This is a genomic window from Microbacterium sp. zg.B48 (assembly GCF_024623505.1).
Taxonomy (GTDB): Bacteria; Actinomycetota; Actinomycetes; order Actinomycetales; family Microbacteriaceae; genus Microbacterium.
Genome location: NZ_JANJFE010000013.1, coordinates 112,514 through 281,066, shown reverse-complemented (window position 1 = coordinate 281,066; position 168,553 = coordinate 112,514). Strand labels below are relative to the sequence as shown.

At 70.0% G+C, this 168,553-nt stretch carries 153 protein-coding genes, 1 tRNA gene, 1 pseudogene and 1 riboswitch (1 of these 156 only partly in view); of the genes and pseudogenes, 70 read left to right on the top strand and 85 right to left on the bottom strand.

Going from position 1 to position 168,553, the window contains the following annotated elements:
- The 5 genes from NQ152_RS11350 to ligD form a co-directional block, all read left to right on the top strand.
- Positions 1-777, top strand: a 777-nt coding sequence (locus tag NQ152_RS11350) for a 3'-5' exonuclease (protein ID WP_257524037.1), incomplete at its 5' end; no start/stop codon positions are given.
- A gap of 98 nt (positions 778-875) precedes the next feature.
- Entirely contained in the window at positions 876-1,853 is a 978-nt protein-coding gene (locus tag NQ152_RS11345; RefSeq protein ID WP_257524036.1) for an SseB family protein, read from the top strand.
- Positions 1,854-1,961: 108 nt separating this feature from the next.
- Positions 1,962-2,318 (top strand): helix-turn-helix transcriptional regulator, encoded by a 357-nt coding sequence (locus tag NQ152_RS11340; protein WP_257524035.1) that lies wholly within the window; start codon positions 1,962-1,964, stop codon positions 2,316-2,318.
- Positions 2,315-2,791: an SRPBCC family protein gene (locus tag NQ152_RS11335; protein WP_257524034.1), complete on the top strand. Its 477-nt coding sequence runs from the start codon at positions 2,315-2,317 to the stop codon at positions 2,789-2,791. The genes NQ152_RS11340 and NQ152_RS11335 overlap by 4 nt, the downstream gene beginning before the upstream one ends.
- A gap of 367 nt (positions 2,792-3,158) precedes the next feature.
- On the top strand, positions 3,159-4,184 hold the full coding sequence (gene ligD, locus NQ152_RS11330) for a non-homologous end-joining DNA ligase (protein ID WP_257524033.1): 1,026 nt from the start codon (positions 3,159-3,161) through the stop codon (positions 4,182-4,184).
- A gap of 102 nt (positions 4,185-4,286) precedes the next feature.
- Here the strand turns inward: ligD and NQ152_RS11325 are convergent, their stop codons facing one another.
- From NQ152_RS11325 to NQ152_RS17265, 8 genes are all read right to left on the bottom strand, one after another.
- Complete coding sequence (locus NQ152_RS11325) at positions 4,287-5,228, bottom strand: hypothetical protein (protein ID WP_257524032.1); 942 nt, start codon at positions 5,226-5,228, stop codon at positions 4,287-4,289.
- A 182-nt stretch (positions 5,229-5,410) separates the two neighbouring features.
- On the bottom strand, positions 5,411-6,457 hold the full coding sequence (locus tag NQ152_RS11320) for an ATP-dependent DNA ligase (RefSeq protein WP_257524031.1): 1,047 nt from the start codon (positions 6,455-6,457) through the stop codon (positions 5,411-5,413).
- A 79-nt stretch (positions 6,458-6,536) separates the two neighbouring features.
- A complete protein-coding gene (locus NQ152_RS11315) occupies positions 6,537-7,691 on the bottom strand; it encodes an AI-2E family transporter (RefSeq protein WP_257501669.1) in 1,155 nt (384 codons plus the stop codon).
- Between the two features lie 137 nt (positions 7,692-7,828).
- On the bottom strand, positions 7,829-9,064 hold the full coding sequence (locus NQ152_RS11310; RefSeq protein WP_257501670.1) for a M28 family peptidase: 1,236 nt from the start codon (positions 9,062-9,064) through the stop codon (positions 7,829-7,831).
- 11 nt (positions 9,065-9,075) lie between these two features.
- The gene (locus NQ152_RS11305; protein WP_257524030.1) at positions 9,076-9,834 is read right to left on the bottom strand and encodes an amino acid ABC transporter ATP-binding protein; all 759 of its coding nucleotides are present in this window, start codon (positions 9,832-9,834) and stop codon (positions 9,076-9,078) included.
- Positions 9,831-10,706 (bottom strand): amino acid ABC transporter permease, encoded by an 876-nt coding sequence (locus NQ152_RS11300; RefSeq protein WP_257524029.1) that lies wholly within the window; start codon positions 10,704-10,706, stop codon positions 9,831-9,833. The genes NQ152_RS11305 and NQ152_RS11300 overlap by 4 nt, the downstream gene beginning before the upstream one ends.
- Before the next feature lie 90 nt (positions 10,707-10,796).
- Entirely contained in the window at positions 10,797-11,726 is a 930-nt protein-coding gene (locus NQ152_RS11295) for a transporter substrate-binding domain-containing protein (protein WP_257503176.1), read from the bottom strand.
- A gap of 34 nt (positions 11,727-11,760) precedes the next feature.
- Positions 11,761-12,447, bottom strand: coding sequence for a FadR/GntR family transcriptional regulator (locus NQ152_RS17265; protein WP_257524028.1), 687 nt, complete (start codon positions 12,445-12,447; stop codon positions 11,761-11,763).
- Positions 12,448-12,531: 84 nt separating this feature from the next.
- Here NQ152_RS17265 and NQ152_RS11285 point away from each other — a divergent pair, with 84 nt between their 5' ends.
- Together NQ152_RS11285 and NQ152_RS11280 are read left to right on the top strand one after the other, a co-directional pair.
- Positions 12,532-13,275 (top strand): sulfite exporter TauE/SafE family protein, encoded by a 744-nt coding sequence (locus NQ152_RS11285; RefSeq protein WP_257524027.1) that lies wholly within the window; start codon positions 12,532-12,534, stop codon positions 13,273-13,275.
- A gap of 141 nt (positions 13,276-13,416) precedes the next feature.
- Positions 13,417-13,845, top strand: coding sequence for a VOC family protein (locus NQ152_RS11280; RefSeq protein ID WP_257524026.1), 429 nt, complete (start codon positions 13,417-13,419; stop codon positions 13,843-13,845).
- Between the two features lie 76 nt (positions 13,846-13,921).
- Here the strand turns inward: NQ152_RS11280 and NQ152_RS11275 are convergent, their stop codons facing one another.
- Together NQ152_RS11275 and NQ152_RS11270 are read right to left on the bottom strand one after the other, a co-directional pair.
- A complete protein-coding gene (locus NQ152_RS11275; protein WP_257524025.1) occupies positions 13,922-15,154 on the bottom strand; it encodes an acyl-CoA dehydrogenase family protein in 1,233 nt (410 codons plus the stop codon).
- 142 nt (positions 15,155-15,296) lie between these two features.
- Positions 15,297-15,974 carry a TetR/AcrR family transcriptional regulator gene (locus NQ152_RS11270; protein WP_257503171.1) on the bottom strand — a complete coding sequence of 226 codons (678 nt, stop codon included), beginning with the start codon at positions 15,972-15,974 and terminating at the stop codon, positions 15,297-15,299.
- Positions 15,975-16,095: 121 nt separating this feature from the next.
- On the opposite strand from NQ152_RS11270, the gene NQ152_RS11265 reads away from it, so the two are divergent.
- The 4 genes and pseudogenes from NQ152_RS11265 to NQ152_RS11250 all read left to right on the top strand — a co-directional run bounded on the left by NQ152_RS11265 (position 16,096) and on the right by NQ152_RS11250 (position 20,343).
- Positions 16,096-17,628: an FAD-dependent oxidoreductase gene (locus NQ152_RS11265; protein ID WP_257524024.1), complete on the top strand. Its 1,533-nt coding sequence runs from the start codon at positions 16,096-16,098 to the stop codon at positions 17,626-17,628.
- An 83-nt stretch (positions 17,629-17,711) separates the two neighbouring features.
- Positions 17,712-18,875, top strand: a complete 1,164-nt coding sequence (gene sucC, locus NQ152_RS11260; RefSeq protein ID WP_257524023.1) for an ADP-forming succinate--CoA ligase subunit beta — start codon at positions 17,712-17,714, stop codon at positions 18,873-18,875.
- Between the two features lie 31 nt (positions 18,876-18,906).
- Positions 18,907-19,806, top strand: a pseudogene (gene sucD, locus NQ152_RS11255) (succinate--CoA ligase subunit alpha); the annotation flags it as partial.
- Positions 19,783-20,343, top strand: a complete 561-nt coding sequence (locus tag NQ152_RS11250; protein ID WP_306815893.1) for a nitroreductase family deazaflavin-dependent oxidoreductase — start codon at positions 19,783-19,785, stop codon at positions 20,341-20,343. The pseudogene sucD and the gene NQ152_RS11250, both read left to right, overlap by 24 nt.
- A 63-nt stretch (positions 20,344-20,406) precedes the next feature.
- Here the strand turns inward: NQ152_RS11250 and NQ152_RS11245 are convergent, their stop codons facing one another.
- Positions 20,407-21,897, bottom strand: a complete 1,491-nt coding sequence (locus NQ152_RS11245) for an NCS2 family permease (protein ID WP_257524022.1) — start codon at positions 21,895-21,897, stop codon at positions 20,407-20,409.
- A 163-nt stretch (positions 21,898-22,060) separates the two neighbouring features.
- Between NQ152_RS11245 and NQ152_RS11240 the strand changes: the two genes are divergently transcribed.
- The 3 genes from NQ152_RS11240 to purH are packed head-to-tail and all read left to right on the top strand — an operon-like array spanning position 22,061 to position 25,962.
- Entirely contained in the window at positions 22,061-23,731 is a 1,671-nt protein-coding gene (locus NQ152_RS11240; protein ID WP_257524021.1) for a DUF6350 family protein, read from the top strand.
- Between the two features lie 4 nt (positions 23,732-23,735).
- Positions 23,736-24,323, top strand: coding sequence for a phosphoribosylglycinamide formyltransferase (gene purN, locus NQ152_RS11235; RefSeq protein ID WP_257524020.1), 588 nt, complete (start codon positions 23,736-23,738; stop codon positions 24,321-24,323).
- Between the two features lie 34 nt (positions 24,324-24,357).
- Complete coding sequence (purH, locus tag NQ152_RS11230; RefSeq protein ID WP_257503163.1) at positions 24,358-25,962, top strand: bifunctional phosphoribosylaminoimidazolecarboxamide formyltransferase/IMP cyclohydrolase; 1,605 nt, start codon at positions 24,358-24,360, stop codon at positions 25,960-25,962.
- 100 nt (positions 25,963-26,062) lie between these two features.
- On the opposite strand, the gene NQ152_RS11225 is transcribed toward purH, so the two are convergent.
- On the bottom strand, positions 26,063-27,490 hold the full coding sequence (locus NQ152_RS11225) for an NAD(P)/FAD-dependent oxidoreductase (protein WP_257524019.1): 1,428 nt from the start codon (positions 27,488-27,490) through the stop codon (positions 26,063-26,065).
- Positions 27,491-27,648: 158 nt separating this feature from the next.
- Here NQ152_RS11225 and NQ152_RS11220 point away from each other — a divergent pair, with 158 nt between their 5' ends.
- The 5 genes from NQ152_RS11220 to NQ152_RS11200 all read left to right on the top strand — a co-directional run bounded on the left by NQ152_RS11220 (position 27,649) and on the right by NQ152_RS11200 (position 34,026).
- Positions 27,649-29,253 carry a DNA-3-methyladenine glycosylase 2 family protein gene (locus tag NQ152_RS11220; protein WP_374113589.1) on the top strand — a complete coding sequence of 535 codons (1,605 nt, stop codon included), beginning with the start codon at positions 27,649-27,651 and terminating at the stop codon, positions 29,251-29,253.
- The gene (locus tag NQ152_RS11215) at positions 29,250-29,744 is read left to right on the top strand and encodes a methylated-DNA--[protein]-cysteine S-methyltransferase (RefSeq protein ID WP_257524018.1); all 495 of its coding nucleotides are present in this window, start codon (positions 29,250-29,252) and stop codon (positions 29,742-29,744) included. The genes NQ152_RS11220 and NQ152_RS11215 overlap by 4 nt, the downstream gene beginning before the upstream one ends.
- A gap of 386 nt (positions 29,745-30,130) precedes the next feature.
- On the top strand, positions 30,131-31,954 hold the full coding sequence (locus NQ152_RS11210) for an ABC transporter ATP-binding protein (RefSeq protein WP_257503160.1): 1,824 nt from the start codon (positions 30,131-30,133) through the stop codon (positions 31,952-31,954).
- A complete protein-coding gene (locus NQ152_RS11205) occupies positions 31,951-33,768 on the top strand; it encodes an ABC transporter ATP-binding protein (protein ID WP_257524017.1) in 1,818 nt (605 codons plus the stop codon). The genes NQ152_RS11210 and NQ152_RS11205 overlap by 4 nt, the downstream gene beginning before the upstream one ends.
- Positions 33,769-33,900: 132 nt before the next feature.
- Positions 33,901-34,026 carry a hypothetical protein gene (locus tag NQ152_RS11200; protein WP_257524016.1) on the top strand — a complete coding sequence of 42 codons (126 nt, stop codon included), beginning with the start codon at positions 33,901-33,903 and terminating at the stop codon, positions 34,024-34,026.
- Positions 34,027-34,235: 209 nt separating this feature from the next.
- Here NQ152_RS11200 and NQ152_RS17260 read toward each other — a convergent pair whose 3' ends face one another.
- Both NQ152_RS17260 and NQ152_RS11190 read right to left on the bottom strand, forming a co-directional pair.
- A complete protein-coding gene (locus NQ152_RS17260) occupies positions 34,236-34,598 on the bottom strand; it encodes an endonuclease domain-containing protein (protein WP_257524015.1) in 363 nt (120 codons plus the stop codon).
- A 727-nt stretch (positions 34,599-35,325) separates the two neighbouring features.
- Positions 35,326-35,778, bottom strand: a complete 453-nt coding sequence (locus tag NQ152_RS11190) for an N-acetyltransferase (RefSeq protein ID WP_257503156.1) — start codon at positions 35,776-35,778, stop codon at positions 35,326-35,328.
- Between the two features lie 143 nt (positions 35,779-35,921).
- Between NQ152_RS11190 and NQ152_RS11185 the strand changes: the two genes are divergently transcribed.
- Positions 35,922-38,141, top strand: a complete 2,220-nt coding sequence (locus tag NQ152_RS11185) for an NADP-dependent isocitrate dehydrogenase (protein WP_257503155.1) — start codon at positions 35,922-35,924, stop codon at positions 38,139-38,141.
- Positions 38,142-38,377: 236 nt separating this feature from the next.
- On the opposite strand, the gene NQ152_RS11180 is transcribed toward NQ152_RS11185, so the two are convergent.
- Together NQ152_RS11180 and NQ152_RS11175 are read right to left on the bottom strand one after the other, a co-directional pair.
- On the bottom strand, positions 38,378-39,859 hold the full coding sequence (locus NQ152_RS11180) for a L,D-transpeptidase (protein ID WP_257524014.1): 1,482 nt from the start codon (positions 39,857-39,859) through the stop codon (positions 38,378-38,380).
- 111 nt (positions 39,860-39,970) lie between these two features.
- Complete coding sequence (locus tag NQ152_RS11175) at positions 39,971-40,420, bottom strand: hypothetical protein (protein ID WP_257524013.1); 450 nt, start codon at positions 40,418-40,420, stop codon at positions 39,971-39,973.
- A gap of 166 nt (positions 40,421-40,586) precedes the next feature.
- Between NQ152_RS11175 and NQ152_RS11170 the strand changes: the two genes are divergently transcribed.
- The 6 genes from NQ152_RS11170 to NQ152_RS11145 all read left to right on the top strand — a co-directional run bounded on the left by NQ152_RS11170 (position 40,587) and on the right by NQ152_RS11145 (position 46,924).
- On the top strand, positions 40,587-41,777 hold the full coding sequence (locus tag NQ152_RS11170) for an ROK family transcriptional regulator (protein ID WP_257524012.1): 1,191 nt from the start codon (positions 40,587-40,589) through the stop codon (positions 41,775-41,777).
- A gap of 94 nt (positions 41,778-41,871) precedes the next feature.
- Complete coding sequence (locus NQ152_RS11165) at positions 41,872-43,113, top strand: extracellular solute-binding protein (protein WP_257524011.1); 1,242 nt, start codon at positions 41,872-41,874, stop codon at positions 43,111-43,113.
- Between the two features lie 150 nt (positions 43,114-43,263).
- On the top strand, positions 43,264-44,256 hold the full coding sequence (locus NQ152_RS11160) for a carbohydrate ABC transporter permease (protein ID WP_257524010.1): 993 nt from the start codon (positions 43,264-43,266) through the stop codon (positions 44,254-44,256).
- Complete coding sequence (locus NQ152_RS11155; RefSeq protein ID WP_257524009.1) at positions 44,253-45,158, top strand: carbohydrate ABC transporter permease; 906 nt, start codon at positions 44,253-44,255, stop codon at positions 45,156-45,158. Before NQ152_RS11160 ends, NQ152_RS11155 begins: the two co-directional genes overlap by 4 nt.
- 43 nt (positions 45,159-45,201) lie before the next feature.
- The gene (locus NQ152_RS11150; RefSeq protein WP_257524008.1) at positions 45,202-46,152 is read left to right on the top strand and encodes an ROK family protein; all 951 of its coding nucleotides are present in this window, start codon (positions 45,202-45,204) and stop codon (positions 46,150-46,152) included.
- Positions 46,145-46,924, top strand: a complete 780-nt coding sequence (locus tag NQ152_RS11145; protein WP_257524007.1) for a glucosamine-6-phosphate deaminase — start codon at positions 46,145-46,147, stop codon at positions 46,922-46,924. The genes NQ152_RS11150 and NQ152_RS11145 overlap by 8 nt, the downstream gene beginning before the upstream one ends.
- Before the next feature lie 41 nt (positions 46,925-46,965).
- On the opposite strand, the gene NQ152_RS11140 is transcribed toward NQ152_RS11145, so the two are convergent.
- From NQ152_RS11140 to NQ152_RS11120, 5 genes are read right to left on the bottom strand one after another with little or no spacing between them, the layout of a single operon-like run.
- Positions 46,966-47,367 carry an NUDIX domain-containing protein gene (locus NQ152_RS11140; RefSeq protein ID WP_257503146.1) on the bottom strand — a complete coding sequence of 134 codons (402 nt, stop codon included), beginning with the start codon at positions 47,365-47,367 and terminating at the stop codon, positions 46,966-46,968.
- Positions 47,364-48,755: an FAD-binding oxidoreductase gene (locus NQ152_RS11135; RefSeq protein WP_257524006.1), complete on the bottom strand. Its 1,392-nt coding sequence runs from the start codon at positions 48,753-48,755 to the stop codon at positions 47,364-47,366. Before NQ152_RS11135 ends, NQ152_RS11140 begins: the two co-directional genes overlap by 4 nt.
- Positions 48,752-49,138, bottom strand: a complete 387-nt coding sequence (locus NQ152_RS11130; protein ID WP_257524005.1) for a YrdB family protein — start codon at positions 49,136-49,138, stop codon at positions 48,752-48,754. Before NQ152_RS11130 ends, NQ152_RS11135 begins: the two co-directional genes overlap by 4 nt.
- A 42-nt stretch (positions 49,139-49,180) precedes the next feature.
- Positions 49,181-50,338 (bottom strand): N-acetylglucosamine-6-phosphate deacetylase, encoded by a 1,158-nt coding sequence (locus NQ152_RS11125; protein ID WP_257524004.1) that lies wholly within the window; start codon positions 50,336-50,338, stop codon positions 49,181-49,183.
- Positions 50,335-51,984 (bottom strand): beta-N-acetylhexosaminidase, encoded by a 1,650-nt coding sequence (locus NQ152_RS11120; protein ID WP_257524003.1) that lies wholly within the window; start codon positions 51,982-51,984, stop codon positions 50,335-50,337. Before NQ152_RS11120 ends, NQ152_RS11125 begins: the two co-directional genes overlap by 4 nt.
- A 168-nt stretch (positions 51,985-52,152) precedes the next feature.
- A riboswitch (ZMP/ZTP riboswitch) is annotated at positions 52,153-52,236 on the top strand.
- An 82-nt stretch (positions 52,237-52,318) separates the two neighbouring features.
- On the opposite strand from NQ152_RS11120, the gene glyA reads away from it, so the two are divergent.
- On the top strand, positions 52,319-53,593 hold the full coding sequence (gene glyA, locus NQ152_RS11115; protein ID WP_257524002.1) for a serine hydroxymethyltransferase: 1,275 nt from the start codon (positions 52,319-52,321) through the stop codon (positions 53,591-53,593).
- 94 nt (positions 53,594-53,687) lie between these two features.
- Positions 53,688-54,569, top strand: a complete 882-nt coding sequence (locus tag NQ152_RS11110; protein WP_257503140.1) for a bifunctional methylenetetrahydrofolate dehydrogenase/methenyltetrahydrofolate cyclohydrolase — start codon at positions 53,688-53,690, stop codon at positions 54,567-54,569.
- 15 nt (positions 54,570-54,584) lie between these two features.
- Here the strand turns inward: NQ152_RS11110 and NQ152_RS11105 are convergent, their stop codons facing one another.
- The 4 genes from NQ152_RS11105 to NQ152_RS11090 form a co-directional block, all read right to left on the bottom strand.
- On the bottom strand, positions 54,585-55,652 hold the full coding sequence (locus tag NQ152_RS11105; protein WP_257503139.1) for an RNA polymerase sigma factor: 1,068 nt from the start codon (positions 55,650-55,652) through the stop codon (positions 54,585-54,587).
- A complete protein-coding gene (locus NQ152_RS11100; protein ID WP_257524001.1) occupies positions 55,649-56,029 on the bottom strand; it encodes a YciI family protein in 381 nt (126 codons plus the stop codon). The genes NQ152_RS11105 and NQ152_RS11100 overlap by 4 nt, the downstream gene beginning before the upstream one ends.
- A 99-nt stretch (positions 56,030-56,128) precedes the next feature.
- The gene (locus NQ152_RS11095; RefSeq protein ID WP_257524000.1) at positions 56,129-56,680 is read right to left on the bottom strand and encodes a hypothetical protein; all 552 of its coding nucleotides are present in this window, start codon (positions 56,678-56,680) and stop codon (positions 56,129-56,131) included.
- Between the two features lie 46 nt (positions 56,681-56,726).
- Entirely contained in the window at positions 56,727-57,524 is a 798-nt protein-coding gene (locus tag NQ152_RS11090; RefSeq protein ID WP_257523999.1) for a transglutaminase family protein, read from the bottom strand.
- A gap of 136 nt (positions 57,525-57,660) precedes the next feature.
- Here NQ152_RS11090 and NQ152_RS11085 point away from each other — a divergent pair, with 136 nt between their 5' ends.
- The 5 genes from NQ152_RS11085 (at position 57,661) to NQ152_RS11065 (ending at position 63,026) form a co-directional block, all read left to right on the top strand.
- Positions 57,661-58,722: a LacI family DNA-binding transcriptional regulator gene (locus tag NQ152_RS11085; protein ID WP_257523998.1), complete on the top strand. Its 1,062-nt coding sequence runs from the start codon at positions 57,661-57,663 to the stop codon at positions 58,720-58,722.
- Between the two features lie 52 nt (positions 58,723-58,774).
- The gene (locus NQ152_RS11080) at positions 58,775-60,061 is read left to right on the top strand and encodes an extracellular solute-binding protein (RefSeq protein ID WP_257523997.1); all 1,287 of its coding nucleotides are present in this window, start codon (positions 58,775-58,777) and stop codon (positions 60,059-60,061) included.
- A 19-nt stretch (positions 60,062-60,080) separates the two neighbouring features.
- Positions 60,081-61,037, top strand: a complete 957-nt coding sequence (locus NQ152_RS11075) for a carbohydrate ABC transporter permease (protein WP_257503133.1) — start codon at positions 60,081-60,083, stop codon at positions 61,035-61,037.
- 161 nt (positions 61,038-61,198) lie between these two features.
- Complete coding sequence (locus tag NQ152_RS11070; RefSeq protein WP_257503246.1) at positions 61,199-61,954, top strand: carbohydrate ABC transporter permease; 756 nt, start codon at positions 61,199-61,201, stop codon at positions 61,952-61,954.
- Between the two features lies 1 nt (position 61,955).
- Positions 61,956-63,026 carry a glycosidase gene (locus NQ152_RS11065; protein ID WP_257523996.1) on the top strand — a complete coding sequence of 357 codons (1,071 nt, stop codon included), beginning with the start codon at positions 61,956-61,958 and terminating at the stop codon, positions 63,024-63,026.
- Between the two features lie 15 nt (positions 63,027-63,041).
- On the opposite strand, the gene NQ152_RS11060 is transcribed toward NQ152_RS11065, so the two are convergent.
- From NQ152_RS11060 to NQ152_RS11035, 6 genes are all read right to left on the bottom strand, one after another.
- Positions 63,042-63,845: an HpcH/HpaI aldolase/citrate lyase family protein gene (locus NQ152_RS11060; RefSeq protein ID WP_257523995.1), complete on the bottom strand. Its 804-nt coding sequence runs from the start codon at positions 63,843-63,845 to the stop codon at positions 63,042-63,044.
- Positions 63,830-64,615, bottom strand: a complete 786-nt coding sequence (gene hpaH, locus NQ152_RS11055; protein ID WP_257523994.1) for a 2-oxo-hept-4-ene-1,7-dioate hydratase — start codon at positions 64,613-64,615, stop codon at positions 63,830-63,832. The genes NQ152_RS11060 and hpaH overlap by 16 nt, the downstream gene beginning before the upstream one ends.
- A gap of 137 nt (positions 64,616-64,752) precedes the next feature.
- The gene (gene hpaD, locus NQ152_RS11050; protein ID WP_257523993.1) at positions 64,753-65,913 is read right to left on the bottom strand and encodes a 3,4-dihydroxyphenylacetate 2,3-dioxygenase; all 1,161 of its coding nucleotides are present in this window, start codon (positions 65,911-65,913) and stop codon (positions 64,753-64,755) included.
- Positions 65,914-65,947: 34 nt separating this feature from the next.
- A complete protein-coding gene (gene hpaE / locus NQ152_RS11045) occupies positions 65,948-67,507 on the bottom strand; it encodes a 5-carboxymethyl-2-hydroxymuconate semialdehyde dehydrogenase (protein ID WP_257523992.1) in 1,560 nt (519 codons plus the stop codon).
- 19 nt (positions 67,508-67,526) lie between these two features.
- Complete coding sequence (locus NQ152_RS11040) at positions 67,527-68,231, bottom strand: GntR family transcriptional regulator (protein ID WP_257523991.1); 705 nt, start codon at positions 68,229-68,231, stop codon at positions 67,527-67,529.
- The gene (locus tag NQ152_RS11035; protein ID WP_257523990.1) at positions 68,210-69,760 is read right to left on the bottom strand and encodes a fumarylacetoacetate hydrolase family protein; all 1,551 of its coding nucleotides are present in this window, start codon (positions 69,758-69,760) and stop codon (positions 68,210-68,212) included. The genes NQ152_RS11040 and NQ152_RS11035 overlap by 22 nt, the downstream gene beginning before the upstream one ends.
- Before the next feature lie 113 nt (positions 69,761-69,873).
- On the opposite strand from NQ152_RS11035, the gene NQ152_RS11030 reads away from it, so the two are divergent.
- On the top strand, positions 69,874-71,253 hold the full coding sequence (locus NQ152_RS11030; protein ID WP_257523989.1) for an MFS transporter: 1,380 nt from the start codon (positions 69,874-69,876) through the stop codon (positions 71,251-71,253).
- Positions 71,254-71,325: 72 nt separating this feature from the next.
- Positions 71,326-71,472 carry a hypothetical protein gene (locus NQ152_RS11025; protein WP_257523988.1) on the top strand — a complete coding sequence of 49 codons (147 nt, stop codon included), beginning with the start codon at positions 71,326-71,328 and terminating at the stop codon, positions 71,470-71,472.
- A 77-nt stretch (positions 71,473-71,549) separates the two neighbouring features.
- Here NQ152_RS11025 and dctP read toward each other — a convergent pair whose 3' ends face one another.
- The 12 genes from dctP to NQ152_RS10965 form a co-directional block, all read right to left on the bottom strand.
- Positions 71,550-72,764 carry a TRAP transporter substrate-binding protein DctP gene (gene dctP / locus NQ152_RS11020; RefSeq protein ID WP_257503123.1) on the bottom strand — a complete coding sequence of 405 codons (1,215 nt, stop codon included), beginning with the start codon at positions 72,762-72,764 and terminating at the stop codon, positions 71,550-71,552.
- Between the two features lie 93 nt (positions 72,765-72,857).
- Complete coding sequence (locus NQ152_RS11015) at positions 72,858-74,405, bottom strand: TRAP transporter large permease (RefSeq protein WP_257503122.1); 1,548 nt, start codon at positions 74,403-74,405, stop codon at positions 72,858-72,860.
- Complete coding sequence (locus NQ152_RS11010; RefSeq protein WP_257503121.1) at positions 74,402-75,070, bottom strand: TRAP transporter small permease; 669 nt, start codon at positions 75,068-75,070, stop codon at positions 74,402-74,404. Before NQ152_RS11010 ends, NQ152_RS11015 begins: the two co-directional genes overlap by 4 nt.
- A gap of 100 nt (positions 75,071-75,170) precedes the next feature.
- Positions 75,171-75,923, bottom strand: coding sequence for an alpha/beta fold hydrolase (locus NQ152_RS11005; RefSeq protein WP_257523987.1), 753 nt, complete (start codon positions 75,921-75,923; stop codon positions 75,171-75,173).
- The gene (locus tag NQ152_RS11000) at positions 75,923-76,255 is read right to left on the bottom strand and encodes a biotin/lipoyl-containing protein (RefSeq protein WP_257503119.1); all 333 of its coding nucleotides are present in this window, start codon (positions 76,253-76,255) and stop codon (positions 75,923-75,925) included. The genes NQ152_RS11005 and NQ152_RS11000 overlap by 1 nt, the downstream gene beginning before the upstream one ends.
- Entirely contained in the window at positions 76,248-77,273 is a 1,026-nt protein-coding gene (locus NQ152_RS10995) for an alpha-ketoacid dehydrogenase subunit beta (RefSeq protein ID WP_257523986.1), read from the bottom strand. The genes NQ152_RS11000 and NQ152_RS10995 overlap by 8 nt, the downstream gene beginning before the upstream one ends.
- Positions 77,270-78,268 (bottom strand): thiamine pyrophosphate-dependent enzyme, encoded by a 999-nt coding sequence (locus NQ152_RS10990; protein ID WP_257503117.1) that lies wholly within the window; start codon positions 78,266-78,268, stop codon positions 77,270-77,272. The genes NQ152_RS10995 and NQ152_RS10990 overlap by 4 nt, the downstream gene beginning before the upstream one ends.
- A gap of 136 nt (positions 78,269-78,404) precedes the next feature.
- Positions 78,405-79,268, bottom strand: coding sequence for an NAD(P)-dependent oxidoreductase (locus tag NQ152_RS10985; RefSeq protein WP_257523985.1), 864 nt, complete (start codon positions 79,266-79,268; stop codon positions 78,405-78,407).
- Complete coding sequence (locus NQ152_RS10980) at positions 79,268-80,983, bottom strand: dihydroxy-acid dehydratase (protein WP_257523984.1); 1,716 nt, start codon at positions 80,981-80,983, stop codon at positions 79,268-79,270. Before NQ152_RS10980 ends, NQ152_RS10985 begins: the two co-directional genes overlap by 1 nt.
- Before the next feature lie 43 nt (positions 80,984-81,026).
- On the bottom strand, positions 81,027-81,782 hold the full coding sequence (locus NQ152_RS10975; protein WP_257523983.1) for an SDR family oxidoreductase: 756 nt from the start codon (positions 81,780-81,782) through the stop codon (positions 81,027-81,029).
- A gap of 13 nt (positions 81,783-81,795) precedes the next feature.
- A complete protein-coding gene (locus NQ152_RS10970; protein ID WP_257523982.1) occupies positions 81,796-83,199 on the bottom strand; it encodes an FAD-binding oxidoreductase in 1,404 nt (467 codons plus the stop codon).
- On the bottom strand, positions 83,196-83,333 hold the full coding sequence (locus tag NQ152_RS10965) for a hypothetical protein (protein ID WP_257503112.1): 138 nt from the start codon (positions 83,331-83,333) through the stop codon (positions 83,196-83,198). The genes NQ152_RS10970 and NQ152_RS10965 overlap by 4 nt, the downstream gene beginning before the upstream one ends.
- A gap of 205 nt (positions 83,334-83,538) precedes the next feature.
- On the opposite strand from NQ152_RS10965, the gene NQ152_RS10960 reads away from it, so the two are divergent.
- Both NQ152_RS10960 and NQ152_RS10955 read left to right on the top strand, forming a co-directional pair.
- Complete coding sequence (locus tag NQ152_RS10960) at positions 83,539-84,429, top strand: NAD(P)-dependent oxidoreductase (RefSeq protein ID WP_257523981.1); 891 nt, start codon at positions 83,539-83,541, stop codon at positions 84,427-84,429.
- A gap of 45 nt (positions 84,430-84,474) precedes the next feature.
- Positions 84,475-84,936 (top strand): DUF3237 domain-containing protein, encoded by a 462-nt coding sequence (locus NQ152_RS10955; protein WP_257503110.1) that lies wholly within the window; start codon positions 84,475-84,477, stop codon positions 84,934-84,936.
- Between the two features lie 39 nt (positions 84,937-84,975).
- On the opposite strand, the gene NQ152_RS10950 is transcribed toward NQ152_RS10955, so the two are convergent.
- The 8 genes from NQ152_RS10950 to NQ152_RS10915 form a co-directional block, all read right to left on the bottom strand.
- Positions 84,976-86,241, bottom strand: a complete 1,266-nt coding sequence (locus tag NQ152_RS10950) for an alpha-hydroxy acid oxidase (RefSeq protein WP_257523980.1) — start codon at positions 86,239-86,241, stop codon at positions 84,976-84,978.
- On the bottom strand, positions 86,238-87,155 hold the full coding sequence (locus NQ152_RS10945) for a 2-dehydropantoate 2-reductase (protein ID WP_257523979.1): 918 nt from the start codon (positions 87,153-87,155) through the stop codon (positions 86,238-86,240). Before NQ152_RS10945 ends, NQ152_RS10950 begins: the two co-directional genes overlap by 4 nt.
- A 36-nt stretch (positions 87,156-87,191) precedes the next feature.
- Positions 87,192-88,145, bottom strand: a complete 954-nt coding sequence (locus tag NQ152_RS10940) for a VOC family protein (protein ID WP_257523978.1) — start codon at positions 88,143-88,145, stop codon at positions 87,192-87,194.
- A 10-nt stretch (positions 88,146-88,155) separates the two neighbouring features.
- Positions 88,156-88,605, bottom strand: coding sequence for a nuclear transport factor 2 family protein (locus tag NQ152_RS10935; protein ID WP_257523977.1), 450 nt, complete (start codon positions 88,603-88,605; stop codon positions 88,156-88,158).
- The gene (locus tag NQ152_RS10930; protein ID WP_257503105.1) at positions 88,602-89,519 is read right to left on the bottom strand and encodes a fumarylacetoacetate hydrolase family protein; all 918 of its coding nucleotides are present in this window, start codon (positions 89,517-89,519) and stop codon (positions 88,602-88,604) included. The genes NQ152_RS10935 and NQ152_RS10930 overlap by 4 nt, the downstream gene beginning before the upstream one ends.
- 7 nt (positions 89,520-89,526) lie before the next feature.
- Entirely contained in the window at positions 89,527-90,936 is a 1,410-nt protein-coding gene (locus NQ152_RS10925; protein WP_257503104.1) for an aldehyde dehydrogenase family protein, read from the bottom strand.
- A gap of 96 nt (positions 90,937-91,032) precedes the next feature.
- Entirely contained in the window at positions 91,033-91,488 is a 456-nt protein-coding gene (locus tag NQ152_RS10920) for a carboxymuconolactone decarboxylase family protein (RefSeq protein ID WP_257503103.1), read from the bottom strand.
- Positions 91,489-91,622: 134 nt separating this feature from the next.
- Positions 91,623-92,600, bottom strand: coding sequence for a helix-turn-helix domain-containing protein (locus NQ152_RS10915; RefSeq protein WP_257503102.1), 978 nt, complete (start codon positions 92,598-92,600; stop codon positions 91,623-91,625).
- Between the two features lie 150 nt (positions 92,601-92,750).
- On the opposite strand from NQ152_RS10915, the gene NQ152_RS10910 reads away from it, so the two are divergent.
- Positions 92,751-94,037 (top strand): multidrug effflux MFS transporter, encoded by a 1,287-nt coding sequence (locus tag NQ152_RS10910; protein WP_257503101.1) that lies wholly within the window; start codon positions 92,751-92,753, stop codon positions 94,035-94,037.
- Here NQ152_RS10910 and NQ152_RS10905 read toward each other — a convergent pair.
- A complete protein-coding gene (locus NQ152_RS10905) occupies positions 94,021-94,926 on the bottom strand; it encodes a LysR family transcriptional regulator (RefSeq protein WP_257503245.1) in 906 nt (301 codons plus the stop codon). The genes NQ152_RS10910 and NQ152_RS10905 overlap by 17 nt on opposite strands.
- Before the next feature lie 42 nt (positions 94,927-94,968).
- Between NQ152_RS10905 and NQ152_RS10900 the strand changes: the two genes are divergently transcribed.
- Positions 94,969-96,438, top strand: a complete 1,470-nt coding sequence (locus NQ152_RS10900) for an aminomethyl transferase family protein (protein ID WP_257503100.1) — start codon at positions 94,969-94,971, stop codon at positions 96,436-96,438.
- Between the two features lie 112 nt (positions 96,439-96,550).
- Here the strand turns inward: NQ152_RS10900 and NQ152_RS10895 are convergent, their stop codons facing one another.
- Entirely contained in the window at positions 96,551-98,218 is a 1,668-nt protein-coding gene (locus tag NQ152_RS10895; RefSeq protein ID WP_257503099.1) for a thiamine pyrophosphate-binding protein, read from the bottom strand.
- A gap of 195 nt (positions 98,219-98,413) precedes the next feature.
- Here NQ152_RS10895 and NQ152_RS10890 point away from each other — a divergent pair, with 195 nt between their 5' ends.
- Positions 98,414-98,731 carry a hypothetical protein gene (locus NQ152_RS10890; protein WP_257503098.1) on the top strand — a complete coding sequence of 106 codons (318 nt, stop codon included), beginning with the start codon at positions 98,414-98,416 and terminating at the stop codon, positions 98,729-98,731.
- Positions 98,732-98,768: 37 nt separating this feature from the next.
- On the opposite strand, the gene NQ152_RS10885 is transcribed toward NQ152_RS10890, so the two are convergent.
- Positions 98,769-99,476, bottom strand: a complete 708-nt coding sequence (locus NQ152_RS10885; protein WP_257503097.1) for an IclR family transcriptional regulator — start codon at positions 99,474-99,476, stop codon at positions 98,769-98,771.
- 144 nt (positions 99,477-99,620) lie between these two features.
- Between NQ152_RS10885 and NQ152_RS10880 the strand changes: the two genes are divergently transcribed.
- The 3 genes from NQ152_RS10880 (at position 99,621) to NQ152_RS10870 (ending at position 104,285) form a co-directional block, all read left to right on the top strand.
- Complete coding sequence (locus NQ152_RS10880; protein WP_257503096.1) at positions 99,621-101,525, top strand: FAD-binding monooxygenase; 1,905 nt, start codon at positions 99,621-99,623, stop codon at positions 101,523-101,525.
- Between the two features lie 144 nt (positions 101,526-101,669).
- A complete protein-coding gene (locus NQ152_RS10875; RefSeq protein ID WP_257503095.1) occupies positions 101,670-103,139 on the top strand; it encodes an NAD-dependent succinate-semialdehyde dehydrogenase in 1,470 nt (489 codons plus the stop codon).
- A 66-nt stretch (positions 103,140-103,205) separates the two neighbouring features.
- Complete coding sequence (locus NQ152_RS10870) at positions 103,206-104,285, top strand: winged helix DNA-binding domain-containing protein (RefSeq protein WP_257503094.1); 1,080 nt, start codon at positions 103,206-103,208, stop codon at positions 104,283-104,285.
- A gap of 59 nt (positions 104,286-104,344) precedes the next feature.
- Here the strand turns inward: NQ152_RS10870 and NQ152_RS10865 are convergent, their stop codons facing one another.
- Positions 104,345-105,787 carry a helix-turn-helix transcriptional regulator gene (locus tag NQ152_RS10865; protein ID WP_257503093.1) on the bottom strand — a complete coding sequence of 481 codons (1,443 nt, stop codon included), beginning with the start codon at positions 105,785-105,787 and terminating at the stop codon, positions 104,345-104,347.
- Between the two features lie 115 nt (positions 105,788-105,902).
- Between NQ152_RS10865 and NQ152_RS10860 the strand changes: the two genes are divergently transcribed.
- Positions 105,903-107,786 (top strand): phosphoenolpyruvate carboxykinase (GTP), encoded by a 1,884-nt coding sequence (locus NQ152_RS10860; RefSeq protein WP_257523976.1) that lies wholly within the window; start codon positions 105,903-105,905, stop codon positions 107,784-107,786.
- 219 nt (positions 107,787-108,005) lie between these two features.
- Here NQ152_RS10860 and NQ152_RS10855 read toward each other — a convergent pair whose 3' ends face one another.
- From NQ152_RS10855 to NQ152_RS10835, 5 genes are all read right to left on the bottom strand, one after another.
- A complete protein-coding gene (locus NQ152_RS10855) occupies positions 108,006-109,964 on the bottom strand; it encodes an ABC transporter ATP-binding protein (RefSeq protein ID WP_257503244.1) in 1,959 nt (652 codons plus the stop codon).
- 47 nt (positions 109,965-110,011) lie between these two features.
- The gene (locus NQ152_RS10850) at positions 110,012-110,227 is read right to left on the bottom strand and encodes an AsnC family protein (protein WP_257503091.1); all 216 of its coding nucleotides are present in this window, start codon (positions 110,225-110,227) and stop codon (positions 110,012-110,014) included.
- A gap of 183 nt (positions 110,228-110,410) precedes the next feature.
- A complete protein-coding gene (locus NQ152_RS10845; protein WP_257503090.1) occupies positions 110,411-112,018 on the bottom strand; it encodes an AMP-binding protein in 1,608 nt (535 codons plus the stop codon).
- 8 nt (positions 112,019-112,026) lie between these two features.
- Positions 112,027-112,923, bottom strand: a complete 897-nt coding sequence (locus NQ152_RS10840; RefSeq protein WP_374113588.1) for an SDR family oxidoreductase — start codon at positions 112,921-112,923, stop codon at positions 112,027-112,029.
- A gap of 20 nt (positions 112,924-112,943) precedes the next feature.
- The gene (locus NQ152_RS10835) at positions 112,944-113,408 is read right to left on the bottom strand and encodes a MaoC family dehydratase (protein WP_257503088.1); all 465 of its coding nucleotides are present in this window, start codon (positions 113,406-113,408) and stop codon (positions 112,944-112,946) included.
- A 128-nt stretch (positions 113,409-113,536) separates the two neighbouring features.
- On the opposite strand from NQ152_RS10835, the gene NQ152_RS10830 reads away from it, so the two are divergent.
- The 4 genes from NQ152_RS10830 (at position 113,537) to NQ152_RS10815 (ending at position 116,735) form a co-directional block, all read left to right on the top strand.
- The gene (locus NQ152_RS10830) at positions 113,537-113,992 is read left to right on the top strand and encodes a MarR family winged helix-turn-helix transcriptional regulator (protein ID WP_257503087.1); all 456 of its coding nucleotides are present in this window, start codon (positions 113,537-113,539) and stop codon (positions 113,990-113,992) included.
- Between the two features lie 63 nt (positions 113,993-114,055).
- A complete protein-coding gene (locus NQ152_RS10825) occupies positions 114,056-114,997 on the top strand; it encodes an ABC transporter ATP-binding protein (protein ID WP_257503086.1) in 942 nt (313 codons plus the stop codon).
- Positions 114,994-115,902, top strand: a complete 909-nt coding sequence (locus NQ152_RS10820; RefSeq protein WP_374113586.1) for an ABC transporter permease — start codon at positions 114,994-114,996, stop codon at positions 115,900-115,902. The genes NQ152_RS10825 and NQ152_RS10820 overlap by 4 nt, the downstream gene beginning before the upstream one ends.
- A gap of 14 nt (positions 115,903-115,916) precedes the next feature.
- Positions 115,917-116,735 (top strand): ABC transporter permease, encoded by an 819-nt coding sequence (locus NQ152_RS10815; RefSeq protein WP_257503242.1) that lies wholly within the window; start codon positions 115,917-115,919, stop codon positions 116,733-116,735.
- Between the two features lie 24 nt (positions 116,736-116,759).
- Here the strand turns inward: NQ152_RS10815 and NQ152_RS10810 are convergent, their stop codons facing one another.
- The 5 genes from NQ152_RS10810 to ribD form a co-directional block, all read right to left on the bottom strand.
- Positions 116,760-117,122, bottom strand: coding sequence for a Fe-S protein (locus tag NQ152_RS10810; RefSeq protein ID WP_257503085.1), 363 nt, complete (start codon positions 117,120-117,122; stop codon positions 116,760-116,762).
- Positions 117,123-117,201: 79 nt separating this feature from the next.
- Positions 117,202-117,675, bottom strand: a complete 474-nt coding sequence (gene ribH, locus NQ152_RS10805) for a 6,7-dimethyl-8-ribityllumazine synthase (protein WP_257503084.1) — start codon at positions 117,673-117,675, stop codon at positions 117,202-117,204.
- Positions 117,672-118,967 (bottom strand): GTP cyclohydrolase II, encoded by a 1,296-nt coding sequence (gene ribA, locus NQ152_RS10800; protein WP_257523975.1) that lies wholly within the window; start codon positions 118,965-118,967, stop codon positions 117,672-117,674. Before ribA ends, ribH begins: the two co-directional genes overlap by 4 nt.
- Positions 118,964-119,641, bottom strand: a complete 678-nt coding sequence (locus NQ152_RS10795; protein ID WP_257523974.1) for a riboflavin synthase — start codon at positions 119,639-119,641, stop codon at positions 118,964-118,966. The genes ribA and NQ152_RS10795 overlap by 4 nt, the downstream gene beginning before the upstream one ends.
- Positions 119,641-120,684, bottom strand: a complete 1,044-nt coding sequence (gene ribD, locus NQ152_RS10790; RefSeq protein WP_257503081.1) for a bifunctional diaminohydroxyphosphoribosylaminopyrimidine deaminase/5-amino-6-(5-phosphoribosylamino)uracil reductase RibD — start codon at positions 120,682-120,684, stop codon at positions 119,641-119,643. The genes NQ152_RS10795 and ribD overlap by 1 nt, the downstream gene beginning before the upstream one ends.
- A 430-nt stretch (positions 120,685-121,114) precedes the next feature.
- On the opposite strand from ribD, the gene NQ152_RS10785 reads away from it, so the two are divergent.
- Positions 121,115-122,884, top strand: coding sequence for a glycerol-3-phosphate dehydrogenase/oxidase (locus NQ152_RS10785; RefSeq protein ID WP_257523973.1), 1,770 nt, complete (start codon positions 121,115-121,117; stop codon positions 122,882-122,884).
- Between the two features lie 68 nt (positions 122,885-122,952).
- Positions 122,953-124,476: a glycerol kinase GlpK gene (gene glpK / locus NQ152_RS10780; protein WP_257503079.1), complete on the top strand. Its 1,524-nt coding sequence runs from the start codon at positions 122,953-122,955 to the stop codon at positions 124,474-124,476.
- A 15-nt stretch (positions 124,477-124,491) separates the two neighbouring features.
- Here glpK and NQ152_RS10775 read toward each other — a convergent pair whose 3' ends face one another.
- From NQ152_RS10775 to sdhC, 10 genes are all read right to left on the bottom strand, one after another.
- A complete protein-coding gene (locus NQ152_RS10775) occupies positions 124,492-125,364 on the bottom strand; it encodes an Fpg/Nei family DNA glycosylase (RefSeq protein ID WP_257503078.1) in 873 nt (290 codons plus the stop codon).
- 39 nt (positions 125,365-125,403) lie between these two features.
- On the bottom strand, positions 125,404-125,970 hold the full coding sequence (locus NQ152_RS10770; RefSeq protein WP_257523972.1) for a GNAT family N-acetyltransferase: 567 nt from the start codon (positions 125,968-125,970) through the stop codon (positions 125,404-125,406).
- 364 nt (positions 125,971-126,334) lie between these two features.
- Complete coding sequence (gene trpS / locus NQ152_RS10765; protein ID WP_257503077.1) at positions 126,335-127,339, bottom strand: tryptophan--tRNA ligase; 1,005 nt, start codon at positions 127,337-127,339, stop codon at positions 126,335-126,337.
- A gap of 77 nt (positions 127,340-127,416) precedes the next feature.
- Positions 127,417-128,265: an exodeoxyribonuclease III gene (locus NQ152_RS10760; protein ID WP_257523971.1), complete on the bottom strand. Its 849-nt coding sequence runs from the start codon at positions 128,263-128,265 to the stop codon at positions 127,417-127,419.
- 10 nt (positions 128,266-128,275) lie between these two features.
- Positions 128,276-129,589, bottom strand: a complete 1,314-nt coding sequence (locus tag NQ152_RS10755) for a YihY/virulence factor BrkB family protein (protein ID WP_257523970.1) — start codon at positions 129,587-129,589, stop codon at positions 128,276-128,278.
- 9 nt (positions 129,590-129,598) lie between these two features.
- The gene (locus tag NQ152_RS17255; protein ID WP_257523969.1) at positions 129,599-130,834 is read right to left on the bottom strand and encodes an MFS transporter; all 1,236 of its coding nucleotides are present in this window, start codon (positions 130,832-130,834) and stop codon (positions 129,599-129,601) included.
- A gap of 19 nt (positions 130,835-130,853) precedes the next feature.
- A complete protein-coding gene (locus tag NQ152_RS10745; protein WP_257503073.1) occupies positions 130,854-131,666 on the bottom strand; it encodes a succinate dehydrogenase iron-sulfur subunit in 813 nt (270 codons plus the stop codon).
- Positions 131,667-131,668: 2 nt separating this feature from the next.
- A complete protein-coding gene (sdhA, locus tag NQ152_RS10740; RefSeq protein ID WP_257503072.1) occupies positions 131,669-133,483 on the bottom strand; it encodes a succinate dehydrogenase flavoprotein subunit in 1,815 nt (604 codons plus the stop codon).
- A 46-nt stretch (positions 133,484-133,529) separates the two neighbouring features.
- Positions 133,530-133,979 carry a succinate dehydrogenase hydrophobic membrane anchor subunit gene (locus tag NQ152_RS10735; protein ID WP_257503071.1) on the bottom strand — a complete coding sequence of 150 codons (450 nt, stop codon included), beginning with the start codon at positions 133,977-133,979 and terminating at the stop codon, positions 133,530-133,532.
- Positions 133,979-134,413 carry a succinate dehydrogenase, cytochrome b556 subunit gene (sdhC, locus tag NQ152_RS10730; RefSeq protein WP_257503070.1) on the bottom strand — a complete coding sequence of 145 codons (435 nt, stop codon included), beginning with the start codon at positions 134,411-134,413 and terminating at the stop codon, positions 133,979-133,981. The genes NQ152_RS10735 and sdhC overlap by 1 nt, the downstream gene beginning before the upstream one ends.
- 199 nt (positions 134,414-134,612) lie before the next feature.
- Here sdhC and NQ152_RS10725 point away from each other — a divergent pair, with 199 nt between their 5' ends.
- From NQ152_RS10725 to NQ152_RS10685, 9 genes are all read left to right on the top strand, one after another.
- Positions 134,613-135,728: a mannose-1-phosphate guanylyltransferase gene (locus NQ152_RS10725; RefSeq protein ID WP_257503069.1), complete on the top strand. Its 1,116-nt coding sequence runs from the start codon at positions 134,613-134,615 to the stop codon at positions 135,726-135,728.
- Positions 135,729-135,913: 185 nt separating this feature from the next.
- Positions 135,914-137,023 (top strand): BMP family protein, encoded by a 1,110-nt coding sequence (locus NQ152_RS10720; RefSeq protein WP_257523968.1) that lies wholly within the window; start codon positions 135,914-135,916, stop codon positions 137,021-137,023.
- A 94-nt stretch (positions 137,024-137,117) separates the two neighbouring features.
- Entirely contained in the window at positions 137,118-138,638 is a 1,521-nt protein-coding gene (locus NQ152_RS10715) for an ABC transporter ATP-binding protein (RefSeq protein WP_257523967.1), read from the top strand.
- Between the two features lie 41 nt (positions 138,639-138,679).
- The gene (locus NQ152_RS10710; protein ID WP_257503241.1) at positions 138,680-139,939 is read left to right on the top strand and encodes an ABC transporter permease; all 1,260 of its coding nucleotides are present in this window, start codon (positions 138,680-138,682) and stop codon (positions 139,937-139,939) included.
- Positions 139,936-141,216 (top strand): ABC transporter permease, encoded by a 1,281-nt coding sequence (locus tag NQ152_RS10705; RefSeq protein WP_257503066.1) that lies wholly within the window; start codon positions 139,936-139,938, stop codon positions 141,214-141,216. Before NQ152_RS10710 ends, NQ152_RS10705 begins: the two co-directional genes overlap by 4 nt.
- A gap of 70 nt (positions 141,217-141,286) precedes the next feature.
- Positions 141,287-141,688, top strand: coding sequence for a cytidine deaminase (locus NQ152_RS10700; protein ID WP_257503065.1), 402 nt, complete (start codon positions 141,287-141,289; stop codon positions 141,686-141,688).
- Entirely contained in the window at positions 141,685-142,995 is a 1,311-nt protein-coding gene (locus NQ152_RS10695) for a thymidine phosphorylase (protein ID WP_257523966.1), read from the top strand. The genes NQ152_RS10700 and NQ152_RS10695 overlap by 4 nt, the downstream gene beginning before the upstream one ends.
- Positions 142,996-143,092: 97 nt before the next feature.
- Positions 143,093-144,208: an adenosine deaminase gene (locus tag NQ152_RS10690; protein ID WP_257523965.1), complete on the top strand. Its 1,116-nt coding sequence runs from the start codon at positions 143,093-143,095 to the stop codon at positions 144,206-144,208.
- Positions 144,209-144,443: 235 nt separating this feature from the next.
- A complete protein-coding gene (locus NQ152_RS10685; protein WP_257523964.1) occupies positions 144,444-145,358 on the top strand; it encodes a hypothetical protein in 915 nt (304 codons plus the stop codon).
- Positions 145,359-145,562: 204 nt separating this feature from the next.
- On the opposite strand, the gene NQ152_RS10680 is transcribed toward NQ152_RS10685, so the two are convergent.
- From NQ152_RS10680 to NQ152_RS10640, 9 genes are all read right to left on the bottom strand, one after another.
- Complete coding sequence (locus NQ152_RS10680) at positions 145,563-146,519, bottom strand: SDR family oxidoreductase (protein ID WP_257523963.1); 957 nt, start codon at positions 146,517-146,519, stop codon at positions 145,563-145,565.
- Entirely contained in the window at positions 146,516-147,505 is a 990-nt protein-coding gene (locus tag NQ152_RS10675; protein ID WP_257523962.1) for a bile acid:sodium symporter family protein, read from the bottom strand. The genes NQ152_RS10680 and NQ152_RS10675 overlap by 4 nt, the downstream gene beginning before the upstream one ends.
- Positions 147,502-148,881 (bottom strand): NAD(P)/FAD-dependent oxidoreductase, encoded by a 1,380-nt coding sequence (locus tag NQ152_RS10670; protein WP_257523961.1) that lies wholly within the window; start codon positions 148,879-148,881, stop codon positions 147,502-147,504. The genes NQ152_RS10675 and NQ152_RS10670 overlap by 4 nt, the downstream gene beginning before the upstream one ends.
- 47 nt (positions 148,882-148,928) lie before the next feature.
- The gene (locus NQ152_RS10665; RefSeq protein ID WP_257523960.1) at positions 148,929-150,080 is read right to left on the bottom strand and encodes a mannitol-1-phosphate 5-dehydrogenase; all 1,152 of its coding nucleotides are present in this window, start codon (positions 150,078-150,080) and stop codon (positions 148,929-148,931) included.
- The gene (locus NQ152_RS10660; RefSeq protein WP_257503058.1) at positions 150,080-150,517 is read right to left on the bottom strand and encodes a PTS sugar transporter subunit IIA; all 438 of its coding nucleotides are present in this window, start codon (positions 150,515-150,517) and stop codon (positions 150,080-150,082) included. Before NQ152_RS10660 ends, NQ152_RS10665 begins: the two co-directional genes overlap by 1 nt.
- Before the next feature lie 88 nt (positions 150,518-150,605).
- The gene (locus tag NQ152_RS10655) at positions 150,606-152,279 is read right to left on the bottom strand and encodes a PTS mannitol transporter subunit IICB (protein ID WP_257503057.1); all 1,674 of its coding nucleotides are present in this window, start codon (positions 152,277-152,279) and stop codon (positions 150,606-150,608) included.
- Positions 152,276-153,979: a phosphoenolpyruvate--protein phosphotransferase gene (gene ptsP / locus NQ152_RS10650; protein ID WP_257523959.1), complete on the bottom strand. Its 1,704-nt coding sequence runs from the start codon at positions 153,977-153,979 to the stop codon at positions 152,276-152,278. The genes NQ152_RS10655 and ptsP overlap by 4 nt, the downstream gene beginning before the upstream one ends.
- Before the next feature lie 29 nt (positions 153,980-154,008).
- Positions 154,009-154,284 (bottom strand): HPr family phosphocarrier protein, encoded by a 276-nt coding sequence (locus NQ152_RS10645; protein ID WP_257503055.1) that lies wholly within the window; start codon positions 154,282-154,284, stop codon positions 154,009-154,011.
- A 1-nt stretch (position 154,285) separates the two neighbouring features.
- Entirely contained in the window at positions 154,286-154,681 is a 396-nt protein-coding gene (locus NQ152_RS10640) for a PTS sugar transporter subunit IIB (RefSeq protein ID WP_257503054.1), read from the bottom strand.
- A gap of 163 nt (positions 154,682-154,844) precedes the next feature.
- On the opposite strand from NQ152_RS10640, the gene NQ152_RS10635 reads away from it, so the two are divergent.
- Positions 154,845-156,773 (top strand): PTS sugar transporter subunit IIA, encoded by a 1,929-nt coding sequence (locus NQ152_RS10635; RefSeq protein ID WP_257523958.1) that lies wholly within the window; start codon positions 154,845-154,847, stop codon positions 156,771-156,773.
- Between the two features lie 337 nt (positions 156,774-157,110).
- Here NQ152_RS10635 and NQ152_RS10630 read toward each other — a convergent pair whose 3' ends face one another.
- A complete protein-coding gene (locus tag NQ152_RS10630) occupies positions 157,111-158,640 on the bottom strand; it encodes a PucR family transcriptional regulator (RefSeq protein ID WP_257523957.1) in 1,530 nt (509 codons plus the stop codon).
- Between the two features lie 97 nt (positions 158,641-158,737).
- Here NQ152_RS10630 and gabT point away from each other — a divergent pair, with 97 nt between their 5' ends.
- From gabT to rplA, 10 genes are all read left to right on the top strand, one after another.
- Positions 158,738-160,105 carry a 4-aminobutyrate--2-oxoglutarate transaminase gene (gabT, locus tag NQ152_RS10625; RefSeq protein ID WP_257523956.1) on the top strand — a complete coding sequence of 456 codons (1,368 nt, stop codon included), beginning with the start codon at positions 158,738-158,740 and terminating at the stop codon, positions 160,103-160,105.
- A 79-nt stretch (positions 160,106-160,184) separates the two neighbouring features.
- Entirely contained in the window at positions 160,185-161,561 is a 1,377-nt protein-coding gene (locus NQ152_RS10620) for an NAD(P)/FAD-dependent oxidoreductase (RefSeq protein ID WP_257523955.1), read from the top strand.
- On the top strand, positions 161,558-162,445 hold the full coding sequence (locus NQ152_RS10615) for a universal stress protein (protein WP_257523954.1): 888 nt from the start codon (positions 161,558-161,560) through the stop codon (positions 162,443-162,445). The genes NQ152_RS10620 and NQ152_RS10615 overlap by 4 nt, the downstream gene beginning before the upstream one ends.
- Complete coding sequence (locus NQ152_RS10610; protein WP_257523953.1) at positions 162,442-164,007, top strand: APC family permease; 1,566 nt, start codon at positions 162,442-162,444, stop codon at positions 164,005-164,007. The genes NQ152_RS10615 and NQ152_RS10610 overlap by 4 nt, the downstream gene beginning before the upstream one ends.
- Before the next feature lie 40 nt (positions 164,008-164,047).
- Positions 164,048-165,415, top strand: coding sequence for an NAD-dependent succinate-semialdehyde dehydrogenase (locus NQ152_RS10605; RefSeq protein ID WP_257523952.1), 1,368 nt, complete (start codon positions 164,048-164,050; stop codon positions 165,413-165,415).
- Positions 165,416-165,600: 185 nt separating this feature from the next.
- Positions 165,601-165,673: transfer RNA gene (locus NQ152_RS10600), tRNA-Trp, on the top strand.
- A 45-nt stretch (positions 165,674-165,718) separates the two neighbouring features.
- The gene (gene secE, locus NQ152_RS10595; RefSeq protein ID WP_257503046.1) at positions 165,719-165,982 is read left to right on the top strand and encodes a preprotein translocase subunit SecE; all 264 of its coding nucleotides are present in this window, start codon (positions 165,719-165,721) and stop codon (positions 165,980-165,982) included.
- Between the two features lie 65 nt (positions 165,983-166,047).
- Positions 166,048-167,241, top strand: coding sequence for a transcription termination/antitermination protein NusG (gene nusG / locus NQ152_RS10590; protein WP_257523951.1), 1,194 nt, complete (start codon positions 166,048-166,050; stop codon positions 167,239-167,241).
- A 188-nt stretch (positions 167,242-167,429) separates the two neighbouring features.
- Positions 167,430-167,861: a 50S ribosomal protein L11 gene (gene rplK / locus NQ152_RS10585; RefSeq protein WP_257503044.1), complete on the top strand. Its 432-nt coding sequence runs from the start codon at positions 167,430-167,432 to the stop codon at positions 167,859-167,861.
- A 14-nt stretch (positions 167,862-167,875) separates the two neighbouring features.
- A protein-coding gene (rplA, locus tag NQ152_RS10580; RefSeq protein WP_257503043.1) for a 50S ribosomal protein L1 crosses the window boundary here: on the top strand, positions 167,876-168,553 show its 5' portion. 12 nt of this gene lie beyond the right edge of the window; 678 of the gene's 690 nt are visible here — the first part of the coding sequence; it begins with the start codon at positions 167,876-167,878; its stop codon lies off the right edge, out of view.

Genomic DNA, 168,553 nt, shown 5'->3' with positions numbered 1-168,553 from the left:
CGCGGGCACCCCCTGGACGCGGCGGGGTACGCTACCCCCGACGAGCTGGTGGCCGTTGCGCGCGAATTCGCGCGCAACAACCCCGAGGGGACGGTGATCGACTTCCTCGCGGAGGTGCAGCTCGTCTCCGATGCGGACGACCTCGAGGATGCCTCGGGCTCGGTGTCGCTCATGACGATGCACACCGCGAAGGGGCTCGAGTACGACGCCGTGTTCGTGACCGGCGTCGAAGAGGACCTCATCCCGCACCGCATCTCGGCGGGCGAGCCGGGTGGGCCACAGGAGGAGCGTCGGCTCTTCTACGTCGGCATCACCCGTGCCCGCAAGCGCCTCTACCTCTCCCTGGCCATGACGCGGGCGCAGTTCGGCGAGATCTCGGTGGCGATGCCGAGCCGGTTCCTGCAGGAGATCCCCACCGAGCTGATCGACTGGCGCCAGTCGCCCGGCGATGTGAACTCGCGGGGCGGCATGCAGTCACGCGCCTTGAATGCGCGGCGCCCCGGTGGCTCCAGCAGCACGGGCAAGCGCTACGGCGACGATCTCGTGCCCAAGTCGACCTCGATCGAGCGCTTCGCCAACCGCATCCCGGCCAAGGTGCGCGACAACGGAGACATGCAGCTCGCCTCGGGCGACCGCATCAAGCACGACGACTTCGGCGAAGGACGCGTGGATGCCGTGACAGGTGAGGGCGCCAAGCGCGTCGCGCACGTGCGCTTCGATACCGCCGGCCCGAAGAAGCTGCTGATCAAGATCGCACCCATCGAGAAGATCCAGTAGCCGAGTCCGGCGACCGCACGAGGCTCGCGGAGGGCATTCCCCGCGCGTACCGTCGGCGATTGCCGCGTCCGCGCCGTCGGTGCGGCTACGCTCCACACATGGCTCTGTTCTCAAAGCGGACGAACTCAGACGGCAGCGACGGCGACGCGGCGGTGGCCGGCGACACGGCGGCCCAGCAGCCGTCGGACGATGCGGGGACGGATGCCGCGGCATCCGTCGGCATCTCGGTCTCCTCGTACCGAGGGATGGGCGCGACGCCCGCAACCGCACCCTCCGCGGGGACAGCTCCCGCGGCGGAGTCGGTTCCCGGCATCAAGGACAACGTGGTGCTGCGCGAAGCGCTCGCCGGGCTGCCGGAGTCGCCGTCGGTCTCGGAGATCCTCGACGTCGCCCGGCAGCTGCTGCAGGGGCACCTCTTCCTGCGGGTCAAGGGCGATGCCCGCGAGCTGCTGGCGGCCGGAAAGGACCTGCCGGTGGCGGTGGTGACCCTCAACGGCAAGCAGTTCGTGCTCGTGTACAGCAGCGGGACCGCCCTGCGCGCGAGCATTCAGGCCGACAGCGAACTGGGCACGTCCGCGATGGGCCAGCCGGTGCGCTCGGTCATCCGCTACGTGCTCGGCGGCACCTACGCCGGAATCGTCGTGGACCACGCATCCGCGCCGGCACGCGCCGTGATCCCGAGGGAACTGCTCGAGAAGCTCGTCGAGCAGGGCGATCCGACGTTCGAGCTCAAGACGTTGCTCGCCGGCGAGCGCACCTCCGCGACCGCGTCGGCGCTCGTGGACGCCCTGACGCGCGCGAAGTTCTGGGTCGCGGTGAACCAGTCCGCCGGCGGGCCGGTCGGTGTCGCGGAGGCGCGCACCGTGGACGGCGACCGGCTGGTCGAGTTGTACTCGCATCCCCTCGAGGTCGCATCGCGGCAGCGCGGCGACCGGGCTGCGCCGATGACGGCCGCTCAACTGGCGGCCGCCCTGCGGGCCGACGAGGATCTGGCGGGTGTGATCGTCGACCCGGGGGGACCGTGGATGCGTCTCTCGCGCGCCCAGCTCGCGCCGATCCTCGCCCTTCCGGCCTGACCGCCGGCACGCACCGATTTCTGCGGCCGTGCCGCGCCCTTGACGTCCGTCGTGCGCGGCGGTAGGTTACTCAACCAATCGGTTGATCAAGAGAACAGTTGAAAACAAATGCCGGATGCTTCGCTCGACAGGGCGTTCGCCGCCCTCTCCGACCCCGTGCGCCGCTCGATCGTGGCGCGACTGAGTCGCGGGCCGGCGACGCTCGGCGAGTTGGCCGAGCCGTTCGCGATCACGCCCCAGGCAGTCTCGAAGCACATCAGCGTCCTGGAGGACGCGGGACTGGTCTGGCGGACGCGGGAGGCGCAGCGTCGTCCGGTGCATCTGGATGCCGCAGCCCTCGCACGGCTGACCTCCTGGATCGACCGGTACCGGTTGGAGGCCGAGGCCGCCTACCGGCGTCTGGACGCGGTTCTGGCGGCATCCGGAAGCGACACCACCCACACGAACAAGGAGAAGGAATCATGAGCAATCCCGTCATCATCGATGCGACTCCCGGTCAGTCGTACGCCGACATCACCCGCGAGTTCGAGGCTCCGGTGGCGGCCGTGTTCCGCGCGCACGCCGACCAGGAGCTCTACAGGAACTGGGTCGGGCCGCGCGGTTACCAGACGGACATCACGGAATGGGACTTTCGCACCGGTGGCGGCTACCGCTTCCAGCAGCGCGGCGAGGACGGCACCTTCGGATTCCGCGGCGTGTTCCACACGGTGCGTGAGAACGAGCTGATCATCCAGACGTTCGAGTACGAGGGCGCACCGGACGAGGTGAGCATCGACGTGCTCCGCTTCGAGGACCTGCCCGGCGGTCGGTCGCGCATCGTCGACCACAGCGTCTTCGGCAGCGTCGAGGCGCTCGAGATGATGATGCAGCAGGGCATGGAAGTCGGCGTGCGCGAAGGCTACGAGCGACTCGACGAGCTGCTCGTCGCGGACCGATGAGCGGGCCGGGAGCGGCCGGGGTGGCGCGCAGCCCGGCGAAGGTCGTCACATCGGCGACGATGTCACTGGACGGGTTCGTCGCGAACGAGGACAACGATCCGGGTGCGCTGTTCGACTGGTACGCGGCGGGTGACGTCGAGATGATCAACGCCGGCGCGCTGCCGCCGTTCCACCTCACCCGCGAAAGAGCGGACTACTGGAGCGACCGCGTGGGCGTTCGGCGGAGCCCGGTCAAAACCCGGGGAGATATGGCCGCGACGGGGCAGGTCGGACCCGGCCTGCCGCGTTCTGCCCCGCGGTTTGACGCACGCCGGACCGCTCGCCCGGCGCCGTCGCGCCGGAGCGGACGGCCCCCTAGGGTCGGGGTATGGCCACGGAGAGAATTGTTCTGACGGTGCCGGGACCGGACGGGGATCGCGAGGTGGGGCTTTCCAGCCCCAACCGGCTGCTCTGGCCGCAGGCCGGCATCACCAAGCACGAACTCGCCGAGTACGTGATCGCCGTCGCGCAGCCGTTCCTGTCCGCGAACGGCAACCGGCCGGTCTCGCTCGAGCGCTATCCGGACTCGATCGAGGGGGAGTCGTTCTTCTCGAAGAACCCGCCCAAGGGCGCCCCGGAATTCGTGCAGTCCGTGATGGTGACCTACAACAGCGGGCGACAGCATCCGCAGCTCGTTCTGACCGAAGCCGCCGCCATCGTGTGGGCCGTCCAGATGAACACCATCGTGTTCCACCCCTGGGCGTCGCTGGCCGGGGATACCGACAACCCGGTCGAGCTGCGCATCGACCTGGATCCGCAGCCGGGGACGGACTTCTCGGATGCCGTGCCCGCCGCGCACGCGCTGCGCGAGGTGCTGCGCGAGGCCGGGCTGGAGGCGTGGGTCAAGACCAGCGGCAACCGCGGCATCCACGTGTTCTGCCCGATCGAGCCCACGCACGAGTTCCTGGACGTGCGTCATGCGGTGATCGCCGCCGCTCGCGAGCTGGAGCGACGCATGCCTGAGAAGGTCACCACCAACTGGTGGAAGGAGGAGCGCGGCGAGCGGATCTTCGTCGACTTCAACCAGGCCAACCGGGACCGCACCATGGCGGGCGCCTACAGTCCGCGCGCGCTGCCCACCGCGACCGTGGCGACCCCGGTGACGTGGGACGAATTGGACGACGTGGACCCTGCCGCGTTCACGATCCGCAGCGTGCCTGAGCGGCTGGCGACCGTCGGCGATCCCTGGGCGGGCCTGCTCGAGCGACCGGGACGCATCGAGACGCTGCTGGAGTGGTGGCAGCGCGACCTCGACGCGGGCCTGGGCGAACTGGCGTTCCCGCCCGACTTTCCGAAGATGCCCGGCGAGCCCCCGCGGGTGCAGCCCAGCCGGGCCAAGAAGCCCGAGGCCTGACGCACGTCGGTCGTGCGGTATCGGGGTCCGGCGTCGGATTCGGATGCCGCGGCCGCGTCTATCCGACTCCGGTGCGAGTGTCCGATTCCGGTGCCGCTGGGATCAGCGCGCGTCGACCTTCAGGACCCGCGCCGTCGTGGTGGCCGTCCAGATCACCCCGTCGTCCCAGACCAGCTCGAAGAACTGGTCGGTGCCCAGATCGATGTGGTCGATCACCTTGTTGGTCTCCGGATCGATCTTCGCGATGCCGTCCGCGTCCGACGCCCAGACGAAGCCCCCGCCTGCGGTGATGCCGACCCCGGTGCCGACCCCCGGGATCTCGGTGACCTCGGCCGAATCCGGGTCGATGCGCATCACGCTGCCGGCCTGCTCGTTGGTGACCCACACGTCCTCGTCGGTCGCCGCGAACGTATGCGTGCCTCCGGCGGTCGGGAGCACGCTGGAGGTGCCGGCGGCCAGGTCCATGCGCACGACCACCCCGCGGCTGCAGGCCAGCCACGCGAACCCGAAGTCGATCAGCAGGTCCTTCGGATCGGCGCACAGCTCGGGGTCGATCGCGGCGGCCTGCTGGAGCTCACCGGTTGTGGTGTCCACCTTCACCAGCGTGCCGTCCAGGCCGTACAGCCAGGCGAATCCCTCGCCGAGCGCGAGGGTGCCGGCGCGGGGGACGCGCAGCAGCTCAGCGCCCGAGAGCGGGTCGATCTTCGCCAGCCGGCCGCAGCACGACACCCAGAGCCCCTCGGCGCCGGCCTCCACCGCCGAGCCGTCCGGCACGATCGGGGTCGCCTCGCCGCTGGACTTCTCGACACGGACGATGCCGTCCACGGGGGAGCCGACTTCGACCCACAGATGATCGTCCGTCTCCGACATCTCCCAGCCCGGGCCACCCACGTCGAACACCTCCAGGATCGCGGACGACGGCGACTGCGGGCTGGGCGGGGACTCGTCCGGGAGCGCACCGGTGCAGGCCGCCGAGGCGAACGCCAACAGGACCGCGATCGGCGCCAGCAGCGCCCGCAGCCACCGCGGCCCGGCGGGGGACACGGTGCAGCCGCGGCAGGGTGGGGTTCGCCGTGCGGTCAGCACCGACACTCACCTCCTGGCACCCCATCGGCGGCGGTGCCCGCGGGTCCTGGCGAGCGTCTCCTCAGACATCACAGCGGCGTTGGCGCCTACGGTACGTCCACGGATGCCGCATCACAAGCGGTGCCCGGCGGACGGCCCGGTCACTCCAGGACGGCCCCCACGTCGTACGCCGATACCGACTCCAGCTGCTCGAACGTGCACGAGCGCGGGTCACGGTCAGGACGCCACCGGTCGAACTGCACGGTGTGCCGGAAGCGCCGCCCCTCCAGCTGGTCGTAGCGCACCTCCAGCACCCGCTCCGGCCGCAGCCGGACGAAGGACGAATCGCGGCCGGCGGCCGAGAACCGTGACTTCTCGCCTTCGCCGGTGAGCGCCTCGCCGTCCGCATCCGTCTCCACCAGCGGCGCCAGTTCGTCGATCAGCTCGAGCCGGCGCTGGTTGCTCCAGGCCGAGACCGCGCCGACGTTGTGCAGCTGCCCCTCGTCCGTGTACAGCCCGACCAGCAGCGATCCGACGCCCTCTCCGGACTTGTGGACGCGGTACCCCAGCGCGACGACATCCGCGCTCCGCGCGTGCTTGATCTTGAACATCGTCCGCTTGTTGGGCGCGTACGGCTGGGCGAGCGGCTTCGCGACCACGCCGTCGAGCCCGGCGCCCTCGAACTCGCTGAGCCAGCGACGGGCGGTCGCGGCATCCGTTGTCGTGCGCGTCACATGGATCGGGTGCGGCAGACCCGTCAGCAGCTCCACCAGCTCCGCGCGGCGGGCCTGGAACGGGGCGGACTGCAGGTCGCGGTCTCCCCGTGCCAGCAGATCGAACGCGATGAACATCGCCGGTGTGGTCTCGGCGAGCATCTGGACGCGGGATGCCGCGGGGTGGATGCGCTGGGTCAGCGACTCCCAGTCCAGCCGCTGGGCACCGGCCGGTCCCTTCGGCACCACCACCTCGCCGTCGATCAGGCAGGGCTCGGGAAGCAGGCGAGCGAACGCCTCCACCAGTTCCGGAAAGTACCGGGTCAGCGGCTTGGCGCCGCGGGAGCCGATCTCCACGGTCTCCCCGTCCCAGGAGACCAACCCGCGGAAGCCGTCCCACTTCGGCTCGTAGCTCAGGCCGCCCGCAACAGCGTCCTGATCAGGAACCTCCGGGACGGATTTGGCGAGCATCGGCGCGGGAATCTCGTACGGCATGGGTCCATCCTGGCCCTCGCGCCGGACGCGGTCGAGGAACCTGTCGCCGCGCGGCACCGATCCGGCCGGCAGGAGGCGGCTACGCCTCGATCGAATGCTTCGGGCGGGCCCAGCGCGCCGGAAGATCCGGTCCGTCCCACACCTGGATGACGCCCCAGACGGCGGCGGCGATCGGAACGGCCAGCACGGCCCCCACGATCCCACCGAGCACCGTGCCCACGGTCAACGCGACCAGGATGACGAACGCGTGCAGCTTCATGGACCGGCCCATCAGCACCGGCTGCAGGAAGTTGCCCTCGAGCTGGTTGACGAGCACCACGACGCCGAGGACGAACAGCGCGTTGACCCACCCGTTCGACACGAGTGCCACCAGGGCGGCGAGGATGCCGGCCACCGTCGCGCCGACGATCGGGATGAATGCGAGCAGGAAGACCAGGACGGCCAGCGGGATGGCCAGCGGCACCTGCAGGACCAGCAGACCGATCAGGATGCCGATGGCGTCCACGGCGGCGACGGTCGCGGTGCCGCGCACATAGGAGCCCAGCACGCCCACGGTCTTGTCGCCGATCCGGCGTGCGCGCAGGTAGTTCTCGCCGCGGAACGGCCGCAGCAGGAACTCCCACATCTGCGGGCCGTCCTTGAGGAAGAAGAACAGGATCGTCACGAGCAGGACGAACCCGGTGACGAAGTTCGCGACGGCGCCGACGCCCGCCAGGGCGCCCGACCCGAACTGCGCGCTGGTGACGAAATCGGTGAGGGCGTTGACCCACTCGTCGATCTGGTCCGGCTGCACGAAATCGAAGGGGAGGGTCTGCACCCAGGAGACCAGCTTCTGGAAGCCGTCCTCGGCCTGCGCGTACAGTTCGTCCCACTGATCGCGCACGGCCCAGACGATGAGCCAGCTCAGCAGGCCGAGGATGACGACGATCGCGAGCATCGTGATGACGGTGGCCAGCACGGAGGGGACGCCGCGCTGCCGCATCCAGTGCATCACCGGGTTGAACGCGCACGCGAGGATCAGGGCGATGACGAGCGGGATGGTCACGAGCGTGAGCTGACCGATCGCGAAGACGATCCCGCCGGCCACCGCGACCACGACGATGATCTGGATCGCCCGGATGCCGAGCTTGCCGAACCCGTCCGCCCACAGGCTCCACGGTGCTCTGGTCGCCTTCAGCTCGACGTCGCGCGACTCGAAGCGGACGGTCGTGGGGTCGTTCCGGAACAGTCCCATGATTCGAGGTTAACCCCGCGCCCGCGCGGTTCGGGGGTCTTGCGCCGGCGCGTGCGGTGTGCGATCGGCGGCGGTCAGGCGCGGTGTCGCGTTCCCGCACCCGCGCGCCGGCGTGCGACACGACGCGCGGGCGCAGGTCAGTCCTGCATCGCCGTCAGGGTCACCAGCGCCGTCACGATGGCCCCGTGCTTGAGGTCCAGCGGCTCGACCCGGTGGCGCGTGTCTGCCGCGGTGAGCAGCAGCCGGCTGTCGGCGGACTCGTCGTTGTAGCCGCCGATGAGGCGGACGGCGGGGATGCCCGCGGCGAGGAAGTTCGCGTGGTCGGAGTTGGTCGTATGGGCGTACACCGGGTGCACGGGGGTGCCGCCGATCTGGCTGGCGCGGCGCAGCAGGCCCAGGATCAGCGGATCGCCGGCGGTCAGCCCGAACAGGCGCGGGAAGCCGACGGGGGTGTCGACGTTCACGTTGCAGCGGATCCGGCGCCGACCGGCCTCGTTCAGCGATGCGACGTACTCGGCGGAGCCCGTCAGGGCCCACTCCTCGAAGGTGAACAGCGCCAGCAGCAGCCCGCGCTCGCTGTCGGCAGCTCGCGGGCCCAGTCGGCGCGCGACCTCCAGGACGGTCGCCAGCCCGGCGCCGTTGTCCATCGCGCTTTCAGCCAGTCCGTGGCCGTCGATGTGCGCGCTGAGCACCACGACCTCGTCCGTGCGGCCGGGGAAGCGCACGAAGATGTTCCGCCCGGTCCACTCTCCGGCGACCGCGTGGTTGACCAGGTGCACCTCGACCGGACCGAAGGCCAGCGAGGTGGAAAGCTCCAGGGTCGCGTCGCGGCTGAGGCCGAACGCGGGGATCTCGCCGGACTCGCCCGTGCCGCCGGACCCGCTCACCGCGCCCGCACCGGGCTGGTTGTTGCCGATGAGGAACGCCGTCGCCCCGTACTCGCGAGCCAGCGCGAGCTTCACGCTGCGGTGCACGTGGTTGGTCGAGAAGGGGAACTCGTGACGCACGAGCACCGCGTGACCGGGGATGAGCTCGCGTGCACCTTCGAAGTCGGCCGGTGTTCCGCGGCCGAGGTCGATGACGGGGACGGTGGCATCGACCGGCGCGCAGTTCAGCAGCGGGTAGCTCTCCAACTCCCGCCCGGTCGCGCTCACGCGCACCGTGTGGCCCTCGCTGCGCAGACCCGACACCGTGAAGGTCTGCTCGGCGTACTCGCCGCCCAGCTCGCGCGCGCGGCTCTCCAGGTACTGCTGCGCCGCGGCCTCGCTCGCGGTGCCGGCCACCCGGCCACCCGTGTCGCAGATGGCGGCGAGGTCGGCGGGGAGATCCCGGCTCAGCCAGATGTCTCCGATGATGTCGCGGATGTCGGTCATGTTCTCTCCTGTCACAGGACGCTGTCGAGGAAGGCCTTCGTCCGCGGGTGCTGCGGCGCTGCCATGATCTGCTTCGGATCGCCTTCTTCGACGACCACGCCGCCGTCCATGAAGACCAGGTGATCGCCGACCTCGCGCGCGAAGCCCATCTCGTGGGTGACGACGATCATCGTCGTCTCGTCGGTGGCGAGGGCACGCATCACACCCAGCACCTCGCCGACCATCTCGGGGTCCAGCGCGCTCGTGGGCTCATCGAACAGGAGGAGCTTGGGGCGCATCGCCAGGGCGCGCGCGATCGCCACGCGCTGCTGCTGGCCTCCGGACAGCTGCTTGGGATAGGCGTCGCGCTTCTCCGCGAGGCCGACGCGCTCGAGCAGCGCGCGGGCGTGGCTGACGGCTGCGGAGCGCTTCTCCTTCCGCACGCCGATGGGCGCCTCGATGATGTTCTCCAGGACGCTCATGTGCGGGAACAGGTTGAACGACTGGAACACCATGCCGATCTGCTCGCGCTGAGCGCGCACGACCCGCTCGGGCGCCTCGTGCAGGCGACCGCCGCGCACGACGGAGCCGATGGGGTCCCCGTCGATGGCGATGAGACCTTCGTCGATCGTCTCGAGGCGATTGATGCAGCGCAGGAACGTGCTCTTGCCCGATCCGCTCGGACCGATCACGCAGACGACCTGCCCACGGTCCATCTCGAGCGAGACGCCCTTGAGCACCTCGAGGCCGCCGAAGCTCTTGCGCACGTCGCGCACGCTGAGAAAGCTCATCGCTGTTCTCCCGTCTGGGTTGCCGACGTCGCACGACGGCGGAACCGGATGCCGGTGAGCCGCTGCAGCGAACCGGCGCCGGATGCGCGGCTGCTGCCGCGCGCGTAGAAGCGCTCCAGGAGCTGCTGGCCGACCATCAGGATCGAGGTGACGATCAGGTACCAGATGGTCGCGACCATCAGCAGCGGGATGGTCTCGAACGTGCGGCTGTAGACGACCTGCACGGAGTAGAGGAGCTCGGGCAGAGCGATCACCGACACGAGCGAGGTCGACTTCAGCAGGGAGAGCACTTCGTTGCCGGTGGGCGGGATGATGAAGCGCATGGCCTGCGGGATCACGATGCGCCGCATCGCCCGAGAGCCGCTCATGCCCAGGGCGCGAGATGCTTCGAGCTGGCCGTGGTCGACGGAGAGCAGGCCGCCGCGGATGATCTCCGCCATGTAGGCCGCCTCGTTCAGCGCCAGCGCGGCGACGGCGACGACGTACGGGGTGACGATCTGGTTGACGCTGCCTTCGAAGAACGTCGGTCCGAAGGGGATGCCGATCGAGATCGACGGGTAGAGCGCCGAGATGTTGTAGAGGAGGACCAGCTGCACCAGGAGAGGCGTGCCGCGGAAGAACCAGACGTAGACTCCCGCAACCGCGCTCAGGACGCGGCTGCTCGAGATGCGCATCAGCGCGATCACCAGGCCGATGACGATGCCGATGACCATGGAGACGACGGTGAGCTCGATCGTCTTCCACAATCCGTTCAGCACGGAGGTGGAGAAGAAGTAGGTTGCGACGACGTCCCATTCGAACCGGGGGTTCGTCGCGATCGAGTGGAGGACCATGGCCGCGAGGGCGATGACGACGGCGGTCGCGACCCACATCAGTGGCCGAGGGCGGCCGATGATGCGGTAGTCGGTGACGCCGTCGAGCGGGGGGGGGGGGGGGGGGCCCCCCCCCCGCGTCGAGGTGTGTCATTCCATGGCCTCGTTGTTCGTCCCGGCCATCGGGACGGCGAGCTGCTCCAGGCCGTAGCCGGCGAGGATCTCCTGGTACGTGCTGGCATCGATGAAGGACTGGAACGCCGCCTGGACCACCGGGAGCAGGTCGCTATCCTTGGGGAACGCCATGCCCGACAGGCCTCCGCGGAACGGCGCGCCGCTCAGCGTCAGGCGCTGGTCGTCCGTCTGGGCGATGTAGCCGGCCTGGGCGGCCGCAGTGCCGTAGGCAGCGATCCGGCCGCTGGTCAGCGCGAGGACGCCCTCGTTGTTGGTCTTGAACGCCATGATCTCGATGGGGTCGGCGCACTGGGCGTTCTGCTCGGTGAGCGTGATCTCCTCGACCGAGCCCGCCGCGACACCGATCGCGAGGCCGCAGGCGGTATCGGGCGTCAGATCCTGCGGGGCATCGGCGTTGTCGCGGGCGACGATGAACTGCGAACCGCCGCGCAGGAAGTCGACGAAGTCGACCTGCTCCTGTCGCTCGGCCGTGTCGAGCATGGGGGCGACCGAGAAGTCGTAACGCTCGGCGGACAGGCCCGGGATGAGGTTCGCGAACACGACCTGACGCAGTTCGACGTCGAGGCCGAGGGCGTCGCCGAAGGCGAACGCCAGTTCAGGGGCGACGCCGACCATCGTGACGCCGTCTTCGGCGTAGGAGCCGAACGGTTCGCCGATCGTGGCATCCGTCGCGATGACGAGCTTGCCTGCTTCGGTGACGGACGCAGGAAGCTGCGCGACCAGCTCCTCGACGGGCTCGCCGGAGGCGGTGTGGTAGTTCACGTCGGCGGTGTTGGCCGGGCTCGCCGGTGCGATGCCGGCGTCGGACGAGCCGCCGCACGCGGTGAGGGCGACGGTCGCCGCGGTCAGGATGCCGACGGCCAGGAGGGGACGCAGAGACTTCATTCGGGTGCTTTCTGGAGGGGATGTGCCGGCCGCGTCAGAAACGGCCGACGATGGTGACGTGCTCGCGCATGCGGCGAGCAGCTTCGTCGGAATCGCCGGCGTCGATCGCCGCAAGGATGGCGCGGTGACCGGTCAGCGAAGTAGCGCGTCCTGTGGGACTCGCATGGGAGATGCGACGGAAGTCGCTGACCCATTCCGACGTCGCACGGCTGAGCGCGACGATGAGATGGTTGTGCGTTGCCGCGGCGATGGCCTCGTGGAAGCGCTGGTCGCGCTCGAGGGACTCCTCCGTGGATACGGCTTCAGCCTCGAAGTCGCAGTGGCCGGCCAGCAGCAGCAGGTCGCTGCCGGTCCGGCGTCCCGCGGCGAGGCCGGCGATCTGGGGCTCGAAGGTCGTGCGGAAGTCGATGACCTCCGTGGCGTCCCGCTCGGATTCGGACATGTCGCGCAGCAGGGAGACGGCGGTGTCTGATGCGCTCAGGAGCACGGTGCCCGACCCCTGTCGTCTCCGGACGATCCCCTTGAGCGTCAGCTCGTGGATGGCTTCGCGGACGGTCGTGCGCGAGACGCCGAGCTGCGTCGCCAGGTCGCGCTCGGGCGGCAGGGCGGTGCCCGCGCCGACCTCGCCGCTCTCGATGAGCTCCAGGATTCGTGCGGCGATGGCGCTCGAGGTCGCGATGCGCGGCACCCCGCCGAGCGAGGCCCATCCGTTGGTTGACACGCGATGTACAGTAACAGAATTGGTCCGACCACCCCACCACTTGCTCGGCCCGCCCGAATCGAGAGTGAGCCCTGCATGGATGTGATGAGCCCTCTGGGACTCGGCATTCTCGCGATCGCCGCCGCCTGTGCAGGCATCATCAACACCGTCGTCGGGTCGGGGACCCTGATCACCTTCCCCACGCTTCTGGCGCTGGGCGTCCCGCCGGTCATCGCCAACATGACCAACACGGTGGGCCTGGCGATCGGGAACATCGGCGGCGTCATCGGCTACCGCCGCGAACTCGCCGGGCAGCTACGCACGGTGATGCCCCTGGCTGCGGTGACCGCGGTCGGCGCCATCGTCGGGGCGCTCGCGCTCCTCGCGCTGCCGGCCGGCGTGTTCTCCGTCGTCGCGCCGGTGCTGGTCCTGATCGGGTGCCTGCTCGTCGGCATCCAGCCCCTCCTGCGCCGCAGCGGCGAGCGCGACCGGGCACCGGCGCCGGGGTGGCTGCGCTTCCCGCTGACCGCGGTGACGGGTGTGTACGGCGGCTACTTCGGAGCGGCGCAGGGCGTGCTGATCGTCGGCTGCCTGGAGCTGACGATGACGGAGCACATTCAGCGCATCAACGCGATCAAGAACGTACTCCAGACTCTCGCCGGCGGTGTGGCGACGGTGGTCTTCCTCTTCACCGCCACCCTGCCGTGGGTCGCCGTGGTGACGATCGCCGTCGGCTCGCTCGGCGGCGCCTTGATCGGCGCGTCGCTCGGCCGCCGCCTGCCGGCCTGGCTGCTGCGTGTCCTCATCATCGTGATCGGCGTCGTCGCGGTGATCTTCCTCGTCTGGTGAGCGCTCGATCGGGCGCAGCGACGTCGCCCGTGCTGCACTCGCCATCACCCGTCGACCTCGCCTACCTCGAGCGACCGTGTCGGAAGCGCCTCCTATCCTGACGGGCGTGCCCCACCGACGCGGCGCAGAAGGGTGCGATCGATGGCAACGAAGCTCGGCAACATCACCTTCTACGCGGATGACCCGCCGGAACTCGCCCGGTTCTGGGCCGGAGTGTTCGGCTACCGCGCGCTCACGTGGAAGGAACCGCTCAAGAGCGAGCTGCTCGCGTCGGGGCTGACCGACGCAGATCTGGCCAGCCGCGCGGTCGTGGAGGATCCCGACGGCATCGGGCCGCGTCTGTTCTTCCACCATGCCTCCGAGCCGAAGTCCGGGCGCAACCGGCTCCACTTCGACATCAGTGCCACGCCGGGGCGCAGGCCGACCGCAGAGGAACTCGAGGCCGAGAAGGATCGTCTTCTCGGGCTCGGCGCGTCGGTCGTGCGGCTCATTGACCAGAGCTGGGGGCCGTGGCCGGAGCACTACTACCAGATGCGTGATCCGGAGGGCAACGAGTTCTGCCTGCAGTGAGCGCTCAGCCGGTGAGCTGCGCGCCGATCGCTGAGCGCACGGATGCCGGCACCGGCGTCGGCCGCCGGGTCCGCGGTCAGGCGAACGCGCCCACCCCCGTGATGTCGCGGCCGATGAGCAGGGCTTGCACCGACTCGGTGCCCTCGTACGTGTGGATCGCCTCGATATCGGCCATGTGCTGCATGACGCGGTTCTCCAGAAGGATGCCGTTGCCGCCGAGCAGGTCGCGGGCGATCGCCGCGACCCGGCGCGCGGCGCGGGTGTTGTGGTACTTCGCCAGCGACGCCTGCGTGGGCCGCAGCCGCCCGACCGTTTCCAGATCGGCCATGCGACGACAGAACAGCTGCATCGCCGTCAACTCGTCGAGCATCTGGGTGAGGCGCTCCTGGATCATCTGGAAGCGGACGAGGGGCTTGCCGAACTGGACCCGCTGCTGCGCGTACGACAGTGCGGCCTCATAGCAGGCGGTGGCATGTCCGAGGGCCGACCACGCGACACCCGAGCGGGTCGAGTACAGCACCGTCGAGGCATCCTTGAAGGAGTGCGTACCGGGCAGCACCGAATCCAGCGGGACCCGCAGGTCGGTCATCGTGATGTGCGCCTGGTGGATCGCCCGCAGGGACGCCTTGCCCAGGATCGGCCGGCCGTCGTATCCCGGCGTGTCCTGCGCGACGAGGAAGGCCCGCACCTTTCCGTCGTGGTCGGGGTCGGACGAGTCGGCCACGCGCGCCCAGACGACCGTGACCCCGCCGGAAGAGCCGTTGCCGATCCACTTCTTCGCACCGTTGAGAATCCACGAATCGCCGTCCCGCCGCGCCTCGGTCTCGAGCGAGACGGAATCGGATCCGTGGTCCGGCTCGGTCAGGGCGAATGCGGCGAGCACCTCTCCGCGGGCGATCGGCTCGAGCCAGTGCGACTTCTGCGTGTCACTGCCGAAGAGCGCGAGCGAGCGCAGCGCGAGCCCGCCCTGCACGGCGAGGATCGTGCCCAGGGAGCCGTCGCCGCGCGAGATCTCCATGTTCACCAGACCGGCCGCCAGCGGGGAGGAATGGCTGAGGCCTTCGTGCACGAGCCCGTCGGTGAACAGGTCGAGCTCGCCCATCCGCCGCGCCAGGTCGAGGTCGTACTCGCCGCGATCCCACAGCCCGTCCATTCGGGGAAGCACCTCCTCGACGAAAGCCCGGGCGCGGTCCCACACCGCACGGTCGGCGGCGGGGACGTCGTCGAAGACCGCGTAGTAGTCGGTGTCGAGCCGGTCCGAGACGTCGTAGCCGGCGATGCGCTCACCGGGGCGGGGAGTGTGGCTCATGCGAACAGGATACCGGTACTCAGTACCGCGAAGAATGGGACCCGATCCCAGGCGTGGGACGTGCACTCTCGCGAGCGGGGAGGTGCACTCTCGGGAGCGGGAGGTGCACTCTCGGGGGCGGGGGGGCGGGGGTGGGCGCGGCTCAGCGCGGGGACTCCAGGCGGCCGCGCAGCCGCCTCGTCAGCTCGGCGGGCGGCATCCGCCGGGGGAACACCGCCACCACGACGTCGTCAGGCGCAGAGCCGGATCCGTCCGGGTGCACCCCGTAGCGCCGGCGCACGTCATCCAGCGCGTTGCGCAGCACGCCGACACGCACGCGCGCGCCCCTGAGCAGCTGCCGCAGCACGTGATTGTGCACCGCCGCCACCAGAGCGGAGAAGCCCACCGCATCGAGCGGGTCCAGCCCGGGAATCGCTGCGCGCAGGTAGTCGTCGAAAAGGCGCTCGTATCGGAAGACCGTGACGATCTCGCGCTCGCGGAGCGCAGGAACCTGGCGCACCACCGTGTAGCGGCGGCGTGCCACGGCGGGCTCCGCGGCGAAATGGCGGAACACCCGCTCGGAGGCCTGGCAGACCGCGGCCCACGGGTCGTCGTGTCCTTCGCCCAGCCACTCGCGCAGTTCGTCCAGGAGGACTTCGTGATCGGCGAAGACCACGTCCTCCTTGCCGCCGAACTGCCGGAAGAACGTGCTGCGCGACACGCCTGCGGCGCGCGCGATCTGCTCGACGGAGGTCGCTTCGAATCCCTGGCGTTCGAACAGTTCCAACGCCGCCGCCACGACCGGCGTCCGCGCGGCCGACGGTGACGGAGTCTCGCTCATGTCGACCGAGCCTAGACCCCGCACTCCGCGGCGTGCGGCAGCCGCCGATCGGCTCGGGCGGCCGGGCGGCCGCGGTGTCAAGCCGGTAGACGACGACGCGGCGGGGGAGTTCACTGGGGCGATGACGTCCCTGTGGAAGGCCGACGGCGCCGTCGTCGCCGGAACACCGTTCGAGATCGGCCGGGAGCACGACGTGGTGGTCGTCGGCGCCGGGATCACCGGGCTGGCCACGGCGTTGATGCTCGCACGCGAGGGGCTGGATGTCGCGGTGCTGGAAGCGCGCGAGGTCGGCAATCTCGCGACCGGCGCCAACACCGGGAAGCTGTCGCTGCTGCAGGGGACGGTGCTCTCCACGATGCGCCGCCATCACCCGGCCGGGCTCGTCCGCGCCTACGTGGACGCCAACCGCGATGGCGCGGAGTGGCTCACCGGCTTCGCCGACGAGGCGGGCGTGTCGTACACCAGGCGCACCGCCTACTCCTACGCCCAGTCCGGTGACGGAACGGAATGCGTCGAGGCGGAGCTCGCAGCCGCGCACGAGGCGGGCCTGGACGTACGTCGCGTGCTGGCGGATCGGACCAGCCCGTTCCCGATGGTGGACGCCGTCGCGCTGGACGATCAGGTCGCGATCGACCCGCAGCAGGTCGCGCTGGCACTCGCCCGCGCGTTCGTCGGCGCCGGCGGCACCCTGCATACCGGCATCCGGGTCACACAGGTGCACGTCCTGCCGCGAGCGGTCGTGGAGACCACCGCCGGGTTCACCACCGCCGGTCAGGTCGTGCTGGCCACCGCTGCCCCGATCATGGAGCGGGGCTTCTACTTCGCCAAGACCCGCGGGCTGCGCTCTTACTGCGTCGCGTTCGACGTGGACGGTGAGATGCCCGAGGGCCTGTACCTCTCGGTGGACGGCCCGACCCGGTCGATCCGCTCCGTGACGGCGGAGGACGGTCCGGGTCAGCTCGCCCGGCTGATCGTGGGCGGCAACGGGCACCCGGTCGGCAGGGCCGAGTCCGAACGCGGTCATGTCGAGGACCTGATCCAGTGGACGCGCCGGCACTTCCCGGGTGCGCAGCCGCGGATGTCGTGGTCCGCGCAGGACTACCAGTCCCACGACCTGATGCCCTTCGTCGGAGCGATGCCCCGCGGACTCGGGCGTGTGCGGTTCGCGACCGGATTCGGCAAGTGGGGCCTGTCCAACGGGCCGGCCGCGGCGCTTCGGCTCACCGCCGAGATCACGCGCGTGCCGTGGCGCGAACGACCCGAGTGGATGACGACCATCGCCCGCAGGATGACCGTGCCCGCCGACCTCGGCCGCGGCGGCGTGGAGAACCTGCGCATCGGTTGGGAGGCCGCGTCGGGCTGGGTCGGCGCGCAGCGAACGCCCGTCCCGGTCGCCAAGCCGGCGGAGGGACAGGGCGTCGTGGCCAACCGCGGCGGCCACCCCGTGGCGGTGTCCACCGTCGACGGCACGACCCGTGCCGTCAGTGCGGTGTGCACCCACCTCGGCGGGGTGCTTTCCTGGAACGACCAGGAGTGCAGTTGGGACTGCCCCCTGCACGCATCCCGCTTCGCGCCGGACGGCACGCGGATAGAGGGCCCCGCCACCAGGGACCTTCCGCGCCTGGGCCGGTCGGGACCTTCCACCACGCGGTAGTACGCTTGTGGATTGGTCGATCTCTCTCGACATCAAGACGCTTTCGCGTCATCTCCCCTTTCATCCCAGCGGAGGCTTGCACTGTGGATCTGTACGAGTACCAGGCACGTGACCTTTTCGAGAAGTACGGCGTGCCGGTGCTCGCCGGCATCGTCGCAGACACCCCGGAGCAGGCGAAGGCGGCAGCCGAGAAGATCGGCGGCCTCGTCGTGGTCAAGGCTCAGGTGAAGACCGGCGGCCGCGGCAAGGCCGGTGGCGTGAAGGTCGCCAAGACCCCGGACGACGCGTTCGAGGCCGCCAAGGCGATCCTCGGCCTGGACATCAAGGGCCACGTCGTCAAGCGCGTCATGGTCGCGGCCGGCGCCCGGATCGACAAGGAGTACTACTTCTCGGTGCTGCTGGATCGCGCCAACCGCGCGTACCTGTCGCTGGCCAGCGTCGAGGGCGGCATGGAGATCGAGGAGCTCGCGGTCGAGCGCCCCGAAGCCCTGGCCCGCGTGGAGGTCAACCCGCTGACCGGCATCGACAAGCAGAAGGCGGTCGAGATCGCCGAGGCGGCCGGCTTCGCCCCCGAGCTGGTCGACAAGGTCAGCGACGTGTTCGTTCAGCTGTACTCGGTCTACAAGGGCGAGGACGCGACGCTGGTCGAGGTCAACCCGCTGGTGCTGACCGAGGAGGGCGACATCGTCGCCCTGGACGGCAAGGTCACCCTCGATGAGAACGCCGACTTCCGTCACGCCGGGCACGCGCTGCTCGAAGACAAGGATGCTGCCGACCCCCTCGAGGCGAAGGCCAAGGAGAACGACCTGAACTACGTCAAGCTCGACGGGCAGGTCGGCGTGATCGGCAATGGCGCGGGCCTGGTGATGTCGACGCTGGATGTCGTCGCCTATGCGGGCGAGAACCACGGCGGCGTGAAGCCGGCGAACTTCCTGGACATCGGCGGCGGCGCCTCGGCCGAGGTCATGGCCGCGGGCCTGGACGTCATCCTGGGCGACCCGCAGGTCAAGAGCGTCTTCGTGAACGTCTTCGGCGGCATCACGTCCTGCGACGCCGTCGCGAAGGGCATCGTCGGCGCGCTGGCCGAGCTGGGGGCGACGGCGACCAAGCCGCTGGTCGTCCGCCTCGACGGCAACAAGGTGGAGGAGGGCCGCGCGATCCTGCGCGATGCCAACCACCCCCTCGTCACCCTGGCGGACACCATGGACGAAGGCGCCGACAAGGCCGCCGAGCTGGCCAACGCCTGATCGCCCGCGAGAAAACAAGGATTCAAGAGATATGTCGATCTTCCTCAACAAGGACTCCAAGGTCATCGTCCAGGGCATCACCGGCGGCGAAGGCACCAAGCACACGGCACTCATGCTGAAGGCCGGCACTCAGGTCGTCGGCGGCGTGAACGCCCGCAAGGCCGGCACCACAGTGCTGCACCACGACGCGGACGGCAACCCGGTCGAGCTGCCGGTCTTCGCCACGGTGGCCGAGGCCATCGAGAAGACCGGTGCCGACGTGTCGATCGCGTTCGTGCCCCCCGCGTTCACGAAGAACGCGATGGTCGAGGCCATCGACGCCGACATCCCGCTGCTGGTCGTCATCACCGAGGGCGTCCCCGTCGGCGACACCGCCGAGGCCTGGGCGTACGCGCAGTCCAAGGGCAACACCACCCGCATCATCGGGCCGAACTGCCCCGGCATCATCACGCCGGGCGAGTCGCTGGTCGGCATCACGCCGGCCAACATCGCCGGGAAGGGCCCGATCGGACTCGTCTCGAAATCCGGCACCCTGACCTACCAGATGATGTACGAGCTGCGCGAGATCGGCTTCTCCACCGCGATCGGCATCGGTGGCGACCCGGTCATCGGCACGACGCACATCGACGCGCTCGCGGCGTTCGAAGCCGACCCCGAGACCAAGGCGATCGTCATGATCGGCGAGATCGGCGGCGACGCCGAAGAGCGGGCGGCGGACTACATCAAGGCCAACGTCACCAAGCCGGTCGTCGGCTACGTCGCCGGCTTCACCGCCCCCGAGGGCAAGACGATGGGCCACGCCGGCGCCATCGTCTCCGGCTCCGCGGGCACGGCGCAGGCCAAGAAGGAGGCCCTCGAGGCCGCCGGGGTCAAGGTCGGCAAGACGCCGTCCGAGACCGCGGACCTGATGCGGGAGACCTTGGGTGCTCTCTCGCGTCCCGCGGGGGGGGGGTCGGGTCGCGGCGGCTCCCGCCCCCCTTCCGCATTCCCGCTGCACTGCCGTGTCGCCGCCGGATACGGTGGACAGATGCCACTCACCGGACAGTACAAGCCCAGCACATCGGAATGGGCGCGCAACCAGGCCGAACGCTACGAGGCCTCCAACGGGGCCGAGGCGAACCTCCTGCGCGGGGTGCCGATCATCGTCCTGACGACCGTCGGAGCCAAGTCGGGAGGACTGCGCAAGACCGCTCTGATGCGCGTCGAGCACGACGGGCGGTACGCGGTGGTCGCCTCCAAGGGCGGCGATCCGGACGAGCCCAAATGGGCCGGCAACATGCGCGCGAACCCGCACGTGGAACTGCAGGACGGCGCGGTCAAACGCGACTACCGGGCGCGAGAGCTGTCCGGGCCCGAGCGGACCGAGTGGTGGGGGTACGCCACCGCGGTCTGGCCGGCGTACGACGACTACCAGAAGCGCACGGACCGGCAGATCGCCGTCTTCGTGCTCGAGCCGATCGCGCCCTGACGGCGATGCCCCCGGCGGGGGTCAACCCGCCCGGGGGCATCTGCACAAGTCCGTGCGAAGCGGTCAGCCCGCCAGCAGCATCTCCACCGGTCCGCGCGCGAAGTACAGCGCGAAGCCTGCGGCGACGACCCACAGCAGAGGGCTGATCTCGCGCGCCTTTCCGGCAAGGGAGCGGACCAGCACCCACGAGATGAAGCCGGCGCCGATGCCGTTGGCGATCGAGTACGTCAGCGGCATCACGGTGACGCTGAGGAACACCGGCAGCAGGATCGAGAAGTCCGAGAAGTCGATGTCCTTGATCTGCGCCATCATCATCGCCCCGACGATCACCAGTGCCGCCGCGGCGACCTCGGTGGGGACGATGGATGCCAGCGGAGTGAAGAACATGGCGACCAGGAACAGCAGGCCGGTCACCACGTTCGCGAACCCGGTGCGTGCGCCCTCGCCGATGCCGGCTCCGGACTCGATGAACACGGTGTTGGAAGAACTGGACGTCAGGCCGCCGGCGACCGCCCCGATGCCCTCCACGATCAGCGCGGACTTGATCCGCGGGAAGTCGCCCTTGGCGTCGGCCAGGCGGGCCTCCTTGGACAGGCCGGTCATCGTGCCCATCGCGTCGAAGAAGTTGGTGAAGACGAGGGTGAACACCAGCATCAGCGCGGCGAGGACCCCGATGCGCTCGAACGAGCCGAAGGACACCTGACCGAGCAGCGACAGGTCAGGGACGCTGACCAGCGACGCGGGAAGCTCGGGGACCGAAAGACCCCAGCCGCCCGGGTTCATCGTGCCGTCGTCCGCGAAGCGCGGTCCGAGGTTCCAGATGGCCTCGACGATCACCGCGACGACACTGCCGGTGACCAGTCCGATCAGGATGCCGCCCTTGACCTTGCGGGCGACCAGGATGCCGGTGAGCAGGAGGGTGAAGACGAAGATGAGCGTCGGAACCGTGCCGATCGAGCCTTCCACGCCGAGGCCGACCGGAGGGGAGGATGCACCGGTCGCGGTGACGAAGCCGGCATCGACGAATCCGATGAACGCGATGAACAGGCCGATGCCGACGGTGATCGCGATCTTCAGCTGCATGGGGACCGCGTTGAAGATCATGCGCCGCAGGCCGGTGGCGGCCAGCAGCACGATGATGAGCCCGTTGATGACGACCAGGCCCATCGCCTCGGCCCATGTCACCTGCCCGACGACCGACACGGCGAGGAAGGAGTTGATGCCCAGCCCGGCCGCGAACGCGAACGGCAGGCGGGTGACCAGCCCGAAGAGGACCGTCATGAGACCGGCGGTGAGCGCGGTCGCGGCGGCCACCTGGGTGAAGCCGAGGGTGTCGCCGGCGACGTCCGTGCCGCTGGAGAGGATGATCGGGTTCAGGATCACGATGTAGGCCATCGTCACGAACGTGACCAGGCCGCCGCGGATCTCGGCGGAGAGCGTGGAGCCGCGTTTGCTGATCTCGAAGAAGCGATCGAAGGCGTTGCGCGGCGTGCGCGTCTCGACCGCCTCGGTCGCCTCGGTGCTCTCGGGCGGGGACGTGGGTACTGTGCTCATGAATGACCTCCGACGAAGACGCTATCGGAATGGATGCCGCTCCTCTGACCGCCGGCTCAGCGCGGGGTCCGCGGGCCGGCCGGAGGTGCCGCCGATGTCGAGGTGAGCGAGGCGTGCGTGTGCGCCGGGATCGCCGCGCCTGTCGAACTAGGGTCGATGACGCATGCATCGCCTGATCGTCCTTCTTCTCGCCGCCGTCGACGCCGCCATCGCGGCGGCGGTCGGTATCGCGGCGACCCTTGCCCCGCTCACCGTGCTGTGGGTGCTGGGCATGGGCGGGACGGCGGAGTGGGGGACGCTCTGGCCGGCCGGCGCCGCCGTCTGGCAGCTGGGGCATCTCGTTCCCCTGCACGTCACGCTGCCCGGCGATTACCTGGCGGTGGCCGGAATCGATCCGACGGCAGCATCCTTCGTCCTCTCGCTGGCCCCGCTCGCGTTCGCCGTGTTCACCGCGATCTTCGCGGCACGCTCGGGCGTGCGCGCCTCCCAGGCGGACGCGTGGGTGACCGGCGTGATCACCGGCGCTGTCGTGTTCACCGCGCTGGCCGGGGTGATCGCCCTGACCTCGGGCACCGCGATCGCGGACGTCGAGCTGTGGCAGGCGATCCTGATGCCTGCCCTGGTGTACGCCGTGCCGCTGTGCGCGGGAGCCGTCGTGACCGAATGGCGCGAGGCCGGCAGCGGGGTGATCGCCCGGGTGCGCGACCGCGTCGAGGCCGCGCCGCACGGGTGGGCGGATGTCGTCGGTCTCACCGCGCGCGGCACGGCCGTGGTGCTCGCCGGGTTGATCGGGCTGGGCGCGCTCGCTTTCGCCGTCGCGTTGCTGCTGCGCGGCGGCGAGGTGATCGCGCTGTTCGAAGCGGCTCACGTGGACACGCTCGGCGCCGTGATCGTCACGCTCACGCAGCTGGCCTACCTGCCCACGCTCGCGATCTGGGGCATGTCCTTCGTCGCGGGGCCGGGTTTCGCGGTGGGCGTGGACACGGCGGTCTCGCCGGCCGGAACCCAGCTCGGCGTGATCCCCGGCATCCCCGTGCTGGGTGCGCTCCCCGAATCGACCACACCGTGGCTGCTGCTGCTCGCGCTCCTTCCGATCGGGCTCGGGGCGCTGTCCGGCTGGATCGTGCGCTCGCGCCTGGCCGCACCGACCCTGGCAGAGCCGGCCGCGGCGGGGCGGGATGCCGCATCCGACGTCACCCGCAGCCCGGCGCTGAGCGCACTGCTGGCGGGTTCGGATGCGCACCGCTCCTTCGCGGCATCCCCGTCTCCGGAGGTCAGCGGGCCGGCGGGTGGAGCCTCGGACGACGCAGCGGACGACCCGATCGGCGCGCGCCTGGTGATCGCCCTCGGCATCGCTGTGCTGTCCGGTGCTGGAGCGGCGCTGCTCTGCCTGCTGGCCTCCGGCTCGATCGGCCCGGCGCGCCTGGCCGAGGTGGGGCCGCAGCCGGGTCCGGTGGCTCTGGCCGTGGGCGCAGAGGTGCTGGTCGGAGCGGCCATCCTGCTGCTGTCGCCGCGTCGCCGCAGCAGGGCGGGCCGCAGCGACCGGGACCGGGACGGTGCAGAGCCCGCGGCGAAGCCTGCGGGGGAGCCCGCATCCGAGGCGTTCGCATGGTCGCCCTCGAGCGCACCGACCGAGCCGGTGGAGTTGCCGGGCGCCTGGACACCCGTCGCCCACGGGATACGGTCCGCCTCCGACGACGCCGCACGGGAGCCGGACGCCGCACCGGAGCCGGAGCGCGAGCCTGCACCCGCGACCGGGTCCGACGACCCGGACGATACCCCGACCGTCGATCTGGGGCCCCGCAGGCCGAAGCCACTGCCGCCGATAGACTAGGCGCGTGCTCACGGTCGCCGTCCTCATTTCGGGCGCGGGATCCAATCTTCGGGCCCTGCTCGATGAGGCGGCTGAAGCGGATTTCCCCGCGCGCGTCGTCGTCGTCGGAGCGGACCGCGAGGCAGCGGGGTTCGCGCATGCCGAGGAGTACGGCATCCCCACGATGCTCGTGCCGTGGCGCCAGTTCGACTCGCGGGAGGAGTGGGGTGCCGAGCTGGGCCGCCAGCTGGAGGTGTGGAGCCCCGACCTGGTCGTGCTGAGCGGACTGATGCGGCTGCTGCCTGCGTCTCTCGTCGAGGCGTGGAGCCCGCGGATCATCAACACGCACCCGGCCTATCTCCCCGAGTTCCCCGGTCCCCACGGTGTGCGCGACGCGCTGGCCGCCGGTGTGGCCCAGACCGGTGCGAGCGTCATCATCGTCGACAACGGTGTCGACAGCGGTCCGATCCTCGCGCAGGAGCGGGTCCCCGTCCTCCCCGGGGACGACGAGCACTCCCTGCACGAACGCATCAAGCCCGTCGAGCGCCGGCTGCTGATCGACGTCATCCGCCGCATCGCGACGGGCGACCTCGATCTGGCCGCCGCCCGTTGACCCCCATCCCCTGATCCCCACCCGAGGAGCACCCATGGCCGGCCCCAGCCACGACCCGTCCCTGTACCGCGACCGCGACCTCGTTCCGGTTCGCCGGGCGCTGGTCTCGGTCAGCGACAAGACCCACCTGCTGACGCTGGCGGAGGCGCTGGCCGGCGCCGGGATCGAGATCGTCTCGACCGGCTCCACCGCGGCCACCATCCGCGGTGCCGGCTACCCGGTGACCGACGTCGCCGCGGTCACCGGCTTTCCGGAGTCGCTGGACGGCCGCGTCAAGACCCTGCACCCGGGCGTGCACGCCGGGCTCCTGGCGGACCTGCGTCTCGAGGATCACGAGCGCCAGCTGGACGAACTCGGCATCGCGGCCTTCGAGCTGGTCGTGGTGAACCTGTACCCGTTCGTGGAGACCGTCGCCTCCGGCGCCGAAGGCGACGCGGTCGTCGAGCAGATCGACATCGGCGGACCGGCCATGGTGCGCGCCTCGGCGAAGAACTACGCCAACGTCGCCATCGTCGTCTCGCCCGAGTCCTACCCCGGCGTCATCGAGGCGATCGCCGCCGGCGGCACCAGCCTGGCCCAGCGCCGCGCCCTCGCCGCGCGCGCCTTCGCGCACACCGCCGCCTACGACCGCGCCGTCGCCCAGTGGTTCGCCGAGGAGACGCTCTCCGACGCGGACCTGCCTCAGCACCTCACGATCAAGGCCGAGCGGTTGGAGACGCTGCGGTACGGCGAGAACTCGCACCAGCGTGCCGCGATCTACTCGCGGGTCGGCGGCCATGGCATCGCCCAGGCCACCCAGCTGCAGGGCAAGGGCATGTCGTACAACAACTACATCGACGCGGATGCCGCGCTGCGGGCCGCGTTCGACATGGTGCTGCCGGCCGTGGCGATCATCAAGCACGCCAACCCCTGCGGGATCGCGGTCAGCGCGCCCAACGCGCTGGATGCCATCGCCAGCGCGCACCTGCGCGCACACGAGTGCGACCCCGTCTCCGCGTTCGGCGGGGTGATCGCGGCGAACCGGCGCGTGACGCTGAAGATGGCCGAGAACATGAGGGACATCTTCACCGAGGTCATCGTGGCCCCGGACTTCGAGCCCGAGGCGCTGGAGGTCTTCGCGCTGAAGAAGAACCTCCGCGTGCTGCGTCTTCCTGTCGACTGGCAGCAGGAGCGGATGGATGTCCGGCTCGTCTCCGGCGGTCTGCTGCTGCAGGACGCCGACCGCTTCCCCGACGACATCGAGTCGGTCGCCAAGGACTGGCAGCTCGTCTCGGGCGAGCGCCCGAGCGAGGAGGAGATGACCAACTTCATCTTCGCCTGGAAGGCCTGCCGCGCGGTCAAGTCCAACGCCATCGTGCTCGCGAAGGGCTCGGCGACGGTCGGCATCGGAATGGGCCAGGTCAACCGCGTCGACTCCTGCCGACTCGCCGTCGAGCGGGCCGGCGCACGCGCGGCCGGCTCGGTCGCGGCATCCGATGCGTTCTTCCCGTTCGCCGACGGACCTGCGGTCCTCATCGACGCCGGAATCGGCGGAATCGTCCAGCCGGGAGGATCTGTGCGCGACGACGAGGTGATCGACGCCGCCCGGGAAGCCGGCATCCCCATGTTCTTCACCGGCGAGCGCCACTTCTTCCACTGACGCCCGCAATCCCACCCGCACCGCCCGCCCGCGAGACCGGATAGGCACCGCGAGACCGAGGCGGCGCCCCCGGTCTCGTGGCATCCCTCCGCTCTCGCGGTCAATGGGGGGCGGGGCGGCCGTACTCCTCGAGCCAGCGCAGCCACACCTCGCTGAGCGTCGGATACGACGGGACCGCGTGCCAGAGCCGTTCGATCGGCACCTCGCCGACGATCGCCACGGTCGCGGAGTGCAGCAGCTCGGCGACGTTCGCGCCGGCGAAGGTGGCCCCGATCAGCACGCCGCGGTCCTCGTCGACGATGGCACGCGCCATCCCCTGGTAGGCGTCCGCATAGGTGCTCGCCCCCGCGATCCAGGACAGGTCGTAGTCGAGCACGCGGATGCGCCGTCCGGCCGCACGGGCGGCCGCCTCGGTGAGCCCGACCGAGGCGACCTCGGGGTCGGTGAAGGTGACCTGCGGGATGTGGTCGTGATCGGCGGTGGCCACGTGTGCGCCCCACGGGGCGTCGGCCACGGGGTGACCCTTCGCGCGGGCCGCGATCACGTCACCGGCGGCACGCGCCTGGTACTTGCCCTGGTGGGTCAGCAGCGCGCGATGGTTCACGTCGCCCACCGCGTACAGCCAGTCGGTGCCCTTCACCAGCAGCGTGTCATCGACGCTCAGCCACGCGCCCGGCGAGAAGCCGATGCTCTCCAGGCCGAGATCCGTGGTGCGCGGCGTGCGCCCGACGGCGACGAGCACCTGCTCGGCGACGACACGTCCGCCGTCGGACAGTGCCAGCACGGCGTTGCGGTCGGTGCGGTGCGCCGCGGTGACCTCGACGCCGGTGCGGAGGGAGACGCCCAGCCGGGCGAGCGAGGCGGCGACCAGGTCGCCGGCGAACGGCTCCATGCTCGACAGCAGCCGCGACCGGACGATCAGGGTCACCGTGGTGCCGAAGCCGGCGTACGCCGTCGCCATCTCCGCGCCCACCACCCCGCCCCCGAGGATGGCCAGCGACGCGGGGATCGTCTGTGCGCTGGTGGCATCGCGGCTGGTCCACGGTTCGATCTCGCGCAGACCCGGGATGTCCGGCAGCAGGGGTGCCGATCCGGTGGCGACGGCGACGGCGTGGCGGGCGACCAGGTCGGTCACGGTGCCGTCTGCGGCGGTCACCCGGACGCGTTTGACGCCGGTGAACTCGGCGTGACCGCGCAGGAGATCGATGCCGGCGCCGTCCAGCCAGCTCACCTGCGACGCGTCATCCCAGTCGTGGGTGATGCGGTTGCGGCGCCGCAGCACACCCGCGACGTCCACCTCGCCGGTGACCGCCTGCGTCGCCCCGTCGACATCCCGCGCGGCGCGCAGCGCCGCCGCACTGCGCAGCAGCGCCTTGGAGGGCATGCATGCCCAGTAGGAGCATTCGCCGCCGACCAGTTCCGCCTCGACGATGACGGTCGACATACCGCCCTGGACCGCGCGATCGGCGACGTTCTCGCCCACCGCGCCCGCCCCGATCACGATGACGTCGTACTCACGCGCGCTCATCTGCTCACGCTAGCGCCCCAGGCCCGGACCGGGTCGGGATCCGTTCCGAGCACAGACGTCAGGGCCGCACCGCCATGTCCGATTTCCGCCAGTCCGGGGCTGCTGAGCGTGGCATTGTGGAACACGTGACCAGTCCCATGACCACCGCCGCCGGGCGGATGAGGCCCCTGTCGTTCGACGAGCGGTACGGCGCGATCCAGTCGCGGGACCCCCGCTTCGACGGGCAGTTCGTGACGGCGGTGCGCTCGACCGGCATCTACTGCCGACCGAGCTGCCCCGCCCGCACGCCCAAGCCGGCCAACGTCTCCTTCTTCGCCACCAGCGCGGCCGCGCACGAAGCCGGCTATCGGGCGTGCAAGCGCTGCCTGCCCGAGGCGGCGCCGGGGTCCCCGGAATGGGATCTGCGCGGGGACACCACCGCCCGCGCCATGCGGCTGATCGCGGACGGCGTGATCGAGCGCGAGGGCGTCCCCGGGCTGGCCGACCGCCTCGGGTATTCGCCGCGCCACCTCACCCGCCTGCTGACCGCCGAGCTCGGTGCCGGACCGCTCGCTCTGAGTCGGGCACATCGCGCGCACACCGCGCGGATGCTGCTGGTGGGCACCGACCTGCCCGTCGCCGTTGTCGCCTTCTCCGCCGGCTTCACCAGTGTCCGGCAGTTCAACGAGACGGTGCGCGAGGTGTTCGGGATGCCGCCGCTGGAGCTGCGGGCGCGCCGCCGTCGCGACAGCGGCGCGGAATCACTCGACGGTGTCATCGACCTCGTCCTGCCGCACCGTGGCCCGTTCGACGCGGCGGGTCTGTTCGCGTGGATGAGCGCGCGAGCCGTGAGCGGAGTCGAGACGGCGACCCCCGCCTCGTTCGCGCGGACGCTGCGGCTGCCCGGGGGGCCGGCGTGGTTCGAGCTGCGCGTCGACTCCGCGGGGCGCGTGCGCCTGCGGGCACGCCTGACCCAGCCGGGTGATCTGTCGACGCTGGTCACGCGCGCCCGTCGCCTGTTCGACCTGGACGCGGACCCGATCGCGATCGACGCGGCGTTGTCGCGGCATCCCGAACTCACCCCGCTCGTCGCGCGCGTACCCGGCATCCGTGTGCCCGGCTCCGCCGACCCGCACGAGATGCTCATCCGAGCGATGGTCGGCCAGCAGATCACGGTGTCGGCGGCGCGGACCGCGCTGACCGCGCTGGCCGACGCCCTCGGGGAGCCGGTGGCCATCGGCGGCAGCGGGGGAGAGGCGCGCCTGTTCCCCACGATGGCCGCGATCGCCGAGCACGGGCACGAGGTCCTGCGCGGGCCGGCCGCACGCATCCGCGCGCTGGTCAGCGCTGCCGCCGCCCTCGCCGACGGCTCCCTCCAGCTCGGACCGGGCGATGCGGCCGCCGACCAGCGTGCGGCCCTGCTCGCCCTGCCCGGCGTGGGACCGTGGACGGCCGACTACGTCCGGATGCGCGTACTCGGCGACACCGATGTGTTCCTGCCCGGCGACGTCGCGGTGCGCACCGGCGCAGCTGCGGTCGGGCTGCCGGCCGATGCCCGCGCCCTGCAGGCGTGGGCCGCGCGGACGGCCCCGTGGCGCAGCTACTTCACCGCGCACCTGTGGCGCGCCGTCCCGCCCCGGGTGGCGCGCCGCCGCGGCGCCACCCCCGGCGCAGATCCGGCGGAGACGTCGGATGCGCGCCGCCCCGGCGCGCGGGCGCCGGATCCCGCCCACCCGCATACACCCGGACCACCGCTGCCGAGCACCGAGGAGGACGCGACATGACCGCCAGCATCCAGACCATCGACACCCCGGACGGGGCGTTCACGCTCGTCGCCGACGGAAAGGGCCGCGTCCTGGCCTCGGGCTGGACCGCCGATCCGGCCGCGACGCTCGCCCGGATCCATCCCCGCCTGCGACCGGACACCGTGCGCGAGGCGGAGACGGATGCTGCGGCATCCGCTCTGGCGTACTACGCCGGCGATCTGACGGCGATCGACGGCGTCCCGGTCGCCCAGGAGGGCACCGTGATGCAGGCCGCGGGATGGCGGGCGCTGCGGGCCATTCCACCGGGGCGCCCGCTGTCGTATGCGGAGTTCGCCGTCGCGCTCGGGCAGCCCAGCGCCGTGCGGGCCGCGGCATCCATCTGCGCCCGCAACGCGCCCGCGCTGTTCGTGCCGTGCCACCGCGTGCTGCGCTCGGACGGGTCGCTCGGCGGGTTCGCGTGGGGCCTGGATGTGAAGCGGGGGCTGCTGGCCCGCGAAGCCGCCGCCTGACCCCCGGCCGGTCGGTGGTGTCCCACTTGCGCATGCGACACGCCGGGCGGGGGATGCCGAAGCGGGACACGGATGACAGGAGCGGGGCGGTTGTGCCGGGCGAGGCGCGGGGATAGGCTGGAGGGCTGTCGCCGCGCCCTCGCGCGTCAGCCGAAGGAGGATGTCATGAACACGATCGCCATCGCCGTCACGCCGATCGCTGCCATCGTCCTCCGCGACCCGAACGGAACCGCCGGGCTCTTCGGCTGACCGCACTCGGGACTGAACCGAGCACGCACAGGCCGCGCCACCGCGCGTTCCGTTCGACAGGCGTCAGCGCTGTCGCCGCTGTTCCGGGCGCCCTCTTGCCAACCCCTTCTCCACTTCGTGCGACTCCCACAAGGATCATGACCTCCACCCCCTCACCACACGACGGCCGCCTCTCCACCCCGAGGGCGCTGCTGCGTCTGCTCCCGTTCGCCAAGCCCGTGCTGGGCAGGCTCAGCCTCGGCGCGCTCAGCGCGTTGATCGCGAGCCTGCTCGCGCTGAGCATCCCGCTCGTGCTGGAGGTGATCGTGCGCGGGCCGATCGCGTCCGGCGACGCCGGCCAGATCGCGTGGGGGGCGGCCGCGATCCTGGTGCTCGGGCTGCTCGAGGCGGTCATGGTCTGGTTGCGCCGCTGGTTCGTCCTCGGTCCGGCCACGAAAGTCGAGTACGACCTGCGCCGGGGCTTCTACGCGCGCCTGCAGCGACTCCCGGTGTCCTTCCACGATCGCTGGCAGTCGGGTCAGCTGCTCAGCCGCATGATGCAGGACATCAGCATGCTGCGCCGCTGGATGGCGTTCGGCCTGCTCCTGCTGGTGGTCAACGTGCTGACGATCCTGGTGGGCACGGTGCTGCTGTTCCGGTGGCACTGGCTGCTCGGCACGATCTTCCTGGTCTGCTCACTGCCGCTGTGGTACACCGGCTACCGCTTCGAGAAGACCTACGGCACACTCGCGCGGCAGAGTCAGGATCAGGCCGGCGACCTGGCCACCTCGGTCGAGGAGAGCGTGCACGGCATCCGCGTCCTGAAGGCCTTCGGACGCGGCAAGCACGCGCTGCAGAAGTTCGCCAAGCAGGCCGAGACCCTCCGCCAGACCGAGCTGAACAAGGCCCGTGCGGTCGGGATCATCTGGTTCTGGCTGGTCCTGCTGCCCGACCTCGCCTTCGCGCTGTGCCTCGGCGCGGGAATCTACCTGGTCCAGCTGGGCCAGTTCACCCTGCCCGAGCTGATCGCGTTCTTCGCGATGGCGACCGTGCTGCGGTGGCCCATGGAGTCCATCGGATTCCTGTTCTCGTTCACGCTGGACGCGCGCACCGCCACCGACCGGATCTTCGAGGTCCTGGACGAGCAGAACACCATCACCGACCCGGCGACGCCGCTCACGATCGCGCACCCGCGCGGGGAGCTCGCCTTCGAAGGCGTGCATTTCCGGTATCAGGATGCCGCGGCATCCGAACGGGATCTCATCGACGGCATCGACCTCGTGCTGCAGCCAGGAGAGACGATGGCACTGGTCGGGCTGACCGGTTCGGGCAAGACGACGCTGACCACCCTGCCGTCCCGCCTGTACGACGTGACCGGCGGCCGGGTCACCCTCGACGGTGTGGACGTGCGCGATCTCACTCTGCGTGAGCTGCGCCGGCATGTGGGCATGGCGTTCGAGGACGCGACGCTGTTCTCGCAGACGGTGCGGGACAACGTGCTGCTCGGCCGGGAGGATCTGACCCCCGGCAGTGCGGAGGCGGAGGCCGTGCTGCGCGAGGCGCTCGCGGTCGCCCAGGCGGGCTTCGTGGACGACCTTCCGTTCGGCGTGGACACCGTCATCGGCGAGGAGGGACTGAGCCTGTCAGGTGGTCAGCGGCAGCGCCTGGCGCTTGCGCGCGCGGTCGCCGCGCGTCCGGCCGTCCTCGTGCTCGATGACCCGCTCTCGGCCCTGGACGTGGACACCGAGGCGCTGGTCGAGGACGCGCTGCGCGAGGTGCTGCACAGCACCACGGCGCTCGTCGTCGCGCACCGTCCCTCGACGGTCATGCTCGCCGATCGCGTCGCCCTGCTGGAGTCCGGCCGCATCACCGCCGTCGGTCGCCACAGCGACCTGCTGCGCGAGAGCGAGCACTACCGGCACGTCATCTCCAGCCTGGAGAACGAACAAGCGCGTACCCGCGAAACGGAGGTGAACCTGTGAGCACGGCAACAGTCGAAGGAACCAGCGGCGAAGACCGCTCGGACTACACGCGCGAAGAGAGCCGCACGATCCGGCGCCGCTCGCTGCGCCTCCTGGGCTCGCTCGTCTCGCCGCTGAAATGGCAGCTGGTGCTGGCCGCGGCCGTGCTGATCGTCTCCACGGCGCTGCGGGTGGCCGGTCCGGCACTGATCGCATACGGCCTGAACACGGCGCTGCCGGCGGTCATCGACCGGATGGATTGGATGCCGACCATCGGCGTGGTGGTCGTGTATCTGGTCACCGCGCTGGGCGGCGCCGGCCTGATCGGATGGTACGTCGTCGTGACGGCGCGCCTGACGCAGGCGATCATGTTCGATCTGCGCAAGCGCATCTTCCTGCACACCCAGCGGCTGAGCCTGGAATTCCACGAGTCGTACACGTCGGGACGCATCATCTCGCGGCAGACCAGCGACCTGGACACCATCCGGGAATTGCTGGACGGCGGCCTGAACGAGCTGGTCTCCGGCATCCTCTACGGCGGCTTCACGCTGATCGCGCTCCTGCTGCTGGACTGGCAGTCGGGCGTGATCCTCATCGTCATGGGGCTGCCGCTGTTCCTGCTGATGCGGTGGTTCTACATGCGCTCGCAGCGGGTCTACCGGGAGTCGCGCGTGATCAGCGCCAAGGTCATCGTGAAGTTCGTCGAGACGATGACCGGCATCCGTGCGGTCAAGGCGTTCCGCAAGGAGGCGCGAAACGACGACGAGTTCGGCGAGCTGGCCAGCGACTACCGCGACGTCAACATGGCCTCGATCCGCCTCTTCGGCACCTTCGAGCCCGGGCTGATGGCGGTTGCGTCGGTGTCGCTGGCGCTCGTGGTGTTCTGGGGCGGCGTGCGCATTGAGCCGGGCGTGTACGAGATCGGCACGCTCATCGCGGCGGTGCTGTACGTGCGCAACTTCTTCGCTCCGCTGCAGGAGGTCGCCTTCTTCCTGAACTCCTACCAGTCCGCGACGGCGGCGCTGGAGAAAGTGTCGGGTGTCCTGGAGGAGGAGCCCACCGTTCCCGATCCGGTCCAGCCGGTCGATCTGTGGGAGGCGCGCGGGCACATCCACTTCGACCGCGTGCGCTTCGGCTACGGCGGCGGGAAGACGATCCTGCCGGATTTCACCCTCGACATCCCGGCGGGTCAGACCGTCGCGCTGGTCGGCACGACCGGTGCCGGCAAGTCGACCCTCGCCAAGCTCGTTTCGCGTTTCTACGACCCGACCCGGGGCCGCGTGACCCTGGACGGCATCGACCTGCGTCAGCTGCATCCCAAGGACCTGCGCCGCGCCATCGTCATGGTGACGCAGGAGGCGTACCTGTTCAGCGGGACGGTGGCCGACAACATCGCATTCGGCAAGCCCGACGCGACCATGGACGAGATCCGTGCAGCCGCGCGTGCGGTCGGAGCCGAGGCGTTCATCGAGGCTCTCCCGGACGGCTACGACACGGACGTCAACAAGCGCGGCGGACGCGTGTCGGCCGGTCAGCGTCAGCTCATCTCGTTCGCGCGGGCGTTCCTGGCCAACCCCGCCGTGCTGATCCTCGACGAAGCGACCGCGTCGCTGGACATGCCCTCGGAGCGTCAGATCCAGGACGCGTTGCAGACGCTCCTGGCCGACCGGACCGCGATCATCATCGCGCACCGTCTGTCGACCGTGGCGATCGCCGATCGCGTGCTGGTCATGGAGAACGGCGAGATCATCGAGGACGACACCCCGGCGACCCTGATCGCGGGCGCCGGCAAGTTCTCGCAGCTGCACGCCGCATGGCGGGAGTCGCTGGTCTGACCACGCCGTCGGGGTTTTCCGGGACGGAATCCGCTGGCGCGTTTTTCGCGTCTGACCAGGAAATGCTTTTCGCCGGGAAGTGGGCTATGGTCTCCGGGAACACGCCAGCTCACCGAAGGGAAGCGAGTCCAGATGGCCAACAAGCCCCCCAGCGCGACGAACAAGAAGGCTCCGCAGCAGACTCTCAAGGAGAAGCGCGCCGCCAAGCGCGAGAAGACCCAGGAGACGAACGTCTTCAAGCCCCGCAAGGGCGCGTAATCCTCGATGCCACGGGCGGCTCGCCGGACTTCGGTCCAGCGGGCCGCCCGTCCGTCTGTCCGGCGTCGGCGCCGCGCAGGTGCTGCGCGGCCGCAGCGGCGCGGCCGCAGCTGCGCGCGGAAGAGGAGATCCGCACCCGATTCGGACGCCCGCGCGTCCCCGCCCCGAATCCGCTGCCGGCATCCGAATCCGGGAAGCGGCAAAGCGGGTCACCTGCGGTGCGCGCCGGCGGCGACGGCCCGGGCGACTGCCCGCTCGACGGCCGGCCACTCGTGAATGACCTGCGCGTAGGTGAACCGCAGGACCGTATAGCCCCGCAGCACCAGCTCCCGATCATGGGCGACGTCCCTCCCGCGATCGGCGGCCGACGAGTGGAACGCGAATCCATCGATCTGCACCACCAGTCGCTCCCCGATGAGCACGTCCACCCGTCTGCCCGCCAGCACGATCTGCTGCCGGATCGGAATCCCCCACGGCCTCAGGCGCACCACGAACAGCGTCTCGAGCGCGGAACCGGAAAGCCCCGTGACCGCCGCCGCGCACTCCCGCGCGGCCCTGGCGGTCCACTGCACCCGCTGCAGGCTCTCTGCCGACAGCCGCTCGATCCTCGCCGCTGACTCCCAGACGGCGAGGGCAGGTTCCCTGGGCAGGCATCGCGCGACGTGGGTTCAGCGCATCCTCGACCGACTCGACCAGGACTCGCGGGGAGGTCGGCACGATCGGCCGGTCCCAATGCGCAGTCACATCCGCGGGCGGCGCCGCGGCATGCGCGGTCAGGCGGAGATGGATGCCGGCGTCGACGCCGTCCGGTATCCACCACCCGCGCACGCGGGCCGCGGATACGCACGCGAGCACTCCGGTGCACCGTGCGGCGACCGTCAGCGCCGTCGACGCGACGGACGTGGCGACCCAGTACCGTCGCACGCGTGTCAGCACGCCGCCGGCGATCGCGCCCCGCAGGGCCGTCGCGGTCACGCCGCGCTCGAGCAGGTCACTGCGATGAACGATGCCGCCACGGTCCGTCACCCACTGCGCGATGTCCACAGCGCCAGAATGCCCGCTGGGGGGATGCCTCGGCCGGCGGACGAGCGAGGCGTGCAGTGTCGAGCCAGAGGTGGAGCGGGGGAGGAGGCGACGCGCCGGGGGCGGCGCGGCTGCACGCGGCCGCGCGGCCGCGGCTGCGCGCGATATAGGAGATCCGCACCAGAATCGGACGCCCCGCAGGTCCCCGCCCGAATCCGCTGCCGGCATCCGAATCCGAGAACCGAGTTCGAGCCCCGCGCGGACCCGGGCAGCGTTTTAGAGGCGGACCTCGGCGATGACCTCGCCGTACTCCGTCTCGCCGACGGGCGTGAAGCCGACGCGTTCGAAGAACGCCTGCGGCCCGCCCTCGCCGGCCTCATAGATCACGTTGACGCGATCCATGCCGCGGGCTCGCGCCTCTTCGAGCAGCTTCTGCACCGCGAACCGCCCGACGCCTCGACCCTGGTCGTCGGCATCCACGTTGATCCGCCAGAGGACGGACTTGAAGTGCTCCTCGGGAGCCTCCGGGTCGAAATTGGCGCTCACGAAGCCGACGACCTCATTGGCGTCGAGCACCACTCGCTGCCACGACGTCTGCGGGTTGATCACGGTCGCGGCGATCCCGTAGCTCACCGGAGCCAGATACTGCTCCTGGCCTGGCTTGAGGGACATGTTGTTGACCGCCACGATCGTCGCGGCGGACAGTTCGACCAGTCTCAGCTCAGCCATAGCCACAGGCTAGCCGCAAGCAGGGCATCCGGGCATGTCGGGGGCGTGAGGTTAACCTGGATTTCATATCCCGAGATATCTCGATGTCGAGATACTTTGCCCTTGCGTTAGGCTGGAATGACCACCCGAACGGAGACAACCAGGTGACCGACTCGACCATCTTCTACACCCACACCGACGAGGCTCCGGCGCTTGCCACCGCCTCGTTCCTGCCGATCGTGAAGGCTGTCACCAGCCAGGCGGGGGTCGATGTCGAGACGCGGGACATCTCCCTCGCGGGGCGGGTGCTGGCCGCGTTCCCCCAGCAGCTCACGCCGGAGCAGCAGGTCGGTGACGCGCTCGCCGAATTGGGCGGCCTGGCAACGCTGCCCGAGGCCAACATCATCAAGCTCCCCAACATCTCGGCGTCGATCCCTCAGCTGAAGGCCGCGATCGCGGAGCTGCAGAGCCAGGGCTTCGACATCCCGGACTATCCGGATGAGCCGCAGACGCTCGAGGAGAAGGATGTCCGGGCGCGCTACGACCGCATCAAAGGATCGGCCGTCAACCCGGTGCTGCGCGAGGGCAACAGCGACCGGCGCGCCCCGCTGTCGGTGAAGAACTATGCGCGCAAGCACCCGCACCGCAACAAGCCGTTCGCGGCGGGCTCCAAGACGCGCGTGGTGACGATGGGCCACGACGACTTCAAGTCCAACGAGCAGTCCGTCGTGATCTCCGCCGACGATGTCCTCACGATCCAGCACGTCGCCGAAGACGGCACTGTCACCCCGCTCAAGACCGGCCTGAAGGTGCTGCCCGGCGAGATCATCGACGCGACCTTCCTGTCCGCAGCGGCGCTGGATTCCTTCCTGGCCGACACGCTGGCCGCCGCGAAGGCGGATGACGTGCTGTACTCCGTCCACCTCAAGGCCACGATGATGAAGGTCAGCGATCCGATCATCTTCGGCCACGTCGTGCGCGCCTACTTCGCGGATGTGTTCGCACGGTACGGCGATGCCATCGCCGAGGCCGGCCTGACCGCGAACGACGGCCTCGCCGCCATCCTCGCGGGACTGCCGTCCGTGGCGGGCGGCGACGAGATCGCCGCGGCCATCGCCGCCGATCTGGCACGCGGTCCTCGACTGTCGTACACCAACTCCGACAAGGGCATCACGAACCTGCACGTCCCCTCGGACGTCATCGTGGATGCCTCGATGCCTGCCCTGATCCGCAACGGCGGCAAGCTCTGGGGCGCCGACGGGGGAGAGGCGGACACCCTCGCAGTGATCCCGGATTCGTCGTACGCGAGCGTCTACCAGACCACGATCGAGGACGTCATCGCCCGGGGTCCGCTGGATCCGGCGACCATCGGCTCGGTGCCGAACGTCGGCCTCATGGCGCAGGCGGCCGAGGAATACGGCAGCCACGACAAGACGTTCGAGATCGCCGCTCCGGGCGTCGTGCAGGTGCTGGACGGCGCCGGAGACGTGCTCATCGAGCAGGCGGTGCAGCCGGGCGACATCTGGCGCGCGACGCAGACCAAGGACGTCGCGATCCGCGACTGGGTCAAACTCGCCGTCACCCGCGCCCGGGCCACCGGCGCGCCCGCCGTGTTCTGGCTGGACGAGACGCGGTCGCACGACGCCGCACTGATCGCCAAGGTGAACACGTACCTGGCCGACCACGACACCGACGGGCTGACGATCGAGATCCTCGCCCCGGCGGCCGCCACCCAGTACTCGCTGGACCGCCTGCGGGAGGGCCTGGACACGATCTCGGTCACCGGCAACGTGCTGCGCGATTACCTCACCGATCTGTTCCCGATCCTCGAGGTCGGCACCAGCGCCAAGATGCTCTCGATCGTGCCGCTGCTGGCCGGCGGTGGGCTGTTCGAGACCGGCGCGGGAGGATCCGCGCCGAAGCACGTGCAGCAGCTGCTGGAGGAGAACTACCTGCGCTGGGACTCGCTCGGCGAGTTCTTCGCGCTCGCCGCCTCGCTCGAGCACCTGGCGACGTTCACCGGGAACGTCAAAGCCCAGGTGCTGGCCGACACGCTGGATGCCGCGACGGGCGCATTCCTGGAGAACGACAAGTCTCCGGGACGCGCGCTCGGCACCATCGACAACCGGGGCAGCCACTTCTACCTCGCGCTGTACTGGGCTCAGCAGCTCGCGCAGCAGCAGGCGGATCCGGAGCTGTCAGCCCTCTTCGCACCCGTCGCCGAGGCGCTGGCCGCCAATGAGGAGCAGATCGTCGCCGAGCTCCTCGCCGTGCAGGGATCGCCCGTCGACATCGGCGGCTACTACCGGCCGGATGCGCAGCTGGTCGAAGCCGTCATGCGCCCGTCCAAGACGCTGAACACGATCGTCGACTCGATCGGCTGACGGTCGTCCTGACGAAGGGGCGGATGCCGCGCGGCATCCGCCCCTTCGTCATGCCGGGTGGTCCGCGCCGCGCACCCGGTCATCGAGTGGTGCGGACGGCGGCCCGGTCATCGAGTGGTGCGGAGCGCGTATCGAGATGCGACCTTGAAGGTCTCGATACGCCGCCTGCGGCGGCTACTCGACCTTGAGCCGACAGCGCATCAACGCGCGCTTCGCGCGCATTGATCCGCTGCGGCTCAATAGTGAACGGAGACCTCGGTGCCCATCGGCGCCCAGCCGAAGACGTACTGGGCGGCGCTGACCGGCATGTTGATGCAGCCGTGGCTCATCACGTTGCCGAAGTTGTTGTGCCAGTACGCACCGTGCAGCGCCTCATCGCCGTTGTAGTACATGACCCACGGCACGTCCCGGGTGCAATAAGCACCCGGGGTCTGCGAGTTCGGGTTGTAGCAGAGCTCGCCCATGTCCTGTGACGTGAGCTTGGAGGTGATGCGGAAGTTGCCCGTGCTCGAGCTGAACCCCTCCGCGCCGGAAGAGATCGCCCACGACTGGACGACGTTGCCGTTTTCGAACAGGTAGGTGCGCTGCTCGCTGAGATTGACCTCGATGCGCCGGGCCAGCGTGGTGATCACGGGAGCCACCTCGGTGACCGGCAGCGTGAAGGCCGCGTTGCCCGACGTCAGCTGCGTGGCGAAATCCGAGGCCACCGTCGAGGTGTCGCCGAGCTCGCGGCCCGGGATGCCCGCGGCGTCCTCGCGCAGGACTTCGCCGCGGGAGTCTGTGATCACGACGCCGTTCTGAGCGGGGCGGTTCACCAGGGGCGCAAGGCCGTCGACGACGGGCTGGATCGCGGCCGGATCGGCCGAGATCGCGAACGTTCCCCGGGTGGTCGGCTCCACGGTGATCCAGGATGCCGCGACCGCGCGATCGATCGGCACCGTGCGCTCTGCACCGACGTAGAAGCCGACGCTGTCGAGCATGGAGTTGAGCGTGTTCACGGTCGCCGCGGCGACGAACGTGGGACGCTCCGCCTCGACCGGCGCCGCCTCGGCATCGAGTTCGACGACCGTCTGACCGGCCGCGAACGCCTCGGCCAGCGTCGTGCGGACCGCGTCCACGTCGATACCGGTGCCCAGTTCGGACGGCACCGTCACATAGCTTGCCGATGCCGCGTCGAAGGCGATCATGGCATCGACCGGATCGGTGTAGAGGTCGGGCGCAGCCGCCCGGAGTGCGGCTGTCGCGGCATCCGCGTCGAGCCGGACCGGCGCGTCGACGGGCGTCGAGAACCAGGTCGTCGGATTCCACATCGGGTTCTGTGCGAAGGCGGCGTCGGCCAGAGCGCGCGCGTCCACCGATGCGCCGAGTTCGGCGCCGGTGATCTCGGCGTCTCCGCCCGCACCGGTCAGCACGATCGTTGTCTGCGCCAGACGTCCCTCGATCGCATCCGCAGCAGCGCCCGGAGTGAGCCAGCCGACGGGCACCCCGGCCACCGATGTGCCGGGCGCGATCAGAACCAGCGAGGTGGCGACCAGCCCCACCACGGCGATGCCGGCAGGGATGCCGATCCACAGGCCGCGCCGACGTTTGCGCGCCGGATCGGCCGGTGCCCACGCGTAGTTGGGTGCATCGCCGTCGCTGTCCGCGGAGATGACTTCCGTCGCGGCGCCGTCGTGCGGTGCCCCCTCGGCGCCGGGCCTGGTGGCCAGATCGGTCATGCCATCACCCCCCGGCTGCGAACACGTCATCCCATCGTACGTGACGACCGATGACCTGAGCGCAACGGATGTATCACGGATTCACTGTGGAGGCGGCGTGGATCGCCGGTGTCAGGACTGACAGATCTCCTGAAAATCGTTGCTGGTCTCCTGGAACTTCGTGCCCAGCTCGGCCAGGTCCTCGATCTTGGAGGCGTCGCCCTGGACGACGGCCTCCATGACGTCGCCGGCGTCGGCGAACATCTGCTGCAGCCTCGGCAGGAAGGCCGCGACATCGTCGTTGGTGATCTCACCGGCCGCCTCGGTGATGCGCTGGGCCGCGCCCCGCATGGACTCCACGACGCTCCCGGGATCGTTCGCCGCCGCATTCTCGAACTCGCTCGTCGCCGCCTCGATGCTCTCCTGGATGAGGGCGCAGGCGTCCGCGGTGGATTGGCCCTCGTCGCCAGGGGCGTCGGTGCTCTGAAAACCACCCGCAGACGGTCCGGCCGGGGAGCACGCGGTGATACCGAGCGCGACGACCACGGCGAGCGTTCCGGCTGCCAGTCGGTGGTGGATCATGGTGGCCTCCCGGGTTCCAGCCTAAGCGAGCGAGCCCAGCCGGCGGCGTGATCGCCCGTGCGTCGAGGCCCGCAGTCGGACCGAATGTAACGGTTTTGTAAACACGCCGTTCAAATACGTCCGCGGCTCTTGCGCCCCAGCTGGTTCGTAAGCTCTACTAACAAACATGCCACACGAAGCCCAGCCCGGCGCCCCTGCCCTCGTCTCGCCGTCCGTGACAGAGGGTGGGCGCACGTTCCGCCCCGGCCGAGCGCTGCGGCAGGGAAGGAAGGTCCTGCCTGAGCACGCCCGCGGCCACAACCGTTCCCTCCTGCTGCAGACACTCTTCCACCAGGGCGCGATGAGCCGTGCCGACCTCTCTCGCGAGACCGGCCTGACGCGCGTGACGATCTCCGACCTCATCTCCGACCTCATCTCGGACGGCTTCGTCGCCGAAATGGGCGTCCGCGAAGCATCCGGTCCGGGCAAACCGGCCATCCTGGTCGACCTCGACCGCGCCGGCCACCGCATCGTGGGCATCGACCTGTCCGGCAGCGAGGTCTTCACCGGCGCTGTCCTGACCCTCGACGGCGACATCGTGGCGCGTCGGGAAGTGCGGGCCGTGACCGACGGCGACGTGGTCGGCACGGTCGTCCGACTGGCGAAGGACCTGGTCGGCGACGCGCATGCGCCGGTCTTGGGCATCGGGGTGGGCACGCCGGGAATCGTGAACGAGGAGGGCGTCATCCTCACCGCACCCAACCTGCGCTGGGCGGGCTTCGATCTGAAGAACGCATTACAAGATGCCGTCGGACTGCCCGTACTGGTGGCCAACGATGCGAACGCGGCCGTTCTGGCGGAGTACACCTTCGGCGGAGCGGGGGACGACGTCCTGCTGGTCAAGGTGGGCCGCGGCGTGGGCTCCGGGCTGCTGGCCTCGGGTCAGCCGATGCGCGGTGCGCACTCCGCTGCCGGTGAGATCGGACACGTGACCATCGGCACTGATGGGGGACCGGTGTGCGCGTGCGGCAAGGTGGGGTGCCTCGAGGCCTGGCTCGCCGTCCCCGCGCTGTCCGCGCGACTGGCCGAGGCGGAGGATGACCTCGCCCGAGTCGGCGTCCTGCGCGATGCCGGCGAGCGGCTCGGAATCGCGCTGGCACCGATCGTCGGTGTGCTGGACGTGTCCGAGATCGTCCTGTCCGGCCCCGCTGAACTGCTCGACGGCCCACTGGCCGAAGCGACCGCCGACACGCTCCGTGCCCGCACGCTCGCCGAGTTCCACGACGGGGTGCGAGTCCGGATGACGGAGCAGGGGCAGGACATCGTCCTGCGCGGCGCCGCCGTCATGGTCCTGTCCGGGCAGCTCGGGGTGTCATAGCACCGTCCGCCCCGGTCCGAACCGCAGGCCTGCACCATCCGGATGGGTCACCCGGCCCACCCAACATCGAGAGAAGAAGACGAAGGAACACACCATGAACAAGAAGCTCGGAGCCCTCGGGCTCCTCGGCGCGGCCGCCGTCGTGCTCGCGGGCTGCGCGGGAGGTTCGGGCACGGCGCCGTCGGATTCGGCGGATGCCGAAATCCGGGTCTGGCTCGTCGGCGCGGACACGCCGCAGGTAGCGCGGGACTACCTCACCGAGACGTTCGAGGAGGAGAACCCCGGATCGACCCTGGTCATCGAAGAGCAGACGTGGGAGGGACTCGTCGACCGCCTCACCACGAGCGTGTCCAGCTCGGACAGCCCCGACCTCGTCGAATTCGGCAACACGCAGGCGCCGGCCTTCACCTCGGTCGGCGCGCTGCTGGACATCTCTGACGAATTCGACGCGCTGGGAGGCGACGACCTGCTTCCCGGCTTCGTGGAAGCCGGTTCCTTCGACGGCAAGTTCTACGCCCCGCCGCTGTACTCGGGCGCACGGGTCGTCTTCGCCGATCCTGCCTTCGTCGCCGCGGCCCCGGCGAACCTCGAGGATTTCGTGGCGCAGGCCAAGGACCTCGCCGCGACGAACCCGGGCAAGTCGGGCTTCGCCTTCGCCGGGCAGGACTGGTACAACGCGCTCCCGTTCATCTGGGAGAACGGAGGCGAGATCGCCGTCGCGGACGGCGACACCTGGGACGCGCAGCTGAGCTCCGACGAGTCCGTCGCCGGGCTGCTGCAGGTGCAGGACCTCATGACCACTGCCTCGCTGGCGCCCAAGGACGGCGACAACGCCGAGCCGTGGACCCCCTACTGCGAAGGCCAGTCGATCCAGTTCTCCGCGCCCAACTGGGCGCTCGGTCTGGCCAGCGAGTGCGAGACGGCAACCCCGCCCGCAGCGCCCATGGTCTATGCACTGCCCGGCATGGACGGGGGCGCCGCCCAGGTGTTCGCCGGCGGTTCCAACATCGGCATCTCGGCGAAATCCGCTCACCCGGACCTGGCCAAGAAGGCACTGGCGATCATCCTCAGCGAGGAGTTCCAGACGATCTACGGCGAGAACGGGCTGATTCCGGCCAGGAAGTCGCTGGCCTCCACTCTGGGGGACACCCCGCAGGCGCAGGCCTTCACGGAAGCCGCCGGGAATGCCAAGCTGACCCCGGCATCGCCGAACTGGGCGGAGGTCGAGGCCTCGCGCGTCCTGGAGGACTTCTTCGTGAAGATCGCGCAGGGCGGTGACGTCCCGGCGTTGGCCGCCGACGTGGACACGAAGATCGAAGACATCCTCAACGGCTGACCGACTCAGGAGCGCCCGCACCGCAACCGGGCGGGCGCTCCGCCAGCCGGCGGCGGTGCAGGTCGACCGCCGGGCCGCCGACGGCCGGTCCGACCCGGGATCGCCACCGCCGGCCACCCGGACCCGCCCTCCTCACAAGAAAGAGCTGACATGTCCAGCGTCCGCGACGATCTCGGCCCGGCGGTGAGCGCGGTCGAGGGTGAGCGGATCCTGGCGCCCCAGCCTGCCCCGGCACCCGGAGCCAAGCGAGCCCGCCGGGCGGGCGGATTCACCCCGTACGCGCTGCTGGTGCCCTCCCTGGTCGTCCTGGCTGCGATCACCGGCTGGCCGCTGATCCAGCTGCTCATCATGTCGTTCCAGGAATTCGGCCGCGCGCAGATCTTCGGGGCGGCGCCGGAGTTCGTCGGTCTGGGCAACTACGCCGACGTGCTGACCGATCCGGAGTTCTGGCAGGTCCTGGCCCGGTCGGTCCTCCTCGCGGCCGTATGCGTGATCGTGACGATGATCCTCGGAATCCTGGTCGCACTGCTCATGAAGCGACTCGGCGCGGCGCTGCGCACGATGGTCTCGGTCGGGCTGTTGCTGGCCTGGGCGATGCCGCCGCTGTCGGCGACGATCGTGTGGGGCTGGATCTTCGACACGCAGTACGGCGTCCTCAACAACGTCCTGAGCCAATGGTTCGGACTGCCGTTCGCAGGACACTCGTGGCTCATCGAACCGCTCAGCTTCTTCTTCGTCGCGACGATCATCATCGTCTGGGGCGCGGTGCCGTTCGTCGCCTTCACCGTCTACGCCGGGCTGACGCAGGTCCCCGACGAGGTGCTCGAGGCCGCGCAGCTGGACGGCACCGGGGCGTTCACACGCTTCCGATTCGTCGTCGTCCCGTTCATCCGCCCGATTCTCGCAATCGTCACGATCCTTCAGGTGATCTGGGACCTGCGCGTGTTCACCCAGATCTATGCGCTGCAGTCGATCGGCGGCCTCGCCGAGCAGACGAACACGCTGGGCGTGTACATCTACCGGGTCTCGCTCGGATCCGGCGATTTCGGGGCCGGTGGCGCGATCTCGGTCATCGTCGTCCTGATGCTCGCTGTCGTGTCCGTCTTCTACGTCCGCCGAACCGTCAAGGAGGACGCACTGTGACCGCCCTCGCCCGCACCCGGCCGGCCGCGCCCGCGGCATCCACGACCCGTCGGGGCGGCCGCTCGCGGCGCCGGATCGGTTCGGTGCTGGCCGGAGCAGCCGGCATCGTGGTCTTCTTCGCCTCGGTGTTCCCGGTGTACTGGATGGTCAACACGTCCTTCCAGCCCAACGCGCAGGTGCGGGGCACGCAGCTGCACTTCTGGCCAGACAACGGCACAGTCGAGAACTACGTGGGCGTCATCTTCCACAACGAACGGGCACCGTTCCTGCCGGCGCTGCTGAACTCGCTGCAGGTCACGCTGCTCACGGTCGCCGTCGCGCTGGTCTTCGCCTTCCTCGCCGCCCTGGCCGTCACGCGATTCCGGTTCCGGTCCCGCGCCGCGTTCATCATCACGATCCTGCTCGTGCAGATGATCCCCGCCGAGGCCATGATCATCTCCACCTTCCGGCTGATCGACGGCTGGGCGCTGCTGAACACCGTGGTGGGTCTGTCCGCGGTGTACATCGCCACCGTCCTGCCGTTCACGATCTGGACGCTGCGCGGCTTCGTCAACGGCGTCCCGGTCGAACTGGAGGAGGCCGCGATGATCGACGGACTCAGCCGTGCGCAGGCGTTCTGGCGCATCACCTTCCCGCTGCTGGCGCCGGGGCTGGTCGCGACGGGCGTGTTCGGCTTCATCCAGGCGTGGAACGAATTCGTGTTCGCCCTGGTGCTGAACCCCCGGCCGGAATCCATGACACTGCCGGTGTGGCTGCGCACCTTCCTGGACCCGAACGGGGGGACGAACTGGGCCGAGCTGATGGCCGGGTCCACGCTGGTCGCGATCCCGGTCGTGATCTTCTTCCTGATCGTGCAAGGCCGGATGACCAGCGGGCTGGTCGCGGGGGCGGTCAAGGGCTGATGAGCGTGTCGCAGAGCGCCGGCCCCGGAACGGGGGCCGGCCGATGAGGATCGGGCTGGACATCGGCGGGACCAAGACCGATGCCGTCGCCGTCGATGCGACGGGCGCGATCGTCAGCCGCCTGCGGCTGCCGACGGGATGGGGACCGGATGCCGTGATCCGGACTCTGCTGCACGCCGTGCGCACCCTCGCCGCGGAAACCGCCGCGAGCGGGCCGATCGAGTCGGTCGGAATCGGCATCCCGGGGCAGGTCGAGCCGGGAACCACGCGGGTGGTCCACGCCGTCAACCTGGGCGTCCAGGAGCTGGACCTGGTCGGGGCCGTCGGGCGGCAGCTCGGGGTGCCGGTGCGCGTCGAGAACGACGTGAAGGCGGCCGCGTTCGGCGCGCACGCCCTGCACACGAGCCGGAGGGGGTCCGCGGCCGGCTCGCCGGGGTCGATGGCGTACCTCAATCTGGGCACCGGGGTCGCCGCAGGCATCGTCGCCGACGGGGAACTGTGGCGGGGAGGACGGGGAACGGCCGGAGAGGTCGGGCACATCTCGATAGACCCGCGCGGGCCGCTGTGCCGCTGCGGCCAGCGCGGCTGCATCGAGGCGCTGGCCGGCGGCGGTGCCATCGCAAAGCGGTGGGGACGACCGGCGGTGCTTCCGGTCCGCGACGTCTTCGACGCCGCCGAGGCCGGCGAGCCCGTCGCGCAGCAGTTGCGGGCGGGACTCGCGTGCGGTGTCGCTGCGGCCGTTCGGGTCCTGGTCCTCACTGCGGATGTGGACCTGGTCGTGATCGGCGGAGGCGTCTCGGGGCTGGGTGGGCGGCTTCTCGCGGATGTGGCGGGGGAACTGGCGGCCAGCGCCGAGGCGTCGCCGTTCATGCGCTCGCTGCGGCTCGAGCAGCGGATCGAGCTGCTGCCCACCGGCTCGCCGGCTGCGGCTCTGGGCGCCGCCCTGGTCGGGGCGCCGCGCGGCTCGCGGGAGGGGAGACCGGCGTATGGCTGAGGTCGTGATCGTTCCGGATGCCGCCACCGCGGGCGGCATCGTCGCCGAGGAGATCGCCCGGCTGATCCGGCGGGACCCGCACACCGTGCTCGGGCTCGCGACCGGGTCGACGCCGCTCGTGGTCTACGAGGCGCTGCCCTCCCGGCTCGCCGGGGTGGACGTGTCCCGGGTCCGCGGGTTCGCCCTGGACGAATACGTCGGACTGGCCCCGGATCACCCGCAGAGCTACCGGTCGGTCCTGCTTCGGGAGGTGGTCCGGCCGCTGGGGCTGGACGCTGCGCACGTGCGGGTGCCGGACGGCGCGGGCGAGGGCATCGCGCACGCCGGAGAGGATTACGAGCGTGCGCTCGTGGACGCCGGGGGTGTCGACCTGCAACTGCTCGGAATCGGCACGGACGGCCATATCGGCTTCAACGAACCCGGTTCCTCGTTCGCCTCGCTCACCCGGGTCAAGACCCTCACCCGACAGACGCGGGAAGACAACGCGCGCTTCTTCGACTCGATCCACGACGTTCCGCGCCACTGCATCACGCAGGGTCTCGGCACGATCCTGCGCGCCCGGCATCTGGTGCTGCTGGCGTTCGGTGAAGGCAAGGCCGCCGCCGTCGCGGGCGCCGTCGAGGGTCCGATCACGGCGTCGCTGCCCGGTTCGGCGATCCAGCTGCACCCGCACGCCACCGTCGTGGTGGACGATGCGGCGGCATCGCACCTGCGCTTCGCGGACTACTACCGGTATGCCTTCGCGAACAAGCCCGCCTGGCAGGGGCTCTAGGGCAGGAGAAGGTCACCGGCAGCGACCGCCGGCCGAGGCCGTCAGCCCCAGGCGAGGGCGAGCAGGTGATCCAGACTCAGCGGGGCCAGTTCCATCGCGGCGACGTCGCCCGGTGTGATCCACCGCAGTTCGGCGATCTCAGCCCGCGCCGACAGCTCGGCCGGCTCGGCCGTCGTGCGGAATGCCGCGGCGACGACCCGGTGTCCGGGCTCGTTGGCGGCGTCGGCCTCGAACGTCCCGAGCGGTTCCAGGTCGTCGGGGGCCACCACCAGCCCGACCTCCTCGTGCAGCTCCCGCGAGAGCGCCTCGGCGGCACTCTCGCCGTGTTCGGGCTTGCCGCCGGGCTGCATGAAGACCGAGGTCCCCTGCTTGCGCACGACCAGCACCCGCCCGGCGGCATCCGTGATCACGGCGGCGCTGACGAAGATGAGCGGAGCCGTCACGGCGCGAACACCTTTCCGGGATTCAAAATGCCGAGCGGGTCGAATGCGCGTGTGATCCGACGCTGCAAATCCCACTGGTCCGCGCCCAGCTCATCGGCCAGCCATCGGCTCTTGAGCACACCCACGCCGTGCTCGCCGGTCAGCGTGCCGCCCAGGCGGAGAGCGGCGCGGAACAGGTCGTCCGCGGCATCCCAGATGAACGCCGGCACCTCGACGATGCCGGCGGCATCGGGCTGCGCCGCGAACACGAAGTTCGGGTGCAGGTTTCCGTCCCCCGCGTGCGCGACGGTCGGGATGGCGACGCCGTGCTCCCGCTCCACGCGGGCGATCTCGTCGAACATCGCCGGCAGCGCGCTGCGGGGGACCGAGATGTCCTCGATCAGGGCGGTGCCGAGCGTCTCCATGGCGGGGTGCATCGAGCGACGGATCGTGAGCAGACGCTCGCCCTCCTCCCGGTCGCGCGAGACGATCACCGTTCCGCCGGCCGCCCGCAGCACCGCGGCGATCGCGTCGCACTCGGCGACGGCCGCAGGCCCATCGGTCTGGATGGTCAGCTGAGCGGCGCCGGGCGTCGGCCGATCCAACCGGAGCAGGGCGTGGACCGCCGCGAGGGACGCGGCATCCATCAGTTCCATGATCGCCGGCTGAACACCGGAGGCGGTCACCGCGGCAGACGCTTCGGCCGCTGCCCGGACACTCCCGAAGGTCGCGGCGAGGGTGCACACCTCACCGGGAACGAGCCGGCGCAGCTTCAGCGTCGCGCCGACGACGACCCCGAGGGTGCCTTCGGATCCGATGACGAGCGAGGTCAGATCCAGGCCGGTCACACCCTTGACGGTGCGATGGCCGAGCTTCAGCAGCCGCCCGTCGGCCAGCACCAGATCCACGCCGAGCACGGCATCGCGGACCACGCCGTATTTCGCGCACAGCAGCCCGCCCGCGCCGGTGGCGATGTTCCCGCCGACGGTCGAGATCGCGCGGCTGGCCGGGTCCGGCGCCCACCACAGGCCGTGCTCGGCGAGGACGGCGCTCAGGTCGGCGTTCAGGATGCCCGGCTCGACGACCGCGAGCAGGTCGTCCGGGCGTACCTCGAGGATGCGGTCCATGCCGCGCAGGGACAGTGCGATCTCACCGGCACCCGCATTCGCGGCGCCGGCCAGCCCGGTTCCGGCGCCGCGCGGGACGACCGGCGTGCGGGTCGCGGTCGCGATCCGCAGGGTCGCCTGTACGTCGGCGACCGAGTGCGCGTGCACGACCGCGAGCGGGGCTCCGGATGCCGCGTGGCCGGACTTGTCGGCGCGTGCCCCTTCCCGTGCCGCCTCCGACGTGTCGACCCGGTCACCGAGAGCGGCGCGCAGCAGACCGACGACGTCGGGCTCGGCGCTCACGCGAGTCGTCGCCGCCCGGCCAGGACGCCGGCGGTCACCGCGACCACGCCGGAGACCAGCCCGACCCACGTCAGGCCCAGACTCCACCAGGCCAGCGTCGCGGACACGTAGACCAGGAGCTCGACCACGGCGCGGACGAACGGGTGCACCTCGAACACCGCGCGGGGGGAGACGAACAGCGCCCAGGTCAGGATGGCCAGCACGGGCGCGCCGATTCCGATGACGATGTTCCACGGGAACTGCCATGCGGCGAAGCCCCAGATCGCGAGGCTGATGAAGGCGAACAGCTCGCAGAGGAGCGCCAGCACGTCGATCGCGGAGAGGGGGGCGCGAGTGCCTGGCTCGCGGGGAGCGGCCGGCCGCACGCGGGGACTGTCGGACATGCGTCCATTCTACGGCGGGCCGTGCACCGCCCCGCGGGCTCCTCAGTCCCGGATGCCGCCCGTCCACACCGCGACCGTCTCGAGCGCGCGCGAGAGCAGGACCGCATCGGCCGTCATGCCGGCGCGCAGCGATCCGAGGTGGTGGGCGCGACCGACGGCCCGCGCGGGCACTGCGGTGAGGGCCGCCACCGCCTCGGCCAGCGGAACCCCGGCGGCCACGGCGCAGCGCAGCGCGGCATCCTGCGTCAACGTCGAACCGGCGATCGCTCCGCCGCCGGAGAGCCGGGCGATGCCGCCCGCGACGTCGACTCCGAGCGATCCGAGCGTGTAGCGTCCATCGCCGCTGCCCGCGGCCGCCATCGCATCGGTGACCAGCGCGACCCGCCCGGGGGCGAGGGCGAAGGCGATGCGCACCAGCGCGGGGTGCAGATGCACACCGTCTGCGATCACCTCGAGCGTCACCCTGGGGTCGGACGCCGCGGCGGCGACTGGACCCGGATCACGGTGATGCAGGGGCGGCATCGCGTTGAAAGCGTGGGTGAGGATCGTCGCACCGGCGTCGAACGCCGCGCGCGCCAGATCGAAATCCGCGCCGGTGTGTCCGACGGCCGCTACCGCGCCCGCGTCGACCACCATCCGGATCGCATCGAGTGCGCCGGGCAGGTCGGGGGCGATGGTCACCTGCCGGATCGTGCCCCGGCCCGCCGACAGCAGGCCCGTCACGGTGTCCGCATCCGGCGGGCGCAGCAGCGTGCCCTCGTGGGCGCCCCGGTATCCGGCGGACAGGAAGGGGCCCTCGAGGTGCGAGCCGAGGATGTCCGCATCCGTCTGCATCAGGTCCGCGACCATCGCCGCCCGCCGCTGCAGCGTCTCGGGCGGGGCGGTCACCAGCGAGATCACCGCGCGGGTGGTGCCGTGCGCGCGGTGCAGCGCTCGCGCGGCCCGGATGCCGTCCGGCCCGTCGTCGTAGGACTCGCCGGCGCCGCCGTGGCCGTGGATGTCGATGAAACCCGGGGTCAGCGTCGCGCCGGCTCCCGCGGCGCGCTCCCCGTCGCAGACGACATCGCCCGGCTCGGCGAAGCTGCGCCATTCGTCGCCGGCGCCGCGGGCGATCACCCGGTCCGCCTCGAAGCGCACCCATCCGGACTCCACGATGCGCCCGGCATCCACCAGCCGGACGGAGTGGATGAGCGTGCTCACTCGGTGCTCCACGGGATCTCGCCGGAGGGATGGAAGCGGATGCCCAGGCTCTTCCACAGCGGTCCGAGCGTGCCCACGCGCGATCGGAACGACTCCCACGTGCGAAGCTCGCCGTTCTGTGCGGACCAGGCCACCTCGGCCGCAGCGGCGATCCGCGGGAAGGCCATCCGATCGATGTCCTCCAGCGTCCGGATCGTCTCGGTCCACATCGGCGCCTCAACGCCGACGATGTCGTCCTCGCCCACGCCGGCGAGGATCGAGGTCGGCTCCCACGAATAGGCGCGCTCGACGCTGGTCGGGCCGTTCGCCCAGATGAGCCCCAGCGGGCTGGCCGGGTCGTCCTTCATGTCCAGGTACACGGCATCGGCGGGGGAGAGGATCACGCCGGCGGCATCGCGGGCGAAGGCGCGCGCCGCGTCGTCCATCCCGTCGGCGGGGGTCGTGAACCCCCAGTACTGGCCGACGGTGCTCGGGTCGATGCCGCCCGCCGCACCGGCCTCGTGCCAGGTCACCGGGATCTTGCCCAGATCCGCGACGATGCCGGTGGCGCGTGCCATGAACAGCGCGAAGTCACCCGGATCGGTGCGCAGTGCCTCGTCTCCGCCGATGTGCAGATACGGCCCGGGGGTCATCGCGGCCAGCTCTCCCACCACGTCGGCGACGAAGTCGTAGGTGGCCTCGTCGCGGATCTTCAGCGATGAGAATCCGACGTCCGTGCCGGTGTAGGGGACCGCTGCCGGCGGCGGCGCGTCCTCGTGGCCGGGGGGATGGTCCGGGTCGGGCGGCTCGACCAGGTCCGGGTAGGCCAGCCCGACGGCGTGCGTGTGACCGGGCAGGTCGACCTCAGGGACCACGATCATGTGCCGGGATGCCGCGTACCGAACGATCTCGCGGTAGTCCGCCGTCGAATAGAAGCCGCCGACGTCGCCGCCCACCGCGGTCCCGGCGGCGAACTCGGTCAGCCTCGGCCGCGAGTCCAAGTGGATGCGCCAGCCCTGATCGTCGGTGAGATGCAGGTGCAGCGCGTTGAATTTCAGCGCGGCGGCCCGATCGATGTACGCCTTGACGGTCTCGACGCCGAAGAAGTGCCGCGCCACATCGAGCATGACTCCGCGATACCCGAAGCGGGGCCGGTCGGCGATCCGCACGGCCGGCACGGCGAAGCCGGAGCGGTCCCGGACGATCAGCTGCCCCAGCGTCTGCACGCCGTAGAACAGTCCGGCCGCGTCCGTGCCGGTGACCATGACGGATGCCGCCTCCGCGGTGAGCCGATACGACTCGGCGGGCGCGCCGGGCTCGATGCGCAGCTCGACGGCGGGGCCGCTCGCGCGGGGCGTGGAGGCACTGTCGGGAGCCCGGGGTGCACTCTCCGGAGCGGAGGAGGCACTCTCGGGAGCGGGGGGTGCACTCTCGGCAGCGGAGGCTGCACTCTCGGGACCGGAGGAGGCACTGTCGGGAGCGGAGGGGGTGGGCGCGTCCACGGTGACGCCGGTGCGGGCCGTGAGGATCGCGGTGAGAGCGGCGGCGGCATCCGCGTCTCCCAGGATCCGGACCCGGCCGTCGATGCGGAACGGCGCAGCGGTGGCATCCGCCGCGATCGAGAGCGGTGCGGGGACGACGCCGAACGAGGGGGCGGGTGCTGACACGGTGGCTCCATTCTGGGCGGCGGCCGGGCACCCCGCCACCGGCGCACGCACCGGTGTGACCGGCACCGCGCACTCGGTCCGACGGGCGGGCTGTAAAGACTCCTAACAAACCGGGTCTCCAGCGTACCGGCCACGCCCCGCAACCGCACGGACCGGCATCCGTTATGCTCGAAATGTCGCGACTGGCGTTGAGGTGGGTAACCACCAGGGAGCGACCGACACGGCACTCGACCGTACGCCTGGGTCGATGCGTATTTCGATACGTCCGCCTCGCGGACTACTCAATAACCGCTTTCCGAACGGAAACCGGACGCGCCGCAGTCAAGGAGACGCCATGACCGACCATTACTTCAACGCGCCGCTGGCCGAGGTCGACCCGGAGATCGCGCAGGTGCTCGAGCGCGAGCTGGAGCGGCAGCGCGGGTACCTGGAGATGATCGCCTCCGAGAACTTCGTGCCGGTCTCGGTGCTGCAGTCCCAGGGGTCGGTGCTGACCAACAAGTACGCCGAGGGCTACCCCGGCCGCCGCTATTACGGCGGCTGTGAAGAGGTCGACGTTGCGGAGGAGCTCGCCATCGAGCGCGCGAAGTCCCTCTTCGGAGCGGCATTCGCCAACGTCCAGCCGCACTCCGGTGCCACCGCGAACGCGGCCGTGCTGCATGCGATCGCCCGCCCCGGCGATACTCTGCTCGGGCTGTCCCTGGACCAGGGCGGCCACCTCACCCACGGCATGAAGATCAACTTCTCCGGCCGCCTGTTCAACATCGTCGCGTACGGCGTGGACCCGGAGACGTCGCTCGTCGACATGGACGAGGTGCGCCGCCTGGCGATCGAGTTCCGTCCGAAGGTCATCATCGCGGGCTGGTCGGCGTACCCCCGACAGCTGGACTTCGCCCGTTTCCGCGAGATCGCCGACGAGGTCGGCGCGCTGCTGTGGGTGGACATGGCGCACTTCGCCGGTCTGGTCGCCGCCGGGCTGCACCCCAGCCCGGTGCCGCACGCTCACGTGGTCTCCTCGACCGTGCACAAGACGATCGGCGGCCCGCGGTCCGGCTTCATCCTGACCAATGACGCCGAGATCGCCAAGAAGATCAACACGGCCGTGTTCCCTGGCCAGCAGGGCGGGCCGCTGATGCACGTCATCGCGGCCAAGGCGACGGCGTTCAAGCTCGCCGCCACCCCCGAGTTCAAAGAGCGCCAGGAGCGGGTCCTGCGGGGAGCCCGGATGCTCGCCGAGCGGCTGTCCCAACAGGACGTGAAGGATGCCGGCATCGCCGTCCGCTCGGGCGGCACCGACGTGCACCTCGTGCTGGTGGACCTGCGCGACGCCCAGATCGACGGCAAGCAGGCCGAAGACCTGCTGCACGAGATCCACATCACGGTCAACCGGAACGCCGTGCCCAACGACCCGCGCCCGCCGATGATCACTTCGGGCCTGCGCATCGGCACGCCGGCCCTGGCCACGCGCGCATTCGGGGACGCGGAGTTCGCCGAGGTGGCGGACATCATCGCCTCCGCGCTGCTGCCCGACGCCGACGTGTCGGCGCTGCGTGCGCGCGTCGCGAGGCTGACCGCGCAGTTCCCGCTGTACCCGGGACTCGTCCAGTAGATCGCCTGCGCGTTTGCCCCGGGCGCATACCTACGGGCATAGTGATACGACAAGCTTTGCGAGCCCCGCTCGCGCAACTCCGGAGGCGACAACGATGACCGCACAGAAACTGGACGGGGTCGCCACTGCGGCGGCCATCAAGGATGAGCTGCGCGCACGCGTGGCGGCCCTGGCCGAACGGGGGATCGTCCCCGGCATCGCCACGGTGCTGGTCGGAGCGGATCCCGGCTCGCAGCTGTACGTGGGCATGAAGCACCGCCAGTCCGAGGCGATCGGCATGAACTCGATCCAGGTCGAGCTGCCCGCGGATGCCACGCAGGAGCAGGTCGAAGCGGCCATCGACGCGCTGAACGCCGACCCCGCCTGCCACGGCTTCATCGTGCAGCTCCCGCTGCCCAAGCACATCGACACCGACGCGATCCTGGAGCGGATCGACCCGGACAAGGACGCCGACGGACTGCACCCGACGAACCTGGGGCGGCTCGTGCTCAATGTCAACAGCCCGATCACCTCGCCGCTGCCGTGCACGCCGCGCGGTGTCATCGAACTCCTGGTGCGCAACGGGTACGACCTGACGGGCAAGCACGTGGTCGTCGTGGGCCGCGGCGTCACCATCGGGCGCTCGATCGGCCTGCTGCTGACCCGCCGCGAGTTCAATGCCACCGTCACGCTGACCCACACCGGCACCGTCGATGCCGGCCAGTACCTGCGCCAGGCCGACGTGATCGTCGCCGCGGCAGGAGTCAAGCACCTCATCACCGCGGCCGATGTCAAGCCCGGCGCAGCCGTGCTGGATGTCGGTGTCACGCGCGAGCAGGACCCCGAGACGGGCAAGGCCAAGGTGCACGGCGACGTGCACCCCGACGTCGCAGAGGTCGCGGGCTTCCTCTCGCCGAACCCCGGCGGAGTCGGTCCGATGACCGTCGCGCTCCTGCTGATGAACGTGGTCGAGGCTGCGGAGCGCAGCGCCGCCTGACCCGGCGGCTCGCGGTCACCGACGCGCTTGGGCAGCGGCCAGGGCAGCGCGCGCGCCGCTGGTCGGGGCGATGGCGACCAGCCCGCGGTACAGCTTCACGAGCGTTTCGGCATCCAGAACGCCGGTGCGCGCCCGGTCGCAGTGCACCGCCTGGATCGCCGCCTCCAGCTGGAAGCGACCGAGTGGGTCGCCCAGCGCCGTCGCCCGGCGCAGCAGCGATCTGCCCTCCGCGATCAGCTCCGCGTCCCACTCGCCGGGGTCCTGCTCGTCCAGCGGCGGCCAGGGCCGGGCCGCGCGTGCCGGGGCGCGCGACTGGGCGAAGGTCAGCAGCGCGGCCAGACCCCACGCCTCGGGCTCGGTCTGCAGCAGGCTCGCCAGCAGGACCGCGAGCCAGCGTGCCTCGTCGGCGATCGAGTCCCGTATGTCTCGCGCGTCCGTCACCGGTGGCTCGAGCCAGTCGATCGCGTAGGCGCCGTACACGGCCTCCAGCACTGCGCTGAGGCGATCGGGCATGTCGCCGCGGGACGGGACGACGAACGGGATGCCGGCGTCCCGGATCCGCCGCTTGGCCCGCACCAGCCGCTGCGCCATGGTGGCCGGCTCGACGGCGAAGGCGCGCCCGATCTGCGCGGCGTCGAACCCCAGGGCCGCCTGCAGCATGAGCGGCGTGCGGATGCCGGGATCCACCGCCGGATGGGCGCACGCGAAGAGCAGCTCGAGCCTCTTGTCGGGAATGCGCTCGCGGTCCGCGAGCACCGCGCCGGCATCCCGATCGTCCGTGCCGAGCATGCCCTCCAGCAGCGGCGCGCTGGTGCGCGCAGCGGATGAGCGCAGCAGATCACGCAGACGGTTGCGGGCCACGATGACCAGCCACCCTTCGGGGTTGTCCGGGATGCCGCGGTCCGGCCACGAGCGGAGGGCCTTCTCGAACGCGTCCGACAGGGCGTCCTCCGCGAGCGCGACATCGCGGGTGGCGACAGCGATCACCGCCAGGATGCGGCCGTACGAATCGCGTGCGATGCGCTCCGCGGCAGCGCCGGCGGCACCCGCGCCGCCCTCCTCCGCGGGGTGGCCGGCGGTCATCGGTAGTCGAACGGCGTCCAGGCTCCGTCCACGAACCGGGTGCCCGAGGGGCGGATCTCCACGGCGCCCCAGTTCACCGACGGAGCCTTGCCGGCCCATCCGATCGCCTGGTCGAGGTCGTCCACCTCGATCACGAACGTCCCGCCGAGCTGCTCCTTCGTGTCGGCGTACGGGCCGTCCTGCACGCGCAGCGGCTCGCCGCCGCGCACCGTGGTGGTCGCCGACGACGGCTGCAGGACCTCCGCCGAGCGCAGCACGCCGGCTGCATCCAACGCCTTCGCGTAGTCGTCGAACTCGCGCATCCCCTCGGCCAGAGCGTCGGGTCCGAGATCCGCCGCGCTCATCTCGGGGTAGTGCAGCAGGAGTGTGTACCGCATGCGTTCGGTCCTTCCTCTATCGGGCTGTCGTGCATCGACCGTCTGATCGGCCGTGACACCCCTATGACGATCCAGGGGAGCCGCGATCGACAGCGCCGATCAGTCCGTGCCCAGTTCGTCCAGCATCCGGCGCTGCTCCTCGGTCAATCCGTCCTGCAGCTCGCGTCGGGCCGCGGCGGTGTCGCGCGACGGGATCGCGGCGGGGGACGGGGGGATGCCGGCGTCCCGCCCTCCGGTGGCCCGGTCGTAGAGCGCACCGGCGGAGCTTTCCACCCGGTCATCGATGGTGTCGTAGATCGCCCAGCCGACCAGGAGGATCACCGGCGGCAGGATGTACCCCCACAGCCATCCGCCGACGCTCACTGCGGAGAGCACGACGGTGAGGATCCACACGATGAGCGCCACGACGAAGACCACTGCGCCCTGCACGAGCTTCTCGCCCACGCGCGTGCGCCGACCCGCGGACCTTGCGACCATGCCCCGGAACGCCCGATGGATCAGCGGTTTGACCCAGATGGTCAGCGCCGTGAGGATGACGCCGGCCCACAGGGCGGACCAGCCCACGCGCGCCGGGGTGAGCCAGCCGATCACGAGCAGGACGACCACGTTGAACACCAGGAGGGAGAGGAAGCGCACGACCCATTTCTTCATGCCTGATACGTTGCCACGCGCCACCGAGGCGCGCCACCGCGGCGCCTCAGCGCATGCGGACGAGTTGGGTGAGGTCGTCGTTGGGCAGTTCGTCCACGATCGCCATCACCTCCAGGTCCACCAGGTCGGCTCGCCCGGACACGACTGTCAGGAACGCAGAGTCCGCGGCGTCACGGCCGGTGGCGATGCGCACCAGAGTCGAGCGCGGTGCGAGGGTGGTCGCATCCACCACGTGCCAGCCGTCGTTGACCCACGCTTCGGCCACCGCGTGGAAGTCCATGGGGAACAGTCCGGGCGCGTACACCGACACCACGCGCGCGGGCACGTTCAGGGCGCGCAGCAGGGCCACGGTGAGGTGGGCGTAGTCCCGGCACACCCCCTGCCGCGCCAGCAGCGTCTGCGTCGCGCCATCGGTGGGCAGACTCGAACCGGTCACGTAGACCAGGTGCGTGCCCACCCAGGACGAGACAGACGAGAGCAGCTCGGCCGGATCGGTGATGCCGCCGAACTCGGCGTACGCGGTCGGCCCCAGGGTGTCCGATTCGGCGTACCGGCTGGGTCGGCGATAGGTGATCAGGTCGGTCGGGCTCGCCACCGTCGAGGACGCGTCACCCTGGATGGAGGCGTCGTACGAGGCCACCAGGCGGCCGACGGGGCTGTTCACCCTGTGCAGGCGGGTGCCGTGCGCATCCGCGAGGGACTCGTACGTCAGCGGGACGCCGTCGACGCTGAACGCGATGTGCTCGGTGACGGGGGTGTGGTGTCCGCTCACGGCCATCGAGAAGACCAGCTCGGCCGGCTCGGTCACGTCCAGTTCGATGCGGCTGGCGACGTCTCTCTTCATCGGTCCAGAGTGCCATGTCCGCGTGTCGCCGGGGTTACGCGGGCAGTGCCTGTCGACATTCCGGGGAGGATGCGGTACTTTGCTCTCTAAACCGATCAACTAAACCGGTTTAGATCATCGAAGGCAGCGTAGCCGCATGGGTGAACCGCAGGGGGACCGGGCACGACGCCCGACCATCGCCGACGTCGCGCAGCGCGCGGGCGTCAGCAAGGGGCTCGTCTCGTTCGCCCTCAACGATCGCCCGGGGGTGAACGTCGCCACGCGTGAGCGGATCCTCGCGATCGCCGCGGAGCTGGGCTGGGCGCCCGATCTGCGCGCGCGCTCCCTGAGCACGAACCGCTCGTTCGCCCTCGGACTCGTCCTGCAGCGCGACACCGCCATCGTCGCGGGGGATCCCTTCTTCCCCGCCTTCATCGCGGGCGTGGAGCGCGAGCTCTCGACGGCGGGGCAGGCACTGGTCCTGGCGTCGGTGCCCTCGCCCCGTCGCGAAGCGGACACCTACCGCAAGCTCGCATCCGAACGGCGCGTCGACGGCGTCTTCCTCGCCGACCTGCGCGGTGGCGACGAGCGGCTGGAGCTCGTGCAGTCCCTGGGACTGGCGGCTGTCACGCTGGGGCATCCCGATGTCCCATCGCCGTTCCCCGCCGTGTCGGTGGACGACATCGACGGGGTGGTCGCCACCGTGGCGCACCTCGTCGAGCTCGGCCACCGGTCGATCGCGCACGTTGCCGGCTCCCCCGAGATGCTGCACGCGCGCCGCAGGCGCACGGCATTCGAGCGCGCCTGCGAGGACCGTGGCGTGGCGCACCGGGTCGTGGACACCGACTTCAGTGCGCGGCAGGGGGGTGAGGCCACCCGTGCTCTGCTCGCGGACGCCGCGCGCCGCCCCACCGCGATCTGCTATTCGAACGACGTGATGGCAATGGCGGGGATCGCCGTCGCGCAGCGCGCGGGCCTGTCCGTCCCGGGCGACCTGTCCATCGCCGGCTTCGACGACAGCGAGCTCGCCCGGCACGTGTACCCCTCGCTCACCTCCGTCGCGACGGACGCCGTCGAGTGGGGGGCGGCCGCGGCGCGCACGCTCCTGGCCGCGATCGCCGGCGACGCGATCGACGACTCCGAACTCGCCCCCGCGCGTCTCGTCGTGCGCGAGTCCACCGGTGCGGCACCCGCACCACCGCGCGACATGCCCAGGTGACCGGGCGGCTCAGGACGCGACGGACGTCGCGTCTGGATGGAAAGGAAGAACGATGCGAAGAAGCATGACGATCGCGGCATTCGCCGCCGCCGGGGCTCTCACCCTCACCGCGTGCGGCGGTGGCGGCGGGGGAGGCGGCGACGCCCTGGACGCCCGGGGCGACATCACCATCTGGTACTCGAACAACGAAGCCGAGATCCAGTGGGGCAAGCAGATGGTCGAGGCGTGGAACGCCGAGCACCCGGATGAGCAGATCAAGGCGCAGGAGATTCCGGCGGGCGACAGCAGCGAGGCCGTCATCAGTGCCGCGATCACGGCCGGGAACGCGCCCTGCCTGATCTTCAACACCTCGCCGGCCGCCGTCCCCCAGTTCGAGAAGGCCGGCGGGCTGGTATCGCTGTCCAGCTTCGAGGACGGCGACGACTACATCAACGCGCGCAGCGGCGACAACGCGGCGCAGTACGCCTCCGCGGACGGCGAGTTCTATCAGATGCCGTGGAAGTCGAACCCGGTCGTGATCTTCTACAACAAGGCCATGTTCACCGCGGCGGGTCTGGACCCCGAGGCGCCCGCCCTGGCCACGTACGACGAGTTCCTCGACGCCGCGCGCACGCTGACCGCGTCCGGGGCGGCTCCGTACGCGATCTACCCCTCACCGGCGAGCCAGTTCTTCCAGTCCTGGTTCGACTTCTACCCCCTGTACGGGGCGGAGACGGGGGGAACGCTTCTGGTCGAGGACGGCGAAGCGACCTTCGACTCCGACGCCGGCCAGGCCGTTTCGGAATTCTGGGCGACCATGTACGAGGAAGGGCTCGCCGGGCAGGAGGAGTTCAACGGCGACTCGTTCGTCGCCGGCAACTCCGCCATGACGATCGCCGGTCCCTGGGCGATCGACTACTTCGGCGACGACGTCGACTGGGGAACCGTGCCCGTGCCGACGTCCTCCGGAACGCCGGCCGAGGAGACCTACACGTTCAGCGATGCCAAGAACGTCGGCCTGTTCTCGGCCTGCGAGGCCAAGGGCACCGCGTGGGACGTGCTCAAGTTCGCCACGAGCGAGGAACAGGATGGACAGCTCCTCGAGCTGACCGGTCAGATGCCGCTTCGTGAGGACCTCACCGGCGCCTATCCCGACTTCTTCGCCGCCAACCCCGCCTACGAGGTGTTCGGCGACCAGGCCGGCCGCGTCGTCGAGGTGCCGAACGTCGCCAACTCGATCGAGGTGTGGCAGACCTTCCGGGACGCGTACTCCCAGGCGGTCATCTTCGGTGAGGGAGAGATCCCGTCGTTCCTCACCGACACGGCGGCCGAGGTCGACGCCCTGGTCGCCCAGGGCTGACGGTCGGACGGGCTCGATCATGTCCTCCGCCGTCGCGGAGCCGAAGACGGAGTCGGCCGGGTCCGGCGCGCAGCATGCGCGTTCGGCCCGGCGCCGGCGCCGCATCCTCGGCCAGAATCCGCTCGGGATCCTGCTCAGCGCTCCCTACCTGGTCTTCATCGGCGTCGTCTTCGCCTTCCCGCTGATCTTCGCGGTATGGATGTCGTTCCACGACTATTTCTTCGCTGCGCCGGGCGCCGATGTCGAACGCGAGTTCGTCGGCTTCGACAACTTCATCGCCGTGGCCACCGATCCGGCCGTGTGGCGCTCCTTCCTGAACGTCGGGGTCTTCCTGATCATCAACGTGCCGCTGACCGTCGTGCTCTCGCTGCTGCTGGCCACCGCGCTGAACCGGGTGGTGCGTGCGCGCCTGTTCCTGCGCGTCAGCTTCTACGTGCCCTATGTGACGGCATCCGTCGCGGTCGTCGGGGTGTGGCTGTTCATGTTCAGCGGCGGCGGGCTGGTCAACCAGGTGCTCGGGCCGCTGGCTCCCGATCCGTCCTGGCTGATCAACCCGTTCCTGGCCATGCCGACCATCGCCTTCTTCGTCACCTGGAAGCAGCTGGGATTCTTCATCCTGCTGTACCTGGCGGCCCTCCAGGCGGTGCCGAAGGAGCTGTACGAGTCGGCCGCCACTGACGGTGCGGGAGCGGTGCGCACGTTCTTCTCCGTCACAGTGCCGGGGGTCCGGTCGGCGACGCTGCTGGTGCTGCTGCTGGCGACGATCACCGGCGCCAACCTGTTCACCGAGCCGTACCTGCTCACCAACGGCGGCGGACCGAACGGCGCATCCACGTCCCCGGTGCTGCTGATGTACCAGAAGGGTCTGGAGCAGGGCAATCCGGATGTGGCGGCCGCCATCGGCGTGATCCTCGTCGTGCTGGTGCTCGCCCTGGCCCTGATCGAGCGCAAGCTCGTCGGAGATGAGGAGTCATGACCACCGGCACACGCGCAGACGCGCGCACCCAGGGCACACGCGCAGATCCGGGAGCCCACGTCGCGCCGAGCCGCGGCGGTCATCCCGGTCGCGGCGGGGCGATCGCACGCTGGGTCGTGCTGGCCCTCGGGGCGCTGCTGTTCCTGTTCCCCTTCTACTACATGATCATCGGCTCGCTGCAGACCAAGCCCGACCCGACTCCGGCGGGCGCCTTCCCGAATCCGGCGAACATCACACTGCAGAACTACGTCGAGATCAACGAGCGCATCAGTCTGCTGTCCGGCCTGGTCAACTCCGGCATCTTCACCGGCGGAGTGATCCTGTGCACGGTCGTGTTCGGGGTCCTGGTCGGCTATGCCCTCTCCGTGCTGCACTGGCGCGGCCGCGGGGTGACCTTCTCGATAGCGCTGCTGGTCCAGATCGTCCCCTTCCAGCTGCTGATGATCCCGCTCTACGTGCTGATCGCTCGGGATTACGGACTGGCCGACACGCACCTGGGCATGATCCTGCCGTTCGCCATCAACTCCGCGGCGGTGCTGATCTTCCGGCAGTACTTCATGCAGGTGCCGCGCGCGCTGTTCGATGCTGCCCGCATCGACGGGGCGAGCGAGATGCGCGTGCTGTGGAGCGTCGCCCTGCCACTGGTGCGACCGGCGCTGCTGACCGTGGTGCTGCTCACGTTCATCGGGCCGTGGAACGAGTTCCTCTGGCCGTTCCTGATCACGAAGGACCCGTCGCTGCAACCGTTGGCCGTTTCGCTGGCGAACTACATCACCACGGTGGCCGCCTCGGCATCCAACCCGTTCGGTGCGATCCTGGCCGGCGCTGTGGTGCTGGCCATCCCCGCGGTCGTGCTGTTCGTGATCTTCCAACGTCAATTCCAGAGCTCGGACATCGGGTCGGGCGTGAAGGGCTGACATGACCACCGCAGACCTGCCCACCGTGCCCTACCGGCTGACGCGGATCGGCGTGATCATGAGCCCGCGGGGGGACGATCCCCTCGAGCAGGAGGGGATCCTCAACCCCGCGTCCGGGCGCGGTGCGGACGGGGAGCTCTACCTTCTGCCCCGGATGGTCGCGGCGGGCAACGTGTCCCGCGTCGGGCTGGCCCGCGTCCTCGTCGAAGACGGGGTGCCGGTCGGCGTCGAGCGCGAGGGCGTGGTGCTGGAGCCGGACCGCTCCTGGGAACGGGGCGTCGGCAATGCCGGCGTCGAGGATCCGCGGGTCACGTGGATCGACGAGCTGCGTCTGCACGTGATGACCTACGTCGCGTACGGACCGCTGGGTCCGCGCACCGCGCTGGCCGTCTCCGAGGACCTGCGCGAGTGGCGTCGGCTGGGCCCGGTGCTGTTCGCGTACGACGATGCCCTCGACATCGATCTGAACCTGTTCCACAACAAGGACACCGTGTTCTTCCCGGAAGCTGTGACCGCGCCGGACGGGACGCGCAGCTTCGCGGTGCTGCACCGGCCGATGTGGGATCTGGGTGAGACCAGGCCAGGGCAGGGTGTGGTGGTGCCGGCCGGCGTGACCGATGAGCGACAGTCGATCTGGATCAGCTACGTTCCGGTCGAGGCGGTGCGCGCGGACCTGGCCGCGCTCACCGTGTGGGGGCAGCACCGGTTCCTGGCCGGACCCGTGTTCGACTTCGAAGCCACCAAGATCGGGGGAGGTCCGCCGCCGCTGCGGGTCCCGGAGGGCTGGCTGCTGCTGCACCATGGAGTGACGGGGCGGATCGAGAACGCGTTCGCGCAGCAGCAGAATGTGCACTACGCGGCCGGGGCGATGCTGCTGGACGCGGATGACCCGTCCGTCGTGATCGCCCGGACGCCGGAGCCGCTGCTGTCCGCCGAAACCGACGACGAACGCGGAGGAACCGTCCCGAACGTGGTCTTCCCGACCGCGGTCGAGGAGATCGAGGGGGTCCGCTACGTCTTCTACGGCATGGCGGATTCGAAGATCGGCGTCGCGCGACTGGACCACACCTGACGGCCGGCCCCCGGGTCAGTACGACGTGCGCTCGCCGGTGCCGTCGTCGGAGATGAACCGGGCCGCCAGGCCCTCGGAACCACGGGCGAGCAGCGACACATCGGCACCGACCAGGACGAACGACGCGCCCGCGGAGAGGTAGCGGTCGGCCACCATCGGGTCGAACGCGTTCACCCCGACCGGCTTGCCCGCACCGCGGACGACCTCGAACGTGCGCAGAACGGCCGCCTCCACGTCCGGATGGCTCTGCTGGCCGAGCGCGCCCATCGACGCGGCGAGGTCGGACGGTCCCACGAAGACACCGTCCACGCCCTCCACCGCGGCGATCTGAGCCGCGGCATCCACACCTGCGGAATTCTCGATCTGCACGAACAGGGACACGTGCTCGTGGGCGTTCTGCAGGTAGGCGTCCACGCGGTTCCATCGGGCGGACCGGGCCAGCGCGGATCCGACGCCGCGCGAGCCGAGCGGCGGGTAGCGCACCGCCTCGACGGCGGCCCGTGCCTCAGCCGCGGAGGACACCATCGGCACGAGGATGTTCTGCGCGCCCAGATCCAGCACCTGTTTGATGGTGACGAGATCGTTCGTGGGCACCCGGACCAGCGGTGTCGACGGATACGCCGACACCGCGTACAGCTGGGCGAGCGTGGATTCCAGGCCGTTGGGGGAGTGCTCCATGTCGATCAGCAGCCAGTCCAGACCCGCGTCGGCGCAGATCTCGGCGACCAGGGGCGATCCGGAGCAGACCCACATTCCGGCGAGCGGGCGGGATGCCGCGGCCAGGCGCTCGCGGAAGGTGGCGGCTAGCTGAAGCGGCATGTGATGGTTCCCATCGGTCCGTAGTCGCACAGCACCGTGTCGCCCCGCGAGACCCACAGGGGCCGGGTGAACGATCCGGCGAGGATGATCTCGCCGGCCTCCAGGCGGGTGCCGTGCTGGTGGAGCTTGTTCGCGAGCCAGGCCACACCCGTGGCGGGGTGGTTGAGCACCCCTGCGGCGACGCCGGTCTCTTCGATCGTCTCGTTGCGGTACAGCAGGGCGGACACCCAGCGCAGGTCGATCTGATCGGGGCGCATCGGGATGCCGCCGAGGACCATGCCGCCGTACGCGGCGTTGTCGGAGATCGTGTCCACGATGGTGCGCCCCTCCAGCTCGATGTGCGAATTGAGCACCTCGAGGGCGGGGGTGACGTACTCGGTGGCGCGCAGGACGTCGATCAGCGTGCAGCGCGGTCCCTCCAGCGGTTCGCGCAGCACGAACGCGAGCTCCACTTCGATCCGCACGTTCGAGAAGTCATCGAACGGGATCGTCGCCCCGTTGTCCCACACCGTGTCGTCGAACATCACCCCGTAGTCGGGCTCGCTGATGCCGGTCGCCTGCTGCATCGCCTTCGAGGTCAGGCCGATCTTGCGGCCGACCAGCCGCCGGCCCGCGGCGAGGTTCGTGTCGCGCCAGACGCCCTGGATCGCGTAGGAGTCCTCGATCGTCGCGTCCGGGTAGCGGGCGGTGATCCGCGGGATCACGCTGCGGGTGCGGCCCGCCTCGGCCAGCTCCTCGGCGATCGCCGCGATCGTCGTGTCATCCAGCATCCGTCATCCTCCGTCGCGCTGTGGGTGTGGCAGTCGGTGCCCCCGCGCCCGCCCATGTCCCACTATTCACTGTCTGGGGGCTCCAGAAGCTGTCTAATCGGGACACGGGCTGGCTGGGGCGGGGCGGGGCGGGCCGGTCAGAGCTGATTGCCCAGCTTGTACTCGCCCTGCTTCCAGCTCGGCAGCTCCTCCGGCGCGTCGGACGGACGCGTGTACGAGAAGCCGTCCGCGCCGATCGTGACGGCCATCTCGCTGGCGTCGGTGCGCGCGAGGACCGGCTGCGGATTGCCGTCCAGGTCCAGCACGAGCGAGGCCTCGGTGTACCAGGACGGCACCACCGGGGTGCCCCACCAGTCGCGGCGCTGGTTGTCGTGGACGTCCCACGTGACGACCGGATTGTCCGGGTCGCCGGTGTAGTAGTCCTGGGTGTAGATCTCCACGCGGTGCCCGTCCGGGTCGCGCAGGTACAGGTAGAACGCGTTGGAGACCCCGTGACGGCCGGGTCCCCGCTCGATCCGATCGGACATGCGCAGCGCGCCGAGCGTGTCGCAGATCGCCAGGATGTTGTGCTTCTCGTGCGTCGCGAAGGCGACGTGGTGCATGCGGGGCCCGTCGCCGCCGGTCATGGCCGTGTCGTGCACGGTCGGCTTGCGGCGCATCCACGCGGCATAGACGATGCCCGCGTCGTCCTGGATGTCCTCGGTCACGCGGAACCCGAGGCTCTGCATGAAGTTCACGGCGCGAGGCACGTCCGGGGTCACCTGGTTGAAGTGGTCCAGGCGCACCAGCTCCCCGGGGGTGTGCAGGTCGTAGCGCCAGGACAGGCGTTCGACGTGCTGGGTGTCGTAGAAGAACTCGTACGGGAAGCCCAGCGGGTCCTCGACGCGCACCGAGTCGCCGATGCCCTTCGTGAAGCCGTCGGCGCGACGCTCGACTCGGCAGCCGAGCTCCTCGTAGAACGCCACCGCCCGATCGAGATCCGCCGGGGTGCGAACGCGGTACGAGAAGGCGGCGACGGCCGCGACCGGTCCCTGGCGCAGGACCAGGTTGTGGTGGATGAACTCCTCCGTGGAGCGCAGGTAGACCGACTCGGAGTCCTCCTCCGTCACGTGCAGCCCGAGCACATCGACGTAGAACGCGCGAGAGAGCCCGAGGTCGGTGACGACGAGCTCCATGTATGCGCAGCGCAGGATGTCCGGCGCGGGCGACGCCGGCGTCGGGATGGGGTCGTCGGTGTGGATCGGGGCTTCCTGCGAGACGAAGAAGCCGGAGGAGGTGAGGGTCTTGTCAGTGGTCATCAGAGCGTCCTTGCCTGGGTGTCGGTCGACGCGATCAGCGCGGGTCGGGATCGTCGAGGTCGTTCGCGTCGTGGTGCTCCGCCTTGCCGAAGGTCGGGTTGTGCGCCGCGCCGAGGGTGATGTGCACGGCCTGCTGGTCGGTGTAGAAGTCGATCGAGCGGTAACCGCCCTCATGCCCCAGACCGGACGCCTTGACCCCGCCGAACGGGGTGCGCAGGTCGCGCACGTTGTTCGAGTTCAGCCACACCATTCCCGCTTCCACCGACTGTGCGAAGGTGTGCGCGCGCTTCAGGTCGCTGGTCCAGACGTAGGCGGCCAGGCCGTACTTGGTGCTGTTGGCCAGCGCGAGCGCTTCCTCGTCGGTGTCGAAGGGGGTGATCGCCACGACCGGTCCGAAGATCTCCTCCTGGAAGATGCGCGCATCCGCCGGGACGTCCGCGAACACGGTGGGTGCGACGAAGTTGCCGGTCTCGAAGCCCTCCGGCCGGCCGCCGCCCGCGACCAGGCGTCCCTCGGACTTGCCCAGCTCGACGTAGCCCATCACCTTGTCGTAGTGCTCCGGGTGCACGAGCGCGCCGACTTCGGTCTTCGGATCGTGCGGGTACCCGACGATCACTCGGGACGCCTGAGCCGCGTAACGCTCGACGAACTCGTCGTAGACCTCGCGCTGGACCAGGATGCGGCTGCCGGCGGTGCAGCGCTCGCCGTTGAGCGAGAAGACTCCGAAGATCGTGGCGTCCACGGCGGCTTCGAGGTCGGCGTCGGCGAACACGATCGCCGGCGACTTGCCGCCGAGCTCCATCGACAGTCCCTTCAGGAACGGTGCGGCGTTGCCGAAGATCAGCTGGCCGGTGCTGCTCTCTCCGGTGAACGAGATGAGCGGGACATCGGGATGCTTGACCAGTGCGTCTCCGGCATCCTCGCCGAGGCCGTTCACCAGGTTGAACACGCCCTGGGGCAGTCCCGCCTCTTCGAAGATGCCGGCCCACAGCGAAGCGGACAGCGGGGTGAACTCGGCCGGCTTCAGCACGACCGTGTTGCCGGTGGCCAGCGCCGGGCCGAGCTTCCAGGACTCGAGCATGAAGGGCGTGTTCCAGGGCGTGATCAGGCCGGCCACGCCGATCGGCTTGCGGTTGACGTAGTTGAGCTGACGGCCGGGGACTTTGAAGGCGTCATCGGTCTGGGCCACGATCAGGTCAGCGAAGAAGCGGAAGTTCTCCGCCGCGCGGCGGGCCTGGCCGAGTGCCTGCGTGATCGGCAGCCCAGAGTCGAACGACTCCAGCTCTGCCAGGCGGGCGTCGCGGGATTCGACGATGTCCGCGACCCGGTGCAGGACGCGCGAACGGTCGCGGGGCAGCATCCGGGGCCAGGGACCCTCGGTGAACGCGCGCCGGGCGGCGGCGACGGCGCGGTCGATGTCCGCCTTCTTGCCCGCGGCCGCCTGCAGGTAGGTCTGGTTGGTGACCGGGTCGAGGACGTCGAAGGTGTCCCCGTCGGCACTGTCGACGAACTGCCCGTCGATGTAGTGCTGGATGCGGGTGGGCAGGTCGGCCGGGACGCGGTGGGCCTGCACGCTGGTGGCGGTGTCGGTCATGGATTACCTCGCAGTGGTCTCAGAAAGCGGGGAGGCCGAGGGCCTCATCGGGATGTTCGTGGATCAGGTACGCGTCGAGGGTGGCGGAGCGGTGACGCCGAGCCACCATCTCGATGTCGCCCAGCGGGGCGTCGGACTCGATGAGCTGCAGGATCTTCTCGTGCTCGCGCACCGACTCGGCGGCCCGGCCGGGCACGAAGCTGAACGTGGAATCGCGCAGGTGCCCGAGCCGAGCCCATTCCGCGTTGACCAGCTCGAGGATCCTCGGGTTCGCGCACTGCGCGAACAGGATGGAGTGGAACTCCTGGTTCAGCGCCGTGAACGATCGCGGGTCGAAGTGGTCCAGCACCTCGACCATGAGTTCGTTGACCGCGCGGGCGCGGCTGATCTCGTCGGCGGTCAGGCTGCGCGCCGCCAGCGCGGTGGCGGTGCCCTCCAGAATGCTCAGCGCCTGCATGCTGTAGCGATACGCGGTGTCATCGACCATCGACACGTGCGCGCCGACGTTGCGCTCGAACGTGACCAGCCCCTCCGCCTCCAGTTGGCGGATCGCCTCGCGGACGGGCACGACGCTCATGCCGAGTTCGCCCGCGATCGAGCCCAGCACGAGCCGGTACCCCGGGGTGAAGTCCTGGTTCGCGATGCGGCCCTTGATCCAGTGGTACGCCCGCTGGGACTTGCTCTGGTCGCTCGGTGCCACCGTCATGATCTCGTCTGACGCCATGCGTCGTACCTCCCTCGCCACTCGGGGTTCATCGGGAACAGGCCGTCCACCGGATGCCCGGCCGCGACCTGGTCGGCCACCCACGCGTCTTCGTCCTCCTGGGCGAGCGCGGCATCGGCGATTTCTGCGGCGATCTCGGGCGGCAGGACGATCACACCGTCCGTGTCGCCGACCAGGATGTCGCCGGGCTGCACCGTGGTGCCACCGCACGCGATGGTCACGTCGTAGTCCCACGGCACGTGCTTGCGCCCGAGCACGGCCGGGTGCGCGCCGGAGCTGAACACCGGGATGCCGATCGCCGCGACCGCGTCGAAGTCGCGGATGCCGCCGTCGGTGACGATGCCCGCGGCGCCGCGAGCCTTCGCGCGCAGCGCCAGGATGTCGCCGAGGGTGCCCGATCCGGTCTCGCCGCGCGCTTCGATCACGATGATCTCGCCTTCGTCGACCGCGTCGAACACGCGCTTCTGCGCGTTGTACCCGCCCCCGTGCGAGACGAACAGGTCTTCGCGTCCCGGCACGAACCGCAGGGTCTTGGCGGTGCCGACGATCTTGGTGCCGGGGTGTATCGGGCGGACCCCGTCGATCGTGACGTTGTTCAGGCCGCGCTTGCGCAGCTGACCGGACAAGCCCGCCACCGGCACGCGCAGCAGCTTCTCGCGCAGCTCGGGCGACAGCGGCGCGCGCGCTGCAGGGACGGCGGCGGAGTCCCCGCCCGCGGGCGCGGGCGGTGCGAACTCCGCCGTCTCGTCCGCGTCGGGCAGCCCGGCCGCCGCACGGGATCCCCACGCCTCGGCGCGCTGCGTGTCATCCACTGCGGGGAGCGAGCCCAGCGTCTGGTCGAAGGGGATCGCGCCCTGCGTGACCGCCGTGACCAGCCGGCCCGAGGTCAGACCGGTGGCAGGGGCGTCCACCTCGACCTCGACCACGTCGCCGGGAACGACGACCGATGAGCCGGCCGGCGTCCCGGTGAGGATCACGTCGCCGGTCTCGAGGGTGAAGTGCTGGGACAGGTCGGCGACCAGCTGCGCGAGCGGGAACAGCAGGCCCGCGGTGGTGTCCTCCTGCGCCAGCACGCCGTTGACCCACGTCCGCAGCCGCAGCGCGGCAGGGTCGACGGCGCGGGCATCGATCAGGACCGGTCCGATCGGGGTGTAGCCGTCACCGCCCTTGGAGCGCACGTTCGATCCCTTGTCGTTCGCGCGCAGGTCGTACAGGCCGAAGTCGTCCGCGGCGGTCACCGCGTCGACGTGGTTCCAGGCGTCTGCCAGGGGCACCCGGCGGGCCGGAGCGCCGATCACCAGGGCGATCTCCCCCTCGAATGCCAGCAGCTCGGTGCCGGCGGGGCGCTCGATGGTGTCACCGGATGCCGCGACCGAACTGGACGGCTTGAAGAAGTACGAGGGTGCCGCAGGGCGGCGGCCGCGCTGGTCGGCGCGTGAGGCATAGCTGAGGTGGATCGCGATGATCTTCCCCGGGCGATCCGGCAACGGCCCGAAGCGGCCGGTGCCGGCATCCGTCGAATTGCTCATGAGCTCCCTCGCCCTTGCGTTGTATCTGAAATCGTATATTATCTGGAGGAGCCCGGCAAGCGCCACCCCCGCCTTGCCGAACGTACAGGGCTGGAATTGACATTGGAGTCACAATGAGCGCAGCATCGTCGCCCGGGTTCACCCCCACCGGCACCATCGCCAGCACCGTCGACCGGCGGCGCGTCGTCTTCGCGACCGTCGTGGGCACCACGGTGGAGTGGTACGACTTCTTCATCTACGCCACGGCCGTCGGGCTGGTCTTCGGACAGCTGTTCTTCGCGCCGCTCGGCGCCAACAGCGCGATCATCGCCTTCGCCACCGTGGGTGTGAGCTTCCTGTTCCGCCCGCTCGGCGCCTTCCTCGCCGGTCATTTCGGCGACAAGTACGGTCGCAAGGTCGTGCTGATGTGGACGCTCATCCTGATGGGTGCCGCCACCGCCCTGATCGGCGTCCTGCCCACCTACGAGGCCATCGGCGTCGCCGCGCCGATCCTGCTGGTCCTGCTGCGCATCCTGCAGGGGATCTCCGCCGGCGGCGAATGGGGCGGCGCCGTGCTGATGGCCGTGGAGCACGCTCCCAAGCAGCGCCGCGGGCTGTTCGGCGCATCGCCGCAGATCGGCGTGCCGCTCGGGCTGCTGCTCGCGTCCGGTGTGATGGCGCTGATGACGATCATCGCCCCGGGCGACGCGTTCCTGCAGTGGGGGTGGCGCATCCCGTTCCTGCTGAGCGTCGTGCTCATCCTCGTCGGATACTACGTGCGTCGCCGTGTCGAAGAGAGCCCGGTGTTCACCGAGCTCGCCGAGCGCAAAGAGAAGGCGCGGATGCCGATCGTGCAGCTCTTCCGAAAGCACACGCTCCTGGTCGTCATCGCCGCGCTCGTCTTCGCGGGCAACAACGCGGTGGGCTACATGACCACGGGCGGCTACATCCAGGGCTATGCCACCAACCCCGACGGTCCGATCGGGCTCGAGCGCGGTCCGGTGCTGTGGGCGGTCACCGGCTCTGCGGTGACCTGGCTGCTGTCGACCTTCTTCGCCGGATGGGTCTCGGACCGCATCGGCCGGCGGACCACCTACCTCATCGGCTGGATCCTGCAGGGGATCGGTGTGTTCACCCTGTTCCCGCTGGTGAACACCGGCAACGTCGGCCTGCTGTTCCTGGGCCTTGCCATCCTCACGATCGGGCTGGGCTTCACGTACGGCCCGCAGGCGGCGCTGTACGCGGAGCTGTTCCCCGCATCCATCCGCTTCTCGGGCGTATCGATCTCTTACGCGATCGGGGCCATCCTCGGCGGGGCATTCGCCCCGACCATCGCGCAGGCGCTGGTGCAGGCGACCGGCTCGACGATGGCCGTCACCTGGTACCTCGCCGGGATGACGGTGATCGGGCTGCTCGCGACGCTGCTGCTGCGCGACCGTTCCGGCATCCCGCTCGGCCCCGATCACGAGGACCAGCAGTCCGTGAGCCCGATCTACGGGCTCGCGAAGGCCTGACCGGGACCGGCCCGCGACACTCACCGGCGTCGCGCCGTATGCTCGGATCGCGGATCCCGGTCGCATCCGGCGGTGCGAACCGGAAGGGGTGAGGTGGACGAGGATCCCGGCAGGCGGCGTGGACGATTCGCCGGGCACCCGCTGTGGTGGTGGACGACCGCCGCCCTGACCGCCGTCGCGGTCGTCGGGGCCGTCGTCCTGCTGAGCCTTCCGGTCTGACGCGCGGTCCACGAGTCCGGGGCGGACGACAGGAGGCCGCCACCCGTGCGGATGGCGGCCTCCTGCGGGAACGTCCGCTAGCCGTTGAAGCTCTCGATGCACGAGGTCACCGGGTCGACGGACAGCGCCGGGTCGTCGTACTCGGCCTCGTACTTCTTGATCAGCGCCTTGTAGTCGTCCAGGACACCCTCCGCGTTGCTGAGCCCCGCAGCGGTCGCGTTGCGGACCCAGAGCTCGTCGTTGGTGTAGGTCTGGCCGTCCACCAGCGCTCCGAGCTCCTTGAAGTCGGCGACGGCGTCCTCGTCCCACGCGGTCAGGCTCTGCACGTTCGGGATGCTCGAGATCATCTCGCACTGCTCATCGGTGCCGACGAAGTGCGTTCCGTCCGCGCTGTCGTAGCCGTTCTTCCAGACCTCGATCTCGGCGCCGGAGTTCAGCTCGTCGGCGACCTCTTCGAGCGTCGCCTTGATGTCGTCCGGGAACTCGTCGTAGTAGTCCTTCGCCCAGTACATCGCGAACTCGGAGTACACGCCCAGCCCCGGGTCGACCCAGTACTTCAGCACCTCGCCGAGCTTCCAGGCCACGACGAAGTCCATCGCGCCCGCCGCCGCGCTGACCAGACCTGTCGAGAACGAGTTGTACGCTTCGTCGGCGGTCACCTGCGTGGGAATGACGCCGGCGGCGGCGAGGTTCGGAGCCGCGATGGTGCCGGCGGTGCGCATCGTGAGTCCCTTCAGATCGTCCGGACCTTCCAGCGGCACATTCGATCCGACCAGCAGGTTGCCCACCGACCACGTCGAGACCGAGTACAGGTTCTTGGCATCCAGGAACGCCTTCACGTCCTCGTTCGTCGCGGTCAGCTCCGCCATCGCCGCGGTGATCGCGGCCGAGTTCGTCGGACCGAAGGTGATCTCCGGGAGCGAGTTGGTCACGAAGATGGACGGCTGGTAGTTGGGCACTGTGACCAGCAGCTGGGCGCTGCCGTCCTCGAGGCAGGCGTACTGGTCGGCCTGCGCGCAGATCTCGTTCGCGGTGGTGCGGTTGAACGTGATCGCACCGTCGGTGCGTTCCTCGACCTGGTCCATGTACCACTCCTGCCCGGGTCGCAGAACCGACTGATCGGCGGCGACGGAGGTGATGGTGACCTCCCATTGACCCTCCGAATAGCCGCCGCCGGTCTCCTCCCCGGAGCCGCCCGACGGCGTGCCGCTGCTGCAGCCCGCGAGAACGGCCGCCGCCGTCACTGCGACCGCGACGCCGGTCAGCAGTCGTCGTTGATTTGGTGAAAACATCGGTGTTCTCCTTGGTGTGTTGTGTAGGTGTGATCGGGACGGTGAGCCGGTATCAGCTCCTTGGAGCGCTCGTGGCGCGACGTGCGGGCGCGGTCATGGTGCAGGGATCGTGGGGATCTCGGCCGGTATGCCGTTGAGTGCCGCATTCACGGCGTCGGATACGAATGAGGGCAGCCACAGGCTCAGCTCCGGCCACAGGTAGAGGATCACCAGGACGACGAGATCGACCACGATGAACGGCAGGATGCCGACGAAGACGGTGCCGCTGCGGACTCTGGCCACCCCCGCGGCGACGAACGAGTTGATCCCGACGGGCGGCATGACCATGCCGATCTCCATCAGCTTGATGATGAGGATGCCCAGCCAGATGCTCATCAGAAGCTCGGCAGCGGCCTGCGTGGGCGCGTTGGGGAAGAAGCTCGTCGCCAGAGCCATGCCGATCGGATGGATGATCGGAACGCTCAGCAGCAGCAGCGACATCTCCTCCAGGAACATCCCGAGCGGGATGAGGCAGATCAGGAGGATGGCCATCAGGATGTGCGGGTCCAGGTCCCACTCGCCGACGGCCTGCTTGATCCCGTTGGTGACGCCCGCGTGGACGAAGAACCGCGAGAAGATCACCGACCCGAAGATGATGAAGAAGACCATCGACGTGGTCGCGGCGGTATCCAGCAGGGAATCGCGGATCTGGATGCTCAAGCCCTTCGGCCCGAGCTTGCGCCGTTCGATGATGAGGATGATCACCGACACGACCGCACCGAACGCGGCCGACTCGGTCGGTGTGAACAGGCCGGAGAAGATGCCGCCGATGATCACGGTCGCCAGCACCACCACGTAGACGACGCCGCGCCACGGGAGGTTGCGCCAGTTCTTCGTCTTCGCGCTCAGCCCGATGCTCATCGTGAGCGTTCCGGTGTCCGTGCGTCGGGTGTTGCCCTCGACGGCGGCCCGTGCCCTGGTCTCCTGCTGCAGCGATTCGAAGGAGGCGATGAAGTTGAGATCCTCGGGCTTGCGGAGCTTCTCCACGCCGACCCGGCGAGACCCGATCGCCATGATGTAGACCACGTAGCCCAGGAAGGAGATGGCGACCGGGATGAGACCGGCCACCAGCATGGGGGCCACGGAGGTGTTCGTGATCACCGCGTAGATGACGATGAAGGTGCTCGGGGGGATGAGGATGCCCACCGTCCCGGCGACCGCCACCATGCCGGTGGCCAGCCCGGCGGGATAGCCGTGTCGGCGCATCTCGGGGACCGCGAGCTTCGACATGGTCGCGACCTTCGCGATCGACGATCCGGACACCGCCGAGAACCCGGCCGCGGCGATCACCGTCGCCACGCCGAGGCCGCCCGGCAGGTTGCGGGTGAAGTAGGCGGCGATCTCGAGGGCGTACTCCGCGATCCGCGCCCGGACGGCGAACAGGCCGACCAGCATGAACATCGGGATGATCGTCAGCGTGAAGCTGTAGGAGTTCTGGAACGTCTCGTTGACCATCACCGAGACCGCCACGGTGGGCGTCTTGACCATCATCAGGCCGAGCGCCCCGGAGATTCCGAGTGCGAAGCCGATGGGCACCCGGATCGCCAAGAGCAGGAACATCAAGGCGAGGGTGATCCAGATCGCCAAAGTCGAGTCGATCATCGGCGCTCGTCCCCTTCCGCTTCAGGTGACCGGGCGCCGTCGAACGAGAGCTCGTGCTCGGCGAGACTCGCTGCTCGCAGCGCCTCTCGGTCGGTGAGCACACCCGGGGCGCTCACCGGCGCGTCATCGAACTGCATGACATCGTCGTAGGGCCGTCGACCTCGGAGCGCCCGCAGCAGGTTCAGGAGCACGACCAGCAGGAACGGCACCAGCGCGGCCGCGAACACCCAGCGCCAAGGCCACAGGGGAGTCAGACCGACGCCGTTGATGACCGTCTCGGGCACCGGCCAGGTCCGCCCGATGGCCCGCTCCACGGATGCCCACAGCAGCCACACGAGGTAGCCGCTGGCCAGCGCCCAGATCACGATGTCGAGGATGTGGTTCGCCTTCGGGCCGAGTCGCTCCGTGACGACCTGGACGGAGACCTGCTCGCCGCGGACCGTCGTCCATGCCATCCCCGCGAAGGTGGCCGTCACCAGCAGACCGCTGACCGTGTTCGTCACGTCGAACGGCTGACCGAACCACCTGGCGACCACCGACGAGACGAACGCGGCGACGATTCCCAGCGTCGCGAGCGTCGCGATGATGGCCGATACCGCAGCGGTCCACACCACCACGTTCTCCACGACGGGGATGGGGTCGTCCTTCAGTCCTGGTGCACTCATCGTCGAGCCCTCCTAGTCGCTCGGTGTCGACCCGAAGCTTCAAGGAGCATGACGCTACCGCACCGGCGCAGCGGTCGCGACGGATTCCTCGGGACACGAATCAACGTTTCAGCCACGCCGTCGCGGCCTCCTTGAACCGGCGGGACGAGACGGCGCTGGTGTGCGAGCGGGCCGGCAGCGAGACGTACTCCGCGCCGATGGCGCGGGCGAGCGCATCGCCGCCGGCGGCGATCGTGTCGCGTTCGCCGTTGACGATGCACGTCGGCGTGGCGGGTGCCGCTCCGTGCCGGAGCGGCGGCAGCGCGTCCGCGCGGATGCCTTCGACGACGTCCATCAGGCGGGACAGATCGTTGCCGGGGACCAGCGCGGCCATCCGCATCAGCGCCGCGGTCGGCGGGTGGGTGATCGCCGTGCCCCGGAAAGTGGCGGTTCGCGCGGCATCCAGGTCGAAATCGGTCAAGGGCGAATCGGATGCGAAGCCGCCGAGCACGAGGGGCCCGATCCGCCGCGGGTGGGCGATGGCGAGGTCCCAGCCGAGCCGTGCCCCGAACGAGTAGCCGAGGTATCCGACCCGATCCAGGTGCAGTGCCTCCAGCACGGCGACGAGGTCGGCGAGGAAGAGCTCGTGGCGGTAGTGCTCCGCGCCCGGCGGCCGACCGCTGTTGCCGTGACCGCGCAGATCGACGACGATCCCGCGCAGTCCGGCCTCGTGCAGGGCGGTGTCCCACCCGGTTCGTCGCCAATTCTGTGCACCATTCGACGCGAATCCATGCACCAGAAGAACAGGCCGGCCGTCCGCGGAGCCCACGTCATCCCACGAGATGGGCACCCCGCCGGACTGGACCGTCGGCATCAGTCCTCGTCATCGGGTGGACGCAGCGCCACCCGCCGGACCGGTGTCTCGTCCGCGGCCGGGATCGTGCCCACGATGCCGGCCGTCTCGTCGGCGACCTCGAAGGTGATGAGGGGGTCGCCGACCCGAACAGACTCGCCCTCCTGCGAGCCCAGTCGCGCGACCACACCCGAGACGGGTGAGGGGAGTTCGACCGCGGATTTGGTGGTCTCCACCTCGACCAGCACGTCGTTGCGCTCGACCAGGTCCCCGACCCGCACATGCCACTCCAGGATGACAGCATCCTCGAGCCCCTCACCGAGGTCGGGCAGGGGGAAGGACAGTTCAGCCACGGCGGTACTCCAGCACTCGTTGCATCCCGAGCAGGATGCGATGGACACTCGGAATCTGCTCGTCCTCGAGGGCGCCGGAGGGGGTCGGGACGTCGTAACCGGTCACGCGCTGCACCGGCGCGCGAAGCCTGTCGAAGAGCCGCTCGGTGATCCGCGCCGAGACCTCGGCTCCGAGGCCCGCGGTCCGCGCCGCTTCGTGTACGACCACCGCGCGCCGGGTGCGGCCGACCGACTCGGCGATCGTGGCGGTGTCGATGGGGGAGAGCCACCGCAGGTCGACCACTTCGGTCTCGACGCCGTCCTCGGCCGCGATGTCGGCCGCGCGCAGTGCCCGATCGACCATCGCCCCCCAGCTCAGGATGCTCAGGTGCGTGCCCGGACGGACGATCCTCGCCCCCCGGACGCCCCCGGATCTCGCCAGGTCCACCTCGCTCTTCTGCCAGTAGCGCGACTTCGGCTCGAGGAAGATCACCGGGTCGGGATCCTGGATCGACGCGCGCAGCAGGTGATAGGCGTCGTGCGCGTTCGAGGGGCTGACCACCTTCAGGCCGGCCACGTGCGCCCAGAAGGCCTCCGTGCTCTCCCCGTGCAGCTCCGGAGCGCGGATGCCGCCGTAGCTGGGAACGCGCAGGGTGATCGGCATCGGAAGCCGGCCGCGACTGCGATACCGGTATCGCGCGACCTGGGAGACGATCTGGTCGAACGCGGGGTATGCGAATCCGTCGAACTGGACCTCCGGAACAGGGCGGAATCCAGCGATCGCCAGGCCGACGGCGGTGCCCAGAATCGCCGACTCCGCCAGCGGCGTGTCGAAGACCCGTACCGGTCCGAATCGCGCCTGCAATCCGTCGGTGACGCGGAAGACTCCACCCAGAACGCCCACATCCTCGCCGAAGACGAGCATCCGGGGGTCGGCTTCCAGCTCGTCGGCCAGAGCGCGATTCAGCGCCTGCTGCACGGAGAGGGTCTGCGTGGTCCTGCTCGTCCCGTCCGAGTCGGCACGCATCGTGGCGGTCATGCGCGAGCGTCCTGGGCCCAGGCGTCGCGCTGCTCGACCAGGTCGTCGGTGAGCTCCGCGTACACGTTCTCGAACAGCGTCTCGCCCCCACGGGGTGGAAGGGTGGTCAGGTAGCTGCGGATGCCCTCCAGCCAGACGGCGGCTTCGGAGTCCACCTCGGCGACGAACGACTCGTCGATGATGTCCCGCTCCAGCGCGCTGCGCCGGTAGCGGATGACCGGGTCCTCACCGGCGTCCCGGCGTTCGTCCTCGAGGGTGCGGTACCGCCCGGGATCATCCGATGTCGCGTGCGGTCCGCGTCGGTAGATGCGGGATTCGATCAGCGTCGGCCCCTCACCGCGTCGCGCGCGCTCCACCGCGTCCATCACCGCGGCGCGGACCGCCAGCAGGTCGTTGCCGTCGATGGCCACGCCCGGGAAGCCGTACCCGGCGGCGCGGGCCGCGATGGAGCCCCCGGCCACCTGCTCGGCCAGCGGCACCGAAATCGCCCACTGGTTGTTGCTGACCAGGAACACCACGGGAAGCTTCCACACCCCCGCGAAATTCATCGCCTCGTGCGTGTCGCCCTGGCTGGTGCCGCCGTCGCCGATGCAGGCGAGGGCGACTCCGTCGCGCCCGTCGATCTTCTGCCCGAGCGCCCAACCGACCGCGTGCGGTCCGTTCGAGCCGACGACGGACTGGATGGGGGTGAAGCGCGACGCGACGGGATCGAAGGATCCGCCGTTCCAGTCGCCGTTGTGGTTTCCGAGGTAGCCGAGGATGTCGACCCCCATCGCGAGGGCGAGCCCCAGTTCCCGGTACATCGGAAAGACGAAGTCCCGGGTTCGATCCAGCGCTGCGGCAGCTCCGACCTGCGTCGCTTCGTGGCCGATCGACGGCGGGAAGCCGGGAATGATCCCCTGCCGATGCCAGCGGACGAGCTCGACGTCCAGTGCACGGGCGCGTATCACGCAGGTGTACAGCTCGCGTTCTTGCTCGCGGGTCGGTTCAGGCACGGCGGCACCTCATTCTGTGGACGATAAGCCGATCGAAGGACCGATATCTGTCGCACCGGAGAGCCGGATTCCGTGCCTCTTTTTCAGGCACAGGCGGCGCCGATGCCGCCTGACAACGGTCAGCATAGCGTGCGGTTCAGTCCGGTGCGCCGGGGATCCACCTCGTCAGCGCCGACGGGTGCTGGGCGAACTCGCTCTCGGACGCGGTGGTGAACACCTCCCGCGTGTAGGGGAACAGGCCGGAGCGGAAGTCCACGCTCTCCAGGAGCTCGGCGATGTTGCGCTGCACCTCGACCAGGCCGCCGAGCGGCATCCCGCCCGCCTCGTAGTCGTGCGCGAGCGCCTTGGTCAGGCCCTGCCGCAGTGTGGCGCCGTCGGCGAGACCGCCGTACAGGATGGCCTGTGCGGATGCCGGATCCAGCCCCAGTCGTTCGATGAGCCAGGCGGTCTCGGCAGCGGCGACGAAGTTGATCGAGACGAGGAAGTTGTTGATGAGCTTCAGGGCGAGCCCGCGACCGGGGCCGCCGAGATGGGCCACGCGCTGCGTGTAGGCCTCGGCGATCGGGCGCAGCTGGTCGACGCCCGCGGCTTCGCCGCCAACCGCGCAGACCAGGGTGCCCGCCTCGGCGCCCATCGGCCCACCCGAGACGGGCGCGTCCAGGTAGTACGCGCCGCGCTCCGCGAATGCCGCGGCGACCCGCTCGGCCAGCAGCGGTGAATACGTGCCGTGATCGGCGAAGAGCTGTCCCGGTCGCGCGTGGCGGAGCAGCCCGGCGAGATAAACCTCCTCGATGGCCGTGCCGTCCAGCAGACACCCGAGGACCACATCCTGGTCGGCCACGTCTGCGAGCTCGTCAGCACGCGTGGCCCCCGCCCCGAGCAGCGGCTCCAGCGCCGCCGGGGAGCGCCCCCAGATCTTCACGTCATGGCCGGCGGAGAGCAGATTGCGCACGATCGGCGCACCCATCGCTCCGACACCGGTGAAGCCGATCCTCGTCATCACCGGGCCTCCCGCTCGCGGAGATCCTCGTCCACGAGGAAGTCGAAGTCGCAGCCCTCGTCGGGCTGGAGCGCATGCTCGGCGTACAAACGGCCCCAGCCACGCCGCGGCGGTGCGATGCCCACCGTCACCGGCCGGCGCGCGGCCAGTTCGCCGGGCGGCACCAGCAGGTCCAGCCGGCCGGCGTGCGTGTCCAGTTCGATCTCATCGCCATCGCGCACGTACGCCAACGGGCCGCCGACCGCGGCTTCGGGAGAGACGTGCAGGACGACGCTGCCGCTGGAGGTGCCGCTCATCCGGGCGTCCGTCACGCGCAGCATGTCGGCGACGCCGAGCCGGACGAGTTTGGCGGGGATGGGCACGTGCCCCACCTCCGGCATGCCGGGGCCGCCCTGGACGCCCACGCCGCGGAGCACGAGCACGGAGTCCGCGTCCACGTCCAGGTCTTCGCGGTCGATCTTGGACCACATGTCCGCGACACCGTCGAACACGATCGCCCTTCCGCGGTGGCGACGTTTGCCGGTAGCGGCGCCGGCCAGCTTCATGACAGCGCCGTTCGGCGCGAGTGACCCGCGCAACACGCATATTCCGCCGTCCGGAGTGAGGGGTTCAGCCGGATCGGCGATCGGGCCGTCGCCGATCCGGGGCGCGACCCCGTCGAACACGTCACCCCAGCTGCGCCCGTCCGCGGTGAGCTCCTGCTCGTGCAGCAGGTGGCGTATGCCCGCAGCGACAGCCGGGACCCCGCCCGCGGCGTCCAGGTCGCTGAGCAGCGCGCGTCCGTTCGGCTTGACGTCCGTGATGAAGGGCGTCGAGCTGGACCATTCCCGGAGCCGTTCCTGTCCGATCCGCAGGCCTGCCCGACCGGCGATCGCTTCGAGGTGGATGAGCGCGTTCGTCGAGCCGCCGAGGGCGCAGGTCACCCGCACCGCGTTCTCGAGGGACGCCATGGTGATCCGCGCGCGAGGTGCGATGCCCCCCGAGACGACCTGCACGATCAGCCGGCCGCTGGCCTCGGCGATCGACTGACGCTCGGGTGCCGCGGCGGGCGCGAGGGCGGAACCGGGCAGTGCGAAGCCGAGCAGCTCGCCGATCGCGGCCATGGTCGTCGCGGTGCCCATGACGTTGCAGGTGCCGGGACCGGCGTGGATGACGCCCTCGAATTCCGCCCAGTCCGCGTCGCTGATCTCGCCCACCCGACGTCGGTCGATGATGTCCCATTGCGCCTCGACGGTCGTCGGTGCGCCCTTCCAGCAGGCGACCGGTCGTGGCCCGCCCGTGACCAGCACCGCCGGCGTGCCCGCGCTGATCGCGCCCATCAGCACCGCCGGAACCGTCTTGTCGCACCCGCCCAGAAGCACGACGCCGTCGATCGGCGACGCCAGGATCGTCTCTTCGACATCGATCGCGAGGAGGTTGCGCAGGTACATCGAGGAGGGCCGGCTGAACGGCTCGCTCACCGAGATCGTCGGGAATTCCAGTGCTAGCCCCCCGGCGGCCTCGACGCCGCGCTTGACAGCGGCGGCGAGCTCCCGGAAACCCGAATTGCACGGATTCAGCTCGCTCCAGCTCGTGCAGATCCCGATGATGGGATGCCGGCGCACCTGCTCGGCGCTGTACCCCTCGGCGCGCAGGAACGCGCGATGCACCATGCCGTCCGCGCCCGGATCCCCGAAGATCCGCCCATCGAGCCGATGTATGTGTTCCTGGGACATCCTTGTTCCCTTCGCGCCGCCGGCAGAGCCCCGCTCCGTCGGATCAGGCTCCTTTGGAATCGCCGTCGATGGACAATGCCTGGCCGCTGATCGACCGCCCCGCATCGGAGGTCAGGAATGCGATCAGGCCCGCGATCTCGTCTGCGGTGACGAAACGCTTCAGGGACTGGTTCGCCAGCGCGGCATCCCGCTCCTGCGCGAGCGACCGCCCGCTGCGCTCGGCCCGTCCGGCCAGCACCTGCTGCATGCGCTCGCCGGCGACCGCACCGGGGAGCACGGCGTTGACCGTGACATCGAACTCACCCAGCTCCAGTGCGAGCGTCTTGGCGAAACCGATCAGGCCCCACTTGCTCGTCGCGTACGCGAGCCGCTGCGGGTACCCGACCCGCCCGGCCAGCGATGACATCACCACGATCGCGCCGCAGCGGGATTCGATGAGGGCGGGCACGGCGGCCTGGGTGACCCAGAACGTGCCGTCCAGATTCACCTGCATGACGCGACGCCAGTCGGATTCGGAGATGTCCTGGATCGGCGCCGTGGGACCGCCGATGCCGACGTTGTCGACCAGGACGTCCAGTCCTCCCATCTCCGCGACCGCTTCTGCCACGAACGCGCGCGCCGCCGTGCGGTCCGCGATGTCGCACCGCCGCATGGTCACGCCGGGAAGGTCGCGGTCGGCGGCTTCGCCGACATCGCACCCCCAGACGATGTCCCCTCGACGCACGAGTGCGTCCACGACGGAACGGCCGATGCCGCTTCCGGCACCGGTCACGATCGCGCGCCGCGGCGTTTCCTGCATGAGATCTCCCACGTTATAGTCCGCGACCCGGGGTCAGAATCGCCCGGGGATCCAGGGCGGCTTTGATCCTGCGCTGCGTGTCCAATGCGACCGGGTCCAGCTGCCAGGTCATCTCCTCATACTTCACCGATCCGACACCGTGCTCTCCGGTCACCACGCCCCCCACCGACAGGGCCAGCCGGGTGATCGCGTGCACCACCGCCTTCGCGGCGGCGTATCCGTCCGGGGTGTCCTCCGCCTCGACCGTCGGGTGGAGGTTTCCGTCGCCCGCATGCGCGACGGTCGCGATTGCGCGGTCATGGCGGCGCGCGATCTCCTGGATGCCGGCGAGGACCGCGGCCAACGCTCCCAGGGGGATCGCGACGTCGCATCCCATCCGCAGCCCGTGCGCGGTCAGGGCGGGATGGGCGAGCCGCCGTGCGTCGAGGAGCTCGTCGCCCTCTGCGATCGAGGCGTCCGTCGCTCCCTCACTCAGGCACAGCGCCACCATGCTCTCGGCGGCCGCGCGGGCGGACGGGCCGACGGTCTGCCCCACCAGGAGGGCGGAGACGCCGTCGGTGCGCAGGTCGCCCGCGCGGTACGCCTCGATCATCCGGACGCTGCTCGCGTCCAGCAGTTCCAGCACCTCGGGCACCAGCGGCCCGCGGGAGATCGCGCCGACGGCGTCGGCGGCTGCGGTGAGCGTGGCGAAGGACGCGCGGAACGAACAGGACGTGCCCCGCGGCACGGGGGCGAGGAAGACGGTGGCCTCGGTGATCACGCCGAGCGTTCCCTCCGAGCCGACGAACAGGCTCGTCAGATCCAGCCCGGTGACGTTCTTGCGGGTGCGGGAACCCGTCCGCAGCACTCTGCCGTCGGCGAGCACGACCTGCAGAGCAGCGACCGACTCGCGGGTGACCCCGTGGGCCAGCGCACGCAGCCCCCCGGCGTTGGTGGCGATGTTCCCCCCCACGGTGCAGTGCCGGGAGCTGGCCGGATCGGGGGCGAAGAACAGTCCGTGGGCGCGAGCCGCCGCGTCGAGGTCGGCGGTGATCACTCCCGGTTCGACGACGGCGATACGGTCGACCGGATCGATGGAGAGGATGCGGTTCATCGCCGCGGTCGACACGACGATCCCGCCCGGGTAGGCGACGGCGCCGCCGGCCGTTCCCGTCCCGCTCCCGCGGACGGACACGGGCACCCGCGCGTGATGCGCCCAGCGCAGTGTGGTCACGATGTCGGCGGTGTCGGCCGCCTCCACCACGGCCGCCGCCGGTCCTTCGGGCCGCGCGACCGACGCGTCCCGGGCGTACGGCGCGATCTGGTCCGGGTGCAGCAGGAGACGGCCGTGCAGCATCCGCCCCAGTTCGGCGCGCACGCGGGTGCGCCGGTCCGAGAGGTCGTCGGGAATCGGCGGCCCGTCCACACCGGATGTCATCGGTGCGGCGGCGTCTCGGTCTCGTAGTCCAGGACGAGGGTGCCCTGAGTCGCCCGGTAGTAGCGCTCGAACGCACCCGTATCGGCGGGGTGCGGGTACAGGACGACCAGCTTGTGCATCTCGGGCCTTTCCACAGGTGACATCTCCATGGTGGCCCGGCCGGACCGGAAAGCCGCGGACCCGCGGGCCGGCCTGCGCAGGGGAGGCACAGCTGTGCGCCGATGGACAAGTCCGGAGCGGGACCGGTGGCACACACTGAGCGGAGGAGGTCGGTGCCTGCGCGGCGGTGTCGCGCCGTCGCGGCCCGCAGCACGCACGAATCGGGAGTACGCAGCGATGGTGGATGACAAGACTCTTCAGGTGGGCTTCGTGGGTCTCGGGATGATGGGCACACCCATGTCACGCAATCTCGCGCGCGCCGGGGTCGGCCTCCGCGTCTACGACGCGGACGCCGACCGCACCCGGACCGTGGCATCCGAGCTCGGCGTCGCCGGGGTCGTGGACCCGGCGGAGCTGGCCGCGTGCGACGTGATCGTCACCATGCTGCCCACCAGCGCGATCGTGCGGTCCGTGTTCCTGAACGGCGACGGTGCACTGCGGATCCCGCTGCGCCAGGGGACCGTGGTGGTCGACATGAGCTCATCCGACCCCACCGAGACCGTGGCGACCGGGCGTGCGCTTGCCGCCTTCGGTGTCCGCCTGGTCGATGCCCCGGTCTCCGGAGGTGTGCCTCGGGCGGCCGACGGGACGTTGGCGATCATGATGGGCGCCGACGACGAGGATGCCGCGGCCCTGGCCGAACGGGTGGTGGAGCCGATGAGCCGGTCTGTGTACCGCACCGGCGGGCTGGGCACGGGCGACGCGATGAAGGCGCTGAACAACTTCGTGGCCGGCGCCGCGTTCGCCGCCACGTCGGAGGCTCTGATCGCGGGACGGCAGTTCGGCCTGGACCCGCAGCTGATGATCGACATCCTCAACGATTCGACGGGCCAGAGCTTCTCATCGACGCACGTCTTCGGGCCGCACGTCGTCGCTGAGAAGTACGCCAGCGGCTTCTCCCTGCCCCTGATCACGAAGGACATCCGCATCGCGCGCGACCTGCAGCGCGGCATGGGGCGCGATGCGCCGGTGTGCGAGGCGGTAGCGTCGAGCTTCGAGGACGCGCTGGACGCCCTCGGGGGCGTGGACCACACCGCGGCACACCGCTTCTGGAGCGGCGAGACGCGCTGACCCTGCGCGTTCGCACCCTCGGACGCACGCAGATCGGAGGGGACGATGGATGCACCGACGCCCGGACTGGAACCGGCATTCGACGTGGACGCGACATTGGGTCCGCTGCAGGATCACGGCATGACCCGTGCCGGGCACCGCCGGGTCATCCCGATCGCCGGCGGTACCGTGCGCGGACTCTTCGACGCCGAGATACTTCCTGGCGGCGCCGACTGGCAGGTCGTGCGGCCGGACGGATCCGTCGACATCGACACCCGCTACACCGCCCGGACTCCGCAGGGCGAGTTCGTGCATCTGCGCACGTCGGGGGTGCGCAGCGGCGACCCGGCCGTCCTGGAGGCGCTCCTGCGGGGGGATGCCGTCGACCCGAGTCGCTACTACTTCCGGGTGGCGGTGTACCTGGAGACCTCGGCGCCGCGCCTGCTCCATCTGCAGAGCGCGATCTTCGTCGCCTCGGCGATCCGCGCAGCCGATGCGGTCCGGTACCGCGCCTACCGCGTCACGTAGCGCGTGCGGGCGGAGAGCGCCAGGTCAGCGCACGCTCCGTCATCCTGAGCTGCGCACTGCGAATCGACTCTGATGCCCCTCCGCGGGAGTGCGGAGACGGGAATCCACCCGGGCCATCCCGCCGGTCACCTCACCCGTCGAGGCGGCACCCAGCAACGCGAGGGTCCGGCGCAGCCCGGACTCGAGGATCCTCAGCGCCTGGTCGACGCCCGCTTCGCCGCCGGCGGCCAGTCCGTACAGATACGCCCGGCCGATCAGGGCGGCATCCGCGCCGAGGGCGAGCGCTGCGGCGACGTGCGCGCCGGAACGGATGCCGCCGTCCACCGCGACGAACATGTCCGGTCCGACGGCCGCACGGATCGCCGGCAGCGCTTCAGCCGGTGCGATCGCGCCTTCCAGCTGACGCCCGCCGTGGTTGGAGACCACCAGTCCGTCCATCCCGTGCTCGCGCAGCGCCACGGCGTCGGCGGGGGACAGCACCCCCTTCACCACGATGGGGCCCTCCCACAGGCTCCGCAGCCATTCCAGGTCGCGGAAGGTCACGGCCGGATCCAGCAGCGCGTTGGTCTGGGCGACGAAATCCCCGCGCGGTCCACCGCCGGTCGCGAAGCCGATCGGCTCCGAGGTGAGGACCCGCCATACCCAGCGCGGGTGGCGCGCGAACCCGATCGCGGTGCGCAGGGGCACGCTCGGCGGGAACTGCAATCCGGCGCGGACGTCCCGCAGCCGCTCTCCCGCGACCGGCACATCGACGGTGAGCATGAGCACCCGGAAGCCCGCCCGGCGGGCCCGCTCGATGATCGTCCGTGCGGCGTCCCGGTCGCGCCAGAGGTACAGCTGGAACCAGCGGTCCAGCGCGGGCGCCGCCTGCGCGAACGCCTCGGGCGAGGTCGAGGCCATGGTGGACAGCGCCGCCGGGATGCCGTGGGCCGCGGCGACCCGCGCGACCGCCGCCTCGCCTTCCGGGTGGAACACGCGAGTCAGACCGATGGGTCCGAGGATGACGGGTGCGGCGGCGGGACGTCCGAGCATGTCCGTCGTGGTGTCCACGACGCTGACGTCGCGGAGGACGCGCGAGACCAGTCGCACCCGGTCGAAGGCGTCGCGGTTGCGAACGGAGGCGACCTCGTTGCCGGCGGCGCCGTCCAGATAGTCGAAGACCGGTCCGGGCAGCCGCCGGCGCGCCCGCTCGCGCAGGTCGGCGATGTCCGCCGCCGATCGGACGGACCGGCGCGGGGGACCCTCGCCCAGCCGCACCATCCGCGCCGCTTCGCGGATCGACGGCACCGCACGGTGTGGGCTCATCGCCGCCCTCCCGCGGCCATGCGCAGCGCATCGGTGAAGGACTCCAGCACGGGCACGGGCAGCTTCGCACGCCGGGCTCGTTCCAGCACGGCGCCGGGGATGGACTCGATCTCGGCGGGACGGCCCGCGATGACGTCCTGCAGCATGGAGGCGCGGTGGTCTGCGTGCGCGACGAGTGCATGATCGATCGCTGCGTGGATCCTCGCACCGTCGGCGGAGACGCCCTGCGCGTGGGCCACGGCGAGCACCTCGTCCACGAGGCGGGTGATCACTCGGCGGCCGGGCGGGTTGTCCATCCCGGCGTTGCTCAGGCCGGTCAGGGCGGCCGGTACGTTCAGGGCGGTGTTGAACGCCAGCTTCTCCCAGATCGCCGCGTCGATGTCGGCGGGGAGCCGGACATCGAAGCCGGCGGATGCCAGGACCTCGGCGACCTCCCCGGCCCACGCCTCCCCGCCGGCGGCGAACGCGCCCACGTCGAGATGGCCCTTCCCGAGCGAGCGGACACCTGTCGTGCCCTCGGCATCCGCAGGCAGGGAAGCCACCCCCTTGATGATCCGATCGGCGGGAAAGGCCTCGGCGATGATCTCCGGGTTGCCCAGCCCGTTCTGCAGAGTGAGCACGCCGGCGCCCGCGCCTGCCATGCCGGCGATCGATGCCACGGCGGAGCGGGTGTGCATGCCCTTGGTGAAGATGACGTACAGCTGCGCGGTGCCGCTCAGCTCGTGGGCAGGCGAGACCCGCACGGCGACCTCGCGCACTCCGGCGTCGTCTTCGAGGCGGACGCCTCGGTCGCCCAGATCGCGCAGCAGTCCGGCATCCACATCGACGAGCGTCACATCGATCCCCGCCTCGGCCAGCCGCGCGGCGAACAGGCGGCCCATCGCCCCGGCGCCCAGGATCGCGACGGACCTCACGCCGTCACCTGCGATGGGCTGTGCGCGCCGCCGGCGTCACTGTGCGACATCGGGCGTGCCGTAGATGTGGAACTCCGGCGGGATGGGCGCGCCCCACCCCGGCTTCGTGGCCCACTCCTCGGCCGTCCACACGTAGGGCTCACGGTCGGGGGCGAAGACGAGATACCCCCCGTTGGCGACCTCGATGCGGTTGCCCCCGGGCTCGCGCGTATAGAGGTAGAAACCCTGGATGGCGGTGTGCCGGGACGGGCCGGCCTCGATGTAGATGCGGGCGTCGGCGAAGATCTCCGCGGCGCGCAGCACCTCCTCGCGGGTGTCGACCAGGTAGGCGAAGTGATGGAGCCTCCCGGAGCCGCTGGTGCGCTCCTGCGTGTAGATCAGCTCGTGACCCTGGATCGTGGCGCTCATCCAGGCGCCCGCCTCCGCCCCGTCGGGCAGTTCGATGATCTCGAAGGTTCGCAGACCGAAGCCCCGCTCCCAGAACTCGCGGTTGGCGCGGACGTCCCGGGCCAGCAGATTGAGATGGTCGACATGCCGCACGTTCGCGCCGCGGCCGACGTACGCCTGGAAGTTCACCGGGATCACCGGACGTTTGCCCTCGGGCGCGTCGTAGCCTTCGGTGTCGAAGTACAGCCGGAATGCGTGGCCGTCCGGATCGCGGAACTCGTACTCGCGTCCTGCGTTCAGATCCTGGTCGACCCACGCGCCCGGGTGGCCGTTCGCCTCGAGCCAGGCGACGCGGCGGTCCAGCGCCGCCGCGCTCGCCGTCCGCCACGAGGCGTATTCCAGGCCGGCGTGCTCGGCGGGTGTGATCTTCAGACTCCACCGTTCATAGTCGCCGAACGAGCGCAGGTAGTGCGACCCGTTGTGGTGGGCCACCTCGTCCATGCCCAGCAGATCGACGAAGTACGCCAGTGTCTCGTCGGGTTTCGGTGTCAGCAGCGCATGGTGGCCGAGATGGGCGAGTTCGTGACGGGATGAATCGGACACGCGGGCTCCTTCAGGACGGGCTCGAAGCCGGCGCGCCGGGCGCCAGCGCGGGGTCGCGGAACACCGGGGTGATGATGCGCTCCGCAATCCGCCACCCCTGCGCAGTCCGGCGGTAGAGGTCGGCGAAATCCGCGACCATGAACAGGGCGACCCCGGGACCGGGCGGGTCGTCGTTGCTGGCGAAGGTGTGCCAGCTGGAGCGGCCGCGCACCTGGTCATCCGCCACGGATTCCAGCAGGAGGTTGCCCAGTCCGTGGCGCGTCATGCGGGTGGCCGTCCTGGCGCGGAACGAGGCGATGGTGGACTCCACGTCGTGGAATTCCCTGCCGACGCTGACGTAGTGCACGTCCGGGGTCAGGATGCTGCGCAGCGCCTCGAAATCGTGCAGATCCAGCGCCCACGCGAAGCGCGCGTTCAGATCCCCGATCGCGCCCCTCGCCTCCGCGCTGAGCGCCGTCATCGCTTGAGGACCGGGTTGGACAGGGTGCCGATCCCCTCGATCGACACCTCGATGAGTCCGCCCAGACGCGCCAGATCCACGTTCTGCACCGCGCCGCCGCGGGCGGACCGCTTCAGCGCCGTCCCCATCGCGATCACGTCGCCGACCTCCAGCGTCAGGTACTGCGAGGCGAAGGAGATCACCTCGGACACGCTGAACCGCAGATTCGCCGTGTTGTCGTCGGTGACGAGCGTGCCCTCGTGCGAGCAGGTGATCCGGAGCGCGTGCGGATCCGGGATCTCATCGCGCGTCGTGACCCACGGTCCGAGCGGACCGAAGGTATCGGACCCCTTGTAGCGGGCGGGATAACTCACCCAGCTGTCCACATAACGGATGCCGTCGGGGCTGTCCGGGTCGGGATGGATCGCCCGGTAGTGGAAGGTGTCCGCGTCCCGCATGGTCGGCGAGGTCAGGTCGTTGATGATCGTGTAGCCGAAGACGTGCGTCAGGGCGTCCCCCGCTGCGATGTCCGTCCCGCCTCGCCCGATGATCACCGCCAGCTCGGGTTCGGGATGCACCCGCCCGTAGGCGTCCTTGATCACGATGGGGCGGTTGTGCCCCACCAGCGAGGACGACGGCTTGACGAACATCGCCGGGGTGGACGGGCCGCGCATGATCCGGTCCGGGTTGGCGCTGTTGTTGAGGGCGACGCACAGCACCTTTCCCGGTCGCCGCACCGGGGGCAGCCACGTCAGGGATGCCGCCGACCGGCGCTCACCGGATTCCAACGCCGCCGCCGCGCCGGCCCGCCACTCCGATTCCGGTGCCCCCAGCATCGTGTCCAGGTCTGGATACGGCATCGCCACCGCCTCGTCCGGCGCGGATTGCACGACGACTGCTGATCCCTCGCCGTCCTCGATCGTCCCGAATCTCATCGCGCGGTCAGACGGTGATGACCTTGGTGCCGGCCACGGCCTTCAGCCCGTGCACGCCGAACTCCAGACCGTACCCGGAGCCCTTGGTGCCGCCGAAGGGCACCAGGGGGTTGATCGTGCCGTGCTGGTTGATCCAGACGGTGCCGCTCTCGATGCGCTCCGCGATGGCCCGGGCCTGCTCCGGATCGCCCCACACGGACGCGCCCAGGGCCTGGTCGGATGCGTTCGCCAGCGCGATCACCGCGTCGAGGTCGGTGTAGCGCACGATCGGCAGAACCGGTCCGAACTGCTCCTCCGCGACCAGCCGCGCCCCGTCGTCGATGTCCGCCACGACCGTCGCCCGGTAGAAGTGCGCGCCGAGCTCGGGTGCGGCCTCCCCGCCGGTGACGATGCGCGCCCCGCGATCGCGCGCGTCGGCGACGAGTTCGGAGACGATGTCGAACTGCTGGCGGGTGGACAGCGGTCCCAACGCGCTGCCCTCGTCCATGCCGTGGCCCAGCGGTGTCGCCTCGGCCAGGCGCGCCAGCTCGGTGACGACCTCCTCGTAGAGCGAGTCGTGCACGTAGAGCCGCTTGAGAGCGGCACAGGTCTGACCGGAGTTGATGAACGCCCCCCAGAACAGCTTCTCGCCGAGCGCTTTGACATCGGCTCCGGGCAGCACGATGCCGGCATCGTTGCCGCCGAGCTCCAGAGTCAGACGGGCGAGGTTCTGGGAGGAGCTCTTGACGATCTCCCGCCCGGTCTTGGTCGACCCGGTGAACATGATCTTGTCGATCCCGGGGTGGGCGGCGATGGCCGCGCCCACTTCGCGGTCGCCCGGGGCGACGATCAGCACGCCAGGGGGGAGATGACGGTTCATCAGCTCCGCCACCGCCATCACGCTGAGCGGGGTGTACTCGCTCGGCTTGGCGACGACGGTGTTGCCCATCCGCAGCGAGGGAGCGATCTGCCAGATCGCGATCAGGGCCGGCCAGTTCCAGGGGCTGATGGCACCGACGACGCCCAGCGGCACATAGTGCAGCTCCGATCTGGTGCCCTCGGCCTCGAAGAGGACCTCGGGTTCCAGAGACAGGTCGGCGGCGCCCCGGATCCAGGCGGAGCAGCCGGCCGCTTCGAAGCGGGCGCCGAGTCCGTTGAGAGGTTTGCCCTGCTCTTTCGCGATGATCTGGGCCAGTTCCTCGGCATGCGCGTCGATCTCATCGGCCGCCGCGTGCAGGAGCTCGCTGCGCCGGGCGTGCCCGAGTGCGGCCCACGCGGGCTGGGCCGCTCGCGCCGTCGCGACCGCGTCGTCCAGGTCGGCCGGCGTCGTTGCCGGGACGTAGCCGATCGGCTCACCGGTCGCCGCATCCGGGACGGCTCGCCCGTCCTCGGGTGCCACCGAGATGGCCTCCAGAAGATCCGATGTCTGCGTGGTCATGGTCGTCCTTTCGTGCGTGGCGGTCGGCGGGCGGGTCGTGCCGTGCCGATCGTGCGGGTGATGGGACCGGGTTCCGGCCGGCGCCGCGTCAGCGGCTCAGCTCTCCGCCCTCGTGCTGGCAGGACTGCGTGCGGCACGCGTCGCATCGGCCTCGCCGTCCAGCGCGTCCCCGATGCCGCGCGCCTCGAACACCTCGCGGAGGACGCGCACGCCGAGCACCCCGGCCGGGATGCCGCAGTACAACAGCCCCTGCAGGACGATCTCGCGGAGCTCGATCGGCGAGACGCCGTTCTCCAGGGCGCCTTCGGCGTGCACGCGCAGTTCGTGCTCTCTCCCGTTGGCCAGCAGCATCGCGAAGGTGACCTCGCTGCGGGCTGCCAGCGAGAGGCCGGGCCGCTGCCAGACGTCCCCGAACGTCGTCCGGGTCACGAAGTCCTCGAGCTTGTCGTTGAGATCCGTGGTGGTGTCCACGCGCGCCTCGGCACCCTGGGTGCCGAACATCGCGCGGCGCTGCTGCATGCCGATGTCGTACAGTTCGTCGCGGATGACCACAGTGTCGCCTCCTGGGTAGTTCAGGTCGTCGCGTCCACAGCAACGGAACCGTCGGTTCAGTCGAGTCTCGTGGGCGCCCGGCGGACCCTCTGGTCGCACGGCGCACGCGACTGCCGCATCCGCGCAGGATCGGCTCAGTCTCCGAACCGGGACGTGCGCAGGTCGCGAGGCGTGATGCCGTAGGTGGCGCGGAACACCTTGCTGAAATGGCTGGCGTCGGGGAAGCCCCACCGCTGCGCGATCTCGAGGATGGACAGCGACGCCTGGGCGGGGTCGCTCAGCGCCAGACGGCAGTTCTCGAGCCGTCGGGCGCGGATGTACCCCGAGACGGTGAGGTTCTCCGCGCGGAAGAGGTACTGCAGCTGGCGGACGGACATGAAGTGGCTCTTGGCCACCTCCACCGCGTTCAGGTCGGGCTGGTGCAGGTGCGCGTCGATGTACAGCTTCAGGCGGCGCATCTCGACCTGCCGGGTCTGACCCCAGTGGTCTTGGTCCTCCGAGAGCTGCGCGTACACCAGCGCCGTGAGCAGGTCCAGCGAACTGTGCAGGATGCGCATCCCGGCCACCCCGTCCAGGGTGTCGAGATTCGCCGACAGATGCCGCATGAACGGCGAGATCATCGCGCCCACCCCCGAGTCGCCGGACAGGCGCACTGCGGTGATGCGGCGGATCAGGCTGTCCGGCACGTCGAAGGAGTCCTGCGGGAAGGCCATCACGAGGCAGTGCACGTCCTCGCTGAACTCCAGCGTGTAGGGCCGGCTGGTGTCGTAGATCGCGAGATCGCCGGGCCGCAGCACGCTCTGGCGTCCGTCCTGTGCGACCAGACCCGATCCCTTCACCTGAAGCGTGATCTTGTAGTGATTCGGGTCGTCCGGGGAGATCAGAGCGGGGGTGCGCAGCACGCGATGCGCGCTGGCGGAGATCTCGCTCAGGCAGGTGCCGTCCACGACACGCCATCGGATGCTGCCGGTGAAGTTCGGGCCGCCGATCACGTGCAGCGGCACGAAACGGCTCCCTGCCACCTCTCGCCACTCGCCGATCGATTGGGCGGTCGCCGTCTCGACGCCGGTCTGAAAGGTCGTGGAAGCGTGGATCAAGGTGTCCTCCCGCACGGGTGAAGGCTCCCTTGACGTCCCCGGGCAGGCTCGCCGATGAGCCTTCGCGTTGGAGCATAAGCCGCGCCACCCGATCACGCCAGCCCTGAGCGAAGAACGCTCGCGGCCGATTCGCGCGAGCGAGCACCGTTCCAGTAGACAAGCGACATGGACTCCGATGAGCCACCCCGGTCGCGGTCGCTGGACGTGCGGACGTGGTCGCGCAGGCGGCGGTTCGGGCTGCTCGCTCTGCTGGGCGTGCTCGTGGCCGGTGGGCCGCTCGGCACCGATATGTACACGCCGGGGCTGCCGCAGGTCATCGACGACCTCGGCACGCAGACCGCGCTCGTCCAGCTCACGCTGATGGCGTACAACGTGGGGCTCGGAGGCGGGCAGTTCGCCTGGGGCCCGATCAGCGACCGGATCGGCCGGCGCGTACCGGTGATCCTCGGCGCCGCCGGCTTTGCCTTCACCGCGCTGCTGTGCTCCTTGGCGCCGAACATCGGCGTCCTCCTGGTCGGCCGCGTCCTGATGGGCTTCGCCGGGGCTGCCGGCATCGTCGTGGGCCGGGCGATCGCCCGCGACCTCTACAGCGGCGCCGAGCTGACCCGGGTGTTCGGGCTCCTCGCCGTCGTCTTCGGGATCGCGCCCGTGCTCGGACCTCTCGTCGGCGGGCTGGTGCTCAGCGTCGGGGACTGGCGCTCGACGTTCCTGCTCCTCATGACGATCGGCATCCTGCTCGCCATCGCGAGTGCGGTCGGAATCCCCGAGACGCTGCGCCCCGAGCTGCGGGTGCGGGGCGCGTCGGAGGAACGACGAGAGGCGTGGCTTGCCCCGCTGCGCAACCGGCAGTTCGTCACCAGCGTCCTGATCCTGGTCGGCGCGGCGACCTCGATGATCCTGTATCTCAGCGCGGTGCCCATCGTGCTCCAGCGCGAGCGCGGACTCGATGTGCTCGGCTTCTCGGTGCTGTACGCGATCAACGCTCTCGCTGTCATCATCGGCGCCCAAGTGGGGCCATGGCTGACCCGCTACCTCGGCGGCATCCGGGTTCTCGTCCTGGCCCTGGTGGTCAACCTCTGCGCGGCCGTGGGGGTGGCGCTCAGTTCGGCCATGGACAGTCCGCTCTGGCTGCTGGATGCCTGCATGTGGCTGACGGTCTTCGCCGGCGGGATCTGCATGCCGCTGGCCATCGCGCTGGCCCTGCAGCCGTTCGCGAAGGGCGCCGGCACTGCCGCCGCCATCGCCGGCGGCGCCCAGCTCGCGCTCGGCTCGGTCGTTCCGGCCATCGTGGTCAGCGTCGTGGCCACCTCAGGGGTGGTGCTCGGCATCGCTCAGGCCGCGGTGACGGTCGTGACCCTCGGCCTGGTCGCGCTCGCGGCGATCTCCGCTCCCCGAGGAGGGGGCGGGCCCGATCTCGGGGACGCCGAGCCGGACTTCACTGAGCCGGTGTAGCCGGGCCGGCAGCGAGGAATTCGCGGAGCGTCTCCAGGCGGGCGGTCCGCGGCGCACCGGGCGGCCGTGCAAGACCGACGACGGTCGGCGGGAGCGCGTCGCCCAGCTCCACGATCCTCACCCGGTGTCCGTCATAGGTCATCTCCGAAGCGGGGCGCTGGAACAGCACGGCGTAGCCCAGACCGCGTCCCACCAGGCAGCGCGCCAGCTCGAAGCTCGTCGTGGTGTGCGCGGGCCGAGGGGTCAGCGACAGCGCGGCGAAGATCTGCTCGGTGTTGTGTCGCGTGGGGTGCACGTCCAGGACGATGAGCGGATCGGCGGCCAGCTCGGCCAGCCGGATCGATGTGCGGCCGGCGAGCGGATGATCGGCGGCGATGACCACGTGCGGCCGGTACTCGTCGATGGGGTCGAAGCCCAGCTGCGGGGAGACGTCGACGCTGTACAGGAGCGCCACATCGACACGTCCCTGCAGGAGCCGTTCGTGCAGTTCGACCGCGGACGCCTCGACGAACGAGAGGTCCAGTCCGGGATGGTCGTGGCCGAACGCCTGCATCACTCCGGGCAGGTAGAACGGCGAGAGCGTCGAGAAGCATCCGATCGTGAACGAGCCGGTCAGGCTTCGACCCGCCTGCCAGGCGTCGGCTGCCAGGGCCTCGGCACCCACCAGGACGTGGCGGGCCCGGGAGAGCACCCGCGATCCGGCCGGTGTCACGAGCACCCCTCTGCCCTTGCGACGGACCAGAAGCTGCACGCCCAGTCGGCGTTCCAGATCGTCCAGCGCCAGCGCGATCGCCGACGCGCTGACTTGGCACCGCGTTGCGGCGGCAGCCAGGGAGCCCTCACTGGCGGCCGCGTCCAGGTACTCCAGTTGTCTGAGCGTGAACGGCACTGATCGCAAACGAGTTCTCCTTGGGTGTCAGGTCTCAAACTCATGTTTTACAAGGGAGAGCCGCCCGTCAAGACTTTGTTTCACCGGCGCCGCGGCGCCGAGACTTTTCATGGAGGAATCGTCATGCCCGAGAATCTCGAAGAAGCCATCGCCGAAGCCGGCGGCCCCGTCCCGCTCCTGTGGGAGTCAGAAGCCCCGCCCGCGGTCGTCCCGAGGGTCGTCCAGGAGTTCCGCAACTGGCGGGATGAGCAGCTGGCGTGGCGGCGCACCGCGGTGCTGTTCGACCAGTCGCACCACATGGCGGATCTGAACATCAAGGGTCCGGACGCGCTGAAGCTGATCCGCGACACCGCGGTCAACAGCGTGGAGAACTTCCCCGTCGACATGGCGAAGCAGTATGTCGCGGTCAGCCCGTCCGGGCACGTCATCGGCGATAACATCCTGTTCCATCTCGAGGAGGACGAGTACCAGGCCGTCGGCATCCCGCCCTCGATCAACTGGCTGCACTATCACGCGGTCACCGGCGGCTACGACGTCGAGATCTGGCGCGACGACAACTCGCTCTACCGTTCGGGCGACCCGGTGCTCTACCGCTACCAGGTGCAGGGACCGGGCGCGCTGGAGATCATCCGCGAGGCGACCGGGCAGGAGCCGCCCAAGCTGCGCTTCTTCCGGATGACGCGCTTCACGATCGGCGGCAAGGAAGTCAGGGCGCTGCGCCACGGCATGGCGGGGGAGCCCGGCTACGAGCTGTGGGGACCGTGGGCGGATTCCGAGGCGGTGCACACCGCCCTCCTCGAAGCGGGGGCCAAGCACGACATGGTGCAGGTCGGCGGGCGCGCCTATCACACCAATGCCCTGGAATCCGGCTGGCTGCCGAGGCCCCTCCCCGCGATCTACAGCGATGAGCGTCTGGCCGATTACCGTCGGTGGCTCAGCGGCACGGCGTACGAGACCACGGCGCCGCTGGGTGGCAGCTTCCACTCCGAGGACATCGAGGACTACTACTTCACCCCCTACGACCTGGACTACGGCCGGATCGTCGCGTTCGACCACGACTTCATCGGGCGCGAAGCGCTCGAGCGGATGGCGTCGGACGGAACGGCGGACAAGCGCCGCAAAGTGACACTGGTGTGGAACGGAGACGACAGCGCTGCCGCCTACGGATCCATGTTCCATCCCGGCCCGGGTGCGAAGTTCATCAACCTGCCGATGTCGCTGTACGACACGTTCCACGCCGACCGGGTCGAGACGGCCGACGGGCGGATGGTGGGCATCTCCACCTGGACGGGCTACTCGGCCAACGAGCGCGCCATCCTCTCGCTGGCGGTGGTGGATGCCGACGTCGCCGAGCCCGGCACCGAGCTGGTCGTGGTGTGGGGCGAGGACCGGCCCACCCGCAAGGTGCAGGTCGAAGAGCACGTGCAGGTGAGGATCCGCGTTACCGTCCAGCCCGCCCCGCTGACGGAGTTCGCGCGCACCGCCTACCGCTCGGACACCGTCTCGGCCTGACCCGATCCGGCTCGTGCACCGGCGCCGCCATCGGGCGTGCGCCGGTGCACTCGGGCGTGCACGGTGGCGGCGCTCGGCGATCGTCTCTCGCCGGCCATGGCGCACGACGCGATCAGGAGTTCACGCGGATGATCTCCTGCTGGTACGGAGCGATCACCGATCCGGAGATGCGCAGGTCCAGCAGCAGGAAAGGACGATCGGATGCCGGTACCCGTGCCCAGTCGGCCAGCCCCTCCAGGTCCGCCAGTGTGCGCACCACGATGCCTCGCGCGCCGAAGCCCCGGGCGACCTCGGCGAAATCGACCTGGGGGATGAGCATCGGCTCCTTCGCCAGCCCCTTCAGCCCGTACAGGTTCACTTCGGCGCCGTAGGCGGCGTCGTTCCAGACCACGGCCAGGCCCCTGCCCGCGGCGACGCGCACCGCAGACTCCAGGTCGGCGAGTGCCATCAGCCCGCCACCGTCCCCGGTGCTCAGCACGATCGTCGCGGCGGGCTGAGCCCGGGCCGCGCCGGGCACGCTGGCGAATCCCATGCCGATGGATTGGAACGCCGTGCCGACCATCATCATGCGGTCCGGCGCTGCGACCGGCCAGTACATGTTCGCCCACCCGATGAAATGACCGCCGTCGGAGACGACGACGCGGTCGCGCAGCGCCGCGGTGCTCTCCAGGATCCGGCCGATCCGTCCCGCGGCCGAGCGGGGATCCAGCGCACCGTCCGGCGCGGTGTCCTCGCCCGGTTCGTAGACCCGCAGCGCCGGGATGTCCACGCTCTCGCGCCACCCGCTGGGGGCGGCGCCCATGTCCGCGAGTTCTGCGGCGACGGCGCGGGCGACGACGGCGGCATCGCCGCGGAGATAGCCGCCCACGCGCTGGTGGGTCGCGGCCGGCGCGAGGTCGACCTGGAAGATGCGCGTCCGCGTTCCGAACAGCGAGCCGAACCGCATCGTGAACTGGTTCAGTGAGGCGCCGAAAACGACGGCGACGTCGGCGTCGGTGATGAGGTCCATCGCCGCCTCCGCGCCGAAGCCGCCGGCGACGCCGAGGTCGAACTGGGAGCTCGGGAAGATCCCCCGACCCAGCGCGGTGGAGGCGGTGACGGCTCCGGTGGCGTCCGCCAGTTCCCCCAGCGCCGGCCCGGCACCGGCGATCCAGGCCCCGCGGCCGGCGAGCAGGAACGGCCGCTGCGCTCCGGCCAACGCTGCCGCGACGTCGCGGATCGTCTGCTCGGCGAAGGGACCCGTCGGCGTCACCGGCGGGGGGAGTCTCGGCTCCGGGGCTGCCGGCACCGGTCCCGCATCGAGGGTGGCGACGTCGTAGGGGATCGCCAGCACGGTCGGCACCCGGTAAGTGAAGGCGTGCTCGATCGCGATGACGGTCGTGGCGGCGGCATCGGTTCGTCCCACCGTGTACGTGCGCGCCCCGACGGCGGAGGCCAGCGCGATCTGGTCGACGTCCCAGGGCCGAGGGCCGGAGGTCGGTTCGTCACCGACGACCAGCACGAGGGGCACGTGCGCCTGCACCGCTTCGGCCAGCGCGGTGAGGGTGTTCGTGAAGCCGGCGCCGTACGTCGCGGTCGCCGCAGCCAGCCCGCCGCCGGCGCGGTGATAGGCGTCGGCGGAGGTGACCGCGCCGGCCTCGTGCCGCACCGCCGTGTAGCCGACATCGGTGGAGCGCTGCAGCGCGTCCAGGAAATAGGCGTTGCCGTTGCCCATGACGCCGAAGACGTGGTCGATATGGCGGGCGAGGGTGGCGGCGACGTGCGCGGAGACGGTGGGCATGCGAGAGCTCCAGAGACAGGGACGGACGATGAGTTCCGTATGTGTCTCGCGGGCGGCAAGCGGTTGCCGCGGCTACGTGCCCCTTTTTCGAGCACCGGCGGGTGGGAAGGCGCCGCCGGACGGTTCGAGTATAGGCGGGAGCGTGCGGCGCGGCTCGTGGCGTGGCAGGCCGCGGCCGCGTGCCAAGCTGAAGGCATGAAGACGACCCAGCTGCGCAGGTACACGCTCGTCCCCGGGGAATACGAGGCGTTCGTCGCCTGGTGGCATGAGTGGATGCCGAAGGTGCGCGGGGGCGCGGGCTTCACGATCGAGTTCGCGTACGGTCTGCCCGAGTCAGAGGAGTTCGTCTGGGCCGTCAGCGCCGAGGGGGATCGGGCCGCGTTCCTGGCTCGCGAGAGCCGGTACATGGCCTCGGACGCGCGCGCGGAAGCCTTCGCCGGTGTGCCGCAGCGGGTCGCCGCGCAGACCGTTCAGATCGTCGAGGAGATGGCGCCGCAGCGCTCGGCTGCCTGACCCGGTTCGGCGCTCCGGGTTTCGTGAGCGCGCCGGCTCAACTGCCGAGCGCGTCCTGGATCACCCTTGCTGAGCGGCGCAGCCGCGCGGCGATCTCCGACGGCTCGTGCGCGCTGGCGACATAGACCACCGCGATGGCGGCGGGCGGCCGGCCCCGCAGCGCGAGCGGGACGGACACCGACCGCAGCGTCGGGATCACCTCGTCGTGGCTGGTCGCGTAACCGCGGCCCGCGGCATCCCGCACCTCCTGGCGGAGCCCTTCGGTCACCTCGCCGGGCCACTGCTCGGGAGGCAGTGCCGAAAGGATGGCCTTTCCGGGGGCACCGGCGGTGACCGGATGCCGCGACCCGGGCCGCTGCGCGACCGACGCCGTCGCGTGCCGAGGCTCGACGCTTGCGAGCGTGATGCACTCGTCCTGGTCGAGCACGGCGATGAAGCACGTGGTGCCCAGTTCGTTCGCCACCGCCGTCAGCTCCGGGAGCGCCTCGGCCTGCAGATCGTGGGCGACGCCCGAGGCCAGGGCGGCCATGCGTGCACCGAGCTCGATCCGGCCGGTGCCGTCGCGCGTGACGAGGCCGTGGTCCTCGAGAGTGCGCACCAGCCGATACGCGACCGAACGGTGCACCCCCAGCCGTCGTGCCGTCTCGTCGATCGACAGCGGCTGGCGCGCGCCCGCGAGGATCTCGAGGATGCGGATGCCGCGGCTCAGCGTCTGGGACGCCGGGGCGGTCGCGTTCTCCGTCATCAGGGCTCCTCTTGCGGACTCAGCGGGCGACCGTATACGATCTGTTCAGAAGTAGAACGGCGCGTTCGAATATAGAACAACCGGCCGCCTTTTCGCAACCACGTCATCACTGACCTCGACATCGCCGTCCGAGGAGGACATGTCATGCAGTTCCACCACCACGGGTACGTGTCCGGCGACCCGCGCAAGAAGCCGGCAGCCGGTACCGGAATCGACCGTCCGGACGAGCTGCCCGACGAGATCGACGTGCTCGTCGTCGGCGGCGGTCCGGCCGGCATGCTGCTGATGGCCCAGCTCGGTCAGTTCCCGACCGTCGTCACGCGCCTGATCGAGCGCCGCCCCGGCCGACTCGAGATCGGCCAGGCGGACGGCATCCAGGCGCGCAGCGTCGAGACTTTTCAGGCGTTCGGCTTCGCCGAGCAGATCATCCAGGAGGCCTACCACCTCACCGTGATGAACTTCTGGACCCCGGACAAGGCCGACCCGACCAAGATCGTCCGCACGCAGCGCACCGTCGACGATGCACAGGGGATCAGCGAGTTCCCGCACCTCATCGTCAATCAGGCCCGCGTGCTGGACTACTTCGCGGAGGTGGCTGCCGACTCGCCCGCCCGCCTCACCCCCGACTACGGCGTGGAGTTCGTCGCCCTCGAGGTCGCCGACCAGGGCGACTACCCGGTCTCGGTGACCGTGCAGTACAGCGACGGACCACGCGCCGGCCAGCAGCGGGTGGTGCACGCCAAGTACGTCGTCGGCTGCGACGGTGCGCGCAGCCGGGTGCGTGATGCGATCGGGTGCACGTATGTCGGCCAGGTGGCCAAGCACGCCTGGGGCGTGATGGACGTCCTCGCCGTCACGGACTTCCCCGATATCCGCTCCAAGTGCGCCATCCAGTCGCAGGCGGGCAGCATTCTGCACATCCCGCGCGAGGGCGGATTCCTGTTCCGCATGTACGTCGACCTCGGCGAGGTTCCGGAGGGCGACAACGGCGCGGTGCGCCGGACATCGCTGGAGACGATCATCGCGAAGGCCAACGCCATCCTGAACCCGTACACCCTGGACGTGAAGGATGTCGCCTGGCACAGCGTGTACGAGGTGGGGCACCGGGTCACCGACCGCTTCGACGACGTGGCGGCCGGCAGCGACCGTGAGCCGCACGTGTTCATCGCCGGGGACGCGTGCCACACGCACAGCGCGAAGGCGGGACAGGGCATGAACGTCTCGATGCAGGACGGTTTCAACCTCGGCTGGAAGCTGGGGCAGGTGCTGGAGGGTCGTAGCCCCGCGTCCGTGCTGAGCACCTACTCGGCCGAACGTCAGGTGATCGCCCAGAACCTCATCGACTTCGACAAGGAATGGTCGACGCTGATGGCCAAGAAGCCGGAGGAGTTCGACAGCCCCGAAGAGCTCGGAGACTTCTATGTCCGCACCGCCGAGTTCCCGGCCGGGTTCATGACCCAGTACCCGCCGTCGCTGCTGATCGGCGAGGCGACCCATCAGCACCTGGCCGAGGGCTTTCCCATCGGAAAGCGATTCCGCTCCGCGCCGGTCGTCCGTGTGGCCGATGCGGTTCCGATCCACCTCGGTCACCACGCCCGCGCCGACGGGCGGTGGCGCATCTACGCGTTCGCCCCGCGGGCGCCCAGCGGGCAGAGCTCCGCCCTGGCGGACTGGGCGACGTGGCTGGCCGACTCGCCGGAGTCGCCGCTGGCTCGGTTCACCCCGGTCGGGGCAGATCGCGACAGCGTCTTCGACGTCAAGGTCATCTACCAGCAGCCGCATGAGCAGGTCGCGCTCGAGACGGTGCCCGACGTGTTCCTGCCCCGGGTGGGTCCGTTCCAGCTCATCGACTACGAGAAGGTCTATGCCACCGACCCCGCGGAGGAGATCTTCGACCTGCGCAGCATCGACCGCAGCGAGGGCGCGGTCGTCGTGGTCCGCCCCGATCAGTACGTGGCCCACGTGCTGCCGCTGACGGCCACCGACGAGCTGACCGAGTTCTTCGCGCGCTTCCTGCTGCCGCAGACCGCTCCCGCACTCGCACTCTGACCGTCCCGGACGGACATTCGCACGTCGCTGAATGTACACCGCGTACATCGCCTCACGCCACGCAGCCCACCAGACTGGCGAGGAGCCAACGAACAGGGACGCCGACGCACGTGCTGCGGCATCCCCAGAGAACGAGGAGTCCCCGTGACCGACAACCGCGAGACCGAGCTGCTGGAGCGTGTGCCGGACGGCCTGTTCATCGCAGGCCAGTGGCGCCCGGCCACGGATGAGAAGCGCCTGCGGGTCTTCGACCCGGCCACCGGCGAGGTCGTCAAGCAGATCGCGGATGCCTCGCCGGCAGACGGCATGGCCGCCCTGGACGCCGCGGTCGAGGCGTTTCCGGCGTGGGCGGCCACGCCGCTGCGCGAGCGCGCCGAGCTGCTGCGTCGCGCGTTCGATCTGCTGCAGGAGCGCACGGAGGACTTCGCGCTGCTGATGACGATCGAGATGGGCAAGCCGCTGGCCGAGGCACGCGGAGAGGTCGCGTACGGCGGCGAGTTCCTGCGCTGGTTCAGCGAGGAGACCGCCCGGATCCAGGGTCGGTACGGCGCGAACCCCGAAGGCACCGGCCGGATGATCGTCTCGCAGCACCCGGTGGGGCCGTGCTACCTGATCACGCCGTGGAACTTCCCGCTCGCGATGGCCACCCGCAAGATCGCCCCCGCGCTGGCGGCCGGCTGCACGGTGGTGATCAAGCCCGCCGCGCTGACCCCGCTGACGACGCTGTACTTCGTGAAGACCCTCGAAGACGCCGGGCTCCCGGCCGGCGTGGTCAACGTGATCACGACCACGCAGACGGGCGCGGTGTCCGAACCGATCATCCGCGATCCGAGGCTGCGCAAACTGTCGTTCACCGGCTCCACCCCGGTGGGCCAGGAGCTGCTCAAACAGGCCGCCGACGGCATCCTGCGCACATCCATGGAGCTCGGCGGGAACGCCCCGTTCGTGGTCTTCGACGACGCCGACCTGGACAAGGCGGTCGATGGGGCCATCGCGGCGAAGTTCCGCAACATCGGGCAGGCGTGCACGGCTGCGAACCGGTTCATCGTGCACCGCTCGGTCGCGGAGGAGTTCGCCCGCCGGGTCACCGAGCGGGTGCAGGGGTTCACGATCGGCCGCGGCACCGAGGAGGGCGTCACCATCGGCCCGCTGATCGATGACCGCGCGGTCGCCAAGGCCGAGCAGCTGGTCGGCGATGCCGTCCAGCGCGGCGCGCAGATCCGCACCGGCGGCAGTGCGATCGACGGACCGGGCACCTTCTACGAACCCACCGTCGTCACCGACGTCCAGCCGGGCAGCGACATCCTCCGCGAGGAGATCTTCGGGCCGGTGCTGGCGATCGTGCCGTTCGACACCGAGGACGACGCGGTGCGGCTGGCCAACGACACCGAGTACGGGCTGGTCTCCTACGTCTTCACCGAGAACCTCGCCCGCGGGCAGCGCATGATCGATCGGCTGGAGACCGGGATGATGGGCCTGAACGTGGGCGTCGTCTCTAACGCAGCCGCACCGTTCGGGGGCTGGAAGATGTCCGGCCTCGGGCGTGAGGGCGGCGCCGAAGGCATCCACGAGTACCTGCAGACCAAGTACACGCTGACGGCCAACCCGTATTGACCGAAACCGGGCGAATCCCGCGCCCGGCGGACGCCTGCTGTCCGCCGGGCGCGGCAGAATGCAAGCGTGAACAGGTCCCGGCTCATCGAGCGGCGGCTGCGCTCGCACCGGCTCACCGCGCCCGCCCCGAGCATCGCCGCCGCCGCGGAGCACATGCTCGCCACGCAGGCCCAGGAGTTCTGGGGCGGCCGATGGGCTCTCGCGGCGCGGACGAGGGGAGCCCTCACCGTCCGTGACGCGGATGCCGCGTTCGACCGCGGTCAGATCGTGCGGTCGTGGACGATGCGCGGCACGATCCACGCCATTCCCGCACGGGATCTCGCCTGGGTGCTGTCGGTGACGGGGGAGCGCCAGCATCGCGCCGCCGCGGCCACCCATCGTGCGGAGGGGATCGACGCCGACGAGCTCGCCAAGGCCGAACGTGTCGCTCTCGACGCACTGCGCGGCGGCAACCGCCTCACCCGCAAGGAGCTCTTCGCCGTCCTGGAGGGCGCCGGCATCAGCACCGCCGCGCAGCGGGGGTACCACCTGCTCGTCGCACTCTCGCTGCGCGCCCTCATCTGCCAGGGGCCGGTCGTACCCCGCGCGGGCGGGCCGACGCGCGAGCAGTACGTGGTCCGCACCGACGAATGGGTCCGGGATGCCGCGTCCCCGGCCGATCCGCCCGCCGAACTGTTCGCCCGCTTCATCGGCTCGCACGGCCCGGCCGGTGCACGGGATTTCGCCTGGTGGTCGGGTCTGCCGCTGGGGGCGGCGCGGGCGGCGGCGGATGCGGCATCCGAGCGCCTGTCCATCGTCTCGGGCGACACCGAGCCCATGTACGTGGCCGCCGGCCCGCCGCCGCGGCGCAGCTCCGCGGTTCACGACGTGTTGGCGCTGCCGCCGTTTGAGGAGTACTACCTCTCCTACGCGGACCGGACTGTGCCGTGTGCGCCGGAGTTCCTCTCCCGGATCGGCCCCAGCATGAACGGCATCGTGCGGCCGATCCTGCTCGTGCGCGGGCGCATCGTCGGAGTGTGGACGCACTCGGTGGCCGTCGGCCGGCACGCGGACGCGCCGTTGCCCGAGCTGTTCGCGCCGGCTGCGGCATCCGAGGCCGAGGTGGCCGCCGCACTGGATCGGTACCGGGCCTTCATCACGGCCTGATCCGCTGACTGCCGCGTCGGGCCGGTGCGTGCGGCAGGCCGCCCGCACCGGGACTGATCTCAGCCCTGCGCGTGCCGGTCAAGGAACGCGTAGACCTCGTTGTCGTCCACGCCCGGAAACGCGCCCCGCGGCAGCGGCGAGAACATCTGCATGTGCACGCGAGCACTCGGCCAGGCCTTGCCCTGCCAGCGCTCGGCGACATCGGCTGCGGGCCGGCGGCAGCACGACTCGTCCGGACAGGTCGAGGTCGCCCGCTTCTGCGTCTCGCGGCCCCGGAACCACCTCGCGTCATCGAAGGGCACCCCCACCGTGATGGAGAAGTCCCCGTCGGCGGTCGAGCCGGTCTGGGACGAGCACCAGAACGTACCCGCCGGAGTGTCCGTGTACTGATAGTGCTCGGTCGTGCGATTGTGCTCGGAGAACGCCGCACGCGCCGACCACTTGCGGCAGACGATCTGCCCTTCCACCGACCCCGTCACATCGTGGGGAAGCGGCAGGCCGTCATTCTCGTAGACGCGCGAGATCGCACCCGACCCGTCGACCCGGAGGAAATGCAGCGGGATGCCGAGATGCCGGGTGAGCAGGTTGGTCAGGCGCATCCCGGCGGCTTCGTGGGTCACACCGAATGCATCGCGGAAGTCCTCGACCGCGAGATTGCGGTCCTTCTTGGCCTGGGCGAGGAAGGCGACCGAGGCCGTCTCGGGCATCAGCGCGCACGCGGCGAAATAGTTGATCTCCAGCCGCTGCTCCAGGAAATCGGCGTAGTCGGTGGGGCGCTGATGCCCCAGAAGCCGATGCGCCATGGCCTGCAGCGCCATCGAGCGCAGTCCGTGCCCGCCGGGGATGGAGGCGGGCGGCAGATAGATGCGGCCGTGCTCGAGATCGGTGACCGAGCGCGCCGAGTGCGGGAGGTCGTTGACGTAGAGCAGTTCGAAGCCGAGCTGCTCGGCCATGATGCTGACCGTGCGGTGGGTGAGGGCTCCGGACACATGCCCTGCGGCCTTGAGCTGCTTCTCGGCAAGCTGCTCGATCTCGGGCAGGTAGTTGTCTCCCTCGCGCATGCGCAGCCGCAGTTCGGTGTTCGCCCGGCGCGCCTCCTCCGGAGTGGCGATCGCCTCGCGCTCGCGACGCTGCAGCTCGCGGTGCAGACCCAGGATGGATTCGATCGTCTCATCCGGGATGCCCTTGGTCACCTTGACGGCCGGAATCCCCAGCTGCCGGAAGATCGAGCTGGACTGCGCGCGGGCCAACTCGATCTCCAGCGCTGCCCGCCGGTTCGGCGGCTCCGTGGAGAGCAGGTCAGTCACCTCGACGCCGGTCGCCGTCGCGATCGCCTGCAGAAGCGACAGCTTCGGCTCCCGCTTGCCGTTCTCGATCAGGCTCAGCTGGCTGCCGGCCACCCCGACCAGTTCGCCCAGTTCGTCCAGCGTCAAGCCGCGTGACACGCGCTGGTGGCGGATGCGGTGACCCAGCGTGGACAGTTCCAGAGAGGTCGGGGGCATTCTTTGATGATACTGAAAGAATGCGCTTTCTTGATTCCCAAAGGGGCTGAAAATCCTAGGGATCCCTTGCATAGTGGAGGAAGAACACCGATCTGACGATCGAAGAGGAGCAACCATGGCACTTGCCGACATCTTCACCCGCCCCGCACCGCGCACGACTCGCGGGTCCGCCCCGGAGCGCACGGAGTTCGGCAAGCGGCCGGCGATCGACGGCGCCGGCATGGCGGACCTCATCGCCTGGGTCGATCGGATCGCCGCGCTCACCCAGCCCGACAGCATCCACTGGGTCGACGGCTCGCGCGCCGAGAACGACGCGCTGCTGCGCGAGATGGTCGACGAGGGCAAGATCATCAAGCTGAACCCGGAATGGCGGCCGGGCTCGTACCTGGCGCGCTCGCACCCGAGCGATGTCGCCCGCACGGAGGGCCGTACGTACATCGCCTCCGAGCGCGAACAGGACGCCGGCCCCACCAACAACTGGATCCAGCCCGCCGAGATCCGCTCCACACTGCAGGACATCTTCGCCGGCAGCATGCGCGGACGCACCATGTACGTCGTGCCGTTCTCGATGGGCCCCGTCGGCGGACCGCTGTCGCACATCGGCGTGCAGGTCACCGACAGCCCCTACGCCGTGACCTCCATCGGCATCATGACCCGCGTCGGCACCGACGTCCTGCGCCAGATCGCGGACGGCGCGCACTGGGTCAAGACGGTCCACTCGGTCGGGGCGCCGCTTGCGCCCGGCGAGCAGGACGTGGCGTGGCCGTGCAACGACGAGAAGTACATCGTGCACTTCCCGGAGACGCTCGAGGTGTGGTCGTACGGGTCGGGATACGGCGGCAACGCGATCCTGGCCAAGAAGTGCTTCGCCCTGCGCATCGCGTCCGTGATCGGCCGCGACGAGGGATGGCTCGCCGAGCACATGCTCCTGATCCGGGTGATCGATCCGGCCGGGCGCGCCTACCATGTCGCGGCGGCATTCCCCTCGGCGTGCGGAAAGACCAACCTCGCGATGCTGCGCCCGACCATTCCGGGATGGCGGGTGGAGACTCTCGGCGACGACATCGCGTGGCTGCGCCCCGGCGAGGACGGACGCCTGTGGGCGATCAACCCGGAGTCCGGCTTCTTCGGTGTGGCTCCCGGCACCGGCGAGTCCACCAACGTCACCGCGGTCGAGACGCTGTGGGGCAACACGATCTTCACCAACGTCGCGCTGCGTCCCGACGGCGACGTGTGGTGGGAAGGACTCACGGACGAGCCGCCCGCACAGCTGATCGACTGGGAGGGCAACGCGTGGACCCCGGATTCGGGCCGCCCCGCCGCGCACCCGAACTCGCGGTTCACCGTGGGCGCCGGGCAGTGCCCGCAGATCGCCGAGGACTGGGAGGCGCCCGAAGGCGTTCCGCTGGATGCGATCCTGTTCGGCGGACGTCGCGCCACCAACGTTCCGCTGGTGGTCGAGGCGACCGACTGGACGCACGGTGTGTTCATGGGCTCGAACATCTCCTCGGAGCGCACCGCCGCCGCCGAGGGCACCGTCGGGGAGCTGCGCCGCGACCCGTTCGCGATGCTGCCGTTCTGCGGCTACAACATGGCCGACTACTTCGGACACTGGCTGAAGGTCGGTCAGAAGCTCCGGTTCGACCGCGCGCCGCGCATCTTCCAGGTGAACTGGTTCCGCAAGGGCTCGGACGGGCGCTTCCTGTGGCCCGGGTTCGGCGACAACGCGCGGGTGATCGACTGGATCATCCGCCGCATCGACGGTTCGGTGCCCGCCGTGGACAGTCCGATCGGGCGGCTGCCGCGCACCGAGGACCTGAATCTCGATGGCATCGACGTGCCCCGGGAGGACCTCGACGCGCTGTTCGCGATCGACCCGGCGTCGTGGTTGCGCGAGGCCGACCTGACCGAGGAGTTCTACGGCACCTTCGGCGGGCGCATCCCCGCGCCGCTGCAGGCGGAGCTGTCCGCCCTGCGGTACCGCCTCCAGCGCGCCTGATCCGCGGGTCGCCGCGCGACCCGCGCTGCCCTGCCCCATCCCGGCTGCCCGCCCCGGCTGCCCTCCCTGCTCGCCCCGGCTGCCTCTCTGCTCGCCCTGGCTGCCCTCCCTGCTCGCCCCCGCTGCCCTCCCTGCTCGCCTGGCGCGATCTGCGAGTGGCCTCGGCGTGTTGTGACAGGGGAGCGGGGGATGCCGGGGGTTCGCGCCCGCGCGGGGCGGCTAGACCAGCAGCTGGTGCTTGGCCAGGTCCCGATACAGCGGCGTCGAGACCACGAGCTCCGAGTGCGTGCCCTGCCCGATGACCTGGCCGTGGTCCAGAACCAGGATCAGGTCGCTGTCTACCACGGTGGAGAGCCGGTGCGCGATCACGATCAGCGTCCGGCCGGTCGCGACCGCGTCGATGGCGTCGCGCATCCGCTGCTCGTTGACGCCGTCGAGCGAGGACGTCGACTCATCCAGGAGCAGGATCGGCGGAGCGGCCAGGAGCGCCCGCGCGATCGCCAGACGCTGGCGCTCGCCGCCGGAGAGCATCACGCCGCCCTCGCCGACCGGCGCCTGCAGGCCCAGGGGGTTTCGTTCCAGCACCTCGGTGAGGTTCACGGCGTGCAGCACCCGCTCGCACGCGGCATCGGAGGCGTCCGGCGAGCCGAGCCGCAGGTTGTCGGCGATCGTGCCGGCGAGGGTCGGGGCATCCTGCTCGACGTATCCGAACTGCGCGCGCAGCTCGGCGCGTGCCAGGGACCGGATGTCGCGACCGTCCAACTCGATCGCGCCGCCGGTCGGGTCGTAGAACCGCTCGATCAGCGAGAGGACCGTGCTCTTGCCCGCCCCGCTCGGACCGACCAGGGCGACGCGCGCACCCCGGGGCACCTCGAAGGTCACGCCGCGCAGCACATCGCGGTCCTGCTGGTCGGTCCCATCCGAGGGGGCCCGCTCCAGATGCACCTGCTCCAGCACGGCGCGCGCCTCCGCCGTGGCCGCCTCCCGGGCGGCGACGACGGCGTCGGGATAGCGGAACCGGACATCCCGGAACGCGATGGCCGGCGATGCGGCGACCCTCGCCGTCTCGAGTGCAGGATCGGCCACGTGGGCTGACCCGAGGGTGGCGGCCAGCGCGGCATCCCCCTCTTCCTCGGTGGGCAGGTCGAGCACCTCCTGGATCCGCCCGAGCGCCCCCAGGGCCTGGTTGACCGAGGTGATCGCCCCGAACGTGGACCCCAGCGGAGCGATGAGCAGGAACAGGAAGATGATGAAGGTCACCAGGCTGGCGACGCTGATCGCGCCCGAGGCGACGCGGAAACCGCCCACCCCGAGCACGGCCAGCAGCGAGACCTGCAGCGCGATGCCGGCGACCGGCACCACCAGCGCCGAGACCTTCGCGATGCGCACCCCCACCGCGTAGGCGTCCGTTGCGAGGGCGGACACCGCCGTGACCTCGCGCTCAGTCGCGCCCGCCGCGCGCACGGTGCGGATCGAGCCGACGGCGCGCTCGACGCCGGAGGCGAGTTCGCCGACCTTGGCCTGCTGCTCGGTGGATGCCGTGCGGATCCTGCCGCTGAGCAGCACCACCACCACCACCGAGACGCCGATGACCACCACGATCAGCAGCAGCAGGATGGGGTCGATGATCGCCATCGCCACCAGTGCGCCGACGAAGATGAGCGAGTTGCCCACCGCGTCGGCCAGCCCCTGCGTCAGCACGGCGTACAGCAGCGTCGTGTCCGTGCCGACGCGCGAGACGAGGTCGCCGGTGCGGCGCGCGTCGAACTCGCTGATCGGCAGGTGCAGGATGCGCGAGATGAGCTTGCGGCGACTGGAGTACACCACGGCGGTGCCCGTCCGCTGCAGCAGGTAGTGCTGGTACCCGGAGATCACCGATGACGCGACCACGAGCGCGATCAGCGTCCACACCAGGGCGCCGAGGCTCTCCTCCTGTTGCACGCGTTCGATGACCTGCCCGACCAGCACCGGCTGGGCGAGGGTCGCGAGGGCACCCAGCACGCTGAGCACGGCGACCAGCACGAGCACGCTCTTGTGCTCGAAGATGAACGGCAGGAGCTGGCGGAAGCTCGCCCGCGGACCCGCGGGAACCTTGCGCCCGCGCCGACGTGCGGTCGCCGCCGGCTCGTGCGCAGGAGGGGCCGGGACCGGCTCGGCATCGGACGGCGTGGGGTCCACGGCCGTGCGTTCTACGGACACAGTTGCACCTCTGGTTCCTTCGGGGGTCACGTACGACCGTACTTCTTGTGGACGGCCTGGCGGCTCACGCCGAGGGCGGCCGCGATCGCCTGCCAGGAGTAGCCGAGGTTCCGCGCTCGTCGGACCTGGACCTCCTCGGCGCGAGCGATCTCGCGACGCACAGCGGCGAGCCGGTGCAACTCCGCGATGGGCGCACCCTCGGGCACCGACCCGATCAGAGTCCGGATGTCGTTGCCATTCATGCGCTTCGTCCTTCGGATTCCGGATGCCGCGGCCACGGCATCCGCGTCAACAATAGTTGACGCATGCGGACATGTCAATAGATGTTGACACCCGCCGTGGTGCGCCGCAGGGACAGACGAGCGTGCCCCGTCCGACGGATCGGACGGGGCACGCTCGGGCGCGGAAAGCGGCGTGGCAGGCGGTCAGCCGTCCTGTGCCGCGAGCTCTCCGGCGGCGTCTTGCTTCAGCCGGGCCATGTCGATCTTGCCGTGCGGGCTGCGCTCCAGGCTCGGGCGCACCAGGATCCGACGCGGCTTCTTGTAGCCGGCGAGCAGCGGTTCCACGTGTGCGCGCAGGTCCGCCTCCGTCACGACGGCTCCGTCGGTCGGCACCACGATCGCCGTCAGCGCTTCACCGAATCGTGCGTCCGGAAGTCCGAAGACGATGGCGTCGGCGACGGACGGGTGGGCCAGCAGCGCATCCTCCACCTCCACCGGATACACCTTCTCGCCGCCGGTGTTGACCACCGAGCTGCCACGTCCGAGCAGCTCCACGCAGCCGTCGTCGAGAACCTCGACCCAGTCGCCGGGCATCACATGACGAACGCCGCGGATCTCCGGGAAGGTCGCGCGGGACTTCTCCTCATCGCCGAAGTAGCCCTTGGGCAGCGTTCCCCGGAATGCCAGGACGCCGCGGGCGCCGACCGTGTCCTGCACTTCGCGCAGCTGTTCGTCGAGCACGACCGCACCCGGGAGCATCCGCAGGCGGCCCGGAAGATCCTCCGACCGTGCGGTGACGCTGACGGCGAAGGGGCCGCCCTCGGTCGAGGCGAGCAGGTCGATGATCGAGATGTCGCCGAGCCGGTGCAACCGTTCCTTCGTCGCGTCGCTGAAGCGCATCCCGGAGCTGATGACCGAATCCACATCGCCCAGTCGCGTCACACCGGCCCGCTCCGCCGCCTCCACAAGGGGGAGCGCGACCGCGTCGCCGGCGACGATCACCCGGGTGGCGCCCTTGTCCACCGCGAGGCGGACCGCCTCATCGGCGTCCAGTCGAGGCGAGGCGTGGATGATCACGGTCCCACCCAGCACCAGCGTGTTCATCGAGGTGAACAGGGCGGTGCCGTGCATGAACGGCGCCAGCGGAAGTGTCGCGACCCTGGGCGTTGTCGGATCCGCCGCCACCCGCACGACATCGGCCATCGTGTCGGGCGCCGCCAGCCCGGAGGAGGCGTAGATGGAGTACAGCTGCACCTCGAGGATGTCCTGCGTGCCCCACACCACCGCGCGCGGCCGGCCCGTCGTCCCGCCGGTGTAGAGGCGCAGCTCCCCACCCTCGGGCGGCGTCGGCGGCAGCTGCCCGGCCCCGGCGACGATCTCGGAGTACACCAGCGCGCCCTCGAGTCGAGGGCCACCGTCATCGACCTGGATCAGCAACGGCGTGCTCGCCGCATCGGCGACCGCCGCCGCGGCGACCTCGGTGAGCGAGGTCGGGAACAGCAGCGCCGCGGCCTGCGAGTCCTGCAGCAGCTCGGCGACCTCCGTGGCGCGGTAGCGGTAGTTGATCGGCACCGGAGCGATGCCGGTCGCGAAGCAGGCGAACAGCGCGACGAGGTACTCCGGACGGTTGTACATCAGGATCGCGACCGCGTCGCCGGGGCGTATCCCGGCGTCCTGGAGGCGCGTCGCGAACGCGCCGGCATCCCTGGCGAAATCGCGATACGACATGGTGGTCTCGCGGGTGGCGATCGCCGGTCGATCCGGCAGCTCGGCCGCCACGGCCTGCCACACGTCGCTGTAGTGACCTTTCATCGGCGGCCTCAGTCCCGTGACGGTGGACCGGACGGCTGCGCGAGCGCCGCCAGCTCGGAACGCCAGGCGGCGTCGATGCCGGCCGCACTCCAGCCTCCGTCGGAATCGACCGTCCGCAGCGAGCTCGGGTGCGAGTAGAGGGTGATCCGGTCGCCGCCGATGCCGATGGCCTGCCCGGTCACATCTGCGGACAGCTCGGATGCCAGCCACACGATCAGCGGCGCGACGTCCTCGGGGGAGCCCAGGGCGTGGTCGCGGCGGAACTCCGTGGGGATCGGCCGGCCGGCCACGAAGTCCTCGTACACCGCCGTGTAGGCCGGGATCGTCGCGGTCATCGGCGACAGGGCGGTGGGGATGACCGCGTTGGCCGTGATGCCGGCACGCCCGAGTTCGAGCGACCAGGTGCGTGCCATGGCGACCAGCCCTGCCTTGACGGCCGCGTAGTTGGTCTGGCCGAAGCTGCCGTACTGGCCGGCGGGCGACCCGATGAGGATGATCCGCCCGCCCTCGGCCTGTGCGCGCATCGCGATCGCGGCGGCGCGACCGCACGTGAACGTGCCGCGCAGGTGGGTGTCCACGACGGCGTCGAAGTCATCATCGCCCATCTTCCACAGCACGCGGTCGCGGAGCACCCCCGCGTTGGCGACGAGGATGTCCAGCCGCCCGAAGTTGGTCAGTGCGGCATCCACCAGGGCGTCTGCGGTCGAGGCGGGCCCGACCGGGGCGACGACCGCGACGGCACGTCCGCCCGCGTCGGTGATCGCCGTCACCGTCTCGGCGGCCGTGGTCGGGTCGACATCGTTGACCACGACGGCGGCGCCGGCCGCGGCCAGCGCTTCGGCGTAGGCGCGACCGAGGCTCCGGCCGCTTCCGGTGACGATCGCGACGCGACCGTCCAGGCGGATGTCGTCGGGAGTGTTCTGGCTCATCGGTAGTACCTCAGCACGAATTCGGCGACGCAGGCGGGTTTGACGGAATTCTCGATCTCGAAGGTGACGGGTACTTCGATCTGCCAGCCGCCGGCGACCTCGGTGACCTCGGAGACCACTCCGTGCACGCGGATGCGCGATCCGACCGGAACCGGCGCGGGGAAGCGGACCTTGTTCAGCCCGTAGTTGATGCCCATTCCGGCGCCGGTGACCTCGAACACCTCGGCCATGAGCGGCACCACGAGGCTCAAGGTGAGCAGGCCGTGTGCGATCCGGGTGCCGAACGGCGTGGATGCGGCGAACTCGGCGTCCAGGTGGATGGGGTTGTGATCCCCGGACACCCGGGCGAACAGATCGACCTCGTCCTGAGTGATCTCTCGCCACGACGACGGCCCGAAGGCCGTGCCCCGCAGAGTCGCGAGATCCTCAATGGCGGTCGAGAGTGCGACGGCCTCCTGCATGGGCATTCTCCTTCGAACACGTCGATCCACGGGCACGGCCGCGCCCCTGTTTATGTCAGTTTACCTGAAACTGCCCCACTTGTCACTTCGCCTGCGTTAGCCTGAACCGCACCTGGGAGAGGAAGAGCATGGATCGGCAGGGGAATCTCATCTACGTGATCAAGCAGCTCGACCTCGCGCTGCGGCCGCGCTTCTACGAGGCGTGTGCGAGCGCGGGGATGACGGCGGCTCAGTACACGGCGATGACCGTGCTCGCCCGGCGTCCCGGCATCACCAGCTCCGAGCTGGCGCGCCGCTCGTTCGTGCGCGCTCAGACGATGGCGGCGACGGTGGACCCCCTGCTGGAAGCGGGTCTGGTGCGCAGGGAGCACGACCCCCAGCACGGCCGGCGGATCCTGCTGTATCTCACCGAAAGCGGAGCCGATGCGGTCGCCGGGCTCGCGCCTCAGGTGGACGAGCTCGAGGAACTGCTGGTGTCGGACCTGTCCGAGCAGGAGCGCGTGCAGTTCGCCGACTACCTGCGCCGGTGCCGCAACGCGCTGGGTCAGGCCGGGCATCGCGTGCCGCCCCCTGTCACGACCTGATCGGCCGAACGTGCCACGCGGGCGGTCGCGCAGAACGTCCGACGCGGGCGTTAGGGTGGTGCGGTGCCAGCGCCCGTCATCGCCGCGTCCGAGCTCGTCAAGTCCTACAAGCTGAAGGGCAAGCCCGACTTCCTCGCGGTGGACGGGCTCTCGTTCGAGGTCGCAGCGGGGGAGTCGTTCGGGCTGCTCGGACCCAACGGAGCCGGCAAGTCCACCACGATGAAGATGATCGGGGCCGTCTCCACCCGCACCAGCGGCCGGCTGAGCATCCTCGGCCTGGACCCGGACCAGTACGGTCCCGAGATCCGCTCGCGCCTGGGGGTGGTGCCGCAGCAGGACAACCTGGACGCGGAGCTGAACGCGCGCGAGAACCTGTACATCTATGGACGCTACTTCGGCCTGCCCGGTGCCGTGTGCGCCCAGAAGGCCGATGAGCTGCTCGCCTTCGCGGCCCTGGAGGACAAGGCCAAGAGCAAGGTGGATCAGCTCTCCGGGGGGATGAAGCGGCGTCTCACGATCGCCCGCGGCCTGATCAACGACCCCCGCATCCTGCTGCTTGACGAGCCCACCACGGGCCTTGACCCGCAGGCGCGGCACGTGCTGTGGGACCGTCTGTTCCGGCTGAAGGAGCGCGGCACCACGCTCGTGCTGACCACGCACTACATGGACGAGGCGGAGCAGCTCTGCGACCGCCTGGTCGTGGTCGACAAGGGCAGGATCATGGCGGAGGGGACGCCATCCGCACTGATCCGCCGACACTCCAGCCGTGAGGTGCTGGAGGTGCGGTTCGGCTCGGAGCGCAACCAGCAGGTCGAGCCGCAGCTGCAGGGGATCGGCGAGCGGGTGGAGGTCCTGCCCGACCGCGTGCTGATCTACACCGACAACGGCGAGGCCGCCCTGGAGCGCGTCACCGAGCGCGGGCTGCAGCCGGTCACGTCGCTGGTGCGCAGGTCCAGCCTCGAGGACGTGTTCCTCCGGCTCACCGGAAGGTCGCTGATCGAATGACCCGCCCGTCCGACGAGCTGCCCGAGCCGGTCCGCTCGTCCCGAACCTCGGAGCCCGCCGTGCTGGCGCAGCCGTCGCTCGAGGAGCTGCGCGCGGAGGCCATGCAGTGGGGCCGCAAGCCGCGTGCCCTCGGCGCGTGGTACGTGACCGAGCACATGGTCCGGGCGATGCGCGCCTACGGCTGGACGATCATCGTGGGCGCGCTGGGGCAGCCGATCCTGTACCTGCTCGGACTTGCGGTGGGGCTGGCGGCGCTCATCCAGGCGAACATCCAGGACGGCGGCGTGGAGGTGTCCTACCTCGTCTTCGTCGCCCCGGCGCTGCTGATGACGGCGACCATCTCGGTGGCCACCGAGGAGTTCACCTATCCGGTGATGGCCGGGTTCAAGTGGCGTCGCTACTTCTTCGGGTTCAGCGCTTCGCCGCTGTCAGCCGCGCAGATCGCGACCGGCGTCGTGCTCGGTGCGACGGCGCGGATGGTCGTGGTCGCTGTCGCGTACACGGCTTTCCTGTATCTGTTCCAGGCGATTCCGGATGCCGCGACCGGGTGGCTGTCGGTGTTCGTCGCGATCCTGGCCGGGCTCGCCTTCGGGGTCCCGCTGATGGCCTACGCGGCATCCGTCCAGGAGGACAAGGGCCAGTTCGCGCTGGTCCAGCGGTTCCTCTTCATGCCGATGTTCCTGTTCTCGGGCACCTTCTTCCCGCTGGCCACCCTGCCGCTGTGGCTGCAGTGGATCGGCTGGATCTCCCCGCTCTGGCACGCGTCCGAACTGGGGCGCTGGCTCAGCTACGGTCGGCCCATCGCGCCGGCGATGCTGGCCGTGCACATCGGTTACCTGCTGGTGCTCACCATCGGCGGGTACCTGCTGGCCCGGCGCGTCTTCCAGCGGAGGCTGGCCGCATGAGCGCCGCGGGCACGATGACCGGCACCGGCGCACCGCAGCGGCGCGCCGGGGGAGTGCGCGCACTGTGGTCGGGCAACCCCGGCGCGGTGGTGCAGCGCGGCCTTCTGGCTGCGCGCTCCTCCAGCTGGGTCGTGGTCCTCTCCGGCTTCTTCGAGCCGGTGTTCTATCTCGCCTCGATGGGGATCGGGCTGGGCGCATTGGTCGGCACTGTCCAGACCTCCACCGGCCTGGAGGTCAGCTACGCGCAGTTCATCGCGCCCGCGCTGCTGGCGGTCTCGGCCATGAACGGCGCGATCTACGACTCCACCTGGAACGTCTTCTTCAAGCTCAACTACGGAAAGCTGTACGAGGGGATGCTGTCCACCTCGCTCGGTCCGCTGGATGTGGCGCTCGGCGAGATCCTCTACGCGCTGCTGCGCGGGCTGCTGTACGCCACCGGCTTCATGATCATCATGCAGCTGTTCTCGCTGAACCTCTCGTGGACGGCGATCCTGGCACTGCCCGCCGTCCTGCTGATCGCGTTCGGCTTCGCGAGTCTCGGCATGGCGATCACCAGCTATATGAAGGCGTTCCAGCACATGGAGTGGATCAATTTCGTGCTGCTGCCGATGTTCCTGTTCTCGGCGACGCTGTACCCGATCACGGTCTACCCGGAGTTCATCCAGGTGCTGGTGAAGATCTTCCCGCTCTGGCACGGGGTCGAGCTGGTCCGCGGGCTGACCACCGGTGCCCTGTCCTGGGGCATGCTGTGGCACGTGCTCTACTACGTCGTGATGATCGCGGTCGGCCTGGTGTTCACGACCAAGCGGCTGCGCGCACTGTTCCTGGACTGACCGCGGCCGACCTGGACGGCGCGGTCAGCGCCAGAGCAGCGCGATGCCTGCGTTGAGCAGGGTCAGGATGCCGACCAGCCAGAACGCCGCCGGAGGGATGCTCCCGCCCTTGCGCTCCCGCGCGGAGCCGATGCCCAGCAGTGCGCCGATGATGATCAGCACCACCAGCTTCACGCCGATCTTGACGTAATTCAGGTCGTAGGAGATCCCCCATGGCGCCGCCAGGATCAGCCCCGCGACGAAGGAGATGGTCAGGCCGATGCTCATCAGCGAAGTGGTCTGCACGCGACGGTTGTAGACCTCCACCGCCCAGGCGCCGAACAGGACCGCGAAGCCGCTGAGGTGGATGAGTACGACGATCTGACGAAGCACTTCGAGAGCGTCCATGGTCGGCACGCTAGTCCCGGACGCGGCGGTCCACCAGCAGGGGGCGGCGCAGACGCCCGCGCCGCGTGCCCGCTCCGGGTCAGGCGCGCAGCTGTGCGAGCACCAGGGCGGTGCGGACGGCGGCATCCGCCGCTTCGGCGCCCTTGTCCTCGTGAGAGCCCGGCAGGCCCGCCCGGTCCAGTCCCTGCTGCTCGTCGTCGAGGGTGAGCAGGCCGAAGCCGACCGGCCTGCCGGCGTCCAGCGCCACCCGGGTCAAGCCATCGGTCGCGGCCGCCGAGACGTAGTCGAAGTGCGGTGTTCCGCCCCGGATGATGACCCCGAGCGCGACGACCGCGTCGGCGCCGGCGGCGAACGCCGCCTGCGCCGCGAGCGCCAGCTCGAACGAGCCGGGGACGCGCACGAGCTGCCACGTCGCGCCCGCCGCCTCCAGGGTGCGCTCTGCGCCGGCGATCAGGCCGTCTGTGATGACCTGGTGCCAGGTCCCGGCCACGACCACCACGTTCAGGGACGACGCGTCGCTGCCGCCGACGATCGGCGCGCCCTTCCCGCTCATGCGCCGGCCCCCCGGGCGGGTGCGGTGACCTCGTGCATCCGTGCGAGGGCGTCGGTCAGGTCCTCCTCGGCGATCAGGTGGCCCATGCGGTCGCGCTTGGTGGACAGGTACTGGTGGTTGTTCGGCCCCACGCCGACCAGCAGTGGAACCTGCTCGACGATCTCGAGCCCGAGCTCGCGCAGCTGCGTCACCTTGTCGGTGTTGTTGGTCAGCAGGCGCACCTTCTCCACACCCAGGTCGGCCAGGATGCCGGCCGCCGCGGCATAGTCGCGCGCGTCGGCGGGCAGCCCGAGGGCCAGGTTCGCGTCGACGGTGTCCAGCCCGCGCTCCTGCAGGCTGTACGCGCGCAGCTTGTTGATCAGCCCGATGCCGCGACCCTCGTGACCGCGCATGTAGATGACGATGCCGCCGTCCTGCTCGATCGCGTCCAGCGCCGCGTCCAGCTGCGGACCGCATTCGCACTTCAGCGAGCCGAACGCCTCACCGGTCAGGCATTCCGAGTGCACCCGGACGAGGGGGGCATCCTCGGACAGGTCGCCCGAGACGACCGCGAGGTGGTCCGTGCCGGTGATCCGGTCCTTGTAGGCCAGGAACCGGAAGCCGCCGTGCGCGGTGGGCACATTGGCCTCGGCGCGCAGGCTCACCCGCCGGCGGTGCGGTGAGTGGGTGGTCGCCGCGATCGGCTGGTGCTCGTTCAGGTGGGCGATCAGCTGCTCGATCGTGATCACCGGCACGCCGTCGCGTTCGCCGAGCTCGAGCAGTCCCGGCAGTCGCATCATCGAGCCGTCCTCGGCCACGACCTCCGCGATCGCGCCGACCGGCTTCAGGCCGGCCAGGCGCATCAGCTCGACCGCGGCCTCGGTGTGCCCGCCGCGCTCGCGCACGCCGCCGTCGACCGCACGAAGCGGCAGCACATGGCCGGGTCGGATCACGCTGGTCGGCGTGGACTGCGGGTCGGCCAGGACGTTGAGGGTGTGGGCGCGGTCGGAGGCGGAGATGCCCGTCGAGACCCGGTCCGCGGCATCCACGCTGACCGTGTAGGCGGTGCCGCGCGCGTCCTCGTTCACCTCGACCATCGGGGGCAGGTCGAGGCGGTCGGCCCACTCGCCGGGCATCGGCGCGCAGATGAAGCCGCTGGACCAGCGGACGGTCCACGCGATCCATTCCGGGGTGGCCAGCTCGGCGGAGAGCACGACATCCCCTTCGTTCTCGCGGTTCTCGTCGTCCGCGACGATCACGGGGCGGCCCGCGCGGAGCGCGTCGAGGGCGGCGGAGATGGGGGAAAGGCTCATCGGGAGCCTCCTTCTGTCTGGGCGGCGGGGGCCGCGGGGGTATCGACCATCGCGGTGGTGACCGCGGAAGGGGTGAACGCGAGCAGGCGCTGCACGTGACGCGCCAGGATGTCGGTCTCGAGGTTGACCAGGTCGCCGACCGCGCGGGAGCCGAGCGTCGTGGCCGCGAGCGTCTCGGGGATGAGCGAGACCTCGAACCAGGGGGCGTCGGAATCGGCGGGGCTGACCGCGCTGACCGTCAGTGAGACGCCGTCGACCGAGATGGAGCCCTTGTCGACCACCAGCGGAGCGAGCGCGGCGGGCAACCCGACGCGCAGAACGCGCCACTGCGCTCCGGGGCGGACCTGCAGAAGCTCACCGGTGCCGTCGATGTGGCCCTGCACGATGTGCCCGCCGAGGCGCCCGTGTGCGGCGGTTGCCCGCTCCAGGTTGACCGGTCGACCGGCCGCGACCCCGGCCAGGGTGGACATGTCGAGGGTCTGCTTCATCACATCTGCCGTGAACCAGTCATCGCCGCGATCGACCACGGTGAGGCAGACGCCGCTGACCGAGATGGAGTCGCCGTGGGCGGCGTCCGATACCGCCTTGGGCGCATGCACTCGCAGCCGCACGCCGTCTCCGGACGGGTCGACGGCCGTGACGGCCCCGATCTCTTCGACGATTCCGGTGAACATCAGAGGTCTCCTTGCGTGGCGGGGTGTGCGGTCAGCAGCAGGTCCCGGCCGAGCATCTGCACGGATGACACGGCCAGGCGCCGCTGCTGAGAGATGGTGTCGACGCCGAGGCGGCCGAGCGCGGGGTGGTCGGTACCGTCGGCGCCGTAACCGATCAGGGTCGGGGCGACGTAGGCGAGCACCTCGTCGACGAGGTGCTCGCGCAGGAATGCGCTGGCGATGGTCGGGCCGCCTTCGACGAACACCCGCTGGGCGCCGAGCGCGCGCAGTTCGGACAGGACCGCGGGCAGGTCGCTGCCCGAGCGGTGCAGCAGCTGCCGTGGGTGCCTGCGCAGGGCGGCGTCCTCCGGCAGCCGGCGGTCGCCGAGCACGACCGGCACCGGCTGGCTGTCGTACAGCGTCCCGTCCGGACGGCGGGCGGTCAGCGCCGGGTCGTCGGCCAGGACCGTGCCGATGCCCACCACGATCGCGTCGGCCTCCGCGCGGCGACGGTGCACGTCCGCCCGCGCGTCCGCTCCGGTGATCCACTGGCTGGTGCCGTCGGATGCTGCGGCGCGTCCGTCCAGGCTCTGCGCCCACTTGACCGTGACGTGCGGCCGGCCCAGCCGTTGCACGGTGAGCCAGGAGGCCAGCAGCTCGGTGCCTTCCTCCGCCATCACGCCGGATTCGACGGAGACCCCGGCCTCGCGCAGCCGTTGCGCACCACCGGTCGATTCGGGGTTCGGGTCGTCCACCGCGAAGATCACCCGGGACACGCCCGCCTCGATCAGCGCGACGGCGCAGGGACCGGTCCGGCCGGTGTGGTTGCACGGCTCGAGGGTGACCACCGCGGTGGTGCCGCGCGCGGCGCCGTCGGCCAGCTGGGACAGCGCGTCCACCTCGGCGTGCACGGTGCCGGCACCACGGTGCCACCCCTCGGCGAGCACGTCGCCGTCGGGGGAGAGGATGACCGCGCCGACCTGCGGGTTGACGCCGCGCGGGCCGTTGCGCGCCAGCTCCAGCGCACGGATCATCGCATCCCGCTCCGCACCGTTCACCGGCATCCGAATCCTTCTTCTTCAGGCTCCGGGATTGGCGATCGGCGGCGCGCAGGCACCGCCCGTGCTGCCTCCCATCCGGACTCGCAGCATTTCTGCTGCATCACCGTCGGTCCCGGATTTCCACCGGATCAGCCTCGGCGCACCCGAATCGGATGCTGTCGCCTCGGCTCGCGGACTGTCACCGCCGGTTCGGATTCCCACCGACCCCGGAGCACGTATTGCACTTCAGTGTAGTCAACGCACCGAGGGGGAATTCATTCCGGCCGGCGTGGGCGTGCGGCGGGAACGGCGACTGAACGAACCCTGTGCGCGCTCGTGTGCGCGGCGCCCGAGCCCCTGCCGCCCCGTAGCCTGGAAGGGCCGAGCGACAGCGACGACGGGGTGCGCACCCCGGCGCTGCGCACCGAGGCGGGGCTGAGAGCACAGGGAGCGGATGACACACGCACAGACGGGCTTCGAAGCGCTCGCCGCGCGCCCGTACGCCGACGTGCTGGTGGTCGGGGGCGGCATCAACGGTCTGGCGACGTTCCGGGATCTGGCGATGCAGGGCGTGGATGTCGCGCTGGTGGAGCGCGCCGACTTCGTCAGCGGTGCTTCCGCGGGCTCCTCGCACATGATCCATGGCGGCATCCGATACCTCGAGAACGGGGAATTCCGGCTCGTGCACGAGGCGGTGACCGAACGCAACGGCCTGCTGAAGATCGCGCCGCACTACGTGCGGCCGCTGCAGACGACGATTCCCATCTTCTCCACCTTCTCCGGCGTGCTGACCGCCCCACTGCGCTTCCTGCGGCACGGGGGCGGCACGCACCGCGAACGCGGGGCCGCTCTGATCAAGATCGGCCTGGTCATCTACGACTCCTTCTCGCGCGGGGGCGGCCGGGTGCCTCGCCACGAGTTCCACGGACGGCGCAGGTCACTGCAACAGCTGCCGCACCTGAACGCGGGGGTCAAGTACACCGCGACGTACTGGGACGCGTCGCTGCACGATCCGGAGCGCTTGGCCATCGACGTGCTGTGCGACGGTCTCACGGCCGGGGGAATCTCGGCGCGTGCGGCCAACTACACCGCCGCTGTCGGGGTGGACGACGGCGGAATCGTCCTGCGCGACCAGGACAGCGGTGCGCAGGTGCGGTTCGTGGCATCCGTGATCGTCAACGCGTCCGGGCCGTGGACCGATGTCACCAACCTCGCACTCGGCGATCCGACGCAGTACATGGGCGGCACGAAGGGCTCGCACATCGTGCTGGACCACCCCGCGCTGCTGGCGGCCACGGGCGGGCGCGAGCTGTTCTTCGAGCACAGGGACGGCCGGATCGTGCTCATCTACCCGCTGAAGGGCCGCGTCCTGGTCGGCACCACCGACCTCGAGCACGACATGAGCGACCCGATCGTGTGCACCGAGGCGGAGGTCGACTACTTCCTCGATCTGGTCGGCTACGTCCTGCCCGACATCGCGGTGGATCGCAGCAGCATCGTGTATCGCTTCGCGGGCGTACGGCCGCTGCCCGGACACGGTGAGCTGGCGCCCGGCTTCGTCTCGCGGGACTACCGCATCGAGTCCGCGCCACTGGTCCGCTCGTCGGCCGGCCGGGAGGCCGGGGCTGAGCCGGGGGAGGACCAGGCCAGCGCCACGGTGCTCAGCCTGGTGGGCGGCAAGTGGACGACCTTCCGCGCGTCGGCGGAGAACCTCGCCGATCACGTCCTCGGGTTGCTCGCGCGTCCGCGGCGCAGCTCGACCAGGGGAGTGCCGATCGGCGGCGGCCGCGGCTACCCGACCACCGAGCGCGCGCGCCGACGGTGGATGGACGCGCACCGCGATGCGCTGCCCCTCGCCCGGGTCGCGACCCTGCTCGATCGCTACGGTACGACCGCCGCCGAGGTCATCGCGGCGATCACGGCGGACCCGGACGACCGGCCGCTGCGGACGCTGCCGGACTTCAGCACCGCGGAATTGCGCCACCTCGCCCGCGCGGAATGCGTCGTGCACCTCGATGACATCCTGCTGCGCCGCACCAGCCTGGCCTTCATCGGCGCCGTCACCGCGGAGTCGGCCGCCGAGGTCGCGGAGGCGATCGCACCGGTGCGGGGGTGGGACCTCGCGCAGCGACGCGCGCAGACCACCCGGGCGTTGACGCAGGTGCACGCGGCGGATCCGACCTGGTCGGACGCGGCATCCGCCGGGTCCTCCGCATCGCGATAGCCTGACCGGAGCCGGCCACGCGCGCCGGCGCGGCGACTCGAGCCGCGCAGGGACCCGAAGGAGAGCTCGTGTCGGATCATGTGCTGGCGCTGGACCAGGGGACCACCTCGACGCGCGCCATCGTGTTCGACGGCCACGGCGGAATCGTCGCCGTCGCTCAGCGCGAACACGAGCAGATCTTCCCCCGGGCGGGCTGGGTCGAACACGACCCGATCGAGATCTGGACGAACACGCAGTGGGTGATCGCCACGGTTCTGGACGATGCCGGCCTCGCGCCGCAGGATGTCGCGGGCCTGGGGATCACCAACCAGCGCGAGACCGCGATCGTCTGGGACCGCCGCACCGGCCGACCGGTGACGAACGCGATCGTCTGGCAGGACACCCGCACGCAGTCTCTCATCGATCGGCTGGCCGCGGACGGCGGCACCGACCGGTTCGCCGAGCGCACCGGCCTGCCGCTGGCGACGTACTTCTCGGCGTCGAAGATCGCATGGATCCTCGATTCTGTGCCCGGTGCGCGAGCCGATGCCGAGGCGGGGCATCTGCTGTTCGGCACACCCGACACGTGGGTGATCTGGAACCTGACCGGGGACACGCGCAGCGGGATCCACGTCACCGACGTGACCAATGCCAGCCGCACGCTGCTGATGGACCTGAGCACGCTGGACTGGTCGGACGACCTGCTCGCGGTGTTCGGCATCCCGCGTGCGATGCTGCCCGAGATCGTGCCCTCGTCGGGGGTGATCGGCGAGGTGCTCGAACCTGCCGCGGCACGGGGCATCCGGATCGCCGGGATCCTCGGCGACCAGCAGGCGGCCACCTTCGGCCAAGCGGCATTCGACCCGGGGCAGTCCAAGAACACGTACGGCACCGGCAACTTCCTGCTGGTCAACACCGGCACGGACATCGTCCGCTCCACGCACGGCCTGGTCACCACCGTGGCCTACCGCTGCGGAGACGAGCCGACCTCGTATGCGCTGGAGGGATCCATTGCCGTGACCGGATCCCTCGTGCAGTGGCTGCGGGACAACCTCGGCATCATCAGCTCGGCTCCCGAGGTGGCCCGGCTCGCCTCGACCGTGGACGACAGCGGCGGGGCGTACTTCGTACCGGCGTTCTCCGGCCTGTTCGCCCCCTACTGGCGCCCGGACGCGCGCGGCGCGCTGGTCGGGCTGACCCGGTACGTGAACAAGGCGCACATCGCCCGGGCCGCGATCGAGGCGGCCGCTTTTCAGTCGCGTGATGTCATCGACGCCATCGTGGCCGACACCGGCCGCGAGCTGACCGAGCTGCGCGTGGACGGGGGCGGGTCGCGGGATGACCTGATGATGCAGTTCCAGGCCGACATCCTCGGGATCCCCGTGGTGCGGCCGGCGATCATCGAGACGACGGCGCTCGGCGCCGCGTACGCGGCCGGGCTGGCCACCGGGGTGTGGTCGGGCCGCGACGCGCTGCGGGGCCAGTGGCGCGAGGGCAGGCGGTGGGAGCCGACGATGCCGGCGGAGGAGGCCGACCGGCGGATGCGGCTGTGGCGCAAGGCCGTGACGAAGTCGCTGGACTGGGTCGACGAGGACGTCACGGCGCTGTCCTGACGCCTGCGGCGAGGTCTACTTGAGCAGTCGCGAGAGCCGGCGATCGGCGAGGATCTTGCCGCCGGTCTGGCAGGTGGCGCAGTACTCCAGCGAGTTGTCGGCGAAGAAGACGCTGCGCACGACATCGCCGCACACCGGGCAGGTCTCGCCCCGGCGGCCGTGCACCTGCATGCCGCGACGCTTGGCATCCTTCAGCTCGGCGGGCGGCTTGCCGGATGCCGTGGCGACCGCCTCGGCCAGGGTGCGGGTCATCGCGGCGTGCAGTCCGTCGATGTCCTCGTCGGTGAGGGTCGCTGCGAGGGCATACGGCGACATCCGGGCGTCGTGCAGGATCTCATCCGAATAGGCGTTGCCCACCCCGGCCAGGATCGACTGATCGCGCAGCACGCCCTTGATCTGCGTGCGCCGACCCTGCACCAGCCCGGCGAGCGTGTCGCGCGTGAAGGCCGGATCGAGCGGATCGGGCCCCAGCCGCGCGATTCCGGGCACGTCCTGCGGATCGGTGACCACGTACACGGCGAGGGATTTCTTGGTGCCCGCTTCGGTCAGATCGAATCCGGACCCGTCCGAGAACGCCACCCGCAGGGCGATGGGGGTCTTGCCCGGGCGGATGATGGTCGCAGGAAGCTCGTCGTACCACCTCAGCCACCCGGCCTTGGCGAGATGGAAGATCAGATGGGGTGCGGCATCCGTCGTGGTGGTGGCCAGGTCGATGAACTTGCCGTGCCGCGTTGCGCCGGTGATCTCGGCGCCGACCAGGGCGTCCACCGGAGGGTCGTAGGTCTTCAGCGCCGCGAACGCCGCGACGGTGACCCGCGTGATCGTCAGGCCCGTCGTGCGTCCACCCAGGAAGTCGACGAGCCCCTGGACTTCGGGCATCTCCGGCATGGTTCCATCCTTCCACGTGGTGGTCTGGGAGGGCCCGGCTCAGTCGGGGAGCACCGGCCAGGGCTGCGGCATCCGGTCGTCCTGCGGCAGCAGCCCGGCGATCCAGCCGTCGTCCCGCCCGAACGAGTTGGCCAGGGCGCCGCGCAGGAGCCCTTCGTACCGGAACCCGAGGGCGCGCGCGGACCGCGCGGAGGCGACGTTGCCCGCCACGGCGCGCCACTGGAGCCGCTGCAGTGCCGGACCGGCGCCGCTGAAGCCCCAATCGATCACGGCGCGGGCCGCCTCGGTGAGCACGGCGCGGCGACGGGCCGTCGGCGCCACCCAGTAGCCGATCTCTCCGGTGCCGCCCGCGCTGATGCCGTTGATGCTGATCATGCCGGCCAGCCGGCCGTCCTCACGGATCGCCCACGTGGCCTCCGCGTCCTGGGCCCAGCGGGTGCGCGCGAAGGGGATGAAGCCGTTCGCGTGACGCCGTTCGTAGGGCGAGGGGAGCGTGGTGTACCGCTGGATGTCCGGGTCCTGGCACGCGGCGTAGATCGCGTCGACGTCCGCGTCGGTCGGCGCGGAGAGGGTCAGCCGTTTCGTGACCAGGGTGACAGGTTCCACCCGGCCAGGTTAGCCGCCCGCGCACACAGCCCCGCGAGAAGAACTCGCTCCCCCATTGCTCGCCTGTCACAACACGCCGGCGGGTCGCGCGCCGATCGTGACAGGCGAGCGGGGCTGACGGTGCGTGGCCCGGCGCAGGCGTCGGTCAGCCTCCGGCTCGCCTGTCACAACACGCCGGCGGGGCGCGCCGATCGTGACAGGCGAGCGGGGCTGTCGGTGCGTGGCGCGGCACAGGCGTCGGTCAGCCTCCGGCTCGCCTGTCACAACACGCCGGCGGGGCGCGCGGATCGTGACGGGGGAGCGGGGCTGCCCATCGTGACAGGCGAGCGGGGCTGCCGAGCGCGATAGGGGAGCGGGGCGGGCCTCAGGCCCGGCGCAGCAGGCCGACCTTGTCGTAGACGTCGGCGACGGTGCGGTCGGCGACCTCGGAGGCGCGCCCGGCGTTGACGGCCAGCACGCGGTCCAGCTCGGCCTTGTCGTCCAGCAGCTCGAGGGCGCGGGCGCGGACCGGACCGAACTCGCCCACCACGACCTCGGCCAGCCCCTTCTTGAAGTCGCCGTATCCGCGACCGGCGTACTCGTCCTCGATCGCGGGGATCTGCCGCCCGGTCAGGGCCGCGTAGATGACGAGCAGGTTCGACACGCCGGGCTTGGCCTCGCGGTCGTACCGCACCGAACCCTCGCTGTCGGTGACCGCGCGCATGATCTTCTTGGCGCTCAGCGACGGGTCATCCAGCAGCCACAGGGTCCCGGCGTCGGACTCCGCCGACTTGGACATCTTCGCGGTCGGGTTCTGCAGGTCGTAGATGCGCGCGGTGTCCTTCTGGATCACCGGCATCGGGACCCGAAATGTCTCGCCGTACCGGGAGTTGAACCGCTCCGCCAGATCGCGGGTCAGCTCGACGTGCTGCTTCTGATCGTCCCCGACCGGCACGATGTCGGTCTGATACAGCAGGATGTCCGCTGCCATCAGCACCGGATAGGTGAACAGGCCGACCGATGTCGCGTCGGTGCCGTAGCGCTGGGATTTGTCCTTGAACTGAGTCATCCGTCCGGCCTCGCCGAAGCCGGTGATGGTGGAGAGGATCCACGCGAGCTCGGGGTGCGCGGGGACGTGCGATTGCACGTAGAGCGTGGATTTGGACGGCTCGATGCCGGCCGCGATGTACTGCGCGGCGGTGCGACGCGTCTTCTCGCGCAGCTCGGCCGGATCGTTCGGCTGCGTCAGGGCGTGGAGGTCCACGACCGAGAAGAACGCGTCGTAGGCCTCCTGCAGGTCGCGCCACTGCAGCAGCGCTCCGATGTAGTTGCCGATCTGGAGCGAGTCGGCGGAGGGCTGCATGCCGGAGTACAAGCGAGGTTTCGTCACCTCCTGATTCTAGGGGCGACGGATGCTGCGACCTCCGGTGCGGGGATTCCCGAGCATCGCAGGCGCACGCCCGCGCGTCAGCTGCCGAGCCGGTAGTCCGCGACCACCGGCGCGTGATCGCTCCAGCGGGTGTCCCAGGACGGGGCGCGAACGACGCGGTAATCCGTGACCCGCGCGGCCAGCTGCGGGGTGGCGAGGTGGTAATCGATGCGCCAGCCGGAGTCGTTGTCGAACGCCCGCCCCCGCATCGACCACCACGTGTACGGGCCGTCGATCTCGCCGGCGTGTGCGCGCCCGACATCCACCCAGCCCAGCCCTGTGCCGGTGGACCCGTCGACCCCGGTGACCTGTGCGCCGGCGGGGCCGAGGAAGCGGTCGAAGTAGGCGCGCTCGCGGGGCAGGAAGCCGGCCTTCTTGACGTTGCCCTTCCAGTTGCGGATGTCCAGTTCGCGGTGCCCGACGTTCAGATCGCCCATGACCAGGGACAGCGGGGATGCCGCGGCCAGGAGGGGCAGGCGAGCCTCCATCGCGTCCAGGAACGCCCACTTCGCATCCTGGCGGGGCGTGTCGGCCTCGCCGGTGTGCACGTACGCGCTGACCACGGTGAGGCGTTCGCCGTCGATCTCGATGTCGGCCTCGAGCCATCTGCCCGCGCTGTCCAGGCCCTCCTGGCCGAGCACGGTGCGCACCTGCACCGGCACGATCCGACTTGCGATCGCGACGCCGGCGCGGCCCTTGGCGAGGGCCTCGTCGTTGACCAGCTCCCACCCCGGCAGCGCAAGCCTCAGCTCGTCGGCGCTGGCGCGGGCCTCCTGCAGTGCCATGATGTCCACGTCCGCGGCATCCAGCCATTCGAGCATGCCCTTGCGGGTCGCCGCCCGGATCCCGTTGACATTGATCGAGGCGATGCGGACGCGATGTGGCACGCGTCTCAGCTTAATGACCACGCCGGACATGCGGCGTGTGCACCGGCGCGGCCGGATCGGGATCGGGCGTCACGGCAGTGGCCTTGCGTGCCGCCGCGCGCGCCGCGTGCGCGGAGGCGGCCGGGCGCGGCGGGGGTGCGGACGCCTCCACCTCTCGCAGCTCGTCCTCGGCCTCCCGGACGGCGAAGTCGGCGCGCCACGCGCGATACCAGGGGGCGGTGGCGCGGGCTTCCCGCGCCGCGCGCAGGCGCACCTGCGCGGCCAGGAGGAGTGCGCGGTGCTCCGCAGCGATCTGCTCGGCCTCGCTCGGGGCGGAGATCGGGATGTGCTTGTCCTGGGACGCCACCGCGATCCAGGCGGCAGCCACCAGCATGATGATCCCGCTGATCTTGAACCACAGCAGCAGGCCGACGAAGATCGCGAACGTGGCCAGCAGCGGGTTGGACGGGGTGTAGCTGACCAGCACACCGGCGCTGAACTGGAGCACCGTCAGCGCCGCCCCGCCCAGCAGTGCGCCGGGCCAGATCATGCGCCACTGCAGCGACGTGTCGGTGAGGAATCGGAACAGGGCCGCGAGGGCGGCCGCGTTGATCGCGAACGACACGATCACCGACCCGATGCGAATGCTGACATCGACCATGCCCGGGCCCAGGTCGATCCCGAACAGCGAGAGCAGCCAGGACAGCGCCCACGAGCTGACCCAGGTCAGCGCCGCGCCGACGATCAGCGCTGCGCCGAAGATGAGAGCCGCGGCCAGGTCGCGCGCCTTCAGCAGCACGTAGCTGCGCCGGTCCGGGGGGATTCCGAACATGTCCCGCACGCCGCGCCGCGAATAGGTCACCCAGCCGATCGCGGTCCAGATCACGGCACCGAATGCGATCAGCCCGGTGATGCTCAGCGCCCCGGTCGCGTTTGAGGCGATCTCCTGCACCTCCGCTGTGGTGATGACTCCCTGCGGGCCGATCAGCCCGGGGATGTAGCTGTTGATCAGCGTGATCACCGCGTTGACGGCCTCGGTGTTGCCGCCGAGCCAGAGTCCGGTGACGGCGAAGGTGACGTAGATGGCGGCGAAGATCGCGAACAGCCCCTGGTAGCTGATGCCCGCCCCGAGCAGGAAGCCGTTGTTCTGGAGGAAGTGGCGCCACACGCGTACCGGGAACCACGCCAGCGTCCGCTGCGTGAGCCGGGTGGCGGCCTGGATGGGCTCGTCGATGCGCTCGCGGATGGAACCCTGCGTCCCCTCCCACCTCTGCCGGAGCGTCTGCTCCGTGCGGGCGGCCTCCGCTGCGGCGCTGCGCGCCTCGGATGCGCTCTTGTGGCTCACGGTGACAGGTTAGTCATCAACGGATGCCGCGGCTTCGCCGCCCGCGGAGACGGCGGTCAGCGGCGCTGAGGGGGTGAGGGCCACGGGTGCACGGAACCGCCGCGCGGTCAGCAGCACCGGCACCAGGAGGGCCGCCGGAAGCAGGAAGGCGACTCCCAGGCCGGGAGAGTCGGCGAGGAGGCCGAGCATGACCGCTCCCAGCACCGCGCCGACGTAGTTGAACAGGTTCACGCGGGCGATGATCTCGTCGCTGCGCGCCGGGGCCAGCGCACCGGCGGCGGTGAAGGTCAGCGGCACGAGCGCGCCTACGGCCACGCCGGCCAGAGCGAACCCCCCGATGGCGGCGACCGGGAACGGCAGGAGCGCGACCAGCCCGCATCCCAGGAGGGAGATGACCGCGGCGGCGAGGACGACCCGGGTGCGGCCGAACCGCCCGACGGCGGGATCGGTGAGCAGCCGCGTGACCAGGATCGCCGCCTGATAGGCGGCGTAGCCCAGCGGCGCCAGGGCGGCAGCGGTCAGCAGCTGATCCTGCAGGTACACGGTGCTCCAGGTGCTCACCGCCGAATCCACTGTGAACGCCGCGAGCAGCACGAAGCCGAAGAGCCAGATCCCGCGTCGGGGGAGCGGTGCCTTGCCGTGCCGGCCCACCGGCGCCGCAGCCCGCGCCGGGTCGAACCCGCCTGCACCGAGCAGCGCCACCGCGCTCGCCACGATCGCGGCGAGCGTGAGCGGCATGACCACGGCAAGCCCGACCGCCGTCGAGCCGGCCACGGCGAGGGCCCCGACGATGGCGGCGGCGGTGTAGGCGGCGAAGTATCCGCCCATGATGTCGCGTCCGTATCGCCGTTGCACGAGCACGCCCTGCATGGCGCCCGCGGCGTCCACGCCGCCCAGACCGATCCCGTAGATGCCGAACGCGGCCACGAAGACCCAGAGCGCAAGCCCCGGCACCAGGGCAGTCAGCACGATCGCGACGAGGGCGAGGACCTCGAACGCCAGCGCAACGCTCAGAGCGACTCGGCTGCCCCGCCACTTGGCCAGCACATCCGCGATGATCGAGCCGACCGCCGCCGTCACGCATACCAGCAGGACGATCAGCGAGACCCCGACGTCGTCGATCCCCTGACGGTCCTTGAACACCGGCAGCGAGGTCACCACCACCGCGTAGCCGAACCCTTGCGCGGCGTACGCGGCGCTGACGGCAGCTCGCGAGCGTAAGGCGGAAACCGGAGGGGTGCTCACGCTCGGAGCATACCGGCGGTCAGCGTCCGCGGAGGATGGCCTGCTTCACTTCGGCGATCGCCTTGGTCACCTCGATGCCGCGGGGGCATGCCTCAGTGCAGTTGAAGGTGGTGCGGCAGCGCCACACGCCCTCCTTGTCGTTGAGGATGTCCAGGCGGACATCGCCCGCGTCGTCGCGCGAGTCGAAGATGAACCGGTGCGCGTTGACGATCGCAGCGGGACCGAAGTACTGTCCATCGGTCCAGAAGACGGGGCACGAGGAGGTGCACGCCGCGCAGAGAATGCACTTGGTGGTGTCGTCGAAGACCTCGCGGTCCACGATCGACTGGATGCGCTCCTTGCCCGGCTCGGGCGTGGAGTTTGCGATCAGGAACGGCTGCACGTCGCGGAACGACGCGAAGAACGGCTCCATGTCGACGATGAGATCCTTCTCCAGCGGCAGGCCCTTGATCGCCTCGACGTAGATCGGCTGCGAGATGTCCAGATCCTTGATGAGGGTCTTGCAGGCGAGCCGGTTGCGGCCGTTGATGCGCATCGCGTCGGAGCCGCAGATGCCGTGGGCGCAGGAGCGCCGGAACGTCAGCGATCCATCGACCTCCCACTTGATCTTGTGGAGGGCATCCAGGACGCGGTCGGTGGAATACAGCTCGACGTCGTAGTCCACCCAGCGCGGCTCCTCATCCACCTCGGGGTTGAAGCGCCGGATGATGAACGTGACCAGGAACGACTGGATGCCGGACTCGGCCGCGGGCGAACTGCCTGCCTGGCCGGTGGCGGAGTCCACGCCGAGCGCGGTCGAGGAATCAGCGGTCTCTACGAGCGTGGACGCCATCTCTAGTACTTCCTCTCCATCGGCTGGTAGCGCGTGATCACGACGGGCTTCCAGTCCAGGCGGATGTGGTCATCGGAATGCGAGGATCCGGCATCCCCGGACAGGTAGGCCATGGTGTGCTTCATGTAGGTCTCGTCGTCGCGCTTGGGGTAGTCGTCGCGCATGTGCCCGCCGCGGCTCTCCTTGCGGTTGCGGGCGGCGACCACCACGACCTCGGCGATGTCGAGCAGGAAGCCCAGCTCGACCGCTTCGAGCAGGTCGGTGTTGTACCGCTTGCCCTTGTCGTCGACGTGGATGTTCTTGAACCGGCCGCGCAGTTCCTCGATGACGTCCAGCACGTAGGTCAGCGACTCGTCGGTCCGGAAGACCTGCGCGTTCTTGTCCATCTCTTCCTGGAGCTTCTTGCGCAGGACGGCGATGCGCTCGGTGCCGGTGCCGGCTCGCAGGCCCTCGATGAGGCCGCGCACCTCGGCGGCGGGATCCTCCGGGAGCGGCACGAACTCGGCCGTCTTGACGTACTCGACGGCGTTGCGGCCGGCGCGCTTGCCGAAGACGTTGATGTCCAGCAGCGAGTTGGTGCCCAGGCGGTTGGAGCCGTGCACCGAGACGCAGGCGCACTCACCGGCGGCGTACAAGCCGGGCACCACGTTGGTGTTGGTCGAGAGGACCTCGGCGTTGTTGTTGGTGGGGATGCCGCCCATCGCATAGTGCGCGGTGGGCATGACGGGCACAGGCTCGACCACCGGATCGACGCCGAGGTAGGTGCGGGCGAACTCGGTGATATCGGGCAGCTTGGTCTCGAGCACTTCGGCGCCGAGGTGTGTGCAGTCCAGCAGCACGTAGTCCTTGTGCGGACCGGCGCCGCGCCCCTCGGCGACCTCCTGCTGCATGCAGCGGCTCACGATGTCGCGGGGAGCGAGGTCCTTGATGGTGGGCGCGTAGCGCTCCATGAACCGCTCGCCGGATGCGTTGCGCAGGATCGCGCCCTCGCCTCGGGCGCCCTCGGTGAGCAAGATACCGAGACCGGCCAGGCCGGTCGGGTGGAACTGGAAGAACTCCATGTCCTCCAGCGGCAGGCCTTTGCGCCAGAGGATGCCGACGCCGTCGCCGGTGAGGGTGTGCGCGTTGGAGGTGGTCTTGTAGATCTTCCCGAAGCCACCCGTGGCGAAGATGACCGCCTTGGAGTGGAACACGTGCAGGTCGCCGGTCGCCAGCTCGTAAGCGACGACTCCGGCCACCTGCGTGGCCCCGTCGTCATCGATGACGGTGATCAGGTCGAGCACGTAGTACTCGTTGAAGAAGTTGATGCCCAGGCGGACGCAGTTCTGGAACAGCGTCTGCAGGATCATGTGGCCGGTGCGGTCGGCGGCGTAGCATGCCCGGCGCACGGGCGTCTTGCCGTGATCGGCGGTGTGTCCGCCGAATCGGCGCTGGTCGATCTTGCCCTCGGGGGTGCGGTTGAACGGCAGCCCCATGTTCTCCAGGTCGATGACGGCGTCGATCGCCTCCTTGGCGAGGATCTCGGCGGCATCCTGGTCGACGAGGTAGTCGCCGCCCTTGACCGTGTCGAACGTGTGCCACTCCCAGGAGTCCTCTTCGACGTTGGCGAGGGCCGCAGCCATGCCGCCCTGCGCCGCGCCGGTGTGCGAGCGCGTCGGGTACAGCTTCGAGATGACGGCGGTCCGTGCGCCCGGCCCGGCTTCGATCGCCGCGCGCATGCCGGCGCCGCCGGCTCCGACGATGACGATGTCGAACTGGTGGTAGTGGACGCCGTCTCGGACGATGCTGTCGGGACTCTGGGGGCTCTGGGTGCTCACGTGAAGGATGCCTCTATGTCTGTCTGGTGTGTCGTCGGGGCGTAGGTCAGGCCTGGCACATGTCCCACAGGGAACTGTCCGCGGTGACGCCCAGGCACGGGTCGAAGGTGAAGACGACCAGCGTGCCCAGAAGGATGAGGAATCCGGCGGCCAGCCAGATCGCCCACACCAGGACGCGGCGCACCTTGGGATGGGTGATGTAGTCGTTGGTGACAGTGCGCATGCCGTTGGCGCCGTGGATCAGCGCCAGCCACAGCATGAGGACGTCCCACCACTGCCAGAACGGGCTGGCGAACTTGCCGACGACGAACGCGAAGTCCAGACCGTGGATGCCCTCGCCGAGCATCAGGTTGACGAACAGATGGCCGAAGATGAGCACGACCAGCAGCACGCCCGAGACGCGCATGTAGATCCAGCCCCACTTCTCCAGGTTGGGTCCGGAGCGACGCGGTGCGGTGTGCGGAGTGCGCGGTGCGGCGATGGTGTCAGCAGTCATCAGTGGCCGCCTCCCATCGTGGCGAAGACGTTCATGAGATGACGGGGCGTGAATGCGAGCATCGTCACCAGCCACAGTCCGATGACTCCCCACCAGAGCTGACGCTGCAGACGGGCACCCTTCGCCCAGAAGTCCACCACGATGATGCGCAGACCGTTGTAGGCGTGGTACGCGATCGCGCCGACCAGCACGACCTCACCGAGGCCCATGATCGGGTTCTTGTACGTGCCGATGACGGCGTTGTACGCCTCGGGGGAGACGCGGATCAGCGCGGTGTCCAGGACGTGGACGAGGAGGAAGAAGAAGATCGCAACCCCCGTGATGCGGTGCAGTACCCAGGACCACATGCCCTCGCGCCCGCGGTACAGCGTTCCGCGCGGGACTTTCGAGGTGGTCTCGGATACCGACGGTGTCAAGCGTGTGCCTGCGGACACGGTCGTCCTCCCTGAAGGGTGCGGGATCGTTTCAGCCCGGTGCGGACCATGCGCCGGCTCTTCTCCATCCTAGGACCGCTCACGCAGGGGAGGCGACGGAGGCCGAGCCCCAGGTGTCTCGATGTCGAGACAAATCGCCGAACCCGGCCGGGACGGGCGCGGATCCGATGCCCTCAGGCGCCGCCACTACGCTGGCGGCATGCACCAGCCGATTCCCGACTTCTACGCCGTCATCCCCGCCGGGGGGATCGGGAGCAGGCTGTGGCCGCTCTCCCGCGCTGACGCGCCCAAGTTCCTGCACGACCTGACCGGCTCGGGCAACTCCCTGCTGCGCGACACCTGGGACCGACTGGAGCCGCTGTCCGGCCCGGACCGCATCGCGGTCGTCACCGGGCGCGCGCACCGCGCGGCGGTGGAGCGGGAGCTGCCGGCCATCCCCGACCGGAACGTCGTCCTCGAGTCGGAGCCCCGCGACTCGGCGGCCGCGATCGGTCTGGCCGCGGCGATCCTGTCGCGGCGGGAGCCCGACGTCATCATCGGCGCGTTCGCCGCCGATCACGTGATCCGCGGCACGCAGGTGTTCGAGTGGGCGGTGCAGCAGGCGGTGGCAGTCGCGCGCGAGGGCTACATCTGCACGATCGGAATCCAGCCCACGGAAGCGGCGGTCGGGTTCGGCTACATGCGCAAGGCAGGTGAACTGGTGGTGGCCGGCGCTCCCGAAGCGACGCTGGTCGAGAAGTTCGTGGAGAAGCCCGACCTGGAGACGGCCCGCGAGTATCTCGCCGACCGCTCCTACCTCTGGAACGCGGGCATGTTCATCTCGCGCGCCGACGTGCTGCTCGACGAGATCGCCGCGAACCAGCCGGAGCTGCACGCGGGGCTGATGGAGCTGGCCGCGGTGTGGGATGACCGCGATGCCCGCGGGCCGGTCGTGGACCGTGTGTGGCCGACGATCACCAAGATCGCGATCGACTACGCCGTCGCGGAGCCGGCGGCGGCCAAGGGACGGCTGGCCGTGATCCCCGGCCACTTCGACTGGGACGACGTGGGGGATTTCGCGAGCCTCGCGAAGCTCAACTCGCACGGACGCGGCAACGATCTGGCCATCCTGGGCGAGAACGCCAGGATCCTCGCGGATGCCTCCAGCGGCATCGTGGTGACGCAGACGCAGCGGATCATCAGCGTCATCGGCGTGAAGGACATCGTGATCGTCGATACCGAGGATGCGCTGCTGGTGACCACCAGCGAGCATGCGCAGCGCGTCAAGGGCGTCGTGGATGCGCTGAAGCTCACCGGTCGGGGCGACGTCCTCTGAGCGGACCAGCGACCCTCGCCGACCGGGGCCGATGTCGCCCCCGGTGCCCGCACGTGTTCAGCACATTGCGTCTTTGTAACCATTCCGTCCCGGACGGCGTTCTGATAGGTGAGCGCGTCGTCACACTGGGTAACTTGGGCTGTCGCCCGCGAAGTCCGCGGGGGCACCTTTGATGGAGGCGTGAGTTGACAATCTCTACCACCAAGAAGTTCGTCGGGGTAGTTGCCGCCGCCGGACTGCTCGTTGCCCTTGCCGGTTGCGGGTCGGCTCCCGAGCCGGCCGCCAGCGAGGATGGAGCCGCAGGCGGGGCCGTGGACGGCTTCAAGCCCTGCATGGTCTCCGACGCGGGCGGATTCGACGACAAGTCCTTCAACCAGCTCGGATTCGAGGGCCTCGAGGCCGCGTCCGATGAGCTCGGCGTCGAGTTCGTCACCGTGCAGTCCGACTCCGAGTCCGACTACGCACCCAACCTCACCAGCCTGATCGACCAGAACTGCACGCTCATCGTCACGGTGGGCTTCGCCCTCGCGTCGGCAGCAGGCGAGGCCGCCGTCGCCAACCCCGACATCGACTTCGTCTCGATCGACGACGTCGTCGACAACGACTTCGACGGTGAGACGGATGCCGAGAACATCAAGCCGATCATCTTCGACACGTCGCAGGCCGCCTTCCTGGCCGGCTACGCGGCAGCGTCGATCTCCGAGGCCAAGAAGGTCGGCACCTTCGGCGGGATGAACTTCCCCACCGTTTCGATCTTCATGGACGGCTTCGCTCAGGGCGTCGAGTACTGGAACGCCGAGAAGGGCGACAGCGTCCAGGTGCTCGGCTGGGATCGCGCCGCACAGGACGGCGTGTTCACCGGTGGCTTCACCGCCAACCAGGACGCGATCAACGCGGCCCAGGGTCTGGTCGACCAGGGCGTGGACGTGCTCCTGCCCGTCGGTGGCCCGATCTACCAGAGCGCCGCATCGGTGATCCGCGACTCCGGCCGCGACATCGCCCTGATCGGCGTGGACGCGGACGTGTTCGAGACCGACCCGACGGTGGCCGATCTGCTGCTCACCTCGATCCGCAAGACGATCGACGTCGGTGTCAACGAGGCCGTCCTCGCCGCCGGTGCCGGTGAGTTCGACGCCGAGCCGTTCATCGGAACGCTCGAGAACGAGGGCGTCAGCCTGGCGCCCTTCCACGACTTCGAGTCGAAGGTCTCGCCGGACCTGCAGGCGGAGCTGGACGCCATCGCGGCCGGCATCATCGACGGTTCGATCCCCGTCGAGTCCTACCTCGCCGGCTGATCTGCCGCACCGGAACGGGGAGGCTGGGCAACCAGCCTCCCCGTTCCCGTTCCCCCCAATGCACCTGAAGGCGCCTCTTACTAGGATCTGGAGCATGAAGCTCGAACTCCGCGGGATCACCAAGCGGTTCGGCACCCTCGTCGCGAACGACCACATCGACCTCGTTGTGGAGCCCGGAGAGATCCACTGTCTCCTGGGCGAGAACGGCGCCGGCAAGTCGACCCTGATGAACGTCCTCTACGGGCTGTACCGGGCTGACGACGGCCTCATCCTGCTGGACGATGTCGTGCAGAACTTCCAGGGCCCCGGCGACGCGATGCGCGCCGGTATCGGCATGGTCCACCAGCACTTCATGCTCATCCCGGTCTTCACCGTCGCCGAGAACGTCATGCTCGGTCATGAGGCGACCAAGGCCGGCGGCATCCTGGACCTGTCCACCGCGCGCGAACGCGTCCGGGAGATCTCCGCACGGTTCGGGTTCGACGTCGATCCCGACGCGCTCGTGGAGGATCTGCCGGTCGGCGTACAGCAGCGGGTGGAGATCATCAAGGCCCTCTCCCGGGACGCCCGGGTCCTCGTCTTCGACGAGCCGACCGCGGTCCTGACACCGCAGGAGACCGACGAGCTGATGGGCATCATGCGCCAGCTGAAGGAGTCCGGCACCTCGATCGTGTTCATCACCCACAAGCTGCGTGAGGTCCGTGAAGCCGCCGACCGGATCACCGTCATCCGCCTCGGCAAAGTCGTCGGCGAAGCGTCTCCGGGCGCGACGAACGCAGAGCTGGCCGAGCTCATGGTCGGTCGCTCCGTCGAGCTGACGGTGCGCAAGGACGTGCCCACGCTCGGCGAACGCTCGCTCATCGTGGATGGGCTGACCGTCATCGACGCCAAGGACCAGATCGTCGTCGACGATGTGAGCTTCGACGTCCGCGCCGGCGAGATCGTCGCGATCGCGGGCGTGCAGGGCAACGGGCAGACCGAGCTCACCGCGGCTCTGGTCGGCCTCGAGCACCGCGCCCGCGGATCCGTGACCCTCAACGGCGAGCAGTTGCTCGGCGCCAGCGTCCGGCGGATCCTGGACGAAGGCGTCGGCTTCGTTCCCGAGGACCGCCAGGAGCACGGTCTGGTGGCCGGCATGTCGATCGCCGAGAACCTCGTGCTCGATCGCACCACCGGGCCGCCGTTCGTCCGCGCAGGCAGCCTGCGCCTGGGCTACATCGCCGAGTTCGCCGCCGAGAAGTACCGGGAGTTCGACGTGCGCGCACCCAGCATCGAGGTTGCGGTCGGCACCCTCTCCGGTGGCAACCAGCAGAAGGTGGTGCTCGCCCGCGAGCTGAGCCGCGATCTCTCCCTCCTCGTCGCGGCCCAGCCCACGCGCGGCGTCGATGTGGGATCGATCGAATTCATCCACAAGCGCATCGTCGAAACCCGGGATGCCGGCATCCCCGTGGTGGTCGTCTCCACCGAGTTGGACGAGGTCACCGCGCTGGCGGATCGCATCATCGTGATGTATCGCGGCCGGATCATCGGCATCGTCCCGGGAGACACGCCGCGCGGTGTGCTGGGTCTGATGATGGCCGGCGAGGTCCCGACCGGCGAGGGAGTCGCCGCGTGAGCGAGGACCTGACGCACGGCGCCGTCATCGTCCCTCCGGGGATGCCGCCGCTGCAGCACACCACACCGCCCGAGGCGTCGAGGTGGCATACGACCTTCCTGCAGATCACCCAGGGGAACGCCCTGATCTCGGTGCTGGCCGTTCTGCTGGCACTGATCGTCGGCGGCATCATGATCGCCTTCACCGACGAGACCGTGCAGGAGGCGTCCGGCTACTTCTTCGCCCGTCCGCTGGATACGATCGCGGCGATCTGGCAAGCGGTCTCCGGGGCGTACATCGCCCTCTTCCAGGGCTCGATCTACAACTTCGGCGCACCCACGTTCGCCCGCGGCATCCGTCCTCTGACCGAGACGCTGACCTTCGCCACGCCCCTGATCGCGGCGGGTCTGGGCGTGGCGCTGGCCTTCCGCATCGGCATGTTCAACATCGGCGGACGCGGACAGATGCTGATGGCGTCGGCGGGCGCCGGCTGGGTCGCGTTCTCGCTCGACCTGCCCTGGGGCATCCACATGATCGTCGCGCTGATCGCCGGTCTGGCCGCCGGCGCGCTGTGGGCCGGGATCGCGGGAGCCCTCAAGGCGTGGACAGGTGCGCACGAGGTGATCGTCACGATCATGCTCAACTACGTGGCGTTCTACCTCATCTCGTGGATGCTGCGGACTCCGGGTCTGCTGCAGGCACCCGGCTCCAGCAACCCGAAGACCCCGCCGATGAAACCCACCGCGGTCTTCCCCGAGCTGTTCGGGCCGCAGTACAACCTGCACTTCGGGTTCATCCTGGTCATCCTCGCCACCGTGGTGGTGTGGTGGATCCTCAGCCGATCGAGCCTGGGCTTCAAGTTCCGTGCCGTCGGCGAGAACCCGCACGCCGCCCGGGTGGCCGGCATCAACGTCAAGAGCATGTACATCATCGGCATGCTCATCGCCGGCGCGCTGGTCGGATTGGCCGGCGTCAATCAGGTCCTCGGTACGATCACCACCGGATTCTCCGCCGACATCGACGCGGGCATCGGGTTCGACGCGATCACGGTGGCGCTGTTGGGTCGTTCCACCCCGTGGGGGACCTTCGCCGCCGGCATCCTGTTCGGTGCCTTCAAGGCAGGCGGCTTCGCGATGCAGGCCGCCGAGGGCGTCCCGATCGAGATCGTCACCGTCGTGCAGGCTCTCATCGTGCTGTTCATCGCCGCCCCGCCGCTAGTGCGCACGATCTTCTTCCTGCCCTCTCCGGAGCGCGACCAGCGCCGACGCGAGAAGGCGCGGGAGAAACAGCTCAAGGCCGAGGCCGGGGCGGTGATGAAATGACCGTCGCCGTCGATGGCGCGCTGATCGCGTCGACTCCGCCGAAGGCGGAGGTGCGCAGCTGGAAGGCGCCGATCGCGCTGGCGATCTTCACGGTCCTGTACGCGCTGCTGATCCTCGCCGCGCCGCGGGAAGGCGAGACCACGTTCCGCATCTCCACACAGGCCGATGCGCTGCAGCTGCCGGAGATCGTGCTGCCGGTGATCCTCACCACCTGGGTGGTGTTCGGACTCCTCGTCCTGCTGACGGCCGGCGCCGCCCTGCTGGTGCGCGGCTACCGGCGGGCACCGCTCTGGGTCATCGTCGCATACATCATCGTCGCGATCGTCGGATTCCTGACGTGGGCGGCCGCCGGCGAAGCGATCCCGGTCGCCGGGCTCCTGGCCGGTGCGGTCGCGCTGGCGATCCCGCTCATCTACGGAGCGCTGGCGGGCGTCATCGGCGAGCGCGCCGGTGTGGTCAACATCGCGATCGAGGGCCAGCTGCTGGCCGGAGCGTTCAGCGCCGCCGTCATCTCGACCCTCACCGGCCAGCCGCTCCTCGGTCTGGTGGCCGCCATGTTCGCCGGCGCGCTGGTCGCCGCGGTGCTGGCCGCGTTCGCGATCACGTACCTCGTCGATCAGGTGATCGTCGGCGTGGTGCTCAACGTCCTGGTGGTCGGGCTGACCAGCTTCTTCTACTCGCAAGTGCTGCAGCCGAATGCCGCGCTGCTCAACTCGCCCCCGCGATTCCCGCGGATCCCGATACCGATCCTGAGCGAGATCCCGGTGCTCGGACCCGTGCTGTTCCGTCAGACGATCATCGTGTACCTGATGTACATCGCGGTCGCGGTGGTCTGGTTCGCGATGTTCCGCACCCGTTGGGGACTGCGGCTGCGGGCGGTCGGCGAGCACCCGCAGGCTGCGGACACCGTCGGCATCAAGGTCAACGCGACGCGGTTCTGGAACGTGTTGCTGGCCGGCGCGATCGCAGGCCTCGGCGGCACCGTGTTCACGATCGGCAACGGCATCGCCTTCAACAAGGAGATGACCGCCGGCGCCGGATTCATCGCCCTGGCCGCGGTGATCTTCGGGCAGTGGGATCCGTTCAAGGCGACGTTGGCCGCGCTGCTGTTCGGGTTCGCCTCGAGCCTGCAGAACACCCTCAGCGTGATCGGCTCGCCCGTGCCCAGCGAGTTCATGCTGATGCTGCCCTACCTGGTCACGATCTTCGTCGTCGCCGGAGTCGTCGGCCGATCACGGGCACCCGCAGCCGACGGCGTCCCGTACATCAAGGGATGAGCTCCGCTCTTCCGCCTCGCTGGATGAGGCATCCGTTCCCAACCTGCACCGACCTTCCGGAGGACGCGCTGTGACCGACATCGACTGGGACGAACTGCGTGCGGCGGCGACCGCCGCCAAAGAGCTCGCCTACGTGCCCTATTCGCGGTTCAAGGTCGGCGCGGCCGCCCTGGTCTCGGACGGCCGGATCGTCTCGGGGTGCAACATCGAGAACGCCTCGTATGGCGTGACGCTGTGCGCGGAGTGCTCGCTGGTCAGCGACCTGTTCATGTCCGGCGGCGGCAAACTCGTCGCCTTCGTCTGCGTCGACGGGCAGGGGCGCACTCTGATGCCGTGCGGGCGCTGCCGTCAGCTGCTGTACGAACACGCCATCCCGGGGATGCTGCTGGAGACGGTGTCCGGCATCCGCACGATCGACGAGGTCCTGCCCGACGCGTTCGGCCCGCGGGACCTCGAAGAGGCCTCACGATGAGCAGCACCTCGCCTGCAGGCGGGGTCGAGCCGTTCGACGCGGTCGACGTCATCCGGATCAAGCGCGACGGCGGGGATGTTCCCGACGACGCGCTGCGGTGGATGGTGGACGCCTACACGCGCGGCTACGTCGCGGACGCGCAGATGGCCGCCTTCGCGATGGCCGTGCTCCTGAACGGCATGAGCCGCGGCGAGATCAGCGTGCTCACGGACGCGATGATCGCCTCGGGGGAGCGGATGAGCTTCGCCGGCCTGGGCAAGCCGACCGTCGACAAGCACTCCACCGGCGGCGTGGGCGACAAGATCACCCTGCCCCTGGCGCCGCTGGTGGCCTCGTTCGGCGTCGCAGTGCCACAGCTGTCCGGCCGCGGGCTGGGGCACACCGGCGGCACGCTGGACAAGCTCGAGTCGATCTCGGGCTGGACCGCCGCGCTCACCAACGACGAGCTGTTCGACCAGCTGCGCGAGGTGGGCGCCGTCATCTGCGCGGCGGGGTCCGGACTGGCCCCGGCGGACAAGAAGCTCTACGCGCTGCGCGATGTCACCGGGACGGTGGAGGCGATACCGCTGATCGCCTCCAGCATCATGTCCAAGAAGATCGCCGAGGGCACCGACGCGCTCGTCCTGGATGTGAAGTTCGGCTCCGGTGCGTTCATGCAGGACATCGAGAGGGCGCGCGAGCTGGCGCGCACGATGGTCGCGCTCGGGACCGACTCGGGAGTGTCGACCACCGCGCTGCTGACCGATATGAACACGCCGCTCGGCCTGGCGATCGGCAACGCGAACGAAGTGCGCGAGTCGGTCGAGGTGCTCGCCGGCGGCGGACCCGCCGATGTGGTCGAGCTCACCGTGGCACTCGCCCGTGAGATGCTCGCCCTCGCCGGGCAGCCGGACGCCGATGTCGAGGCGGCGCTGGCGGACGGGCGCGCGATGGACACGTGGCGTGCGATGATCCGCGCGCAGGACGGCGATCCGGATGCCGCGCTCCCGCGTCCGCGGGAGACCTCCACCGTCACCGCGACGCAGGCCGGATTCGTCACCCGCATGGATGCCCTGCCCTTCGGCATCGCCGCGTGGCGGCTCGGTGCCGGCCGTGCCCGGGCCGAAGACCCCGTGATGCACGCCGCGGGCATCGACCTGCACGTCAAACCCGGCGACCGGGTCGCCCCCGGCCAGCCGCTGTTCACGCTGCTGGGACACGACGCCGGGCGCTTCGAGCGTGCCCTGGCCGCCCTCGAAGGGTCGTGGGAGATCGGGGCCGACGCCCCGGACCCCCGCCCGCTCGTGCTCGAGAGGATCACCGCGTGAGGCGCGGCATCCACTCATGAGTCCGACCCAGACCACCCCCATCAGACGCCCGTCCACCACCGGAAGCGCGCCGGATCTCCGGCGCTAGGAGACTCACATGTCGATCGATCAGCACGGCGACACCAACCTGCAGGGCGCCTCGATCCGGCGCCTGCCCAAGATCTCGCTGCACGACCACCTGGACGGCGGCGTGCGCCCGCAGACCATCCTCGAGCTCGGCGACGCCATCGGCCTCGCGCTGCCCGAGACCGAGGGCGAGGCGCTCGCCGGCTGGTTCGCCGACAAGAGCGACTCTGGCTCCCTCGTGGAGTATCTGAAGACGTTCGATCTAACCACCGCGGTGATGCAGACCGCAGAGGGATTGACCCGGGTTGCGCGCGAGTTCGTCGAGGACCTCGCCGCGGACGGGGTGATCTACGGCGAGGTGCGGTGGGCTCCGGAGCAGCATCTGACCCGCGGGCTCTCGCTCGAAGAGGCCGTCGAGGCGGTGCAGACCGGCATCGAGGAGGGCGAGGAGGCCGCCGAGCAGGACGGGCACGACATCCGGGTCGGTCAGCTCATCACCGCGATGCGCCAGACCGATCGTTCGCTGGAGATCGCGGAGCTGGCCGTGTCCTGGCGCGGCCGGGGCGCCGTCGGGTTCGACATCGCCGGTCCCGAAGAGGGCTTCCTGCCCTTCCGGCACCGGGTCGCGTTCGACTACCTGGCCTCGCAGTTCTTTCCGACGACGGTGCATGCGGGCGAAGCCGCGGGGCTGGACTCGATCCGCTCCGCCATCATCGACGGCCGCGCGGTGCGCCTCGGGCACGGGGTGCGGATCGCCGAGGATCTCGATGTGGTCTCGCGCGAGGGCGACGAGGTGCTCGTGCACTTCGGCGACCTGGCGCGCTGGGTGCGGGACCGGGAGATCACGCTGGAGCTCTCGCCGACTTCGAACCTGCAGACCGGCGCGGTCGGGCAGTGGGGCGAAGAACTGGCTGACCACCCGTTCGACCTGCTGTACCAGCTCGGCTTCTCGGTGACCGTGAACGTCGACAACCGCACGATGAGCCGGACCTCGCTGACCCGCGAGCTGGCGCTGCTGGCCGAGACGTTCGATTACGACCTGGATGACCTCGAGACGTTCCAGCTGAACGCCGCGGCCGGCGCCTTCCTCCCGATCGAGGAGCGGGAGGAGCTCATCGAGCTGATCGCGGAGGGCTTCGAGCAGTAGGCCGCGCCCGGGTGCGTCCCTCTGTCCCGGCGACTCCTGTCCCCGGCATCTGTGTCCCGGCATCCCCGCCCAGGCATCCGTGTCCCACTTGTGCAGGGGATAGCCGGCGTGTCGCATGCTGAAGCGGGACATCGGTAGCCGAGGGGCGTCCTCCCCAGCGCGGCGAGGTGCCGCCGGTGTCCACAGGATGCCGGCGCGCGCCCGGTCGGGCGGCACGATCGGCTGAGATCGGGGGATGCTGCGACCGAGCCCCCTCCCCGTCGAACTGTCCGGGCAGCCGTTCACGGTGGGTGTCGCGCGTGAGCTCGGCGTCGGCCGCGGGCGACTCGCCGGTTCCGATCTGGGCCGCCCTTTCCACGGCGTGCGCACCCCGGACGCGTTCTTCGCCGACAGCGACGATCCGCTTGTGCTGATGTGCCTCCAGTACGCGCCGAGGCTGGCGCCCTGGCAGTTCTTCTGGGGCGAGACTGCGCTCGCGCTCGTCGGACTGCCCACCCCGCGGTGGCCGCACCGAGTGGGGCTGCACGTCGCGGCGCACCGGCCGGCTCGCGAACCGCGCACGCAGGGGGTGATCGGTCACCGACTCCAGGTGCGCGAGCCGGCGATCGTGGTGCATGCCGGCATGCCGTTGGAGCATCCCGTCCGGGCGTGGCGGCAGGCCGGCAGCCTCTGGCGCCACGACGACCTGGTGGTCGCTGCGGACGCCATCGTCCATCAGGGCTGGGGCACCGTCGAGGAGCTCAGGGACGAGGTCCGCATGCTCCGCGGCCGGTCCGCGACGACGATGCGTTCAGCCCTGAACCACGTCCGAGCCGGTGTCGAGTCCCCGGAGGAGACCCGCCTGCGCTTGCTGATCGTACGCGCCGGCCTGCCGGAGCCCGAGGTGAACTGGATCCTCCGCGACGCGTACGGCCGGGCGATCGCGCGCCTGGACCTGGCCTACCGGCGCTGGCGCGTCGCGGTCGAGTACGACGGGCGGGTCCACGCGGAGGATGTCCGGCAGTTCGAGCGCGACGCCGATCGGTGGAGCGCGATCCGCCGTGCGGGGTGGCGGCACGTTCGCATCCTGCGGCATCACATGCGCGGCGATCGGCCGACCGCCGTCGCGCTCGTGCGGGAGGCGCTGCACGAGGCAGGCTGGCGCCCCTGACCCGGCGGACCCGGCATCCCTCGGCCCCGCGCCCTTCGCCCCGGTGTCCCACTTGCGCATCCGACGCCCGGCGTGTCGCCTGCCGAAGTGGGACACGGGACACGGGACACGGGACACGGGACAGCGAGGACGGCGAGGACGCCGGGGCGGCGGACAGTCAGGCCACTCGGCGCGGGACCGGGGATGCCGCGACCGGGGCGGCGGTCAGGCGCGGGCGACGCCGGGATGAGTGGCGAGGTACTCCTCGAACGCCTCGCGGCTGGTCCGCGTGGGCGTGAAGCCGAAGTCGCGCTTGAGCGCATCGTTCGCGAGCACCGGGCGGTACCGGAGGAAGCCGACCTGCTCGGGTCCGTGGACCGTGAGATGCAGCATCCGGCCCACGCGCAGGGCGAAGCCGAGCACCCCGGCCGGGACGGTCAGCACCGGCTTGCCCAGTCGGGCGGCGATCTCGCGCACGGTGACCCTGCCGTCGCCGGCGACGTTGTAGATCCCCGGGGGTCCGTCGGTGGCCGCCCGCGCCATCGCCGCCGCGACATCGTCCACCCAGACGAACACGAACGGAGACTGCGATCCGCGGACGGCCAGCACGCGCGGTCCGTCCCAGAGCGCGGTGATCTGGTTGCGGACGGTGGGGCCGAGGATGGTGCCGATGCGGAAGACCACCTGCTCGAGGCCGGGGTGGGACACCCGCGCCTCGGCGAGCATCTCCTCCACCAGCCGCTTGTGCCGGGAGTAGGGGAACTCCTCGCTGCCGCGGACCGGGTCGGACTCCCGCAGCCACTCCGGGCTGTCCGCATGGTACCCGTAGGCCGCTCCGGACGATGAGACCACGATCCGCCGCACCCCGGTCGCGACGCACGCGTCCAGGACGTGGCGCGATCCGTCGACGTCGACGCGGTACTCCATCTCCGCGTCCCGGCCGGGGCTGACGATCGCCGCCAGATGCACGACGACGTTGATGGCATGCCGTTGCATCAGCAGAGCCAGTCCGGCCGATCGGGTCACGTCGCAGTCGTCGTAGACCACGCCCTCCAGCGGATGCTCGGGGCGCCGGACGTCCCCGGCGACGACGAGCTCGACGTCGGGGTGAGTGACCAGAGCCGCGGCCACGTGCGAGCCGAGGAACCCCGCGCCGCCGGTGACCAGTGCGCGCACGCTCACGGTGTCGCCTCGGATGCCGGATCGGGCGCCCCGGCATCCGATCGTGCGCTGTCGCCGTGCCGGGTCGCATCGCCCTTCGTCGAGCCGGTGCGCCGCTTGGTGTGGATCGCCCACAGCGAGGCCACGAGCAGTCCGGCGATGATGTCCCAGACGCCCCACCAGCCGGCGACGATGGCCATGCCGCCGAGCCCGCCGAAGAACGTGAACACCAGTCCCAGCCCGAGCCCGGCGTTGCGGATGCCGACCTCGAAAGTCATCGCCTTGCGCTCGCGGGTTCCGAGGCCACCGACCACCGCCGTGCCGTACCCGATGGCGAGGGCGACAGCGTCGTGGACGGCGACGACTGCCAGGATCACGCCGAGGAACGCGATGAAGTACGCCCAGTTGCCGGCGAGAGCGGCCACGATGAAGCCGACCAGCGCCAGCAGCGAGAACCACTTGACGAACGGCTGCACCTTCGCGGCGAACCCGGCGAAGCGGGCCCGGATCGCCAGGCCCAGCAGGAACGGCAGCCCGATGATCAAGAAGACATCCAGCAGCATCTGCCACGGGTTGAGCTCGACCGCCGTGAGCAGAGTCCGGGCGGTCGGATGCAGCGAACCCCAGAACGCGACGCTGAGCGGGAGCGCGACGATGTAGAGCAGGTTGCCGACCGCGGTCATCGACACCGACAGCGCGACGTTGCCGCCGGAGCGGTGCGTGAGCACCTGCGAGATGTTCCCGGGTGGGCAGCAGGCCACGAGGATCATCCCGAGCGCCATCGACGCGGTCACCGGGAGGATCAGGGTCAGCCCGAAGGTGACCGCCGGCAGCACCACCAACTGGGCGAGGATCGCGATGACGAAGGGCTTCGGCTTGCGGGCCACGACCCTGAAGTCCTCGACGGAGGTGTCCAGCGCGATCCCGAACATGATGAGCCCGAGCACGACGTTCAGGATGACCAGCGTGCCGGGGGTGAAGTTCAGGACGACATCGTCGATGTTCATGCGGAGGTCCTCTTCCTCGAGCGGCGCGGCGCGGGCGTCCGCCGGCTGACCGGACCGTCCCGCCGGGACGGCGTCGCAGCCGGGCCGCCCAGGAAGTCCCGGGCGGAGCGGACGGCGCGACGGTAGGCGTCCTTGTTGACGTAATAGGACATCCGCGCCAGGGCCAGGTAGTGGTAGCCCCCGCTCAGGTCCGGCCACGGCCGCTCGGCGACCCGTCGGCGGAATTCGGCAGCGCGATCGGGGCGCTGCGCGACCGCGGTCAGGTATTCCGCGATCAGCTCGGCCTGTTCGTAGCGGCCCTGCCAGCCGATCCCGGAAGCCTCGATCATCCCCATCACGTACAGCCCGTTGAAGGCGGGCGGGAAGACATGCAGGTACAGCTCGGGCGCGAAGCCGTGCCAGTTCAGGTGCGTGCGATCCACGAACGGGTAATCCAGCGTGTATCCGGTCGCCAGGAGGACCACGTCATAGTCCCCGCTGGACCCGTCCCGGAAGTGGACCGTGGATCCGTCGAATCGATCGATGTCCGCTCGCACGTCCAGATCGCCCTGTCCCAGGTGGTTGAGGATCAGCGTGTTGACGATCGGATGCGACTCGTACAGCCGGTAGTCCGGTCGCGGGAAGCCGAAGCGCACCGGATCGCCGGTGAACGCGCGCAGGACGCGGGTGTCCACGAACTGCTTGATCCGCGCCGGCAGCGGCCGGCCCTGATTGAGGGTGTCCGACGGGCGGCCGAACAGGTAGCGGGGCACGAAGTAGTAGCCGCGGCGAACGCTCATATCCACGGATGCCGCGTGGTGGACCGCGTCCACCGCGATGTCGCAGCCGGAATTGCCCGCGCCGATGATGAGCACCCGCTTGCCAGCGAGCTGCTTCGCATCCTTGTACGCGCTGGTATGCAGCAGCTCACCGGTGAACTCACCGCGGAAGGACGGGATGTTCGGCTCGGCGAGCGTGCCGTTGGCGAGGATCACGCCGTCGTAGTGCTGCTCGAGCTGACCCGAGAGGCCTTCGGCCCGAAGCATCCAGCGCCCGTGTTCGTCCCGGTCCAGCCCGACCACGCGCGTGTCGAAGCGGAAGTGCCCGGTCAGACCGAAGCGGTCCGCGAAGTCGCGGAAGTAGCGCAGCAGCGCGCGGTGGCCGGGGTAGTCGGCCGTGGAGTCCATCGGGAACTCGCTGAACTCGGTCGTGGTGCGCGAGGAGATCAGATGCGCAGACTCGTACATCGTGGACCGCGGGTTCTGGATATCCCACAGCCCCCCGACGCCCCGCCCGGCCTCGAAGCCGTCGAAGGCGATGCCCGCCTTGCTCAGTGCGCGCGCCGCTGCCAATCCGGACGGGCCGGCCCCGATGACGGCATACCGCAGGTCCTGCATCGCACCCCCAGTCGCGCGGGCTCCGATGCCCGCGCAGCCTCTCGATGCTAGACCAGCTCCGCCTGCCGCGCCGCCACGATCGCCTCCACCCGCGGGAACAGCGGGTGCTCCGGCTCCAGACCGGTCACCGAACCGGTGACGGATGCCGCATCCTGCTCCCGCAGCATCCGCTGCAGGTCGACGGATTGCGCATCCTCGGGGTCCTCGAACGACAGCGCGGCGGCCATCGCGTCGAGCAGGCCGTCCACCGGCAGACCGCGCTCAGCCGATTCGGCCGCCGGCCCTACGAAGCGTTCGTGACGCGACAGCTTGCGCAGCGGCTGCCGTCCGACGCGCCACACCGTGTCCGGAAGCGCCGGATTGCGGAAGCGGTGCAGGATCGTGGCCCGGTAGGTCGCGAGATCCTCGGGCTCGAACTCGTGCTTCGCCACCAGCAGCGCTGAAGTCTCCTCCAGCGCCGCGGACACCCGCGCGGCGATGCTCTCGTCGGACAGCGCCGCCGAGATGGTCTCCACCCCCGCGCGGGCGCCGAAGTACGCCGCCGCGGCGTGCCCGGTGTTCACCGTGAAGAGCTTGCGCTCGATGTACGGCGCCAGGTCATCGACGAAATGCGCACCGGGGATGGTGGGCGGATCGTCGCCGAACGGCGCCCGTTCGATGGCCCACTCGAAGAAGGGCTCCACCGTCACGTCCACGCCGGCCCCCGCGGGCTGGCCGGGCACGATCCGGTCCACGGCGGTGTTCGCGAAGACGGCCCGGCCGGCCAGCGCGTCCCACGCGTCCCCGGCCAAGTCGGCGATCTCGTCGCGGAGGAGATCCGTGGCGTTGATGGCGTTCTCGCACGCCATGATCTGCAGCGGGGGAGAGGACGGGTCGCGCAGGGCGAGGCCGGCCACGATATGCGGTGCGATGAACTTCAGGATGGTGGGCCCGACGGCCGTGGTGACCACGTTCGCGCCCGCGACCTCTTCGATCACCTCGTCAGGGTGGGTCGCGCTGTTGACGGCCCGGAAGCCCGTGACCACCGTGTCGCGCCCGCCCTCGCCGACCTCGTGGACGGTGTACTTCGAGACCGCGTTGATCGCCTGGACGAGCGGCGCGGCGACGTCCGAGAACACCACCTCGTAGCCGCCCTCGTGCAGCAGGAGCCCGACGAAGCCGCGTCCGATGTTGCCGGCCCCGAAGTGCACGGCCTTCATCACACGCCCGCCGCGGCGACGAGCGAGTACAGCTCCTCGGGGTCCTCCGCCCGTTTCAGCTTCTCCACCTCGTCCTCGTCGGAGAACAGGATCGCGATCTGGGAGAGGATCTCCAGATGCTCGTCGCCCTTGCCTGCGATGCCGACGACGAAGGTCACCGGTTCGCCACCCCAGTCCACACCCCCGTCGTAGCGCACCACCGAGAGCGCCGAGCCCAGGATGGTGTGCTTGGTCTCGTTGGTGCCGTGCGGGATCGCCAGTTCGTTGCCCATGTAGGTCGAGACCGTCTCCTCCCGCTGCTGCATCGCGTCGAAGTACGCGCTGGTGACCGCACCGGCCGCCTGGAGGATGTCCGCTGCCTCCTTCATCGCCTCTTCGCGGGTCGCGCTGCCGGAGTGGATCCGGACCTGGCCGAGGCTCAGGACATCACGTGCCATGGGTGTTCGCCTTTCGTCGGGGTGCTGGCGTACGAAGGCCGCGGAGCCGGGGGCGTCACGCCGCCCGACTCCGCAGCGGTCTCAGCGCCTACTGTCCATCCTTGTGCTGGTCCTGCACCAGGTCTACGACCTCCTCGTACTTCGGCGAGTTCATGAAGTTGTCGACGGAGATGTGGATCGCATCCGGCGTCTTCTGCCGTGCTCGGTCCGTGAGCTGGTTCTGCGTGATCACCAGATCGGCCGAGGAGTCCAGATTCGCGATCGCCTTGTTCACGACCGTGACCCCCTCGATGCCCGCCTTCTTGATCTTGTTGCGCAGCACGCTCGCGCCCATCGCCGACGAACCCATGCCGGCGTCGCAGGCGAACACGATGTTCTTGACCTGCTTGGTGGTCAGGATGCCGCCGCTGAGCGCGCCGTCGGTCGAGCGGGCCGTCTCGGCCTCGTCGTAGGCGGCCTCGGCGTCGCGCTCGGCCCGGGCGTCCTTTCCGGCGCTGGCGCGGAGTCCGGCCAGTGCCGCCGACTCCTTGCCCTTGTTCGCCTCGGTCTGCGCGATGGCTGCGCTGAGGTCACCGTCCAGGCCGGCCTCCAGGTCGCGCTTGCGCGTGGAGCGGAGGATGACCGCGGTGATCAGGAAGGTCACCGCCGCGGCGAGCACCACCGAGAGGTAGACCACCAGCAGGTTGCCGATCCCGCCGGCGGCGGGTCCGGCTGCGGCGGCGGTCACGGCGATGATGCTGCCCGGGGCGGCCGGGAAGGCCAGCCCGCCGCCGAGCACCATGTTCGTGGCCACGCCGGTGGCGCCACCGGCGATCAAGGCCAGGATCGTCATCGGCTTGCTCAGGGCGTACGGGAAGTAGATCTCGTGGATGCCGCCGAAGAACTGGATGATGATTGCCCCGGGTGCCGAGGCCTTGGCCATTCCGACGCCGAAGAACGAGAAGGCCAGCAGCAGCCCCACACCGGGGCCGGGGTTGGCCTCGATCAGGAACAGGATCGACTTGCCGGTCTCGGCGGCCTGCTCGATGCCCAGCGGCGTGAAGACCCCGTGGTTGATGGCGTTGTTCAGGAACAGCACCTTGGCCGGCTCCACGATGATCGACAGCAGCGGCAGCAGGTTCAGTGACACCAGCCAGGCCACAGCCCCACCCAGGGCCGTGCTGATGCCGAGCACGGCGGGGCCGAAGACGAAGAAGCCGACGATCGCCAGCAGCATGCCCAGGATGCCGGCTGAGAAGTTGTTCACCAGCATCTCGAAGCCGGGCCGGATCTTCCCGTCCCACAGCCTGTCCATCTGCTTGGTGATCCAGGCCGCCAGCGGACCCATGATCATCGCACCGAGGAACATCGGGATGTTGGTGCCGACGATCACGCCCATCACGGCGATCGAGGCCACCACGCCGCCGCGCTCGCCGTAGACCATGCGGCCGGCGGTGTTCGCGATGAGGAGGGGGAGGAGGTAGGTGACCATCGGGCCGACCAAGCCGACGTACTGCGGGAACGTGGCGCCGTCGGCTTCGGCCAGTGCCGTCATGGCGCCTTCCCAGCCGATGTCCGCGGCGTTGCCGAAGCCGCCGAGCATGTTGGCGACCGGATACCACTGTCCCAGCCAGCCGACCGAGATGAAGAGCATGGTGACGAAGCCCCATGCGATGAATGCGGCGATGTTCGGCATGATCATGCCGGACAGGAAGGTGCCGAAGCGCTGGACTCCGATCCTCGCCCGGTTTCCGCCCGATACGGGCGTAGACGTCGTTGTCATAGCTGTGTCTCTTTCTCTTTCTCGGTGGGAGTGGCCGCGGCGTCTTGCGCTGCGGTTCGGGCGGTCGCCGCGTCGTCCGCGGCGAGGGCTGCCTCGGCGATGGCTCTGGCATGGTCGAGCGAGTGTTCCAGGAGCGCGGCGCGCACGTCGGCGATCGCGGTGGGGGCCATCGACAGGCTGGTCGCGCCGAGTCCGACCAGGACCACCGCAAGGAGCGGGTCGGCGGCGGCTTCGCCGCAGATGCCGACGGGCTTGCCGTGGATGCGGCCGGCATCGCCCACTTCACGGATCAGCCGCAGCACGGCGGGGTTCCACGGATCCTGAAATGCCGCCACCGAGCCGAGCAGCCGGTCTGCGGCGAGCGTGTACTGCGTCAGATCGTTCGTGCCGATCGAGGCGAAGTCAGCGTCCACGAGGATGCGGTCGGCCAGCAGCGCCGAGGAGGGCACCTCGACCATCACTCCGGCTGTGCGGATGCCGTAGTCGCGGGCGATCGCGGTGAAGTAGCGGGCCTCCTCGACGGTGGCGACCATCGGCGCCATCACCCAGAGATCGGCTCCCCCGCCCGGGGCAGCCCGGGTCGCGGCATCCGCTTCGGCGAGCGCAGTGAGCTGCTCGCGCAGGATGTCCTCGCTGGCGCGCAGTGCCCGCAGCCCGCGCAGACCCAGCGCCGGGTTCTCCTCGTGCGCATCGTTGAGGAAGGGCAGCGGCTTGTCGGCTCCGGCATCCAGTACCCGCACCACCACCTTCTTGCCCGGGAAAGCCGACAGCAGCGCCTCGTACGACACCCGCTGCTGCTCGATCGTGGGAGCGCTGTTGGAGCTGAGGAAGAGGAACTCGGTGCGGAACAGGCCGACGCCCTCGGCGCCCAGCGCGACGGCCTCCGCCGCCCCGGCGGGATTGCCCAGGTTCGCCAGCAACGGGATGGGCGTGCCGTCGGCGAGGGCTCCGGGGGTGATCGGGGCGGATGCGGCGGAGGCGCGGGCGGCCGCGCGATTCTGCGCCCGCTCCAGCTCCTCCGCGCTGGGCTGCGTCGTGACGACGCCGGCCGCGGCATCCACGATCACCGTCTCGCCGTCGACCAGGCCGGTCGCCCCGACCGCGCCGACGACCGCGACGATGGATTTCTCCCTGGCCAGGATCGCGGTGTGCGAGGTGGGTCCACCCTCGGTGGTGATCAGGGCGAGCACCTTGTCCAGGTCCAGCAGCGCGGTATCGGCCGGCGCGAGGTCTTTCGCGACGAGCACGAACGCGTGCCCCGGGTCGGGCACGCCGGGAGCGGGAAGGCCGCGCAGCCGGGCGATGACGCGCTGTGCGACGTCGTCCAGGTCCGCGGCGCGCTCGCCGAGGTATCCGCCCATCGCCGTCAGCGTGTCCCGGAATGACGCGAATGCGTCGTGGACGGCGAACTCGGCGGTCATCCCGGCGGCGATTCGGGTGTCGATCTCCGCCTCGAGGCTGGGGTCCTCGGCCATCATGGCCTGCGCCTCCAGCACGTCCCGCGCGGCACCGCCGGCCTGCGCGCCGCGCTGCTCGAGCTCCCGTGCGACGCCGGTGACAGCATCCCGGACCCGCGTGGTCTCCTCACCCGGGCTCAGCGTGCTCGGGGTGTCGGCCGGTGCCGGCAGCGGCTCGGCCATCCGGGCGACGGGTCCCTGCGCCACGCCCAGCCCGATTCCCACGCCCCGCAACTCCGTCATGATCGTCCCTCTCTCGGCTCGCTCATCGGCTACTGGGCATCGTGATCGGTGGAGAGCAGATCGCTCAGCCGGTCCAGCGTGGACTCCGCGCCCTCGCCCTCGGCGGTCAGGGTCACGTAGTCGCCCTGTTCGATCCCGAGCGCGATCACACCGAGGATGCTCGCCGCGTTCACCGGGCTGCCGGCATCCTTCGAGATCGTGACCGGGATGCCGGAATCCTTGGCCGCCTGGGCGAAGAGCTTCGCCGGCCGTGCGTGCAGGCCGTGCGCGGATCCGATTCGGACGGTCCGGGTCGTCGGGGGCATCTCAGTCCTCTTCCTGTCGAACGGCGGTGGTGGTGGCCGGCGCGGGTGCCGTGGCAGCGAGCGGCATCGTGCTCGCCGGAGCGGCGTCCTCGCCCAGGCCGATCGCCGCGTGCACGAGGGCGAGCGTGCGCGTGCCGTCCAGGTCGGTGAAGATGTCCGGCGGCAGCAGCACCACCGTGGTGCCGCGGCTGGCGGCGTCGCGCTCGATGCCGGCGATGGCGTGGCTCAGGTGCGGCCCGACCAGGACCACATCGGCCGCGTCCAGGTCGATCGGCAGCGACTTCTCGGTTCCCGCGAAAGCCGCGTAGGGGAGGCCGCGGTCCTGCGCGGCGTGGCGAACGCGCTGAGCGACGAAGGTGCTGGACGCACCTGCACCGCAGACAACCAAGATCCGCATCGACCGGCCTCCTGCGTCCATTCTTGTGAAAACGCTGTGAGCCGACAACCACGCAACTTTCCGGAGGGGCGGAAAGGAGGGATCGGCATCATCGCTGGGCCGGGGGCCGCCGCCGCGTGGTTGACTGGCCGCGAACCATCGCATCGATGCGCAAGGGGACGACGTGACCAGAGCGAGACAGGATCGTCTTCTGGGACTTCTCTCGCGGGACGGGGACTGGGTCACGGCCGCCGCGCTGGCGGACGCCCTCGGAGTCACACCCCGCAGCATCCGCTCCTACGTGACGGCCATCAATTCGCGTGTTCCCGATGGACTGGCCGTCGAATCGGGTCCGCAGGGATACCGGGCCGGACCGGAGGCCGCCGTCGCCCTGCGCGTGCCCGGCACCGCAGAGGGCGGAACGGCCCGCGACCGGCTGCACACCCTCGTTCGCGCGCTGCTCGACGCGGAGGACGGCGTGGACGTGTTCGAGACAGCAGCCGGACTCCACGTCAGCCCGGCGACGCTGGAGGCCGACCTCGCCCGCGTGCGCGGCCTGCTCGGAGGCACCGAGCTGACCCTGGAGCGGTCGGCGTCTCAGGCGCGGCTGCGCGGCACCGAGATGGCGCAGCGGCGCCTGCTCAGCAGGCTGGCGCACGACGAGATGGATGCCGGATCGTTCGACCTGGACGCCCTGCGGCGCACGCTGGGTGAGGGCTCCGTGGGCGCGCACGCCTTCGGTCCGTTCAAGACCGAGCTGGTCGCCGAACTGGGTGCCCTCGGATACTTCGTCAACGAGTTCGGCATCTCCGATGTCGTGATGCACATCGCGATCGCGGCGGACCGGGTGGGGCGGGACCGCGCGCTGGAAGGCACCGCGGGCGAGGTGCGTCCCGCGCAGCAGGAGGTCGCGGCGATCCTCGGGCGGCTCGTCCAGCAGCACCTGGGCGTCAGTCTCGGAGCCGGGGATCTGCAGCATCTGTCGACCCTCGTGCTGACCCGGGTGGTCGCGCCCGGCGCGTCCGTGCCGTCCGATCACGCGCGCTCGCGCCTGGATCCGGACGTGGAAGCGGCCGTGCGCGAGGTGGTGGAGACGGCCGCGGCCGAGTTCCTCGTCGACATCGCGCACGAGGACTTCATCCTGCGCCTCGCTCTGCACGTGCAGAATCTGCAGCATCGCGCCCGGGAGCAGGCGTGGTCGCGCAATCCGCTCACGAAGTCGCTGAAGTCGACGTACCCGATGATCTTCGAGGTGGCCGTCTTCATCGCGAGCGGCCTGCAGCAGCGGCTCGGCATCCCTCTCCTGGACGACGAGATCGCGTACATCGCCATGCACGTCGGCGGCCGGCTCGAGCGCAGCCGGCGCGCGGACCAGCTGCTGACCGCCACCATCGTGTGCCCGGGGTACTACGAACTGCACGAGCTCCTGCGCTCGAGCGTGGACCGTTCGCTCGGGCAGTCGATCGAGGTGGTCGGCGTGGAGACCCGCGTGGATCCGGACTGGGACACGATCGACACCGACCTGGTGCTGACGACCATCGAACCGGCCGTCGTCGGGGACCGGTTCGTCCGGATCCAGCCCTTCCTGACCGACGCCGACGTGGACCGGGTCCAGACCGCTGCGGCGCGGATCCGTCGGTCGCGGCGGCTGGCGCGGCTGCGCAAGGAGCTGGAGCGCTATTTCGTTCCGTCGGCGTTCGTGCACGGGCTGGATGCCGAGGCCGGCGAGGAGGGTGTGATCCGGCGGCTGGGCGCACCCCTGGTGGCCGAGGGCATCATCGATGAGGACTACATCGAGCGGACGATCGAGCGCGAACGACTGTCCTCCACCGCCTTCACCGACGCCCTGGCCGTCCCGCATGCGCTGGGCATGACCGCGACCCGAACGGCCATCGCGGTGGGCATCGCCGACCCGTCGATCCCCTGGGGCGAGGGCCGCGTGCAGGTGGTCGCGGTCGTGGCGTTCTCGGAGACCGATCGCGAAGCGTTCCAGACGGTCTTCGAGCAGTTCGTGGAGGTGTTCTCCGAGCGGGACAGCGTCCACCGGATCGTGCGTCGCAGCACGACCTTCGCGGGCTTCCTGGACGAGCTCGTCGCCGTCATCGACGGGTGACGGCCCGCTCGCCTGTCGCGTTCTGCGGTGTGCTTGGCGTGTCGTGACGGGGGAGCGGAAGGCGCCGCGGGGGACGCTTGCTCGCCTGTCGCGTTCTGCGGTGTGCTTGGCGTGTCGTGACGGGGGAGCGGTGGGGCCGGGGGTGGCGCCTGCTCGCCTGGCGCGTTCTGCGGTGTGCTTGGCGTGTCGTGACGGGGGAGCGGAAGGCGCCGGGGGTGACGCCTGCTCGCCTGTCGCGTTCTGCGAGTCTGCGCGGCGTGTCGTGACGGGGGAGCGGAAGGGGGAGCGAAAGGGGGCGCGGGCGGAGGGGTGGGGGTCGGATGCCGCGCCCGCGGCCTCAGGAACTCAGCCGCAGCGCAGCCCACAGTTCGGCGCGAACGGGGAACGAGCCGAGGTCCAGACCCAGCACGCGCTCGGCCGCCGCGATCCGTGCGCGGACGGTGTGCCGGTGCACGCCGAGGGCGCGAGCGGAAGCCTCGTGCGAGCAGTCGTTCGCCAGCCACGCGCGCACGGTCTCGCGCAGGGCGGTGTTGTGCTCGAGGTCGTGCCGCACCAGCGGCGCGAGGGCCGCGTCGGCGACGGTGCGGGCCTCGGGCGAGGGCGGGACGGACAATACGCCGGTGCCGACGGCGTCGCGGAAGCGCGAGACGCGCCCGTCGCCGCGATCGCGGGCGAGACGGGCCTGATCGACGCCGCCGGAGAACGCGTCGTACGCGGCCGGGTCCGAGACCCCGATGTGAACCTCGAATCGCTCGGCGAGCTCCTCCAGCAGGTCGGCGTCGGCGGCGTTGACCACCAGCACCAGGCCGTCCTCGCCGCGACCGAAGAACAGTCGCCCGCGCCGCTGATCCGCACGCAGCTCCAGCCACTCCCGCACGGCGTCGCGCCGGGCGGCCGCGGCGTCCGTCATCGCCACCAGCACCGGCGGTGCGGGCAGCCCGCCCCACAGATCGCGGGCGATGCGCCGGGCAAGGGTCGGATCGTCGCTGCGCAGCGCGTGCACGAGACCGGCGCGCAGGAGCGTGCGGGCGCGATCCATTCCCTGCTGCTGCTCGAGTGCGAGCCCCGCCATCGCCACGACGGCGGTGACCACACCGCGCCCCTCCTGATCCAGATCGGCGGCGGACATCGCGATCACTCCGCGCAGGTGCCCGCCGCGTCCGAGCGTCTGCAGCGTGAAAGCGGTGCCGCGGATGCGCAGCGACGATCCGGCCCGCGCGCCGCGGCGCAGCACCGCACCGACCTCGGAGCGCAGCTCCTCCGCCACGGCGGGCTCCAGCGCGCCGGGGTGCTCGCGGGTCAGCGAGCCGGCGCCGTCGAACAGCCCGACCCACGCATCCAGCTGCCGCGCGAGCTCGGCCAGGGTCGCTCCCAGCCCGTCCGGCCGCAGCGCAGCGAGCGAGATCGCGCGCTGCGCAGCGAGTGCCCAGCTTCGTCGCGCGTAGGACTGCGCGGCGATCGCCTCCGCCCCGGCCCGGGCGACCGCGATGAACGGAGTGCGGTACGGCACCTCGAACAACGGCATCCGCAGCGCGCGGCACGCCTCCACCAGCAGCGGCGGAATCCCGTCGCGCACCACTTCCGTGCCGAAACCGAGACCGATCACTCCGCGCGCGGACAGCCGGCTCACGTACTCGCGGTACACGGCGGGGTCGTCCGCAGCATCCTGGAACTGCGTCCCGGTGGTCAGCAGCGCGAGCCCCTCGGACAGGAACGGCGTGGGATCGGCGAGGTCCGAGCTGTGCACCCAGCGCAGCGGCCGATCCAACGCGCCCTCGGCGAGCGCAGCGCCGTCCCCCTCCAGTCGGAGCCGCAGATCCCCTCGCGCCAGCAGCGCGCGCAGCGTGGGAGTGTCGGCCGTCTGCACAGGGCTCCGATCGGTGTACGGGACGTACGGTGGTTACCTTCAGAATGTACAGCGCGGAGCATGCGTGCGCGGCATCCCACCGCATACGCTCGCGACCATGAGCGCGCCCGCCACCGATACCCTGACCGTCCCCACCCCCCTCGGTGGACCGAGCCTCCCGCAGGAGCGGCGGATCGTGACCAGCATCCCCGGACCGCGCTCCCAGGAGCTGATCGCCCGCAAAGCCGCCGCGGTGGCAGCCGGGGTCGGGCACACGGTGCCGATCCAGGCCGTCGCGGCCGGCGGGGGAGTGATCGTGGACGCCGACGGCAATTCGCTGATCGACCTCGGCGCCGGCATCGCCGTGACCACGCTGGGCAACGCGCACCCTCGGGTGGTCGCGGCCGTTCAGGCCCAGGTCGCGCAGTTCACCCACACGTGCTTCATGGTCTCGCCCTACGAGTCCTACGTCGCCGTCGCCGAAGCGTTGAACCGCATCACGCCCGGGGACCACGAGAAGAAGAGCGCGCTGTTCAACTCCGGCGCCGAGGCCGTCGAGAACGCGGTCAAGATCGCCCGCAAATACACCAAGAAGCAGGCCGTCGTCGCGTTCGACCACGGTTACCACGGCCGCACCAACCTCACGATGGCGCTGACGGCCAAGAGCATGCCCTACAAGAGCGGGTTCGGCCCGTTCGCCGGCGAGGTCTACCGCGCCCCCATGTCCTACCCCTTCCGGGACGGGTTGAGCGGGGCGGATGCCGCTCGGCGGGCCATCTCGATCATCGAGAAGCAGGTCGGAGCCGACAACCTGGCGGCGATCGTGCTGGAGCCGATCCAGGGCGAGGGCGGCTTCATCGTCCCGGCGGAGGGCTTCCTGCCGGCGCTGGTGGACTGGTGCCGCGAGAATGACGTGGTGTTCATCGCCGACGAGGTGCAGACCGGATTCGCGCGCACCGGCGCGATGTTCGCGAGCGAGCACTTCGGCATCGTGCCCGACCTGATCACCACCGCGAAGGGGATCGCCGGCGGGCTTCCGCTGGCGGCGGTGACCGGCCGGGCCGAGATCATGGATGCCTCGCACGCCGGCGGTCTGGGGGGCACGTACGGCGGCAACCCGCTCGCCTGCGCCGCCGCCGTGGCCGCGATCGACGCGTACGAGAACGACGGGCTCATCGCCCGGGCGAACGAGCTGGGCGCCATCCTCATCGAGCGCCTCGCCGCGCTGCGCGCCTCGGACCCGCGACTGGGCGATGTGCGCGGACACGGAGCGATGATCGCCGCGGAGTTCGTCGACCCGGCCACGGGGGATCCGGATGCCGCTCTGACCACGGCGATCGCGAAGCACTGCATCGCGAACGGGGTCATCGTGCTCACCTGCGGGACCTACGGCAACGTCATCCGCTTCCTTCCTCCGCTGTCCATCTCCGACGAGCTGCTCGGCGAAGGGATGGACGTGGTGGCATCCGCGCTGCGCGACCTGTGAAGCCTCCGCACCGGACCGGGCACGGCGCCGGGTTCGGCATGGTCAGCACTCTCCCCATTCACCGAGCAAAGGAGCCGACATGGTCGAGCTGAACCGTGACGTCGTGATCGTCGGGGCGGGGGCCGCCGGGCTCACGGCCGCGAACCAGCTGAAGAAGGCCGGGCTGTCCGTGGCGGTGCTGGAAGCACGCGACCGGGTCGGCGGCCGGCTGTGGACCGACGTCATCGACGGGGCGATGCTCGAGATCGGCGGCCAGTGGGTCTCGCCCGACCAGGGTGCGCTGATCGAGACCCTCGCGGACCTGGGCCTGGAGACCTACGACCGGTATCGCGCGGGCGACTCGGTGTACGTCGATCAGCATGCACAGCTGACGCGGTTCACCGGCGAGATCTTCCCGGTCCCGCCCGCGACCGAGAATGCCATGGTCGAGCTCATCGAGCTGCTGGATTCCCTCGCCGCCCAGATGGACCCGGACCGGCCGTGGGCGCACCCCGACGCCGAGGCCCTCGATCGCGTCTCGTTCGAGGCATGGCTGGCGGAGCACACCGATGACCAGGAAGCGCGGGACAACATCGCGCTGTTCATCGCCGGCGCGATGCTGACCAAGCCCGCACACACGTTCTCCACCCTGCAGGCGGTGCTGATGGCCGCCAGCGCGGGCAGCTTCTCGCACCTCGTGGATGCGGACTTCATTCTCGACAAGCGCGTGGTGGGCGGGCTGCAGCAGGTGCCGCTGCTGCTGGCGGAGCGTCTCGGTGACGATGTGTTCCTCGGCCAGGCGGTGCGCACCCTGGAATGGGGCACCTCGACCGGTGCGGGCAGTCCCGGGGTCACCGCGGTCGCGGACGGCATGACCGTGCGCGCCCGGTTCGCGATCCTCGCCCTCGCGCCCAACCTCTATCCGCGGATCTCGTTCGTGCCCGCTCTGCCGCGGCTGCAGCATCAGATGCACCAGCACCTCTCGATGGGCTTCGTGATCAAGGTGCATGCCGTCTACGACCGCCCGTTCTGGCGGGAGCAGGGCCTGTCCGGCACAGCCTTCAGCCCCTACCAGCTGGTCCACGAGGCCTACGACAACACCAACCACGACGACCCGCGCGGCACCCTGGTCGGATTCGTCTCGGACCAGCACGCCGATGACGTGTTCCGCCTCTCCGCGGAGGAGCGCAAAGAGCGCATCCTCGAGTCGCTCTCGCACTACTACGGCCCGGAGGCGAAGAACCCCGTCGTCTACTACGAAAGCGACTGGGGCTCGGAGGAATGGACCCGCGGCGCGTACGCGGCGAGCTTCGACCTCGGCGGGCTGCACCGCTACGGCGCCGACCTGAGAGCACCCCTCGGCCCCATCCGCTTCGCGTGCAGCGACCTCGCCGGCGCCGGCTATCAGCACGTGGACGGCGCGATCCGCATGGGTCGCCTCGCCGCGGCGCAGCTCATCCAGGAGGCTCGCGCATGAGCGGTCGCATCGTCGTCGGATACACCGCCACGGACGCCGGTGAGGATGCCGTCGCGCTCGGTGCGCGTCTGGCCGCGGCATCCGGATCCGGGCTGGATGTCGTCGTGGTGCTGCCCAGCGACGGTCGCAGCGTGATCACGCCCCCCGATGCGAGCTACGACCGCTACCTCAGGGACAAGGCCGCCACCTGGCTGGATGCCGCGGCCTCCGGCGTTCCGGAAGGCACTGCGGTCACCACGAACGTCCGCTACGCCGACTCCTTCGCGGAGGGGCTGGAGGCGGCCGCGCAGGAGTTCGGTGCCACGCACATCGTCGTCGGCGCCGCCAACGGCGGCCGCCGCGGACGGCATCGCCTGGGGTCGGTGGCCACCGAACTGCTGCACTCCTCGAGCGTTCCGGTCGTCCTCGCACCGGAGGGGTCCCGCCGGGTCGATCCGGCCATCGGCGTCACCCGCGTCACCGCCGCGATCGGGACCCGCCCGGGCGCGGACGCGCTGCTGCATGAGGCGACCTCGCTCGCCGAGGCCACCGGAGCGGAGCTGCGGCTGCTCTCCCTGGTGACGGTCGACCTCCCGGCGAGTGTCGATACCGGTGTCATCCGCATCGCCGGTGCCGCGCACGCGGATGAGGTGCTCGCGCGGGCTCGGGCCGCGCTTGCCGACGGCGGCGCGGCCGAGGCGGTGGTGGCCCGCGGGGACAGCATCGAGGACGCCGTGCAGAACCTCAGCTGGGAGCCCGGCGAGCTGGCCATCGTCGCCTCGAGCCGCCTGGCGCAGCCGCGCCGGCTGTTCCTCGGCTCCACGGCTGCCAAGATGCTGCACGAACTGCCCGTCCCCATGATCGTGGTGCCGCGCACGCGGACCGCGGAAGGAGCGTCGCGATGACCGAAGACACGGATGCTGCGCCGCCGCTTGCCGCGCCGGCCGCCCAGAGCGGTGGCGGGCTCTCCTCGAAAGGTCTGAGCGCCGGCACCGTCGGTCTGATCGGCGCGGTCGTCATCGGCATCTCGTGCATCGCGCCGGCGTACACGCTCACCGCGGCACTGGGCCCGACCGTGTCGGAGGTCGGGTTCCAGGTGCCGGCGATCATCCTGGTCGGTTTCATCCCGATGCTGCTGGTCGCGTTCGGCTATCGCGAGCTGAATCGACGGATGCCGGACGCCGGCACGTCCTTCACCTGGGCTGCCCGCGCCTTCGGCCCATGGGTGGGCTGGATGGCCGGATGGGGACTGATCGCCGCGACCATCCTGGTGCTGTCCAACCTCGCCGGCATCGCCGTCGAGTTCCTCTTCCTGCTCATCGACCAGATCGCCGGCAGTCCCGGCTCGATCGCCGAGCTGGCGTTCAACCCGTTCATCAACGTCGTGGTCTGCCTGCTGTTCATGCTCGGCGCCACGACGATCTCCTACCGCGACATGCAGACCACGCAGAAGCTGCAGTACGTGCTGGTCAGCTTCCAGGTGGTCGTGCTCGTGATCTTCTCGGTCGCGGCGTTCGTCCACGTCGCTCAGGGCAACGCGTTCGACGCGAGCCCCGTCGGGCTGTCCTGGTTCAACCCCTTCGCGGTCGGCTCGTTCACGGCCGTGGTGGCCGGTCTGTCGCTGTCGATCTTCATCTTCTGGGGCTGGGATGTGACCCTCACCATGAACGAGGAGACCAGGGACCCGGAGAAGACCCCGGGCCGCGCGGCGACGCTGACGGTCATCACCATCGTGGTGCTGTATCTGCTGATCTCGGTCTCGCTGCTCGCGTTCGCCGGGACGGGCGCGGAAGGACTGGGGCTGGGCAACGAGGACATCCAGGCGAACGTGTTCTTCTTCCTGTCCGGCCCGATTCTCGGCCCGCTCGCCTTCCTCGTCTCGCTGGCGGTGCTGACCAGCTCCGCGTCGTCGCTGCAGTCGACCTTCGTCTCACCCGCGCGCACGCTGCTGGCGATGGGCCACTACGGGGCGCTGCCGCGACGGTTCGCCGAAGTCAGCCCGCGCTTCTTCACCCCGGGGTTCGCGACGATCGTCTCTGCCATCGTGGCGTCGGTGTTCTACACGATCATGCGATTCGTCAACGAGAACGTCCTGTGGGACACGATCACGACCCTCGGCTTGATGATCTGCTTCTACTACGGCATCACCGCGTTCGCGTGCGTCTGGTATTTCCGCAAGCAGTGGTTCGACTCGGTCCGCAACGCGTTCTTCACCCTGCTGTTCCCGCTGGTGGGCGGAGTCATCCTGCTGATCCTGTTCGGGATCACGCTCGTCGAGAGCATGGACCCCGATTACGGCAGCGGGACGGAATGGTTCGGGCTGGGCAGCGTGTTCGTGCTCGGCGTGGCCATCATCGGTCTGGGGATCATCATCATGATCTGGCAGGCGATCAGGAGGCCGGCCTATTTCCGAGGCGAGACGCTCTCGATGGACGCCCCCGCGAGCCTGCGCCGCCGCCGCCGCTAGCCGGCCCCCGAAGACCCGACACATCAGCGAAGGAGAAACCATGAGCGACTACGCAGTCGTCAACCCGGCCACCGGCGAGACCCTGGCCACCTACCCCGTCGCGACGGACGCGGAACTCGAGCAGGCGCTGGCGGCCGCGGACGCGGCATCCCGAGGCTGGGCGCGCACCTCCACCGTCGCCGAACGCGCCGCGCTGCTGCGGCGGGTCGCCGAGCTTCACCGCGAGCGGCGCGACGACCTCGGCGCGATCATCGTGCGCGAGATGGGCAAGCCCCTCTCCGCGGCCGTCGCCGAGGTGGACTTCGCCGCCGACATCACCGAGTTCTACGCGGACAATGCCGAGCGGATCATGGCGGATCAGCCGATCGACATCCTCGGGGAGGGGACCGCGGTGATCCGCCGCTCGCCGCTGGGCGTGCTGCTGGGGATCATGCCGTGGAACTTCCCGTACTACCAGGTGGCCCGGTTCGCCGCACCCAACCTGCTGATCGGCAACCCGATCCTGCTCAAGCATGCCGGCCAGTGCCCGGAGTCCTCCGCCGCGATCGAGACGATGTACCACGATGCCGGCTTCCCCGAGGGCGCGTACACCAACCTGTACCTGACCAACGAGCAGGCCGCCGAGGTGATCGCCGACCCCCGCGTGCACGGCGTGTCGGTCACCGGGTCGGAGCGCGCCGGTGCGGCCGTCGCGGAGGTCGCCGGACGCAACCTCAAGAAGGTCGTCCTGGAACTCGGCGGATCGGACCCGTTCATCCTGCTCTCCACCGATGATCTGGATGCCGCCGTCCAGGCCGCCGCGGACGCGCGTCTGGACAACACCGGCCAGTCCTGCAACGCGGCCAAACGCTTCATCGTCGCCGACGAGCTGTACCAGCCGTTCCTGGAGAAGTTCACCGCCGTCATGACCGGGTCCAAGCTGGGCGATCCGTTCGCCGAGGACACCGTGCTGGGTCCGCTGTCGTCCCTGGTGGCCGCGGAGCGCCTCGAAGAGCAGGTCGAGAAGGCGGTCGCGCAGGGCGCGACGCTGGTGGCCGGAGGCTCGCGTGACGGCGCGTTCTATCCCGCGACGGTGCTCACCGATGTGACACCCGAGATGGACGCGTACCGCGAAGAGTTCTTCGGACCAGTGGGCATCGTGTACCGCGCGGCCGACGAGGAGGATGCCGTCCGGATCGCCAACGACACCCCGTTCGGGCTCGGCTCCTACGTGTTCACCACCGACCAGGATCAGGCGCAGCGGGTCGCGGACCGCATCGAGGCCGGCATGGTCTACGTGAACCTCGTGCTCGCGGACTCGCCGGAGCTGCCGTTCGGCGGCGTCAAGCGCAGCGGCACCGGCCGGGAGATGGGGCTGCTCGCGGCGGACGAGTTCGTGAACAAGAAGCTGGTCCGCGTCGGCGCGTGAGCGCCCGGCCGGGTCCGCGCGGACCCCGCGGACCCGGCCCGCGGTTCGCCCGCATCCAGCCCATGCCGTACACTGGAATGAGCAGTTGAAGTCTGCATTCTTTCGCCGTGCCCGCTGTCCGGGCCTGCTCCCTTTCATACAGGTCGCGGTGCGAGTGTGCAGGCATCCTGAGGCCGCAGGCCTCTAGGGCGGTAGCTCAATTGGCAGAGCAGCGGTCTCCAAAACCGCAGGTTGCAGGTTCGATTCCTGTCCGCCCTGCGCGTCAGCCGAAGCTGACACACGGAAGGTAATCAGGTGGGTTCGATGATCCAAGACGAGCCGAAGGGCGAGGTCGTCGCTTCGGGCGGCGCGCCCCGCACGAAGAAGCCGAACGTCTTCGCTCGCATCGCGCTGTTCGTCCGTCAGGTGTTCGCCGAACTCCGCAAGGTCGTCACGCCGACGCGCCAAGAGCTGATCAAGTACACGGGCGTCGTGCTCGGGTTCGTGGTCGTGATGATGGCGCTGGTCTACGGCCTGGACCTGCTGTTCGTCTGGGTGACGACCGTCGTCTTCGGCGTTCCCGCCTGACCACTTGAGTTGCACCGCGGGGCGGATCGCTGAATCCGACGCCCACGAAACGGAAGAGAACGCAATTGTCTGAAAGATATGTAGACGACGCCGACTGGGCGACCGCCGCTGAGCAGTCGTCCGAGGACGACGAAGCCCAGGAGGGCAGCATCCTCGCCCAGGAGGACCGTGCCAACACGCCGGCCGAACACCTGGCCGTGCACATCGTCGACGACGAGGAAGAAGACCTCTCGGATCTGGACGACATCGACATCGACGATCCGGAGGCGGACGCAATCGTGAACGACGCTCTGCACATCGACAAGGCCGACGAGGCCGAAGCGGCCGCTGAGGTGCTGACCGATTCGCTCGCCGACGAGGTCGCCGAGTACGCGGCCGACCACGCCGATGACGTGACCCCGTACGACGGTCCCGACATCAACGGCGACGAGGATGAGCCCGTGCTGGACGCGGAGTTCGTCGCCGAGGTGGATGCCGCAGCAGAGGTCGTCGACGAGGTCGAAGCATCCGTCAGCCCGGCCGATGCCGCCACCGTCGAGCCCGACCTCGACGCGGCAGACGCCGAAGACGCTGACGATGCGGACGCGGTGGACACCGCCGGCGCGGTCGCCGAGGACGGCGACACCGAGGACGGCGAGGAAGACCCGTACGAGGCGTTCCGCGCCGAGCTGCGCAGCCTCCCGGGCAAGTGGTACGTCATCCACTCGTACGCCGGATTCGAGCGCAAGGTGAAGGCGAACATCGAGCAGCGCAAGTCCACGCTCGAGGTCGAAGACGACATCTACCAGGTCGAGGTCCCGATGGAGGACGTCGTCGAGATCAAGAACGGACAGCGCAAGATGGTCACGCGCGTCCGGATCCCCGGCTATGTGCTCGTGCGCATGGAGCTGAACGAGGACACCTGGTCTGTCGTGCGGCACACGCCGGGCGTGACCGGCTTCGTCGGCAACGCGCACAACCCGACGCCGCTGCGGTTCGAAGAGTCCTTCAACATGCTCAAGAGCCTCGTCGAGATCAAGGAAGTCGCACCCGCCAAGGGCGCCGCTGCCAAGGGCGGCCACGCCGTCGCACGCAGCATCCCCGCCGAGGTCGACTTCGAGGTCGGCGAGACCATCACGATCAAGGAAGGCTCGTTCGCGGGTCTGCCCGGCACGATCAGCGAGATCAAGCCCGAGAGCGGCAAGCTCACGGTCCTGGTCTCCCTTTTCGAGCGCGAGACGCCGGTCGAGCTGTCGTTCGATCAGGTCACGAAGCTTTGACGCGGCGCGGATCAATTCTGCGAAAGCAGGGTGATGCGCGATCGGGTCAAGGTTGAGTAGCGCGCGAAGCGCGCGTATCGAAACCCAATAGAGACTTCCCCGGTTCACCGGGGAGAACCGCGGCTCGGAGACGCCGAGTGTGCGGGAGAACGGATGCCGCGGCATCCGCTCGATGAAAGGAAAAGGAAATGGCACCCAAGAAGAAGGTGACCGGCCTGATCAAACTCCAGATCAAAGCCGGCGCCGCCAACCCGGCGCCGCCGATCGGGCCCGCGCTCGGTCAGCACGGCGTCAACATCATGGAGTTCTGCAAGGCCTACAACGCCGCCACCGAGGCGCAGCGTGGCAACGTCATCCCCGTCGAGATCACCGTCTACGAGGACCGCAGCTTCACGTTCATCCTCAAGACGCCGCCGGCGGCCGAGCTGATCAAGAAGGCCGCAGGCGTGGCCAAGGGCTCGCCGACCCCGCACACGACCAAGGTGGCAAAGCTCACCAAGGCTCAGGTGCGCGAGATCGCCGAGGTCAAGCAGCCCGACCTGAACGCGAATGACCTCGAGGCCGCCTCGAAGATCATCGCCGGTACCGCCCGTTCCATGGGCATCACGGTTGAGGACTGAGGGAGATAACGACCATGGCTACCAAGTCCAAGGCCTACCAGGCCGCCGCCGCGAAGATCGCGGCTGACAAGTTCTACACGCCCACCGAGGCTGTCGCCCTGGCGAAGGAGACCGGTTCGGCGAAGTTCGACTCGACCGTCGAGGTCGCGCTGAAGCTCGCCGTCGACCCCCGCAAGGCGGACCAGATGGTGCGCGGCACCGTCATCCTGCCGCACGGAACCGGCAAGACCGCCCGAGTGATCGTCTTCGCGACCGGCCCGGCCGCTGAAGCCGCGATCGCCGCAGGTGCCGATGAGGTCGGCGGCGCCGAGCTCATCCAGCGCGTCGCCGACGGCTGGACCAACTTCGACGCCGCCGTGGCCACCCCTGAGCTCATGGGCCAGGTCGGTCGTCTCGGCAAGGTCCTGGGTCCCCGGGGCCTCATGCCGAACCCGAAGACCGGCACCGTGACCCCCAACCCGGCCAAGGCCGTCGAGGAGATCAAGGGCGGAAAGATCGAGTTCCGCGTCGACAAGCACGCCAACGTGCACTTCGTGGTGGGCAAGGCCTCGTTCTCGGCCGACCAGCTCGACGAGAACATCAAGGCTGCGCTCGAGGAGATCATCCGCCTCAAGCCGTCCAGCTCGAAGGGCCGCTACATCCAGAAGGGCGCCGTGTCGACCACGTTCGGCCCCGGCATCCCGCTGGATGTC

Bases quoted from the DNA above. Each gene is read 5' to 3' on its own strand.
- NQ152_RS10925 (WP_257503104.1), bottom strand. From the start codon at position 90,936: ATGACCACGCAGACATCGGATCTTCTGGAGGCCATCTCGGTGGCACCC.
- NQ152_RS11130 (WP_257524005.1), bottom strand. From the start codon at position 49,138: ATGTCCGACAGTCCCCGCGTGCGGCCGGCCGCTCCCCGCGAGCCAGGC.
- NQ152_RS10735 (WP_257503071.1), bottom strand. From the start codon at position 133,979: ATGACTGCTGACACCATCGCCGCACCGCGCACTCCGCACACCGCACCG.
- NQ152_RS11225 (WP_257524019.1), bottom strand. From the start codon at position 27,490: ATGAGCGCGCGTGAGTACGACGTCATCGTGATCGGGGCGGGCGCGGTG.
- NQ152_RS10665 (WP_257523960.1), bottom strand. From the start codon at position 150,080: ATGAAGGCCGTGCACTTCGGGGCCGGCAACATCGGACGCGGCTTCGTC.
- NQ152_RS10985 (WP_257523985.1), bottom strand. From the start codon at position 79,268: ATGACGAGGATCGGCTTCACCGGTGTCGGAGCGATGGGTGCGCCGATC.
- NQ152_RS11110 (WP_257503140.1), top strand. From the start codon at position 53,688: ATGACCGCACAGAAACTGGACGGGGTCGCCACTGCGGCGGCCATCAAG.
- NQ152_RS10810 (WP_257503085.1), bottom strand. From the start codon at position 117,122: ATGGACGCTCTCGAAGTGCTTCGTCAGATCGTCGTACTCATCCACCTC.
- NQ152_RS11095 (WP_257524000.1), bottom strand. From the start codon at position 56,680: ATGAAGAAATGGGTCGTGCGCTTCCTCTCCCTCCTGGTGTTCAACGTG.
- NQ152_RS11015 (WP_257503122.1), bottom strand. From the start codon at position 74,405: ATGATCGACTCGACTTTGGCGATCTGGATCACCCTCGCCTTGATGTTC.
- NQ152_RS11295 (WP_257503176.1), bottom strand. From the start codon at position 11,726: ATGAAGTCTCTGCGTCCCCTCCTGGCCGTCGGCATCCTGACCGCGGCG.
- NQ152_RS10685 (WP_257523964.1), top strand. From the start codon at position 144,444: ATGCTGCGACCGAGCCCCCTCCCCGTCGAACTGTCCGGGCAGCCGTTC.
- NQ152_RS11085 (WP_257523998.1), top strand. From the start codon at position 57,661: ATGGGTGAACCGCAGGGGGACCGGGCACGACGCCCGACCATCGCCGAC.
- NQ152_RS10715 (WP_257523967.1), top strand. From the start codon at position 137,118: ATGAAGCTCGAACTCCGCGGGATCACCAAGCGGTTCGGCACCCTCGTC.
- NQ152_RS10880 (WP_257503096.1), top strand. From the start codon at position 99,621: ATGCAGTTCCACCACCACGGGTACGTGTCCGGCGACCCGCGCAAGAAG.
- NQ152_RS11170 (WP_257524012.1), top strand. From the start codon at position 40,587: ATGCCACACGAAGCCCAGCCCGGCGCCCCTGCCCTCGTCTCGCCGTCC.
- NQ152_RS10610 (WP_257523953.1), top strand. From the start codon at position 162,442: ATGACCGAAGACACGGATGCTGCGCCGCCGCTTGCCGCGCCGGCCGCC.
- NQ152_RS11160 (WP_257524010.1), top strand. From the start codon at position 43,264: ATGTCCAGCGTCCGCGACGATCTCGGCCCGGCGGTGAGCGCGGTCGAG.
- NQ152_RS11250 (WP_306815893.1), top strand. From the start codon at position 19,783: ATGCGGGAGACCTTGGGTGCTCTCTCGCGTCCCGCGGGGGGGGGGTCG.
- hpaH (WP_257523994.1), bottom strand. From the start codon at position 64,615: ATGCTGGATGACACGACGATCGCGGCGATCGCCGAGGAGCTGGCCGAG.
- NQ152_RS11075 (WP_257503133.1), top strand. From the start codon at position 60,081: ATGTCCTCCGCCGTCGCGGAGCCGAAGACGGAGTCGGCCGGGTCCGGC.
- NQ152_RS10845 (WP_257503090.1), bottom strand. From the start codon at position 112,018: ATGAAAGGTCACTACAGCGACGTGTGGCAGGCCGTGGCGGCCGAGCTG.
- NQ152_RS10835 (WP_257503088.1), bottom strand. From the start codon at position 113,408: ATGCAGGAGGCCGTCGCACTCTCGACCGCCATTGAGGATCTCGCGACT.
- NQ152_RS11335 (WP_257524034.1), top strand. From the start codon at position 2,315: ATGAGCAATCCCGTCATCATCGATGCGACTCCCGGTCAGTCGTACGCC.
- NQ152_RS11070 (WP_257503246.1), top strand. From the start codon at position 61,199: ATGATCATCGGCTCGCTGCAGACCAAGCCCGACCCGACTCCGGCGGGC.
- NQ152_RS11285 (WP_257524027.1), top strand. From the start codon at position 12,532: ATGAGCCCTCTGGGACTCGGCATTCTCGCGATCGCCGCCGCCTGTGCA.
- NQ152_RS10745 (WP_257503073.1), bottom strand. From the start codon at position 131,666: ATGGCGTCCACGCTCGTAGAGACCGCTGATTCCTCGACCGCGCTCGGC.
- hpaE (WP_257523992.1), bottom strand. From the start codon at position 67,507: ATGACCGACACCGCCACCAGCGTGCAGGCCCACCGCGTCCCGGCCGAC.
- NQ152_RS10885 (WP_257503097.1), bottom strand. From the start codon at position 99,476: ATGACGGAGAACGCGACCGCCCCGGCGTCCCAGACGCTGAGCCGCGGC.
- NQ152_RS11060 (WP_257523995.1), bottom strand. From the start codon at position 63,845: ATGCCGCTTCAGCTAGCCGCCACCTTCCGCGAGCGCCTGGCCGCGGCA.
- NQ152_RS10830 (WP_257503087.1), top strand. From the start codon at position 113,537: ATGGATCGGCAGGGGAATCTCATCTACGTGATCAAGCAGCTCGACCTC.
- ribA (WP_257523975.1), bottom strand. From the start codon at position 118,967: ATGAGCCTTTCCCCCATCTCCGCCGCCCTCGACGCGCTCCGCGCGGGC.
- ligD (WP_257524033.1), top strand. From the start codon at position 3,159: ATGGCCACGGAGAGAATTGTTCTGACGGTGCCGGGACCGGACGGGGAT.
- NQ152_RS11220 (WP_374113589.1), top strand. From the start codon at position 27,649: ATGAGGCCCCTGTCGTTCGACGAGCGGTACGGCGCGATCCAGTCGCGG.
- NQ152_RS10860 (WP_257523976.1), top strand. From the start codon at position 105,903: ATGGCACTTGCCGACATCTTCACCCGCCCCGCACCGCGCACGACTCGC.
- NQ152_RS10655 (WP_257503057.1), bottom strand. From the start codon at position 152,279: ATGACAACGACGTCTACGCCCGTATCGGGCGGAAACCGGGCGAGGATC.
- ptsP (WP_257523959.1), bottom strand. From the start codon at position 153,979: ATGACGGAGTTGCGGGGCGTGGGAATCGGGCTGGGCGTGGCGCAGGGA.
- NQ152_RS10795 (WP_257523974.1), bottom strand. From the start codon at position 119,641: ATGTTCACCGGAATCGTCGAAGAGATCGGGGCCGTCACGGCCGTCGAC.
- NQ152_RS11180 (WP_257524014.1), bottom strand. From the start codon at position 39,859: ATGACCGATCTGGCCACCAGGCCCGGCGCCGAGGGGGCACCGCACGAC.
- NQ152_RS10930 (WP_257503105.1), bottom strand. From the start codon at position 89,519: ATGAGATTCGGGACGATCGAGGACGGCGAGGGATCAGCAGTCGTCGTG.
- NQ152_RS11240 (WP_257524021.1), top strand. From the start codon at position 22,061: ATGCATCGCCTGATCGTCCTTCTTCTCGCCGCCGTCGACGCCGCCATC.
- gabT (WP_257523956.1), top strand. From the start codon at position 158,738: ATGAGCGCGCCCGCCACCGATACCCTGACCGTCCCCACCCCCCTCGGT.
- NQ152_RS11270 (WP_257503171.1), bottom strand. From the start codon at position 15,974: ATGAGCGAGACTCCGTCACCGTCGGCCGCGCGGACGCCGGTCGTGGCG.
- dctP (WP_257503123.1), bottom strand. From the start codon at position 72,764: ATGTTTTCACCAAATCAACGACGACTGCTGACCGGCGTCGCGGTCGCA.
- NQ152_RS10970 (WP_257523982.1), bottom strand. From the start codon at position 83,199: ATGACATCCGGTGTGGACGGGCCGCCGATTCCCGACGACCTCTCGGAC.
- NQ152_RS11035 (WP_257523990.1), bottom strand. From the start codon at position 69,760: ATGAGCAATTCGACGGATGCCGGCACCGGCCGCTTCGGGCCGTTGCCG.
- NQ152_RS11275 (WP_257524025.1), bottom strand. From the start codon at position 15,154: ATGAGCCACACTCCCCGCCCCGGTGAGCGCATCGCCGGCTACGACGTC.
- NQ152_RS10950 (WP_257523980.1), bottom strand. From the start codon at position 86,241: ATGAGCCCACACCGTGCGGTGCCGTCGATCCGCGAAGCGGCGCGGATG.
- NQ152_RS10975 (WP_257523983.1), bottom strand. From the start codon at position 81,782: ATGCAGGAAACGCCGCGGCGCGCGATCGTGACCGGTGCCGGAAGCGGC.
- NQ152_RS10690 (WP_257523965.1), top strand. From the start codon at position 143,093: ATGTCGATCGATCAGCACGGCGACACCAACCTGCAGGGCGCCTCGATC.
- NQ152_RS10645 (WP_257503055.1), bottom strand. From the start codon at position 154,284: ATGCCCCCGACGACCCGGACCGTCCGAATCGGATCCGCGCACGGCCTG.
- NQ152_RS11265 (WP_257524024.1), top strand. From the start codon at position 16,096: ATGACGTCCCTGTGGAAGGCCGACGGCGCCGTCGTCGCCGGAACACCG.
- NQ152_RS10850 (WP_257503091.1), bottom strand. From the start codon at position 110,227: ATGAATGGCAACGACATCCGGACTCTGATCGGGTCGGTGCCCGAGGGT.
- NQ152_RS10640 (WP_257503054.1), bottom strand. From the start codon at position 154,681: ATGCGGATCTTGGTTGTCTGCGGTGCAGGTGCGTCCAGCACCTTCGTC.
- NQ152_RS11245 (WP_257524022.1), bottom strand. From the start codon at position 21,897: ATGAGCACAGTACCCACGTCCCCGCCCGAGAGCACCGAGGCGACCGAG.
- NQ152_RS10890 (WP_257503098.1), top strand. From the start codon at position 98,414: ATGAAGACGACCCAGCTGCGCAGGTACACGCTCGTCCCCGGGGAATAC.
- NQ152_RS11200 (WP_257524016.1), top strand. From the start codon at position 33,901: ATGGCCAACAAGCCCCCCAGCGCGACGAACAAGAAGGCTCCGCAGCAG.
- hpaD (WP_257523993.1), bottom strand. From the start codon at position 65,913: ATGACCACTGACAAGACCCTCACCTCCTCCGGCTTCTTCGTCTCGCAG.
- NQ152_RS11165 (WP_257524011.1), top strand. From the start codon at position 41,872: ATGAACAAGAAGCTCGGAGCCCTCGGGCTCCTCGGCGCGGCCGCCGTC.
- NQ152_RS10660 (WP_257503058.1), bottom strand. From the start codon at position 150,517: ATGGCACGTGATGTCCTGAGCCTCGGCCAGGTCCGGATCCACTCCGGC.
- NQ152_RS10865 (WP_257503093.1), bottom strand. From the start codon at position 105,787: ATGCCCCCGACCTCTCTGGAACTGTCCACGCTGGGTCACCGCATCCGC.
- NQ152_RS10980 (WP_257523984.1), bottom strand. From the start codon at position 80,983: ATGTCCCAGGAACACATACATCGGCTCGATGGGCGGATCTTCGGGGAT.
- NQ152_RS10895 (WP_257503099.1), bottom strand. From the start codon at position 98,218: ATGCCCACCGTCTCCGCGCACGTCGCCGCCACCCTCGCCCGCCATATC.
- NQ152_RS10675 (WP_257523962.1), bottom strand. From the start codon at position 147,505: ATGAACATCGACGATGTCGTCCTGAACTTCACCCCCGGCACGCTGGTC.
- NQ152_RS10695 (WP_257523966.1), top strand. From the start codon at position 141,685: ATGAGCAGCACCTCGCCTGCAGGCGGGGTCGAGCCGTTCGACGCGGTC.
- NQ152_RS11005 (WP_257523987.1), bottom strand. From the start codon at position 75,923: ATGCCGACGGTCCAGTCCGGCGGGGTGCCCATCTCGTGGGATGACGTG.
- NQ152_RS11320 (WP_257524031.1), bottom strand. From the start codon at position 6,457: ATGCCGTACGAGATTCCCGCGCCGATGCTCGCCAAATCCGTCCCGGAG.
- NQ152_RS10605 (WP_257523952.1), top strand. From the start codon at position 164,048: ATGAGCGACTACGCAGTCGTCAACCCGGCCACCGGCGAGACCCTGGCC.
- NQ152_RS10935 (WP_257523977.1), bottom strand. From the start codon at position 88,605: ATGACGGCGCTCAGCGCGGAGGCGAGGGGCGCGATCGGGGATCTGAAC.
- ribH (WP_257503084.1), bottom strand. From the start codon at position 117,675: ATGAGCGGGAAGGGCGCGCCGATCGTCGGCGGCAGCGACGCGTCGTCC.
- NQ152_RS10910 (WP_257503101.1), top strand. From the start codon at position 92,751: ATGGACTCCGATGAGCCACCCCGGTCGCGGTCGCTGGACGTGCGGACG.
- NQ152_RS11065 (WP_257523996.1), top strand. From the start codon at position 61,956: ATGACCACCGCAGACCTGCCCACCGTGCCCTACCGGCTGACGCGGATC.
- NQ152_RS11040 (WP_257523991.1), bottom strand. From the start codon at position 68,231: ATGGCGTCAGACGAGATCATGACGGTGGCACCGAGCGACCAGAGCAAG.
- NQ152_RS10995 (WP_257523986.1), bottom strand. From the start codon at position 77,273: ATGACCGCCACGATGCGTGCCGACTCGGACGGGACGAGCAGGACCACG.
- NQ152_RS11010 (WP_257503121.1), bottom strand. From the start codon at position 75,070: ATGAGTGCACCAGGACTGAAGGACGACCCCATCCCCGTCGTGGAGAAC.
- NQ152_RS10670 (WP_257523961.1), bottom strand. From the start codon at position 148,881: ATGCAGGACCTGCGGTATGCCGTCATCGGGGCCGGCCCGTCCGGATTG.
- NQ152_RS10620 (WP_257523955.1), top strand. From the start codon at position 160,185: ATGGTCGAGCTGAACCGTGACGTCGTGATCGTCGGGGCGGGGGCCGCC.
- NQ152_RS11345 (WP_257524036.1), top strand. From the start codon at position 876: ATGGCTCTGTTCTCAAAGCGGACGAACTCAGACGGCAGCGACGGCGAC.
- NQ152_RS11030 (WP_257523989.1), top strand. From the start codon at position 69,874: ATGAGCGCAGCATCGTCGCCCGGGTTCACCCCCACCGGCACCATCGCC.
- NQ152_RS10725 (WP_257503069.1), top strand. From the start codon at position 134,613: ATGCACCAGCCGATTCCCGACTTCTACGCCGTCATCCCCGCCGGGGGG.
- purH (WP_257503163.1), top strand. From the start codon at position 24,358: ATGGCCGGCCCCAGCCACGACCCGTCCCTGTACCGCGACCGCGACCTC.
- NQ152_RS10710 (WP_257503241.1), top strand. From the start codon at position 138,680: ATGCCGCCGCTGCAGCACACCACACCGCCCGAGGCGTCGAGGTGGCAT.
- NQ152_RS11175 (WP_257524013.1), bottom strand. From the start codon at position 40,420: ATGATCCACCACCGACTGGCAGCCGGAACGCTCGCCGTGGTCGTCGCG.
- NQ152_RS11340 (WP_257524035.1), top strand. From the start codon at position 1,962: ATGCCGGATGCTTCGCTCGACAGGGCGTTCGCCGCCCTCTCCGACCCC.
- NQ152_RS11100 (WP_257524001.1), bottom strand. From the start codon at position 56,029: ATGCGGTACACACTCCTGCTGCACTACCCCGAGATGAGCGCGGCGGAT.
- glyA (WP_257524002.1), top strand. From the start codon at position 52,319: ATGACCGACCATTACTTCAACGCGCCGCTGGCCGAGGTCGACCCGGAG.
- rplK (WP_257503044.1), top strand. From the start codon at position 167,430: ATGGCACCCAAGAAGAAGGTGACCGGCCTGATCAAACTCCAGATCAAA.
- NQ152_RS11315 (WP_257501669.1), bottom strand. From the start codon at position 7,691: ATGGGACTGTTCCGGAACGACCCCACGACCGTCCGCTTCGAGTCGCGC.
- NQ152_RS10785 (WP_257523973.1), top strand. From the start codon at position 121,115: ATGACACACGCACAGACGGGCTTCGAAGCGCTCGCCGCGCGCCCGTAC.
- NQ152_RS11190 (WP_257503156.1), bottom strand. From the start codon at position 35,778: ATGGCTGAGCTGAGACTGGTCGAACTGTCCGCCGCGACGATCGTGGCG.
- NQ152_RS11305 (WP_257524030.1), bottom strand. From the start codon at position 9,834: ATGAGCTTTCTCAGCGTGCGCGACGTGCGCAAGAGCTTCGGCGGCCTC.
- NQ152_RS10705 (WP_257503066.1), top strand. From the start codon at position 139,936: ATGACCGTCGCCGTCGATGGCGCGCTGATCGCGTCGACTCCGCCGAAG.
- NQ152_RS10900 (WP_257503100.1), top strand. From the start codon at position 94,969: ATGTTTTACAAGGGAGAGCCGCCCGTCAAGACTTTGTTTCACCGGCGC.
- NQ152_RS11310 (WP_257501670.1), bottom strand. From the start codon at position 9,064: ATGACCGACATCCGCGACATCATCGGAGACATCTGGCTGAGCCGGGAT.
- ribD (WP_257503081.1), bottom strand. From the start codon at position 120,684: ATGCCGGTGAACGGTGCGGAGCGGGATGCGATGATCCGTGCGCTGGAG.
- NQ152_RS10775 (WP_257503078.1), bottom strand. From the start codon at position 125,364: ATGCCGGAGATGCCCGAAGTCCAGGGGCTCGTCGACTTCCTGGGTGGA.
- NQ152_RS11210 (WP_257503160.1), top strand. From the start codon at position 30,131: ATGACCTCCACCCCCTCACCACACGACGGCCGCCTCTCCACCCCGAGG.
- NQ152_RS11280 (WP_257524026.1), top strand. From the start codon at position 13,417: ATGGCAACGAAGCTCGGCAACATCACCTTCTACGCGGATGACCCGCCG.
- NQ152_RS10820 (WP_374113586.1), top strand. From the start codon at position 114,994: ATGACCCGCCCGTCCGACGAGCTGCCCGAGCCGGTCCGCTCGTCCCGA.
- NQ152_RS11145 (WP_257524007.1), top strand. From the start codon at position 46,145: ATGGCTGAGGTCGTGATCGTTCCGGATGCCGCCACCGCGGGCGGCATC.
- NQ152_RS10615 (WP_257523954.1), top strand. From the start codon at position 161,558: ATGAGCGGTCGCATCGTCGTCGGATACACCGCCACGGACGCCGGTGAG.
- NQ152_RS11080 (WP_257523997.1), top strand. From the start codon at position 58,775: ATGCGAAGAAGCATGACGATCGCGGCATTCGCCGCCGCCGGGGCTCTC.
- NQ152_RS11215 (WP_257524018.1), top strand. From the start codon at position 29,250: ATGACCGCCAGCATCCAGACCATCGACACCCCGGACGGGGCGTTCACG.
- NQ152_RS11150 (WP_257524008.1), top strand. From the start codon at position 45,202: ATGAGGATCGGGCTGGACATCGGCGGGACCAAGACCGATGCCGTCGCC.
- NQ152_RS10955 (WP_257503110.1), top strand. From the start codon at position 84,475: ATGGATGCACCGACGCCCGGACTGGAACCGGCATTCGACGTGGACGCG.
- NQ152_RS11105 (WP_257503139.1), bottom strand. From the start codon at position 55,652: ATGACCGCCGGCCACCCCGCGGAGGAGGGCGGCGCGGGTGCCGCCGGC.
- NQ152_RS10815 (WP_257503242.1), top strand. From the start codon at position 115,917: ATGACCGGCACCGGCGCACCGCAGCGGCGCGCCGGGGGAGTGCGCGCA.
- NQ152_RS11300 (WP_257524029.1), bottom strand. From the start codon at position 10,706: ATGTGGGTCGCGACCGCCGTCGTCATCGCCCTCGCGGCCATGGTCCTC.
- secE (WP_257503046.1), top strand. From the start codon at position 165,719: ATGATCCAAGACGAGCCGAAGGGCGAGGTCGTCGCTTCGGGCGGCGCG.
- NQ152_RS11090 (WP_257523999.1), bottom strand. From the start codon at position 57,524: ATGAAGAGAGACGTCGCCAGCCGCATCGAACTGGACGTGACCGAGCCG.